We start from the raw sequence: 226,013 nt of genomic DNA, 5'->3' as shown, positions 1-226,013 counted from the left end.
CGAATCCGCCGATTCAGGGCTCGTTTGCCTGCGAATGGCAGCAGTTTTTTGCTGCGGATGTCCCGAATGCGACGCGGCTGGGGTCGGACATTTGACAGCAGTGCAGAGCTCCTCCGCCCGGCCGGCCCCGGATATCCGGTCGCCGGCCGGACGGACAAAGCGGATCAGGCGCTGGTTTTCGGCACGTACTTGCCGGCGACACACTTGTAACTCTGCAGATGCCACTCGTGATAGGGACCCTTGGACATCCAGTCTGCGATTCCGATCTGCGCGCTGACGGCGCAGGATGTCATCGTGATGCCGGACATCTCGCTGTTGGTGACGACCTTCTCCATGCAGAGCTGGCCGTTGCATAGCATTGCGACGAGAGTGACGAGCACGTTGATTCTGCCTCCAAAGAGTGGGACCCGGTCAGGATCGAGAAAGCAGAGTTCATGCCAAGTTATGAATCCAGGTCGTGCTGCTACGGGACGGATTGCTACGGGTGTCACTTCATGGCGACAGAAGCGTGATGGATTCACTGCTTGGATCACGCAGCGTTCGGCAACTGGCCCGTGTTTGCTGCTCGATCATTTGGCGATTTGCTCGTGTTGCGTGGTTCGGCCTGAGTGCCGAGGCTGAGCGGGGCCTATTGCGTCAAATAACAGGCAGCGCCTGCGCAGTCCTGCGGCGCTCGCGGACATTGGCTTCGGGGGCTTCGGGCGGAGTATCGCCGTTCATTGGCTGAATCAGAGTTCGGTTCGCACGGGCGTCCGCAGACGAACCGTCGATCCCCAGGATGATATCCGGCCTGATGCCAGACTTCCGGTGGCGCTGATATAGACGCCCCGACGCCCGGTGCTGGGAGCCTCCGCGTCGTCAGGCCTCGTTCAATCCGGCACCTCGATCGGTCAGGATCTTCTGCCCCTTCGCCGTCAGCTCGTAGATGTCGCCGTCCTTGGCGACATAACCCTCGCGGATCAGTCCATCGAGTTCGTCCTGCCGGTCGGGTGAGAAGGCGATTGCCTGGCCGATATCCGAAAGCGTCGCGATCTGGTCGTCCGTCAGCATGGCCATCCTCCCGTTGTTGATCCGAACGCCATGGCGTCGCGAATGTTCCGGGAGCACGAGGCCCTACGCCTTGCGCACGAACTCCGACTTCAGGTTCATCTGGCCGATGCCGTCGATCTTGCAGGCGATGTTGTGGCCGTCGCTCGCCTCCTGCAGGCGGATGTTGCGCACCTTGGTGCCGCCCTTCACGACGGACGACGATCCCTTCACTTTCAGGTCCTTGATGACGATGACGCTGTCACCGTCGGCCAGAACGTTGCCGTTGGCGTCGCGGATGCTGGCGTCGTCGCCGGCCGCTGCCGCAAGGGCGGCGTCGCCGCTCCATTCATGGCCGCATTCGGGACAGACCCACAGCGCGCCGTCCTGATAGGCGTGCTCGGAGCGGCATTGCGGGCAGGTCATTGCGTCGGTCATCTTATCCTCGGGCGCGGCAGAAGCGTAGCGTTAGAGGCTCGGATGGAACCGGGCAAGGAAAAATCCCGGGAGAGGGCAGCGCGCGGCACGGATCGGCTGCGCGCCGCCTTCGTCGGTCGGCAGCGTCACGCCGCCTTGCGCTCGGGGGTCTTGCTGGCCGGCCCGGTCTCGGCCGCTTCCATCGCCCGGAGATAGGTGTCGAGCAGCGTCTCGTGCTCGTCGCGCTCGTCCTGGTCCTGCTTCCTGAGCTTGATGATCTCCTTCAGGATCTTGACGTCGAAGCCTTCGCCCTTGGCCTCGGCGAACACTTCCTTCTTCTGCTCGTTCAGCTCCGCCAATTCGCCGTCGAGGTGCTCGATCCGCTCGATGAAGGACCGGATGCGCGCGCCGGGAATGCCGATCTCTGACATGGTGACTCCTGTACTAATGGGACGGAGAAAATGCGCGGCAGTTCGTTGCCAATGTCTTAACGGGCGCGCTTTGCCCACATCAGTGAATCCGACGTGCTTAACGCGGAACCGGGCGGGCTCTCGATGTCGCCGAGCGGGCGCCATGCGCTAGCTCCGCTCCGCCGCCGAGAGCTTCTGAAACTGCTTCTTCATCGCATTGACGCGGCCGAGATAGCCCGCGACCGAATGGTCGCCGCAGCGCTCGCCATCCGCCGGCTTGAAGCCGCGCCGCGCGAATCCGGCCGCCGGCCCGGCGCCGCACAGATGAATGACGGCTGCGAGATCCTGCCGCTGCTGCGCGCTCGGCTTGGCGCCAGGCTGCCGTGCGAGCACGGCGGCGACCTGGCGGTCGAGCGAGATCGCCGTCAGCGCCACCGCATGCGCCGGCCATGCGCGGACGTACAGGCTCGGCGACCCGCAGCCGTCGCTGACCACCTCGTGCTCCCGGATGCAGAACCGTGCGGCGTCGGCAAAGGCGCCGTCGGTCATCTGGAACAAGCCGACGGCGCTGGAAGCCGGCTGATACAGCGCGAACGGATTCCACGCGAGGCGCCAGCGCCAATAGGTGCGTGCCACCGGATTGCCCGAGCTCTCGGTCTGCGCCAGGGCGGCGAGCAGCTCCGGCGTGATCGATCCTGTCGAGCTCTCACGGAACAGCGCGCCATATTGGCGCCACGTCTCCTCCGGCTCCTTGTCGAGCGAATGACCGGTCACCACGAACAGCTCGGTCGGCTTGCGCAGGACGTGATAGGCCAGATTGACCAGCGCGAAGGTCAGGAGCAGCACCAAGGCGCCGCAGGTGATCTTGATCCACCGCGGCGCCGCGCCCACCGTCCGGCCCAGCCGCTGCGCACCGCGCCCTGCGATTCGCTTCGCATCGCGCCGCAGCGCGCGCCAACGTCTGCCGCGTTGCGGCTTGCGCATTTTTTGTTGGCGTGGAGCAGGGGATTTCGGCAACTGATTACCTCGGGCGCCGGTGTGCCGGTCCATGGTTAAGGAAGAATTTGTGCAATCGCGTCATCCTGCCACTTTCTGGTGTGGGGCGGCGCGTGATGAAGAAATCGGTCAGTACTCTGCTGATGGTGCTGTTGTCGGTGCTGGCGGCGGGCATCCTGGTGTCCACGGCGATCCTGATGAGCGGCGCCGCGGGCCGCTATCGCGAGAGCGTCGCGACCGAGCATTTGACCGCGGCCGACAAGGCGATCTTCCAGAACGTCCTGGTCATGCGCGCCCACCGCGGCGACATCCAGAGCGTGCTGCTGAGCGAGGACGATCCGCGCGCCAAGCTCACCGAATATCAGGGCATCGAGGCCAAGGGCTATGACGGCATCGTCGCCGCGCTCGCCGGCGTCGACATGCCCGAGCGCGACGACCTCCTGGCCGGGTTGAAATCGAGCTGGGACGCCACGGTTCCGCAGTTCAAGCTGCTGTTCGATGAAGCCGCGAAGCCGCGTGCCGAACGCGTGCTGGCGCGTACGCAGGCCTGGTACCAGGCAATGACCAAGACGCTGGACGTCGCCAACGCCGCCTCGCTCGCCGTCTCGAACCGCGCCTGGATGACCGATCCGGCGATCGCCAAGATGGTGCAGGCGCGGCGGCTGGCCTGGCAGGTCCGCGACCGCTACGGCCTGCAATGCTCGGCGCTGCGTCCCAACATCAACGCCTCCAAGCCGCTCGACGACACCCAGAAGGGCGCGGTCGCGCAATGGCGCGGCACCGTCGCGGCCGGCTGGTCCGGGCTTGACGACCTCCTGGCGGGGGGCGGCAGCACCGCGCTCGCCGGGGCCGTGAAGACCTCGCGCACCGAGGTCGAGGCCGCCCATCAGCGCATGGACCAGCTCACCAAGGGGTTTGACGGCAGCGGCAAGCCGGCGATGCCGGCGCCGGAATGGAACGCGTTCTGCCAGGGCCCGTTCGCCGGCATCATCGCCGTCGGCATGACCGCGCTCGACGGCTCGATCGCGCGCGCCGAGGAGATCAGGACCGCCGCGCTGAGCAGCCTGGTCGTCCAGTCGCTCGCCTTCCTGGCCGCGCTCGTGGTGGCCGGCCTGGCGCTGCGCGCGGTGCGCGTCCGCCTGATGCGCCCGGTCGGCGTCCTGATGCAGGCGATCCAGCGCATCGGCCAGCGCGACTACCAGACCCCGGTGCCGCAGTTCGCTCATGCCGACGAGTTCGGCGCCATGGCTGCCGCCCTCGAGGGCCTGCGCGAGAGCGCCGCCACCGCCGACCGGCTGTCGCGCGAGCGCGAGCTCGACCAGGGCCGCCGGCTGGAGCGCTCGCAGGCGATCGACAGCGCCTGCAAGAGCTTCGACGACACCGTGCAGGCGGTCATCGTCAGCATGGGCAACTCGACCGGCCAGCTCGATTCCAGCGCCGGCGACGTCCGCAAGCTGGTCGACGAGTCCACCGAGCAGACGGCCGCGGTCGCCAGCGCCGCGGAGACCGCGACCAGCAATCTCGAGACCATCGCCGCCGCCACCGAGGAGCTGACCGCATCGGTCTCCGAGATCGCCGCGCAAGTGCAGGCCTCCGCGGCCGATGCGCGCCAGGCGGTGGAGAAGGCGGCGCAGACCAACGCCACCGTCGAGATGCTCGACCGCGCCGCCAACCGCATCGGCGAGGTGGTCAAGATGATCACCGCGATCGCCGCGCAGACCAACCTGCTGGCGCTCAACGCCACCATCGAGGCGGCGCGCGCCGGCGAAGCCGGCCGCGGCTTCGCCGTGGTCGCCGGCGAGGTCAAGAACCTCGCGGCGCAGACGGCGACCGCGACCGACGACATCACCCGCCAGATCGCCGAGATCCAGGCCGCCACCGGCGAGTCGGTCGAGGCGATCCGCGCCATCAGCCACAACATCTCCAGCATCGACGAGAAGATGACGGCGATCGCCGCGGCGGTCGAAGAGCAGCGCGCCGCCACCACCGAGATCTCGCGCAACTTCCAGCATGCCGCCCAGGGCACCCGCGCCGTGACCGACACGATCGGCTCGGTCGCGGCGCTCAACCGCCAGACCGGCAATGCGGGCGCGGCCATGGTCGACTCCGTCCGCCGCATGTCCACCGATGCCGATCGTTTCCGCGTGGCGGTGGAGGGCTTCCTCGGCACCGTGCGCAAGGCCTAGCATCGGCCAAGCGGACGCGATCCCGCGGCGCAGATGGCGCCCGAGCCTTGCCGGTCGTTGGCCCTCTGAAGGGAGAGGGCGCGGGGAATGCCGGGCGCTGGCCGCACCCATGGCCCGCCTGCGAAAGAAGTGCAGGCGGCAGTCACCACAGGTTCAGCCGAGGCATCCCGGCATTCCCCGCGCGATGGTTTTCACGCTTATAACGCGATCTCCCCGGTGTCCGGCTTGTAGCCACCGTCGCACGGCGGGATCATCATCACCGCCGCACTTGGCGCCAGCTTCGGGGCGCCAGGACCACGCGTCTTCACGTCCGCAAGCGTGCCGTTCGTCGGCGGGCCTCGAGCCCGCTGCGGCACACCCACAGCCACCGCATCTCCGGCCCACGTCTCGTGACGATCGCGATGCGCCCCTCTCGGCGGGCCGGGATGGGCGTAGACAATCATGAATTCAGAAAAATAGAAAGTAATTTATTTTTATCGGAAGGTCTGGACACGACCGATCAGCCTGATGGCGTTGGCGAAATCAGCCGCGAGGCGCAGCAGGATTTCGCCGCGCATGACGCTGTCGGAGGGTGGGCCAAGCGACGCCGCTGGCGGCGCGTGCCCACCATCGGCGCCGGCGGGTGCGGACGGTGGGCACGGCGCGCGAACGATGTTGCGCGACGAGATCGAGCCGGGCGGGCCTTTGCCCACCCTGCGGCTGCGTCTGCGCGGAGGCGCGTCGCGGAACACATCTCCCATCCGCCGGTTGAAGCTGCTTCCACATCAGCCACGGAGTTCTCCCCCAATGCAGGACATCAGGGAACACATGGAAGTCATCGGCGCCGACGGCGCGCATGTCGGCACCGTCGACCGCGTCGACGGCAACCGCATCAAGCTGACCAAAAAGGACAGCGGCGAGGGCAGCCACAAGGGGCATCATCACTTCATCGACAAGGGCCTCGTCGCCGGCGTCGAAGGCGACAAGGTGCGGCTGTCGGCCATCGGCGCCGTCGCGGTGACGATGGAGGAGGAGAAGTAGGGGCGGGGATACTCCTGTCTCCGTCCTCCGCTCGCAGTGATGCGCCCTTGCTCTCCTACGCGACCGGCCCGTGACGTGTAGGGTGGGCAAAGCGGCGCCGTCAGGCGGCGCGTGCCCACCATCGACGGCAGGCACGGTGGCGTGCGCATTTGCTCCAAAGCTTGTCATTGCGCGGTGGCGTCGAACCAATCATCGGATGCCGACGACACATGAAGATGTGATCGACGCGTGACCACGCGGAACTTGTGATGGCTAGGCGAGACAGCTACTCCCTGCGGAGCACATCAGCGCGAACGCACAGAATGGACGAACGTCGACGTCATGGACGGTGCAGACCTTATCGGCTTGCTGATTGCGTTCCTGCTGCCGCAACCGATGTCCCACGCCGAGCTGGCGCCCACCGGCATCTTCAAGTCGCCCTTGTACTACACCTATAACGGCCTTCTGCTGGCGCTGTTCGCGCTGATCTTCACGCCCATGTTCGTCCGCTTTCCGTCCGCTGCGCTCAAGGCCGATTTGATCGCTTTGGCCATCGTCGCGGTGGCCGCCTTCTTCGCCCGTCGCGCGCTGAAATGGCGCTATCCAATCTGACCTAACGGCTGCGCTCGCATGACAGTGAACCGTAGGGTGGGCAAAGCGGCGCCTTCAGGCGGCGCGTGCCCGCCATCGACGCTGGCGGGTGCGGGCGGTGGGCACGGCGCGTGCAAAATGGTACCCGACAAAACCGACGCTGGCGCGCCTTTGCCCGCCCTACGTTTCGGCTACTCCGCGTAGCCCAGAATCGTCTTCAACAATTTCGGGAACCGGGCATTGAGGTCGGCCTCGCGCACGACGTTGCGATGCTCGACGCCCTGCTTGGTGGTGTGGATCAGGCCGGCCTCGCGCAACACCCGGAAATGGTTCGACAGCGTCGATTTGGCGATGCCGGGGCAGGGCGCGGCCTCGGTGCAGGACATGCAGTCCTTCCGTTCCATCAGGCTCCTGACGATGCGCAGCCGCAGGGGATCGGCGAGGGCGGCCAGCACTCCCGCTAATGTGATGTCCTCGCGCGACGGGTGAAACAGCTGCGCCATGAAAAACATATAGCGACGGCCTTGCGCGCGTTCAATAGTTCACTAGTTCTGAACGATTGAACCGAACGCCGCAGGCGGCGCAATGTGGAGAGCAAGATGAGCAAGCGACTTGAGGGCAAGGTGGCGCTGGTGACCGGCGCGTCCAAGGGGATCGGCGCCGCGATCGCGGCCCGGCTGGCCGAGGAAGGCGCCGCGGTCGCCGTCAACTACAGCTCCAGCCGGGAGGGCGCCGACCGCGTCGTGGCGGGGATCACCGGCAAGGGCGGCAAGGCGGTGGCCGTGGGCGGCAACCTCGCCAATCCCGGCGACGTCAAGACCATCGTCGCCGAGACGGTGAAGGCGCTCGGCCCGATCGACATCCTCGTCAACAACGCCGGCGTCTACGCCTTCGCGCCGCTCGACGGCATCACGCCGGAGCACTTCCACAGCCAGTTCGACGTCAACGTGCTCGGCCTGCTCCTGGTGTCGCAGGAGGCCGCGCGGCATTTCAATCCGGCCGGCGGCAGCATCGTCAACATCTCCTCCGGCGTGTCCACCCTGACGCCGCCGAACACCGCCGTCTACACCGCGACCAAGGCCGCCGTCGACGCCATCTCCTCGGTGCTGTCGAAGGAGCTGGCGCCGCGCAAGATCCGCGTCAACACCATCAATCCCGGCATGATCGTCACCGAGGGCGTCGTCGCCGCCGGCCTGCACGAGGGCGATATGCGCAACTGGATCGAAACGGCCACGCCGCTCGCGCGCGTCGGCAAGGCCGAGGAGATCGCCGCCGCGGTGGCATTCTTCGCCTCGGACGATGCGTCCTACGTGACCGGCGAGACGCTGCACGTGACCGGCGGGCTGCGCTGAGCGATCACGTCACTTCGGTCGCAGTCGCGAGCGGTGAACCGTAGGGTGGGCAAAGCGCCGCCGCAAGGCGGCGCGTGCCCACCGTTCCGGTGTTTGGACGAAGCCAAATTCCCGTCTCGCCCCCCGGCGCCTATCGCGCTATGATGACAGCCGCGGGAAAGGAAGGCAGCCATGACCATCAAGGTCGCCGTCAGGTCAGAGGTCGTTCGTGATCCGACGGTCATGAGCGGCGATCCGGTGGTTCGCGGGACACGGGTGCCCGCCGAAACCATCCTGGCCTACCTGCGCGCCGGCTATCCGGCGCAGGAGATCTTCGCCGACTATCCGAGCCTGCCGATCGATGGCATCGACGCGGTGATCCGCTGGGCCGAGGTCACCTATGGTGCCGATTGGCGATCGGCGGAGAACGCGGCAGCCACCCGTTGAGCGAACGATTCCTGATCGACGAGTGCCTGAGCGGCGCCTTGGTGGGAGTGGCAAAGGCGCGCGGCTATCAGGCGGACTACGTCACCCATCTGGGCAAGAGCGGCTGGCAGGACTGGAATCTGGTGGGGTTCGCAAGCGCGAACGACTACATCATCGTCACCGACAATCGCAGAGATTTCCTGAAGGAATATGCCAAGCTCGACGTACATGCCGGGCTGGTGATCCTGATCCCGAAGGGCACGCGGGATGAGCAGATGAGTCTGTTTCAGAAGGCGCTCGATCTCTATTCCGTCCGCAACGCCGATCTCGTGAACAAGCTCATCGAAGTCGCGCGCGACGGCTCGGTCCATATCCGCGAGTGGACCGCCGACGATCACGACATCAACCATATCAACGATCCGAAGTGGCGGTGACCGTAGCCCGGATGAGCGAAGCGATATCCGGGGTCTGCCGCAGCGCCGGCGATGAACCCGGATGTCGCTTCGCTCATCCGGGCTACGCGGCAACGGTGATTTTTGGCAACTATAGGTTGATGAATCGTCCGATATAGGATCAAATCGGGCTTGCCGAATCCGCGATGCGCGCATCGCGGACGAGCTGCGTTTCAACCCAGCGGTCGGGCGCATGGCGTTTTGCCATGGCGCAGTCCTGGCCGGCTGAATTTCAAATCACCAAAGGAGTTTCTCATGCGCATCGGTTTTGCATTGTCGACCATGTCTGTCGTCGCCGCATCGGTGGCCCTCGGTTGGGGCCTGACCGCGCCGCGCCCCGCGCACGCGTTCCTGGAGGACATCTGCATCCCGCGCGTGAAGGACGGGCTGAAGAATTGTCTCGCGCCGGCCAGCGCCTGCAAGGATCCGGCGGAGGCGCTGAACCGCGGCTGCCTGCTCGAGGCGGTGCAGTTCGCCGTCATTCCGCCCGGCCGCAGCATGATCCATGCGGACTCGACCTATTTCATCGCCCAGGCGCTCGGCTACCGCGCCGACGTCGCCTATTGGATCGCCGCCTACAACGAGAACTCCGACTACGCGCAATATGCGCCGATCGACCAGTGCGGCGGGCAGGCGACCTCGACCAATTCCGGCGCCAGCTACATCACCGCCAAGTTCAACGGCTTCCAGCGCACCAACAACACCACCGACGGGCCGCTGTATCACTATCTGCTGAACTTCTCGCCGAACGGGCAGGGCACCGATGTGCACGGCGCCAGCGGCGTGCAGGCGGTGTATCCGTTTCACTATCCGCCGCCCGGCTACCCGATCACCATCGACAGCGTCTATCAGGGCACGCTGTACGACCTCAGGCAATGGGCGATGAAGGGCGACGAGGCGCCGGGCCTGCTGTGCACCGCCGGATACACCGTGCCGAACGGCTCGTCGAACTTCAGCGGCCCGAAATGTCTGTCGAACGTCCCGATCAGCGGCAACGTGCCGCTGCTGGAGAACTACGCGATCGGGCCGGCGATCAACGTGACCTCCGGGCCAAAGATTCTCGACAACAGCAACGGCAATGTCGACTACACTCAGCTGAAGTCCTGGCTGGACGACAAGAGCCGGACCACCGGGGTGCTGTTCGATGATCCCCGGAAGCCGCCGGTGCCGGTGCAGATCGCCAGGATCGGGCTCTATCTGCACTCCCTGCAGGATGCCTCCTCGCACGGCACCTTCTGCGGCGACGACGCGCCGTCGCCCCCGGGCGGCTCGGATGTCGGCAGCTACATGTTCATGAGCTCGGGCAGCATCAAGCTCAGCTTCGGCACCTATTGCGCGACGGGGCCGCATCTGGCGAGTCACGTCCAGGAGACCGGCACCGGCGACACCAGCCTGCCGCTGCGCGACTATGTGGCGCTGAACAACACGGTGGACGAGCTGATCCTGTTCGGCAACAATGTCGCCAAGCCGCGCGGCTGGATCGTCAACCCCAGCCTGCTGCCGCCTGATGTGGTCGGGCGCAAGAGCGCGGCCGGCGACAGCGCCGCCGATTTGAAATCGCGTCTCGTCGGCCGCATCGTGCAGGGCGTGCAATGGTCGCGTGCCGAGGTCTACAACTCCGGCGTCATCACCGCGCCCCTGCAACGTACCGACGCCCAGGATCGCCTCAACACGATGAACGCCGCGCTCGGCGCCTATTCGAAGCGGCTGACCAACGCCAACCCCACGCTGACGCCGCTGAAGCCGATGCCAGGAAATTCGTTCGTGGCGGGGGATACGTCGGTGTGCTTCAAGTAGATGGCGGAGCGACTACGTCGCTCGTCGCCGCCGAGATGTCGCGAGATGGAGCGGAGTGCTTATGAATGTGCCCCCTCCTGCCATGGCGAACCTTCGTTTCGCCTTGGGGGAGAGGGCGCGGTGTCGCTTCAGCACCACCCCTTCTTCCAGTGACCGGGCGGGCAGTGATGGCCGCGCCAGCCCACCTTGCGGCCGCGGCTCCAGCCGAAGGCCCGGTGGCCACCGCCGCGGCCCCAGCCGTGACCATGGCCGCCGTGGCCATGCCCGCCTCTGACCGCGATGACATCGGACGCGCCGCGATCGGCGTGATCGACCTGGATGGGCGCGAGCGGCATGGCGCCGACAGGCGTGATCAGTGCGGTCGAGATCGATGCAGCCAGGATGAAGAGCGCTTTGCGCATGGGACTTCTCGGATGTTTGGACAATGAAGCGATGGATGGAGCGGCTTTGCGGCTTGTCTGTGTCGCCAAGCCAAGGGGGCGGGCCGAGTTCGTCGATCTCACACCCCCCGCGCGCGAACTACTTCCGGGTCGTATTGGAGCCGGTCGTCGTCACGCGCTGGCCGGGAGCGCTCTCGGAATGACCCGGGCCGGCGGCCGTGTTGCGCTGATGGCCAGGCGCGTATTCGGACGCGCCGGGCGCCGTCGACGTCCTGCTGGTCTGCATGCGATGGCCGGGCGTCGTCTTCGACACGCCGTGCGAAGTCTCTGCGGTCTCTGCGGCGAACGCTGGTGAAGCCGCAAACAGCGCCGCGGCCAGAACGACTGCCATCCTCATGAACGAACCTCCTCCTTGTTGAGACCGGAGCAACATGGAGTTCCTGGCGATCGTTCCGGCTCCCGTACTATCCCGGTGTTCCCGGCGGGGACGCCGCTGGCGTCAATGTCGGCGTCGCACATTCCAGCACCCGCGCCGCAGCGGGGCACGGCGCGACGCGGCATTGCCGCGGGCCTCCTGATGTGTCCTGCGCCGTTTCAGGGGGATGGCGTCGCCGAAAGCGTCTTCCAGAGCAGATATCCACCCAGCACGATCAGGATCAGCGGCATGAGCGGCAACGGCAGGGCAAGAAGATCCCACAGGCCGGCCGCAAGAATGATGACCCCGATGACCACGCCGAACCTGTCGACCTTCAGGCTCCGTTGCGTTCGCACCATCTGTGCGCCCAGGATGAGGACGCCGACGCCCACCAGGAACCAGCCCCAGGGAAGCCCTGCGAGCATGACCACGCCGAGCCAGATGAAGAAGACGGCCCACGCGGCTGAATCGATTTGACGGTGCGGATCGGGTGTGTCGTGGGATGGGACGAGAGATGCTTGCGTATCGGCCATGATGCTGCCTCCGCTTCTCTGACGGTGACAGCTTGGTGCGGATTCACGTCGGCGCTGTTGATGCAAGTCAACCAAAGCGCGGGGGAAGCGCTAGGTCGTGGCGGAGGCAACGACTTTCGATCCAGCACAAGCGAGCCAGTTGAATGCGCCCGCAGGCAGCGTCGGCCAATTCGGATAGCGCGAGTAGCCCGGATGAGCGATAGCGACATCCGGGGCCTCACACGTCACCTGCGATGAACCCGGATATCGCTATCGCTCATCCGGGCTACGCGACCTCCACCACCAGCGCCGGATCGAAATCCGGGTTCTCGCGGCCATAGCCGTGCGGGTTGCAGATCACGCGGGTGGCGCCGATGTGGTAGTCCGCGGGCGTGTGGATGTGGCCGTGGATCCAGAGTGCCGGCTGCGTCGCCTGGATCAGCGCCGACAGGTCGGAGGCGTAGGCGGCGGTGACGCGGTCGTTTCGATATGTCTCGGCGACCGAGCCCCAGCCGGGGGCGTGGTGGGTGACGACGACGGTCGGGCCATCGAACGGCGTCTCCAGGAGGCCGGTGAGCCAGGTGCGGGAGGTCCGGTGCAGGCCGAGCGCCTCCTGCGGCCGGAAGCGCAGCCAGGGCTGCTTGCGCCAGGTGATGCGGCGATGGTCGTTCATGCGGTCGCGGCAGACCGCCATGGTGTGGACCTCGGAGCCGGGGCCAAAGATCGCATAATCGGTCCACAGCGTGCAGCCCGCAAAGCGCACGCCCGCGAGCACGACCGCGTCGTTCTCCAGCAGATGTACCCCGAACCGCGCCGCCTCGGCGCGCGCCAGCTTCAGGTCCTCAGGGTAGGTGCGGTGATAGAACTCATGGTTGCCCATCACCATGACGATCGGCACGTCCACGGCCACGATCTCGCGCAGCCGCGCAAACCCGTTCACCGCCCCCTCGCAGACATCGCCGGCGACCACGACCACATCGACCCCGGGCAGCGCCGCGATCGGCTTGATGTCGGCCATGTCGGCGTCGAGATCGGAGAAGATGTGGAGGTGCATGGGGGCAGGGAGATGGAGCCCAGGGCGTAGGGCGCTTTGCCTAGGCGTCCCGTTCCCTCCGGAGGCAAGAGGCGGATCCGCTCCGTCAATTCATCCTACTCGGGCTTTCTAATTGATCGCCTCGAGCCGTATTGCGGTATTCACGACGAAATTGACGCAACGACGCACCAGTACGGGATCTGTTGTTGGTTCCCAAGTCCATTCAATGACGGGAGATCCTCCAGGAATTTCATGAACTACTGGGGCGTAAGTTTTGAACATGATGTAGCTGTCGAAGTCCAAATTGTAAGCAACTACGGTGATCGCTTCAGTGAAAGCATCAGTCATCCTGCGGAGCGTAAGCTCAAGTTCGCGCTTCCCTTCTCTCTCGATCCCAAAACCGAATAAGCGCCCCGTGCTCCGCAAGCTGTAAAGACGATCCAAGGGCGCGCCGTCTCCTCTACGACGCCCTTCATATCGACGCAGACTCAACACAAATGCTATCGCGATCTCTTCTAGCGCACTTTTGGGATCTCCGGACGCAAGCGCTGCCTCTGCGCGCTCTAGCGGTTCGCGTACGCCGTCGAATGTTATCATCGACGTTAGTGTTACATCATGCAATTCTATTCCGAGTAGATTTGGCGAATTGTCCTCAAAGAAGGTAGTAATAGTAGCACGAAACCCGTCGATGTCGGCTTTATGCGGTAACACACCAGAATGCTTCATGCTTACTCGAGCTTTATTGAAGCGCGTCATCGACGTGCGGGCTGTAATCGAAAGGTTGTTCTGCTCGAAAGCAGACCAGTACTCCATGAAATCTGATTTAGGCTTAAGGTTGACCGCTCGGTGCTCTGCCGCGATTTGTAGAAACATCTCGCACGCATCGTGAAACGTCAGCAACGACACGGCGCCGAACGGCTCTGGCTGGTGTGACTGATCAAGCCCCATCTCGAAGAGATATCTCACAAAAGCAAGCCGGCGTATCAAATCTCTGCTGAGGGGAGGCGACATTGATAGACATGCTCCAGATATCAGGATTTATCAAAAGAGCGTATTTCGCAGCAACAAGAATACTAGTATATGCTCTAAGTAATTGAGGTCAGGCCTTAGACTGAGCTCCGCTAATCCGTCAGGCGCTTGCTATTGAACGTCGTCTCCGTCTTGAAATCTATCATAGACTTTCTCGCACGCGTGGCACATGAACTTGTGTCCAACGGGAAAAAGCTTTTGTTGACCGCAATACGTGCAGAGAGCATCCAAGAACGCTTTGGTGTTGATCGGTTTTTTTGGAGAGAGAACTGCTCGTGCCTCGTCGGCCATTCGTCGGACCCGAGCTGCGGCCGCAGGCCTAGCTAATTCCTCCTGGACCTGCTCGAAATAGATGCGAGCCGCTGCGAGGCTTATACCGGCTTCGACTGACACATCATCGGCAGACGTCAGCTGCCTTGCGGATCTGTCGTTGATTAGAAAGGCGGCGCCAAAAACCATCGCCTGATGTTCGGCGGATTTGAATTTTGGGATCCAAGATGGCGTAAGGTTGCCCTCTCGACGCCTCGGTAGAGCTGCTCCCTGCATAAGCTTGTGTACATGAAGAGTAGCGTGCCCAAGTTCATGGACGATTGTGTATCGCGCGTAGCCATCGCCCATAAATGCCTTATGACGAATTCTACGCGGAATCTTAGCGACAATACGGGATCCGTCAAAGACGGTTAGGCCAGAGTCTGTCGGGATCTCCTCGTCGGAGACCACCTCAAGCTTGAATGGTTTGATGCCGTGAACGGTCCAAATTTCGGGGACTTGTTCTAGCGCGAGTGGATCTACTCGTTTGGCTTCCTCTAATCCAAGAAAGCGACGTTGTGCTTTGGCGTGAGACCGAACCTCAGTATCCCGCAGGGGATCAACTATAAAGTCGTCAGTCGACATTACCTACCTCGCTTTTTCTGCTCCCTGCTTTGTTGATTTGGAATTGCCCGGGCCAAGATTGGCCCGGGTAAACAAGCGCTTTTGTCGGCTATGCTTAGCTGCACCCCGTCGTGGACCCGCACGTATCGCACTTCATGCAGGTGCCGTTCCGGACCAGCGTGAAATTCCCGCACTCCGAGCACATCTCGCCTTCGTAGCCCTTGGCCTTGGCTTCGGCGCGGCGTTCGGCCTTGGAGGCGACTTGGGTCGCAGCCGTGCCGGCCTTGCTCCATTGCAGGGCCTCGAGCTTCTCGGTGGGCGAGAGGTCGTGCTGCGCCTCCTGCTTCAGGGCGACGGCGCCGTCGATGGCGTCGCCGGCGCGGGAGCCGGAGAGGGCGGTGACGCGGCCCGACGGGCCGGCGTCATGCGGGGCGGAGACGGCGGTCGTGGCCGAGCCGCCGCGCATCACCACGAGGTTGTCGGTGCGGGAGCGGGTCAGGCCGCGTGAGACGTATTTCGCGGCCTGCTGGCTCGGGCCGTCCTCCGACGGCTTGCCTTCGTCGACGCCGCGGCCGAGCGCGTCGAAGTTGCTCTCGGAGGGGTCGACATGGGCGAGGTCGAAGCGCGACATGTAGCTGACGGCGAGCTCGCGGAAGACGTAGTCGAGGATCGACGTCGCGTATTTGATCGAGTCGTTGCCCTGCACCGGGCCGGCCGGCTCGAAGCGGGTGAAGGTGAAGGCGTCGACATACTCCTCCAGCGGCACGCCGTACTGGAGACCCAGCGACACCGCGATGGCGAAGTTGTTGATGAAGGAGCGCAGCGCCGCGCCCTCCTTGTGCATGTCGATGAAGATCTCGCCGAGGCGGCCGTCATCATACTCGCCGGTGCGCAAGTACACCTTGTGGCCGCCGACGACCGCCTTCTGGGTGTAGCCCTTGCGGCGATCCGGCATCTTCTCGCGCTCGCGCATCACCACGATGCGCTCGACCAGCTTCTCGACGATCTTCTCCGAGACCTGGGTGGCACGCGCGGCCATCGGCTTCTCGTAGAAGGACTCGACCGCATCGTCCTCGTCCTCATCGTCGGAGATGAGCTGCGAGTTGAGCGGCTGCGACAGCTTCGAGCCGTCGCGATACAGCGCGTTGGCCTTCAGCGCGAGCTTCCAGGACAGCAGATACGCCGCCTTGCAGTCCTCGACCGTGGCGTCGTTCGGCATGTTGATGGTCTTGGAGATCGCGCCCGAGATGAACGGCTGCGCCGCCGCCATCATGCGGATGTGGCTCTCGACCGAGAGATAGCGCTTGCCGATCTTGCCGCAGGGATTGGCGCAATCGAACACCGCATAGTGCTCGGCCTTCAAATGCGGGGCACCCTCGACCGTCATCGCGCCGCAGATGTGCACGTTGGCGGCCTCGATCTCGCGCTTGGTGAAGCCGATGGCGGCGAGCAGCTCGAAGGCCGGCTGGACCAGCGCCTCGGCCGAGACGCCGAGCTGCTTCGTGATGAAGTCCTCGCCCAGGGTCCACTTGTTGAACACGAACTTGATGTCGAACGCGGTCGGCAGTGCCTTCTCGACCTTGGCGATGGCCTCATCGGTGAAACCCTTGGCTTTCAGGGTCGAGGCGTTGATGCCCGGCGCGTTGGACAGCGAGCCGTGACCGACGGCATAGGCCTCGATCTCGGCGATCTCGCTCTCGCGATAGCCGAGCGCGCGCAGTGCCTCAGGGACAGCGCGGTTGATGATCTTGAAGTAGCCGCCGCCGGCCAGCTTCTTGAACTTCACCAGCGCGAAATCCGGCTCGATGCCGGTGGTGTCGCAATCCATGACGAGGCCGATGGTGCCGGTGGGGGCGACCACGGTGACCTGGGCGTTGCGATAGCCGTGGGTCTCGCCGAGCGCGAGCGCGTCGTCCCAGGCCTGGATGGCATGGCTGACGAGCGAGACCTGCGGGCAGTGGGCGTGGTCGAGCGGCACCGGGGCGACCGAGAGCGCCTCATAGCCGGTCGCTTCGCCGCGTGCCGCGCGGCGATGGTTGCGGATGACGCGCAGCATGTGCGCGGCGTTCTTCTTGTAGCCGGGGAAGGAGCCGAGCTCGCCGGCCATCTCCGCCGAGGTCTTGTAGGCGATGCCGGTCATGATCGCCGAGAGCGCGCCGCACAGTGCGCGGCCTTCCTTGGAGTCGTAGGACAGGCCCATGGTCATCAGCAGGCCGCCGATATTAGCATAACCCAGGCCCAGCGTGCGGAACTCGTAGGACAGCTCGGCGATCGCCTTGGACGGGAACTGCGCCATCAGCACGGAGATCTCGAGCACGACCGTCCAGAGCCGGCAGAGATGCTCGTAGGCGCCGACGTCGAAGTGCTTGGTCTGGGTGTTATAGAACGTCAGCAGGTTGGCGGAGGCCAGGTTACACGCCGTGTCGTCCAGGAACATGTATTCCGAGCACGGATTGGACGCGCGGATGTCGCCGGACGCCTTGCAGGTGTGCCAGTCGTTCATCGTGGTGTTGAAGTGCAGGCCGGGATCGGCCGAGGCCCAGGCGGCGTGACCGATTTTTTCCCAGAGGTCGCGCGCCTTCAGCGTCTTGACGACCTTCTTGTTGGTGCGGCCGATCAGGCTCCAGTCGCCGTCGGTCTCGACGGCGCGGAGGAAGTCGTCCTTCAGCGACACCGAGTTGTTGGAATTCTGGCCGGAGACCGTGAGGTAGGCCTCCGAATCCCAATCGGTGTCGTAGATCGGGAAGTCGATGTCCTTGTAGCCCTGCCTGGCGAACTGGATGACCCGCTTGATGTAGTTGTCGGGCACCAGCGCGCGGCGCGCGAGCTTGATCTCGCGGCGGAGCGCCGGGTTCTTCTCGGGGTCGAAGCAGTCGTCGCCGGAGCCCTCGCAATTGACGCAGGCCTTCATCACGGCCTTGAGGTGCTTCTGGTTGATCTTGGAGCCGGTGACCAGGGCGGCGACCTTCTGCTCCTCCTTCACCTTCCAGTCGATATAGGCCTCGATGTCCGGATGGTCGGCGTCGACCACCACCATCTTGGCGGCGCGGCGGGTGGTGCCGCCCGACTTGATCGCGCCGGCGGCGCGGTCGCCGATCTTGAGGAAGCTCATCAGGCCGGACGAGCGGCCGCCGCCCGACAGCCGCTCGCCTTCGCCGCGCAGCCGCGAGAAGTTGGAGCCGGTGCCGGAGCCGTATTTGAACAGGCGCGCCTCGCGCACCCAGAGATCCATGATGCCGCCGTCATTGACGAGGTCGTCCTCGACGCCCTGGATGAAGCAGGCGTGCGGCTGCGGGTGCTCGTAGGAGGACTTCGACTTGGTCAGCTTGCCGGTCTTGTAGTCGACGTAATAATGGCCCTGGCCGGGGCCGTCGATGCCATAGGCCCAGTGCAGACCGGTGTTGAACCATTGCGGCGAGTTCGGCGCGACCATCTGCTTGGCGAGCATGAAGCGCAGCTCGTCGTAGAACGCCACCGCGTCCTCCTCCGAGGAGAAGTAGTTGCCCTTCCAGCCCCAATAGGTCCAGCAGCCGGCGAGGCGGTCGAACACCTGCTTGGCCGAGCGCTCGCTGCCGTAGCGCTCGTTCTCGGGGAGCGCGGCCAGCGCGTCGGTGTCGGGCACCGCGCGCCACAGCCAGGACGGCACGCTCTCTTCCTCGACCTTCTTCAGGCGCGCGGCGACGCCGGCTTTGCGGAAATACTTCTGCGCCAGCACGTCGGAGGCGACCTGCGACCAGAACTCGGGCACCTCGACATTCTCGAGCCGGAACACCACGGAGCCGTCCGGATTCTTGATCTCGGACGTGGTCAGGCGGAAGTCGATCCCCTGATAGGGTGACTGTCCTTCGGTGGTGTTGCGCCGTTCAATCCGCATCGCGAGCCCCAATAGTTCTTGCCGGACCGCGTCGTTGGCGGCCGGGATCATTGCATCCAAGGGCGGCGGCTGGAAGTCCCCGGACGCTGCCGGGAAACTCGTCTGCCGCCGCAGTTCAACCGGTTGCCCGGTCCGCATCTGTTCAGCCTCGAAGCCGAAGGCCTTGCGCCGTTGTCCGGCGTCTCGCCCCGTCTTCCTGCGCGGCGCGTGCAGCCCGTCCGCTGCCTGCGCCGCCTGTTCTCAACGCGTCACTTCCGCCGCTCTGCTCCGTCGTCCCTGCAGGGGAGACCCCACATCTAGTGGGTTCCCCGCCGGAGCGCGGCGGCGCAGCGATGGTACACAGGGCAGACGGCGACCCACGCCCGCAGCCGTACGGACGGCGGCGTGGTCGTCTTCGAACCCTCTCGAGGGAAGCGGCCGGCCAGACCCGAAACATGACTGTACGCCGAACCGGGCCGGAAGCTAGGACGACTCCGCTTCCCCCGTCAAGGACTAGTGGGGGTTCCCTAACCAAACACTAAATATGGGGGAAAGTACGGGATAACCAGGGCGTGTGCCGGTATCGTGATGGCCGTAACTATCGGCGAGTCCTCGCGGATTCGAAACCGGAAAAATTTGTTCGGAGCGCTGTCCACAGGGCTTCGTCCCGCTGTTCACAGGGGCAGATTTATTCGCGTGCAAACGGCGTGTTTTGCTTGCATCAGTGGGACTCACGGGCGCCTACGGAGCGTTCGCGGGGCAGGCATGCCCCACAATCCCTGGTGTGGCCGGGAAAACGCCGGCAAGGTCGTCCTCCCACGGACGGCGCCGGTGATTCCATGACAGACAAGCCAGTGGCCAGCGGGCGGATCACGCCCGCCGGGCTGATGTTCCTCGCCATCACCTCGCTCGGCTGGGGCTTCAACTGGCCCGTCACCAAGCATCTGGTCGGCGTGCTGCCGCCGCTCACCCTGCGCGGCACCACCGGGGTGGTCGGCGCGCTTCTCCTGGCACTGCTGGCCGTCATCCGCAGCCAGAGCCTTGCCGTGCCATCGGAGGTCTGGCCGCGGCTGATCCTGGCCGGGATGCTCAACGTCACCGCCTGGATGGTGCTGATGGGGCTGGCGCTGCTGTGGCTGCCGGCGGGTGAGGCGGCGCTGATCGCCTACACCATGCCGGTGTGGGCCTCGCTGCTGGCCTGGCCGATCCTCGGCGAGCGGCCGACGCTCTTGCGCGTGCTGGCGCTGGTGCTGGCGTTCGCGGGGCTGGCCGCGATCATGGGCAGCAACGGACTCAACGCCAGCCGCGACAAGCTGCCTGGCATCCTGATGGTGCTCGGCGGCGCGTTCGGCTTCGCGCTCGGCACGGTGATGGCCAAGAAGCTCCCGATCAGGCTGCCGCCTTTGTCGGCCGCGGCCTGGCAGATCGGCATCGGCTGCGTGCCGATCGTGATCGTGGGCTTCGCGGTCGAGCATTCCGACTGGACGAAGCTCGATCGGCTCGACTGGGCGCTGATGTTCTATTCCACCGTGATCCAGTTCTGCGTCGCCTATGTCGCCTGGTTCGCGGCGCTGTCACGGCTGCCGGCCTCGGTGGCGGCGATCGGCACCATGGCGGTGCCGGTGATCGGCGTCCTGGCCTCCGCGATCGCGCTGCGCGAGCCGCTCGGGGCAGGGCAGGTGGCCGCGCTGGCCTTCACGCTGGCCGCGGTGGCGATGGCGACCCGCGGCTAGCGTCTGCCGGCTTGCCGTCCAGCGCGCGGCGCACCATCTGCGCGAGCTCGGCGCGGCGATAGGGCTTGGTCAGCAGCAGCGCGTCCGGCACGAGCTGCTGGTTCTCGACCATCTCATCGCCGGTATAGCCGGAGGTGTAGAGCACGGGGAGCGCGGGGCGCGTCGTCATGATGGTTTCGGCGAGCTGCCGGCCGCTGATGCCGCCGGGCATGATGACGTCGGTGAACAAGAGGTCGAAGGGCTGGTTCTGCGCGGCGATGGCCAGCGCCTCCGAGGCCTGCGAGGCGACGAGGGTGGTGTAGCCGAGGCCTTGCAGCTGGGCGAGCACGAAGTCGCGCACCAGCGGATCGTCCTCGACCACCAGGATCGTCTCGCGGCCATGCGGCAGCGCCTGCTCGTGCTCCGGCTCGGTCTGCTGCGCCGCCTGCGCCGCCGGCAGATAGAGCCGGATCGTCGTGCCGCGGTTCTGCTCGCTCTGAAGCCTGACGTGGCCGCCGGACTGCCTGACGAAGCCATAGACCATGCTGAGGCCGAGACCGGAGCCCTTGCCGGCGTCCTTGGTGGTGAAGAACGGCTCGAAGGCGCGATCCTTCACCTCGGCCGGCATGCCGCTGCCGGTGTCGCTGACCGCGACCATGACGTAGGAGCCCGGCACGACGCCGGGATTGGCCGCTGCATCGGCCGCGTCGAGCGTGGTCTTCGCCGTCTCCAGCAGTAGTCTGCCGCCGTCGGGCATCGCATCCCGCGCATTGATCGCCATGTTGACCAGCGCGTTCGCGAGCTGCGCGGAGTCGACATGGGCGATGAGATCCTCGTCGGCGAGAACGGTCCTGATCTCGACCTGCTCGCCGAGCGTCGGTCGCAGCAGCTTGGCGATGTCCTCCACCGTGGCGTTGACGTCGATGTCGCGTGGACGCAGCGGCTGCTTGCGGGCGAAGGCGAGCAGATGCCGGATCAGCTCGGTGCAGCGATCGGTGGCCCTGCCGATCAGGGCCGCGAACTCGGCCGCCGCCGGCCGGTCCCGGACCGCGTCGATCAGGACCTCGATCGACCCGGTGATGATCGTCAGCATGTTGTTGAAGTCGTGCGCGACGCCGCCGGTGAGCTTGCCGATGGCATCGAGCTTCTGCGCCTGCTGCAGCAGGCGCTCGGTCTCGTGCACGTCGGTGACGTCGTGATACACCAGCGCGGCGCCGCTGATCGCGCCTGCGGAATTGCGCAGCGGCCGACCGCTGACCATCAGGCGGAACTGCGGCCGGCCGTCGGTCGGCTTGACCACGACCTCGCGGCGGTCGAACGACCGCCCGCACAAGGCGCGCGCGATCGGGAGCTCCTCGTCGACAATGCGGGTGGCGGCGTCGCTCTCGTAGAACTGGTTTGCGGCCAGCATCTCGGCGAACGTCTTGCCCACATTCGTTCCCAGGAAACGTCCCATCGCCTGGTTCGACAGCATGATGGTGCCTTCGGGATCGACGACGAGGACGCCCTCGGCCATGCTGTTGAAGGTGTTCGTGAGAATGGCGGAGAAGCGGCGCAGCTCGTCATAGGCCGCGGCGAGATCGCTGCGCTGCTTCACGGCCTGGGCTTCCAGCGAGGTCGCGGTCTTCCGTGACAGGGTGAGGGACGAGCGCAGCGCCCGGTCGGAAAGGTGAGCGCGCCGGACGAGATAGCCCGACATCAGGAGCAGCAGGCCGACGCCGGCGAGGTCGATCGCCAGCAGCCAGGACCCGGTTCGTCGCGAGATCGTAGCGCGGTCCGCCAGCAGCCGGCGCTCGTCGTCGGTAAAGGCGTCGAGCGCCTGGTTGATCGTCGTCATCGCCGCCGGACCGGCCGCGCTCGCCGCCAGCGCCTGCAGGCCGTCGCGATCGTTCGCCGCGTGGCGACGGATCAGCTCGCCGGCAAGCTGGATGCGCCGCTGCACGATGCCATAAATCGATCGCAGCCGCTCGCTCTGCAAGGAATTGTCCCGGACGAGCCCTCGCAGGTCGGCCCAGGCCGCAGGGATGAGTCCGCTCGTCTCCTGAAACTCTGCGATGAACCGGTCGGCTCCGGACAAGGCGAAGCCGCGCGAGGCCGCTTCTGACTGCTGCAGCAGGACGCGGAGCTCGGAGGATTTCTCCAGCACCTCCATCGTGTGCTCGACCAGGGCGGTATCGTTGCGCGCCTTGATGTCCAGTCCCGTCGACGCGGCGCCGATCGCGAGCAGAGTCCCAAGGCCGAGCCCGATCACCACGCGCCGGCGGATCATCGGTGGCTTCCAATGGCGCGGGATGCCGTCGCGTCCTGCCAATTGCATGGGGTGGGTTTCCATCGGAATTTTTTGGCGCCGACCTCCGTGACGATCGCAGTTCCGATCCGCGCGATGGTCGAGTCAGGAGAAGTGAGCGCGCGTCGGCACGTCCTCGGAAAAGGCATTCTCGGCCAACGCATCATCGGCCAGGGCGTCATCGGCGGGGTCTGCCAGCGCGAGCCGCACCATCTTGGCGAGCTCCGACTTGCGATAGGGCTTGGTGAGCAGGAGCGCCGCCTGGTCGAGGCGGCCGTGCTCGACCATCGCGTTGTCGGTATAGCCGGACGTGTACAGCACCTTGGTGCCTGGCCGCTGCCGCAGCGCCTCCTCGGCGAGCTCCTTGCCGTTGACGCCGCCGGGCATGATGACGTCGGTGAACAGGAGATCGAAGCTTTGGCCGGAGTCGATCTTGGCCAGCGCCTCGACCCCGGTCGATGCGGTGATGGTCTTGTAGCCGAGGCTCTGCAACTGTGACACGACGAAATCCTGCACCAGGGGATCGTCCTCGACGATAAAGATCGTCTCCTCGCCGCGCGGCGGCGGCGGCTCGGGCGGCGCAGGGCTCGTCGCCTGTCCCTTGGGCACGGGGATGTAGAGCCGGATCGTCGTGCCCCGTCCTTCCTCGCTGTAGATCTTGATGTGGCCGCCGGATTGCTTGACGAAGCCGTAGACCATGCTGAGGCCGAGGCCGGAGCCCTTGCCGGCTTCCTTCGTCGTGAAGAACGGTTCGAAGGCGCGGTCGCGGACCTCCGGCAACATGCCAGTGCCCGTGTCGCTGACGGCGACCATGACATAGGGCCCGGGCGTCACGCCGGCGTTGGCTGAGGCATAGGCCTCATCGAGCACCACCCGGCGCGATTCCAGCAGCAGCTTGCCGCCATTGGGCATCGCGTCGCGGGCGTTGATCGCCATGTTGACCAGCGAGTTGGCGAGCTGCGCCGAATCGATGTGCGTGATCAGCGTCTCGTCTTCGAGGATCGAGTTGATCTCGATCTGCTCGCCGAGCGTCGGACGCAGCAGCTTTGCGATGTCGAGAATCGTGCTGTTGACGTCGCTGTCGCGCGGATGCAGCGGCTGCTTGCGGGCAAAGGCGAGCAGATGCCGGATCAGCTCGGTGCAGCGGTCTGCCGCCTGTCCGATCAGCGCTGCGGTCGCCGCGGCGGCGGGGCGGTCCTTCACCTCGTCGGCCAGCGTCTCGATGGTGCCGGTAATGATCGTCAGCATGTTGTTGAAGTCGTGTGCGACGCCGCCGGTGAGCTTGCCGATCGCATCCAGCTTCTGCGCCTGCTGCAGCAGCCGCTCGGTCTCGTGCGCCGTGGTGATGTCGTGATAGACCATCGCCGCGCCGGTAATGCCGCCCGCGGCGTCGCGCAGCGGGCGGCCGGAGATCATCAGTCGCAGCGTCTCGTCCCGGTCGGGCCGGTAGACGATCAGCTCGCGGCGGTCGAAGCTCTCGCCGCGCAAGGCTCGCGGCGTCGGCAGGTCGTGGGCTGCGACAGGCGTCACGCCGTCGCTTTCGTAGACGCGGAGGCGCGCGCGGACGTCGGCCAGATTCTTTTCCGGGCTGTAGCCAAGCAGATGTTCGACCGCGGGGTTCGAGAATACCACGGTGTCCGCGGCATCGATGACGAGCACGCCCTCTGCCATGCTGTTGAACGTGTTCTGCAGGATCTCGGCGGAATGGCGCAGCTTCTCATGGGCGGCGATCAGGTCGAGATGCTGCTGCTCGGCCTTTTCCGCCAGCGAGATGGCCTCGGCTTCGGACCGGACCAGCGACGCGCGCAGCGCACGATCGTGGAGATAGGTCCGCCGGATGAGGTAGAAGGCGATGATCAGCAGCAGCGCGAGGCCGCACAGGTCGATCGTGAGCAACAGCGATCCGGTGGCCTTCGACGTCATCGAACGCTGCGTCAGCAGCTCGCGCTGATCGGCAACGAAACGGTCGAGATGGGCCGTGATCTCGCTCATGGTCGCCGGGCCTTCGGCGCGGCTTCTGAGCGCTTCGAGCCCCGCACGATCGGAGGCGGCGCGCAACCGGATCAGCTCCGCGGCGAGCTCGACCCTGCGGGCAACCAGGGCTTCGGTCTCGGTCAGCAGCTTCAGCGGTTCGGGATTGTCGGCCACGGCGCGCCGCAGCTCGGCCATGGCGACCGGAATTTTCGTGCTGACATCGGCAAACTCCGTCCTGAACTGATCTTCACCGACGAGTGCGTAGCCGCGAGAGGCCGCTTCCGCCTCGCGTAGCAGCAGGCGCAGATCGGAGGTCTTCTGCAGGATGTCGAGCGATGAATTCACCCAGGCCGCGTCGTGGCGCGACTTGATGTCGAGCGCCGTGGACGCGGCGCCGATCGCCAGCAGCGTTCCAAGACCGAGCCCCAATGCGAGGCGCTGATAGGTCATCTGCGTTTCTCAATCATCGACATGTCCGCCAGCCGGGCCGGGGACAATCGCGGCCAGCCACATGCTCCGAGCTTCGATGCAGCTGCGTCCAAGCAGTGAAGATATGTCGGCAAGGCGCGCCTCCTTGTTCGAAGTTCTTGGCGCGTTCGCGGGCGGCAGGCCCAAGCCGCTCACCCGCGGCGTTTGCACTGCGCGAGTCCCGCGAAAATCCATGTGTCCATCGACTGATATCAACCAAGCCTGCGAAGCGCCCAAACGGGCAGAATCACGAGCTCAAACAATATTGGACCGGAACGGGCCGATCATCTGCACGTCGCGAGGCACATTTTGAAATATGGGCGAAAATCAGCCTGCAACGTGGCGCATTAGACACAGAACGAACAACAATACGGCACGAAAAAGGCGGCGAGCATAGCCCTCGCCGCCTGCTGTTGTCGCAGCTACGATGTCAGACTCTTACGGGCATGGATGGCGAATGCCATCATAGCCGAGATAAGTTCCCGAAGCCGGATCATACGAGCGGTACCTGCGTGCGCAGTAGCTCGGGTCGACGCCTTCGGTTCCGACGACGGCAACAGGCGCGGAGTCGTCATAGTACGAGTAGTCGGAGTAATAGTCGGGCCCGTAATAATACGGATCATTGTAGTAGGCATAGCTGCTGCCCAACCCGATTCCGACGCCAACGCCGACACCCGGCCAGAAGCCGCCGCCGCGGTGATGCCAGCCGCCACGGTGGCCGCCCTGCCAGCCGCCGCCACCCCAATTGCCGCCGCTCCAGTTGCCGCGGCCGCCACCGGTGTTGACGGCGACGTTGGCGCCGGCCGCCGGACCGCGACCCGCGAGCGCTGCGCCGCCAACGGCTGCGCGTCCGGCAAAGCTGCCGCCGCTCATGCCGCCGCCACCCGGGCCTGCCGCAAAGCCGCCGCGTCCGCCGCCGCCGATCGCTCCGCCGCCGCCACCACCGATAGCCGCGCCACCGCCCCCGCCGATGGCGGCACCACCACCGCCGCCCGGACCACGACCGCCGCCGCCGGGACCCTGGGCAAAGCTCGTCGTCGCTGCCGCCAGCGGCAGAATCAGCGCCACTGCCGCCGCAGTGCTCCATGTCTTCAGTCTGGTCATCGCTATCGCTCCATCAGGGGGAAAATGACCTAACCGCAGGCCGCGGATGTCGTTCCCCGCCGCGAACCGATACATCGTCGCGGGCGGAGGCGGTGCAACACTGGACAAGATGCGGGCGGGGTGGCATCAGAACCGGGACCTTCACAGAACCGGCCCCAAGCCCATGAAACAGTTCTTTCTCAAGCTCTTCACGTGGTGGAACGGCCAGACTTTCGGCACCCAATTGTGGACCTGGCGCTTCGGCGAGCTCGTGGGGCAGGATGCACAGGGCAACCGCTATTATCGGACCGCCGGCGGCAAGATCGATCCGGTGCTGCATTTCGAGCGGCGCTGGGTGATCTATAACGGCCTGGCCGAAGCGAGCCGTATTCCGCCCGAATGGCACGGCTGGATGCATCACATGGTCGACGTGCCGCCGACTCAGGACGGCTACAAGCCGCGCGAGTGGGAAAAGCCGCATCAGCCGAATCTGACGGGGACTGCGCTGGCGTATCGCCCGGCCGGCTCGACCTTGGGCAGCGGTCGCAGGCCAAAGGCCACCGGTGATTATCAGCCCTGGACTCCTGGCGGCTGATTCGATTTCGCGCGAGATGACCCGATCGGAAGAGGCCGCCCGAACTCCGGCCGGCCGCTTTGCTTTCGGGAGCCTGGCAAGCCTGCGCTACGACGGGTTGGTCCGGAGGGCGGCCGCCGCATGCTCCGCCGCCTCGATTCGCCGCTTCCGGAACGGCGCGATCCGCTCCAGCATGCGTGACACCACCGCCGGCGGCGCCGTGTCAGGGGAACCAGCGTTGAAAGGGGGCGCCGGATTGTATTCGAGCCTGAGCTGGATGGCCTCCGCCGTCTGACGATCGACCAACTGCGCCACCAGGGTCAGCGCGAAGTCGATGCCGGCCGTGACACCGCCGCCGGTGATCCGGTTACGGTCGATGCAGACGCGCTCGGTGCTGACGGTGGCGCCGAACAGCGGCAGGCATTCGCGCGCGCTCCAATGAGTCGCTGCGCGATAGCCGTCCAGCAGGCCGGCGGCGCCGAGCGCCAGCGAGCCCGTGCACACCGACGTGATGTACTTCGCGCCTTCCGCCTGGCGGCGGATGAAGCCGATGACTTCGGCGTCGCCGAGGATGGCATCGACGCCGAAGCCGCCGGGAATGCAGATCACGTCCGCCTGCGGACAGTCGGCAAAGGTCGTCGTCGGCAGGAGTGTGAGAACTGAGTCGGTCGGGATCGGCTCGATCTTCTTCCAGACCAGGTGCAGCGTCGCACCGGGCACGCTCGAGAACACCTGTACCGGTCCGGTGAGATCGAGCTGGGTCACCTGGGGAAACAGAACGAGAGCGATCGAAATCGGTTGGTGCATGGCGGTGCTCGCAGGTCTGGTGCTTGACGGCGGTCATTCTGCATGGTCCGTTGGATGGCTCATATGCCAAAGTTCCCTCGTTTCCGGACAGATTTGAGATTCCATACTTGAGGTCTCAAACTTAGGATCACGGACTTGGGATCACCGACTTGGGATCACGGAGCCATCCACCATGATCGGCGTGCTCATCTATCCCGATTTTCAGTTGCTCGACGCTGCCGGGCCGATCTCGGTGTTCGAGATCGCTTCGCGCTATGCGCGCGCCGTGCCATCGATCAGGGTCATCGCCGCCACGCCCGGACCCGTGCGGTCGTCATCGGGGGCTGAGATGCTGGCGCGCAAATTCGGTCCGGTGTCGGCGCTGACCACGCTGCTGATCGCCGGCGGCGAGGGTGTGGAAGCCGCGAGCCGCAACACATGCGCGCTGAACTTCGTTCGCAAGGTCGCGCAGCGCGGCACCCGGCTTGCCAGCATCTGTTCCGGCGCCTTCGTGCTGGCCGAAGCGGGCCTGCTGGACGGGCGGCGCGCGACCACACATTGGCAGCGCACGCGGCAATTCCTGCGTGCCTACCCCCAGGTGAAGCTCGAGCCTGACAGCATCTATGTCCGCGACGGCAACGTCTGGAGCTCGGCTGGGATCACTGCCGGCATCGATCTCGCACTCGCCATGGTCGCCGACGATCACGGCGAGGAGATCGCGCAGAAGACCGCACGTCAGCTCGTGCTGTACCATCGCCGCAGCGGCGGGCAGTCGCAGTTCTCCTCGCTGCTGGAGCTGAAGGCGCCGAGCGGCCGCTTCGCCGAACTCCTGACCTGGGCGCGCGAGCATCTCGATGCGCCGCTGACGGTCGACGACCTTGCCGAGCGTGCCGGCATGAGCACGCGGCATTTCACCCGCGCCTTCGTGGCCGAGACCGGCACGACGCCGTCAAAGGCGATCGAGCGTCTCAGGCTGGAGGTTGCGCGCGATCGCGTGCAGGCTTCGCATCAGCCGATCGAGCTGGTGGCCGAGGCGACCGGCTTTCGCGATCCTGAGCGGATGCGTCGCGCCTTCATTCGCGCCTTCGGCCAGCCGCCGCAGGCCCTGCGGCGCGCGGCACGTCTCACCGCCTGACCTGCATCAGTGGATTGGAGGCGCGAGCCTCGATCGTCGATGGCAATTGAAACAATTTAAAGTTGTATCTCGTGCGCAGAGCGCGCATACTGAATATATTGCCATTGTTCATGGAGGATACGATGCGCGTATTTCTGTCCCTGATTTTGTTTGCTGCTGCCGCGCTCGGCAGTGTCGACAGCGCTTTTGCCGCAAAAGCCGAAGTCACCGGAATGTGCGTCTGCAAGAAAGGCGGCAGCACGATCGAGACCTATAGCGAGACGATCTGCGTGAAGAACGATCATGCGGGCTGCACATCCGCGAAGGTCGCCTGCGTGAATGCCTATGCCGCCACCTGCCAGGGCAAGGGCGGCACGATTTCACAGTCGACCAACAAGTGCAGTGTCGGCGCCAAATGCTGAACAGCTGATCAGCTAGACGTTTCCGAACATCTGTGACACGCAGACCCGCGCGGCGGACATCGGTGCATGTCCGCCCGCGTGTTGGCATCGGCAGGTGTGAGACCTATAGTCCGCCCCGCGAAACCGAGGGGTAGACGAGGCACGATGCGTGTCACCATCATCACCGGCAGCGGAGCCGGCATCGGCGCGGCCGTGGCGCGCCGCCTCTCCGCGCCGGGACAGGCCGTGATGCTGCACGGGCAGGGGGCCGACGAAGCGGGTCTGGCGCGTCTGCGGGAGGTCGCTGCGGCGTGCCGCGAGGCCGGCGCCGAAGCCGCGTTTCATTGCGGTGACCTGGCAAGGCCGGGTGTGGGCGCCGAACTGGTGGCGGCGGCCCGCACGCGGTTCGGCCGGATCGACGCGGTGGTGCATGCCGCCGGCTTTGCCGACCGCCGCAGCTTTCGCGATCTGCCGCGCGACGGGCTCGACCGCTCGCTCGCCGTGATGCCGGCGGCTTTTCATGAGCTCGCCAGCGCCGCACTCCCCGACCTCATGCGAAGCGCGGATGCGCGCGTCGTCGCGATCTCCAGCTTCGTCGCGCATCGCTTCGTGCCGGGCGGCACCTTTCCCGCCTCGGCCGCCGCCAAGGCGGCGCTGGAGGCGCTGGTGAAATGTCTCGCCATCGAGCTGGCCGCGTGCGGCGGCACGGCGAATGTCGTCGTGCCCGGCTACACGCGCAAGGATGCGGGGCGGCTCGGCTCGCTCGACCCGGCCGCGTGGCAGACGGCGGCGGCGGCCAATCCGCAACAGCGCCTCGCCGAGCCCGACGACATCGCCGCCGCCGTGACCTTCCTGCTGGCGAAAGACGCCGGCCACGTCACCGGCGCGTTGCTGCCGGTCGATGGCGGCCTGACCCTGATGTAAGCAGCAGATGGATCGAGTGACGATGGAGAGCGTGCAGCAGACAGCCGACGTGGTCGTGCTGGGAGCGGGGATCGTCGGCGTCTCCTCCGCCTACGCCATTCGGGAGCGCGGGCTTTCGGTGGTGCTGGTCGACCGCAAGGCGCCGGGCGAGGAGACATCGTACGGCAATGCCGGCATTCTGTCCTCCGGCTCGATCCTGCCGCTCAATAAACCCTCGCTGTTCTCAGCGCTGCCGTCCTATCTCGGCAACCGGAGTGCAGCCCTGCGCTGGGATCCGGCATGGACTCTACGTAACGTCGAATGGGTGCTGCGCTTCCTCGCCAATGCCGTGGAGTCCCGCGTCAGGCCGCGTGCCACCGCCCTGCATGGCCTGATTGGCGCGTCGCTGAAGCTGCATCGCGACTGGATCGTCAGGTCGGGCGAGCCGCAGCGCATCCGCGAGACCGGCTGGCTCAAGGCCTGGCGCAGCGACGCCGTCGGAGCGGCCAAGGCGGAGCAGGCTTTCCTGGCCGAATACGGCATCGAGAGCGAGCTGCTCGACCGCCAGGGCATTTCCGCGCTCGAGCCGAACATGCTGCCGGTCTACAAGGTCGGCCTGCTGCACAGCCAGACGGCGTCGGTCGACTCGCCCGGCAACGTGACCAAGGCCTATGCGCGGATGTTCGAGGGCGCGGGCGGTGTGCTGCGGCAGTCCGAGATCAGGGCCCTGCTGTCGGACGGCGACGGCTGGCGAATCGTGCTCGGCGACGGCGAGATCCGCGCCCGCCATGTCGTGGTTGCGCTCGGCCCGTGGTCGCCGGACATTCTCAGGTCGCTGGGCTACCGGGTGCCGATGGCGTTCGAGCGCGGCTACCACCAGGAGTTCACGCCCAATCCGGCGCGCACGCTGCATCGTCCGATCCACGACGCCGAGGGCAGCTTCCTGATGACACCGATGGAGAACGGCGTGCGCGTCACCTCCGGCGTCGAGCTGACCGATCGCGATGCGCCGTCGAATTTCGCCCAGCTCGAGCAGGTGGTGCCGCTGGCGCGCGGCGTGGTCGAGTTCGGCGAGGCCGTGGCCCAGCCCTGGCGCGGCGCGCGGCCGACCTTGCCGGATTCGCTGCCGATGATCGGGCCGGCGCCGCGACATTCCGGCCTGTGGCTTGCATTCGGCAACCAGCATATCGGCTTCACCACGGGGCCGGCCACGGGCGCGGCGATCGCCGCGATGATCGCGGGCGAGGCGCCGTCGTTCGACGCCTCCGCCTTTGCTCCGAGCCGGTATCTGTGAGGGGCCGCGACCGCGTCACGCCGGAGCTGCGATGAACTACACCTGGGATTTCGCCATCCTCGCCAAGTACAGCCATCTGTTCTGGGTGGGGCTCGGCTGGACCATGGCCTACACGCTCGGCACCATCCTGCTCGGCTCGGTGATCGGGCTCGTCGTCGGCATCGTCAGGCTGCGCCGCCCGGTCGTCATCGACTGGCTGCTGATCGGCTATATCGAGCTGTTCCGCTGCACCCCGCTGCTGGTGCAGATCATCTGGTTCTACTACGCGTTCCCGGTCGTGATCGGCGTCAACATTCCGGCGCATGTCGCCGCGGTCACCGTGCTGTCGCTCTATGCCGGGGCGTTCTATGCCGAGATCGTGCGCGGCAGCATCGAGAGCGTGCCGCGCGGGCAGTGGGATGCGGCGCGCGCGCTCGGTCTGCGTCCGTGGCGGATGATGCGGCTCGTGATCCTGCCGCAGGCCTTGAAGCCGATGCTCGCGCCCTACGTCAACCAGTCGGTGACGCAGTTGAAGAACACCTCGCTGGTGTCGGTGATCGCGGTGCCGGATCTCGTCTACAACGCGACCTTGATCAATGCCGACACCTACCGGCCGCTCGAGGTCTACACCATCATCGCGCTGATCTACTTCGCGATCCTGTTTCCGGCCACCCTGCTGGGCCGCCGGTTCGAGCGCGGCATGACGTACGACAAGGCTTGAGGGACTCGGCGTAGCAACATCCTCGCCGTCATTGCGAGCGCAGCGACTTGTCCGCCATAGCCTGAAGGGCGACGGTGGAAGCAATCCAGGGCGGCACGCGTAGGCCTGGATTGCTTCGTCGCTGCGCTCCTCGCAATGACGGCGGAGAGAGCGCAGCTTCGCCTAGATATTCACCTCGACCGGCACGTCCTCGGCCTTGACGCCGGCCAGCCCCAGGCCCTTGACGAACCATTCGCGCATCTGGCCGATGCCGCGGTTGTAGTCGATCCACACCGCGAGGAAGTCGCGCCAGCGCTTGTCGGCCTCGCGGCGCACGCCCATGCTGGAGGGGATCGCGACCGACGGCGACTGCAGGATCTTGTAGGTGCCGAGGTTGGGGTTCTTGGCGATCGCGGTGAGGCCGAGGATCAGTGCGTTGACGACGACGTCGACGCGGCCCGATGCCATCTCCAACATCACCTCGTCGCGCGACTTCAGCGACTTGATGGTCGCGTTCGGCGCAAAGCGCCGGGCCACCGCCTCGTTGGCCGAGCCGACGTCGACGGCGATCTTCACTTCCGGCTTGTTGATGTCGGCCCAGGTCTTGGCCTCCATGCCCTTCTTCAGCATCGCGCCGAACGGATGCGGAAACACCGTGCCGCAGAAGTCGATGACCAGCGCGCGCTGCGGCGTCGGGTTGAGCGCGAAGCCGAGATCGATCTTGCCGGCCTGCAAATCGAGCACCGAATTGCCGTAGGTCGACTCGACATATTCGAGCTTCACGTCGAGCAGCTTGGCGATGTCGTTGGCCATCTCGATCGAGAAGCCCGACCAGGTGCCGGAGGCGAGATCCTTGTTGAAATAGGGCAGCTCGCCCGGCAGCACGGCGATGCGCAGCACCTTGTTGGCGCGGACGCGGTCGAGCGTGTTGTCGGTGGCCGCCTGCGCCGAAGCCGGCGTCGTCGTCATGGCGGACGCGAGCGCGGCACCGGAGCCGATCGCGAGCGCGTAGCGCAGCGCCTCGCGGCGGTCTTCGGAAATTGTCTGATCGTCTGATGGGGTCACATAATCCTCCTGCACCAACAGGCGCGGAGCGTAGCGCCGGCCTTGCACGCCAGCAACAACCATGTCGGCCTTGATAGTAAGCGGCTGGCCGTCGTCATGCCGGCTCGGCCAAACGCCGCTGCCTCATTCCGATGCAGGACTGATCAAGCCGTGATCGGTCCCGCCAGATGGAAGCGGCCTCGGGCGCAGGCGCTCGGCGACCGGCCGCAGTAATTGTGGGGCCAGGTGAATCGGGAACTGGCTCATCGCGAAATACAGCCAGGTGGTGCCGGGGATCGCGCCCTCGGTCGCCGCGAGCATCAGCCCCATGTTGCGCAGCGACACCATCATGCCGAGCGCCATCGCGCGTTCGCGCCCCGCACCGCGAAACAGCAGCATCGTGGTACCAAGCAGCAGGAAGAACACCGCGAAGGCGAGCAGCGCCAGTCCCAGCATGCGGAACGGGCTCGCCGCCAGGTCGGCCAGAAAATGCGCCATGATGGCGGAAGCGAACACGAACAGGATGAGGATGTTGAATCCGTCGATCGGCGCGCGGTGGCGGCGGATCGCGTCGCTCCCGAAGGCAAGGCGGATCGCGGCGGCTGCAGCCAGCGCGCCCGCAAGGATGGCGGCGAGCTTCAGCCCGAGCGCGGCCGGAGACAGTGACAACGTCTCGCCCAGGAACACATAGGCGAACAGCGGCGCCGTCAGCGGCACCAGCGCGGTCGAGGTCACCAGCGTGATGAGAACGAGCGTCGCGTCGAGCCCCATCAGCGCGGCGAGCGCGGGCGAGGCCATCATCGGCGAGGCCGTCGCCTGCAGCATCAGCGCGAGATGGAGGTCGGGCGCGGCGGCATCGACGCCCGTGGCGCGCGCGATCGTGCCGACCAGTGCCGGCACGGCGACCGTGGTCCAGGCCGTTGCGGCCACCACCAGCAGAGGCCGGCGCAGATGCGCGCGCAGCATCGCGACGTCGACGCGCATGAACGAGATGCAGAGCAGCAGGAAGATCGCATGCGTGACGTAGGGGCGCGTGAGCTCGCCGAGCGGCGGCACGGCGATTGCCACGATCAGCACCGCGACGATGGCGCGGGTGCCCTGATTGCCGAGCCAGCTCAGGGCCTGCAGAGGAAAAGCGAGAGGCCCGAGGGACGGCATCTTCATTCCGAACGATGGGAATCAATGAACGCGCGAACCATGCGTTGGCCGCGCGTTCATGCAAAGTCACATCTGGTTACGGACGATGTCGGCGCCTGTGCATCACTGCGCGCTGGAGCCGCCGACCACGATCTTCTCGTTGAGCTTGAAGTCGACCGTCTGCACTGTCTGATCGATCTCGGGGTTGGGCATGCCGAGCTGCTGCGAGATCAGCTTCACCAGAAGGTCGACGCGCTCGATGAAGGGCGCGCCGGCGGCGACGGCGCGCGCGGCCGACGACGGCTTGAGCAGGCTCTCGGCCGCCTTGGCGTATTTCTCGAACGGCACCTGGTCGCTTGGATCGGCGCCGAGCTTGCGCGCGATGGCGTCGACGTGCTCGTAGATCGATTTCGACTGGGCGAGGTTGCCGTGCACGGCGTCGCGGATCGCCTGCGGCTCGCCGCGGGTGATGCAGCGGTAGTTGCCGGTCAGCAGCATCGACCACTTCGCCAGCGGCACGAACAGCGAGTCGAACACCTTCAGCTTCACGGGCACGTCCTGGCCGTCGAGCCTGACCGCGTCGATGTCGCGCTCGAGCTCGCGCAGCAGCGCGTTGTGCGTTTCGTCCTCGAACGCAGCGGCCTTGAAGTTGGTCGGCAGGCCGACATGCAGCACGTTCGCGCCTTCCTCCGGCGGACGGAAGGCCTGCGGATCCGGCGAGCACAGCGTCACCAGCCCGGGCGTGAAGCGTTCCCACACCGCGGGATTGGTGTAGGCCTCGTCGAGGTCGACATTGGCGAGCGCCGGGATGCGCTTGAGATAGGGCAGCGGCGGCATGTTCATGATCGAGAGGCACGGCAGCCTGGCCTCGGCGATCTTCACCATCAGCACGCGAATGGTGTGGTTGGTGTATTGCGGCTCCTGCATCGCCAGGCCGACCAGGTCGTAGCGCGACAGGTCGACACTGTCCGGCGTGGCGGCGTCGAGCTTGCCCGGCAGGTCGCGCGAGAAGATCGAGCGGTGCGTCGGCTCGTCGCGCAGCTTGATGCGGACTTCGGTGCCGTCGCGGTTGATCAGCTCCGCCGTTTTCTTGCGGCAGACCAGCGTCACGTTGTGACCGGCCATCAGCAGCTTGGTGCCGAGGAGGGAGCCGTAGGAGGCCCCGAGAATCAGGATGTTGCGTGCCATGCCTTGGTCGTCCCCAGAGATCGGTTCGAGATTTCGCGTTCGCGTTTCTTATTGGTGATCCAGCCGGACCGAAGAGTCCGTCAGGCGCCCCGCAGGGGCGGACGGAGGCGGTAACCCATTGCCTCGGTTGCTGGCATACCAGAGCTTTCATCCCATGGAATGCGCCGTCTGGCAAGGTGCAGCGCACCCAGGCGGCACCCGACGCGTGTCGCGGCCGAGCCGGCTAGGCGCGATCGACCTTGCGCTTGGAAATCCGGCGGCTCAGCTCAGCGCCATATAGCGCCCGGGCTTGTGGTTGATCGCGATGATGACGTTGACGATCACGATGCCCAGGATCGACAGCGCCAGACGGTTGACCGGGATGACGAAGAACGCGGCGATCATGATGAGGAAGTCGACGGCGAGCTGGAAATAGCCGGCGCGGATCTTCCAGTGCTCCTGCAGATAGAGCGCCAGGATGTTGATCCCGCCGAGCCCGGTGCGATGCCGGAACAGCATCAGCAGGCCGGTCCCGGTCAGGCCGGCGCCGATCACCGTGGCATAGATCGGATCGATATGGCTGATGTCGATCCATGACGTCGTCAGCCGTGAGAACAGCGCGACGAGCCCGACCGCGACGAAGGTCCGGATCGTGAATGGCCAGCCCATGCGCCGGACGGCCAACGCATAGAACGGCAGATTGATCAGGAAGAAGCTGACGCCGAAGCCATAGCCGCTGATGTAGCTCAACAGCAGCGACAGGCCGGCGGTGCTGCCGACCAGCAGCACCGTCTTGCTGTAGATGAGCATGCCGAGCGACACGAACAGCGTGCCCAGCGTCAGCGCCACCGCGTCCTCGTAGAGCTTGTGCCGCTCCTGAGCGACGATCTCGGTCACGGCCTTGATCCTTGCAGGCGATGGCTCAAAGCGACTTGAACAGGCCGGCGACGCGCGCGACGTCGGCGAGCTTCAGGCCTGCGATGTTGATGCGGCCCGAGGTCGGCATGTACACGCCGTGCTTTTCGCGCAAAGCCATGACCTCGGCCGGCGTCACCGGCAGCAGCGAGAACATGCCTTCCTGGACGCCGATCGCGATCGTGTTGGACCAGCGCCCGCCGAGCGCCTCGGCAAAGCCGCGCCGCAGGCTCGCCAGGCGGAGCCGCATCGACTCGAGCTCCTCGCTCCAGTCGCGTCGCAGATCGGAGCTGTCGAGAATGGTCTTCACGATCGCCGAACCATGGTCCGGCGGCATCGAGTAGCTGGTGCGCGCGATCGCGACGAGATTGGAGCGCGCGGTGTCGGCGGCTGCCTGCGACGTCGCGACGGCATAGAGCGCGCCGGTGCGCTCACGATAGAGCCCGAAGGACTTCGAACACGACACGGCCACGAGCGCCTCGGGGACGGCCGCGATCATCGTCCGCAGGCCGGCGGCGTCACCTTCGAGCCCGGCGCCGAATCCCTGGTAGGCGGAATCGATCAGCGGCACGAGCCCGCGCGCGGCGATCACGGCGGTGATGCGCGCCCAATCCTCCGCGCGCAGCGGGGCACCGGTGGGATTGTGGCAGGAGGCGTGGATCAGGACGGCGTCGCCGGGCGCGGCGCGCTGCAGTGCCTCCAGCATGCGGTCGAGCTGCAGCGTCTGCGAGGGCACGTCGAAGTAGGGATAGGTCTCGATCTCGAGCCCGGCCGCGGCGAAGATGCCGGCATGGTTGGGCCAGCTCGGCAGGCCGAGCCAGATCTTGCCGGTGCCGGCCTGGCGAACCAGATCGGCTGCGAGGCGCAAGGCGCCGGAGCCGCCCGGCGTCTGCACGCCGGCGGCGTGGACCGGCAAGGCCGTGCCGCCGACCATCGACCACAGCAGGTCGAGGAATGCCTGGTCGCCTTCCGGCGCCACATAGCTCTTGCTGTCCTGGCTCTCCCAGATGATGCGCTCGGCAGCTTTCACAGCGCGGAAGATCGGCGAATGGCCGGCCTCGTCACGATACACGCCGACGCCCAGATCGACCTTGTCCGCTCTCGGATCAGCCTTGAAGATGCCGATCAGAGCGAGCAGGGGGTCATCGGGTTGGTGGGTCAAGCGGTCGAACATCGGGGCGATCCTATTGGAGGATGGTCTCGCCAGACGGCCATGGGCCGTCCTTGCGGGCGACGGGACACTATCTTGGTTGCAGCGCAAAAACAGCGGACATTTCGGCGATGCTCCGCTTCGTCAGCTGCATGGGCGGCCGTTGCGCCCTCAGAACTGGCCCTGGCCTGCCTGAGCGTACTGAGCGACAAGCGTCAGCGACTGCCGTCTGAGCCAGAACGAGGCTCGGGAGACGGCTGTGGGGACTCGTTGCGGATCCTGCTCGCGCGCTTGGCGGCAAGCTGGGAGCGAACCCTGCCATCGACTTTGCGTCCGGTCGCACGCTGCCATGTCCGAAGCTCGGCGGCGGTCAGGATCACCTTCACGACACGCTGGTCTGGACGATCGCCGATCGTGTCGATGACCTCCTGAACGCTGGTCAGCCATTCTTCGTAGGTATCGTGCAGATCTGGGCAGATACGCCTGATATCATCCCACTCCTCGGGCTTGAACCAAGCCAGCGCAATCTCCAGAGTTGGCTCCATGTTCATCCTGCTCACCTGTCCGCTCCGAATGATATCTCAAACTCGCGGAGTCCCGAAGCTCTGACGTCTTTCGGCGAGTCAGATGCGCGGTTTGGGCGCGGGCACCCGGTCGGAGTCGCCTGAGTTCGGTTCGCCCTTGGGTTCGATCAGGAGCACCTTGACCTCTTTGGCCGCGCGCGGCCGATGGACGACGCCTCTGGGAACAACGAACAACTCGCCGGCCTTCACCGTTCGCGAGGGCTGACCTTCGATATCCATTTCCATCTCGCCTTCCAGGACGAGGAAGAAGTCATCCGTCGTGTCATGCTTGTGGAACGGGAATTCTCCCATGAACTTCACGACCATCACGTCATTGTCGTTGTAGTCCGCGACCACGTGCGGGTCCCAATGGCCTGAGAATTGGCTCAGCTTGTCGGCGAGGTTCACGGTCTTCATGCGCGAGTCTCCTGCTGCGAGGAATGAGATGTGGCTGTCCAGTCGTCCCGGCTGGTTTGCACGGGATGTAGCTGTTGCTCGAGCGCGAGCAAGCCGATCTCACACGAGACGACTTCGACCGCATGTGAGCGCGACCCGCGAACTCGCGGGTCGTTGTGTTCCGAGCTCAGCGCGGTAACGGCTCAGATGCCGCCGGGCCGATCGAGCTGTTTCAGCCAGACGCCGATGTCGCGCGCCGCGACATTGGCCTGGTCGAGCAGCTTGCCCATGGTGAAGAAGCCGTGGAACTGGCCGGGATGCGTCCGATAGGTCACCGGCACGCCGGCCTCGCGCAAGCGCCGCGCGTAATCGTCGCCTTCGTCGCGCAGCGGATCGGCGCCTGCGGTGAGCACATAAGCCGGCGGGAGCCCGACCAGGGTTTCCGCCTTTGCCGGCGAGGCCCGCCAATCATGGATGTCGGCGGCACTGTTGAGATAATGGTCGCGAAACCAGCGGATCACCGAATGCGTCAGCAACACGCTGGTCTCGGGCTCGCTGTGCGAGGGATGGCTCATCGAAAAGTCGGTGGCCGGATAGATCAGCACCTGGCCTGAGAGCTTCGGGCCCTTGCCGTCACGCGCCGAGAGCGCGACGACGGCGGCGAGATTGCCGCCGGCGGAATCGCCGCCGACGCTGAGCCTGGCTGCATCGATGCCGAGCGCGGCGGCATTGTCGGCGATCCATCGTATGGCCGCGGCGGCGTCGTCGACCGCGGCCGGAAACTTGTGCTCGGGCGCGAGGCGGTAATCGACAGAGATCACGATCAGTTCGCCTTCGTGCGCCAGCGCGCGGCAGACCACGTCGTGCGAGTCCAGATTGCCGATCACCCAGCCGCCGCCGTGATAGAACACCAATCCCGGCGCAAGACCGTTGGTCTGCCGCACCGTTTTTGGCCGATAGAGCCGGGCCGGGATTGCGCCATGCGGGGCAGGGATGGCGAGGTCCTTGACCTCCGCAAGCTCGGGCGGCTCGGGATTGCTGACGACGCGCGCGGCCAGGTAGTAGTCCCGCGCTTCCTGCGGTGTCAGCGTCTCATAGGCCGGCCGACCGGCCTCCTGAAATGCCTTGTAGACGGCAGCGGCATCGGCATCGAGTTGCACGGGCATTGCAAAAACCTGTCGGGTTGAAAAGACGGTCGAGTGGAAGGGACGTCAGGCGGCGGTGCGGCCGCCATCGACGGTGTAGGCTGCGCCGGAGACGTAGCTCGCATCATCGGAGGCGAGGAAGGCGACGATCGCGGCGACCTCCGCGCCCTGGCCGAGCCGGCGCGCGGGGACGCGGTCGACGACCTTGTCGGCCGGCACGGGAGCGCCGCTGCGCCCTTCGATGATCGCGCTCAGCATGCGGCTCTCGATCAGCCCGGGGCAGATGCAGTTCACGCGCACATTGGTGCCGGTGCATTCCCACGATGCGCTCTTGGTCAGGCCGATCACCGCGTGCTTGCTGGCGCTGTAGACCGCGATCTGTGGCGAGCCGATCAGGCCAGCGATCGAGGCGGTGTTGATGATCGAGCCGCGGTTCTGCTTCAGCATCACCGGCAGCACGTGCTTGAGGCCGAGAAAGACCCCGACCACGTTGACGTCGAGCACGCGGCGGAACGCCTCCAGCGGATACGCCGTGATCGGCTTGATCTCGCCTTCGATGCCGGCATTGTTGAAGAACACGTCGATGGTGCCGAACCGATTGCAGGCCTGTCGGACATAGGCCGCGACCTGGTCCTCGTCGGTGACGTCGGCGGCCACGGCGAAGGTCTCGGCGCTTGCGGGCAGGCCGGCCGTCGCGGCGGCGAGATCGGCCTCGCGCCGGTCGACGGCGACGATGCGGGCGCCCCGCGCGGCCAGCAGCCGCATGGTCGCGGCGCCGATGACGCCGGCCGCGCCGGTAACGACGGCCACCCGGCAGTCGAGACGGATCGAATCAGACATCGGTTTCCTTCCCTTTGACGCCGGTTCCGTCCGGCTCTTGATCACGACTATCTCATTGGATGAACCGGCTGACCAGCACGCGGCGTGCTGGCAGCTCGCCCTTTCCCCGCCGTATTCGGCATGTTAACGGGAGGGCTGATCGAGAGCGGCGGATGGGTCATGACGCGATTTGATTGTCCCGAACCCCGATTCGCCTGATAAAGCCGCGCGAGATGCACCGAACAATCGTCCTGACCGGTATCGCGGCATTGCTGGCCGCCACATCCCTCACGCTGTCCGTGCCGGCGCGCGCGCAGATCGGTACCATTTTCTCCGATCCGGTTCCGCGCCCGCCGGGCAACATTCCGCGCCGTGGCGAGCCGATTCCGCCTCCCGAGGAAGAGGAGGAGATCCCCGAGCTGCCGCAGGGCCGGGTGCTGCCGGCGCCGACCCGGCCGCCGCCAGGGCAGGGCGCCGCCCTGCCGGGTCCGGTCCAATCCCAGCCGCTGGCGCCGCCGCCGGGAACGACGATCCTGCCACAGAACAATCCTCCGGTCGCGGCCGTGCCGCCGCCCGGCCAGCCGGGGGCTGCGCCCGGTCAGCGGCAGGCGCCGCCACGCGGCGTACCCCAGAATGCGGCGATCCCGCCGAACGGCGCGGTACCGCAAACCCCGGCCACCATCCAGCCGGGCGACGAGGTCGTGACCGAACCGCCGGCGCAGAAGATCGTCAACAAGAAGGCGAGCTTCTCCGGGCTCGACAAGATCACCGGCCGCATCATCAATTTCGACGAGGAAATCGGCGAGACCGTGCAGTTCGGCGCCCTGCGGGTGAAAACCGATGCCTGCTACACGCGGCCGGCCACCGAGGCCGCCAACACCGACGCGTTCGTGGAGGTCGACGAGATCACCTTGCAGGGCGAGGTGAAGCGCATCTTCTCGGGCTGGATGTTCGCGGCCAGCCCCGGCCTGCACGGCGTCGAGCACCCGATCTACGACATCTGGCTGGTCGACTGCAAAGAGCCGCAGACCACGGTCGTCAGCGCCGCGCCGGATCAGAAGCCGGCCGCGGCGCCGCAGCCTGCGCAAAAGCGTCCGCCGCAGCAGCGGCAGGCGGCGCCCAGGTCGCCACCGCCGCCGCAGCAGTATCAGACCCAGCAGGTGCCGCCACCACCGCCGCCGCCCCAGGCGGGCGGACCGTTCGGCGGAGTGTTCAGATAACCGGCGCTCAGCCGCGCGCGGCGATGATCGCGAGTGCCTCGGCGCCTGAGATCGGCCGATCAACCGCCAGCCTGGCGAAATTGGCGGCCGGCCCCCTCAGGGCCTTTTCGAGCAGCACGGTGTAGCGCCGGCGCGGGATCTCGAGGGCGCCGAAGGTCTTGAGGTGCTCGGTGACGTATTGGGTGTCGAGCAGCTCGAAGCCGCCGGCGATCAGCCGCGCGACGAGATGCACCAGCGCGACCTTCGAGGCGTCGCGGGTGCGGTGAAACATGCTCTCGCCGAAGAAGGCGCGGCCCAGGCTGACGCCGTAGAGGCCGCCGACCAGCTCGCCATCCTGCCAGCATTCGACGCTGTGGCAATGGCCGAGCGCGTGGAGGCCGCTATAGAGCTCGCGGATGCGCTTGTTGATCCAGGTGTCCTCGCGGCCGGGCTGCGGCGCGGCGCAGCCATCCATCACCGCCTTGAAGGCCTGGTTCACGGTCACGGTGAAGGCATCCGACCGGACCGTGCGCGCCAGGCGCGAGGCGACGCGAAAGCCGTCGAGCGGAATGACGCCGCGCAGCTCCGGCTCGACCCAGAACAAGGTCGGGTCGTCGGCGCTTTCGGCCATCGGGAAGATGCCGCAGGCATAGGCACGCAGCAGGACCTCGGGCGTGATCTCTGACGCTGCGGAGTCGCGCGTATTCATGAGATCAGCATAGCAGGCCGACGTCGGCCGCGCGATGGTCGCGTTCCGTCCGCGCCAGCTCAACCGACCGCGGCAGAAGCGGGCTTGGGAGCATGCTTTTCGAAGCGGAATCGGACGACGATCTTGGTGCCGGCATGGTTCGGGTCCGGGCCGACGCTGGCATCGAGCTTGGTCGCCATGGCGCTGACGATGCGCTGGCCCATGCCGGTCGAGCGCGGGTCGCTGGTCGCGTTGAGGCCGACCCCGTTGTCGGCGATCGACAGCATGATGTCCTCACCCGCGAGCTTCAGCTCGACATGGATCGGGCCAGGGCCGTCGGGATAGGCGTATTTGACCGCGTTCATGACCAGCTCGTTGACGACGATGCCGATCGCGACCGCGCGATCCGGGTCGATCTCGACCGGCTCCGCCTTCAGGGTCAGCCGCGACATCCGGTTGCCCTCGGCCGAGCGGCGGAGGTCGTCGAGCAGCGAATCCAGGTACTGGTTGAGCAGCACGCTCTTGAGGTCCTGGGACGTGTAGAGGCGGCGATGCACCTGTGCCACGGCGGCGACGCGGCCCATGGCGTTGGTCAGCGCCGCCTTGACGTCGTCCTGATTGCTGGAGTTGGCCTGAAGATGCAGCAGCGAGGCGATGATCTGGAGCGAATTGCCGACGCGGTGATTGACCTCGCGCAGCAGGACCTCGCGCTCGGCGGCCAGCGCCGCGTAGCGGTCGCGTGACGCCCGCACCTCGGCCTCGGCCTCGTCGCGCGCCTTCTGCAGCCGTGCCTGCCGCACCGCGCCTTCGGCTGCGACCTGCAGCAGCGGGATGAACTCGCCCTGCACGTCCTTGACGAGGTAGTCGGCCGCGCCCGCCTTCAGGGCCGTGACCGCGATCTTGGAATCCTGTGAGGCGGTGACGAACACCACCGGCGGTGGTTCGGGCAGCGCCATGATGCGCTCCAGCGTCTCGAGCCCGTCGAAGCCTGGCATGTACTGGTCGAGCGCCACGACGTCGATGCCGCCGCGCTCCAGCCGCTGCAAGCCTGCGCTGCCGTCGCTCGCGTGTTCCACCGTGAAGCCCAGGCGCTTGAGCCCGCGCTCCACCAGCCGCGCCAGCGCCGTGTCGTCGTCAATGTAGAGCAGCGTGGGGGCGGCGGAGCTCATGCGGCGGGCGGAACCTGGATGACGGAGAAGAACAGGCCGAGTTGGCGAATGGCGTTGGCGAAGCTTTCGTAGTTGACCGGCTTGGTGATGTAGACGTTGCAGCCGAGTTCGTAGCACCGCTTGATCTCCTGCGAGTCGTCGGTCGTGGTGAGGATGACCACGGGCGCGCTCTTCAGGAAGCTGTTCTGCTTGACCATCTTGAGGATGTCGATGCCGGTCATGTCCGGCAGGTTCAGGTCGAGCAGGATCAGCAATGCGTGCCCCTTGTGATCGAGGCCGGTGCCGTCAGCACCCAGCAGATACTTCACGGCATCTGTACCGTTGGTGAACGGCTTGATCTCGTTGTTGACGCCGGAGCGGCGGATGTTGCGCTCGATCAGGCGGGCGTGGCCTTCGTCGTCCTCGATCATGATGATCGTCACGGGCATGGTCATCGGTCTGAATTCCGGTTTGAGGCGTTCCAGTTGATCGGGAGCGTGATGGTGAACGTGCTGCCCTGGTCGAGCTCCGATGCGACCGACATGGTTCCGCCGAGCCGGCGCACCAGGGCGCGGACATGCGCCAATCCGATCCCCTGACCCGGACGGTCCTGGGTCCCGGCGCGGCGGAACAGGTCAAAGATACGTTGGTGATCCCGGGGATCAATCCCCCGGCCGTTGTCCGTGATCTCGAAAATGGCGAAACCGAGCTTGGTGCGGGCGCGAATGGCGATGTCGCCGGGAACGCCCGGCTTGAGATATTTGATGGCGTTGTCGATCAGGTTGGAGAAGATCTGCTCCAGCGCCAGGCGGTCGCTGACGATGGCCGGCAGCGGTTCCAGGCGAATGGTGGTGTCGGTTTCCGCCGCCTGATGCGCCAACGTCGAGACGATGCCTTCGATCAGTTCGCGGGTATCGATCCGTACCGGCACGAACTCGCGGCGGCCCTCGCGGGTCAGGTTGAGGATCGCCGAGATCAGCCGGTCCATCTTGGCGATCGAGGACTTGATGAAGCCGAGGGCTTCGGTGAAGTCCTCCGAAAGCTGCTTGTCGGCGCCTTCGAGCTCGGGCTCGGTGCCTTCCGCCGGCGGCGGCGCGTCGGAGGCCGCCCGCGCCAGCGTCGCAATCCGCCGGAAGATATCGTTGCGCAGTTCGTCGAGCTCGCTGGTGAAGCCCATGATGTTGACCAGCGGCGAGCGCAGGTCGTGGCTCACGATATAGGCGAAGCGCTGGATCTCCTCATTGGCCTCGCGCAGATCGGCGGTGCGCTCGTCGACGGTGGCTTCCAGATTGAGATTGCTCTCGCGCAGCTGTGCCTCGGCATCGTCGCGCGCGCGGGTCGAGCGGCGCACCAGCAGCACCGAGATGATGGCGAGCACGACGACCAGCGCCGAGCCGGTGATGGTGACGATGGCGGCGAGCCGCTGGCTGGCATCGGCATTGGCGGTCCGCAGCGCCAGCAGCCGCTCCTCCTCGAGACGCATCGCCTCGGCGGTGTCGCGCATGGTCTTGCTGCTGCTGGTCGAGCCCGCGTCGCGGACCAGGGCGATCGCGGCGGCGAGGTCGCCGCGCGCGACCAGCAGCTTTTCGCGGTCGAATTGCGACAGCCGGGTCTCGATCACGCTGCGCAGCGTGGCGAGATTTTCAACCTGGGCGGGGTTGTCCGCGACCAGCCCATGGAGCTTCTCGAGCACCGGCCCGATCGCCGCGACGGCCGCCTCGTGGTCGTTGAGGAACTCCTGTCCCTGGGTGAGAAGGTAGGCCCGCGCCGCGCTCTCGGCGCGCCGCACCTCGAGCAGCAGGGCGTTGATCTGGTTCTCGGCCTCGACGGTGTGCACCACCCAGGCGCTGTCGCTGCGGGCCTTGTTGACCAGCAGAACCGACGCCGTGCTGACCGCGACAAGCACGAGGAAGCCCGCTGACAGCAGCAGGACCTGTCCCAGCGTGCGCCTTCGTCTCACCTCAGGCGCCACCGCATACTCGCACGTCGTTGAAAATCACTGCCCCCTGGCGGAACTGATCCGACCCACCAAAACGCGGCTGCGGCCGGATGGTTCCGCTTCGGATGACAGTTTTCTGAATGCGGCCGCTCAGTCGGTCTTCTGGCCGGCCAGATACTGCTCGAGCCAGTGGATGTGATAGTCGCCGTCGATGATCGCGGGCTCGCGGACCAGGGCGCGGAACAGCGGCAGCGTGGTCTCGATGCCGTCGACCACCATCTCGTCCAGCGCGCGCCGCAGCCGCATCAGGCACTCGACCCGGCTCTTGCCGTGGACGATGAGCTTGCCGACCAGCGAGTCGTAATAGGGCGGGATCACATAGCCCTGGTAGACGGCGGAATCGATGCGGACCCCGAGGCCGCCGGGCGGATGGTACTGCTGGATCTTGCCGGGCGAGGGCCGGAAGCTGACCGGGTTCTCTGCGTTGACGCGGCACTCGATCGAGTGGCCGTTGATGACGACCTGGTCCTGGCTCATCGGCAGGTCGCCGCCGGCGGCGATGCGGATCTGCTCCAGCACGAGGTCGATCCCGGTGATCATCTCGGTGACGGGATGCTCGACCTGGATGCGCGTGTTCATTTCGATGAAATAGAACTCGCCGTCCTCGTAGAGGAATTCGATGGTGCCGACGCCGATATATTTCAGCTCCTGCATCGCCTTGGCGACGGTATTGCCGATCTTGGCGCGCGCGGCCGCATCGAGCACCGGGGAGGGGCCTTCCTCCCAGACCTTCTGGTGGCGGCGCTGCAGCGAGCAGTCGCGCTCGCCGAGATGGATGGCGCCGCCGCGGCCGTCGCCGAGCACCTGGATCTCGATGTGGCGCGGCTTCTGCAGATACTTCTCCAGATAGACCGAGGCGTCGCCGAACGCCGATCTCGCCTCGTTGGCCGCTGTGGTCAGCGCCAGCTGCAGATCGGCCTCGGTGTGGGCGACCTTCATGCCGCGGCCGCCGCCGCCGGCGGCAGCCTTGACCAGCACCGGGAAGCCGATCTCCTTGGCGATCGCCATAGCGTCCTGGTCGGGCGTCACCGCACCGTCGGAGCCGGGCACCACCGGAATACCCAACCGCTTGGCCGTCTTCTTGGCCTCGATCTTGTCGCCCATCAGGCGGATGTGCTCCGCCTTCGGCCCGATGAAATGCAGATTGTGGTCCGCAAGAATCTCGGCGAAGCGCGCGTTCTCCGACAGGAAGCCGTAGCCGGGATGCACGGCGTCGGCGCCGGTGATTTCACAGGCGGCGAGCAAAGCGGGGATGTTGAGATAGCTGTCCTTCGACGGCGGCGGCCCGATGCAGACGCTTTCATCGGCGAGACGGACATGCATCGCATCGGCGTCGGCGGTGGAATGCACCGCGACGGTGGAGATGCCGAGCTCCTTGCAGGCCCTGAGGATGCGAAGGGCGATTTCGCCGCGATTGGCGATGAGGATCTTGTCGAACATTGTGCCTCGGGCGCGAGTGGCGAGTAGTGAGCGGCGGACGTGGAATGGCGGACCATTCGCTCGTCGCCGTCCGCTAGTCGCGCTTATTCGATGATGACGAGCGGCTCGCCGAACTCCACGGGCTGGCCGTCCTCGACCAGGATCTGCGTCACCGTGCCGGCGCGCGGCGACGGAATCTGGTTCATCGTCTTCATCGCCTCGATGATCATCAGGGTCTGGCCGACCGAGACCTTGGAGCCGACCTCGACGAACGGCTTGGCGCCGGGCTCGGGCGCCCAGTAGGCGGTGCCGACCATGGGCGAGGGCACCACGCCGGGATGTTTTGACAAGTCCGCGCCGGCGGCTGCCGCGGTGGCGGCCGCGACCACGGGAACGCCAGCGGTGGCGGCTCCGATGGCCGAATGGACGGCCGCCGCAACGGTCACGTTGCGGGCAACGCGGATGCGAAGGCCGGCACGCTCCAGCTCGATCTCGGTCAGGCTGGTCTCATCCAGCAGCGCTGCGAGCTCGCGAATGAGCTGGCTGTCTTCGGATTTCGCGATGGTCTTGTCGTCGGGCTGGGGCGCCATGATCTGATCCGGAACGTTGGGATGCGTGAGGACTGTGACGTCAGGCTTGCGCTAGATGTCGGTCTGCGTGACGGCTTTGGCGCCGATCTTGGCGGCGAGGCCGGTAATCGCCAGCCGGTAGCCGTCGATGCCGAAGCCGCAGATCGAGGCAAACGCGGCCTTCGCGGTGAAAGAATGGTGCCGGAAGCTCTCGCGGGCGTGGATGTTGCTGATGTGCACTTCGACGGTGGGAATCTTCACCCCCATCAGCGCGTCGTGCAGGGCAATGGAGGTATGAGAGTAGGCGCCGGCATTGAGGATGATTCCGACCACACCGCGGCTGCGGGCCTCATGGATGTGATCGACGAGCACACCCTCATGGTTCGACTGTCGGCACTCCGCCGTCAGGCCGAAGCGGGCGGCCGTCTCGACGCACAGCCGTTCCACGTCTGCCAGGGTGGCATGGCCGTAGGTCTCCGGCTCGCGGGTGCCCAACAGGTTGAGGTTGGGTCCGTTGAGGACATAGATCGTGTTGTGCGCGGCGTCGGCCATTCCCATCCCGGCGGTGTGGCGGCAGTGGGCGGCGTTATAGGTAACAAAGCCGCCAAGGGGAAGCCTTTCGGCAGCCGGGTAGGCTGACCGAGGCTTGGTCCGTCACACGAAAAAACCGTCTTAAGAGTACGAAATTGCTGAACAACCGGCTTTGTCCACGGGACTGCACGCGTTGCGTGTGATGGCTCCCGCGCGCGCTTTGCGCAATAGGTTGGGGCGGGCATTGCTGCCCGCCCCTCGTTCTCGTCGCCTGCCTGGTCGGGATCAGACGTTGAGAACCGCGACGATCTCGTAGGTGTGAGGATCGATCACGACGATCTGCTCGCGAACCAGGATGAAGTCATATCCGCGCCACTCCGGATAGATCGTCACGACTTCGGTCGGGAGCGGGTGGAAGTGAACCTCGCGCGGCACCCTTGTGCCGACGGAAATGTTGAAGTTGACGTTGGTCACCGGCTCGACGCGCTGGCTGCGGATCACCGTGGTGATCTTGGTGCGCTGCTCGGTGGTGAGCTTGGCAGCGGCGCCGGCCTGTCCGGTGGTGGTCTGCGAACGCTCGGTGCCGGTCTTGGTTTCGGCATTGGTGCTGGTGCCGGTCTTGCTGTCGCGACCCTCGGCCTTCATGTTGTTGTCGCGACCCTCGCGACCTTCGGCCTTCATGTTCTTGGCGCCGCCCTTGCTGTCGCTCTCGGTGCTCGCGCCCTTGGTGGCCGGGCCCTTCATGCCTTCCTCGGCGTGCTGGCTCTTGGTCGCACCGGGCTTCTGTTCCGATTGACTGGAGCGCATGTCGGACGCGCCGCCGGCCGCAGGCGAGGCGCTGTCGCGATGCATCGCGCCGCCGGGCGCGTTCATGCCGCCGCTCGATGCTCCGCCGGCAGCACCACCGGTCGCACCGCCCTGCATGGCTGCGCCGCCGGACTGTCCAGCTGCGCCGCCCGCACCGCCGGCACCTTGCGCATGAGCAAAACCTGCACCCGCCAGGAGCGCGATTGCAGCAACTGATACCATCAAGCGATTGGTCATCCTCTATCCTCCTCGTATTGGCACTGCCCGCGCCGACAACGGCAGGAAGTAGGAGTCGTTCCGTGCGTCTCCGATCGTTCCGGAAAAATGTCGCAGATCGCAACCTTATGAACGGATGCTCAGGGTCATGAACGCCGCATGACCATCGTGGCGATCAGTCGCGCTCGCATGAGCTACGCGCCGTGACGTTCGCGCGCGTAGCGGACGAGAGCCAAGAATCGATAGAGGCCGTGCACGAACTTGCCGTAGGGCATCGTGATGAAGAGCGCGAATACCGCACCGAGATGGAGCGCGAGCAGCAGGCCCATCGTGCTGGTCTCGCGTAGCAAGAGGAGGGCGAGACCGGTTGCGCCGGTGAGCACGAGCATCGCCAGGAACGCGACGTCCATGGCGAGACTGCCCGCATCCATCATCGCAGGCTCACGCCTGCGCTTGGCGGTGTAGAGTCCGAGCGGGCCGACCACGATGCCCAATCCGCCGAGCGTGCCGAGCACGACCGGCAGATCCCACAATGGATACGGCGCCTCACGGTGCAGAAGATAGTGATAGAGCGTCGCAACGCTGGTCGATGCGACGCAGAGCATGAAGCCCCAGAACGTCAGCTGGTGATAGAACCGCCTGGTGTCGCGCGGCCGCTCGTCCTCGTTGTAGCAGCCGACACCGCCGCCATCGAGATAGCGCAGGCTGGCTGCGTCGCGGACGGCGCGCAGCAGTGGACGTGGGCGCGTCAGGGTCGAGCTCGGCTCGCCGATGTCATTCCAGAAGGCCCGGGCGCCCATGATGAAGGCGATGATGGCCCACAGGAAGGCCGCGCCGAACAACAGTGCCAACGCGTTGTGGGGCATGAGCGCGTAGAACGAGCCGGGGCCGTGCCGGCCTGCAAACACCGCGGCCGGATCGTTGAAGGCCACGATGCCGAGGATGGACGCGGCCATGCTGATCACCGCGATGAGCGACACCGCGAGGCCGTTGCGCCTGAACAGCGGCGCCAGCGCGCGCGGCCAGGCATAGTCGGCATAGCTCTCGTGCCGCACCCGGGCCAAGACGGAGGGGACGCGAACATCGAACTCGTGCGGTGGCGCGAACTGGCAGTCGACGTAGCAGGCGCCGCAGGCATGGCAGAGATTGGCGAGATAGTTGAGGTCGCCGCCCGTGAAGGCGCGGCGCATCTCCATCGCCGGAAACACGGCGCAGAGTCCCTCGCAATAGCGGCAGGAATTGCAGATCGTCATCAGCCGATCCGCCTCGGTCAACGCCTCACTGCGCTGCATGTGTCGCTGCTCCCCGGCCGGCGATGCGCCCGAACACGCTGCCGATCGTCATGCCGATTCCTGCGGCGTAGCCGCGGCCGAGCACGTTGCCCGCCATGATCTCGCCTGCGGCATACATGTTGTCGGCGGGACCGCCGGACTTCATCATCATTTTTGCGGCGTGATCGACCCGCACGCCGAGATAGGTGAAGGTAATGCCGGGCCGAACCGGATAGGCGTAGTAGGGGCCGCTGTCGATGCGGCGCGCCCAATGCGATTTCGGGGGGATCAGGTTCTCGGTGCGGCAATCGTCGAGGATGTCGGGATTGAATTGTCCGTCGCGCACCGCCGCGTTGAAATGCGCGACGGTGGCGGTCAGCCTGTCCGGATCGAGGCCGAGCTTGCCAGCGAGCTCGGCGATGCTGGCCGCCTCGATCGCGGGGTAGAGCGACGGCATGAACAGGTTCGCCGATTTCGTGTCGAAGATGATGTAGGCGATCTGGTCCGGCTGCGCAGCCACCAGGCGTCCCCAGATCGCGTAGCGCTTCGGCCAGACGTCCTCGCCTTCGTCGTAGAAGCGCTCGGCGTTGTTGTTGACGACGATGCCGAACACGACGCAGTCGAGCCGCGTGATGATGCCGCCGTCATATTTGGGGGCGCGCGCATCGATCGCCACCGCGTGGCACTGGGTCGGATCGCCGATGCTGTCGACGCCGGCGCCGAGCAGCATGTCGAGCACCGTGCCGCGATTGTTGGGCGTGCCGCGGATCAGGAAGTTGCGCGCGATCTCGCCCCAGCCCTCGACCAGCTTGTCGATATTGGCTTCGAAGCCGCCTGCGGCCGCCACCAGCGCCTTGCCGCCGATGCGCATCCGGCCGTTGCCGTGTTGAACGATCGCCGCGCGGAAGCGGTTGCCGTCGATCTCCAGCCCCACCACCTCGGCCTCGTAGCGCACGTCGACGCCGAGCCGCTCGGCGGTCAGATACAGCGCATTGAGCATCGCCCGGCCGCCGCCCAGGAAGAACGAGTTGGTCCGCCCCAGGCTCAGCGTTCCGCCGAGCGAGGGCTGGAAACGCACGCCCTGTTCGACGATCCAGTCGAGCATGTCCTTGGACTCGCGCATCATCAGGCGCGCCAGCTGCTCGTTGGTCTGGCCTTCGGTGACGCGCAGGAGATCGTCCCAGAACTCGTCCTCGGTGTAGGGGCCGCTCAACGTCGCGGTCGCCGCGTCATGGGCGCAGCGCATGTTGCGGGTGTGGCGCGTATTGCCGCCGCGATAGAACTTCGAGGCCGCTTCGAGCACGATGACCGATGCGCCGGCACGCCGGGCCGCAATGGCGGCGCAGAGGGCCGCGTTGCCGCCGCCGACGACCACGACATCATAGGCCCGCGGATGCTCAGCGATGGCATGCTCGGCCGTCATATCCGGCTCGCCCTGTCATACCGCGAGCGGACGTTCTCGCGCCCCCTCGGCAATGGCTCGGTCGATGGATGGAAACCGGGCTTAAACCCGTTCGAACAGCACATGATTTCGTATACTATTGTATACAAAAATATGCAAGAGATGGTGTCGTCACACGCGCGCATGCGAGACATTGCAGCCATGTCCTCAGGAAGCCCTACGCTCACCATCGATCGCGACAATGTCTCTCTCGGCGAGGCGGTGTTTCGCGCGCTGTGCCGGGCCTTGGAGAATGGCGTCTACCGCTCCGGCGACCGGCTGCGCGAGGACGAGGTGGCGCAGAAGCTGGAAGTCAGCCGGACGCCGGTCCGTGAGGCCTTCGGCAAGCTGGTGGCCAAGGGGTGGGTGCAGCCGGCCGGTGGACGCGGCCTGATCGTGCGCAGTCTCGACGAGAACGAAGTCCTCGAGCTGTACGCGATGCGGGAAATTCTCGAAGGCGCCGCGGCCCGGCTCGCCGCGCAGTATGCCGTGCCGGCCGAGGTCGCGGCGCTCCGCGACATTCATGCGAGCTTTGTCAGCGCGGGGGACGCCGCCGAGCTGGCGCGGCTGAACCGGCTGATGCACGGTGCGATCCAGCGCGCCGCGCGCAACCGCTATCTCGACGCCGCCCTCGAGGACATGCATGTCGCGACGGCGCTGCTGGGAACCACGACGTTTGCGGCCGAAGGACGTGCGGCAACAGCCGCGGCCGAGCATGGTGAGCTGATCGAGGCGATCGCGATCCGCGATCCCGATCGGGCCGAGGCGATTGCACGCGGGCACATCCGCGAGGCACTTCGAACCCGGCTCGGCATGAGGCTGAAGGGATAGGCGAGGGCGCTGCCGCCACCGGTCTGTCGCTTCTTCACCGGCTCACGGCAAAGAAGAAGGCCGGCTGAGACAGCCGGCCTTCGATTGATCCCATGATGGCGAGACGCTTTGGCAGATATGCTCAGCAGCTCGCCTTGCCGCAGCGGGCCGTGCTGATCTTCTCGCGCAGGCCCTCGACGCCGACGGCGCCGATCACGACCTGCTTGCCGATCACGTAGCTCGGCGTCCCGTTCATGCCCATCTCCTCGGCGAGCTTGAAGTTTTCCTCGATCGTCGCCTTGGCCTCGGGGCTCGCCATGTCCTTCTCGACGCGCGCCATGTCGAGCCCGAGATCCTTGGCGACGGCGAGCGCATGGGCCTTGTCGGCTTGGCCGCGGCCGCCCAGCAGCTTCTGGTGGAAGTCGAGATATTTCTGCGGGGCCTGCATGCGAACGGCAACCGCGACCTGTGCGGCCTCGACGGAGCCCTGGCTCAGCACGGGAAATTCCTTGAGCACGACCTTCAGCTTCGGGTCGCTCTTCATCAGCTCCATCATGTCGGCCATCGCGCGCTTGCAGTAGCCGCAATTGTAATCGAAGAACTCGACGAAGGTGACGTCGCCATCCTTGTTGCCGAGCACGACGCCGCGCGGCGAGTTGAAGATGGTCTCGGCGTTCTTGCTGACGCTGGCCTCGTGCTTGGCCGCCTCGGCCGCCGTCTGGCGCTTCTGCAGCTCGGCCATCGCCTCTTCGAGCACCTCGGGATGCGCGATCAGGTAGTTTCGGACGATGGTCTCGATCTCGCCCCGCTGGCTGTCGGAGAAGCTCTCCGCCGACGCGAGCTGAGGCACGCCGCAGAGCGAAAGCGCGAGCAACATCGCGGGAATGAGCGTGCGGACTGACGGCATGGAGGAGGTCCTCTGGGTCAAATGATCGGGTCCTTGTCGATGGTCGTGACGGTATTCTGATATTCTGGATCGGATGATAGCAGTAGTTCAAAACTTCAGCGGGCGCCAACCCCCGCTGTCCGACACCCTACTGGCCGGAAAGCGGCTTTGCCGTGACGATGTCGTCGGCCCTGACCCAGCCCGGCGAGCCGACCGCGAAGCGGGTTTTTGCACGCGAGGCAAGCTCGCGCGCCGTCTTGTTGTCGCCACGCAGGAAGGCGGCCTGCGCCGAGGCCAGATCCGCCTCCGCATAATCGCCCTTGCGACCGTAGGCCATCGCGAGCTGGGAATAGCCGAGCGGCGCCTCGGATTCGCGCGCGACCGCCGCGCGCAAGATCGAGATCGCCTCGTCAGTGTAGGCTTTGTTCTCGGATGCCACCAAGGCCTGACCAAGTAACATCTCGATGAGCGGGGCGTTATTGGACAGGTGCACCGCCTTGCGCAGCGGGGCGATCGCCTCGGCCGGGCGGCCGCCCTCCAGCAGGGCCTGGCCGCGGACCTCGTAGAAATAGGGGTTGTTGGGCTGCACCTGGATCAGGCCATCGATCTGGCTCAGGGCGCTGCGCAGGTCGCCATGCAGGTAGGTGGAGATTGCCCTGGCGTAGCGGGCGGGCAGGCCGGTGTCCGACAATGGATAGCGCCGTGCCACCGTGTCCGGCCGTTCCATGAAGGCCGAGATCTTGGCACGGACCATGTCGTGGCGCAGCTGCAGTGCGGGGTCGTCCTTCTTGTCCCAATAGGGGCTTTGGCGCGCGAGGCCCTCGAGCGCCTCGACGCGATCGGCCGGCATCGGATGTGATTGCAGATAGGGGTCGGCGCCGCGCGCGGCGAACAGGCTCTCATTGGTGAAGCGCTTGAACGTCTCGTACATGCCCTTCGGCGATTGCGCTGTCGCGGTGAGGAATTTCACCCCGGCACGGTCGGCGTTCTCCTCCTGCTGGCGCTGATACGACAACAGCGATCGGCGGATGACCTCGCCCGGGGCCGACAGCGTCGCGGCGCCGGCATTGGCCAGGCCGCTGCCGCCGCCGCGCGCGCCGACGGCGAGGGCGCCGGCCCCGAGAATGGTGGCGATGATCATCTGGGTCTGCGCGGTGGCGAGCTGCTGGCGCAGCTTGGCGAGATGACCGCCGGCGAGATGGCCCGTCTCGTGCGCGAGCACGCCGATCAGCTGATTCGGATTTTCCGACTGCAGGATCGCGCCGTAATTGACGAAGATGCGGCGGCCGTCGGCAACGAACGCGTTGAAGGACGCATCGTTGATGATGACCATCTGGATGTTCTGCTTTTCGAGCCCGGCGACGCGCAGGATCGGCCGCGTATATTCGCGCAGCAGCACCTCGGTCTCGGTGTCGCGCAGGATCGGCGGTCCCTTGCCCTGCTGCGCCGACGCAGGCGCGAGCGGCGCCAGCGTCACGGCCGCCGCGACGACCGCGGCAAGCCCGCCGGACAGTTTCTTGCGAAGAACGATACGGAGCGACATCAGGCGATCTTTGCAATTGGCGCGAGGCGCGAGACGGGCTATTGCCCACCAAACGGCGGAATGCGGCTCATCTGCGGCGAACGAGGCCCATGGGCTGACCTCGACCGGTTCACGGAGCGGGTCCGGACAGCCGGGGTCAATAGCAGATATCGATGGTGGATGCGACAGTGATACCGACAATGGAACAGCGGATCGCCAACCTGACGGCGCCGTCCGCGCGCAGCCATGTTCCACCGTTCATGGTGATGGACGTGATGGCTGCGGCCGAGCGGATCGAGTCGGGCGGCGGACATGTCATTCACATGGAGGTCGGCCAACCGGCGGCGGCTGCGCCACGAGCGGCCATCGCGGCCGCGCATGCCGCGCTCGATCAGGCCCGCATCGACTACACCTCGGCGCTGGGTTTGCTGTCGCTGCGGCAGCGAATCGCACGGCACTATCGCGAGACGCATGCTTGCGAGATCGATCCGGCGCGGATCGTGATCACGACGGGATCCTCCGCCGGATTCATCCTGGCGTTCCTGGCGATGTTCGAGCCCGGTGACCGCGTGGCCGTGACCGTGCCGGGCTATCCGCCCTATCGCCACATCCTGACGGCGCTGGGCTGCGAGCCGGTGCTGATCGAGACCACGGCGGAGAACCGTCACGCTTTGACCGGCGAGGCGCTGCTCGCCGCGCACCGCAAGACGCCGCTGAAGGGCGTGCTGGTGGCAAGCCCTGCCAATCCGACCGGCACCATGATGTCGCGCGAGGCGCTGGGCGGCGTCATTGCAGCCGCACGCGATGCCGGCATCCGCTTCATCTCCGACGAGATCTATCACGGTCTGGACTACGCGTTTCCGGCGGTGACGGCGGCGGAGCTGTCGAGCGAGGCCCTGATCATCAACTCGTTCTCGAAGTACTTCTGCATGACGGGCTGGCGCATCGGCTGGATGGTGGTGCCGGATGCGCTGGTGCGGCCGATCGAGCGTCTGCAGCAGAACCTCGCGATCTCGGTTCCGACCCTGTCGCAGATCGCGGCGGAAGCGGCGTTCGACGGCCGGGCCGAGATGGAGGCCATCAAGCACGGTTACCAGGAGAACCGCCGCATCCTGATCGAGGGTTTCCCGAAGGCCGGCCTGACCCGGTTCCTGCCGGCCGACGGCGCCTTCTACCTCTATGCCGACGTGTCCGACTTCACCTCCGGCAGTTTCGACTTCGCCAAGCGGATGCTGGAGGAGACCCATGTGGCCGCCACGCCGGGCGTCGACTTCGATCCGATCCACGGCCGCAGCTTCGTGCGCTTTTCCTATGCGCGTTCGGCCGAGGACATGCGCGAGGCGGTGGCCCGGATCGCGCGCTGGCTAGGCTAGGGCGCGGGTGAGGTCGGTTGTGCACCCTTCGTGATTGAAGGGCACGAGCGGCGTTGACGTTGCCGTCTTCGTCACCTTGGCCGCAACGCTGTCGGTCGTGAAGCCGGCCCTGGTTCCGGGCATGGCGATCGTGTGCTCGACCGACGAGTTCATGCGCGAGCAGCGTGCGCCGACCAACATCACCGGCAACGGCACGGCCGCCGTGTTCGTCTCGTGGCGGGAAGACGAACGCGACCATGATCTCCTGCAGAGACGGCTCAATCAGCAGATCGATCCGTCGGATGTCGAGACGGCCGTGACGTGGCTTGAGCGGCCTCCGGTCGTCACGGCCAGGAACGATCGCCATACGCCATATGAAAAACGCCCGGCCATCTGGCCGGGCGTTTTGCATTGAAGCGTCGGAGAGGGGGGGCTACTGCCCGCCACCGAAACGGCGGGACCACCAGCCGGCCCGGCGCGGGGCCGCAGCGGACGAGGAATCGGTGGTCGCCGGCTCGGTGGCAACCGGTTCCGACGCCGCGACGTCGGCAGCCGGAGCGGGCGTGCTGCTCTCGGCGACGTTGACGGCCGAAACCGCGCTCTCCGGCCTGGGCTCGGTAAGGAAGCTGACCTTCTCGCGAACCGTCGAACGCCGCGGGGTCTTCTCGGATTCCGTCTTCGGAGCCTCGCTCTGCTGCACTTCGGGTTGAGCGGGAGCAGCCTGGGGCATTGGCGCGGAGGCGCCCGCGACGGGCTCATCGGCCTCGGTTGCGGCCGACGCCTGGACCGGCGCCGCGGGTTCAGCCGGCTCTTCCTCGTCGTGGTGGGAAGCGCCGTTGCCGTCGAAATCGGCCACGGCGGCTTCTGCCTCCGATGCCGAAGCCGGCGCGAACTCGTCGCCGATCGACGCGGCGAGACCTTCTTCCGCGCCACCGCGCCGACGACGACCGCCGCGACGTCCACGCCGGCGCGGACGACGCTCGCCGCCAGGCTGATCCGTCTGCTCGCCCTGGGCGAACGCAGGCTGTTCCTCCGACTCGTCGTCTTCGCCGTCGGAGTCCTCGGCTGACTGCTCGGTGGCAGGGCCCGGCTCCGCGGGCTGCAGTCCGGCCGTTCCTTCAGGCAGCGCGCCCTCGCGGGTCTCGCCGCCGCGGCTGCGCCGGCGCCGGCGCCGCTTGCGACGCGCGCCGTCCCGCTCGCCTTCGGCAGCGCTGCCGTCGGCCGTGTCCTCGGACAGGCCTTCGGTCTCCTCGGTCTCGACCTCGGATTCCGTCTCGATGTCGAACGGTTCTTCCTCGTCGTAGATGTCCTCGGCCACCAGCGGTGGGGCTGAGGCCTGCGCCGCGAGCAGCGCCTTGGCGGCCTCGAGCGTATGCACCTGCTCGCCGCGATCGATGATGAAGGATTGCTGGCCGCTCACGCTCGGGTCGGCGATGACGGCGAGCGAGACCTTGAAGCTGTTCTCGAGGTCGCGCAGATGGCCGCGCTTGTGGTTGAGCACGTAGAGCGCCACCTCGGTGCGGGTGCGGACCACGAGGTTGTGGGTCGCGCCCTTCATCAGCGTTTCTTCGAGGCTGCGCAGCAGTTGCAGCGCCACCGAGGATACCGAGCGCACATGGCCGGTGCCGCCGCAATGCGCGCACGGCTCGGTCGAGCTTTCCAGCACGCTGGCACGGATGCGCTGGCGCGACATCTCCAACAGGCCGAAATGCGAGATCCGGCCGACCTGGATGCGCGCGCGATCCTGCCGCAGGCAGTCCGACAGCTTGCGCTCGACGGAGCGGTTGTTGCGCTTCTCGTCCATGTCGATGAAGTCGATGACGATCAGCCCGGCGAGGTCGCGCAAACGGAGCTGCCGCGCCACCTCCTCGGCGGCCTCCATATTGGTCTTGAGAGCGGTGTCCTCGATGTGATGCTCGCGCGTGGCGCGGCCGGAGTTCACGTCGATCGAGACCAGCGCCTCGGTCTGGTTGAGCACGATATAGCCGCCGGAGCGCAGCTGCACGGTCGGCGAGAACATCGCGTCGAGCTGGCTCTCGACGCCCATCCGCGAGAACAGCGGCTGGCCGTCGCGATACTGCTTCACCGCCCGGACGTTGGTCGGCATCAGCATCTTCATGAAGTCGTGCGCCTCGCGGTAGCCGTCTTCACCGGCCACCAGGATCTCGTCGATCTCCTTGTTGTAGAGGTCGCGCAGCGAGCGCTTGATCAGCGAGCCCTCCTCGTAGACCAGCGTCGGCGCCTGCGACTTCAAGGTCATGTCGCGGACCGTTTCCCACAGCCGCAGCAGATATTCGAAGTCGCGCTTGATCTCGGGCTTGGTGCGGTTGGCGCCGGCGGTGCGCAGGATCACGCCCATGCCCTCGGGCACGTCGAGGTCCTGCACCACTTCCTTCAAGCGCGAGCGGTCCTGCGCGGAGGTGATCTTGCGGCTTATGCCGCCGCCGCGGGCGGTGTTGGGCATCAGCACGGCGTAGCGGCCGGCGAGCGACAGATAGGTCGTCAGCGCGGCGCCCTTGTTGCCGCGCTCCTCCTTCACGACCTGCACCAGCATCACCTGGCGGCGCTTGATGACCTCCTGGATCTTGTACTGCCGGCGCGGACGGAAGGTGCGCTCCGGCACTTCTTCCAGCACGTCGTCGCCGCCGACGGATTCGACGAGCTCTTCCTCGATCTCCTCGCCGTCGTCCTCGTCGTCCTCGTGGTCGCCGGACACGGCCTCAGAGCCGTTCTCGTCGCCGGGCACGATGGTGACGCCGTGATCCGCGTGCTCGGCCATGGGAGCGACGTCATCGTCGTGATCGTGCTCATCGTGATCATGCTCGTGATGGTCGTGCTCGTGATGATCGAGCTCATCATGCTCGTGCTCGCCATCATGATGCTCGTCATGACCGTGGCTCTCATGGTCATGCTCGTCGGCGTGCTCGTCCGCTCCGAGGACGGGGCTGGCTGCCTCGGTGGCGGGCGCGTCGCCGGTCTGCGCGACTTCGCCAGTGGGCTGCTCGGCGGCGGCGTCGTGGGCCTGCGCGGCGACGGCATCATGCGGTTCTTCGGCATGGCCGTGCGATTCGTCGGCTGCGCCTTGTTGAGCTTCGCCCGGCGCGTCCTGGTCGTGGGTCTCGACCGGGCCCTCGGAGAAGCCTTGCGCCTCGGTCGCGTCGGCGTGCGGCTGATCGTCCTGCGCATAGGCGTGGTGCTCAGGCGCCTCGTGGTCGGCCTCATGCCCCTCGGTCTGGGCAGGGAGGCCCGCCTCGGCGGCCTCGACGATCTCGCTCTGGACGCGTTCGCCGCTGCCGCGGCGCCGTGAACTGCGGTGCCGGTTGCGGCGGCGATTGGAGCGGTTCTCGCTTTCCTCTTCGGCTTCGCGGTGCGCGCGCTCCTCGGCTTCGATCAGAGCCTGCCGGTCGGCGACCGGGATCTGATAGTAGTCCGGATGGATTTCGCTGAAGGCGAGGAAGCCGTGGCGGTTGCCGCCATACTCGACGAAGGCGGCCTGCAGCGAGGGCTCAACGCGGGTAACCTTGGCGAGGTAGATGTTGCCGCGGAGCTGCTTGCGTTGGGCCGTTTCGAAATCAAATTCCTCGACGCGGTTGCCGCGGACGACAACGACCCGGGTCTCTTCCGGGTGGGTAGCATCGATCAACATCTTGTTGGGCATATTGGAACTCTTGGAGGCGACGGGCGCGATTGGCCGCGAGCGCGTGGCGCGCTGTCGGATGACGCGACGGTCCACCTGATTCGGGGGTGAGGGGAAGGCCTAAACGCAGCTGGTCGCGCCGCGCCAACCCTGATGCCGGCGGGGCGATTGGCCGGGCGGGGGTCTGGCCCCGCATCGGCGCGGATCGTCCGCTGGTCATGGTTGGCAACTCAGTCTGGCGCATCAAGCGTCGGCCCGTCTGGAATATGTGGGCGGCAGCGGGTGCCGCCTTCTCTGTTGCCGAAGGCCAGATTGCGCCGAAACGCTTGCCTGGATCGAATACCCACCCTGTAACGGGCGCGGTATCAGGCTATACCGTGTCTGACCTGGTGCCCGGGCGGTCTCTGCGAGGAGGCGCCCTGACAGGCGCCACTCGGCTCGTGACCGCTCTCCGTTGCGGCCGCGCGGGATCGCGCAGGCTTTGGTGGAGCGTCGGAAAGGCGCTGGAATCTCCGCCACGATCAAGGACTCGATACCGAGCACCCCGATCACGAAGCTTCCGGCGTTTCACCGGAGGTTGAACGCGACACAACCGGCAGTAAGGATTAGCCTTCAGCCCTTCGTACATACGAGGAATGGTCAGGTCGCGCAAGCGAAGCGTCGCGGAACCGCAACAATCGGTGGCCTTTAACGAAAATGACAAAATTTGGCGATTAACCCCTGGGATTGGTTGCGGTAAGACGATCCCGCGGAGGCATCGATTTGGCAGTTGGCCGGGCGAATTACCTTTCCTTGCTGGGATGCGCGTCACTGTGCGTCACGCAAATGTTATGCGCGGCCGCCATTCCGGCCCGCGCCCAGAGCGGGCCGGTCGGCCAGGTTCCGCCTGCCGTAGTCGGGCCCGGGTTCCCGATCGCCACCGATGCACGGGTCGCCGGCGATTCCCGACAGACCCGATTCGTGCTCGATCTCGACCGGACGGTGCCGTTTCGAGCCTTCCTGCTCAGCGAACCCTATCGCGTCGTCGTCGACCTGCCCCAGGTCAGCTTTCATCTGCCCACGGGAGCCGGGACCAGCGGCCGTGGTCTGGTGAAGGCGTTCCGCTATGGGATGGTGATGCCCGGTGGATCCCGCATCGTCTTCGATCTCACCGGCCCGGCCCGAATCGCCAACTCCACGGTGCTGGATGCCGCCAACGGCCAGCCGCCGCGGCTGGTGCTCGAACTGGAGGAGGTCGACGAGGCGACTTTCGCCCGCGCCATCGGCAGCGACAGCCGGGCCAGGCCTGCCGATTCGGGTTCCGCGACGGCGTCCGTCGCGGTCGCAGGGACCCCCGCGCCGGCAGTCCGGCCGCCGCCGACGACGGTCGCCATCGCCACCCCTCCGACCGATGGCCCGCCGGACACCCGGCCCGTGGTCGTGATCGACCCCGGTCATGGAGGAATCGACTACGGCACCCAGGGCGGCGAGGTGCCGGAGAAGAATCTGGTGCTCGCCTTCGGCCAGGCGCTGCGCGACCGGCTGGAACGGTCGGGCAAGTTCCGCGTGGTCATGACCCGCGACGACGATACCTTCATCCCGCTTGGAGACCGGGTCCGCATCGCCCAGAAGCAATCGGCGGCTCTGTTCGTCTCCATCCACGCCGACGCGCTGCCGCGGGGTGAGGGCACTGCGCAGGGCGCGACCATCTACACGCTGTCGGACAAGGCGTCCGACGTCGAGGCGGAACGGCTGGCCGAGACCGAGAACCGCGCCGACCAGATCGGCGGGGTCAATCTGACCGAGGAGCCGGCCGACGTCGCCGACATCCTGATCGATCTGGCCCGCCGGGAAACACGCACGTTTTCCAACAGGTTCGCCCGTGTGCTGATGAACGACATGAAGACGGCGGTGCATATGCATAAGCGCCCGCTGAAATCGGCCGGTTTCCGCGTGCTCAAGGCGCCCGACGTGCCATCCGTGCTGGTCGAACTCGGCTATGTCTCCAATAAGGGCGATATGGGGAACCTGGTCTCCGACGCATGGCGGTCGCGCACGGCGGACGCAATGGCGCGGGCGATCGATGCCTTTCTGGCCAAGCGCATTGCCAATGCGGGCCCCGAGAGGCCGGACAAGCCGATGGCGGTACGCGCAAAGCCCTAGTTTGGCCACAGCAACATCCGTATAAACGTGCTGCGAGGCACCCGGAATCAGTGAGGATTCCTTCTCGGCAGACTTGTGATAGGCTTGACCGCTGATAGGCTTGACCGTGCGTTTCTCTGGCATGGGTCATGCGGCATTGCAGCCGACCGTGTGATTTTTGGCGGTAGCGCCTGTGGGTGCGCCGCGTCCGAGCCGAGAGACGAAACAAGAGTTGGAACGGATATTCGCCGATGCGCTTTCTGGTGCGGTTTTTGGGCTTCCTGTTCGCGGCCGGTACCGTCTTGTTCCTGGTCGGTGTGGCAGCAGCGGCCGGCCTGATCTGGCATTTTTCCAAGGATCTGCCTGACTACTCCCAGCTGCAGGATTATGAGCCGCCGGTGATGACGCGCGTGCACGCGGTCGACGGCTCGCTGGTCGGTGAATATGCCCGGGAGCGCCGGCTGTACCTGCCGATCCAGGCGGTTCCCAAGCTCGTGATCAACGCCTTCCTCGCCGCCGAGGACAAGAACTTCTACGAGCATGGCGGCATCGATTTCACCGGCATGGCGCGCGCTGCCGTGGTCTACGCCCAGAACTTCGGCTCGAATCGCCGTCCGCAGGGCGCCTCCACCATCACCCAGCAGGTCGCCAAGAACTTCCTGTTGACCAACGAGGTGTCGTTCGCCCGCAAGATCAAGGAAGCGCTGCTGGCGATGCGCATCGAGCGCACCTACTCGAAGGACAAGATTCTCGAGCTCTATCTCAACGAGATCTATCTCGGCTCCGGCGCCTACGGCATCGCCGCGGCGTCGCTGGTCTATTTCGACAAGTCGGTCAACGAGCTGACGGTGGCCGAGGCCGCCTATCTGGCGGCTCTGCCGAAGATGCCGGGCAGCCTGCATCCGATCCGGAACCGCGACCGTGCCATCGAGCGCCGCAACTACGTCGTCGATCGTCTGCTCGAGAACGGCTGGATCAAGCAGGCCGACGCCGACAAGGCGCGCAAGGATCCGCTGACGATCGCGAGCCGCAACACCGGCGCCCACATCTTCGCGGGTGAATATTTCGCCGAGGAAGTGCGCCGTGACATTTTCGAGCGCTATGGCGAGAAGAAGCTCTACGAGGGCGGCCTGTCGGTCCGGACGACGCTCGATCCGAAGATCCAGGTCATGGCGCGCAAGGCCATGGTCGCCGGACTCGTGAGGTACGACCAGGAGCAGGGCTATCGCGGAGCCGTCTCCAAGCTCGACACGTCGGGTGATTGGGGTGTGAAGCTCGCCGATATCAAGTCGCTCTCCGACATCTCGCCCTGGCGGATGGCCGTAGTGCTCGAGACCAGTGACCAGTCCGCCCGCATCGGCTTCCAGCCGCCGCGCGAACTCGGCGGCGCCGTCAGCAAGGAACGCCAGACCGGCCTGATCACGCTTGACGGCGTGAAATGGGCGCGGGCTGCGACGGCCAACGGCCGCGGCAAGGTGCCGACGTCGGTCGCCCAGGTGCTGCAGCCGGGCGACGTGATCTATGCCGATCCGCTGTACAAGGAAGGCAATCCGGTCGAAGGCCAGTATCGCCTCGAGCAACTGCCCGAAGTGTCCGGCGCGATGGTTGCCATGGACCCGAACACCGGCCGTGTGCTCGCGATGGTCGGCGGCTTCTCCTTCGACCAGAGCCAGTTCAACCGCGCAACGCAGGCCTACCGGCAGCCCGGATCGTCATTCAAGCCGATCGTCTATTCTTCGGCGCTCGACAACGGCTATACGCCGTCGACCCAGGTCGTCGACGCACCGATCGAGATCGACCAGGGGCAGGGCGGGCAGGTCTGGCGCCCCGACAACTTCTCCAACGGGAAATATCTCGGGCCCACGACCTTGCGCAACGCGCTGCGTCTGTCGCTGAACACGGTGACCGTGCGTCTCGCGCAGGACGTCGGCATGCCGCTGATTTCCGAATACGCCAAGCGGTTCGGAGTCTATGACGAGCTGCCGAATTACTTGTCCTACGCCCTCGGCGCCGGCGAAACCACGGCCATGCGCATGGTCACCGCCTATTCGATGATCGCCAATGGCGGCCGTCGGGTGAAGCCGACCTTGATCGACCGCATCCAGGACCGCTACGGCCACACCATCTTCAAGCATGATGCCCGGGAGTGCCGCGGCTGCGACGCCCCGGACGGCTGGAAGAACCAGAGCGAGCCGCAGCTGGTCGACCGCCGGGAGCAGGTTCTGGATACGATGACGGCCTACCAGATCACCTCGATGCTCGAGGGCGTGGTGCAGGCGGGCACGGCGACCGTGCTGAAGGAGGTCGGCAAGCCGATCGCCGGCAAGACCGGCACCACCAACGAGGCCAAGGACGCATGGTTCGTCGGCTTCTCGCCCGACCTCGCCGTCGCGATCTACATGGGTTACGACAAGCCGCGGCCGCTCGGTCGGGGTAACGCTGCGACCGGCGGTCATCTGGCCGCACCGATCGCAAAAGACTTCATGAAGCTCGCGCTGGCCGACAAGCCGGCCACGCCCTTCAAGATCCCGGCCGGCATCAAGCTGGTCCGTGTCGATGCCAAGACGGGCATGCGCGCAAGCCCTGGCGACGGCGGCCGCACGATCATGGAAGCATTCAAGCCGGGTACGGCGCCGCCGGACAACTACTCCGTGATCGGTGTCGCCGACGCCGATGGACGCGTGATGCCGTCGCAGAGCGGCGGCCAGCCTGATGCTGGCAGCTTCATCATCCGTCCAGGCACGGGAAGCCTCTATTAGGCTATTGGGCCGGCTGAAACTGATGCCGTTGCGGCGCGGAGCGATTGCGCTTTGCGCCGAGCGCCGTTACATCCCCCTGTGAGAGACGATGCTGCGGCGCTTGGAGCCGTGGCCTGAAGAGAGCGACATGCGCGCGGAAATCGAGAAAATCGTAGAAGAGATCAAGCAGTCGGTCGGGCTGCTGAGGAGGCATCTTTGACGTCGAGACATCGACGGCAAGGCTGGCCGAGCTGAATAAGCTCGCCGAAGACCCCAATCTCTGGAACGACCCCCAAAAAGCTCAGCGGCTGATGCAGGAGCGGACCTCGCTGGAGGACTCGCTGACCGGCATCGGCAAGGTCGAGCGTGAGCTCAGCGACAACATCGAGATGATCGAGCTTGGCGAGGCCGAGAACGATCCCGGCGTCGTCACTGAAGCCGAGAATGCGCTGAAGGAGCTGAAGAAGGAGGTCGCGCGGCGCGAGCTCGAGGCGCTCCTGTCCGGCGAGGCCGACAAGTTCGACACCTATCTCGAGGTCCATGCCGGCGCCGGCGGCACCGAGAGCCAGGACTGGGCGCAGATGCTGCTGCGCATGTACACACGCTGGGCCGAGACCCACGGCTTCAAGGTCGAGTATCTCGAGGAATCGCTGGGTGAAGAGGCGGGCATCAAGTCCGCGACCATCCAGATCTCCGGGCACAACGCTTATGGCTGGCTGAAGACGGAAGCCGGCGTGCATCGCCTGGTCCGGATCTCGCCGTTCGATTCGAATGCGCGGCGCCACACCTCGTTCTCTTCGGTGCAGATCTTCCCGGTCATCGATGACAGCATCAAGATCGACATCAAGGAGTCCGACGTCCGTGTCGACACGATGCGGTCGGGCGGCGCCGGCGGCCAGCACGTCAACAAGACCGAATCGGCGGTGCGGCTGACGCACATCCCGACCGGTGTCGCGGTGGTCTGCCAGGCCGGCCGCTCGCAGCACAAGAACCGGGCCCAGGCCTGGGACATGCTGCGCGCGCGGCTCTACGAGATCGAGCTGAAGAAGCGCGAGGAGAAGGCGGCGGCGGATCAGGCGGCCAAGACCGAGATCGGCTGGGGCCACCAGATCCGCTCCTACGTGCTGCAGCCCTATCAGATGGTGAAGGATCTGCGCACCGGCGTGCAGACGTCGGACACCGCGGGCGTGCTCGACGGCGATCTCGACGAGTTCATGGCCGCGACCCTGGCACAGCGCGCGTTCGGCACGACGCCGGGCGCCGCAATCGAGGACGTGGATTGAGCGTGGCGCGCGTCGCCTTCATCGGGCTCGGACGGATGGGCCATGGCATGGCCGGTCGTTATCTCGATGCCGGCTATTCCGTAGCCGTCTGGAATCGCAGCAGGGCGAAGGCCGAGGATCTGATCGCGCGCGGCGCGCGCTGGTCGACCTCGCCGGCCGATGCGGCGATCGATGCCGTCGCCGTCGTCACCATGGTTGCGGATGACGACGCCTCGCGCGCGGTGTGGCTCGGGCCGGATGGCGCCGCCGCCACCATGCGGGTCGGCACGATTGCGATCGAATGTTCGACCGTATCGCGTGATCATACGCTGCGCCTGTCGCGCGAGCTGAATGCGCGCGGCGTGACATATCTCGACTGTCCGGTGACCGGGCTGCCCGACGCGGCCGCAAGCGGCAAGCTGACCCTGCTGATCGGCGCCGACGCCGCCGATCTCGACCGCGCCCGGCCCTATCTGGCGCCGATCGGCTCGACCATTCGCCATTTCGGACCGGTGGGCACCGGGACCGTCTACAAGCTGATCAACAACCTGCTTGGCGCGATGCAGATCGCGGGTCTCGCCGAAGGGCTCGCGATCGCCGAGCAGGCCGGGCTCGACATGAATCTCGTGCTCGAGGCGATCCAGGGCGGCGTCGCGGCGAGCCCGCAGGTGCTGCGCCACGCCCCGCGCATGGTCGCGCGCAACTTCGCCGACGCGAGCTTCACCGCAGCACTCCGTCACAAGGATGCAGCCTATGCGCTGCAGCTCGCCGAGGAACTGCTCGGTGAGCGCCCCGTCATGGCCCAGGCGGCCGTCGACGCCTATGCGCGGGCGAAGGCGGCGATGCCGGATGAGGACGAAGGCCGCATGATCGAGCTGATCTCGCGGCCGAAAGACCCGCCGTAGAGCGCGACGCTGACGGAAAGCGGGTGGATCACGCTCCGCCTTGTTTGCAACGTTCACGCCGACATTGAACCACGGTTGCCGTGATGACATCCCAGAACGAGAGCATGGACGCGCGGGACTGGTCGCTGCTCGGCCTGCTCTCGCTGCTGTGGAGCGGATCGTTCATCTTCAACGGCCTCGCCTTGAAGGAATTGCCGCCGCTGACGCTGGTGCTGCTGCGCATCGTGCTGGCGGCTGCGATTCTGCTGCCGGTGGCGCGCCTGCGCGGGCTCGGTTTTCCCAGGGGGATTGTCGGTTGGCTGCCGTTCCTCGCCGTGGCGCTGTTCAACAATGTCGTGCCGTTCTGCTTGATCGTGATCGGCCAGACGTTCATCACCTCCGGTCTTGCCGCGGTGCTCAACGCGACCACGCCGCTGTTCACCATCGTGGTAATGGCTGCCGCGGGGGATGAAAGGCTGTCGGTCCGGCGGGCTGCGGGCCTGATCGTGGGCCTCGTCGGCGTCGTGATCCTGCGAGGCGGATCGGGGCTCGGCGGCTCGGCAGGCGGCTACGGCATTCTGTTCGGTCTTGGCGCATCGCTCAGCTACGGCATCGCCGCACTGCTGGTGCGCCGCCATCTCGCCCAATCGCCGCCGCTCGCGACCGCCACCTTCCAGCTCTCGGCTTCGAGCGTGATGATGCTGGTCATCGCCGGCGCGGTCGACCAGCCCTGGCGTCTCCCGCTTCCCGGGCTGCAGACGTGGCTCGCGGTCATCGGCCTTGCGGCGCTGTCGACGGCATTCGCCTATATCGTGTTCTTCCAGATCCTGCGCCGCTCCGGGGCGACCAACGTGATGCTGGTGACCTTGTTGATCCCGTTGACGACGATCCTGCTCGGGTCGCTGGTGCTCGGCGAAAGCATCTCGTTGCGGGAGATCAGCGGTGCGCTGGTGATCGGGAGTGCGCTGCTGGTGATCGATGGTCGCATCCTCAGTGTCATTCGCCTTTCACCGCGACCGTCCTGCTGAACCGTTCACGATCACTTCGTGCCGAACATCCGATCGCCGGCATCGCCGAGACCGGGCACGATGTAGGCGTGGTCATTCAGCTTCTCGTCGATCGCTGCGGTCCAGATCGGGATGTCCGGATGCTCCTTCTCGAACTTGGCGATGCCTTCTGGTGCCGCCAGCAGGCAGACGAAACGGATGTCGCGGGCGCCGCGCGTCTTGAGCAGCTCGGCAGCCGCGCAGGCGGAGTTGCCGGTCGCGAGCATCGGGTCCATCAGGATCACGGTGCGGTCGCTCAGATCCTGGGGCGCCTTGAAGTAGTACTCGACGGCCTGCAGCGTGTTGGGATCGCGGTAGAGCCCGATATGGGCGATGCGCGCGGACGGCATCAGCGCCAGCATGCCGTCGAGGAAGCCGACGCCGGCGCGCAGGATCGGCGCCAGGGTGAGCTTCTTGCCGGCGATCTTCGGCGCCTTCATCGGGGCGATCGGCGTTTCGATGTCGACGAGCTCGAGCGGCAGGTCGCGCGTGACCTCATAGGCCAGCAGCATGCCGATCTCGTTCAACAGCTCGCGGAAGCCCTTGGTCGAGCGGTCACGCTCGCGCATCAAGGAGAGCTTGTGCTGGACCAGCGGGTGATCGACGACGTGAACGCTCGTGTTTGCCATGCTTCAAGTCCAGCGGGATCAGAGATTGTGTCGGAGATGGATACGCGCCTGGCTCATGGCAGCACCTCGCGGCGGTCGGCGAGCATCGCCTCGGCCTGGCTGCGGCGCTCGGAGAGGAGCCCGGCGCTGGCGTCCTGGATCAGGTTGAGCAGCACCTGCGCATCGCTGAGCCGCGGCACGGTCACATAGTCGGCGCCGGCATCGTAGAGGTCGTTGACGTCGGCGAGCAGGTCGGCGGTCGCGACGATCTTGGCCGTTGCATTGATGCTGCGCACGTGGCGCACCAGCTTCTCGTTGTTGGCGCCCTTGAGCAGCGAGTCCGGGATGCTCAGGATGATCAACTCGGCCTGGCCGACCCCCGCGTGAATCAGCGTGTCGACATTGCTGATGTCGCCATAGGTCACCTGGATACCGCGATCGGACAGGGTGCGGAAGACCACCGGGTTGAAATCGACCACGCCGATCTGTTCCAGCAGCGCCGGCTCGTTGCGCTCGATCTCGCTGAGGAGGGCGCTGGCCGTGCGGAAGAAACCGAGGAGAACGATCGGCCGTCCGGCGCCGTGCCCGCCCTCATGGCCGGCCTCGCCGTCCTTGCTCGAATCGAGGTCGCGCAGCCCGAGCCGCTTGAGCAGCGGGATGCTTCGCCGCGCGATCGGGTCAGAGCGGACGATGACGAAGGTCGAGAGCACCGCGAGCAGCACGAAGGCGAAGGACGCCGCGCTCGACGTGCCGTTCTTGAGGTGCCCGGCGGCGGCCCCGGTCTGGATCACGACCAGCGAGAATTCGCTGATCTGGGCGAGGTTGAGTGCCGGCAGCAGGCTGGCGCGCAGGCCCTGCCGCATCATGTAGAGCGGCGTAAAGGTGGTGAGCAGCCGGCTCGCCACCGTGAACAGCGCGATCACCAGCGCCAGTCCGACCACGGACAGCGTCGGGATCGGGATGGTCATGCCGAGCGCGACGAAGAACAGCGTGATGAAGAAATCGCGCAGGGTCGTGACCTTGGCGGTGACGTCGAGCGCATAGGGGAAGGTCGAGAGCGAGACGCCCGCAACCAGTGAGCCCATCTCGCGCGACAGGTGCAGCCTTTCTGCGATCTCGCCGATCAGGAAGCACCAGGCCAGCGCGCCGAGCAGGATCAGCTCGGGGGTGCGCGCGATGCGGTGGAACACCGGCGGCAAGACGTAGCGGCTGAGCAACAGGGCGATCGCGACCAGCGTGCCGGCGCGGGCGAAAGACAGCAGGATCACGCTGACATGGAGGTCGTCGAGGCTCGGCTGCACCGCCAGAAACAGGATCGCGAACACGTCCTGCAGAACCAGCACGCCGAGCGTGATGCGGCCGGGCAGGGTGTCGAGCTCGCGCTTCTCGTACAGCACCTTGACGATGATGACGGTCGAGGACAGCGCGCAGGCGACGCAGAGATAGAGCGCGTCGTAGCTCTCGGCGCCCATCCGCATGCCGATCGCGACGAAGAACAGGATGCCGAGCGCGGCGCCGCCGAGCAGCTGGACCCCGCCGGCAATCAGAATCACCGGGCCGGCGCGGATGATCTTCTTGAGGTCGATCTCGAGCCCGATCATGAACAGCATGAAGATCAGGCCGAGTTCCGAGATCACGGAAATCGACTCCTGGGACTTGACCCAGCCGGTGCCGAAGGGGCCAATGGCGAAGCCCGCGACCAGATAAGCGAGAATCGAGGGCTGGCGCCATCTGTGCGCCGCCAGTCCAAGCACCCACGCAAACAGGATGCAGAGCGTGATGTCGCCGATCAGTTCATGCATGAAGCAACCCCCGAGGCGGCAACTTATGTCGGGCCGCCGCGCAAGGAAACCCGCAATCTGTCACATCCGGACCGGCGCATTCGCGCTGCTGCTCATCGCAGCTGTTGCGGCCGGCGCGGCGCAGGCGGCCGACGACGTGACCACGACTTTCGCGAGCTCGCTGACGCCAGTTCCGGCGCAGCCCGTCACGGTCACGGGCGCCGTCTACGTCCCCGTCTATTCCAGCGTCGCGATGACCCCGGGCCGGGTCCAGGCCGATTTCTCGGTGACGCTGAGCATCCACAACGCCTCCGAGCAGCGGCCTCTGATCGTCCGGCGCATCAACTATTACGACACGGCCGGCACGCTGGTGGAGGCGCATCTGCGCGAGCCCGTCGCCTTGAGGCCGTTCGCGACCGTCGAGATCTTCGTGCCCGTCAAGGACACCCGCGGCGGCACCGGCGCCAATTTCGTCATCGACTGGGCCGCGACCGGTGAGATCGCCGAGCCCGTCGTCGAGGCGCTGATGGTCGGCGGCATCGGCGCCGGCCACTACGCCTTCATCAGTCAGGGTCGCCCGATCCGGCTGACCGGGCGATGAGAGCGGGGCGGCTCAGGCCGCCCGCACGTTGTCGAGGAATCTGTCGACCTCCTGCCGCAGCCGGTCGCTCTCCTGCGACAGCGACTGCGCCGCCGACAGCACGCTTCCCGACGCGGAGCCGGTCTGCGAGGCGCCGCGCTGGACGTCGACGATGTTGGTGTTGACCTCGGTGGTGCCGCGCGACGCCTCCTGGATGTTGCGCGAGATCTCCTGCGTCGCCGCACCCTGCTGCTCGACGGCGGCGGCGATGGTCGAGGAGATTTCCGACAGCCGCTCGATCGTCGTGCTGATCTCCCGGATCGCCGACACCGATTCCTGCGTGGCCGCCTGGATGCCCGAGATCTGCTGGGCGATCTCCCCGGTCGCCTTCGAGGTCTGCTCGGCGAGCGCCTTGACCTCGGACGCAACCACCGCGAAGCCGCGGCCGGCATCGCCGGCGCGCGCCGCCTCGATGGTGGCGTTCAGCGCCAGCAGGTTGGTCTGGCCTGCGATGGTGTTGATCAGCTCGACCACGTCGCCGATCCGCGCGGCCGCCTTCGACAGCTCGTTGACGCGGTCGTTGGTGGTGCGCGCCTGATCGACGGCGCCGTTGGCGATGCGCGCCGATTCCTGGACTTGCCGGCTGATCTCGGTCACCGACGAGGTCAGCTCCTCGGTGGCCGAGGCGACCGACTGCACGTTCGTCGCGGCCTGCTCGGACGCGGCGGCCACGGTGGTGGCGAGCTCCTGCGAGCGCGTCGCGTTCGAGGTCAGCGTGCCGGCGGACGTCTCGAGCTGGGACGAGGCCGAGGACACCGTCTGCACGATGCCGCCGATCGCGCTTTCGAATTCGCTGGCAAGCTTGTTCATTCCGGCCTTGCGCTTGACCTCGGCCGAGTGCTGCACAGCCTTCACTTCCTCGCTGTTGAAGCGGACGATGGCCTGCACGGTCTGCAGGTTGCGCAGCGCCTCGCCGATCTCGTCGTCGCGCTCTACCGGAATGCGGTTGTCGAGCTTGCCCTGGCTGATGTTCTGCATCGCGTCGTTGAGCACCTTGAGCGGCCGCAGCACCGCGCGGATGCTCTGCAGGCTGAACGTGGCGCCGATTCCGATGCCCGCCAGGATCATCACCGAAATGATCGCGAGCACCACCAGATATTGACTCTCGGCCTCCTCGTAGAGCGCCTTGCCTTCCTTCACCTGGATCTCGACGAGCTTGTCGAGCTCGTGCTTGGCGGCCTCGAACAGATCATGCCCCTTGGTGGCGATATGCTGGCTCGCTTCGTCGAACTTGCCCTGCTCGAGCAGAGCCAGGCCTGGCCTGATGCCTTCCTCCAGATAGGCCTTGCGCCTGATCGCGAAGGCATCGGCGACAATCTTCTCCTCCGGGGTCAGGTAGCTCGCCATGTAGTCGGCCCAGACCTTGGTGATCCTGGCGCTGTTTCCGTCCACCAGCGCCCTGATGCCGTCAATCGGCTTTCCGGCCTTGCCGTTCGCCGCCGCGGACTGTTGCGACGACATGTTCTGCAAGGTGCGATCGTTGATCTCGAACAATTGCGCCAGCGGAATCGTGCGATCCTCGTACAGCGACTTCATGGCGACATTGGTGGAGCGGGTCGAAATCAGGCCGGCTGCGCCGATGATCAACATGAACACGCCCAGCACCGCGGCCAAGGTCGTCAGGCGCGCTTTGAGCGTACCCGTGAACAGCGACAGGCGGTCGAACACCGAGCGGCGGCGGATGATGCCCGCGCTGATGGTGTAGTCCTGCGCCTTGTTCTGGTTGAGAAGCCCGTACACCTTCTCGGCCTCGGCGCGCTGCTCAGCCGGCAGCTTGGTGCGGATCGAGGTGTAGCCGGTGATCTCGCCATTCTCGCGGATGGCCGACGCGGTCGCCTGCACCCAGTAGAAGTCACCGTTCTTGCGGCGGTTCTTGACGGCGCCGGCCCACGGCTTTCCTTGCTTCAGCGTGTCCCAGAGGTTGGCGAAAGCCGCCTCCGGCATGTCGGGATGGCGGATGATGTTGTGCGGCTGGCCCATCAGCTCGTCGGGAGTGAAGCCGGCGGCATCGACGAACTGCTCGTTGAAATAGGTCAGCTTGCCCTTCAGATCGGTGCGCGAGACGATGAGCGTCTCGTCGGTGATCGGGTATTCATGGGTCGTGACCGGTAGATTCTTGCGCACGGATATGAACTCCACCTGCCCATTGAATCGGATTCGGAATTTGAACTTCGGACGAACGCGAGAAGGCGGTCCGATCGTTAAATGTTGCGTAAAAGATGGGCACCGTAAGACTACGCGTTGTGCATTGCGATGGTTCGAGAGCCGGATACCGTCTCAAGCAATCAGCAATAGAGCATGCGAAATCCCTCGTGACGCACGGGCGTCCGAGCTTTCGGCAGCGAGCCCTCGAGACGAGGGCGCAGGGAATGCCGGGTGAAGGCCTCACCCATGGCCCGCCTGCGAAAAAAATGCAGGCGGCAGGTACCACAGGCAAAGCCGTAACCGGCATTCCCTGCGCGATGGTTTTAACGATTTATACGCGATCTCCCCGGGGACCGGGCTTTCTTGCCCCCGTCATCCGCACCAGCGCATCTGCACCGGCACGAACTTGGCCTCAGCATCGGGAGGTCAGGACCACGCGACTTCATCGTTCGCGGCCGCCATGCCCGTCGTGCATCGCAGCCCACGTCCACCGCATCCCGCCCCAACGTCCGTGACGACGCGTACGCCCCTCGCAACGAGGCGGGATGCGCGGATCATACACGACTTCTGGAAAAAAGAAATAGGAAAGTTTGTGATTGTCGGGCTCTGCCGCATTCTCGGACATGCTCTGCAACGGGGGCCTGGTTCGACACTGCGGGCTCGCGGCTGATTGGCGCTTTGCCGATGCGCGGGGAAGTCACACCTCGCAAGTTGACTGGGAAGTTGGGCGGCTCGATCGCTGCCCCCAGCCGCGGGGGCAATGGCATTCCGCCCTGTATGATGCTATGTGCAAAGCAAGATTCCCGCTGACGGAGCCGTCGTCTCCGCGCCTCGTTTGCACAGGACGGATCACCGCATGAGCATCGGAAACGGCGGACGATTGATCTGGGGTGGCGGCGCCGTTGCGGCGCTCGCGATCGCGGGCCTGGCCATTGCGTTCGCGCAGGGCTTCGGTCTCGACCTCCCGATCTTCAAGCGTGAGGGGACGTCTGCGAGCCGGACTGGCGCGACCGCGCCGAGCGCTCCGACAGACGGTCCGCCCGCTGCTCCGCAGCGCGCTGCGGCGGCTGAGCCGGGTGCGGCAGACAAGGGCGGCGCGAGCCAAGCCGCGGCAGCGCTCGCCAGCGCGCAGCAACAGGCCAGCGGACTGGCTGCGCTGCTGGCGCCGGTGGCGCCGCCGGCGGCCGAGAGCGATGGGCCGTCGTTCGACGTCGTCAGCGTGGAGCCGTCGGGCGACACCGTCGTTGCCGGCCGTGCGGCGCCCGGCGCCACTGTCGAGTTGCTGCGCAACGGCGAGCCGCATGCGCGAGTGGTGGCCGATCGCTCGGGGCAATTTTCCATGGTGCCGCCGCCGCTGCCCGCCGGGACGTTCGAGTTGACGTTGCGGGCCAAGCAGCCGGACGGCCGCGAGATCTCGTCCAAGCAGAGCGTCGCGGTGGTGGTCGAGGCCGGCAAGCGCCCGGCCACCGTCGCGGTGATCGCGCCGGACCAGCCGACACGCGTGCTGTCGAAGCCGGCCGCATCGGTGCCGCTGGCGGTCGCGGTCGAGGCCGTCGACTTCGAGCCGAACGGCAATCTGCGCGTCGGCGGCCGCGCACGGCCCGGGGCCACCGTCCGGATCTATCTCAACGACCGGCTGGTCGACACCGCGACGGCCGGTGCAGATGGCCGCGTCGCGACGACCATCAAGGATGCCGCCTGGGCCGGCAAGGACCGGCTGCGGCTCGACGAGGTGGATGCCAAGACCGGCGCCGTGCAGGCGCGGGCCGAGGTGCCGTTGAATGTGCCGGAGGCGCTGACCACGGCCTCGCTGCCTGCGGCGGGGGGGCAGGGAAGCGGCGGTGCTCCCGGCGCGCGCACGCAGCTTGCATCGGCGTCGCCGGCCGACCTGAAGGACGTTGCCGCGTCACCCGCGCGCAGCGGCGCGAGGACGATCACCGTGTCACGCGGCGACAGCCTGTGGCACATCAGCCGCCGGCTCCTCGGCGAGGGCACGCGCTACGCAGTCATCTACCGCGCCAATCGCGAGCAGATCCGCCGGCCGGATCTGATCTATCCGGGCCAGGTGTTCGTGCTGCCGGCGAAGCGCTAGCTGCGCAGCACAAAGGATTTTGACTTCTGTACGTGCTTGCACCTGAGCGCGCTGCTCGCGCCGTTGCGCTAAGATGGCCGTCAGCATTGTCTCACGAGGTTTCCATGCACGATCTCACCCGCTGCGTTCAGCACCCCGCCGTGTCGCACGACGGCTTCAAGTCGCTGGCGGTTCCGACCCATCGCGCCTCGACGATCGTCTATGACGAGCCGCAGGACTTTGCGCGGCGCGCCGAGCGTGGTCTCGACGGTTACACTTATGGCCTGCATGGCACGCCGACGACGCGGACCCTGGAGGCGCAGATCAGCGCGCTGCATGGTGGCGAGCGCACCGTGCTGGTCCCGTCTGGACAGGCCGCGGTCGCGATCACGATGCTCGCCGTGCTCAAGCCCGGCGACAAGGTGCTGATCCCCGATCACGTCTATCCGCCGGTGCGTCATCTGTGCGCGAACTATCTCGCCGCGCGCGGGATTTCGCATGAGGTCTACGACCCGCTGATCGGCGGCGGCATCAGCGATCTCATCGATGCCAGCACGAAGCTGATCTGGCTGGAATCGCCGGGCTCGGGAACGATGGAGGTGCAGGACGTTCCGGCCATCGCGCGGGCCGCAAAGGTGCGCGGCGTGCTCACCGGCTGCGACAACACCTGGGCGAGCCCGCTGTTGTTCAAGCCGCTGGCGCATGGCGTCGATTTCGCGGTGGAGGCGCTGACCAAATATGTCGGCGGTCATTCCGACCTGCTGCTCGGCTCGATCACCGTCAAGGACCTGAGCTTGCGCAAGGCGCTCAAGGACGTGCTGGGCGTGCTCGGTATCGGCGTGTCGCCGGATGAGGCGGCGCTGGCGCTGCGCGGCATCGAGACCATGGGAGTCCGCATGGCGCATTCGGGACGCGTCGCGCGTGAGTTTGCCGAGCTGCTGCAACAGTCGCCGGCGGTCGCGCGCGTGCTGCATCCGGCGTTGCCGTCCTGTCCCGGCCACGAAATCTTCGCGCGCGACTTCAAGGCTGCGAGCACGGTGTTCAGCGTCGTCATCAGGCCGGAGTTTACCGCGCGGATCTATCCGGCGCTCGGACATCTCAGTCTGTTCGCCATCGGCGCCTCCTGGGGCGGCACCCACAGCCTGATTGCGCCGATGGATGTCACGGCCGATCGCACGGTGCACGCATGGAATGCCGCGGAGGGATTGGTGCGGCTGAGCATCGGGCTGGAGGAGCCGGGCGATCTGTGGGAGGACCTGTCGCGATTTCTGGAAGCGCTGGTGGCGTGAGGCCGTCGCTGAGCAAGATTGAGCGCCTTGAGGCCGAACCTCTCTCTGCCCGTCATTCCGGGACGCGGGGAGAGAGGCTCAGCAGGCCGTGCATTTCGCTGATTTGGGCCGAGCCCGGCTCAGCAACATCTGCTAACCCGCGCTCAGCCGCACGCCGGCGCGCAGGAATTTCTGCGGGTCGACGGCTTCGCCGTCGATGCGGGTCTCGTAGTGCAGATGCGGGCCGGTCGAACGGCCGGTCGAGCCGACCTCGCCGATGATGTCGCCGATCTTCACCTGCTGGCCGACCTTGACGTTGATTTCGGAGAGATGGCCGTAGCGGGTGGAGAGGCCGTTGCCGTGATCGACCTCGACCATGCGGCCGTAGCCGCCGGCCCAGCCGGCATTCACCACCTTGCCGTTGGCGGTGACGCGGACCGGATCGCCGGTGGCAGCACGGAAGTCGAGGCCGGTGTGCATCGCGGGGCGACCGAGGAATGGATCGGAGCGCACGCCGAAGCCGGAGGTGAACTCGACCTCGCCGATCACCGGCTTGCGATAGGGCACCAGCGACAGCGTGCGGTTCATCTTCTCGACCTGCGCGCGGGTGATGTTGATGCGGTAGAGCTGGCGTTCGAACGGACCGGATTCGGCGCCGAGCTTGACCGGAACGAACGGGCCGCCCATGCCGCCCTTTGGCGCGGCCGCTTCGAGCTGGCCCATGTCCAGGCCGAGATCGGTGATGACGCCGCGCATCCGGCGCAGCTTCGATTCCAGCGTCTCCTCGGCCGAGGACAGCATCGCGACCTGCCGCGCCTCGACCTGGTCGAGCGAGCGCGTCAGCCGCGTCAGCACGTTGTCGACACCGGCGAGCTTGGTCGATGGGTTGGGCTGCGCATTCGCCATCACGGGGCTGCGCGATTCGAGCCGGGCCTCGCGGTCCGGCGGCGCGGTGAAGATCACGGTGTCGCTGATCGGCGACGGTTTTGGCGCGGCTGTCGCCGATGGCGGCTCGATCGCGACCGGCGCACGCGCCGGGGCGCGGATCGAGCCGGTGATGTCGGGCATGCTGCCGAGCGCGGTGGCACGTCCCTCGAGCGCGGTCTGGCGCTTGAGGATCTGGTCGAGCTTCTGGTCGAACTGCTCCTGGTCGAGCAGTTGCCGGCTGGTGGCGCGATCGACCTTGGCGCGCAGCTCGGCGATGCGGTCCTCATAGGCGTATTGCATCTCGGCCTGGCGCGCGATCAGCCGCGTCAACACGTCGTCGCGGAACGCGAAATAGGTCGCAGTCGCCGCCGACCACAGCCCGAGCAGGCTGACGGTGCCGACCACGATCCAGAACACCACCGGGCCGATGCGCACCTGCTTGCCGGCATGCACCAGCGTGTAGTCGCTCTGCGATGCGGCCGCGACCGGCGCCGGATGGCTGGCGGGTGCGCGCCGATGATGGTGGGCGTGCCCGCGGTCATGAGGATGGTGCTGGGGATATTCGGCGTGATGGCCGGAACGATACGACATCGGCACTCCCGCGCCGGCTGGAGATCGTCGTTCCAGCGGCGTCATTTACGGGAGCGATTTGACCCCTGCATGGTTAATTTTCCCCCAACGCTCTCCGGCGCATTCTCAGAGCGCGCGCGCCGCCGCCAGCACCGCGTCGGCGTGGCCGTCGACCTTGACGTTGCGCCACACCTTGGCGACGCGGCCGTCGGCGCCGATCAAGACGGTGCTTCGGATGATGCCGAGAAACTTGCGGCCATAGAGCGACTTCTCGCCCCAGGCGCCGTAGGCCTCCAGCATCTCATGCTTCTCGTCCGAGATCAGGGGCACTCCGAGATCGTGCTTGTCTCGGAAATTGTCCTGCGCCTTGACCGAATCGGCGGAGACGCCGAGCACTGCGGCGCCGGCAGCGGCGAAGTCCTTCGACAGGCGGGTGAAGTCGATCGCCTCCTTGGTGCAGCCGGGCGTATTGGCCTTGGGATAGAAGAACAGCACGAGCTTCTGGCCGCTGTAGTCCGCCAGCGAGACGGTTCCGCCGCCATCGCGCGGCAGCTTGAACGCGGGTGCCTTGGCGCCCTCGGCAAGGCCCGTTCCGCTGGCAGCCGGCGCCGCGGGCTTGGCCTTCGCAGCGGCGGCCTTCGTGGTCGGCGTCTTGGTGGTCGGCGTCTTGGCGGAGGTCGTCTTGGCGGCTTTCGTCACGGCCGGTTTGGCCGTCTTCTTGGTGGCCTTCTTGGCCGCGGTGGCGAGCCGGTTCCCGTCAATCGTCCCGTAGGACGCCGGGTTGGAGGATTTCTTTCGTGATTCCTTCGACATACGCCTTCCTTTCGTCGCTTTCGGCGGCTCAAAAATGAAAGTATCTCGGTTCTTGTCCGGTGTCCCGGGATCGATCTGGCATCCGTGCTTCGCGGCGCGCAGGGGATTGCGCCTCTTGCGATGAAGCGAAGATCATGGCTACCAGCAGGCGTGAGCACCAGCGCAGTTGAGCACAGTGCAATGACGACTCTCGTACCGTCTCCGGATCAGACGTCCCCAACACAAATTTCGTCCGGCGGTGGAGAGGCGCCGGTCCGCTGGCGCGAGCAGGTGGGCAAACCTGACGGCGGCGGGGTATAGTGACGAGGATTCCGCGCGTCGTCCGCGCCGCCGGCGAAGCGCCAGCGGGCGTGTTGACAGCACCCGCCGAAGCGTGACGGGATCATTGGGGCATCGACTCCTGCCGGCAGTGAGCACGCGCGCTGCGTGAACGGGCGGGGCCACACCGGCGACCAATCTGGCCGAGGCCAGATTGGCACGACTATTTCGGACACGAGGGGCCGGCACCGAGAGGCAATGGCAAGACAGACATCACCCCAGCGGCCCCATCTGCAAGCGGACACCCAGGGCCAGCAGTGGGATGAGGCCGACTGGGATGTGGCCGACCAGTATGAGGCTGCCGCCGAGCACGACGAGATGGTCGGGCAGCGCGCCCGGAGCCTGTTGTCGCGGCCCGATTCGGGCGGGAGCACCGGTCGATTCGGCGGGGCGCGCCCGCGTCTGCCGGGCGGCCGCGTGGCCAAGCGGGTCGTCATCACGCTGGCATCGCTCATGCTGCTCGTCGGGCTCGGCTTCGCCGGCCTGTGGCTGCGGCTCGGTGCGGGCCCGATCAGCCTCGACATAGCCACGCCATGGCTCGCGGCGGCGATCGAGGACAATATCGGCCACGGCAACACCGTCGAGGTCGGCGGCACCCAGATCGAGCGCGCCGGCCGGATCAGGATCGCGGTCCGGATCCGCGACATCATCGTGCGCGATCAGGATCACGCCATCGTCGCCAGCGCGCCCAAAGCCGAGGTGCGGCTGTCCGGCGCCGCGCTGCTGATGGGCCAGCTGCGCGCCGAAAGCCTCAAGCTGGTCGACGCCGAGCTCGCGATTCGCATCACGCCGGACGGCACCGTCACGGTGTCGACGGGTGAGACCAACAAGCCGCTGGCGACGGGCGTCGCCTCCAAGCGCGACGCCGGCCTGCCGCCGACATTCCCGCGGCCGGGACAGGCCGCGCCATCGCCTGGTGCACCGGGACCGCAGGCCGGCCCGCAGCCGTCGGCGCCGGCCACTTCGACTTTGCCGGCGACCGCGGCGCCGAACGGCCTGCTCGCCGGCCTGGACTGGCTCGACAGCCTCAGCCTGACCGGGCTCGATGGCCAGAACCTGAACGAGATCGGGTTGAAGAACGGCGTGCTGGTCGTCGACGACCAGCAGCGCGGCAACAAATGGACGTTCGAGAACATCAGCCTCAGCCTGCGCCGGCCGTCCGGCGGCGGCGTGGCGCTGAGCCTCGGCGAAGAGGGCGCCAGGCCGTGGTCGCTGCGCATTCTGGTCGGGCCCCAGGCCAACGGCGTGCGCACGGTGGACATCAAGGCTGACAAGGTTTCCACCAGCAACATCCTGCTGGCGATGCGACTCAAGGATCTCACCTACATGGCGGACCTGCCCATGACCGGCGAGATCAAGGGCGAGCTCGCGCGCGACGGGCTGCCGACCTATCTGCGCGGCAAGATCAACATCGGCGCGGGCAAGATCATCGACACCGATACGCCCGACTATCCGATGGCGATCGATTCCGCCGAGATCAGCATGGAATGGGACGCCGGTCGCCGCGTGCTGGTCGCGCCGTTGAAGGTGATCTCGGGCGCCAACCGCGTCACGCTCAACGCCAATCTCGAGCCGCCGAACGACACCGCAAACGACTGGCGGCTGGGTCTCAACGGCGGCACCATTCTGCTCGGCGCCATCGAAAACGAGCCGCCGCTGATCTTCAACCGCATCTCGATCAACTTCCGCTTCGACACCGAGGGCAAGCGCGTGCTGCTGACGCAGGCCGAGGTGTCCAACGGCGAGATCGGCGTCGCCGGCACCGGCAGCGTCGAATATGCCGGCGAGCCGCGGCTGAAGCTCGGCTTCGCGGCGACGCCGATGCCCGCGCTGGCAATGAAGCGGATCTGGCCGGCGCTGATCGTGCCGGAGGTGCGGGCCTGGATCATCGAGCGCATCGAACGCGGCTCGGTGCAGCGGATCGATGTCGCGGTCAACTCGCCGACGCGCAACCTGCCGCGCAAGGGGCCGCCGATTCCCGACGATGGTCTCGACGTCAACATCGTCGCCACCAATGTCACCGTGCATCCGGTCGACGGCCTGCCGTCGGTGCGCGATGCCGACGTGAAGGCGCATGTCACCGGCCGCACCGCGACGGTGACGATCGGGCAGGGCGTCGCGGATACGCCGGCCGGGCGCAAGCTCAACTTCTCCGACGTCGTGTTCGAAGTGCCGGACATGGCGCCGAAGCCGTCGCCGTCGCGGGTGCGCATGCGCGTCGAGGGCCAGGTCGCCGCGGCCGCCGAGATCCTCGCCTCCGACCGGCTCAACGATCTGTCGTCGATGCCGATCGATCCCAACCAGACCAAGGGAACGTTCCAGGCCAGCGTCAATCTCGCGATGCCGGTCAAGGGCGAGCTGACCAAGGCCGACACCAGCTACGCGGTCACGGCCGATCTCAACGGCTTTGCCGCCGACAAGCTGGTGATGAACCAGAAGCTGGAGGCCAACACGCTCAAGATCGTGGCCAACACCGCCGGCTATCAGGTGAAGGGCGACGTCAAGATCAACGGCCAGCCGGCCACGCTCGACTATCGCAAGCCGACCGAGGGCGACGCCGACATCAAGATGCAGGCGATCCTCGATGATGCCAGCCGCGCCCGGCTCGGCATGGATCTGGGCACCGCGATCACCGGCAACGTGCCGCTCAAGCTCAACGGCAAGATCGCGGGCTCCGCCGATCGTGACAGCCGGCTCGGTGTCGAGGCCGATCTGACCCAGCTCAAGCTCGACAATCTGCTGCCGGGCTGGGTGAAGAATCCGGGCAAGGCGAGCAAGGCCACCTTCAACGTGGTCGCCAAGCAGCAGTCGACCCGCTTCGAGGACATCAACATCGAAGGCGGTGGCGTCTCCATCAAGGGCTCGCTGGAAGTCGACCAGAACGGCGACCTGATGAACGCCAACTTCCCGACTTATTCGCCGTCGGAAGGCGACAAGACGCAGCTCAAGGCCGAGCGCGGCCAGGACGGCGTGCTGAAGCTGTCGATGCGCGGCGACGTGTTCGACGGCCGCGGCTTCCTGAAGTCGGCGATCTCGGGCACCAACAAGGACGCCGACAAGAACAAGGCGCGCTCGAACCTCGACTTCGACGCCGAGGTCAAGCTCGGCGCCGTCGCCGGCTTCAACGGCGAGGCGCTGCGCAGCGTCGACGTCAAGCTCTCCCGGCGCGGCGGCGCCTTCAAGAGCTTCAATTTGACCGGCAAGGTCGGCCGCGATACGCCGGTCACGGCCGACATCCGCGTCGGCCGCGAGGCGCCCAGCTCTGATCCGCGCGCGCGCCGTCAGGGCCGCGAGGTGATCTATCTCGTGACCAACGATGCAGGCGCGCTGCTGCGCTTCGCCGACACCTATTCCAAGATGGCCGGCGGCGAACTGGAGCTGGCGATGGAGCCGCCGACGGCCGATTCCAGCCCCAAGGAAGGCCTGGCGATCGTTCGCAACTTCACCGTCAGGGGTGAGCAGGCGCTGGACCGCGCCGCTTCCGGTGCGGCCCAGGGCGCGTCACAGGGCATCGCCTTCACGATGCTGCGCGCAGAGTTCACGCGGCAGAACGGGCTGCTCTCGATCCGCGACGGCGTGGTCAAGGGGCCGACGCTCGGCCTGACCATCGAGGGCAGCATCGACTACAACGTCAACCAGGTCCGCGCCTCCGGCACGATCGTGCCGCTGTACGGGCTGAACAACATGTTCAACCAGATCCCGATCGTCGGCCTGTTCCTCGGCGGCAGCAATGAGGGTCTGTTCGGCGTGACCTACGAGGTCGTCGGCACGCCGAGCCAGCCTGTGGTGCGCATCAATCCGATCTCCGCCATGCTGCCGGGCGTGACGCGCAAGATCATGGACTTCAACACCGGCAAGCAGCAATACCCCCCGGCGGAGCTGCCGCCGAACAATTGACGCCGCTCTCCGTCGGTGTTCGGCGACACTCGCGACGCGGATCGATGCGGTCAGGCCGCTCTGACGCCAGCAAGGAAGGTGTCGACCTCGCGGGAGAGCTGCTCGGCCTGCTTGGAGAGGTTGCCGGCGGCGATCAGCACGTGGCTCGCGGCGCTGCCGGTCTCGTTGGCCGCGGTCGAGACGCCGCCGATATTGGCGGTGACCTCGCGGGTCGCCTGCGCGGTCTGGGTGACGTTGCGCGCGATCTCCGCGGTCGCCGTTCCCTGTTCCTCGATCGCGGATCCGATCGTGGCCGCGATCGCGGACACTTCCTCGATGGTCAGTGTGATGCCGTCGAGCGCGCCGACCGCTTCCCGCGTTGCGTTCTGGATCTGGGCGATGCGGTCGCCGATCTCCTGCGTGGCCTGTGCGGTCTGGCTGGCCAGGCTCTTCACCTCCGCCGCGACCACCGCAAAGCCGCGCCCGGCTTCGCCGGCGCGCGCGGCCTCGATCGTGGCGTTGAGCGCCAGCAGGTTGGTCTGGCCCGCGATGCTCGAGATCAGCTCGGCCACGTGCTCGATCTGCTTGGCGCCGTCCGCCAGGGCGCGGACGATCCCGTCGGTATGGCGCGCGCTTTCGACGGCGCGTCCGGTGACCTCGGCGGATTGGGCGACCTGACGGCTGATCTCGGTGATCGACGAGGTCAATTCCTCGGCGGCGGTGGCGACCGTCTGGACGCGCGAGCTCGCTTCAGTCGCGGCGGAGCTGACGGCGGTCGCGCGCGCATTGGTGCTCTCGGCGGTGCCGGTCATCGATTTCGCCGTGGCCTCGAGCTCTCCGGCGCCGGACGCCATCAGGGCCACGAGCTGGCCGACGGAGGCATCGAAGCGGTCGGCCATCGCGATCAGCGCGTCGCGCTTGTCCGCTTCGCTGCGCTGCTTGGACGCGGCCTGCTCATGCTCGAGCATGCGGGCGGTGATCGCGGTCTTGCGCAGCACCTCCAGGGTCTCGGCCATGCGGCCGATCTCGTCGCCGCGTTCGGTCTCGGCGACCGGCTGCTCGAGCCGCCCGCCGGCGATGTCCTGCATGCGGTCCTTCAGCCGATGCAGCCCGCCGACCACGTTGTGCGAGATCAGGAAGGACAGGAGGCCAAGCAGCACGAGCAGCGCCGCGCCGATGCCGGCGAGCCGCGTCAGCAGGGCATAGACGTCCGCTTCGATGTCGTCGACATAGAGCCCGTAGCTCATGACGATGTTCCACGGCGCGAAGGCGCGGACGAAGACGACCTTCCGCAGCGGCTCGGTCTGGCCGGGCCGCGGATAGAGGTAGGAGGTCGTGCTGCCTTCGGTTTTCTGCTGCGCGGCCTTGATCTGCGCATCGGCGATCATGACGCCGTTGGCGTCCTTGGTGCCGAGGATCTTGCCCTCCAGTTTCTCGTTGGCAACATTCAGAAGAAGCGCCGAATCGGCCGCGTTGTAGGCGATCGGATATCCCTGGCCGTTGTTGAACGTCATTCGTCGCGCAAGATAGCGGAACTTGTTCTTGGCCTCGTCCACCGACATCTTTCCTGCCGCGACCTCCGTCTGCAGCGTCTCTGCGAGACCGTAGACGAGGTCCACCGCGGTATGCATCTGGGTGATGCGGTCTTCCAGCATCCGCGCGCGGCTGAGCCAGCCGGAGACGGCCACGATCGCGATCACCGTCGCGATCGCAAGGATCACCATGCTTGCGAGCTTGGTACGGAACTTCATGCGGCTGAGCAGTGTCACAGCGTCCTCTTCGTTCTTGTTGCCGAAACAACTATCATCAAGCTGCTTACTAATCATGAACGCGTGGTCGTTGCGCGCCGTCCACTATGTGGACAGGTGGCACTCGGAGCGCGCAAGCACATCGTATTTGGACCGCGCGCCAACTACGTGCGAAGGGCTGGAACGACCAGGAACGGGATCATGCCGATGACGACGCTGACGAGCGCGAGCAGAATGACGGCATCATAGCCGTGGGTGAGATCGTGGATGACGCCGCCGCTCCATGAGCCCAGCGCCGATCCGAGCCCGCTGCCGATCGTGATCGTGCCGTAGATGGTGCCGAGTCGCCTGCCGCGGAAGATCTTCATTGCGGTGGCCGACAACAGCGGCCCGCGCGAGCCGATCATGCTGCCGAAGCAGACGACGAAGCCGGTGAGCAGGAAGATGTTCGGCGCAAATTGCAGCGCCCACAGCATCAGGATTCCTGCGATCGATACGGCGTAGGAGAACAGCACCGACGGCCGCCGCCCGATCAGCCCGTCGAGCGCGGAGACGCCGAGCATGCCGAACAGCAGCACGACGCCGGAGAAGCCCCAGGCGGTGGCGGCCTGCAGCGGCGCAAAGCCCGCATCGATTAGATAGGCGACGACCTGCGGCGCGATCGCATACATGCCGATGGCGGTGAAGAAGAAGGTCGAGAACAGCGCCCAGAAGGCGTGGTGGCGCAGCGCGCGCGACAACGTCCAGGCGTCGTCAGCGAGCTCGTCGCTGATCGGCCTGGTGATGTGAGGCGCGCCGGCGGCGAATAGCCGCCACGGTAGCAGCGCCAGCGGCACCAGCAGAATGAAGGCTGCAGCGCCGAACGCCTGATAGGTGCTGCGCCAGCCGATCGCGTCGATCAGCAGTTGCGAGCCCGGCAGCAGGATCAGCACGCCGGCGCCGGTCGCCGAATAGATCACCGCCATCGCGGTCGGCAGCTTCTTGCCGAACCAGCGGCCGAGCAGGATCGAGTTGGGGACGTTGCCGATCAGCGCGATGCCGATGCCGACGCACAGGCCGATGCTGATCTGGAACTGCCACAGCGCCCGCGCGTGCGCGGCGGCCATGAAGGCTGAACCAAGCAGCAGGAGGCCGAGCGCATAGACGGCGCGGGGTCCGGCGTGGTCGAACAACCGTCCGATCAGCGGCGCGGCGAGGCCGCCGGCGAGCGCCGTCAGCGAATAGATCGAGACCACCTCGGAGCGGTCCCAGCCGAAGCCGTCGGAGATCGGCTTGAGGAAGACGGTAAAGCTTTCTCCCAGCCCGCGGCCGAGCACCGACAGCGCGAAGCACAGGCCCAGCACCACGAACGCCAGGTGCGTTCGTGGTCGAGCTGTCGGGCTTTCCTCGGCTCGCGCAGGCTCTTGCGGCGCGCTGATCGTCATGCCCTCAGGGAGCGCCTTTCGGCGTTCCCTGACAAGCAGGCAAAAGCGAATGCGGCTATGCAGGCTTCACCAGCACATGGCGCTTCTTGCCCAGCGACAGCTTGATCACGCCCTCGCTGGTCAGCTCCGCCTGTGTCAGCGCCATCTTCTCGTCGGTGACCGCGACGTCGTTGACGCGCAGGCCGCCGCCCTTGATCTGCCGCCGCGCCTCGCCATTGGAAGCGACGAGCCCGGCCTTGACGAAGGCGCTGAGCACGCCGAGCCCAGCATCGAGCTCACTCCTGGCGACCTCGACCGTCGGCAGGTTCTCGGCGATCGCGCCTTCCTCGAAGGTGCGGCGCGCGGTCTCGGCCGCGGTGCGCGCCGCTTCTTCGCCGTGCAGCAAGGCGGTCGCCGCATCCGCCAGCGCCTTCTTGGCCTCGTTGATCTCGGCTCCCTGCAGCGAGCCGAGCTTCTCGATCTCGGACAGCGGCAGCGTCGTGAACAGCTTGAGGAACTTGACGACGTCGGCGTCCTCGGTGTTGCGCCAGTACTGCCAGAAATCATACGGGCTGCACTGGTCGGCGTTGAGCCAGATCGCACCCTGCGCGGTCTTTCCCATCTTGGCGCCCGAGGCGGTGGTCAGCAGCGGTGTCGTCAGCGCGAACAGCTGCTCGGTGCCCATGCGGCGGCCGAGCTCGACGCCGTTGACGATGTTGCCCCACTGGTCCGAGCCGCCCATCTGCAGCCGGCAGCCGGTGCGCCGCGCCAGCTCGACGAAGTCGTAGGCCTGGCAGACCATGTAGTTGAACTCGATGAAGCTCATCTCCTGCTCGCGCTCGAGCCGCAGCTTGACCGAGTCCATGGTCAGCATGCGGTTGACCGAGAAGTGCCGGCCGATGTCGCGCAGCATCTCGATCCACTTGAGCTGGGTCAGCCATTCGGCGTTGTCGAGCATGATGGCATCTGTCGCGCCGTCGCCGTAGCGCAGCACCTTGGCGAACACGCCGCGGATCGACGCCTTGTTGGCCTCGATCTCCTCGACCGTGCGCATCGCGCGGGTCTCGTCCTTGCCGGAGGGATCCCCGACCATGGTCGTGCCGCCGCCCATCAGGGTGATTGGCTTGTTCCCGGTCTGCTGCAGCCAGTACAGCATCATCATGGTCAGGAAGTTGCCGATGTGCAGCGAGCGTGCGGTACAGTCGTAGCCGACATAGGCGGTCGCCTGGCCCTTGGCGGCGAGCGCATCCAGGCCCTCGAAATCCGAGCACTGATGGATGAATCCGCGGCTCTGCAGCACGTTCAGGAAATCAGACTTGAAGCCAGTCATTGTCGGCGACTCTGAGCATTTGTTTACGGTATCGACCGCTTGTCGCGGCGGGGTGCGGAAGGGCACATGCCGCGAATACGGGCGTTGTGGCATTATAAGATGCGCCGGGCTTGTACAAGCATGGGCGCGGCCCGGGCGGGACCTCAAATCGGCCGTACTTGGCAAGCAGGGCAGGGTTTTCGGGTTCGACTGCAATGATTCTGACCGCACTTGGCCTCATGAGTGGCACCTCGCTCGACGGGGTGGACGTGGCCCTGATCGAGACCGACGGGCGGCAGATCAAGAGGCTCGGCCCCACGGGCTACCGGGCCTATGGCGCCGCCGAGCGCAGCCTGCTGCGCGAGGCGCTCGCCGATGCGGTGCAGATCGAGCGGCGCGAGGCGCGTCCCGGGCGGGTACGCGATGCCGAGCGCGCCGTGACGGTGGCGCACGCCGAGGCGATCGCCGCGTTCCTGGCGCAGAACCGGCTCAAGCCTGAGGACATCGACATCATCGGCTTCCATGGGCAGACCGTGCTGCACCGCCCGGAACGCCGCCTGACGGTGCAGATCGGCGATGCCGCCGCGCTCGCCAGGTCCGTCCATATCCCGGTGATGCACGATTTCCGCGCCGCCGACGTCGATTTCGGCGGGCAGGGCGCGCCGTTCGTGCCGGTCTATCACCGTGCCTTGGCGCAATCGCTGTCACGCCCCGGGCCGATCGCCGTGGTGAATATCGGCGGCGTCTCCAACATCACCTATATCGATGGCGACGACGTGCTGATCGCCTGCGACACCGGTCCGGGCAATGCGCTGCTCGACGACTTCATGCACCGCACGACCGGCCAGGCGTTCGATCAGGATGGCCGCGTGGCGGAGCAGGGCAGGCCGGACGAGGCCTGGATCACGAGCGCGCTCGACATGCCCTTCTTCGCGCTGCCGCCGCCGAAATCGCTCGACCGCAACGATTTCGCCGCGCTGAAGCTCGGCGATGTGACGCCGGCGGACGGGGCCGCGACCCTGACGGCGTTCACGGCGGCTGCGATCGCCCGCGTCGTTCCGCTGCTGCCGAAGCCGCCGGCGAGCTGGATCGTGTGCGGCGGCGGGGCCCGCAACCATACCATGATGCGGATGCTGCGGGAGCGCGTCGCGCCGGCGAGCGTCGAATCGGCCGATGCGCTGGGCTGGTCGGCTGACGCCATCGAGGCCCAGGCATTCGGCTTCCTGGCGGTGCGCGGCATGAAGGGCCTGCCGCTGAGCTATCCCACCACCACCGGGGTGCCGTTTCCGATGACCGGTGGAGTGATCGCGCGTCCGTGATCCATGCAATTGCATGAATCTTGACAGTTCCATGCGTGTGCATCTAGTTTGATGCATCTGCATCAAACTGCCGAGGATGTCATGTCGCCCTCCCTGAAGCTGATCAGCCACAAGCTCTGCCCCTATGTGCAACGCGCCGTCATCGCGCTCACCGAGAAGGGTGTCGCGTTCGAGCGGATCGACATCGATCTTGCCGACAAGCCCGACTGGTTCCTGAAGATCTCGCCGCTCGGCAAGGTGCCGGTGCTGGTGGTGCCGACGGCGCAGGGCGAGGTGGCGGTGTTCGAGAGCAACGTGATCTGCGAGTACATCGAGGACGCGCAGCCGGCTGTGAGGCTGCATCCCGAGGACGCGCTGGCCCGCGCGCAGCATCGCGCCTGGATGGAGTTCGGCTCGGCGATCCTCGGTGATCTCTGGGGCCTGGAGACGACGCAGGATGCCGCCGTCTTCGCGGCCAAGCGTGAGGCGCTGACGGCGAAGTTCGCGCGCGTCGAGGACGCGCTGGGCGAGGGGCCGTATTTCAATGGTGCGCGTTTCAGCCTGGTCGACGCGGTGTTTGCGCCGGTCTTCCGCTATTTCGATGTGTTCGATGGCTATGCCGATCTCGGCATCTTTGCTTCAACGCCGAAGGTTCGGGCCTGGCGTGATCAGTTGGCGCAGCGGCCGAGTGTGAGGACGGCGGTCGGCGCCGATTATCCGACGCTGCTGCGCGCGTTCCTTGTGAGGCACGACGCTTATTTGTTGAAGCAGGCTGCTTGAGAAAGTACGCGAGGCGTAGGGTAGGCCAAGCGATCAGATCGGTGCAAAGCGCTGATCTGATCGCGTGCCCACCATTGGCTCAGCATGCACACATGAAGTCGGTGGGCACGGCGCGTTGGACTCGCCTTTGCCCACCCTACAGAACATCGCCCGGCCTCACCTCACATTGGCGAGGCGCATGTCCAGATAGGCCGTGATCGTCTCCATGAGCGGCTCGAGCTTGCCGTCGAAGAAGTGGTTGGCACCGGGGATGACCTGCTGGTCGATCACGATGCCCTTTTGCGTCTTCAGCTTCTCGACCAGCGTGTTGACGTCCTTGGGCGGCACCACCGCATCGCGTTCGCCGTGCACGATCAGGCCGGAGGACGGGCAAGGCGCCAGGAACGAGAAGTCATAGAGGTTGGCGGGCGGCGCGATCGAGATGAAGCCCTCGACCTCCGGGCGGCGCATCAGGAGCTGCATGCCGATCCAGGCGCCGAACGAGAAGCCGGCGACCCAGCAGGCGCGAGCCTCGGGGTTGATGGTCTGCGCCCAATCGAGCGCGGAGGCCGCATCGGACAGCTCGCCGGTGCCGTGGTCGAACGAGCCTTGGCTGCGGCCGACGCCGCGGAAATTGAAGCGCAGTACCGAGAAGCCGCGATGCGCGAAGGCGTAGTAGCACTGGTACACGATCTGATGGTTCATCGTGCCGTGGAACTGCGGATGCGGATGCAGGATCATCGCGATCGGCGCGTTCTTCTGCTTCGCCGGATGGTAACGGCCTTCGAGGCGGCCGGCCGGACCGTTGAAGATGACTTCAGGCATCAGAGAATCCTTGGCAGAGCGTCGACCGACTTCGTCCATGCTTCATCTGGCGCCTCGCCGAAGAGTTCAGCAGGGGACATCAGCAGGAAAAGTGGTGACCGAGCGCCATCCGTTCGCTTGGACGGAGCGGCGCTGGCGTGACTGGAAGTTGGCCTTCTAGCATGGAGCGCAGGGCAAAAAGCAAGGATTTTCAACGCCCGGCAAGGCGGCTGCGGCGGGGATGCCGAGCGTGCCATCGAAGCGGCTGCGGGGCGAGGCGGCCGCGGAGCGTGCCCCGAATGCGCCTGCAATCTGATGAAAATACAGGCGTTTTCGTCACCAGCCGCGGCCGCTTCAGCGCGCCGCCACCACCGTCTGCTCCAATGGCGCAACCGCGCTGCGATAGCGGCGGCTGCCCTGGACGGATTGGCCGCCGTCGAAGGTCAGGTCGAACTCGCCTGATGGCAGAACCGAAAGCGCGGTGACCCTGGTCATGTTGACGAGCCGGCCGCGGTGGATGCGCACCAGCGCGAAGCGGGCGAGTTCGGCCTCGGCGGCCGACAAGGTGCCGCGGATCAGATGTCGCCTGCCGTCGGCCATGGCGTATTCCACGTAGTTGCCGGCCGCAGCGACCCACAGGATGTCGGCCGGCGCGACGCGGATGCGGCTCGCGCCGTCGCGCAGCCAGAGCGTGGCAGGGGCAGGAGGCTCGGATCGCCGTGTCGGCTCTTGGAGGGCGCTCGCGCGATAGCCGTCATATAGCCAGAGCGTGGCACCGATGAGCAGCGCCGTCATGACGTCCTTGCGGAACTCGTACACGATGGTGGCGAGCGAGAACTGGAAGTCGTAGGCGCCGCCAGCGCCCCACATCAGCAGCTTGCGCAGCATCACCATGCCGGTGATGTGGAGCAGGGAGAAGACGATGACGGCGGCAACGGCGAGCGCGATGAGACGGACAGGGGCGGCCGGGCCCCGCCGGATCAATCGAACGGTGACGACCAGCAGCGGCGCCAGCAGGATGATGACGATGATGCTCGTCATCTCCCACAGCAGCTGCTTTTCCAGATCATAGGCGGCTCCCCGCCTGACGGCATCGTGGGCGGCCGAGAGGGCGTTGACGACGCCGATGCCGAGCGAGAGCCCGGCCATGATGGCGTAGAAGCTCCGATCATTCGGACGCAGCATCGAGCCGACAAGCTTGTTCATGGCACCGGACCCGCTATCTCAATCTCGCGCCCGACGATACCACGCTGGCCGTCGCGCATCATCATGGTGCCGACGAGCCATGGTCGTTCGTGGCCCGAGTTGATATGAACGGACCGATGGCCGACAGGATCTATCTCGACTGGAACGCGACGACGCCGCTTCGACCGCAAGCGCGCGCGGCGGTGATCGCCGCCATGGACCTGGTCGGCAATCCCTCGTCGGTTCATGCCGAAGGCCGCAAGGCGCGGCGGCTGATGGAGGAGGCCCGCGAGGTCATCGCCCGCGGGCTCGGTACCGTTGCGCGCCGCGTCGTGTTCACCTCCGGCGGAACCGAGGCCAATGTGCTCGCTTTGAGCCCAGGTCTGCGGGCGCCGGCCGGCCCGGTCGAGCGGCTGCTGGTGTCGGCGGTCGAGCATGCCTCGGTGCTGGCCGGCGGCCGGTTCGCGCCATCTGCGGTGCAGACGATCCCGGTCGATGCCTCCGGCGTGGTCGATCCCGGCCGCCTGGAAGCCCTGCTGGCCGGCGGGCCGCCGGCGCTGGTGTCGGTGATGGCCGCCAACAACGAGACCGGGGTGCTTCAACCGGTTTCGAAAGTTGCTGAGATCGTGCACCAGGCGGGCGGCCTGCTGCAGGTCGACGCGGTCCAGGCATTTGGGAAAATACCCCTCGATATCAAACAGATGGGCGCGGACCTTGTGACCATCTCTGCGCACAAGATCGGCGGACCCAAGGGCGTCGGCGCGCTGGTTCTGGGCGCCGGCGTGGAGGAGCCGATTCCGGTTCTCCGCGGTGGCGGCCAGGAGCGCGGTCGCCGGGCTGGAACCGAAAACGTGGCCGGAATTGCCGGATTTGGCGCCGCAGCCGGCGCTGCCCTGGCTGAGATCGAGGTCGACCTGCCGCGGATCACGGCGCTGCGCGACCGGCTGGAAACGGGCCTTCGTCAGACTGCCGGTGTGACGGTATTTTCCTCCGAAGCGGCGCGGCTTCCGAATACGACGCTGTTCACGGCGCCGGGGCTCAAGGCCGAGACGGCCGTGATCGGGTTCGATCTCGAAGGGATCGCGGTATCGTCCGGCTCGGCCTGCTCGTCCGGCAAGGTGCAGCCGTCCCACGTTCTGGAGGCCATGGGCGTCGGTTCCGCGGCGGCCCAGGGAGCGGTGCGCCTCAGTCTGGGCTGGTCCACGACCGAGGCGGATGTCGACCGGTGCCTGCAGGCTTGGCGAAAGCTGTCATTGACCCTACTTAAAGGTGGCGACGAAACCGTGCTTGAGCGATTCTAAGGGCGTGATTTCGTCCGCGAAACGTCGTAAGACGGTTCCAGAACGTGTCCACCGCGGTCCTTGAAACCGCGAGCGGAGGATGGAATGCCAGCCGTACAAGAGACGGTCGACCGCGTCAGGCGGATCGACGTCGACCAATATCGTTATGGGTTCGAGACACTCATCGAATCCGAGAAGGCTCCCAAGGGGCTTTCCGAAGACACGATCCGCTTCATCTCGGGCAAGAAGAACGAGCCCGCCTGGATGCTCGAATGGCGGCTGGAGGCCTATCGCCGCTGGCTGACCATGCAGGAGCCGACCTGGGCGCGCGTCGACTACCCCAAGATCGACTTCCAGGATCTGTATTATTACGCCGCGCCCAAGCCGAAGAAGCAGCTCTCCTCGATCGACGAGATCGACCCGGAGATTCTGAAGACCTACGAGAAGCTCGGCATTCCGCTCCGCGAGGTCGCGATCCTCGAGGGCGTCGAGCCGGTGCCCGGCGCTGGCAGCCCCGAGAGCCGCAAGATCGCGGTCGACGCCGTGTTCGATTCGGTGTCGGTGGCGACGACGTTCAAGGAGGAGCTGAAGAAGGCCGGCGTGATCTTCATGCCGATCTCGGAAGCGATCCGCGAGCATCCCGAGCTGGTGCAGAAATATCTCGGCAGCGTGGTGCCGACCTCCGACAATTTCTACGCGACCTTGAACTCGGCCGTCTTCTCCGACGGCTCGTTCGTCTATATCCCGCCGGGTGTGCGCTGCCCGATGGAGCTGTCGACCTATTTCCGCATCAACGAGCGCAACACCGGCCAGTTCGAGCGCACGCTGATCATCGCCGACAAGGGCGCCTACGTGTCGTATCTCGAGGGCTGCACCGCGCCGCAGCGCGACGAGAACCAGCTGCACGCGGCGGTGGTCGAGCTGGTCGCGCTGGATGATGCCGAGATCAAGTACTCGACGGTGCAGAACTGGTATCCGGGCAACTCGGAAGGCAAGGGCGGCATCTACAACTTCGTCACCAAACGTGGCGACTGCCGTGGCGCCAACTCCAAGATCTCCTGGACCCAGGTCGAGACGGGATCTGCGATCACCTGGAAGTATCCGAGCTGCATCCTGCGTGGCGATAACTCTCGCGGTGAATTTTATTCGATCGCGATCTCGAACGGCTATCAGCAGGTCGACTCGGGCACCAAGATGATTCACCTCGGCAAGAACACGTCGAGCCGCATCATTTCCAAGGGCATCGCCGCGGGCCGCTCGCAGAACACCTATCGTGGTCTGGTCACGGCGCATCGCAAGGCGACCGGCGCGCGCAACTTCACTGCCTGCGATTCGCTGCTGATCGGCGACAAATGCGGCGCGCATACCGTGCCGTATATCGAGGCCAAGAATTCCTCGGCCACCTTCGAGCACGAGGCGACCACGTCCAAGATCTCCGAAGACGTGCTGTTCTACTGCATCCAGCGCGGTCTTTCGCAGGAGGAGGCGGTTGGCCTGGTCGTCAACGGCTTCGTGAAGGACGTGCTGCAGCAGCTCCCGATGGAGTTCGCAGTCGAGGCGCAGAAGCTGATCTCGATCAGCCTCGAAGGCTCGGTCGGCTGAGGCTGCAGCAGGGCCGCGGCGCGGCCCGCTCGTGCTGATATCGATATCATACGTCCTTGGACCCGATGGAATCGGTGCCGCCAGGGCAAGCGTTGAGCGGAAACAGATCATGGCACTACTCGAAATCAACAACCTGCAGGTCCGCGTCGAGGAGCGCGAGATTCTCCACGGCCTGACGCTGTCGATCGACGCCGGCAAGGTGCATGCGATCATGGGGCCGAACGGCTCCGGCAAGTCGACGCTGTCCCACGTCATCGCCGGCAAGCCGGGCTATGAGGTGACCGGCGGCGAGATCCTGTTCAAGGGCGAGGATCTGCTCGCCATGGCACCGGACGAGCGTGCCGCCAAGGGCGTGTTCCTGGCGTTCCAGTACCCGGTGGAGATCCCCGGCGTCGCGACCATGACCTTCCTGCGGACAGCGCTGAACGCGCAGCGCAAGGCGCGCGGCGAGGAGGAATATTCGACGCCGGACTTCCTCAGGAAGGTGCGCGAGATCTCGAAATCGCTCAGCATTCCGCAGGACATGCTCAAGCGCGGCGTCAATGTCGGCTTTTCCGGCGGCGAGAAGAAGCGCAACGAGGTGCTGCAGATGGCGCTGTTCCAGCCGTCGCTCTGCATCCTCGACGAGATGGATTCCGGCCTCGACATCGACGCGCTGCGCATCGCCGCCGACGGCGTCAACGCGCTGCGCTCCCCCGAGCGCTCGATGATCGTGATCACCCACTATCAGCGGCTGCTGAACTACATCGTGCCCGACGTCGTTCACGTGATGTCGAAAGGGCGCGTCGTGAAGAGCGGCGGCAAGGAGCTCGCGCTCGAGCTGGAGGCGTCCGGCTACGCCCAGTTCGAGGACGCGGCCTGAGCTCGCGAATGGATCTGTGATGAACGTAGCTTTGGTCAAGAACGACAGCGGTCCGGCGGCGAGCAGCTTGCTCTCTGCCGCTCTGGGCCGTCTGCCCGGCACCGGCAAGGTGGTCGATATCCGGCGCGAAGCCTTCTCGGCCTTCGAGCGCACCGGCCTGCCGCACCGTCGTATCGAGGAATGGAAGTACACCGATCTGCGTGCGCTGATGCGCGAGGTGCTGCCGCTGGCAGGCGCGCCGGACGCGGCGGCGCTGGCGCGGGCAAAAACCGTGCTGGCTTCTGTTGCCGTCGACGGTGCTCGGAAGCTGGTGCTGGTCGACGGCGTGTTCGTGGCGGAGCTCTCGGACATCTCGGCCTCCGAAGATGGTGTCAAGGTTCACACGCTGCGCGAGGCGCTGCAGAGCGCCGGCAGCGAGCGGCTGCTGGAGACGACCGTCAACGATGCGATGGTCCTGTTGAACGGTGCGCTCGCGACCGACGGAGTCCTGATCTCCGTGGCGGATGGTGCAAAGCTCTCGCATCCGCTGCAGATCATTCACATCGCGACGGCATCGCAGGCATCGCGTGCCAGTCGCTCGCATCTTTCGGTGGGGAACGGCGCGCAGGCCACCTTGATCGAAAGCGCGATCGCCGCCGATGGCGCCTCGGGCTATCAGGCCAATGACGCCGTGGTCGTCTCTCTCGGTGACGACGCTGCGCTGTCCACTATTCGCTTGATGCGCGATGCCAGGGATGCCGTTAACATCACGTCAGCCAAGTACGAGGTCGGTGCGCGGTCGAAACTCAATCTCTTCAACATGACGACCGGCGGCGCCGTCAGTCGTCTGCAGGGCTTCATCACTCTCAAGGGCGAAGGCAGCGAGCTGATCATCAACGGCGTCAACCTGCTGCGCGACAAGCAGCATGGCGACCTGACGCTGGTGGTCGATCACGCGGTGCCCGGCTGCACCAGCCGCGAGAACTTTCGTGCGGTGCTCGACGATCGCGCCCATTCGGTGTTCCAGGGCCGCATCATCGTCCGCCCCGACGCGCAGCAGACCGACGGCAAGATGATGACGCGGGCGCTGCTGTTGTCCGACGAGGCCGAGGCCGACAGCAAGCCCGAGCTCGAGATCTTCGCCGATGACGTCTCCTGCGGCCATGGCGCCACCGCCGGCGCGCTCGACGACAGCCTGTTGTTCTATCTGCAGGCCCGCGGCCTGCCGGAGAAGCAGGCCCAGGCGCTGCTGATCCAGGCCTTCGTCGGCGAAGCCATCGAGGCGATCGAGGACGATTCCTTGCGCGAGCGCGTCATCGCTGCCGCCCAGGACTGGATGGAGGCGCGCGCATGAGCACGCATCCCGCCGTCTCCAACGGATCCTACGACGTCGCCCGCATCCGCGAGGACTTTCCGGCGCTGGCGCTGCAGGTCTACGGCAAGAAGCTCGTCTATCTCGACAATGCCGCCTCGGCACAGAAGCCGCGCGCGGTGCTCGACCGCATGACGCAGGCCTATACCAGCGAATATGCCAACGTGCATCGCGGCCTGCATTATCTCGCCAATGCCGCCACGGAAGCCTATGAGGGCGGCCGGGAGCGGGTCACGCGCTTCCTCAATGCGCGCCGCAGCGAGGAGATCATCTTCACCCGCAACGCGACCGAGGCGATCAATCTGGTCGCGTCATCGTGGGGCGGGCCGAACATCGGCGAGGGCGACGAGATCGTGCTCTCGATCATGGAGCACCATTCCAACATCGTCCCCTGGCATTTCCTCAGGGAGCGGCAGGGCGCGGTGATCAAGTGGGCCCCGGTCGACGATGAGGGCAACTTCCTGATCGACGAGTTCGAGAAGCTGCTGACGCCCAGGACCAAGCTGGTCGCGATCACGCAGATGTCGAACATGCTGGGCACGCTCGTGCCGGTGAAGGAGGTCGTTCGGATTGCGCATGCGCGCGGCATCCCGGTGCTGGTCGACGGCAGCCAGGCCGCCGTGCACCTCGCCATCGACGTCCAGGACATCGACTGCGACTTCTACGTCTTCACCGGCCATAAGCTGTACGGGCCGACCGGGATCGGCGTGCTCTACGCCAAATACGACCACCTCGTTGCCATGCGCCCCTACAATGGCGGCGGCGAGATGATCCGCGAGGTTGCGCGCGACTGGGTCACTTATGGCGATCCGCCGCACAAGTTCGAGGCGGGCACCCCGATGATCGTCGAGGCGGTCGGGCTGGGCGCCGCGATCGATTACGTCAACTCGGTCGGCAAGGAGCGCATCGCCGCGCATGAGCACGACCTGCTCACCTATGCCCAGGATCGGCTGCGCGAGATCAACTCGCTGCGGCTGATCGGCACCGCCAAGGGCAAGGGGCCGGTGATCTCGTTCGAGATGAAGGGGGCGCATGCTCATGACATCGCGACCGTGATCGACCGCCAGGGCGTCGCGGTGCGTGCGGGCACGCACTGCGTGATGCCGCTTTTGGAGAGATTCAACGTCACGGCGACCTGCAGGGCCTCGTTTGGCATGTACAATACGAGGGAAGAGGTCGATCAGCTTGCACAGGCATTGATCAAGGCGCGGGAATTGTTTGCATGACCGACACGGCCGACGTCAAAACTCAGACTGTCGAAACCCATTCGGCGCTGCCGCCGGAGGAGACCGAGCGGCTTTCCACCGAGATCATCGCAGCGCTGAAGACGGTGTTCGACCCGGAGATCCCGGCCGACATCTATGAGCTCGGCCTGATCTACAAGGTCGACATCAAGGACGACCGCAGCGTCGACGTGATGATGACCTTGACGACGCCGAACTGTCCGGCGGCCGGCGAGCTGCCGACCATGGTCGAGAACGCGATCGCCAGCGTTCCGGGGGTCGGCGTGGTCAATGTGAGCATTGTCTGGGAGCCGCAATGGACGCCGGACCGGATGAGCGACGAGGCCCGCCTCGTCCTCAACATGTGGTGAGGCACGACGTTTGAATGGCGGTCGGGATTGATCGAACGCCGGGATTGACCAGATGACCGATATGACCAACACGCCAGTTGCCAGCAAGCCGAAGCCGCGGCCCCGTCCGCAGGTGCTGCGGCTGACCGATGCCGCGGCCACGCGCATCCGCGAGCTGACCGATCGCGCAGAGTCCGAGATCATTGGATTGCGCGTCGGTGTCAAGAACGGCGGCTGTGCCGGACAGTCCTACACGGTCGAATATGCCCACGATATCCGGCCGACCGACGAGGTGGTCGAGGATAAGGGCGTGAAGATCCTGGTCGATCCCAAGGCCGTGCTGTTTCTGCTCGGGACCGAGATGGACTATCAGGCCGACAAGATGCAGGCGCAGTTCGTGTTCAACAACCCGAACCAGATCAGCGCCTGCGGCTGCGGCGAGTCGGTTCAGCTCAAGCCGGCCGAGGTCTGATCGTCGGCTTTCCGCCGGGACGGCACCGGACCCTGTCGCGTTCCGGACATTGACACACGCCACCCTCCCGACCGAAAACTCCAGGCGAGCAACTGGGTGTTGGCGGGAGCTGGTGCGATGGACCGCGAATTCCTGACCGATCTGTTCGCCGGCTTCGGTCCGGTCACGATCCGGCGGATGTTCTCCGGCTTCGGCATCTCTGCCGACGGCATCAACTTTGCGCTCGCGCTGCGCAGCGGTCTCTACCTGCGCGCCGATGAGGCCAGCTTTGCCAGGTTTGAGGAGGCCGGATCCAAGCCGTTCTCCTACGAGACGCGCGCGCGGACCATGACGGTGCGCTCGTATTGGCAGGTGCCGGCGCATCTGTTCGACGACACCGATGAGTTCGCGGCATGGGCGAGAGATGCGTTTGCGGCGGCGCAGAGGGCCGCCTTGAGCAAGCGGACCAGCAAGAAACGGGCTGCGCCGCGCAGCGAGGCGGTACCGGCGCGTGGTCGGAGCAAGTCCGGAGCGACCAAGACAGCAGCGAAAAAGACCAAGTCGGTCAAGACGGGGAAGGTGGCCAAGAACGTTGCCAAGAGCGTTGGCAAGGGCGCGGAAACGGCGCCCGCCGGCCGCAAGGCTCGCAGCGCGACGGCGGTGCGGGGCCGGACGTCGCGCACAGCATCATCGCGGACGCGCTGATGCTCTCGACGCTCGGCTGGCCACCTGGCCCTCAGGCAACCTGGCCGCGGGTGGCAGCCGCATATTCGGGATCGTTCTCGCAGACCACCTTGTTGCGCCCGCTGCGCTTGGCGGCATAGAGGCAGGCGTCGGCGCGTTCGATCAGCGTATCGGTGTCGTCGCCGGCCCGCAGCAGCGACAGGCCGACCGAGATCGTCACACGTCCGAGGATCTCCCCGGTCGACTTCTTCTTCAGCTCCTTTGCCGTGACGGCGCGGCGGATGTGATCGGCCACTGTCAGTGCGTGCTGCAGCGTGGTGTTCGGCAGCACGACAGCGAACTCCTCGCCGCCGTAGCGCGCGGCGATGTCCTGGCCCTTGATGGCATGCTTCAGGGTCATCCCGACCAGCCGCAGCACCTGGTCTCCGGTGAGATGTCCGTAGGAGTCGTTGAAGGACTTGAAATGGTCGATGTCGAACATCAGCAGCGACAGCGGCTGCTGGGTCGCGAGCCCCGACTGCACCGTCGTCTCGAGCATCCGGTCGAAATATTTGCGGTTGCCGAGCCCTGTGAGCGGATCGGTCAGGCTCTCGGCCCGGATCACCTCCAGGCTGTGTTGCAGCCCGCTGATCTCGTCCTTCGACAGCGTCAGCCGCTCTTCGAGGATGCGGTTGGTTTCGCGCATCTGCTTGGTCGAATGGGCTAGCGCCTCGATGATGTCGACCAGTTGCTCGCGGCTGGTGGCCGATGCGAGCCGTTGATCGGCGCCCGCGAGGGTCGCATCGTAGCTCGCGGTTCTGCCGAGGGCATCGCTGAGCATGTTCATCAGGTCGTCGATCTCGCCGACCACGCGCGCGCCGACCTTGTCGATGCGATCCGAGGTCTTGAGATGCGCGAGGTAGGAGTCGTAGAGCTGATCCAGATCGGATTGCGACAGCCTGCCGTTGCGCGACAGCGTCTCGTTGATGATCTCGTTCAGCGGTGCGTTGTAGCCCGTCGCGTAGACGTACCAGATCTCGTAGTTGCGCGGATTTGCCGAATGGCGAAGCGTTCTGATTTGGCTGAGCGCGACTTCGGCGAAGCCTATCGTGCGTTCGTGTTCGTCAAGCGCATTGACCACCACAGGTTCTCCCCCAATCGCCCGCGTCGCCGTCGTCGTCACAGCAATGAAATAAACAATGCCGGCCAAGCTAAAGGACGTTTGTGAACCAGGGGTAAATACGGCCGTAGAGTCCCGGATGTGCGCACGAGCCGTTCATCTGGGACCGGCACCGCATATGTTCAATGAGCTGCATAGGATGCTGCGGGAACTTGCTGACGCGAGCTGGAACTATTCGCGCGCGCGCGTATTCGCCGAGGGCTCGGCGATGTCGACTCCAGTCAAGTACGACGAATGCAGCAACGGATCATCGCGGACGCGACAGTCCGGGCGGCCGCATGTCGCGCAGCCCGGAATCTTGTACTCGCTCAGGGAAGCGGGGCCCGCACCGGGCGAAGCAGGAACGCCGGCAGATGTGAATGATCGGCAGGCTCGTTGTCGTGGTCGCGCCGCGGCCGCCGCGCTTCATTGCGAGGCTGTTCGTTACGCGGTTGTTCCTTGCGGGCGCTCGGCGCAGCAGGCCGGGGAGAAGCTGCCTGGGCGGCGCGCGGCGCTGCTGGCCGCGGCTCACGATCGCGCTCGCGCGGAGCTGCATCACGATCACGCGATCCCGCATCGCGCTCCCGCGCCTTGCCGCGGCTGCCGCGACGCGCGGCGTCGCGCGGACGCCGCTCACGGCTGTCCTCGTCGCCCGAGGATTCCTGCACCTCGTAGTCGCCTTCGATGGTGGGAATGCCTTGTCCGATCAGCTTCTCGATCGCGACCATCGACTTCTGGTCGGCCGGAGCCACGATCGAGATTGCAGTGCCGGTCCGTCCGGCGCGGCCGGTACGGCCGATGCGGTGAACGTAGTCGTCCGAATGATGCGGCACGTCGAAATTGAAGACGTGGCTGACTTCGGGAATGTCGAGGCCGCGTGCGGCGACGTCCGAGGCGACGAGCAATGGCAGTTCGCCCTTGCGGAATTGATCGAGCGCGGCCGTGCGGGCCGACTGGTCCATGTCGCCGTGCAGGGCGCCAACACTGAAGCCGTGCTTCTGCAGCGACTTGTGAACGATGGCGACGTCGCGCTTGCGGTTGCAGAAGATGATCGCGTTGTTGAGATCCTTGGCGTCCCGCAACAGCCTGCGCAGCACCTCGCGCTTCTGATGCGCCTCGCGTCCCGAGGGCACCTGCAACTGGGTCACCGTGACGGCTGTCGTCGCCGGCTTGGAGACCTCGACCTTCTGCGGATTGTGCAGGAAGGCTTCGGTGATGCGCCGGATTTCCGGCGGCATGGTCGCGGTGAAGAACAGGGTCTGGCGGGTGAAGGGAACGAGCTTGCAGATGCGCTCGATGTCCGGAATGAAACCCATGTCGAGCATGCGGTCGGCTTCGTCGATGACCAGCAACTCGACGCCCGTGAGCAGAAGGCCGCCGCGCTCGGTATGATCGAGCAGTCGGCCTGGCGTGGCGATCAGCACGTCGACCCCGCGGGTCAGCTTGGCGTCCTGGTCGCCGAAGGAGACGCCGCCGATCAGCAGGGCGACGTTGAGCTTCTGTCCGGCGCCGTAGCGATCGAAATTCTCCTTGACCTGGGCCGCGAGCTCGCGGGTCGGCTCCAGGATCAGGGTGCGCGGCATTCGGGCGCGGGCGCGGCCCTTTTCGAGGATGGTGAGCATCGGCAGGACGAAAGCGGCGGTCTTGCCGGTGCCGGTCTGGGCGATGCCGAGCACGTCGCGGCGCGCCAGCACATGGGGAATCGCCTGTTCCTGAATGGGGGTCGGAGTGGTGTAACCGGTGGCCGCTACTGCAGCCAACACCTTGTCGGACAAGCCGAGATTGGAAAAAGACATCGAGCCTCTATGTCACGCGCCGATAGGCGACGGGGCCTCTATTCGACGCCGCCGTTAGGAATCGAGGGTAAAAGGCTGTGGTCGCGCTCAACCCCGAAACGGCATGCTCTAACGAAGCTGGGGGTTTTCTGACTAACGCCGACCCGCGGTCAATCTCTCAGGAATCGGATGCGATCCGGCCGCGCTGCTGCGGAAGATAGGGGCGAATCCTGCAAAGTCAATGGAAGAGGGGAGCGAAGTACCGAAAAAGCTTAATGTTTTTGCATTTTTTTGCAGGCAACCTGTCGTCGAGCTGTCGCATTCGGGGGACCCGAACCACTTGGCGGCCGGTCGCGGAAAGCGCTCCGGTCGAATTGTCGACGGAATTGCGGCGTGTGTTCGGCAGGGGGAGCAGCCGCGTGTGCCCCGGGGATGAACCGGTGGCGGCGTGCCGTCGACTATCCGAGGGCGGCAGCCCACGCGATGAGTGCAGGGACGGACGATGAGATCGATGCGGATGTGGCTGGCGTGCGGGCTGGCGATGCTGGCGGTGGTTCTGGCGCCGGCCGCGCATGCCGAGAAGCGCGTCGCGCTCGTGATCGGCAATAACGACTACCGGTTCGTGCCGAAGCTGCAGAAGGCCGTCAACGACGCGCGGACGATGGGCGACACGCTGAAGCAGCTCGGCTTCAACGTCATGGTCGCGGAGAATCTCAATCGCCAGCAGTTCAGCCAGACGCTGCTGGCGTTCGACAACGCCGTCGAGCCGGGCGACACCGCGTTCTTCTTCTATGCCGGTCATGGCTTCGAGATCGCGGGCCAGAACTTCCTGTTGCCGACCGACGTGCCCGCGGCCACCGAAGGCCAGGAAGAGCTGGTGCGCGACGCCTCGATCCTTGCGGACCGCGTCATCGAGCGGCTGCAGAACAAGAAGGCGCGCACCTCGATCCTGGTGTTCGATGCCTGCCGCAACAATCCGTTCGAGCGCTCGGGCACGCGCGCGGTGGCGGGCGGGGGCGGCCTGGCGCCGATGACGCAGTTGCCCGAAGGCGTGTTCTCGGTGTTCTCGGCCGGCCCGCGCCAGACCGCGCTCGACCGGCTCTCCAACGATGACGCCAATCCGAACTCGGTGTTCACGCGCACCTTCGCCAAGGAGCTGACGCAGCCCGGCGTCAATCTGGTGCAGGTGGCGCAGCGTACCCGCCGCGTGGTCAGCGAGCTCGCCGAGACCGTGCGGCACAAGCAGATCCCGGTCTATTTCGACCAGATGGTCGACGATGTCTTTCTCAACGGCATGGCGAAGGGAGCGGCTGCAGCCGACAAGCCGGCCGAGCCGCAGCAGAAGCTCGCGGCGCTGCCTCCCGTCTCCGCGCCGCGCATTCCGCCGGCGAACGAGAGCCTGAACGCACCGATCGCGATGTTCTCGCGCCACAATGGCGGCTGGACCGTCACGTTCTCGATCGCCGATCCGACGCTCGGCATTTCCTGGCGCATGGGTGAGGCGGGGGAGTTTCGCGAGACCGGCTTCATGGACGTGCTCGATCCGCGCACGCGCAAGCGCATGCCCAATCCCTCGATCCAGCTGCCGGCGGATGCGCCCGCGGGAACCATCCAGGTCCGCTATGTCGATGCATCCGGCGAGATGCAGGGACCGTTCCCGATCCGCTTCGAGCCGGAGGCCGCGCTGGTGCACGACCAGCGCAAGATCCTCGACATGACCGCGACGAGCTGGCTGTCGTTCCGCGAGTTCAACGGCCTCCTAGTCTACTACACGCACCTGATGTCGTATCGCTGCGCCATCCGCGAGGTCCGCATCGGCATCGACACGGCGGTGCCGGACAAGGTCCTCAACATGCCCGGCTGCGACATGCGCGATCCCATTGCGATTCCCTCCAACGCCACGCCCTATTTGAAGCTGCCGCCGGCGACGAAGTTCGTCTCGGTGGAGTTGACCTATCGCGACGGCAGCGTCTCCGAGATCAAGAGCTTTCGACGCTGAGGCGTCGGCTACGCCATGATCGAATAGCCACCATCGACGGGAATCGCGGTACCGGTGACGAAGTCGGAGGCCGGCGAGCTCAGGAACGTCGCGATGCCGGCGAAGTCGTCGATGTCGCCCCACCGTGCCGCGGGCGTGCGCGCCAGCACGCGGTCGTGCAGGCCGTCGATCTGGCTACGCGCCGCGCGCGTCAGGTCGGTGTCGATCCAGCCCGGCAGAATCGCGTTGACCTGGATGTTGTCGGGCGCCCAGGCGCAGGCACAGGCGCGCGTGTACTGCACGATGCCGCCTTTGCTGGCCGCGTAGGCCGGCGCGAAGCTGGCGCCGAAGATCGACAGCATCGAGCCGATGTTGATGATTTTGCCGCCGCCGCTCGCCTTGAGGGCCGGGTAGGCGGCCTTCGAGCACAGGAACGCGCTGGTGAGATTGGTGTCGATCACCTGCTGCCACTCCTCCAGCTCGAGCACGTGCGGCGGCTTGCGAATGCTCATGCCGGCATTGTTGATGAGGATGTCGATGCGACCGAGCTCGCTGGCCACGCGCGCGACCATGGCGGCGACGTCGTCCTTGTCGCTGACGTCGGCTGTGACGGCGATGGCACGGCCGCCGCGACCGGCGAGATCAGCCACCGCCGCCTGTGACTTGGCTTCGTTGCGGCCGACCACGGCAATGTCGGCGCCGGCATCGGCAAGCCCGCGCGCCATCCCCAGGCCGATTCCGCCGTTGCCTCCTGTCACGATCGCAACCTTGCCACTCAGGTCGAAGCGGCCCGCCATGTCGTGTCTCCATGTTGTTGTCAGACGTCAGCAGGTGCCCTGCCAGATCATCACCAGGCCGAGTGCACCCATGCCGACGCCGTAGCCGGCCCATTGCAGCTGGTTGATCATGAAGCTCGTCCGCGGCCATGCCACCACCCCGGTGCCCTGGCCGACCCAGAGCAGGCCGACGGCGAGCAGAAGCAGGCCGCCGATCATCAGGAATCTCCGCATGGCCACTTCCTCCCTCATCGACCGCGTCACAGCATCGGAGACGCTGCTGCCGTCTTTTTTGTGAAGTTTTATGACGAGGAGGCTAGCGGCCGCCGCGGCAGATGACCAGCGGCTCCAGCCGCCAATATCCGAGCCGAAAACAAAAAGCCCCGGATCAACCGGGGCTTTTCGCAGAATGATCGAACGACCGAGTGCGGTCTGCTCAGTACTTGACGGCCGGGCCGGTCCAGTTGAAGCGGTAGACCAGCGAGGTGCTGATGGTCTGCACCCACGGCTTGAAGCTGACCGAGTCGGTCGTCACGAGGTTGCCAGCGTCGGTACGGACCGCGATGTCCTTCCGGTCGTAATAGGCCGCGCGATATTCGGTCTTCATGAACCAGCCCGGCGCCGAGATGCCGAAGATGTTCAGGTTGTTCTCGACGCCGCCGCCAACGAACCAGCCGTTGCGGTTGAACGAGTCGGTGTGGAAGCCGGACGCCGCGCCCGTGAGGGTGGTCAGGCCAGTGCCCGACCAGTGCGAACCGGAGTAGCCGGCGTTGACGTAGGACAGCACGTTCGGCGCAACCAGGTAGCCGACGCGGGCGCCCGCGGCCCAGGCGGTCTCCATCTTGATGCGGCCGGTCAGGGCAGCGAACTGATCCTGCAGGGTACCGCGCAGGCTACCGAACTGACCATCGGCGAACACGCCGAAGACCCAGGTCGGGTTGACCTGCCAGTCATAGCCCGCGCCGACCGTGCCGAGGAAGCCGTCGCCGCCGACGCGCTGATCGATCGTCACCGGCACGCCGTTGAAGTTGGTGTGCGAGTCGGCATCCCAGAGGCCGCCGCCGGCGCCACCGAAGATGTAGAAACCGGTCCAGCTCGGCGCCACCGGCATCATCGGCGCCTTCACATAGGGGCGAGCCGCCAAATCAGCAGCCGAAGCGGCACCCGTGATCGCAACCAGCGCAGTGGCAGCAAGCAAAAGCTTTTTCATATTCAATTCCCCAAGATCGTCGTGTCGCAGGTGCCGGGTTGCGGCGGCGATTCCCTCGCCAGATGTGCCCGAACTATAGCCGATTGGTGCCCAAAAGCTGTTGCAGGTTGAGCACACCGGAGGGGAAAGTGCGCTGCGGGATGCGCGCGGCCCTCGTAAGTCTCTGATCAAACTAGGTGATTGCAGGTTCGCGCGAGTGAATGGAACCTGCAATCGAGGCGTGAAATCGGGTCAAAAGCTAGACGTCGAGCAGCTCGTCGCTGGCGAATTCGGCCTTTTCCGAAATGAAGGCAAAGCGGGCCTCCGCCTTGGTCCCCATCAGCCGCTCGACCGAGTCGGCGGTGCCGTCGCGATCTTCGGCGAGCAGCATCACGCGCAGCAGGGTGCGCTTGGCCGGATCCATGGTGGTTTCCTTCAATTGCGCCGGCATCATCTCGCCGAGACCTTTGAAGCGGCCGATCTCGACCTTGGCGTTGGCGTTGAACTCGCGCTTGAGGAGCTCGTCCCGGTGGGCATCGTCGCGCGCGTAGAACGTCTTGCTGCCATGGGTCAGTCGGTAGAGCGGCGGCACGGCGAGGTAGAGGTGGCCCTCGTCGATCAGCGGTCTCATCTGCCTGTAGAAGAACGTGATCAGCAGCGAGGCGATGTGGGCGCCGTCCACGTCGGCATCGGTCATGATGATGATACGCTGGTAGCGCAGATCCTCTTCGCGATACGACGTGCCCGTGCCAGCGCCGATCGCCATCACGAGGTCGGCGAGCTGGGCATTCGCCGTCAGCTTGTCCTTGCCGGCGGAGGCCACGTTGAGGATCTTGCCGCGCAGCGGCAGCACCGCCTGCTTCTTGCGGTCGCGCGCCTGCTTGGCGCTGCCGCCGGCCGAATCGCCCTCGACGATGAACAGCTCGGAGCCCTCGGTGCCGGCATCGGTGCAATCGGCAAGCTTGCCCGGCAGGCGCAGCTTCTTGGTCGCGGTCTTGCGCGCCGTCTCCTTCTCCTGGCGACGGCGGATGCGCTCCTCGGCGCGCTCGATGACGAAATCGAGCAGCCGGTTGGCCTGCACCGGATTGCCCGACAGCCAGTGATCGAACGGATCCTTGACGGCTTGCTCGACGATGCGCTGGGCCTCGGCGGTCGCGAGGCGATCCTTGGTCTGGCCCTGGAATTCGGGCTCGCGCACGAACACCGAGAGCATGATGGCGGCGCCCGCCATGATGTCCTCGGAGGTGATGTTGGCCGAGCGCTTGCCTTGGCCGACGCGCTCGGCGTGGTCCTTCAGGCCGCGCAGCAGCGCGCTGCGGATGCCGGATTCGTGCGTGCCGCCGTCGGGCGTCGGAATCGTGTTGCAGTAGGACGACAGGAAGCCGTCGGCATCAGCGGTCCAGGCGACCGCCCATTCGCAGCCGCCATGGCCGCCGGTGCGGCCCGACTTGCCGGCGAAGATATCCGGATGGACCAGCGTGTCGGCATGGATCGCTGCGGCCAGATAGTCCTTCAGGCCGCCGGGGAAGTGGAACGTCGCCTCGGGCTGGACGTCCTCGATGCCCTTCAGCAGCGACGGATCGCATTTCCAGCGGATCTCGACGCCGCCGAACAGATAGGCTTTCGAGCGCGCCATCTTGAACAGGCGCTGCGGCTTGAACGTCGCCTTGGCGCCGAAGATGGTCGGGTCGGGTTGGAAACGTACCCGTGTGCCGCGCCGGTTGGCGACCTTGCCGACCTCCTCGAGCTTGCCCTTCGGGTGGCCGCGCTCGAAGATCATGCGGTAGAGCTTCTGGTTGCGTGCGACCTCGACCTCGAGCCGGGTCGACAGCGCGTTCACCACGGAGATGCCGACGCCGTGCAGACCGCCCGAGGTCTCGTAGACCTTGGAGTCGAACTTGCCGCCCGCGTGCAGGGTGCACATGATGATCTCAAGCGCCGACTTCTTGGGAAACTTCGGATGTGGATCGATCGGAATGCCGCGGCCGTTGTCGGTCACGGTGAGGAAGCCTTCGGCATCGAGCTCGACCTCGATGAAGGTGGCGTGTCCCGCCAGCGCCTCGTCCATCGAGTTGTCGATGACCTCGGCGAACAGGTGGTGCAGCGCCTTTTCGTCGGTGCCGCCGATATACATGCCGGGGCGGCGCCGCACCGGCTCCAGGCCCTCGAGGACCTCGATGTCACGGGCGGTGTAATCGCCCTCGGCGCTGCCTGCGCGGGCGGCTGGCTTGGCCGGAGCCTTGCCCTTGGCGGCGAACGCCGCCAACGGGTCCGTGACGCCCTTGGCCTTGGCTTTTGCAGCTGATTTCAACGGTTTACCCATGGAATTGGATGTTGCGTGTGCGCAAGATGGAACGAATCGTTGGGCCTGACTATGCCATGGACCGGCATAAAACAATGACCCCGGGAAACAACGACGTTCACCAGCCCGCCACGTTTTGGCCGGTTCCGATCGCCGGATCGCCGCTGTTCACGCGGTTCAGCCGGTTGTTGTGACTTGAAGTGGGCGGGTTCGGTGGCGTACCAGTCTGCGCCATGGAACCGCGAAGGCCTTCAAGCACTTAAGCGCCGCGGAGCAGAAAGGCGTCGAGCAGATGGAAGATTTTGGCCGCGCGGTTGCCGACTTCGTGCGCGACCATCAGGCCTGGGCTGCTCCGATCGTCCTGCTGCTTGCCTTTGGCGAGTCCCTGGCCTTCGTCTCGCTCCTGATTCCCGCCTGGGGCGCCCTGGTCGCGATCGGCGCCCTGATCGGCGCCACCGGGATCAGCTTCTGGCCGATATGGCTGGCCGGTGGAATCGGCGCCGCGCTCGGCGACTGGGTCTCCTACTGGTTCGGCTACCGCTACAAGGACCGCGTCGCCCAGATGTGGCCGCTGTCGCGATACCCGGAGCTGCTGCCGCGCGGCGAGGCCTTCGTGCGCGATTGGGGCGTGCCGAGCATCTTCATCGGCCGGTTCTTCGGCCCGTTGCGCGCGTCGGTGCCGCTGGCGGCGGGCATTTTCGAGATGCCCTACATGGTGTTCCAGATCGCCAACTTCGTGTCGGCGCTGGTGTGGTCGGCGGTGCTGCTGTTGTTCGGCGACATCATCGGGCGCACCATGGAATGGCTGTGGCATGCGGTCTGACGCCAGCCCCGAACGGGCCGGGCCGACGTGCGAGCTTGACGCAGGAACCCTGCGGCCCTATAGGCCTGCCCCCATGATCAACGCAGCGACCAACATGATCGCCGAAATGCGCCGTCGTACCTCCGCGGTACGGGCGATGATCTGCGTCTAGATCACAGCCCCTGCCGCCGGATCCGTCCCGCGGCAAACTTTCTCCTTGCAGCGCGATCGATCAGGCGGCTCCTTCGTCCAGCAGGAGTTTTCCGATGTACACGCCACCGCCCTTCAAGCCCGATCGCGCCGCGAGCCTCGGCTTTGCGGAGGCGCGCGGCTTCGGCACGCTCTGCGCGTGGGACGGCACTAGGCCGATTGCGTCCTCCGTGCCGTTTCACCTGGGGGCGCTGAACGACGGCACGCCGCAGGCGTTCTTCCACGTCGCCCGCGGCAATCCGCTGGCGAAGCTCGCCGACGGCGCGACGCGGTGGCTGCTCGCCGTCAACGGCGCCGATGCCTATGTGTCGGCCGACTGGTACGTCTCGCCCGATCAGGTGCCGACCTGGCTTTATCAGGCGGTGCATCTGACCGGCCCGGCGCGCATCCTGTCGGAGGCGGAGCTTGCAGAGCAGGTGGATGCGGTCAGCGCCAAGTTCGAGCAATGGCTGTTGCCGAAGGCGCCGTGGACCTCGGGCAAGATGAGCGCTGGCCGGCTCGAGGCGATGCGCAAGGCGATCGTCGGCATCGTGATGACGATCGACGAGGTCGAGGGCAGCTTCAAGCTCAACCAGCATAAGTCGGAAGCCGATTATGCGGCGGTCGCGACCCGGCTCGGCGAGCGGCCCGACATCGGCTCGCAACAGATATCGTCTCTCATGCGGCAGGCGCGGCCCCAGGCCTTTGCCGGCGAAACCCAGACCTAAGGAGCGTGCCATGACCGTGATCGACAGCAATTTGCCGAAAGCTCACATCACCTCCGGGACTGCGACACGCGCCGTGTTCGTCGACGGCGGCTCGGGCACGACCGGCCTGGGAATCGCCGAGCGGCTCCGGCACCAGCCGGATATCGTCGTGAAGACGATCGCCGAGGACAAGCGCAAGGATCCGGCAGCCAAGCGGGCGCTGATGGCCGAGGTCGATCTCGTCATCCTTTGCCTGCCCGATGACGCCGCCAAGGAGACGGTGGCGCTGATCGACGGCATGGGCAGCTCTGCGCCGAAGGTGCTGGACGCGTCGACCGCCTATCGCGTCGCGCCGGACTGGGCCTATGGCTTTCCCGAGCTCGCCGCCGATCAGGCCGACAAGATCCGCAATGCACGCAAGGTCTCCAACCCCGGCTGCTATCCCACCGGTGGCATCGCGCTGTTGCGGCCATTGGTCGATGCCGGCCTACTGCCGCAGGACTATCCGGTGACGGTGAATGCCGTCAGCGGCTATTCCGGCGGCGGCAAGACCATGATCGCGGCCTTCGAGAACGGCACCGCACCGAACTTCGAGCTGTACGGCCTCGGCCTCGAGCACAAGCATCTGCCCGAACTGCAGCTCTATTCGCGGCTGAGCCGGCGGCCGATCTTCATTCCCTCGGTCGGCAACTACCGGCAGGGCATGCTGGTCTCCGTGCCGCTGCAGCTCGACACCCTGCCGGGCAGGCCGTCGGGCTCGGACCTGCAGGCGGCCCTGGCGAAGCACTATGCCGGCAGCCAATACGTCTCGGTGATGCCGCTCGACGGCGCGGCGGCCAAGAGCGGCCGGCTCGAGCCGGAGGCGCTGAACGAGACCAACGAGCTCGAGCTCTACGTCTTCGCCAGCGACAAGCATCATCAGGCGGTGCTGGTGGCGCGGCTCGACAATCTCGGCAAGGGCGCATCGGGCGCGGCCGTGCAGAACATGCGGCTGATGCTCGGACTGCCCGATCTCGTGAGCTGAGATCGATCTGGATCATCCGGTCGCGGAAGCGCCGGGCACGATCGGCAACATCATGCGACGGCCTGCGTTCCGCCGGCCGCGCTGTGCAATGACGCACGCTGAGGAATGGGCAGACCCATGACCGCCACCGATTTGAACGCGCTGCCCGTCACCGTCAACGACGTGCGCGCCGCCGCGGAAACCATCGGCGGCGCCGTGCTCGCGACGGCCTGCAACCAGAGCAGGACGCTCGGCGAGATCTGCGGCTGCAACGTCTGGCTCAAATTCGAGAACCTGCAGTTCACCTCCTCGTTCAAGGAGCGCGGCGCGCTGAACCGGCTGAATGCGCTGTCCGCCGGGCAGCGCGAACGCGGCGTGATCGCGATGTCGGCCGGCAACCACGCGCAGGGCGTCGCCTACAATGCGCGGCGTCTCGGCATTCCCGCGACCATCGTGATGCCGGTGGGCACGCCGATGGTGAAGGTGGAGAACACCAAGCGGCACGGCGCCGAGGTCGTGATTTCCGGCGCCACCCTGGAAGAGGCGGGGGCATTTGCCAGGGAGCACGGTGCGGCCAAGGGCATGACCATGATCCACCCGTACGACGATCCGCTGATCATCGCCGGGCAGGGCACGGTGGCGCTGGAGATGCTGGCGGTGGTCCCCGAGCTCGATACGCTCGTGGTGCCGATCGGGGGCGGCGGGCTGATCTCTGGCATGGCGGTCGCGGCGCGCGCCATCAAGCCGGGCCTGCGCATCGTCGGCGTGCAGGCCGAACTCTATCCCTCCATGTACAACGCCGTCCGCAACAGCCAGCTGCCGATGCGCGGTGATACGCTGGCCGAGGGCATCGCGGTGAAGTCGCCGGGCCGGATCACGACCGAGATCATCCGACAGCTCGTCGATGACATATTGCTGGTCACCGAGCCGCAGATCGAGCGTGCGCTGGCGACCTTGATCTCGATCGAGAAGACAGTGGTCGAAGGCGCCGGCGCCGTCGGTCTCGCCGCCGTGCTCGCGCATCCTGCGCAGTTTGCCGGACGCAATGTCGGCCTGGTGCTGAGCGGCGGCAACATCGATACCCGGTTGATCGCCTCGGTCCTGACCCGCGAGCTGGCGCGTGAGGGGCGGCTGACGCAGTTGTCGATCGACATCGTCGACCGCCCGGGACAGCTCGCGGCCGTCTCCACCCTGCTTGCGGATGCGGGCGCCAACATCATCGAGGTCTCGCACCAGCGCACCTTCTCGGACCTGCCGGCGAAGGCGACCCTGCTGGAGCTGGTGATCGAGACGCGCGACCAGGCCCACCTCTACGACGTGATGGCAAAACTCGTCGCCGCCGATTTCAAGGCACGGTGCACCTGAGCGTCATACGGTCCACGGCATATTCTCTTGCGCAGCCGGCGCCAGCTCGCGCCGGTCGGTCCCCGCCTTCCCAGCTCAGCTAGCCGTCTCTCCCGCCTGCAATACGTATCGCAAACGCGAACACCTCATCCTTGAGGTTCTCACTGTCAGAATTTCAGTTGCGCACCTCAGAAAATGAGGACAGGATTACCGCAACAAAGAAGACGGTTGGGAGGATTCCGATGGGACTGCTCGCGAAGCTGGGACTCGCTGCTGCCGCATGCCTGCTTGGTGCGACCGCCGCAAGCGCCGACACCACGGTGAAATGGCTGCATATCGAGGTCAATCCAGCCCAGGTGAAGATCTGGGAGGAGGTGGCCCGCGCCTACGAGGCGTCGCATCCCGGCACCAAGATCGAGATGCAGTTCCTCGAGAACGAGGCCTACAAGGCCAAGCTGCCGACCATCCTGCAATCCAAGGACCGGCCGAACATCATCTACAGCTGGGCCGGCGGCGTGCTGAAGGCGCAGATCGAGGCCGGCGTCCTCGAGGACATCACCGACCAGGTGAAGGGTTACAGCGACAGCGTGACGCCGGCAGCGCTCGCGGCCTTCACCGACAACGGCCATGTCTACGGCCTGCCGATCTCGCTGTCGCAGGTCGGCTTCGTCTGCAACAAGGAGCTGATGGCCAAGGCGAAGGTCGATCCGGCTGCCATCAAGAGCTGGGATGATCTGCTGGCGGCCGTGAAGGCGTTGAAGGCCGCGGGCGTGACCCCGATCGTCGTCGGCGGCGCCGACAAATGGCCGCTGCATTTCTACTGGACGCATCTGGCGGTGCGCATCGGCGGCAAGCCGGCATTCGACGCGGCGTTGCGCGGCGAGAATGGCGGCTTTGCTGGCGACACCTTCGTCAAGTCCGGCGAGCTGTTCAAGCAGCTCGTCGATCTCCAGCCGTTCCAGAACGGCTTTCTTGGCTTCAAGAATCCGCAGGCCGTCGGCTATTTCGGCGACGGCAAGGCGGCCATGACGCTCGCGATCAGCTCCGTCTACAACCTGCAGCGGGCGCTCGCCGCCGACAAGGTGGGCCTCAGCGAAGACAAGATCTGCTGGTTCGATTTTCCGGTCGTGCAAGGCGGCAAGGGCGCGCCGACGGATACGCTCGGCGGCATCACCGGCTGGCTGGTCACCAAGGGCTCGCCCAAGGAAGCGGTCGATTTCCTGAAGTACTTCATCTCCAAGGACGTCCAGACCCGGCTGGCGGCAGGGAATTTCATCATCCCGGTGGTGCAGGGCGCCGACGCCGGCCTCAACAATTCCTTCATGAAGCTGATCGCGTCCAATCTGGCAAAATCGAACTATCACCAGAACTTCTATGACCAGAGCCTGGGTCCCTCCGTCGGCCGTGTCGTCAATGACGTCTCCGCGGAGATTGCCGGCGGCAGCATGACCCCGCAGGACGCCGCCCAGGCGATCGAGGCGGCGCGGAAGCAGGGCAACTGACGTGGCGCGGCCGATCGCGGGCTCGCCGGCGATGGTGTCGCCGGCATCGCTCTCCGCGCGCGCGGTGCGCGGCCCGAGCTGGGACGGCCGCTTCACCGTCCTGGTCCTGTTCCTGCCGCCGGCGCTGCTGCTGTTCACGCTGTTCGTGGTGCTGCCGATCGGCGAGGCCGCCTGGTACTCCGGGTTCAACTGGAACGGATTCGGACGGCCGACCCATTGGATCGGCTTCGACAACTACCGCTTCGTGCTGGAGACGCGCGCCTTCTGGCTCGCGCTGCGCAACAACGGCCTGATCATTGCGGTCTCGCTCTGCGTCCAGCTGCCGCTGGCGTTGACACTGGCCCTGATGCTCGCGGAGCGGTTTCGCGGCGCGGTCGCGCTGCGCATGCTGTTCTTCATGCCCTATATCCTCGCCGAGATCGCGACCGGGCTGATCTTCAGCTTCGTCTATGACGGCGATTACGGCCTGGTCGCGTCGATCTGGCGCAGCTTCGGCGCCGAGCCGCCGCATCTGCTGGCCTCGACCGACACGGCGATGCTGGCGGTGCTGATCGTGATCGTCTGGAAGTATTTCGGCTTCCACATGATGCTGTTCATCGCGGCGCTGCAAAGCATCGACAAGAGCCTGATCGAGGCGGCACGGATCGACGGAGCCACCCGGACGCAGAGCCTGCGCCATGTCGTCATCCCCTTGCTCTATCCGACGATCCGGCTGTCGGTGTTCTTCGCCATCGTCGGCTCGCTGCAGCTGTTCGATCTCGTGATGCCGCTGACCCGCGGTGGCCCCGCCGACTCCTCGAACACGATGGTGAGCTTCCTCTACAACAACGGCATCTCCCGCATGCGGGTCGGCTATGGCAGCGCCATCGGTGTCATCCTGTTCGTGATCTGTGTGACATTTGCCTTCACCTACAAGCGATGGTTCATGCGCGATGAATAATGCCGAGACGAGCCAAGCGCCGTTCGATCCCGCCGTGCTGTTCAAGGCGGTGTTCCTCGCGATCGTCGCCATCTTCGTGCTGGTGCCGCTGCTCGCGACGCTGCTGGGCGGCTTCAAGTCGCTCGGGGAACTGCGCGTCAATCCGTTTGGCCTGCCGCAGCGCTGGGAGTGGCAGAATTATGCCGACATCCTGTTCTCCGGGCGCTACTGGCAGCTGCTGCGCAACTCGCTGATCATCTCCACGCTGACGGTGGTCCTGACTCTCATCGTCGCGTCGATGGCGGCCTTCACCTTTGCTCATGTCCGATTCTACGGCAGCTCGATGCTGTTGAGCTATCTGACGCTCGGCCTGCTGTTTCCGGCGGCGACCGCGGTGTTGCCACTGTTCATCAAGGTGCGCGATCTCGGGCTGCTGGACACCTATTTCGGCGTCGCGCTGCCGCAGGTCGCCTTCAGCCTTGCGATGAGCGTGCTGCTGCTGCGCCGCTTCTTCAAGGACATCCCCTACGAGCTGCTCGAGGCCGCGCTGGTCGACGGCTGCAGCTACGTCAAATTCTTCCGCTATGTGACGCTGCCATTGTCGCGCCCGATCCTGGCGACCGTGGGCACCATCACTTTCGTGAACAGCTGGAACGCCTATCTGTTGCCGCTCGTGATGCTCAACACCGACGCGCTGTATCCCTGGCCGCTCGGCATCATGGTCTATCAGGGCGAATATTCCTCCGAGTGGCACCGGATCCTCGCCTTCATCACCCTGACCATCCTGCCCACGATCGTCCTTTTCCTCCTGGCGCAGAAGCACATCGTTGCCGGCCTGACATCGGGCGCGGTCAAGGGATGAACGAGACCTCACGGAGACCCCAATGAGAAAAGTCGGCATCGGCATCATCGGCTGCGGCAACATCAGCACGGCGTATCTGAAGGCCGCGCAGCGCTTTCCCGTTCTGGACATCAAGGCGCTCGCCGACATGCGCAGCGACGCCGCCGAGCGGCAGGGCGCGGCCTTCGGCCTGCCGGCGATGCGGGTCGATCAATTGCTGAAGCGCGATGACGTCGAGATCGTCATCAATCTCACCGTGCCGCTCGCCCATACCGACGTCAGTCTCGCCGTGCTGAACGCCGGCAAGCACGTGCATTCCGAGAAGCCGCTGGGCATCGACGTCGCCGAGGCCCGCAAGGTGATCGAGCTTGCCGCGCAGAAGAATCTCCGCGTCGGCTGCGCGCCCGACACCTTCCTGGGCGGCGGACACCAGACCGCACGCAAGCTGATCGACGACGGCGCGATCGGCACACCCGTGGCCGGTAGCGCCTTCTTCGGCTGCCCCGGCCATGAGCGCTGGCATCCCGCGCCGGGCTTCTATTATCTGCGCGGCGGCGGGCCGATGCTCGACATGGGGCCGTACTACATCACCGATCTCGTGCAACTGCTCGGCCCGGTGGCGAGCGTCATGGGCTCGACCGCGCGCCCGCGAGCGGAGCGCCTCGTCACCAGCCAGCCGATGAGCGGCACGCTGATTCCGGTCGAGGTGCAGACGCACGTCGCAGGCACGCTCGAATTCGAAAGCGGTGCGGTGGTCTCGGTCACGATGAGCTTCGACGTCCCGAAGCACCGGCACGCCCCCATCGAGATCTATGGCGACGAGGGCAGCATGCTGGTGCCGGACCCCAACCGCTTCGGCGGCGAGGTCCAGGTCGCCAGGACCGGCGGCGACTGGCAGACGATGCCGTTGACGCATGGTCACATCGACGGCGAGTTCCGCTCCATCGGCGTCGCCGACATGGCGACCGCGATCCTGAACGACCGGCCGCATCGCGCCAGCGGCGCGCTCGCGTTCCACGTGCTGGAGGTCATGGAAGCGTTCCAGACCTCCGCAAACGAAGGCCGGCGGGTCAAGATCGAGAGCCGCGTGGAGCGGCCGGCGATGTTGCCGGTTGGACGCGACACCGGACAGATCGACTGAGGACAGAGACATGCGCAAGGCAATGATTGTGTGGGGCGGCTGGCCGGGACATGACCCCGATCTCTGTGCCTCGATGATCCGCGGCTGGCTCAAGGCGGAAGGCTTCGAGGTGCGGATCGAGACCACGACGGCTGCATTCGCAGATCCTGCGATCCACGATCTGTCGCTGATCATCCCGATCTACACGATGTCCAAGATCGAGAAGGCGGAAGCGCTCAATCTCTGCGCGGCGGTGCGCAGCGGCGTTGGGCTCGCCGGCCATCATGGCGGCATGTGCGATGCCTTCCGCGATTCGGTCGACTACCAGTTCCTGTGCGGCGGGCAATGGGTCGCCCATCCCGGCAATATCATCGACTACCGGGTCGACTTGACCCGGCCGGACGATCCCATCATGAAGGGCCTGACAAGTTTCGAGCACCGTTCCGAGCAGTATTACATGCACGTCGACCCGGCCAACGAGGTGTTGGCGACCACGACCTTCACCGGAGAGCACGCCCCGTGGATCGAGGGGGTGGTGATGCCGGTGGTCTGGAAGAAGCGCTACGGCGCGGGCAGGGTGTTCTATTCCTCGCTCGGCCACCGCGCTTACGAGCTCGACGTGCCGGAGATCCGGACGTTGATGACCCGCGGCATGTTATGGGCGGCGCGCGAGTGACGGCTGACGCGAACCCGTTGCCGGTCCGGGCCACGCTGGAGGACGTCGCGCGGACGGCGGGCGTGTCGCTCGCCACCGTCGACCGCGTCATCAACCGGCGCGAGGGCGTGCGTGCCAAGACCGTTGCCCGGGTGGAGGCCGCTGTTGCCAAGCTGGGTTATCGCGCCGACGTCGCCGCGGCACGGCTCGCGCGCGGCCAGAGCTTCCGCTTTGCCTTCGTGCTGCCGACCGGTGGCAACAGCTTCATGACCGTCCTGACCGAGCAGGTCCAGCGCACGGCGGAGTGGCTGGCCAGCCAGCGCGGCTTCATCGATATCCTCCACGTCGACGTGTTCGATCCTGACGTGCTGGCCGGTGCGCTGGAGAACCTGTCGCCGGCCTATCAGGGCGTTGCGGTCATCGCGCTCGATCACCCCAGAGTGCGCGCCGCCATCGACGAGCTCACCGCGCGCGGCGTCGCGGTGGTGACCCTGGTCTCGGACGCGCCCAGCTCGCGCCGCCTGCATTATGTCGGGATCGACAATCCGGCCGCGGGGCGAACCGCCGCCACCCTGATGGGACGCTATCTCGGCGGTCGCGAGGGAACGGTCGCGGTGATCGCGGGATCTCTGTCGCTGCGCGATCATGCCGAGCGGCAGTTCGGCTTCAACCAGATCCTCTCCAGCGAATATCCGAACCTGCGGGCGCTGCCCGTGATCGAGGGCCGCGACGACAGCGAGCGCACGCGGGAGCTGACCGCGGCGCTGCTCGCGGGCCATGCGGATCTGCTCGGCATCTATTGCTGCGGCGCCGGCAATCGCGGCATCGCCGATGCCCTGGAGGCCTCAGGGCGGGCTCGCGAGGTGGTGTGGATCACGCATGAGCTGACCCAGCACACCAGGAGGTTCCTGGTCCGCGGCACGTGCGACGCCATCATCAACCAGGATCCCGGCCACGAGGCGCGCTCGGCGGCGCGCGTCCTGCTCGCGCACTGCTCGGGGGAGCCGATCAGTCCCGATCAGGAGCGCATCCGCATCGATATCTTCCTGCGGGACAATCTGCCCTAGCGGATCGCTAGAGCCAGCCGAAGATCGCGACCGCGAGCACAGCCTGTGCCGCGAAGCCGACCACGAACGCCAGCGTCCGGAACACCGGCAGGCCGATCGCGTAGACGATGACGTGAGCGACGCGCGACCAGAAATAGACGGCGCAGGCCAGCACGGTCCATTTGGTCGAGTAGTCGATCGCATTGAGGATCAGCACCAGCGGCGCGAAGATCACGAGGTTCTCGACCGCATTGTCGTGCGCGAACATCAGCCGCGTGGCCCACGGTGCGTGCGGCTTGTCGTTGCGGGAGGGATTGGCCATGGCGCCCGTGAGGCCGCGGACCTGGCAGCGGTTCAGGATGTAGGGAACCCACAGCAGGCCGGTCAGAATGACCGTGAGCGTCAGCCAGAACAGTTCGCGCGTCATCGAGATCCCCTCAACTGATTCCCGTCCCGTCCCGGCGGGACGGAGCGGTTATAGTCAATCGCGGCGGATCACGCTATGCGCGGACGCGGACATAGGAGCCCGGCGCATCCTCGAGCGGTGGATAGGCCTCGCTGCCGACGTCGCGTGCGGGAACCTCTTCCGGATCCAGCTGGCTCAGCCATTCGCGCCAGTCCGGCCACCACGAGCCCTTGTGCTCCTGCGCGCCCTTCATCCAGTCCTTCAGCGAGATGTCGTGGATCTGGTCATTGGTCCAGTACTGATACTTGCCGGAGGAGGGCGGGTTGACGACGCCGGCGATGTGGCCCGAGCCCGACAGCACGTACTTCACCGGACCGCCGAAGAATTGCGATCCGTACAGCACGGAGTCGGCCGGCGCGATGTGGTCCTCGCGGGTGGCGAGATTGTAGACCGGCACCTTCACCTTGGAGAGGTCGAGCAGCGTGTTGTCGAGCACCATGGTGCCCTGCGTCAGCCGGTTCTCCAGATAGCAGTTGCGCAGATAGTAGGAATGGTTCGCCGCCGACATCCGCGTGGCGTCCGAATTCCAGTGCAGCAAGTCAAACGCCTGCGGCGCCTGGCCCTTCAGGTAATTGTTGACGACGTAGGACCAGATCAGGTCGTTCGAGCGCAGCATGTTGAAGGCCATCGCCATCTTGCTGCCTTCGAGCACGCCCGAGGCCTGCATGTCGCGTTCCAGCGCCGAGATCTGGGTCTCGTCGACGAACACCAGGAGATCGCCGGCATGGGTGAAGTCGACCTGTGCGGCCAGGAAGGTCGCGGAGGTCACGCGCTGGCGGCGCTTGTCGGCGAGCCAGGCCAGCGTCGTCGCCAGCATGGTGCCGCCGACGCAATAGCCCATCGTGTGCACCTTCATCTCGCCCGTCACCTTCTCGATGACGTCCATCGCGGTGAGCGGACCTTCCTTCATGTAGTCCTCCCAGGTCTTGGTCCCGAGCTTCTTGTCGGGATTGACCCAGGAGATCACGAACACCGTGAGGCCCTGATCGACGCACCATTTGATGAAGGATTTCTCGGGGCGCAGATCGAGGATGTAGAACTTGTTGATCCAGGGCGGCACGATCAGCAGCGGCGTGCGCAGCACGTTCTCCGTCGACGGCGCGTACTGGATCAGTTGCATCATGTCGTTCTGGAAGATGACCTTGCCCGGCGTCGTCGCCATGTTGACGCCGACCTCGAGATTGGCCGGGTCGGACTGGCGAATCTTGAGCGAGCCCTTGCCGGCCTCGATGTCCTCCGCGAGCATCTGCATGCCACGCACCAGGTTATCGCCGCTCGACGCCACCGTCTGCCGCAGCACCTCAGGATTGGTCAGAACGAAATTCGAGGGCGCCAGCGCATTGGTGATCTGGTTGACGTAGAACTCGGCCTTCTTGCGCGTGTGCGGATCGAGGCCTTCGGCATTGTGGACGAGGTCCTGCGCCCATTGCGTCGTCAGCAGATAGGCCTGCATCACGAAATCGAAGAACTGGTTCGACTTCCATTCCGGATCGGCGAAGCGCTTGTCGCGCGGCGAGGGCGAAATGGCCGGGGGCGCGTCTTCGCCGGCGAGACGGCGCGCGGCCGAGCCCCACAAATCGAGATAGCCCTTGGCGATCTTGGTCTGGACGTCGCTGGCGCGATCCTTGTCCGACAGCCAGTAGTCGGCGACCGCGGTGAAGGATTTGACGACCTCGGTCAATTCGGTCGGTGGCCGGTCCTGAACCTCGCCGGTCTCGCGCGGCTTCAGATAGGCGGACAGCGCCTTGCCGCTGCTTTCCATGGCCTTCGCGATGTTCATCGCGAACGCTTCCGCATCGAATGTTTTTTCTGGATTGCTGCTGTTCTGAACGTCGGTCATGGCTCGATCACACTATCGCGTCGGGATCGTTTCGTCACCGCGCGAGATCAATAATCCGCGAGTTTGCGGCAAATTCGATTTCTGATTGTTGCGTTGCGAAAAAATCTCTCGCTTCCGACATCATGATCACGTAGCTGGATGAAATTCCTGTTCAAGCCGGTCACGTTTCGAGTGACAATTGGTTGTGCTGCGGCAAAATGTGCCGCGCTGCGGTCGGGCCGGGGATTGTCGACCGGAAGTTGGGGGCTGAGGGACGTGCGCGTGGGGACGCAGGGGCGAGGCTGGAGGTCGGGACGGCGCGCCCTTGTTGCGGGGCTCGTCGTGTTCGGCGCGCTCGCGCTTGCCGGGTGCTCCAGTCCAATCGCGGACATGCCTTCGCTCGACGCGGATGCCGTCGCCCGACCCAAGGAGCCGGGTGGGTATCTGCCCGTCAACGACGTGCCGCGCGACCGCGATGCGCCGATCATCTCGCCGCAGGAGCGCGACAAGATCGAAAAGGAGCTGCTCGCGGCGCGCGACCGCCAGGCTTCGGCGGGGACCAGCGTCAGGCCCAAATGACCGGCCCGGGACAAAGGCTGGGCGATCGGCCGCGTGGCGCGGCGTAATTGTCTGGCGCGGCGCGGCGGCCATGATAAAACAACCGGAATCAACACCTCCGCGTGTCGTTGCCAGCCAAGCCGCGAGCCCGTGCTAAACTCCTGATCCAGCACCGGTTTCAAGGCATGGCGAACGCCGCCGCAGCGCCAGCCCTGCTGGCGAATCCGCCCCCGGTTGCCGGAGCCGAGAGACCCATGGAAGATTTTTACCGCATCCGCCGTTTGCCGCCTTACGTGTTCGAGCAGGTCAACCGGGCCAAGGCGGCCGCGCGGAATGCCGGGGCCGACATCATCGATCTCGGCATGGGCAATCCGGATCTGCCGGCGCCGCCGCACGTGCTGGAGAAGCTCAAGGAGACCCTGGGCAAGCCGCGCACCGACCGCTATTCGGCCTCGCGCGGCATCGTCGGCCTGCGCCGGGCGCAGGCCGGCTATTACGACCGCCGTTTCGGCGTGAAGCTCAATCCCGACACTCAGATCGTGGCGACCTTGGGCTCGAAGGAAGGTTTTGCCAACGTCGCGCAGGCGATCACCGCACCGGGCGATGTCATCCTCTGCCCGAATCCGAGCTATCCGATTCACGCCTTCGGTTTCCTGATGGCGGGCGGCGTGATCCGCTCGGTGCCGTCCGAGCCGACCCCGCAATTCTTCGAGGCGGCCGAGCGCGCGATCATCCATTCCATTCCGAAGCCGCTGGCGCTGATCGTCTGCTATCCGAGCAACCCGACCGCCTATGTCGCGAGCCTCGACTTCTATCGCGACCTCGTCGCATTCGCGAAGAAGCACGAGATCCTGATCCTCTCGGACCTCGCTTATGCCGAGGTGTATTTCGACGACAAGAACCCGCCGCCGTCGGTGCTGCAGGTGCCCGGCGCGATGGATGTCGCCGTCGAATTCACCTCGATGTCTAAGACCTATTCGATGGCCGGCTGGCGCATGGGCTTTGCCGTCGGCAACGAGCGCATCATCGCGGCGCTCGCGCGCGTCAAATCGTACCTCGACTACGGCGCGTTCACGCCGGTCCAGGTGGCGGCCACCGCTGCGCTCAACGGCCCCGACGACTGCATCCGCGAGATGCGCGACGTCTATCGCAAGCGCCGCGACACGCTGGTCGAGTCGTTCGGCCGGGCCGGCTGGGAGATCCCGTCGCCCGAGGCCTCGATGTTCGCCTGGGCGCCGCTGCCGGAGAAGTTCAAGAGCCTCGGCAGCATGCAGTTCGCGACGCTCATGGTCGAGAAGTCCGGCGTCGCGGTGTCGCCGGGCGTCGGCTTCGGCGAGCATGGCGAGGGCTATGTCCGCATCGCGATGGTCGAGAACGAGCAGCGCATTCGGCAGGCCGCGCGCGGTGTCCGCCGCTTCCTTGAAAGCGGGATCGAAACGTTGCACAACGTCGTTCCCATCGCCAACCGGCGCTGAGCCCTCCCGTACTTTCCTTTCGACAGGTTCTTTGATTCCATGGTCGCACCCCTGAGAGTGGGCATCGCGGGCCTCGGCACCGTGGGTGTCGAGGTCGTTCGTCTCATCGAGCGTCAGGCGCGCGTGCTGACCGAGCGGACGGGGCGCCCGGTCAAGGTTGTCGCCGTGACGGCGCGGTCGAAGGCCAAGAAGCGCGGCATCGATCTGTCCGGCATCACCTGGGCCAAGGATGCGCTGGCGCTTGCCTCGGATCCGGAGGTTGATTGCCTGGTCGAGCTGATGGGCGGCGCCGGCGATCCTGCGCTGTCGGCGATCGACACCGCGCTGAAGGCCGGCAAGTCGGTGGTGACCGCCAACAAGGCGCTGATCGCAAAGCACGGTCTGAAGCTCGCCAAGGCGGCCGAGAAGCATGGCGGCGCGCTGAATTTCGAGGCGGCCGTCTGCGCCGCCATTCCGGTGATCAAGACCCTGCGCGAGGGTCTCGCCGGCACCGGCATCAGCCGCGTCTATGGCATCCTCAACGGCACCTGCAACTACATCCTGACCCGGATGGAGCAGGAAGGGCTGTCGTTCGACGAGTGCCTGAAGGACGCCCAGCGCCTCGGCTATGCCGAGGCCGATCCGTCGTTCGACATTCATGGCCACGACACCGCGCAGAAGCTCGCGATCCTCGCGAGCCTCGCCTTCGGCACCCAGGTGGCGGAGAAATCCATCTATGTGGAAGGCATCTCCTCGATCGCTCCGGAGGACCTGAAGGCGGCGGCCGAGCTCGGCTACCGCGTCAAGCTGCTCGGCGTCGCCGTGCGGACCGCCAAGGGCATCGAGCAGCGGGTGCATCCGACGATGGTGCCGAAATCCTCCTCGATCGCCCAGGTGATGGGCGTCACCAACGCGGTCACGATCGACGGCGACGGTATCCCGCCGATCACGCTGGTCGGTCCGGGAGCAGGGGGCGCCGCGACGGCCTCCGCGGTCGTGGCCGATATCGCCGATGTCGCGCGCGGCATCCGCGCCGCGCCGTTCGGCCGCCCGGTCGAGAAGCTGCAGGCGACCGAGAAGGCGCCGATGGAGCGGCACGAGGGTGGCTATTACATCCGCCTGATGGCGCGTGACCATGCCGGCACCGCCGCCACCATCGCCACCCGGCTGGCCGAGCAGAAGATCTCGATCGAATCGATCGTGCAGCGCCATCCCAACGGCAGCGAGCCGGCGAAGACGGCCGGCAAGTCGGCGCCGGTGCCGGTCATCCTGATCACCTATGCGACACACGAGGATGCCGTGCATCGCGCGCTCCAGGCGGTGCAGCGCGACAAGGTCATCAGCGGAAAGCCCCAGGTGATCCGGATCGAGAAGAACTAGCGCATGATGCCCAGGGAACCGCTTGTCCCTGCTCAAACAAACGCGTGGCGTTTGGTATAGGTTCATGCTCAAAGCGGGAGAGTAGACAGGCGGGGAGCGGCCGTTCGTGCCGACCGCCTGACCCGGATGCCGCCCAGGGGGGCGGCGTGCGAGCGGTAGATTTTGATGGCGGATGTCCGCCTTGACGTCTTGAGGAGTTGATCGATGTCGACGCAGATTTCTGTCCCGCAACAATTGCTGCTCGAGCGCATCCTGACGCTGGAGCTGGTGCGCGTGACCGAACGGGCGGCGGTGTCGGCGGCGCGGCTGCGCGGCCACGGCCAGGAGAAGCCGGCCGACCAGGCGGCCGTGGATGCGATGCGCCGCGAGCTCAACAAGCTGCCGATCGAAGGCACGGTCGTGATCGGCGAGGGCGAGCGCGACGAAGCGCCGATGCTCTACATCGGCGAGAAGGTCGGCCTCAATGCCGGCCCCAAGGTCGACATCGCGGTCGATCCGCTCGAGGGGACGACCTTGTGCGCCAAGAACATGCCGGGCGCGATCGCAACCATGGCGATGGCCGATGGCGGCACCTTGCTGCATGCCCCCGACGTGTACATGCAGAAGATCGCGGTCGGCCCCGGCTACGCCAAGGGCGTCGTCGACATCGACGCGACGCCGGCCGACAACGTGCGCCGGCTCGCCAAGGCCAAGGGCGTCGAGCCCGGCGCGATCACGGTGCTGGTGCTCGACCGTCCGCGCCACGCCGACATCATCCAGGGCGTCCGCTCGACCGGCGCCGCGGTGCGCCTGATCACCGACGGCGACGTCGCCGGCGTGATCCACTGCGCCGACCCGGACAATACCGGCGTCGACATGTATCTCGGCACCGGCGGCGCGCCTGAGGGCGTGCTGGCCGCGGTGGCGCTGCGCTGCATCGGCGGCCAGATGCAGTGCCGCCTGATCCTCGACACCGAGGAGAAGCGCGAGCGCGCCCACAAGATGGGCGTCGGTGATCCCAAGATGATCTACGGCATCGAGGACATGGCGCGCGGCGACTGCCTGTTCGCGGCGACCGGCGTCACCACCGGCTCGCTGCTCTCCGGCGTCAAGTTCCGCAAGGACGGCGTCATCGAGACCGAGACCGTCGTGATGCGCTCGGTCACTGGCACGGTGCGCTACATCCGCGCCGAGCACCGCCAGTTGGCGAAGTTCCACCTCGACTAATCCAACCCTGTCATTCCGGGGCACGCGACTTGTCCGCCGAAGCTCGTAGAGCGAAGGCGGAAGCGTGAACCCGGAATCCCGAGCGCGCAGATCGAGATTCCGGGTCTGCGCGCTTCGCAGGCATCCCGGAATGACGAAGTCGGGGAGCGATTCAGCATGTCCGATCTGTCCATGGTCAAGGCGCTGGTGTTCGACGTGTTCGGCACCGTCGTCGACTGGCGCACCAGCCTGATCAACGACTTCACCGCGTGGTCGAAGACCCGCGGCATCCAGGGCGACTGGACCGCGCTGGTCGATGGCTGGCGCGGGCTCTATGTCGGCTCGATGGACGAGGTCCGCAAGCACCCCGAGCGCGGCTACGTCATCCTCGACGTCCTGCATCGCCGTTCGCTGGAGACGCTGGTCGCCAAGCTCGGCATCACCGGGCTCACCGAAGCCGATCTCGATCATCTCACCCGCGGCTGGCACCGGCTGCATCCGTGGGCCGACAGTGTCGCCGGCCTGACCCGGCTGAAGTCCAAATACATCATCGCGCCGCTCTCCAACGGCAACGTCGCGCTGCTCACCAACATGGCGAAGTTCGCAGGCCTTCCGTGGGACCTGATCCTCTCCGCCGAGCTGTTCGCGCACTACAAGCCCGACCCCGAGACCTATCTCGGCGCCGCGCGTCTGCTGGGTCTTGCGCCCGGCGAGGTGATGATGGTCGCCGCGCACAACAACGATCTCGAGGCGGCACAACGTTACGGCCTGAAGACCGCCTTCGTCGCCCGTCCCACTGAATACGGCCCGCTGCAGAGCCGCGACTTCGACGCCACCGGGGCCTGGGACATCGTTGCCGATGATTTCAACGGCATCGCCGACCGCTTGGGCTGCTGATCCTCCCGCCTCACGCGCCCGACACGATCACGCCGTACCAGCCGAGCCCCTTGTAGGTCTCGTAGCCGGGCGTGGCGTGGAATGCGACCAATCGCCCGGACGCATCCTGATAGAAGCCGCTGGGCTTGCCATCGAGCTTCAGCGACACCCGCTCGCTGAGGATGCCCTGGCCATCCGAGGACGCGATCACGCGATGGCTGGAATCCACCAGCAGTGCGCGCGCCCTGTCGCTCTCGCTGACGCGCACGCCCTGGACGATCGCGCGCGCCTGGGCTTCCCAGTCGAAATGAATGGCGAGCACGCCGAGCGGCTTGCCATGCGCCTTGCCATCCTCGCGCACGGAGGCGCAATAGGTCGCGACCTGGGCGTTGCCGAGCAGCGGCTGGCACTCAACGTCGCCGGCGACGTAGTCGTCGCCCGAGCGCAATCCACGCGCCTCGCGAAACCATTTGGTCTCGGCGACGCTCTGGCCGACGACGTTGAAGCGGTCGGCGCGGCCGTTGGCGATCACCTTGCCGCTGGGATCGCACAGCCACAAATCGAGATAGACCGTGTAGGCCGAGAGAATCACCGCGAGCCGTTCGGAGACATGGGCGACGCGCGCCGCGTCCGGAGCGGCGGCGCAATCGACCACGGCGGAGTCGGTCGCCCACCAGCGCACGTCGCAGGTCCGCTCATAGAGATTGCGGTCGATCAGCTCGATCGCATTCAGCGCCAGATCGACCATGCGCTCGCCGCGGGCCCGTTCGGTCATGCGCTCGATCGAGCTCTTGAGATTGCCGGTGCGCGTCGTGAGCTGGCCTTCGAGCTCGCGCGCGATGGTCTCGACCAATTGGCCGACGGCGCGGACCTCCTGGGCCACCACGGCGAAGCCCGCGCCCTGCGCGCCCACCCGCGAGCTCTCGATCAGCGCGTTCAAGGCCAGCATCTTCATCTGGTTGGTGATCTGCTGGATCGACTTGGTCTTCTCGCAGGCGATCTGATTGACCTCGCCGGTGAGCCGCGCGATCAGCGCCGAGACGTCGGTCTCGTCGTCCTTGGGAGTCGTTTGCGACGGAGCGGCGGAGGAAAGCGTCTTCAACTCGGGCGCGGTCAGCATCGGCAATCAACTCCATGTTGCCGCGCCTCCTCGTCGGCACGAAGAGGGCGAACAAATCGGACGAAATAATTGATTGAAATGTTACGGAATTCGCCTAACGGCTGTTTAATGCACTCCATTGAACGCAGCTCTAATTTTAGGCAACCGGGCGTATATATCAGCAGCCCTCTCATTTCCTGTGAGTTCCGTGGTTCTCCGGCACAAATCCGGTGGGCTCCAGCGAAGGAACCTGCTGATGGATGCCAGTTGCTGTAGATTCGAGGGGTCCGTTTTCGAATCGCTGCGCTGCAAGCGAGGCCCTGCGCATCATGGCACCATCCGCCCTTGCACTGCCCCTGAGCGCTCCGCAGGCGTTCCTCGGCGTGCGGCTGTCGCTGACCAACAAATTGTGGCGCGACCGGCTGGACGCGCGCGGTGCGGCGCGGGCCCTGGCGATGGTGCAACGCTATCAGTTGCCGGAGATGCTGGCGCGCGTCCTCGCCGGCCGCGACGTCGAGCTCGACGCGGTCAACGACTTCCTCGATCCGACCATCCGCAAGCTGATGCCGGACCCGTTCACGGTGACGCAGATGGAAGCGGCGGCGCAGCGCATTGCCGACGCCGCGGTGAGGGGCGAGAAGGTCGCGATCTTCGGCGACTACGATGTCGACGGCGCGACCTCGGCGGCGCTGCTCGCCTGGCATCTGCGCCATTGCGGGCTCGATCCGCTGATCCACATTCCCGACCGCATCTTCGAAGGCTACGGCCCGAACGTCGACGCCATCCGGGCGCTGGTGAACAAGGGCGCGACCTTGCTCGTCACGGTCGATTGCGGCACCACCAGCCTCGAGCCGCTGGCGGAAGCGCGGCGGCTCGGCATGTCCGTGGTGGTGATCGATCACCATCAATGCGGCGACGAGCTGCCGGAGGTCGAGGCGCTGGTCAATCCAAACCGGCCCGACGACCTCTCCGGCCTCGGCTATCTCGCCGCGGTCGGGCTGACCCTGGTGACGCTGGTTGCCGTCAATCGCGAGCTGCGCGGCCGCGGCTTCTGGAGCAGCACGCGCCCGGAGCCGGATCTGCTGTCCATGTTGCATCACGTTGCGCTCGGCACCGTCGCCGACGTCGCGCCGCTGATCGCGCTCAACCGCGCCTTCGTCGCCAAGGGCCTGATCGCGATGCGCCGGCGCGACCATGTCGGTCACACCGCGCTGATGGATGTCGCCCGTCTCAACGGCCCGCCCGAAGCCTGGCATCTCGGCTTCATGCTGGGGCCGCGCATCAATGCGGGCGGGCGCATTGGCCGCGCCGATCTCGGCGTGCGGCTGCTGTTGGAGAGCGACGTCTCGGAAGCCGCGCGCATCGCCGCCGAGCTCGACCGCCTCAACAGCGAGCGCCGCGTCATCGAGCAGCAGGCCGAAGCGCAGGCGGAGGCCGAGGCGCTGGCCTCGCTCGGGCTGGAGGACAAGGGCGCGGTCATCGTCACGGCATCGGAAGGCTGGCATCCCGGCGTGGTCGGGCTGGTCGCCTCGCGGCTGAAGGAAAAGTTTGCCCGGCCGGCGTTTGCGATCGCGCTCGAGCCGGGCGGCATCGGCACCGGATCGGGCCGCTCGATTCCGGGTGTCGATCTCGGCAAGGCGGTGCGGCATGCGGTGGAGCAGGGCATCCTGATGAAGGGCGGCGGGCACGCGATGGCCGCCGGCGTCACCTTGCGCAAGGAGCGGCTGGCGGAATTCCGCGCCTATCTGGAAAGCGCGCTGGCGGCCGACGTCGCCGACGCGCGGCACGTCAATGAGATCCTGATCGACGGCGCCATCAGCGCGCGCGCCGCAACGCCCGAGCTGGTGGCGACGCTCAATCGTGCAGGTCCGTTCGGCAGCGGCAATCCCGAGCCGATCGTGGCGCTGCCGTCGCATCAGCTGGTTTATGCCGACGAGGTCGGGCAGGCGCATCTCAAGCTGCGCTTCAAATCCGGCGACGGCGCTACCGTGAATGCGATCGCATTCCGCTCGGTCGGCCAGAAGCTCGGCAACGCCCTGGTTCAGCATCGGGGCCAGATCCTGCACGTCGCCGGCACCCTCACCATCGACCGCTACCAGGGCATCGAGCGCGTGCAGCTGCGCGTGCTGGATGTGGCCGTGCCGGACCATGGGCCGGCGATGATCAGGTAGCAGCTCCACGTCGACTGTCATCCCGGACAAGCTTAGCCGACGCTCGCGTCGGCGAAGCGCCGATCCGGGAGCCATACGCCGCAGCCGTTGTTGTGAGGACGAGATGCCTGCGCCGATCGTGCCTCACATTGCGCCCTCTGGGTTTGGGTCCCGGCGCGGAGGCCGGGACGACAGCGGAATGTGTGGGACGCATCGTGCCTCGCATGACCGCTCGATCTCGCCGCGCATTCGCGCCCGAGTGATGCATCGTCAAAGCCCCCTCTTGATAGGAGAGGGCGCAGGGAATGCCGGGTGAAGGCCTCACCCATGGCCCGCCTGCAAACAAAAAGCAGGCGGCAGTCACCACAGGTAGGCCGATCAACCGGCATTCCCTGCGCGATGGTTTTCACGCTTATACGCGATCTCCCCGGTGTCCGGCTTGTTAGCCACCGTCGCCCTCAGGGCTCATCATCACCCGAAGGCTTGGCGCCAGCTTCGGGGCGCCAGGACCACGCGATTTCACGTCCGCAACCTTGCCGTTCGTCCGCGCGCTATCCAAGCACGCTGCGACACGATCGCGGCCACCGCATCCCGCCCTCCACGTTCGTGACGATCGCGAAGCGCCCCTCTCATGAGGACGGGACAACGGCATGATTTCTGATTTTCTGAATAATAGCAAGCGGAAATTTCCCGTCGGTGCTGGTTGTGGCGGGCATCTGATTGATGCCGCGGGTGAAATTAAAAATGCGCGGCGGAGAATTTGGCGTCATCGGGCGCGGCGGCCCCCCGGGGCCGCGCAGATAGGAGGAGACAGCGATGATCGGTAACCTCTGTACCATCTGCCGGTCTTGCTCTAGCATCCTCGACGTCGGGTTTGTCGAGACGCCGGAATGAAAGTGCCAATGCGACGTCTGCTTGCGGTGCTCGCAATCCTTCCGGTGGGATGGTCGTGGGCTCAGGCCGAGCCAGGACTGCATTGGCGGACGGCAAGCCCGGACAACACGCCCTGGTCTGCGTCGATCGCACGCGAGGTGCAGGAGTTTGCGGCCGAACAGAAGCCGGCGGCAATCATGGTCGTCAGGGACGACGACATCGTCGCCTCGTTCGGGGATCTTGGTGCGAAGGTCAATGTCCGGTCCGTCCGCAAGAGTCTGCTGAGCGCGCTCTATGGCATCGCAATCGAAGACGGCCGGATCAACCTCGACAGCACGCTTGCCGCCCTCGAGATCGACGACGTTCCACGAGCGCTTTCGGCGGCCGAGAAGTCCGCGACGGTCCGACAGTTGCTGATGGCGCGCTCCGGGGTCTACCATCCCGCGTCGTACGAGACGGGGCAGATGAAGCAGGGGCGGCCGGTGCGGGAGAGCCATCCGCCGGGCAGTTTCTGGTACTACAACAACTGGGACTTCAACGCGCTCGGCACGATCTACCGTCAGTCCGTCGACGACGTGTTTGCGAGCTTCGAGAAGCAGATCGGCCGGCCGATCGGCATGGAGGATTTCTCCGCCGCGGATGGTGTATATGTGAAGGAAGCCTCCTCGTCGCATCCGGCCTATGTGTTTCGGATGAGTGCGCGAGACCTGGCGAGGTTTGGCCTGCTGTTCCTGAACGGCGGCCGCTGGAATGGGGCTCAGCTGATCCCGTCGAAATGGGTGACGGATTCGACGAGCCGTTTCTCGGATGCCGAGCAGCCTGGACGGGGCTACGGCTATCTCTGGTGGACCTTCAGCAGCGAACGATCGCGTTTGAGCGGGTTTTTTGCCTCCGGCTACGGCGGGCAGCAGATGGTGGTCGTTCCCTCGAAGCACCTGGTGTTCGTCGAGTTGGTCGATCTGGCTGTGAACCGGGAAGGTGTCCGAACGCAACGCTTCCTCGATCTCGTCGGCAAGATCAGCGCGTCGGTCCCTTGAGCAGGACGTCGATGGCCATAGCGATCAATCTCAGATCCGATGACGCCTCTTCGGGCGAGATCGAGCGTCTGTGGGATCAGGTCGCGGCGTTCGAGGACGAGCCGTCGATGCGCGGTCTCGGCTATCGACCGCATTTTACCCTCGCCATCTATGATGCGCCTGAGATCGACGTCGAGACTGCTTCGCGCGTCATGCGCGCGGCCGTTGAGAATGCCCCGGCCTTGCAGCTGGAGTTCAACCGTATCAACTGGTTTTCGGCTCCGCGATTCGTGCTCTGGGCCGAGCCGGAAATGAACGAGGGCTTGCTCAGGTGGCACGTCGCGATCGCAGCGGCGATCGACACGGCGCATTGTCGTGATCACTATCGCCCCGGCGTATGGGTGCCTCACTGCACGCTGGGCACGCGGATCTTGAAGGCGTGTCGCGACGACGCCATGGCGTTTGCGCGTTCGTTCGACCGGCATTTCACCGTCGCCTTCGATGTCATCGATTGCGTCGTGTTTCCGCCGGTGCAGATCGTGGCGGAGCGTAAACTGACGTCAGCCATCCGCCAGCTCTGCGATCACAATAGCAACGACGTTAAGCCATGACGTGGAGCCCATTAGCTCGGCGAGCCCTCAAGGCGCGTTGTCGGTCCTGCTAAATCCGAACGCTTTTTCAACCTCTCGACATCGATCAGTACTTCGCAACCACCGGCGGACCTCCGAAATTGAACCGGTAGTTGATGCCCGCCTTTACCAGGTGAATCCTATTGCCGCGATCGAAATCGATCTGGTTCGTAGCTCCGCCGAACGCCGGCGTATTGACGACCGCGGTCGCAGTTGTCTTCCGGCCGAGGTCAATGTAGTCATATTCTAGTTTTGCCGACCAGTTGTTCGAAAAGGCGTACTCGGTACCTGCGCCCACAGTCCAGCCGGTCCCTGTCCCTGAGGGGGAGGTCGTCGCGACCAAAACCCCGAGGGCAGTAAAATGTTCCGATCCTCCCTTCGAATGGGCCCAAGCAGCGCCGCCTTTCCCGTAAAATAGCCAATTGTCGGCTGCGAATCCCAGACGGGCCGTAAGCGTCGCGATCCAATCAAATCGGGTGTGGAGGTCGGAATATCGTCCCGCAAGCAACGGGCTGAACGCTCGCACGCTGCCATTCATATCCGTTGCGGATCCATCTCCTTCGATGCCAATGACCCAACGCTGAATCTGGAAATTGTAACCGATCTGACCGCCTCCGATGAGGCCGTTGAGATGAGAAGTCGGAAAAACAAAACCGGCTGGATAGGCTTGGCTCCCGGTCACCTCAGTGACGTCGTGATCACTCCAGCCGTAACCAACATGAGCTCCCAAGTACAATCCACTCCAGTCAAAGACGGCTGGAACAGCGACGGGGGACTTCACTGGCATCCTGGCGGGAAGATCCGCGCCAAGAACGGGCCACGAGGCGCACATCAGCGCCAGGGCAGCAACAGCGGGCACCCGAGCAATTGCCATCTGAGATCCTCTCGGAGAGTATACCTAGGTCACGTCTGATAAAAGAAAAACTACTTTAAGTGGTGATCTAAAAGTCACAGCGAAAAACAACTTTGAATTGTTATCTTAACGGGGCGACTGATCGCCGGCACTACGCCTCAACGCCAGATCGGCTTCGGCAGTTCGAACGACTCGCACGTCCTGATAGGACGCGGGGCGGGAGCGACGTTGTCGGCGATCGAGAACAAAAGCGTCGCCTCGAACGGCACGTCGGGAGCTTCCGCGGCATAGCCGGAGCAGGTGACGGGCGTGCCTCGGCAGCACCCTTCGAGGCTGAGCGTCAGCTCGTCCGGGCCGAACAGCGACGGCTGTCCCGGGGCATGGCGCTTGGTCTTGATGATGGCGGTGAAACGATCGCCATGGGCCTCGTAGCTGCCGGCATAGCTCAGCACTGTATCGCCGCCGCAGATCCTGCCACCGACCAGCTCGACGATGCCCGTTCCCTGGCCCTTGGGGGTCCTGAACCAGGCTGAATAGGTGCCTTCTTTCATCATCTGCCGCAGATCCCACCGTTGGGTCGCGCGCATCGTTGTGCGACGCAAATTAAGAGAAGGTGAAAACAACCGCCAGAACAGGCCGGGAACCCGGAATTTGTTCGTGTACGAATGGTGGGGAGCGCTGCAGACCGTCTCCGCTCGCTACGCCCCTGGGGCCGTGCCAGGTCGCGCATCCCGTGGCCGTGCCGTTCGTCTCAAGAAAATCATCCGGCTGGATGCCGGCCCGCGTATAAGGGAATGAGAACAGGGCCTACCTTGAGGACTATCCGATGCCGTCCGAACCTCGCTCGCCGCGTCTTGCCGTTCTGATCGACGCCGACAATGCCTCGGCCAAGATCGCGGACGGGCTGTTCGAGGAGATCGCCAAGATCGGCGAGGCGAGCGTGCGCCGGATCTATGGCGACTTCTCCAGCCCGCGCTCGAAGCCGTGGGCCGATACGCTGGCGCGTCACGCGATCGTGCCGCAGCAGCAGTTCGCCTATACGACCGGCAAGAACGCCTCCGACATCACGCTGGTGATCGACGCGATGGACCTGCTGCACAGTGGACGCTTCGACGGCTTCTGCCTGGTGTCGTCGGACAGCGACTTCACCCGTCTCGCGGCGCGCATCCGCGAGCAGGGCACCGACGTGTTTGGCTTCGGCGAGCAGAAGACGCCGGAGAGTTTTAGGCAGGCCTGCCGCAGGTTCATCTACACGGAGAATTTGCGCAGCGACGCGGCGGGCAGCAAGGATGCGGACAGCGCCGCGGCGCCGAAGTCGCTGCTCCCGATCAGCGCGGCGACGCCGATGATCAAGAAGGTAATCACGCAGATGGAGAGCGAGGACGGCTGGGTCGCGCTCGGCGAGGTCGGCAAGCAGCTCTCCAACCTGGTCTCCGACTTCGATCCGCGCACCTATGGCTGTCGCAAGCTCAGCGATCTCGTTCGCAAGACCGGCGCCTTCGAGATCGAGGAGCAGGCCAAGGGCGGCGGCTCGGTGCGCATCCGGGTGAAGGCTGCCAGCGCGTCGCAGCCCAAGGCGCGGGCGTCGAGGTCCGGCCACCGCGAGGCGGCCGCCAAGACGTGATCACTCCGGCGCGAGGCTCGCGATGATCGGAGCGTTGCGCTACTCGCCATGACGGCGAACTCGTAGGGTGGCCGAAGCAGCCGCCGAAGGAGGCCGCGTGCCCACCGTCGGGCCGCGTGCTCAACCGCGGGATGGTGGGCACGGCGCCACCGCGATTTCGATCGTTGAGAGAGCACGGCAGCGCCTTTGCCCACTCTACTTGTTGGTCACACGGCAGCGACCGTACCGCTCAACCGCCCTGTCTGAGCTTCGCCAGCACCTTCAGCCCACCATAGCCGTCGGCCGGCGTGAGGCCCGCTTTGGCCTGGAAGTCGCGGATCGCCTTCATGGTGTCGTTGCCGACGCGGCCATCGGTGCCGCCGGTGTCGAAGCCGGCCGCGGTCAGGCGCTTCTGCATCTCCTGCACCTCGGCCAAGGTCAGCGCGCGCTCCGAGCCGGGGAAGGGCTGCAGGAAGGGCGGGGCGCCCAGGATGCGGTCGCCGAGATGGCAGATCGCGAGCGCGTAGCTCATGGCCGGATTGTAGGACTTCACCGAGTAGAAGTTCGGACCCAACAGGAAGGCGGGGCCGCCCGCGACCGGAATCCAGAGCTGTGCTGATGCATTGGGCTGCGGGAACGGCTGGCCGTCGGCGCGGGTCACGCCGGCGGCCTGCCATGCCGCATAGCTGCGGCTGCCCGACATGTTGCCCGGCGCACGCACCTCGTAGCCCCAGTGCTCGCCGCGGTGATACTTGCCGCGGTTGACGAGATAGCGCGCGGTCGAGCCGAGCGCGTCGTCGGGCCGGCCGAACGGATTGATCTTGCCGTCGCCGTCATAGTCGAAGCCGACATTGAGCCAGACCTCGGGCATCCATTGCGTGTGACCCATGGCGCCGGCCCAGGAGCCGCGCATCTCCTCCGGCGTGCTCCAGCCGCGATCGACGATTTTCAGCGCATTGGTGAGCTCGGTCTCCCAATAGGCCTTGCGGCGCGGCTCGTTCCAGGCGAGCGCGGCGAGCGCCGGAAACACCGGGCGCATGTGGTTCTGCTGCACCAGCGGATCGCCGAATGCGGACTCGACGCCCCACAGCGCGAGAAGCGTGCCGCGCTCGACGCCAAAATCCTTCTCGATGCGCGCGAACAGCGCCTCGTTCTTCTGCAGCGCGATCTTGCCGTTGATGACGCGCCAGTCGGAGACGCGGCGGTTGATGTACTGCCAGAGCTGCTCCTTGAACTCGGGCTGGTTGCGCATCTCCTTGAACACGGTCATGTCCGGCTCGAGCCGTGCCATGACCCGCGTCCAGGTCGCCTGCGAGATGCCCTTGGCGAGCGCGCGGTTGCGGAAGCCGTCGCGCCAGGCCTCGAACTCGGCCGGCGCCGCGGACGCCGGCAGGGCCGGAACGAGCAGCGCGGCGGCGCCGAGGCCGGAGCGGAGCAGGGCGCGGCGGGTCATCGGATGAGGTCGTGAATCGGACTGGGTCATGGCCGCCAGTCTACCCGGTCAGGGCGGTGCGCGGCAAAGCCTTGGCAGCGCCGGGAACCCGCTAGGCGCCGTGGAGATCGGCGGCGATGTGCGCGAGCCAGCGCCGGATGGTCGCGAGCTCACTCCGTTTCAAGCCGCGGGCGAGCCTGCGTTCGATGGCAGTCGCCTGCCGGCGCGCCGTGGCGAGCAGCGCGAGGCCACGGCGCGTCAGGCTCCATTGCAGCATCCGGCCATGGACCGGATGCGGCGTCCGCCGGACGGCGCCGTCCCGCTCCAGATTGCCGATGATGACGTTGACGGTCTGCGGCGTCAGCAGCGCGACGCGGGCGCAGTCGGCGCCGGACAGGCCGGGATAGGCCTTGAGCATCGTCAGCACCACGAATTGCGGATGGGTCAGGCCGGTGGCGACGAGCGCGCGGTCGAGCGAGAGCCGCGCCGCGGCCTGCGCCTGGCGCAGCAGATAGGCGAGGTGGCCGTCCTCGCCGCGCTTGCCCTCGCCGGGCGATGGCGGACGGGCCGCCGTCTTGGGCTGACTATTGGGTTGAGACTTGGGTTGCGTCTTGGATTGCGATTTGGGCCGACGCGCGGGGCCGGCCTTTCGCGAGGCTCGCGAGTTCGTCAACGCCGGTGCCTTGCGCATGTCATCAGAGCCCTGATAAATTGTCAGACATCTGATAACATGAGAGACGGATAATGTCACATGCGCGCAGCGAATACACCGCGTTCCGGAGCCAGGCGCCGGAGCTGTACGAGGCCATCCTGGCGGTGAGCCAGCAGGCGGCCAAGGCCGGCCTCGACAAGCAGTTGCTCGAGCTCGTCAAGATCAGGGCGTCGCAGATCAATGGCTGCGCATTCTGCGTGCAGCATCACGTGCTGCTGGCCGAGAAGCTCGGCATCTCCGCCGACAAGATCAACCTGGTCGTCGTGTGGCGCGAGGCGCCGCAATTCTCGGCCCGCGAGCGCGCGGCGCTGGCGTTCACCGAGGCGCTGACCACGCTGCACGGCGGCGTCAGCGACGAGGTCTACGCCCAGGCGCGGGCCGAATTTTCCGAAACGGAGCTGGTGTTCCTGACGTCGGCGATCGGCGTGATCAATCTCTGGAATCGCTATGGCGTCGCGTTCCGCTGGACGCCGGCGGAGCGGCCGGCAAGGGCGCCGTCCTGAGCTGCCTGGAACCGCAGCGGGGCCGGGCGGGTTATGCGTGCAACTCGGAGGAGGCGCGCATGACCGGGACGGACGAACCGCTCAAGCCGGAGGATTTCCCGCTGGAAGCCGATAAGCAGCACGTGCAGCGCCAGGACGGCAAGCCGATCGCCACGACGAAGAACGAGGCGATGGCGCACGAGATCGCCGAGCGTCTCAATGCCGAGGAGCAACGCCGCGAAGAGGACAAGTGGTCGGCGTGACCGACGACAACGAGCTCATGAGTTGCCTTGCGAGACGGCGAGCCGCGCGATGTGAACGATGATCTCGCGGCTTGCGCCATGCACCTCGCCGGGAGAGGTCGGATCGAGGGTGACAGGTCTACCACTCATAATTCCCGTGCGGCTGCCCCTCACGCCAACCCTCTCCCCGTAAGAACAGGGCGAGGGAGCACACCGGTGATGGCGGGCAAGCTTGTGTCTCTCTGAGAGCCGCGGGAGACAGATACCGGCTGCAAGCTAATAAGTATGTCGCGCTCAGAACGGATTGGCCGGCTGCGCGCGCTTGGGGCCTTCCGGCTTGGGCTCGACCGCGAGGCTGGGGTCGGTCGGCATCACGCGCGCGCCGGCAGCGCGGGCGACCTGGCCGGTGGTCGAATGACGCGCTTCGTCGGCCGACTTGATCTCGGGCGGATGCCAGCGGTCGCGCACCAGCATCGTCAGCGCGCCGACACAGACCAGCGCAATCGCCGCTGAAACGAGCGCCGGGCCGGCTCTGCGATGTGGGTTGGCTGTCACCATCTGCGATCCTCCGCGCAGACAACCCGGAACGGTGGGCCGCGGTTCCAGCCGCGCCGGCGATCAGTTCCGGTCGCGCCCGGCGGCAGCATCGGCCGCAGGTCCGGGCGGCGAGGGTCCGAGCGCGCCGGTGGTCAACGGCGGCTGCGACGCGGTGATCTCCTCCAGCCCGACCTCGCGGCCGCGGCCGCCGATCAGGCGCTCATAGGCCGCGATCAGCGTCATGTAGGGATTGACCCAGATCCAGCCATCGCGCGTGAACAGCTGGACGTCGAAATGCAGATGGCGCGTGGTGCCGTTGGGATGGTCGAGATAGTTCGAGACCACGCCGATCGGCTCGCCCTCGCGCAAGCGCCGGCCGTTGAGCAGGCCGTCGGCATCCATCGCCGAAGGGTTCATGTGCATGTAGCGGAAGCGGATGTGCTCGGTGCCGCTGTTGACCTGCACCGTCACGGCCTGCTGCCGGGTCGAGCGGATCACGACGCCGTCGCGCGCGGCGAGCACGCGCTGCCGCCACGGATTGCAGCCCTCGGCGCCGTCGCGCCGCACCGGGCAGGCCCCCGGCCTGAGATCCTGGCCCTGATGGCCGAAGCCGCTGGCGCACTGGCCGACGTTGAAGCTGCGCGCCTCGCAGAAATTGTCGCGCCAGGGATACTGGCTCCACGGCTGATCGAATTTGTCGCTCGCACGCCGGCGGCCGAACGACTGCGAGTGCACATAGGCCGGTGCATCCAGGGGATAGCGGATCTGCGAATAGACGGTGCGGTCGGCCCGCCCGCTCCGGCCGCGTCCGCCGCTGTTGGCGACGATGTCGCCAACAGGCCGATAGGTGAAATCGGCATCGAGCGTGACCGGACGCTCGGCGGTGAGCGGCGCGATCTCCGGCGGGATGCGCGACGGCTGCCCGCCGGCGATGCGCAGCGCCTTCAGGAAACGCTCGGCGATGGGATAGGCCTCGCGGCAGGCGAGGCGCCGCGGCCGCGGCGCGCTGTCGAGACACTGGATCGAGACCACGTAGGGCACGCCGAAGCGGGTGAAGGCGTAGCGGACATAGCCCTCGCGAATGAAGCGGCGCAGATCTGGATATTGCGCTGACAGCGCCTTGACGCTTTCGCCCTTGCCGCCGGCGGGATCGGCGACCTCGTAGGTGAGGAGTGAGCCGGTGATCTGGATCTCGACCGGCTTGGCGAAGACGCGCGACGGCAGGCCGGAGGTCACCTCCGGCGGCAGCGAGAACACGGCGTCGTAGCCGGACGGGCCGGCATCGAACAGGTCGGTCTGGAAGTCGGCCTGATAGCGCGACAGGTCGCGCGCCGCGATGGCGGCGCTGCGGCGCGCAGCGAGATAGGCGATGGTGTCGAACGGCAGCAAAACGGGGACCGGACTGCGTCCGATCCCCGTGAAGATGGTCGAGGTTACGCCGTTGAGCTGGACCAGCGCGGGCCTGCGCCGGGCATCGCCCGCGGAAACACCGCTCCGGCGCGCGGACAGAGCGAAGTCGGCGGCGACCTCGGGCGCCGCGTTGAGCTCGGAGCGGAGCTGATCCAGCGCCGCGCGCCAGTCGGCGCGGTTGATGGTGAGGGCAGGCGGCGCGAAGTCATCGGCCGCGCGCGTCGTCGATGGCGCGGCCAGCGTGATGATCGCCGCCAGGGCGGCGATGAGCGTGATGACCCGTGCCCCCAAATTCCCCCACGCCCCCCGGCGTCAGATCCTCGAGATGCCTCAGTCCTTGGCGCGCTCGCAGTAGGAGCCGTCCTCGGTCATGACGACGATGCGGGTGCCGACCGTGATATGCGCCGGCACGCCGGTGCGGACGCCGTTGGAGAGCACCGCCGGCTTGTAGGACGACGACGCGGTCTGGCCCTTGGTGACCGGCTCGGTCTCGACGACCTCGAGCGTGACCCGCTGCGGCAGGGTGATCGCCACCGGCACCACGTCGTGCATCGACAGCTTGACCGTCATGTTCTCCTGGAGATAGGCGGCCTGGTTGCCGACCACGTCCTTCGGCACCTGGACCTGGTCGTAGGTCTCCGGGTTCATGAAGTGGAAGCCGTCGGCATCCTCGTAGAGGAACGTGAAGTTGCGCTCCTCGATCGTCGCCTTCTCGACCTGGTCGGTGGTCTTGAAGCGCTCCGAGATCTTCACGCCGTCGCTGATTCGGCGCATTTCGATCTGGCTGACCGGGGTGCCCTTGCCGGGATGGATGTTCTCGGCGGTCACGACGACATAGAGCTTTCCATCTTGCTCAATGACGTTACCCTTGCGAATAGAGCTGGCGATGACTTTCAAAGCTGTTTTCCTGACACTGAAAAGGGGGCGCCGGCCCAAGCCGGGGCGCCACGCGACGCGGAATGCGGTTTCGGGCGGCAACATACTGATTTTGTCCGGGGTTGCCAGTCTTTTGCGGCCCGAACGGACGACCCTCTGATGTCCCGGGAGCCCGCGCCTTCGCCGTGGTGGTCGCCGCAGCGGCACGCCGATGTCAGGCCGTTCCTGCTCACCCGGGCCGCGATCACCCGGGCGTTGCGAGCCTGGTTCGACGAGCAGGGCTTCACCGAGGTCGAGACCGGCATCCTGCAGGTGTCGCCGGGCAACGAGACCCATCTGCACGCACCACGCATCGACCTGACGAGCCCGGATGGAACCCGCTACCGGCGGTTTTTTCGAACGTCACCGGAATTCGCCTGCAAGAAGCTGCTGGCGGCCGGGGAGCGGCGGATCTTCGAGTTCGCCCGGGTGTTCCGCGACCGCGAGCGCGGCGACCTGCACCTGCCGGAATTCACCATGCTGGAATGGTATCGGGCGGAGGCGCCTTACGACGCGATCATGGCCGACACCGTCGTGGTGATCGCCCACGCCGCCCGGACCACCGGCATCCGGCAATTCGCGTTCCGTGGCCGCACCGCCGATCCCTTCGCCGAGCCGGAGCTGCTGACGGTTGCCGGCGCGTTCGCGCGCCATGCCGGGATCGACCTGCTCGCGACCATCCGTGACGGTGCGGGCGACCGTGCGGCGCTGGCCCAGGCCGCCGCCGGCAAGATCCGGATCAGCGGCGATGACACCTGGTCGGACCTGTTCAGCAAGGTGCTGGTCGAGCATGTCGAGCCGCATCTCGGGCAGGGGCGGCTCACCGTGCTCTATGAATATCCGGCGCCGGAGGCCGCGCTGGCACGGGTGGCCGCCGACCCCCGCGTCGCCGAGCGGTTCGAGGTCTATGCCTGCGGCGTCGAGCTCGCCAATGGCTTCGGCGAGCTCACCGACGCCGCCGAGCAGCGCCGCCGCTTCGAGCAGGAGATGGCCGAGAAGGAGCGCCGCTATGGCGAGCGATATCCGCTCGACGAGGACTTCCTCGCCGCCGTGACCGAGATGCCGCAGGCGAGCGGCGTTGCGCTCGGCTTCGACCGCCTGGTGATGCTGGCGGCCGGCGCCGTGAGGATCGACCAGGTGGTGTGGACGCCGCCGGCAGGTGAGCGATGAACAGGATCGAACGTCCGACGACATTGCGCAGCGCCGAGGATCTCGTCGCGCAGGGACTGGCCGACCCGGCGGAGCAGCCGGCGCTGGCGCGCGTGGCGCAGCGCTACGCCGTGGCGGTGACGACGCATCTCGCCGACCTGATCGACGCCGACGATCCCAACGATCCGATCGCGCGCCAGTTCGTGCCCAGCCCGGACGAGCTGACGGCCGCGCCCGGCGAGCGCGGCGATCCGATCGGGGACGATTCGCATGCACCGGTACCCGGCATCGTGCACCGCTATCCCGATCGCGTGCTGCTCAAGCTGGTGCATGTCTGCGCGGTCTATTGCCGCTTCTGCTTCCGCCGCGAGATGGTCGGGCCCGGCAAGGACAATGCGCTGTCGGAGGAGGCCTATCGCGGCGCGCTCGACTACATCCGCGGCCATCGCGAGATCTGGGAGGTGATCCTCACCGGCGGCGATCCGCTGATGCTGTCACCGCGGCGGCTGAAGGAGATCATGGCCGATCTCGCCGGCATCGAGCACGTCAGGATCATCCGTATCCACACCCGTTTGCCGGTCGCCGATCCCCAGCGCATCACGCCAGCGCTGGTCGACGCGCTGAAGGTGCCGGGCGCAACGACCTGGATCGCGCTGCACGCCAATCATCCGCGCGAGCTCAGTCCTCCGGTTCAGGCGGCCTGCGCGCGGCTGATCGATGCCGGCATTCCCATGGTCAGCCAGTCGGTGCTGCTGCGCGGCGTCAATGATGACGCGGCGACCCTGGAGGCGCTGATGCGCGCCTTCGTGGAGATCCGCATCAAGCCGTATTACCTGCACCATGGCGACCTCGCGCCGGGCACGGCGCATCTGCGGACCACGCTGGCGCAAGGTCAGGCCCTGATTCGAACGCTGCGCGGCCGGGTGTCCGGCCTGTGCCAGCCCGACTACGTGCTCGACATTCCCGGCGGCTACGGCAAGGCGCCGGTGGGGCCGCAATACCTCACTGCCGATGAAACTGTTGAGCAGGATCATGTGGCAGCTGCGCAAACGCGCTATCGTGTGATTGACTATTGCGGTGAGGCGCACCTCTATCCGCCCGCCGCGGGATGAAGTGTCCTGCTGATTCCGCTGACACGGAGGAGCAACATGAAGAGACTTGCGATCGCGATGGGGCTCCTGATGGCCGCGACTGACGGCATCGCGCTGGCGCAGAGCGGCAGCGGCTCCTCCGCCGGCACCGGATCGAAGAGCGGCATGCCGCCGCAGGCGCCGATCGGCCATCGCCAGGTGCGTCCCAGCGACCTGCCGAAGGCCGAGCAGACCGAAGACAATTCGATGAGCGGCATGACCAAGGAAGACCGCGAGCTCGATCGCAAGATCAAGGGCATCTGCCGCGGCTGCTGAGCCCGATCTGCGGCGCGCTGGATGCGCGCCGCTCATCGATCGTGAGTGTTACGCCGAGCGCTCACGTGGGGAGTTGCGAAGTGCCGCACGCCGGGCGGCGACGGCTTCGGCGAGCTGCTCCAGCACCTCCACCGTCGTGTCCCAGCCGATACAGCCGTCAGTGATGCTCTGGCCGTAGGTCAGCTCCACGCCCGGCTTGACGTCCTGCCGTCCTGCGACGAGATGGCTCTCGATCATCACGCCCATGATGCGCTGCTCGCCTGCGGCGAGCTGGTGGCCGACATCGGCGGCGACCAGCGGCTGGTTCTCCGGCTTCTTGCTCGAATTGGCGTGGCTGGTGTCGATCATCAGGCGCGCCGGCAGTCCGGACTTGATCAGCTCGGCCGCGGCCTGCTCGACATGGGCGGCGTCGTAATTGGGGCCGCTGCCGCCGCGCAGGATGATGTGGCAGTCCTCGTTGCCCGTGGTCGCCGCGATGCCCGAGCGGCCGCCTTTGGTCACCGCCATGAAATGATGCGGATGGGCGGCCGACTTCACCGCATCCGCGGCGATGCGGATGTTGCCGTCGGTGCCGTTCTTGAAGCCGACCGGGCACGACAGGCCTGAGGCCAGCTCGCGGTGGATCTGGCTCTCGGTGGTGCGCGCGCCGATCGCAGCCCAGGCGACGAGGTCGGCGATGTATTGCGGGGTCGTCATGTCGAGGAATTCGCATCCCGCCGGCAGGCCGAGATTGTTGACGGCAGACAGCACGCTGCGCGCGAGCCGCAGGCCCTTGTTGATGTCGAAGGAATTGTCCAGGCCGGGATCGTTGATCAGGCCTTTCCAGCCGACGGTCGTGCGCGGCTTCTCGAAATAGACCCGCATCACGATCTCCAGGCGGTCGGCGAGGCGCTCGCGCAGGGCAGCGAGGCGGCCGGCGTAGTCGATCGCGGCGGCGGGATCGTGGATGGAGCAGGGGCCGACGATGACCAGCAGGCGGTCGTCGCTGCCGGTCAGGATGGCGTGGATCGCATTGCGCGCGGCCATCACCACACGGGTGGCAGTGAGGGTGCGGGGGATTTCACCCATCACCTCCGCCGGCAGGCTCAATTCCTTGATTTCCTTGATACGAAGATCGTCTGTGGTGCTCAGCACGGCGGGCTCCTGGGTCTCTTGGGTGGGCACCTGCCGGCAATAAAAAAGCCGCCAGGTCTGGCGGCTCGTTCGGATATCTTGCTGCAATGTGTCAGATTGAGCGCGATCCTCCCGCCGCCAGCGAGCTGTCGTAGCTAAAGTACCAATAGTAGCTGGTGGCGGCGTTGATCATGGTCGCTCTATAGCGGCCGCGCGGCCGCTTGTCATCTCGAAAATCGCAACCCTCGGACTCAGGCGTTGCGGGCGGCGAGCGCCATGCCGATCATCGACAGCCCGCCGAACAGCAGGTTGATGCCGACCAGCAGACCGATCGCCCACATCGCCGTGCCGGGCAGGCCCGAAATGATGATTCCGGCGATCGCGATGTCGACGACGCCCGAGATTGCCAGCCACGACCAGCGTCCGGACAGTTCGCGGCGGTGCTCCAGCGCATACATGATGGTGGCGACGCCCTCGGCGAGGAAATAGACGCCAATCACGATCGTCAGCGTCACCGTCCCCTGGACCGGCTGCGCCACCAGGATGATTCCGGCGACGATGGCGAGCACGGCCGACAACAGCGACCACCAGAAGCCCGGCATGCCGCGAGCCCAGAAGGTGAGTGCGAGCCCGGCGATGCCCGAGATCAGGAACATCCAGCCGAGGAAGATCGTGACCGCGAGGCTCGCCAGCGGGGTGAGGATCATTGCCAGCAGGCCGAGCACCGCGAGCAGGATGCCCTCGATCAGGAAGGCCTTCCAATGCGCGCGCATGGCCGCCCCCATTTGCGACCTCATGCGTTCGAGCTCGGGCGGAATCGTATCCTGGGGAAGGGTCATGATCGTCACTCCGGGCAAGGTCACGCGCTCAACGCCGCGGCCGCCTGCCCACGCACATGGTGAGGACCTGCGGCCCGGACAAGCGCGCGATGCGCGTTTCGTTGCTCTGCCGGCCGCAGCAGGCCGGGACTAGGCCGTCGTCCGCATCCGGTTGCGGCCGAAAACATAGACCGTCGTTGTGACAATCAGAAGGGCCATGCCGACGATGATCGCGGTGAGACCGAGTGGAACCAGCACGGCGGCGACGCTGCGGTCGGGGTTGAGCAGCCAGTGCCGAATGGAGGTCAGCACGAATCCGAGCCCGACGAAGCCGGCGGCGCCGCCGAACAGCAGCAGCGCCCACATCCTGCGCAGCTGGCTCAGCCTTGCCCGCGCTACCTCGGTGCGCGGCGTGTGGTGATGGGCGACCCGGCGCACCAGCCGCACGGCAAGGCCGATCGAGGAGAACCCGATCAGCACGCTGACGCCGCCGAGCCAGAGGCGCGCGGCGGCGTCGAGGGTCGACGCCCGCTGCAGCAGCAGCAACGGATAGTCGAAGGCCGCATGCAGCATCACCGGAGCGGCCAGCACCAGTGCCCAGCTCGACAGCCGCGCCCCTTCGCGATTGTGGCGGTTGGCGCCGAGCGCCGTACTGGTGCGGGCGATCGCGAGATAGGCACCGGCAATGATGCCGAGCGCACCATGAAACGGCACGGTGAGCACGCTGCGCAGCACCGCCAGCGAGCGCCACATCTCGGCATGCTGGACGAGATAAGCCAGGTTCTCGTAGGCCGCGAAGCCGAGCCCGACGGCGGCGCCGTAGAACACCGTGTCCATGGCATTGCCGACCTGCCGGCGCCGCGACCAGAGCGCGGCGATCACCGCGACCTTGGCGAGCTCTTCCGGCAAGGCGACGCCGAACAGAGCCCGGACCGCTTGCGCGATCCAGGGATTCTCCAGCGTCAGCCCGACATGCTGGAACGGGATCCGGACGATGCCGAGCAGCAGCACGCTGGCGGCACCCAGCAGGAAGGCGGTCCAGATCTTGAGCGGGGGGCCTGAATTGTCACCCGCGGCGACCACCAGCCAGAGGATCAGCAGCGCGGGCGCGATCGCGGCGGTGCCGATCACGGTCGCGAGGGCTTCGAGCAGGTTCATTTGCGATGGCAAGTAAGCCATGGTCTCCGATCATCCAATGCGGCGGGGCCGAACCGGCCGCCACCACCCGCACGGGGGATGGATTTGACATCGGTCCGTGGCCGCACGGCAAGATCTACATGTCGGCAGAATGAGCCGCCCTTCAAGGGAAAGAACCCCGTCCGGATGCTCGATTGGGGAGGGACCGCTGTGCGGCCGCAGTCCGCGGCCGCACGGCAGGGCTCAACGGGGCCGGGGTCCTCTTGGCGTCGCCGTATCGCTGTCGCGCGCCGGCGCCTCCTGGCGCGGCTCGCCCGGGGTCCAGGCGTCGGTGCGGGAGGGGCTCGGCGCCTGGGCGGTCGTCGGCGTTTCCACGCAGCTCAAGCGCGGCGTCGGGTCGGCTACGCGCCGGCACTCCAGACCCTCAGCAAAAGCGGTCTGGCTGATGGCGCACGCAACCAGGACAATCGAAAGAACAACTCTCATGGTGCCCCTCGGAGCAGGCTCGGCTCGCCCGTGATGCAGGCTCGACTCGGTCGTATTGGCCGATCATCTCCAGCTTGGTCGCAAAAGCGTGCATTTGTTTGACCATTCTCGCCGTCATTCAAAAAAACTTCCGAAAATCGCTTGCATTATCGGAAGTTGCAAGTCGTGCGCGAGTTCTGGCCGGCGGAATGAATGCGCGGTTGCGCTCGCTCTCGAACGGCGCCAAGTGCGCGGCCGGCGCCGAGCCGCTGCAGGACCATTTGCCCCCAGCTAGCGCGGTATGAGCGGTCGGCCGGGCTTGATGTGGCGGATGGATCATGGTCGGTTGCCGCGATGAATTCGCCGCCTTGGTCAGCTTCCGACAGAGCCTGTGGTCCACGCTATCGCCGTGGCTGGGTCGACGACGCCGTGGCGGCCATCGAGGCCGACCAGTGCCGGACCGCCGACACGCATCTGATCCGGCTGATCGTGCCCGCGCTCGCCGGCATCGACATCTACCTGAAGGACGAATCGACCCACCCGACCGGGAGCCTCAAGCATCGGCTGGCCCGATCGCTGTTTCTCTATGCGCTGTGCAACGGCCACATCCGGGAAGGCACGCCGGTGGTCGAGGCCTCCTCCGGGTCGACAGCGGTCTCGGAGGCCTATTTCGCGCAGATGATCGGCGTGCCGTTCTACGCGGTGATGCCGCGCACCACCTCGGAGGAGAAGATCGCCGCGATCACGCATTACGGCGGCAATTGCCACCTCATCGACGACGGACGGTTTCTCTATGCCGAGGCGGCCGCGCTCGCAGGCCGGCTCGGTGGCCATTACATGGACCAGTTCACCTTCGCCGAGCGCGCCACCGATTGGCGCGGCAACAACAACATCGCCGAGTCGATCTTCAACCAGTTGCAGGGCGAGCGCTGTCCGCTGCCGGAATGGATCGTGATGGGCGCAGGGACCGGCGGCACGTCGGCGACGATGGGCCGCTATCTGCGCTACCGCCGCCATCCGACGCGGCTGTGCGTCGCCGATGTCGAGCATTCGGCCTTCTTCGACGCCTTCTGCAACGGCGACAGCGCCCGGACTTGCGAACGGCCGTCGCTGATCGAGGGGGTCGGCCGTCCGCGCTGCGAGCCGTCCTTCGTGCCTGGCGTGGTGGATCGGATGATGAAGGTGCCGGACGCCGCGTCCGTCGCGGCCATGAACGTGCTGACGCGGCGGCTGCGGCGGCCGGTCGGCGGCTCGACCGGAACCAACTTTCTGGCGCTGTGCCGGCTGGCGGCGGAGATGCGGCAGCAGGGACAGACGGGGTCGCTGGTCACGCTGATCTGCGATTCCGGGTAGCGCTACCGCCAGACCTATTACGAGCCGCAATGGCTGTCCGCGCGCGGTCTCGACCCCGCGCCGTACGAGGCCGATCTGTCCGCCTTTCTTGATAGCGGGGCGCCGCTACGGCTCGATATTGCCGATGCGGGGAATCCGCTGTCCGCCTGAATGCCTCCGCGCGCGTCGTGATGAGAGCCGCGGCGAGCGGTGTCCGGATGCCCGGCAATGTGCGCGATCCCTGATCTGGATCAACGAAGAAGGCGCCGGATTGCGCTTTGGTCCGACCCCGAGCAGGGCTCCAAGGGCGCGCCGGAACGCAGGTTCGGGACGCGGGCAGGGGAAGGACGGATCAGGTGATGAACTACGACAGCTATTTCGACCGTGCCCTCGACCAGTTGCACCAGGAGCGGCGCTATCGCGTCTTTGCCGATCTGGAGCGCCTCGCCGGCCGCTTCCCGCGCGCGATCTGGCATTCGCCGGAGGGGCCGAAGGATGTCGTGATCTGGTGCTCCAATGACTATCTCGGCATGGGCCAGCATCCGAAGGTGATCGGCGCCATGGTCGACGTGGCCGCGCGCATGGGCACCGGCGCCGGCGGCACCCGCAACATCGCCGGCACCAACCATCCGCTGATCGAGCTCGAGCGCGAGCTCGCCGATCTCCACGGCAAGCAAGCGGCGCTGGTGTTCACCTCGGGCTACGTCTCCAACGAGACCGGCATCTCGACCATCGCAAAACTGCTGCCGAACTGTCTGCTGCTGTCGGACGCGCTCAACCACAATTCGATGATCGAGGGCGTCCGCAAGGCCGGGAGCGAGAAGCAGGTCTGGCGGCACAACGACCTCGCCCATCTCGAAGAGCTGCTGCGGGCGGCCGATCCCGACCGTCCCAAGCTGATCGTCTGCGAGAGCCTGTATTCGATGGACGGTGACGTCGCGCCGTTGCACCGGATCTGCGATCTCGCCGAGCGTTATGGCGCGCTCACTTACGTCGACGAGGTCCATGCGGTCGGCATGTACGGCCCGCGCGGCGGCGGCATCGCCGAGCGCGACGGCGCGATGGCCCGCATCGACATCCTCGAGGGCACGCTCGCCAAGGCCTTTGGCTGCCTCGGCGGCTACATCGCTGCCAATGCCAATCTGATCGATGCCGTCCGCTCCTATGCGCCGGGCTTCATTTTCACCACCGCCTTGCCGCCGGCGGTTTGCGCCGCGGCGACCGCCGCGATCCGCCACCTCAAGACCTCGCAGTGGGAGCGTGACCGGCACCAGGATCGGGCGGCGCGGCTCAAGGCCGTACTGAACGCCGCGGGGCTGCCGGTCATGCCGTCCGACACCCACATCGTGCCGGTGCATGTCGGCGATCCCGAGAAGTGCAAGACGGCGTCCGACCTGCTCCTGTCCGAGCACGGCATCTACATCCAGCCGATCAACTATCCGACCGTGCCGCGCGGCCTGGAGCGGCTGCGGATCACGCCATCGCCCTACCATGATGACGGCCTGATCGACGCCCTGGCCGAGGCGCTGGTCGACGTCTGGGACCGGCTCGGCCTTGCACGGGCGCCGCAGGCGCTGGCCGCGGAGTGAGCCCGTTCCGCTGACCTGTCACATCGGCCTGTCAGTTTGATCTGCCGCAATGCCGCCCGCGCCCGCGCGGGCGTAGTCTTTTGCGTTCAGGGAAAATGCCGGTTCGGCAAGGCCCGGCCGGCGCACAGGCGAGGGCGGCCATGGCAAGGATCATCGAAGCGCTGCTGCAGGAGCACGAGAATCTCGAGAAGCTTCTCTCGGTGCTCGAGCACGAACTGGAGCTGTTCGATCACAATCGGCGGCCGGACTACGACATTCTGCAGAGCATCATCGCCTATTTCGAGGACTATCCGCAGCGCTGTCATCATCCCAAGGAGGAGATGATCTTCGGCAAGCTGCGCGAGCGCGATCCAGCCGCGGCCGCGGCCTATGGCGACGTCGACGACGAGCACGAGACCGAGGCGCGGCGGCTGCGCGGCTTTGCCGACGCCGTGAACGCGGTGCTGTCGGACCAGGAGATCCTGCGCGAACGCTTCCACGCCGCCGTGCATGAGTTCATCGACAGCCAGCGCGAGCATCTGCGCAAGGAGGAGACCCTGCTGTTTCCCGCGGCGCTGCGTACCCTCCAGGCGGAGGATTGGGCCGACATCGACGCCCGCATGTCCGACCGCAAGGACCCGCTGTTCGACGGCGACGTCGCCGAGAAATTCCACAATCTCGAGCGGACCATCCTGCGCTGGGAACAGGAGGCGGAGCAGGCGCGCGCCACGGCCGGCTGATGGCATTTTGCCCAATTGCGCCCCGCGAGCCGTGGACTATAGTTTCAGCTCGGGGGCAGGCACTCGTCTCGGAGTTGGCTATGACCGCTTTGAACACAGGGCTCGAACCGGCCCGAGGTTCGCAGGATGCAGGTGCCGTCGACGCGACGGGCAGGCCTGCGCAGGTCCCGATGGCGCAGCAGAACGCCTTCGGCAGCCACGGCTATGACATGTATCCGCAGAAGCTCATCCGGCTGTCGGGCTGTCAGGAGCGCGCGCTCCGTCGCGAGAAGAAGCTCCCGTTGCTGCTGAGCTGACGGTGCTGCCCCGTAAGCATACGGTTGGCTGGCTTGTATTAAGACATCGTTAACCAGGCCGCGCGACCCTGTTCGCATGCTCCCCCAGGAGTGCGACGGAACCGGACGGCCGGAGCCGGCAGTCGCGACAAGAGGCCGGCGGCGTAACGCCCGCCGGCCTTTTTGCGTGGGCGGGGTGTCTTGGAATCCCCCTCGATCAGTTGCGTCGCGCCAGCGAGCGCAGGAAGCCCTGATATTCCTCGTTCAGCTCCATATCGACGGCGGGTGCGAGCCGCAGCAGCACGTTGGCGATGAACGCCTGATCGTTGCGGGGATCCGCCAGCACCTCGCGCAGCACCGGGACGTTGTCCTCGATGTGGTGCAGGAAGGCGACGCCTTTCTCCGCCGTCTCGGTCCAGCGCGCCCGCGTCCATTTCGCCAGCGGATACATGATCTCGTGGACGAAGTTCGATTTGCGCGCCTTCTCGAAGAAGCGCAGTCCGGCGCTCCAATTTTCCTTGGCGCGTAGCGGCGGTGGCGGCAGATCGCCGGTCAGCATCTTCCTGCCGGCCTGGCCGACGAAATCGTCCAGCGTGGTCGGCGCATCGATCGTGGCGCGGAAGTGCCACAGCGCGAACGAGCCGGGAAAATCCTTGCCCATGCCGTCGAGCAGGGCCGTCTCGACCGTGTCGACCGCCGCCTTGTCGCCCTTGAGCGACGCCGTCATCGCGAAGGCGAACAGCGCGTCGTTGCCGACCTCATGGACGCCGCCGTTCTTCAATTGCGCCGCCGACAATGCGGGCGTCTTGCCGTCGGCAGGCACCGTGGCCTCGCCGGCGCGCTGCGCCTTGATGAAGGCGGTGATCTCGAGCCAAGCCGTGAGGTTGGCGATGAAGGCGTCGGGATCGACATGCACGATGGCGAGATTGAGCGGCTCCTTGCGCGTTCTCAGCTCGGTCATGTCGGTCATGTCGCACTCCGCAGCAGCTCGCCGCCGAACGGTCTGTCGCCTTTGCGACATGATGGCTCGTTCGACGAAGATGCCGGGAAGGGCAGCAAGAAGGGTGCCACGGTCTTGTCGGGCTCGCGGGCACGGCGCGATCCTCGGAACGAGTCTTGCTCGGGCTGCTTCGCGTGCGATGTTCGCAACGGAAAGCATGAGGCCAGTGAATGTTCACCCGTGTCTGCAAGGCCGACACCATCGACGAAGGCGGCATGCGCCTCGTGATCGCCGATGCCCAGCTCATCATCCTGGCCTGGCCCGACGATGGCGAGCTCAAGGCGTTCCAGGGCGTCTGCCCGCACACCGCGGCGCCGATGGAGGAGGCCGGCTTCGACGGCCGCGTGCTCAGTTGCCCCGTGCACAATTGGACGTGGGATGCCCGTACCGGCACACCGCTCCACCCTCCGGAGAGTGCGTTGGCCGCGTATCCGGTGAAGGTCGAGGACGGCGTGGTCTACATCGACACGGACGGCATCTCTCCGCTGTTTGCGGCCCGTTGAGCATGCGGGACCAGACTGGAAAGACCGGCACGGGGTGGCTTGCCCGGCCGGCGAAACGCCTCTATACGTTCGGCGCGCGGCACGGAATCACCGTCGGTGGTTCAGCCGACCTCGCAGATCATCGCCTCAAGCGGCTGATTTGCTGAAGGTTTTGCCGAAACGTGCAAGCGGCGATGGCACCGGGGCCTCGTGCCCTCTGGCATCGTGCGTATTGCTCCCTTCGTCTATCGGTCAGGACGCCACCCTTTCACGGTGGAGAGAGCGGTTCGATTCCGCTAGGGAGCGCCATTCCGCGCCGGCTTTCCTTCCATCTCCGATCTTGAAACGGACGGTTTGCGCCGAGACGTGTCGGCGCGGGGTCCTGCATCCATGAATCGCACGCCCAGTACGTGATCCGGTCAACCGTCCATTAGGGTCCTTGCCGTACTGCAGCGGGCGAGCAGGAGCAGGATGATGGCCGCGCCCAAGAAGCGGGAAGCCCGCAAATCGATGAAGCAGCCGGCGTGGATCACGCTGGATGGCGGGTTCGCCGTGCGCCATTGCCTGGTTCAGGACATTTCCAGCGCCGGCGCCAAGCTGACCTTGCAGGACGCGGCGGCGCTGCCGGCGACCATCCGGCTCGCCTTCGCGCGCGACGCAAGAACCGGCCGGCAGTGCCAGGTGGTGTGGCGCCGCGGCGCCTCGGTCGGCGTCAAGTTCATCGGCAAATAGACCAGTATCGCTTCACTGCCGCAGACGCGCTAACAAGCGGCATGTGTCGATCTCTCATCCTGGGCGTCCTCGCGGCGTTCGCCGCCGTGACCGTTGCGGCCGCCGGCTCGCCGGGGTCATCGCTTCTTGTGCCATCGCTTCCCGGGCCGAATAAGGCTGGGCCGAATAAGGCCGCATCCCGTTCAGGCGCCGCCACCAACAATCCCTGCGCGTCCTACGGTGCGAACTTCGTACGCGTCGAGGGAACCGATACCTGCGTGAAGGTCGGCGGCGCCCTGGGCGTCGAGATGGGCACCTCGGCCGGCCGCTGAGGCGCTCACGACAGCGGCGGCGCGATGTGGCGGATGAAGGCCGGGCGTTGCGCGATCTGTCCGTACCAGCGCGCGAGACTCGGCAGCTCCGGCTTGACAACACCTTCGACTCCGAACCAGCGCCGCGCATAGGCGCCGAGCGCGATGTCGGCGAGCGTGAAGCGCTCGGCCTCGACATGGCTGCGTGTGGCCAGATGCGCGTCGAGGATGCGCCACATCGCCGCGGCGTCGTCGGCCGCCTTCTGCAAGGCGGGCATGTCGCGCTGCTCCGGCGGCGTACGCACCAATCCCCAGAACAGCGGACGCTCGATCGGCTGCACCGTCGACAGCGTCCAGTCCAGCCAGCGCTCCACCGCGGCGCGGTGCCGCGGCGTCGTCGGGTAGAGCGGCGTGCCGTCGCCGTGAGCGAGGCAGAGGTAGCGCATGATCGCGTTGCTCTCCCACAGCACGAAATCACCCTCGACCAGGGTCGGGATGCGGCCGTTCGGATTCATCGCGAGATAGTCCGCTTCGTTGTTGCGGCCGTACTGCATCCCCGCGTCGATCCGGTCATGGGCGACATCGAGCTCGGCGAGACACCACAGCACCTTCTGCACGTTCACCGAATTGGGGCGGCCCCAGATCGTCAGTCTGTTGTCGGCGGACACGTTCGGCTCCTCTCTGGGCGAGCGTCATCATTAGCGCATGTTACGCAAAAAGCCCCGCGCGAAGCGGGGCTTTTCCGTCGAACGCGTCGTTCGCGGGATCAGCGGCCGAAGAACAGCCACAGCAGAATGATCACCGGAATCGGCACGCCCAACAACCACAATAGAATTCCACGACCCATCTCGGCCTCCTCGTATCCTCACCGTCAATCGGAGCGACAACGCGAGGGTGGCCTCGATGTTCCGGCCGGAATCACGCGGGCAGATGACTCACCAATGTCCGGTGTTCGGCATCGACAGCCAGGGCTCGGCGGGCGCCTTCGGCTCGCCCTTCTGCAACAGCTCGATCGAGTGCAGGTCGGGCGAGCGGACGAACGCCATGTTGCCGTCGCGCGGCGGCCGGTTGATGGTGATGCCGAGCTTCATCAGCCGGTCGCAGGTGGCGTAGATATCGTCGACCTCATAGGCGAGATGGCCGAAGAAGCGGTCCTCGCCATAGCTCTCCTCGTCCCAATTGTAGGTGAGCTCGACCAGCGGGGCGCCGCGCGTCGGCGGCAGGCTCTTCAGCAGGTGTTCATCCTCGGGTGCGCAGAGAAACACCAGTGTGAAGCGACCCTTGTCGTTGTCGATCCGGCGCACCTCCTTGAGGCCGAGCGCATCGGAATAGAATTTGAGCGCGGCGTCGAGATTGCGCACGCGCAGCATGGTGTGGAGATAACGCATCGTTTCTTCTCTCCCTGAACTCGAAGCGGATGGTCAATGGCCGCCTGCGGACGCCGATCCATAGCAGCAATTCGTTCGCCCGTGTATCGAGCCTGATGCTGCGGCGATGCCGGCTCGCGCGGATGTGCGGTGCGCGCGGCGACGCATTCGATGGGCTGCGCGGTGTTGCGAAAGCCTCTCCGCATGCCCGCGAATCGCTGTTTTGGCCGTGATTCGCGGTGGGGATGAACGGGCGCGATGCGACCGCATGCAGGTATTTCAGCGTGTTTCGCCTGCAATGTGCGGCCAAAATCACGCAGGACCGTCGAAAATGCCTAGAAATATAGGGGAAAATGAATCGCATGCTCCGTTCGATCGCCATCGCAGCTTGACTTCTGCGCGCTCCGTTGGAATTTTGGCGCCGCTGTGGGTGCTTCGGGGCCCCTTGAAATGCAGGAGAATCCCGAAAATCGCGGGGTGATACGCCACCAGACGACTGAAGTCCCGGCTGTGCAATGCAGCCAGAAAGCCCCGACCAGTCTGCGCAGCAATGCGCTGATAGCCGCGCAGTCGTCACGTCATTCACCAGTATCAATCACAAGGAGATACGATGGCTACCCAACTTTCCAAGTCGCAACTGATCGAGAAGATTGCGACCTCGACCGAGCTGTCCAAGCGCGACGTCAAGAACGTCATGGAGACGCTCACCGACGTCGGCCACAAGGAGCTGAAGAAGAACGGCGTGTTCCTGGTGCCGGGCTTCGCCAAGTTCGTCGTCGTCAAGAAGCCCGCCGTGAAGGCGCGCAAGGGCACCAACCCCTTCACCGGCGAAGAGATGATGTTCAAGGCCAAGCCGGCCCGCAAGATCGTGCGCGCGCGCCCGGTCAAGGCCGCCAAGGACGCGGTTGCCTGATCTGACCGTCAGTCACGGTCGTGATCACGTCAAAGGCCTCCCGGAAGGGAGGCCTTTTTCGTTGCGGCTATGTGGTTGCAGCGCGGCTGAGCGTTGCGGTCGCCGAAGCGCCGCCGTCCCCGGATCGCGAAGGTTGGCACCACGGGGGCCCGAAAAACGACAGCAGCGCCAGCGCGACGGAATATCTTCGTCGCGTGGCGCCACCCTCGAGCACTGGGCCCTGAAATCCCCAGTACTGATCTGTCTCGGGGTGGCGCAGGCAGGTTCAAAGGATTTTGCGGGAAAATTGACCGGCCCGTGCGACCTCCGGCCCGCGCAGGAGCGCCGTCGCGCGTGCTGGGGAGAAGCCGGTGGATATGGCGCAGCAAGCCGTTGATCAGCAATCCGGAGAGCCCAGGCGAGGAGCTGTGGACAAGCGTTGGATCGACTGTGGATGAAGGCCCGGCGATCGCCGCAAAGCTCGGCTCTAGCGGCGCTCGCCGTTCAGATCCGCGCCGTCGTCCGCTCCTGTTTCAGGCGCTACACCGGCCGCCTCGGTCCTGGGATGACAGGACGCAAGCACGACGAATCCGCCATAGCCGATGATGTTGAACAGAAGTTCCAGCCAGGATACCATCGCGGATTCCCCCCATGGCAGTGAACGTGTGGCGACGGTGACGGTTCCAGACGCGCGCGGCGGGGAGCCGGCCTGCAACCAACTCCCCAGCATCTGCGTTGTTTGGACGCACGGGAATTGGAGGACATTCGATCATGAGAAAGACATTGGCTGTTCTGGCGACCGCGGGCGCCGTCGCCATCACCGCACTGGCGGCACCCGCTCCGGCACAGGCGCGCGGCATCGGCCCGGGTCTCGCATTCGGCCTCGCGGCGGGAGCGCTGACCGCCGGCGCGATCGCGGCGTCGCACCCGTATTACTATGGTCCGGGCTACGGCTACTACGACTACGGCCCGCGTTACGTCTACGCGCCCGGGCCGTATGCCTATTACGGCGGACCGTACTATCATCGCTACCACCACTGGCGTCATCACTGGTAAGCGCCAGTCGTGAGGAGGAGGGCCCGGATGGCGAAAGCCTCCGGGCTCTTCTCTCATCCCTGCTATTCCGCGGCCTCGCCGCGCTGTGCCTTCTTCCACGCCAAGCGGGCATATTCCTCGCGTTCGCGCGCGAACTTCTCCTGGGTCGACTTGAACCGTGCAATCCTTGCGGTGATGTCGGCGCGCTCCTTCGCGCGGCGGTCGTCCTGCGTCTCGTTCTGCCTCACGGATCCTCTCTGCTCCGGTCGCTATCCGGCGAGCCTCGCCCTGAGACGCGTGACAAACTTCCTGGCGAATCGCTGGCGCGATGTGGGTGTCCGATTGAGGCGTGATTGCGGACGCGAGGCCCCGCTGCAGGCGGGTCGCGCGTTTTGCTGGGGAGAGAAGGCGAGCACCGCCAACGTCTTCCGGTAGACACGGAACGATCCGACTCGTCTTGCTTGCAGTTGCGTCGTTCACGGCTGGTTCCGGAGGATGCGGAGTAGCGCAACGACGCAGCCGGGCCGGACATGCTCGGAGGCGGGAGCCAGCTTGCCGTGCTTTGAAGGGAGGACAATGATGGTGCGAGGTTTCATGGTTCGGGGCCGCCGCTGATGATTGCATCCGATCTGCACGACGGGGTGAACCGCCTGGGAGACATGATCGCTGCGGCGCGTGTGATCGTGCCCTTCACCGGCGCTGGAATATCGACCGAGACGGGCATTCCGGATTTCCGGTCTCCCGGCGGTCTATGGACGCGCAACCGGCCGATCCATTTCGACGAATTCGTCGCCAGCCAGGAGGCGCGGGACGAGGCCTGGCGGCGGCGCTTCGCGATGCAGGAGACGTTTGCCGCGGCGCGGCCCGGCCGCGGACATCTGGCGCTTTCGTCGCTCTACCGTGCGGGGAAAATTCCGGCCGTGATCACTCAGAACATCGACAACCTGCACCAGGACTCCGGTTTCGCGCCGGATCACGTCATCGAGCTGCACGGCAACACCACCTACGCGCGATGCATCGGATGCGGGCAGCGCTATGAGCTCACCTGGGTGCGCGAGCGCTTCGAGGCCGACGGGGCCGCGCCGGATTGCCCCGATTGCGCGGAGCCGGTGAAGACCGCGACGGTATCCTTTGGTCAGTCGATGCCGGAGCATGAAATGCAGCGCGCCACCGAGCTCGCGCAGCACTGTGATCTGTTCGTCGCGATCGGCTCGTCGCTGGTTGTGTGGCCGGCCGCTGGCTTTCCATTGATGGCAAAGCGGGCTGGCGCGCGACTCGTGATCATCAACCGGGAACCGACCGATCAGGACGACGTTGCCGACCTCGTTGTCCACCACGAGATCGGCGAAGTACTCGGATCGTTCGTCCGTAATTGAACGGAAATTGATGCATTTTTGTCGGCATCTCTGTTCATATGCCTCAGTGAAACCGATTTTTATCTATGCGCGGCACGAGGGAATGTTATCTTTGATTCGAGAGATTCGCGTGACTCATCGTGGGTATAGGTGGTGAGCACGTGTATGAGGGCGCCGTTGCAGGGGTGGCGGCTCACAATTCATATGTGAGGTCCGGGGTTATGGGGTCGGACGGATTTGAGTCCAAGAAGCTTGGGGTGCCGGTCGTTGGTGGTTCGACACCAACCCGGCTCGGGGCGGAATATCAAACCGGCGTCGCGCGCGACTCGGCAATCGATGCGATGACCGGTCTTGGCGAGAACCTCGTCGAAATCAGCGGCGTCATCAAATGGTTCGACGCCTCGAAGGGATACGGTTTCATCGTTCCCGACAATGGCTGGCCGGACGTGCTGCTGCACGTCACGGTGCTCAGGCGCGACGGCTACCAGACCGCCTATGAAGGGGCTCGCCTGGTGGTGGAGTGCGTGCAGCGCTCCAAGGGCTACCAGGCCTTCCGCATCGTCTCGATGGACGAGTCGACGGCGATCCATCCGGCGCAGATGCTGCCGCCGCGCACCCATGTCACGGTGACGCCGACCAGCGGGCTGGAGCGAGCCCAGGTCAAGTGGTTCAACCGCCTGCGCGGCTTCGGCTTCGTGACCTGCGGGGAAGGGAGCCCGGACATCTTCGTCCACATGGAGACCCTGCGCCGCTACGGCATGACCGAGCTGCGCCCCGGCCAATGGGTGCTGGTCCGCTACGGGCCCGGCTCCAAGGGCATGATGGCGGCCGAGATCCACCCCGAGACGGGTTCGCCGGCATTGTCCTCGCACTGAGTTGCTTGCGATCACTGCACTTGACGGCCCTGGAAGGGTGCTTTCCGGGGCCGTTTTCATGTCGGCTCCATCTTCACGGCCAGGCCGCGGTCTTGCTGCCGAGGCCGCGACCGTGTAGTGACGGGTTCGTCGAGGAAAATCGTCCCTTGAGAACATCGGGGTATAGCGCAGCCTGGTAGCGCGGCAGTTTTGGGTACTGCAGGTCGTTGGTTCGAATCCAGCTGCCCCGACCATCTCCGCAGCAACGTGGCCTCGCAGGTGAGACCTGATAGCTGGCGCGAACTGCGCGACGAGGCCGATAAAAAATTCGGATGCTCCCGCAGCGGCAAAACCCGGGAGCATCCGAAGTGTGCGGGTGAATCCGGGGAAGGAACATCCGCTGGCCGCCAGCATCCTCTGAATCGGAATCTCGCGTCTTTGCGCTAGATCAAATCGGGCGTGGGCGGCGGTTCGCGCGTCGGCCGTGCCGAGGTCGCGGCGGGGGGATCAGCGCGCCAGCTCGTCCTGCGCCAGCCGGCCGTCGATGATGTGCACGCGCCGTTGCATCTGAGCGGCGAGGTTGAGGTCGTGCGTGACCGCGACCACCGTCTTGCCGCGCAGGGTGACGAGATCGCGCAGGATGCCGAACACCTGCGCGGTCGCGGCGGTGTCGAGGCTGCCGGTCGGCTCGTCGGCCAGGATGACGGGAGGATCGTTGGCGAGCGCGCGCGCCACCGCCACGCGCTGGCGCTGGCCGCCCGACAGCTTGTCCGGCGTCTTGCGCAGATGCTCGGCGAGGCCGAGCGAGCTCAGCAGCTCCTCGGCGCGCGTGGTGATGGCGCGCGGCGACAGCCGTGCCAGCGCGCGCATCGGCAGCGCGACGTTCTCGGTGATCGAGAATTCCGGCAGCAGGAAATGAAACTGGAAGACGAAGCCGAGCCGTGACAGCCGCACCTCGGCGCGCTCGTCCTCGTTCATGCCCGTCGTCGAGCGGCCGTCGATCAGCACGTCGCCCTGGCTCGGCAGGTCGAGCAGGCCGAGCAGATAGAGCAGCGAGGATTTTCCCGAGCCCGACGGTCCGGTGATGGCGATGAGCTCGCGCGGATGGATCACGAGATCGATGTCGGCGACCAGCGTCACCGGCACCTCGCCGGGCAGCACCTTCGTCACTTGCCGCGCCTCGATCAGGGGCGGGCTCACGTCGCGCCCCGGATGATGTCGACCGGATGCAACCGCGCCGCGGCGCGGGCCGGAAAGTAGCCGGCGACGGCGCTGGAGATCAGCGCGACCGCGCCCGCCAGCAGATAGTGCTTCAGCGAATACAGCACGGGCAGATGATTGTAGTCGGAGAACGGCGTCTTGAACTCGAGCGAGGCGAGCCCGCGGGTGAGCAGGTAGCCGAGCGCCCAGCCGAGAGCGGCACCGGTCAGGCCGATGAACAGCGCCTCGACGATGAAGATGGTGCGGACCGTGCGGTCGCGGAAGCCGAGCGACTTGAGGATGGCGATGTCGCGGGTCTTCTCGTGGGTGATGGTCGAGATGATGTTGTAGGTGCCGAAGCTCGCGACCAGCAGGATGGCCCCGACGATGGTGTACATCAGCACGTTGCGCAGCGTGATCGCCGCCAGCAGGTCCTCCTGCGCCTCCTGCCAGGAGACCGCCTTGTAGCCGGTCTGCTCGCCGATGCGCTCGCTGATCAGGCGCGCCTGCATCGGATCGTTGGTGCGGACGCGGATCTCGTTGATGATCCCGGTCTGGCGCTCCAGGATCTGCGCGGTGCGCAGCAGCACGTAGCCGGTGGTCTCGTCGGTGCCGCGGAAGCCGGAATGGAAGATGCCGACGACGGTCGCGTTCATGCTGACGCCCTGGGCCGAGGCGAGCGTGATGTTGGAGTTGACCCGCGCGCCGATCTTGGTCGCGAGCCGGTCGCCGAGCAGGATCGCGTGCGAGGACCGGTACAGCGAATTGAGGTTGCCCTGTCGCATGTGGCTCGCCAGCGTCGAAACTTGGCCCTCCGTGCGCGGATCGATGCCGATGATCGCGACCGTGAGGTTGCGGCCGGCGAAGCGCAGCACGGCCTTGGACTGCACCGACGCCGTCAGCGCGCCCGGCACCCAGCCCTGCAGCGAGGCGATGGTGGCCATCGGGTTCTTGATGCCGGGGCGGCGGACGTTCGGGGTCAATCGGTGGAATTCGGCTGCCGCATAGATCTGATCGGCCGGCTGACGGGTCGGCTGGCGCAGCTCGTCGGTGATCGAAATGTGCGGCAGCGCATCGACCAGCGTGCGGATGAAGTCGTCCTGGGAGCCCTCCATCATCGCCGCCATCATCACCGAAAACGCCACGCCGGTCATCACGCCCGCGATCGCGACCAGCGTCTGGCGGGCGCGATGGCGCACATGGGTCCAGGCGATGGTCAGGACGAGGCTCATGGCGCCGACGTCTCGGGCCCGATCACGCGGATCCGCTCGCCGTCCTTGATGTCGGCGGTCGCGGGCGCTGCGACCAGCTCGCCCTCGCGGGCGCCGTCGAGGATCTCGACCGCCGCGGAGCCGCGGATGCCGATCCGCACCGCGCGCCGCCGCACACGGCCGCCTTCGATCACCATGAGGCTGCCGTTGACGATGGCATTGGCCGGCGCGAGCAGGGTGTCGGCCGTCTCCCGGCTGACGATGTTGGCCTCGACGCTCATGCCGACGCGCAGCGGCGTGTCGTCCGGCAAGCCGATCCGCACGCGGAACGTCTTGGCCACGGGATCGCCCGCCGGCGTGATCTGCTTCACCGTCCCGGGCAGGGCCTGGTTGCCGAACGCATCGGCGCGCAGCAGCGCCTTCTGCCCGACCTGGACACGGGGGATGTCCTCCTCGTTGACGTCGGCGACGACCCAGAGCGGCTTCTCCAGGCCGACGCGGTAGAGGATGGTGCCGGGATCGACCATGTCGCCGACCTCGCCGTCCTCCTTGAGGACGACGCCGTCCATCGGCGCTACCAGCTTGAAGTAGTCGAGGCGCTGGGTCTGGGCCGCGATCTGGGCACGGATGCGGGCGAGATCGCTTTCGGAGCGCTGGTAGGCTTGCGAGGTGGCCGCCCCGCGGGCCAGCAACTGCGACTGTCGCTCGAACTCGTGGCGCTGGAATTCCTCCTGTGCACGCAGATCGTTCAAGGTGGCCAGCGCCTCCTTGTCGTCGAGCCGCGCCAGCACGTCGCCGGCCTTGACCGACTTGCCCTCGCAGCGGCAGCGCTCGATGATGCGGCCGCGGACCAGCGGCGTGCTCCGCGACCACGTCTCCGGCTCCACGGCGCCGGTCGCATACACGATCTCGGCCGCCGTGCCGCGGGTGATGCGGGCGGTCGCGATCAGCGGTCCACGCACCCACCATGCGGCAAGCCCAGCCAGTGCGCCGGACAGCAGGATGATCGAGAGCAGGCCGCGCCACGGAAAACGACGCCGGCCGCGATCGACGGCCGGCGTGGCAGCAATGGCGTTGGATTGGTCCGGCGTCAGCATGTCCATGATCGAACGGACCCTGCGACGGGAGAAAGGCTATACTTAGCCCGCAGTGCCCGTCGCCACGCGGGGCGGAGCCATCTTGAAGTGCTGCTTGGCATAGGCGACGATCTGGCGATCGGTCGGGTGATCGGCGGCTTCGACGCCGACGATGCGCTTTCCGACCGCAGGATGCTTCTCGTGCAGGTACTTGGCAAGCTCGGTCTTGGCGCCGGCCGGGCCGATGATCAGGATCTCGCCAGCGTCATCGAGCGCGTGCGCGACCTCTTCGAGGAAATTCTTGTCGGGCGCCGCATGGCCGCTGCCGATCTCGTTGGCCTTGTGGTGCAGATGCTTGGTCTGCAGGTGCGGATGCAGCGTCAGCTCGTCGGCACCGGTCAGTCCGATGTGGAACACCTTGGCCTCGCTGTGATCGAGCCACACGACGGCATGGAAATGGGTCGGCATGATCTGGTCCTTGTCAGCAAATCACCGCTTGCGCAGCCTCGCGCGTTCGCAAGCGAACGCGCGCCGCGGGAAGCGGCTCCGTTGGTGATGCAAACCTTAGCGAGCCCGATCGGGCCCGGCTTGATGCAGGTCAACGGAGGCGGGGCGCGACCACGCGCCCCCAATGGCGCGAAGTCTACTTCGGCGCGGGCGGCTTCGGCTGCGGCTTGTCCTGCCGCTTCGACCAGGAGATGTAGTAGGCGACGGTTGTCATGATCGCGATGCCCGCCGCGCTGACCAGGATCTGCGCCAGCAGCGAGCCCGAGCTCAGCATCAGGGTGAAGTGGCCGATGAAGGACAGGAACACGCCGACGCAGAACACCGCCAGCGACTGTTGGCCGCAGACGATGAGGGGATCGAACGCCTTCCACTCCAGGCCCGGCCATTCCTTCGGCACGAACCGGATGACCAAAATGACGATCACCACGAAGTGCAGGAAGCGGTACGGCGCGAGATTGGTCTTGTCGTTCGGGTTGAAGGCCGCATAGAGCCAGTTCGGAAACATCGATCCGAGCTCAGGGAAGCGGCCGGCCATCGTCATGACCAGTGCGAGCACCATGTAGGCGATGCAGAAATAGAGCGTGGCCGGCGCCATGATGATGCCCATCGAGCGGCGGGCGCCGCCGAGCGCGCACCAGGAGCCGAACACGAACAGCACCTGCCAGCAATACGGATTGAAGTACCAGGTGCCCGCCGGATAGGCCGCGAAATTCCAGCCCATCTGTCGCGCCAGGAGCCAGAGCACGATCGAGGCGATCATGGTCAGGTCGGGCTGGCGCAGCATCATCCACAGCACCGGCGGGAAGAAGCCCATCAGCACGATGTAGAGCGGCAGCACGTCGAGATTGACCGGCTTGAACTTCAGGATCAGTCCCTGGGCCAGCGTATCGCTGGCGTGGTCGACGAGGCCTGCGACGTTGAACTCGTCGATGATCTCGGAGACGCCGAACCGCGTCGCCAGATAGCTGATGGCCACGATATAGATCACGAACAGCACGATGTGGGCGACGTAGAGCTGCCACACCCGCTTGAACAGCCGGGTGGCGCCGACGATGAAGCCGCGGTCGATCATCATGCGCGCATAGACGAACGAGGCAGTATAGCCGGAGATGAAGACGAACAGGTCGGCGGCGTCGCTGAAGCCGTAATTCCGCGTGGTGATCCAGTTCACCACATTGTCCGGGATGTGATCAAGAAAGATCGCCCAGTTGGCGATTCCGCGAAACAGGTCGAGCCGCAGGTCGCGCCCGCGCTCGGGCAGCGTGGCATTGATTTTCATGGCCGCTTCAACGCACTGTTTTGAATGGAAAACGTTCGGGGAGCAGAGGGCGCCGTGGCAGTCGACCGAGATTGTCACGGGACGGCAGAATGACTATACGGAGCACGATAGACGGTCACGTCCTGGATGGGAATCACCGTTCCGTGCTGGATCTTGCCTGTACCCCATCCCTGCCGTTTCCGCCAAACGCATGACGACCTCAGCTTCCAGGGGCTCTTCCAGCCATGACCGCACGCATTTTCAAGCCCGCCAAGAACGCGATGCAATCGGGCAAGGCCAAGACCAGGGACTGGCAGTTGGATTATGAGCCGGAGCAGCCGCGTTCGGTCGAGCCGCTGATGGGCTGGACGTCCTCCTCGGACATGAAGCAGCAGGTCACCTTGCGCTTCGATACCAGGGACGAGGCGATCGCCTATTGCGAGCGCAAGGGCATTCCCTACCAGGTGATCGAGCCGAAGGAGCCGGTGAAGCGGCAGATCGCCTATGCCGACAATTTCTCGTTCCGCCGCGGTGAGCCCTGGACGCACTGATTTGGACGCATTGAGGGGCCGGCTCGGCCGTCATCCGTTCAACCTGTTTGAGGCGGCCCGCCGGAGATGGGCAGCGGGGCGTCCTTGGACAGGCCGAGCACCGGGAAGCTCCTGATGGCCCGGACGCCGGGCAGGGCGGCGAACTGGCGGAGCTGGCGGCTCATGCCTTCGACGCCGGTCGACACGCATTTCAGCAGGAAATCCGCATCTCCCGACAGCCGCCAGCATTGCTGGACCCAGGGTAACGTCACGATCGCGGCCTCGAACGACTCCAGTGCTGTCTGGTGCTGGCTGTCGAGCTGAATCGACACGAACGCGACCACCTCATAGCCCAGCGACCGTTCATCGATGCTGGCGCGGATGGATTTGATCACGCCGCTGCTGCGCAGCGTCCGCACCCGGCGCAGGCAGTTCGGATGCGAGATCCCGACCCGGTCGGCGAGCTCGTTGATGCGGATCCGGCCATCGGCCTGGAGCTCCGCCAGGATCCTGCGATCGATCGCGTCGAGCTCCGGGCTGCCAGCCATCGGCGCGGCCCGTTCAGCCGGTCGGGCGATCAGGCCGGCCACCGCCGGCCGGATCAGGCTCGGCGGTGCGCGGCATGACGCCCGAGAGCACGAGCTTCTCGTGGGCCGCGATGATCGCCTCCCTGGTGAGCCGGCCGCCGGGACGGTACCAGCTGCACAGCCCGGTCAGGAGCGCGATGATGGCAAAGGTCGCGACCTGGATGTCGTCAACGTCGAACACGCCTTGCGCCACGCCGTCGCTGAGGATGTCGGCCAGCCGGCGCTCATAGGCGCCGCGCAGCGCCACCACCGCCTCGTAGTTGCGGGGATCGAGGCTGCGCAGCTCCGAATTGGCGATGAAGACCTCGCGCTTCCGGGTCATGTGATAGCTGACGTGGAAGGCGACGAATGCCCGGAGGCGTTCGACCGGACCCTGGGTGTCGCGGAGCGCCTGCTCGAGCTCTTGCAGCAGGTCGTTGATGTGGTCCTGGATCAGCTCCGCCAGCAGCTCCTGCTTGGTGCTGATGTGATTGTAGAGCGAGCCCGGCTGGATGCCGACCTCGGCGGCGAGCTGGCGCAGGCTCATGGCCTCATAGCCGTGCTGGAAGATCAGCCGCAGGCCGGCCCTACGGATCGCCTCCATCGTCGTCGGACCATGTGACCCGATCGTGCGCGCCATCTCGTCCTCGCTGGACCGTCCCGATGCCGATCGCGGCGGATCCGCCACGGCAGGGGGTCCGGTAGTGAAGTCTGAAAATTCCGTGGTCTCAAGCAAATGCTGCTCACCCCGTACTCTACAACAATCCGCTTGAGAATAGAATTTAAAAACGTATGATCGTTTAATTCGAGAAGGACGGACGGCCGCAAATCGGCCGCCGGCGGCAGGGAGGACAGCATGCGGGCAAAGATGGTACACCCGGGCTCGCAGCGGCCTGAACGGCCGCGACCGCTCTGACGCGTGCTCCCACGGCTTCCCCCTCCAGCCCCGCAACGAAGACGCCGGTCATGACGCTTCACTCCACGATCGATCCATCGTCCTCCGATTTCGCCCGCAATGCCGACGCCATGCGCGCGCTGGTCGCCGACCTCAGAACGAAGCTGGGGCAGGTCGCCGAGGGCGGCGGCGAGGCCTCGCGCAAGCGGCATTTGTCGCGCGGCAAGATGCTGGCGCGCCAGCGCGTCGACCTGCTGCTCGACCCCGGAACGGCGTTCCTGGAGCTGTCGCCATTGGCCGCGCACGGGCTCTATGGCGGCGACGTCCATTCGGCGAGCATCGTGACCGGCATCGGCCGCATCGCGGGGCGCGAATGCGTCGTCGTCGCCAACGACGCCACCATCAAGGGCGGCACCTACTACCCGATGACGGTGAAGAAGCATCTGCGCGCCCAGGACATCGCGCGGCAGAACAATCTGCCCTGCGTCTACATGGTCGATTCCGGCGGCGCGTTCCTGCCGCTGCAGGACGAGATCTTCCCGGACGAGCGGCATTTCGGCCGGATCTTCTACAACCAGGCGCAGATGTCGGCGCAGGGCATTCCGCAGATCGCGATCGTGATGGGCTCGTGCACCGCCGGCGGCGCCTATGTGCCGGCGATGTCGGACGAGAGCATCATCGTGCGCAACCAGGGCACGATCTTCCTCGGCGGTCCGCCGCTGGTGAAGGCGGCGACCGGCGAGGTCGTGAGCGCCGAGGAGCTCGGCGGTGCCGACGTGCATTCGCGACAGTCGGGCGTGACCGATCACTACGCGCAGAACGATGCCCATGCGATCGGCATCGCCCGCCGCATCGTCGGCACCCTGAAGCCGCCGGGCGCTCGCACCGTGCTGAACATGCGCGAGGTGCGCGAGCCGCGCTATGCCGCGGAAGAGATCTATGGCGTCGTGCCGGTCGACGGCCGCAAGCCGTTCGACGTGCGCGACATCATCGCGCGGGTGGTCGACGGCTCGGAGTTCGACGAGTTCAAGAAGCTCTACGGTCAGACGCTGGTGTGCGGCTTCGCCCACATCTGGGGCCATCCGGTCGGCATCATCGCCAACAACGGCATCCTGTTCAGCGAGAGCTCGCTGAAGGGCGCGCACTTCATCGAGCTGTGCTGCCAGCGCAACATTCCGCTGGTGTTCCTGCAGAACATCACCGGCTTCATGGTCGGCAAGAAATACGAGGCCGGCGGCATCGCCCGCGACGGCGCCAAGCTGGTGACGGCGGTCGCGACCGCGTCGGTGCCGAAGTTCACCGTCGTGATCGGCGGCTCCTACGGCGCCGGCAATTACGGCATGTGCGGCCGCGCCTATGCGCCGCGCTTCCTCTGGATGTGGCCGAACGCGCGCATCTCGGTGATGGGCGGCGAGCAGGCCGCGATGGTGCTGAGCCAGGTCCGGCGCGACGGCATCGAGGCCAAGGGCGAGAGCTGGCCGGCGGAAGAGGAAGAGAAATTCCGCAGCCCCATCCGCGCGCAATACGAGGCGCAGGGCAATCCGTACTACGCGACCGCGCGGCTGTGGGACGACGGCGTGATCGATCCCGCCGATACCCGCCTCGTGCTCGGCCTTGGATTGTCTGCCGCCGCCAATGCCCCGGTCGAGCCGACCAAGTTCGGCCTGTTCAGGATGTGATCATGGCTCGTCCCGGATTGTATCGTCGTTTTCGCAAGCTCCTGATCGCCAACCGCGGCGAGATCGCCGTGCGCGTCATCCGCACGGCGCGCGCGATGGGATTGAAGACCGTCGCGGTCTATTCGGAGGCCGACCGCAACGCGCTGCACGTCGCGCTGGCCGACGAAGCGGTGCTGCTCGGCCCTGCGCGCGCCCGCGACTCCTATCTCAACATCGAGCGGCTGATCGAGGCCGCCAGGCAGACCGGTGCCGAGGCCGTTCATCCCGGCTATGGCTTCCTGTCCGAGAGTGCCGAGTTCGCACAGGCCTGTCTCGATGCGGGGCTGGTGTTCGTCGGGCCGACCGCGGCGATGATCACGGCGATGGGGTCGAAGTCCGGCTCGAAGTTTCTGATGGAGCAGGCGGGCGTGCCGCTGGTGCCCGGCTATCACGGCGAGGCGCAGGATGACGCCACGCTCGCCAATGAAGCCGCGCGGATCGGCTTTCCCGTGCTGATCAAGGCGTCCGCCGGCGGCGGTGGCCGCGGCATGCGCGTGGTTCACGCGGCCGGCGACCTCACTGATGCCGTCACCAGCGCCAAGCGCGAGGCCAAGGCGGCGTTCGGCGACGACCGCGTGCTGATCGAGAAGTTCGTCGAGAGCCCGCGTCACATCGAGGTGCAGATCGTCGGCGACAGCCACGGCAATCTGGTCTCGCTGTTCGAGCGCGAATGCACCCTGCAGCGCCGGCACCAGAAGGTGGTCGAGGAGGCGCCGTCGCCGACGTTGACGCCGGCGCAGCGGGACACGGTGTGCGCTGCGGCGCGTCGCGCGGCGGGCGCGGTGAACTATGTCGGCGCCGGCACCATCGAGTTCGTCTCCGACGGCCGCGACGTGTTCTTCATCGAGATGAACACGCGCCTGCAGGTCGAGCATCCCGTCACCGAGCTGATCACCGGCGTCGATCTCGTCGAATGGCAGTTGCGCGTCGCCTTCGGCGAAGAGCTGCCGCTGACGCAGGACCAGATCCGGTTGCATGGCCATGCCATCGAGGCGCGCGTCTACGCGGAGAATCCCGCCAAGAACTTCATGCCCTCAGTCGGCACGATCAAGACCTGGCGGCTTCCCGCTGAAACCGGCGGCCTGCGCATCGATGCCGGCTATCGCGAGGGCGATGCGGTCTCGCCCTATTACGACGCGATGCTCGCCAAGATGATCGCCTGGGCGCCGACCCGCGAGGTCGCGATCGAGCGGCTCAACCGCGGCCTTGACGACACCGACGTCCGAGGCATCGTCAGCAACATCCCGTTCCTGTCGTCGCTGCTGACGCATCCCGACGTCGTGGCGAACGCGATCGACACCGGTTTCATCGAGCGCCATCTGACGCATCTGACCCAGTCAGGAGCGGTGGCCGGCGACCTCGAGCTCTGTGCCGCGGTTGGGGCCATTCTCATCGGCGAGCAGATCGCGGCTGCGAAGGAGCAAGGCTCGCCGTGGCGCGCATCCGGCTGGATGCCGGTGGGACTGCGACAGCGCGTGTTCTCGTTCCGCCAAGGCACGGGCAATGAACCGCGGACCGCCACGCTGGCCTATGGTCCCGGCGTACAGCGCCTGTCGATCGCGGGCCGTGAGACCTCGTTCTCGGCTATCCCGACTGATGACGGTGGCTTCGACCTTGTGTGCGACGGCGTCAAATCCCATGTGGTGGCCGTCATCGAGGGCCATGAGCTGTACCTGCGGACCCGCAACGGTCGTTTCGATCTGCATTGGATCGATCCGTTCGGCGGAGACGACGAGGAGCAGGCCGGCGAGGACAAGATCGTGGCGCCGTTGCCGGGGACCGTCGTGGCGCTGCTTGCGCAGGAAGGCGCCGTCCTGGAGAAGGGTGCGGCGATCCTGACGCTCGAAGTCATGAAGATGGAGCAGACCCTGCGGGCGCCGTTCGCAGGCCGGCTCACGGCGATCAAGTGCAAGGTCGGCGACATCGTGCAGGAAGGCGTCGAACTGGCGGACCTCGAACCGTCCGCCTGATCCTCGAACCGGAGAGGTCGGCATGAGCGAGAGCGTGCGCATCATCGAAATGGGCCCGCGCGACGGCCTGCAGAACGAGAAGACGTTGGTCGGCGTGGCCGATCGCATCGCTTTTGTCCGCGCGCTGGTGAACGCCGGCCTGGCGACCGTCGAGGTCGGCGCCTTCGTCTCGCCCAAGGCGATCCCGCAGATGGTGGGATCGGATGAGGTGATGCGCAGCGTGTCTGCGCTGCCCGGCGAATTCCATGTGCTGGTGCCCAATGTGAAGGGCTATGAGGCCGCGCGCGCTGCGGGCGCCAGGGTGATTTCCGTGTTCACGGCGGCCTCTGAGAGCTTCTCCCGCGCCAACATCAACTGTTCGATCGCGGAGTCGCTGGAGCGATTCAAGCCGGTGATCGCCCACGCCAGGACCGACGGCGTCAAGGTGCGCGGCTACGTCTCCTGCGCGCTCGGCTGTCCCTATGAAGGCGAGATCAAGCCGCAGGCGGTAGCCGGCGTGGCGAAGGCGCTGTGGGACCTGGGCTGCTACGAGGTCTCGCTGGGCGACACGATCGGCGTCGGCACGCCGCTCAAGGCCAAGCAGATGCTGCGCGCCGTCTGCGACGATGTGCCCGTGATGCATCTTGCGATGCATTTCCACGACACCTACGGCCAGGCGCTGGCCAATCTCTATGCGGGCATGGAGGAGGGCGTCCGCGTCATCGATGCCGCCGCCGGCGGCCTCGGCGGCTGCCCGTTCGCTCCGGGCGCGACGGGAAATGTCGCGACCGAGGACGTCGTCTACATGCTCGAAGGCATGGGCATCCGCACCGGCGTCGACATGACGAAACTGCTGGCCGCCACCAACGAAATCAGCCGGCTGCTCGGCCGGCCCCCGGTCAGCCGCGTTGCCGGCGCGCTGAATGCGAAGAACAGGCGAGCAGCCAATGGCGAATAGCGAACGGGGGCTGAACCTATCGCCAATCCCTATTCGCTACGTCCTAGTCGCCATTCGTCGCTGCGTCAGCGGCTGAGATCCGGCCCCATCACGAGATCCGGCAGCGCCGTCGAGATCTGCGGCACGAAGCAGAGCAGCAGCACGGCGGCCATCATCAGCAGGACGAACGGCAGCGTGCCCCAGATCACCTCGCGCAGCGGGATGTCCGGCGCGACGTTCCTGATGACGAAGATGTTGAGACCCACCGGCGGGTGAATCAGGCCCATCTCCATCACGATCGTCATCACCACGCCGAACCAGATGATGTCGAAGTTCGCTGCCCGCAACGGCGGCAGGATGATCGGCGCCGTCATCAGGATGATCGATACCGGCGGCAGGAAGAAGCCGAGCACGACAACCATCAGCAGGATCGCGAACAACAGTTCCCAGCGCGGCAGGTGCATCGCCACGATGGACTCCGCCACCGACTGCGAGATGTGCAGGTAGCTCATCACGTAGGAGTACAGCAGCGACATGCCGATGATCAGCATCAGCATGGTCGATTCGCGCAGCGTCGCCTTCATGATGGGCGCGAGATCGGCCGGGCTCCAGACGCGGTAGATGATCGCGATCAGCACGAGCGCGAGGATGCCGCCGAGACCGGCTGTTTCCGATGGCGTGGCGAGGCCGCCATAGAGCGCGACCATGACGCCTGTCAGGAGCAGCACGAACGGAATCACGCGTGGCAGCACGGAGAAGCGCTGCGCCATCGTAAAATCGTCCTTGGTCAGGATGTCCGACCACGCGCCCGACTTCTCATAGACGGCTTTCGCGCGCGCATATTCCTGCCGGAAGCGCACCACCGAATAGACGCCGAACAGGGTCACCAGCAGCAGCCCGGGGCCGATACCGGCCAGGAACAGCCGTCCCAGCGATTTCTCCGCCGCGATCGCGAATAGGATCATCGTAATCGAGGGCGGAAGCAGAATACCGAGCGTGCCGCCGGCGGCGATGATGCCTGCGGCGAAGCCGCCGGAATAGCCGCGCTTGCGCATCTCGGGAATTCCGGCCGAGCCGATCGCCGAGCAGGTCGCGGGGGACGATCCCGCCATCGCCGCGAACAGCGCGCAGGCGAACACATTGGCGACGCCCAATCCGCCGGGCACGCGATGCAGCCACGCATGCAGCGCCGAGTAGAGGTCCTGGCCTGCGCGGGAGCGGCCGATCGCCGCGCCCTTGAGGATGAACAGCGGGATCGACAGCAGCGTGATCGACGCCATTTCCTCGTAGACGTTCTGCGTCACCGTATCGAGCGACGCGGTCGGCATGTAGATGGCCATGAACACGACGGCGACGGCGCCGAGCGCGAAAGCGATCGGCATGCCCGCGAACATCGCAAACAGGGTCGAGAGTCCGTAGGCAACCCCAATTCCGAACACGCTCATCGACGCGCTCCGGTCAGCGGAGCCACGATCTGCAGCAGCATCTGCAGGCACAGCAGGGTCATTCCCGCGGCCATCAGGCCGTAGGGAATCGCCAGCGGCGGCGACCACATCGAATTCGAGACCTGACCATCGACCCAGGCCTCATGTGTCAGGGTCCAGGATTTCCAGGTGAAGAAGGCACAAAACAAAAAGCTCGCGACGTCGACCAGCCAGAGCCTGATCTTGTTGGCGAGCGGCGACATCAGCCCAACGAAGGCTTCGATGCTGACGTGGCCGCGATGCTCCTGCACATAGGCTGCAGTCATGAAGGTTGCGCCGACGAGCAAGAACACGGCGGCTTCGTCCTGCCAGTAGTTGGCGGCCTTGAACAGTGCACGGCCCGCCACGCTGTAGCTCAGGATGAGGCAGGCCGCGACCAGTGCGAACGCGGCCAGAACGACGATGATACGATTGAGCAGCGAGACAACACGCTGGAGCGGCGCCAGCGGACCGCTGGCGCCGATGGCTGTCGTGGCCTCGGTATCGAGAACGGGCGCGTGCATCAATCAGGCCGCGACGTCGGAGGCGAGCTTGAGGAGCTTGGCGCAGTTCGCGGACCTGCCGCCATAGTCCTTCCAGGCCGTGTCACGGGCAATGTCGCGCCATTTGTTGACGGTCTCGACATCGAGCTCCGTAACCTTGGCGCCGGCCTTTTCGTAGACCTTGGCAACTTCGATGTCGTCGTCCTGCGCGCCCTTGCGCCCGAACGCCTCCATCTCCGCGCCGACCGCGAGGATGATGTCCTGTTGGTTCTTCGGCAGCTTGTCGAACGAGGCCTTGGACATCATCAGCGGCTCGAGCATGAACCAGTACGACGCCTTGGCTCCGGAGGTGAGGGCCTTCGACACCTCTTCCAGCCGGAACGAGATCAGGCTGGTCGACGAGGTAATGCCGGCATCGCAGGCACCGGTCTGCATCGCGGTGTAGATTTCGTTCGACGGAACCGACAGCACCGAGGCGCCGGCGGTCTGCAGCACCATGTCCATCTCGCGCGAGCCGCCGCGCACCTTCATGCCCTTGGCATCCTCGGGCGCAACCAACGGCCGCGACCGGCTGGCGACGCCGCCCGCCTGCCAGACCCAGGTGAGCAGGATGATGCCCTTGTCAGCCAGGAAATCACTCAGCGTCTTGCCGACCGGCTCGTTCTTCCAGCGCATGCCCTGGTCGTAGGTGGTCACCAGACCTGGCATCAGCCCGATGTTGGTCTCGGGCACCTCGCCGCCGGCGTAAGGCATCGGATAAAGGCTGATGTCGAGCGCGCCCTTCCGCATGGCCGAGAATTGCGCGACGGTCTTGATGAGCGAGGAGTTCGGATAGATCTCGGTCGCGATCTCGCCGCCGGAGCGCTTCGCAACCTCCTCGGAGAACACCCGGCAGAGCCGGTCACGGAAATCGCCCTTGTCGATGGTGCCGCCGGGAAACTGGTGGGAGATCTTCAGCGTCGTTGCGGCATGGGCCGTACCGATTCCAAAACGCAGAATGGCCGGCGCAGCGAGTGCGGATGCGATGACGTGACGGCGTGTGAGCATGAGATTTCCCCTGGACAACTTCTGGTTGGGTTCCCGACCCGGGTTCGCTGGCGTGACTTATACCAACCAATCTACCGGACTTACCTCTAGCCGAACTAGACAGTTCGTTCGAGGCCAAATGCATGGGAAGCGACATATTGCTGCGGCGCACGTACCGGCCTGTGAATCCCTTGCGCGGGTTGTACTAACATGACCTTGCCGGGCAAAATTGTGTCCTCGATTCCGGAACGCGACGCATTCGAGTCAAATTTGATCGAACAAAATTTTCGCTCGCGCTCGTAACAATCGCCTTCATCGGAACGTCGATATCCAGGAACGGCGCGTCCGTCGCCGTCGAACCTGTCATACGAAGGAGCGATCATCATGACCAATCGTAGCCGCCTCATCCTCGGAATCTCCGCCGCCGCCCTCGCGTTCAACGTGGCCGTCGCGCCGGTGGCCTTCGCGGAGGACAAGATGAGCAAGGACGATGGGATGAAAAAGGGCGCGATGTCCCACGACGGCATGAAGAAGGATTCGATGGCGAAGGACGCCATGAAGAAGGACGATGCCATGTCCAAGGACGGGATGAAGAAGGACGACGGCATGATGAAGAAGAACTAAGTCGTCTCGCCCGGCATCGTGCGATGGGACGACCGTATCAGTCCCATCGCCGATGAAGTGAGGAGCCGCGCGATGCCGGACGCGACGGCACGCAGGTCTCGTGGCGGCGGCGTTGCTGCTTACTTCTTCTTTCCGCGGGCCTTGCGCGCGGCGTAGCGCGCATCGCGCTTCGCCTTCTGCTCGGCCTCCATCTCGGCCAGGCGAGCGGCTTCGTCTTCCGCCTCGCGCGCGAGCCGGGCAATCTCGGCAGCTTTGGCCTCTTCCTCGAGGCGCTTCTGCTCCGCCTTGGCGGCCTCGCGCTCCAATCGCTGCTGCTCGCGGCGGGCGGCGGCAGCTTCGCGCTCCTGCCGTCGCTTCACGACTTCGGGATCGTCCGGTCCCGGCTGCGATTTGAACTTCTGCACGATGCTCTGGCGGGCCTGCTGCGCGGCCTTCTGCCGATCGGCAAATCCAGGTTCCTTGAATCCTCTCATGGAGACGTCGTCACTTCGCTATTTGGGTGTTCGATCAGGGTGTGGTCGGTCAGGGGCTGCACGCGCCGCCAGGCAGTTCTTCCACGAGATCGTGAACACGAGCGGAGGCCGACGCGAGCCCGTGTGTATAGGATCGCATGCGTCGATGACAAATGCTTTATCGCCGCTCCTCCACATCCGACCTGCCTAGCGCTTGCATGGCGCTCGCCGGAGGCTATGTAAGCACCCCCGTCGCTGACGCAGGTCGGCCGGCTGTGAGTCGCTTCACGCCTCGCGGGCACTAGCGCACCGCCCGGGTGCGACGTCCAACGGAGTTGACCGGCATGATCTCTGTTCGCCGCGGGCGCATGGCGCTCGGCCTCGCGCTCGTCGCTCTCGTGGTCAGCGCATGCGTGATGACCGCGGTCCTCGCCCGCCCGCGGCCCGTTTCGGCCGGTGTGCTGGGTTCCGAATGGGAATGCGGGCAGCTGTTCTGGGTGACGAGCTGCACCCGTATCGAATCGATCTCGCCGGCATCGCGCCAGCAGCAGCAACCGCACGGTGAGGCCGCTGGCCTGCGTGCCGCCTAGGCGCACCGGCGATGAGTACGCAGGGGCCGGATAGACGCGGTGCCATGGCGGCACTGGTGTTCGCGGCGCTCGTCGTGGCCTTCGGCGTGTGGCTGGCTCGCAGCCTGACCTCGGCAAGCCGGATGCAGGATTGCCTGATGTCGGGACGAACCAACTGCAATGTGATCGTGCCCGACCGGTGACCGCCGACCAGCTCGTACCGGATCGGCAGGGCCGCGCCAGTAAGGTTGCATGATCGAAGCGGCGAATCAGCCGGCATCTCGGTTAACCTGACGGCAGCAGGTTGACCTAGCCGCAAAATAGTCCGGATTTTACCCGTTTGTCGCGGAAACTATGATGTGTCCGGATCATGCGCGCCGAAGCCGGCGATCCGGAATGATCAATCCGCATTACACTTGGCGTCCGTGGCAATCAGCGCGGACGGCGGGTGATCAAGGGTAGGGGAGAATGATGTTGTCCAACCAGAGCACACGGTGGCTGCCTGCGATCGCAATCCTGACCGCGGTCGGGATCCCCGCCCAAGCCTGGGCGCAAACCCAGGACCAGGCTGGTCCTGGTGCCGGGCATTCGCCCCAGGCCCGCCCGCCGGGTGTCATTCGCCAAGCGCCGGCCCAGGGTGGGCAGCCGGGCGGCCAACCCCATGTCCAGATTCCGCGGCAAGCCGGTCCCATGGCCGGCCAGCCGCAGGGAGCACAGCCGGGCGCACCGCCGCGGGCTGCCATTGCCCCTCAGGGACGCCAGCCTGCGCCGGTGGCGCAGCAGGGACGTCCGCCGGGAGCCGGTCAGGGCTACGCAGCGGGCCACGGGCCGGGCCCTGGTCCGGCGATGGTCGGGCGGGGACCGGATGCGCGTTATGCGCACGGCCGGGTCGCGGTGCGCGACTATGGTGGGCAGTCTTATCGCGGCCGGGTCGGCTGGGAGGGTGGCCGATGGCGGCACGAGGTTCACAATGGCCGTCCGGGCTGGTGGTGGGACGTCGGTGGCGTCTGGTACTATTATCCCGAGCCCATGGAAGGACCGCCGACCTACGTGTCGGAGGACTATGCTGACGATGTGGTCTATGCGCCGTCGGCGGCCTACGAGGCGCCCCCGCCGGTCGCCTACGAGCCGGCGGCGCCGCCTCCGGCCGAAGTCGATCCGGGCGCCAGCGCGCTCGGGGGCGCGATCATCGGCGGGGTGCTCGGCGGTATCCTCACCGGCAAGGCGGGCGGTGCCGCGGCGGGCGCCGTGCTTGGTGGTGCCACCGGGGCGATCGCCGGCGCTACGGCTGCGGCGCGACCGGGCTATTATCTGTCGCAGGGCAATTGCTACTATCGATATCCGTCGGGAGAGTATGTCGCGGTCGATCCGCGCTCCTGCTACTGAGCCGCCGCCGGCGGTCGGAGCGCTGCGCTGAGCTTGGTTGGCCGCTGCGGAGTTGTGGCCGAATCTCCGCAAAGCTCCGGAGCAGGAGTGGGAGCGAATCTTGATAGACTCCGCTTCATCGTTCGAGAGGTGAGAGCTCCTGGGCCATGACCAAGGCGTCCAAGCTGGTTGCCGCCAAGGGCGGAAGGGTTCTCCTGGTCCGGCGCCGGGCCGACGGGCGCTGGATGTTTCCGGGTGGCCGCAAACGCGCGCAGGAGACGGCGAAGGACTGCCTGAAGCGCGAGATCAAGGAGGAGCTTCCCAAGCTTAAGCTCGGCCGGCTGCGGCTATGGAAGGAAGTCACCGCCAAGAACAAGCGCTCGGGTCGCAAGATGAGCGATGCCATCTTCATCGCCAAGCATGCCAAAGGGCGCCTGGAGATCGGAGACAAGAAGGAGATCGACCGCGCGGTGTGGCAAAAGCCCTACGGACTCAGCCTGACGCCGACGTCGCGCTACATCCGCGACCAGCTGTTTCCACGAAAGCCGGACTGAACCGTCGCGGGCTGGGAACATCCCGGCCGCCTGGGCGTTATCTGCCCATGCCTTACGATAACACAGACAGACAGCCTCGCGTCCTCACGCCGGAAGAGCGTCGAGCGCGTGACGCCAGCCGCAGGGCTGATGCCGAACAAGCCATGCGCGAGCATGAGGCGGCCCAGCGCGCCTTTTACGCCAACCGCGAGCGGCTCCGGGCCGAGCGTCTGGCCCGGGAGGCCGCCGCCAAGTCGGGCTGACGGGAGTTCCTGTCAGCTTGCCTTGCGGCTCCGGAATGCGTTCGCCATCCGCAGAAACGCTTGATCCAGCAACGCATACATGTCGCCCGTGATGTCGCAATCGAACATCGCGCGGCGCATGCACGTCATCCATTCGTCGCGCTCGGCGTCGCCGATCGGATACGGACGGTGCGCGGACATGATGCAGCGATGTTCGGCCCGCTCGAAATAAAGCGCCGGCCCGCCCAGCCATCCACTGAGAAATTCGAACAGCAACTGCTTGATCGGACCAAGATCGGCGTCGTGCATCGCGCGGATGCGGCTGGCGCCGGGCTCCTGGTCCATGATGGTGTAAAAGCGCTCCGCCAGACGGCGCACGCCGGCCTCGCCGCCTACGAGCTCATAGGGCGTCGCCTCGTTCACAACTGCTTCTGCTTCGTTAGCCGAATTCGCTGCCGTCATCGCATCTCGTTTCCGCTCGCCCCTCTGCAGCCAACAAGCGGCAGAGGTATGGCGCCTTGATCTGGATCAAGCGGGAAAACGCGCGTGCGTTCGGGCTAGCGGATGCTGGCTTTGACGAGGCGCTGCCGGTCGGTGTCGGCGGCGATCTGGCGCAGCGTCTGTCGGAGCAGAGCGAGATCGACCGGCTTGGAGAACGGCGGATAGACGTTCAGGCCGAGGATCTTGCCGGCGCGGACCGTGACGTCGCGGGTCTGATCGTCGGAGCCGCTGATGATCAGCACCGGCGTGCGGGACTTGATGTCCGCCAACAGCTGCAACACCTCGGTGCCGGAGCGCTCACCGAGATTGAGGTCGAGCGTGATGCATTCGAAGTTGCGCCGGCGCAGCACGTTCATCGCGCCGTCGACCGAGTTCACGCCGGTCGTCGCAAAGCCCGCCTGCACGGCGATCTTGCGCAGGATCGACAGATGAACGTCGGCATCTTCGATCACGAGAAGTTCGTTCAGCATGGTCCCCGCGCGGCTGGTGTGTCGGCTACAGATGGACCTGCGGAACTTAAGAGGGGGTTTCTGATTTCCTCGTAAACATCGGGTCCCGTAGAACAACGGAAAATCTGCACGCTATCCGCCATTGCCGGCGCCCGCGCGGAACAGCTCAGAACGGCCGACGGCTCGGCATGGCTTTGGAGGAGCCCCGCAGATCGGTCATCTCTGCCGAATCGGCCGGAGGCAGGCGACCGCCCGGCCGGCGCCAGTGCTCGACATGCAGAAGGATGCCGGCCACCAGCAGCGGCGCGACGGCGGCCACCGCCAGCAGCGGCGACAGCGGCTTGGGCGTGATCATCTCCATCGTCATCTCGCAGACCATCCAGATGGCTGCGGACGCCAGCACGAAGTCGCGGGAGGGGATGCGGAGCCAGTACAGGAAGCCGGCGATGATCGCGGCCGGCGCAATGATCGGGCCGATCATGTAGAAGTTCAGCTCCGGCGGCGTCACGGCGTCGAGGACCATCGATGCCAGCAGCCACAGGCTGAGGAACATCACTACGCCGTCGACGTATCTCATGGCCAACCTCCGCCGCGACATTTTGGCGCAATCTTTGTCCGGTTTATGGCTGTTCCGTCAAGGGCCATGGTGTCCAGGGCCGATTTGCAGCCCGATCCGGCGGATTTTCGCCTGTGGCCCGGATCCCGGCGAGTTCCTGGTTCCACGGCCATCCCCTGCTCAATCCGCCGAAAACCCGAACGGAACCGACGACGTCCTGAAATCGTCCGGCAGGATCTCGCGCCCGATCGGCGGCGCCGAGCGTGCGGCGCATTTCGGCCGGTGGCAGACCCGGCAGGCGACCCCGATCGGGGTCGGATCGTTGGCATCGGGCCCGTGGCCGTCGCGGGTGTAGATCAACTGTCCCGCATGCTCGGCAGCGCAGCCGACCGCAATCGCCCGCTCGACGCGCACCGCGCCATAGGAGCCGCCGCCGGCGGTCACCGTGCGGGCGATCGAGAAGAACCGGCGGCCGTCGGGCAGCTCCAGCCATTGCGTCACGATCTGGCGCGGCGTCTTGAAGATGCCGTGCACCGACCACAGCGGGCAGGCGCCGCCATGGCGCGCGAATGGGAAGCCGGCGCCGTCGAGCAGCTTTGACACGTTGCCGGCGGGATCGACCCGGATCAGGAAGAACGGGATCCGCTCCGCGCCCGGCTTCTGCAGGGTGGTGACGCGATGCGCGGTCTGCTCGAAGCTGGTGCCGAACTGGCGCGCCAGTGCCTCCAGATCATACGCCCGCGCATCGACCGCTTTCGCAAAGATCGAATAGGGCATGATGATCGCCGCCGCCGCGTAGGCCGCGAGCGCGCGGCGCGCCAGCAGCTCGGCGGTCTTGCTGGCGAACTTGCCGTCCTCCAAGGCCGCGCCGATCTCGGTGTCGAGCTCGAGATAGGCGAGCTGCCGGGCGAGCTCGAATTTCAGGCTCGCGCTGTCCAGTGAATCCTCGATCAGTAGCTGCCGGCGGTGCAGGTCGAGCCGCCTGAGCGAGCCGAGCATCACGTTCGGTGGCATGTAGCGGACCTGCAGATTGTGCCGCGCGCGAAACCGCTCGATGAAGCCGGCCGGTCCGGCGGAGACCTGCGGAGCCCCCGTCGGCGCCCCATGGAAGATCGCCTGCGCCAGCCGCTCGGCGGCATCGTCGAGCTGGGCAAAGTTGTTGCTGCGGGCGGCGAGGAAGCGGCGGACGTCGGCGACGGGATCGTTGGCGTCGAAGCCGTCATTGCCGACGCGCGGCGCGCTGCCTGCCGGCGCCGGGGCGCGCTGCTCGGCCAGCGCGAGCTGCTCCTCGCGATACGCCGTGTAGAGGCGCAGGAACGCCTCGGCCATGCCGGGATAGCTGACGGCGAGGTCGGAGATCTCCAGCGCGGGAATGTCGATGTCTGAGAACATCGGGTCCTTGAGCACCGACTGCATCCGCGCGGTATGGTCGGCGCCGCCGTCGCCGGCGAGATCGGCCAGGTCGATCTTGTAGGTCCGCGCCAGCCGCAGCAGCATGTCGGCGGTGACCGGCCTCTGGTTGCGCTCCAGGAGCGCGACGTAAGGCGCTGAGATTTCGAGGTCCGCGGCCATGTCGGCCTGGGTCAGGCCGAGCTCGCGCCGCAGGCGGCGCAAGCGCGGGCCCATGAAGATCGATCGTGCCGTGGCGGTGGTCATGGCCATATCCCGGTCTTGTAATCTCCTTACAGCTATACACGAGAAGTTTGTAAAGTGTGACAAGTTTTCTGCGCAATGTCTGGTCCGTCGTCCCGGGCTGCTTACAACAGGTCCCAGGTTGTCCTTAACCAAGGGATCACGGACATGAACTTCCAACCGCGTGGACTGAACGACCAAGCCCTCCAGGGCCCCGCGTCCTACCAGGCCGAGGTCGAGGCGGCGCGCGCGCTGCTCGAGACCCAGCCGACCTGGAACGGCGTCACCGCCGAGGCCGTGGCGCGCATGCGCCTGCAGAACCGCTTCAAGACCGGTCTCGACGTTGCCCGCTACACCGCGGCCGTGATGCGCGCGGACATGGCCGCCTATGACGAGGACAGCACCAAGTACACCCAGTCGCTGGGCTGCTGGCACGGCTTCATCGCGCAGCAGAAGCTGATCTCGATCAAGAAGCACTTCGGCCGCACCGACCGCCGCTACCTCTATCTCTCCGGCTGGATGATCGCGGCGCTGCGCTCGGAGTTCGGCCCGCTGCCGGACCAGTCGATGCACGAGAAGACCTCGGTGCCCGCGCTGATCGAGGAGCTCTACACCTTCCTGCGCCAGGCCGACTCGCGTGAGCTCAACGATCTCTTCCGCACGCTCGACGCGGCCCGCAAGGCCGGCGACAAGGCGAAGGAAGCTGAGATCATCGGCAAGATCGACGGCTTCCAGACCCACGTCGTCCCTGTGATCGCCGACATCGACGCCGGCTTCGGCAATGCGGAAGCGACCTATCTGCTCGCCAAGAAGATGATCGAGGCGGGCGCCTGCGCGCTGCAGATCGAAAACCAAGTCTCGGACGAGAAGCAGTGCGGCCATCAGGACGGCAAGGTCACCGTGCCGCATGACGTCTTCCTGGCCAAGATCCGCGCCTGCCGCCACGCCTTCCTGGAGCTCGGCGTCGAGGACGGCATCATCGTCACCCGCACCGACTCGCTCGGCGCCGGCCTGACGCAGCAGATCGCCTTCTCCAGCCAGCCGGGCGATCTCGGCGACCAGTACAACAGCTTCCTCGACTGCGAGGAGGTGACGCCGGCGACCGCGCGCAGCGGCGACGTCATCATCAACCGCGACGGCAAGATGATGCGCCCGAAGCGGCTGCCCTCCAACCTCTACCAGTTCCGTCCCGGCACCGGCGAGGACCGCTGCGTGCTTGACTGCATCACCTCGCTGCAGAACGGCGCGGACCTGTTGTGGATCGAGACCGAGAAGCCGCATATCGAGCAGATCGCCAAGATGGTCGACCGCATCCGCAAGGTGATCCCGAACGCCAAGCTGGCCTACAACAACTCGCCGTCGTTCAACTGGACCCTCAACTTCCGTTGGCAGGTCTATGACGCGATGAAGGAGGCGGGCCAGGACGTCAGCAAGTACAACCGCGCCGAGCTGATGAAGGCGGAGTACGACGACACCCCGCTGGCGAAGGAAGCCGACGAGCGCATCCGCACCTTCCAGGCGGACTCGGCCAAGCGCGCCGGCATCTTCCACCACCTCATCACCTTGCCGACCTACCACACCGCTGCGCTGTCGACCGACAACCTCGCCCGCGAGTATTTCGGCGAGCAGGGCATGCTGGGCTACGTCAAGAACGTCCAGCGCGCCGAGATCCGCCAGGGCATCGCCTGCGTCAAGCATCAGAACATGGCCGGCTCCGACATCGGCGACGACCACAAGGAATACTTCGCCGGCGAGAAGGCCCTGAAGGCCGGCGGCGCGCACAACACGATGAACCAGTTCGGCTGAGCTTGGCCGACTGAGGACTGACAGGACCCGTCTGGAGCTGACAGCTTCAGGCGGGTCTCGCTTTTTGGGGACGCGCCTTGTAGCTGTCGCCGATCGTGAGCCTGGAAGCTTGAGGTCGCCTCTCTCCACGCCGTCATGGCCGGGCTTGTCCCGGCCATCCACGTCGTTCGGCGGACGTGGATCGACGTGGATGCCCGGGACAAGCCCGGGCATGACGAGCAACAAATTGGTGCCGGACCGTGTGGCTGAGGACGTCATTCTCCTACGCGACCCTCTCGCCCCGTCGCGCGGTGCCCTCAGCGCTCCGCCAGCGCCAGCCTCGCACCAAGCAACGCAAAGCCGCCGGCAAAGGCGCGGCGCAGCCAGGCCATCACGCGGGGCCGGCTGACGACGCGATCGCGCACGGCAGCCGCGAACAGTCCGTAGACCACGAACACCGCGAACGTCATCGCCATGAATGTCGCCGACAGCTCCAGCATCAGCGCCAGCGGATGCGGCACATCGGCCGCGATGAACTGCGGCAGGAAGGCGAGGAAGAAGATCGACAGTTTTGGATTGAGGATGTTGATCAGGAAGCCGGTCAGCACCACCCGCCCGGCCGAGCGGGCGTCCGGCTTCGCATCGTCCTTCGTCTCGACCGACAGCGCACCGCGCTCGCCCAGCGTCTCCCAGGCCATGTACAGCAGGTAGGCGACGCCGCAATATTTCAGCGCCGCAAACGCCAGCGCGCTGGTGTGCAGCACGGCGGCAAGCCCGACGATCGCGGCCAGCATCGCCGGAAGGATGCCGAGCGTGCAGCCGAACGCGGCGGCGATGCTCATCCGCGAGCCCTTCGTCAGCGCCACTGCGAGCGTGTAGAGCACGCCGGTGCCAGGCGAGGCGACCACGATCAGCGAGGTCAGCAGGAAGGCAGTGGATATCGGCGGGCTCCCAGGGTCGCGGTTGTTCAGGCAAAGGGCAGTCGGCGCATCTCAAATCGGCCTCCATCATTCCACGGCGCAGCGGCGGACGATAGAAGGAGGCCGGACACGGGTCGGTGACGACCGGGCGAGCCATCGTGTGCGTCGTCGTCGAGGGCGCGCAGCGGGTGATGCGGGCAGGGGGCGCGTTCATTCGTCATCGCGACGCCTGTCGCGCCCGAACTGTTGCGGTCGTTTCGCCCCCCCAGCAAACAGAGGGCGCGGGGAATGCCGGGCTGCAGGCCGCAACCCATGGCCCGCCTGCAGAAGAAAAAGCAGGCGGCAGTCACCACAGGTTCAGCCGGATCAACCCGGCATTCCCCGCGCGATGGTCTTCACGCTTATACGCGATCTCCCCGGTGTCCGGCTTGATAGCCACCGTCGCCCGTGGGGGTCATCATCCCCCAGGACTTGGCGCCAGCGTCGGGGCGCCAGGACCACGCGATTTCACGTCCGCAAGGAGCCGTTCGTCCGCGCACTATCCAAGCACGCTGCGACCCACCTGCGGCCACCGCATCCCGCGCCCAACGTCCGTGACGATCGCGAAGCGCCCCTCTCGAGGAGCACGGGATGGACGCAGTCAGCCATGGAATTCGGAAAAAGTGAAGTAGAATATTTTTGGCGAGGGGACTGGACAGGGGTGATCGCCTTGAGGGACCTGATGAAATAAGTTTTTCCGCGCATCCTCACGGCAACTCTGCTGGAAAGCGCAGCGCCGTCGCGCCATGATCCGGTCCCAAGAAGGCTCAACGACCACTGCAACTCATGCGAGCATTGCGTGACGGGACGACAGCGAATGTGGCCGGCACGCAACGAAGTCGGCTTTTTGTTAGTTGTTTCTATTCCCCCTGAGGTTGCGGCTATTGTTCCCCAGATCGGCCCCTGCTACCCCTGGGATTAACGACAGTAGGGGTGCTGTGGGGGCTCAAATGAACGGTTTGCGTCGGATGGCCGGCTGGCTGGCCATCGTTGGAGGGGCGTGTCTTGGCGGGTGTGCTGCGCCGCTTGCGGTCAACAGTGTGACCGACGTCAGGTCGACGACGGGCAGCCGAGGGATCGACGTCTACGAGCCGAAGCGCCGCACCGACGCAAGCGTGCCCGAGTTCGCGGGTGACCAACTCGTGGAAGTGCGAACGTTTCACAATCCCGGCGGGGGAGGCGAGGTCGAGATGGCCGGAGCGTCCTGCTCACTGGAAGCCTCCGGCTTCAGCGCAACCATGACGAGCCCCGCGAAGGTGCGCGTGCCGCTCTATCGCGGACAGTCGAGCACGCTTGCCGTGACCTGCCAGAAGCCCGGCTATCAGAAGCGGATGATCACGGTCGCGCCCTTTGATTCGACGCGCCAGGCGCGTCTCGCCAGCGGCATCAACGGCGGAATCCTCGGCGCGGTCATCGTGGCCGGCATCGACGCCGCCGCCGACAACACGAAGAACGACTGGCGCTATCCCGTGGCGAAGGTCGTGCTGGAGGCCGATGCCGCCGGGAGGTGATGGACAGAGCTTTCGGTGTTGCGCCGCCATGACCTTGCTTGTTGCGGCAGTCGCTGTGGCATTTTCTCGATAGGTGAGCCATTCGGCTTGGATGATTAGGACCGCTGGGCCATAGCCCAAAGGCAGGTGCCTGTATGAGTCCATCTCTGTTCGGAGAGCGCGGGACCGAGGCCTGGCCATTGGGTGGTTGGGGGGCTTTCTGAGTTACGTGACAACGCATTCAATTGATTAGATCACGCGCGGAAGGATATGTTTCACTGGAATGCGGGTGATGAGGAGTACGATAGATGTCCCTCTATGATCCTATTAAACGACGATTGCAGTCGGTTACTGAAAGTCAGCTCATTCTATCCTTCGACGAAATGGAACAGATGATCGGCCAAGCCCTTCCGAGTTCAGCCCGGAATTACGATGCGTGGTGGAGCAACGAGGGCCCGGACCGCACAAGGCATGTGCAAAGCAAGGCATGGACGACCCTGGGCTTCAGTGCAGAAGTGGATAGAGTTCGTCGTCAAGTTACCTTCAGACGTCGATGATATCACGATGTCTGATCCCAGCTAAGATGTCGCAGATGACCTGCCCCTAAGAATTTCCTCCAGAGGGATTAAGGGTCCGCCCTGACGAAGGACGGACAGATGAAGTGGAAGCGGTTCACGGAAGAGCAGATCATCGCGGTTTTGAAAGAGCACGAGGCCGGTGCGAAGACGGCCGATCTGGCTCGATCTGGCTCGCAAGCACCGCAAGCACGTAATTTCTGAATTTGGGTGACAGGAATTTGGGTGACGGAATTTGGGTGACAGTACACTAATTAACTTGGTGAAAGCGACGGCTACATGCTGGCCGGCCGCTGCAACCTCGGCAGGCGCCATGCGTGGCGACGGCGCGTCGCCGGACACTGAACCCTGGAGTGGACGACCATGAGAGCCCTCGCGCTGATCCCCCTGATCGCATGCCTCGCCGGCTGCGGGATGGTCGACGCCATTCAAAACGGACTTGCCTACAGCCGGGCTGTCGAAGCCGACCTCCTCGCCGAAACCGGCGTGCGTCCCGCAGTCGGCTTTAACTGGAACAACGGCACGTTGACGTCGGTCATGGTGACCTTCCCCAAGCTCTACACCGCCAAGCCGCTGCCGGAGCTGTCGGAGAAGGTCCGGGCCGCGGTGATCAAGGAATTCAAGCAGAGCCCGAAGCAGCTGGTGCTTGGGTTTGCGGTGAGCGGGTGAGGGGCTAAGGCAGTGCGGCCGCGTTACCTGACGTCGATGGAAGTTTAGTGCACTGTCACCGTAACCTCGCAGAAGCCCGGCTATCAGAAGCGCATGATCACGGTCGCGCCCTATGACGCAACACGCCAGGCGCGCCTGGCCAGCGGCGCCAACGGCGGCATCCTCGGCGCGGTCATCGTAGCCGGCATCGACGCCGCCGCCGACAACACGAAGAACGACTGGCGCTATCCGGTGGCGAAGGTGGTGCTTGAGGCGGATGCCGCCGGGAGGTGATGGGCGGAGCTTTTGTCATGGGCGCGCGGTTACGGTAGTTGCGGTGACGGTGCATGGAATTGGAGGAGTTGGGGGCGGCGCACTCAATCGAGGCGCAGAAACGATATCTGATTAGTGTCACCGTAACTTCTCACCGCAGCTTCGGGGCTGGTGTCGAAATAGAAGAACGTGGACCTCCTCACTTCATAGGAAGACTTGCCGTGCTTGATCAGGCGAACGAGAGTTTGGGTCGCATCCGCCATTGAGTCCGCACTATACCGCCGAGTGCAAGAGGGGTCTTGCGCGGGTATGCCGCCCATCTATTTCGAGAATTTCACCGAACCAGATCCGCAGCCCACACGGTAGTGTTTGAGAAATTCGCGGAGGGCTGCAGTAGACGTGGTGGCATTATAAGGATCACGATAGCCCATTTGCTCGGCAATCAACATATTGCACTTGATTGTGGTCGGAACGATCGCTGGGTCGATCGCGCCCTGATTGATGAGTTCCGCGATATATTCAAGCCGAACAATAAAACGACCGACGTCCTTCATCTCCTCTGGATCGGTCGGAGGGAACGTTAGCTTCGAGGTCAGGTTGGCATCGAAGTAGCTCATCACGACGGCATGAGTGAGGGACTGTTTAGAAGTCCGGAACGACATCCCACCAACGATGACCGTTGCTAGAACACTCGCTGCTGCGGCCACAAATGACCATCGAGCGGCGTTTACCGCGGGATCCGGCGACACAAGCAGGCTCCTTTCGATGATGATGAGCATTTGATCCAAGTCGCCCTGATCATCTGGACAGGATCCTATTCTTCCGCCCGCCCTTTGGTAGTTGCCTGTGGAACGGGCGGCTGCTGTTCAGCTTGCTTTTTGAGATGTTGCTCCATTATGGCAGTGACCGCTCGCTTTGGTCCAAAGTAGATCGGCTCCATTTTATCCAGCAACTCACTCATTGCTTCAGACACACAAAGAATCTCCTCTGGAAATGAGGCGATTTCACTTACGCCGAGAGCAGGCTGCTTCCATTTTGCGCGCGTATCAAGCCTATGAGGTTTCAGGCTCGGATACACTTCGTCTGACTCGAGTTCGGCGTCCGACAGCTTCATTATATCGGAAAGGTCTTCTCCGCCCTGAAGGAAGTGGTGTGCCATTCGCACACGTTTTCCATTTAGCTTAAGGAGCCGGCTTCTGATGGCTGACCAACTATTTTGACAAACAGAAAATTGCGTTTCCAACACAAAGAGCTCGTCTATGATCTGGATCCATGTCGGGAACGAATTGATCGAATAAAAGATCAGTCCTGCTTTGTCCGCGGGAACGTCCAGCAGGAAAGCAGCAACGTAGACTAGATGACCTTCAAGCCTCGACCACAATGAAATATTGCGGCCTATCATTTTGAAGATTTGCTCTTTTATAGCCCTGTTGTCGTTTTCAAACTGGTCATGCAACTCCTGCGCCTTTGCTTCTTCTCCCCCCACGGTTTCCCCCTTCCCAGCAACTGGCACGATCAACGGGTAGTCGCATTGATTGCTCACTAGAACGAGCGGAGCAAGCCCATTCTCTCGATATCGGGTCATCTGCGAAAGTTTTTCAGCGGCTCGGAGGTTTCTTGATCTCGGGAACGGTCGGCTTCCCCACTGAGACTTCTTTGGTTGCCTCTCGTCGCGCGGGGTGAGTATGGGAATTACGGTGACGGTGCACTTAATATTTCTGATGGGGTGGGTTAGGGGGAGACTCATGAAGCCCCTTCTGATCAACTTGATGACCCGATGATGCCCTTGCGCTGCAAGTCGTCAAAGATCGCTGCGACGGAGCTCGACGCATTTGCGCCATCGCCGACGAACAGAAGGCCGCCGGCGTTGACCTGACCATTTCCAACCCAGAGGTTTCGTCCGGTGCTTGCCTCAAGAAGCCGCGCCGTGAACGTGGTCTGACGCTTGTAGCGGTAGGTCGGCGTCGCGGTGGCAACCACCATGCCTGATGACGTCCCATTCATGGATATGGTCGACGTGTTGCCGAAGGTGTTGACGGTACCGATCGAGCTCGATGTTCCGGTGTATTGGCCCGACAAGATCGTCCCGGCGTATTGTTGCTGCACACCGCTATCGCCCACGCTGATGACGAGGACGCCTTCAATCGCGTCACGCGCGAGTCCCTGTTGAACCTCGGCATTGGTGTAGGTCCGTGTCGGCGGAAACAGCATCAGCGCGTCGTCAGCGACGACGCCGCGTTTCCGGGCCTCCTCAGCGATGTTGGTCTGAATGCTTGATACGAGAGGGCCGGGTCCGGAGACGTAAGCGACCATGCGGCCGATCGGCTTCGCCGGCAATTGTCGGTCGGCATATCCCTGCATCGATGTCGTGATGCAGCCCGACAAGGCAATTGCAGCCAATGGAATCGCGACGACTGTTCTTGCCCAATTCATCGAAACGCCCCGGCAATAAATCAAAGACTGCAACGCTCGATTGTGCCTTGGATTGGCCGAACAAGCCAGTCGGCATGTGGACAACTTTACGCCGTCGTCATCCCCAAAAACCGCTTCACGGTGGCGCGGCACAAAGATGGAGCTATGCGGCGCCGCTTCCGGCGCACGGCCCCTGGCGCCGATGGTGGCTTGATGATCAGGCCTTGCCCTGTGGGAAGCGCGAGAATAGCGACGCCATGCTGAGAGGCCCAAGCGTCGAATGCACGCTTCTGGGCCTCGTAGCGGACGAAACCATAATCGTCGAGCAGAACCGGGGCGCCTGGCTGGAGCTTGCTCCAGAAGTGGTCGATGGCCGCGATCTCGGGCGTGACATTGTTCATGTCGATCGACAGATAAGCGACGGCATTGATGTCGACGGTCGACAGGCTAGATGGGACACTGCCACGAATGATTTCGACGTTGTTGTATTCGGCGAAGTTGCGAACGGCATCCTCATAGATGTCGGTCTTGTACATCTGTCTGAAGTAGCCGAGGTTGCCGCTTGCGACCTCCTCATCAGTGACGAGGCGCTCGTCGACACCGGTAAACGTATCAAACAGAAAAAATCGACGTTGGAGGTTGTTCCAGTCGAGATAGTGCATGATTGAAGAGCTGAGCATGCCGCGACATACGCCGCATTCGACGAAATCGCCGCCAAGGCTGACGCCGATGCTGGCGCACCAGAGCGCAACGTGCGTCCGCCAGAAATAGCGAGGCTCATAGCCCTCGGCGGCGGCGCCACGTTCGTAGGCGGCGACGAAGCGGGGATCCCGCATGAAGTCATGGTTGTGCACGATCGCGGGATCGGTTCGCAATCCCGCGTAGTCGTATACGGGCGTGTAGAGCCGGGGGCCGGCAACGTCCGGCGTGGAGGGCTCGCTCGAGTTGGTGCCGTCGTTCGCTCCGGCCAGTTGTAGCTTGAGCTTGATGAGCTCGGTCGACATCTCACGAAGCGCCAAACTCTCGCGCTGCAGGTTCTGGAGATAGCTGGCCGATACCGTCTCCGTCGGTTCGCTGGCTTGCGAATCCGTTCGGACTTGATCCTCACCTTCGTTGCGCTGCTCGCTTGCATGTCCATTGCGGGCCGACGAGACCAGCTGATGGAGCGTCGATTGGCGAATGAGTTGGAAGCCGACGCCGTTGAGCAGCCGGTTGATCACGGCGCCATAGCTTGCAGACATGCTGGCTCCACTGGCGTGAACGCCTTGCGAAAAAGGCCTTACCGGAATTCGATAAAAATGACTTGCGATACCTTTGGTTGTCGACCTTAGCACCCTGCTTGCGCAGACTGCAATTCCGGCGACATGATCGAGCTGACGCGCGGTGATCGTGCAGCTTCCTCGTGACATCGCCTGGGTGGAAGAGATCATGGAGACGTCTCGCCAGCTTCGCGCGAGCATCGTAGCCAAGGAAATGACTGAGGATTCAAAGCCGCGTGAGGATCGAGGGCGTTTGACTCATTGAGTATGAAATCGAGTTCCGATCGAGACGCATCCAGGCTGCCGCTTATGGGCGATCGAGGCCACGCATCGTCTACCGATGTTCCGACGTGGCCAGGCGAGGCGTCTGCCAGGCTGACCATTCGATCGTTCGGGATCTTGGTGAGCGCGCCGGGACTCGAACCCGGGACCCCATGATTAAAAGTCACGTGCTCTACCGGCTGAGCTACGCGCTCGCTTCCAAGAAGCGGTGCGACGGCAGGGCCGTCACTGTCCGGATCGTCGGCAGGTCCCCATCGGAACGCGTGTAGCGTGGCCGTGGTTCACTGCGGCATGAGATCGGGGCGGCAAAACCCCGGCCTTGGGCCGCATCCTGTCGTGGGCGCTGTGTAGGGGGTGGGTCCGTTCCGGTCAATAGGGCGGCCGGGGGAAACCACGGGAGATCGACGATCGTTTCGGGTGCGGCGATGACGGTGCCGTAGCCCGCCATGAGCCGCCGTCATGGGCCGCCGTCGGCGCTCGAGAGAGCGACCGCGGAGGCGACCTGCGGGGGCTCACGGGCCGTCGCGATGACCCCGGATGTCGCGGCCGCCTGCGCCCTTCGGGCCCATGCGTCCGCTCATCCTGGCTACGCGGCGCGCGCTTCGCTCGGCGTTACACCTTCTCCGCCACCTTCGTCGCCGCCGCGCTCAGCGGCGCCGGCTGCATCCCCGGACCGGCCAGCTCCGGCACCCAGACCGGGCGCAGGCCGATCAGCTCGGCGGTGCGGACGGTGGCGTGGCGCCAGAACTCGAAGGAGTTGATGCGGGACATCTCCAAGAGCGCGATCGCGACCGCGGACAGGAACGGCAGGCTCTCCAGGATCAGGACGGCGGCGAAAATGTAGAGCTCGGTGATCTGCAACGTGTTGGTCACGATCAGGATGGTGGCGCCGATCAGGAGCAGGGCGCCGATCACGGCCTCCCAGAACGCCTGGAACTCGATCGACATCCTGGAGAGGCCGCCCTTCGACGTCCGGGCAAAGGCGAGGTGCTCGGTGATCAGGCCCTGCGCCACGGCGCGGCTGACGGTCCATTGCACTGACATCGCCGCGACCATCGCGCCCAGCATCTGCCACGGCTTCACCGCCACCCGCAGCCGGTAGAGGATCAGGAAGTGGGCGAGCGAGACCACGAAGGCGGCAAGGATCGGGATGGTCAGGATCTTGTCGGGGATGGCGATGCCGGCGAAGGCCACGATCGGCGTCCAGATCAAATTGAGGATCGCGACCACGACCCCGAGGCTCTCGGCGCCCAGCCAGTTGAGCCAGCCGAGCGAGAACTCGCGCTTCTGGTCCGCCGTCAGCCGGCTCCTGCCCGGCAGGAAGCGCTGCCAGTGCTTCTTGACGATCTGGAAGCCGCCATAGGCCCAGCGGTGGCGCTGCTTCTTGAACGCCTCGTAGGTGTCGGGCAGGAGGCCCTGGCCGTAGCGGGTGTTGGTGTAGTGGGTCTGCCAGCCGAGCTCCTGGATCGCGAGGCCGAGATCGGTGTCCTCGCAGATCGTGTCGCTCGACCATCCCCCGGCCATATCCATCGCCGCGCGCCGGATCAGGCACATCGTGCCGTGCACGATGATCGCGTTCTCCTCGTTGCGCTGGACCATGCCGATGTCGAAGAACCCGGCATATTCGCCGTTCATGATGTAGTGCATCAGCGACAGGTCCTCGTCGCGATGCTCCTGCGGCGCCTGCACCAGGCCGACGGTGGGATCGGCGAAGGCCGGCACGAGGTCGGAGAGCCAGTCCGGCGTCACGACGTAGTCGGCGTCGATGATGCCGATGATCTCGGCATCGACGGCGGTGCGCTCCATCGCGATGCGCAAGGCGCCGGCCTTGAAGCCCTTGACCTTCTCGGCATTGATGAACTTGAAACGCTCGCCGAGCATGCGGCAGTGATCCTGGATCGGCTGCCAGAACGCCGGATCGGGCGTGTTGTTGATGATGCAGACGACCTCGTAGTTGGGGTAGTCGAGCCGCGCCAGCGCATCCAGGGTCTGCTTCATCATGTCGACCGGCTCGAAATAGGCCGGCACGTGGATCGAGACCTTCGGGCAATAGCCTTGGGGCATGGCGGCGCGGTCGCGCGCGACCTTGTCGCGGGTCAGGAGACGGCGCGGCTCGCGGCCGAAGGCGATCGCGGCGATCTCCTCGATGCGGGCCATCGCGATCAGGATCAGGGGAACCAGCAGGATCAGGCCGAGCGTCAGCGCGAAGGTCGAGCCCCAGACGAAATAGTGCACGTTCCAATAGGCGAAGACGGTGGAGACCCAGGCGCCGACGCCGTGCGCCGTGATGGCGAGCATCATCGCCTGCAGCATGGTCGGCTGGCGCAGCCGCACGATCGGCAAGGACAGGAGCACGCCGACCAGCAGCGCGATGGTCGCGAGCTTCCAATAGTCGGGATTCACGATCGGGCCGGTCCAGGCGAATTTCGCCTCGCGCGCGGCGTTGAGCACGCCCCAATACGGGCCGACGCCGCCTTCGAAATATTTCCAGGGCTGATCGATCGCCTCGACGATGTTGTACTCCATGCCGATCGAGGCGGCCTGGGCGAGGAAATTGCGCAACACCTTGGCCTGCCGGAGCGGGCCCGGCACGGCTGGGCCGCGGCCGTCGCCGCTGCGGCTGTAGCCCTGGCTCGGCCAGCCGAACTCGGCAATCATGATGCGCTTGCCGGTGAACTGCTTCTTCAGGAGCTGATAGCGATCCACCGCCTGGTCGACCGCCTGGTCGTCGGTGAAGAACTCCCAATAGGGCAGGACGTGCGCGGCGATGAAGTCGACATTGGCCGCGAGCTCGGGGTTGTCGCGCCAAGTGTTCCAGACGTCGCCGGTGGTGACGGGGACGTTGACCGACTTCTTCACGCGCTTGATCTTCTCGATCAGCTCGTCGACCTTCTGCGTCGCCGTGAGGATGGTCTCGTTGCCGACCACGATGCCGATGACGTTGCTGTTGCGGCGGGCGAGGGTGATGGCCGACTGGATCTCGCGCTCGTTGCGGTCCGGATCCTTGTCGATCCAGGCGCCGAGCATCACCTTCAGGCCCGCCTCGGCGGCCAGCGGCGGCACGATCTCGAGGCCTCCGGTCGAGGAGTAGAGCCGGATCGCCCGCGTGATCGTGGCGAGCTTCTTCATGTCGGCGCGGATGCGCTCCGGCGAGGCCACGGTGTTGGCGCCGGGGGCGCCGGTTCCTTCATGCGGATCGTAGGAGACGCTCTGCAGCAGGCCGGTGAAGTTGGGGGCCTCCTGCTTGTCCTGCAGCAGTCCCCAGAGGGCGGCGTGCACGGCGGTGACGAGGAGCAGGACGGCGACGACGGCACGCATGGGAGGGGCAACCATTCCTAGGATCAAGTCAGCGGTGAAGCGGAGCGGTCGATCGCCGTTCCATCTCGGATATGCGATGCTGCCGGGATCACGTTCGCGGGTGACGTCCGACGACGAACGGCGAAGGCGATCAGTCTCACGCCGTCACAGCCGAAGGCCGCGACGTCATACGTCATCCCAATATGTCATCCCAACAGAGCCCAATCCTGCTGAACGCTGCCTGAACCGGGGCGAGGCTCAGGCGCGCGTCGACGACCTCGATCATATCTCGGCCGTATCCTGCCACGCGATCGGAGCGCTGTCATGCCGCACGCCGCGCATGGCGCCCGGTCGACGGAATCGTGCGTCCTGCCCGCCGTCAGGCGCCGGTCACTTCGCCGGAGGCTGCGCGGGCGCCGGCGACGCCGGGGGGGCGGGCTGCTGCGCCGGCGCCGGCGAAGCCTGCGCGGCCGGGGTCGAGGCCGGGCCCGGCGCAGGCGCCGCAGCCACCTGCGGCTTGGCGTCCGGATTGATCCAGCAGCCGTGGACGTGGTTGTTCAGCGAGTTCGGCACCTTCGGATCGATCTGCGGGATGAAGCGCGTCAGGCAGCGGAAGGCGGCCTGGACGTGGCCGCCCGGGCAACCGAACCGGTCATAGAGGTCGAGGTGCCGAAAGGCGGTATCGAGGTCGTCATTGTACATCAGCTGGACGACGCGGCGGCCGAGCCAGACGCATTCGGGATTGCCGGCCGGGCCGCCAGAGAGCGCCTGGGACGCCTCGGTGAATTCGTCGGCCTTGCGCTGGTTCTCCTTCGACACGTCGGCCGGATTGGCCGCCTGCGGCTTTTGGTCCTGGGGATGGTCGCTGCCGCTCTGGGCGAGCGCGCCGGGGGCGCCGATGAGGAGCACGAGGCCCAGAGCCGCCGACAGGCGCGAAACCGAAAACTTGGAGTGGAGCACGCGTCGACCCATAAATTCCCCGAAATGTTGCCTTCGTGCCGTCCCCTGACGGACGCAGTGTTGATGCCGATCAAATCAGCCCCGATTGCGGCGGGAGATTGATTCCGACTGTCGCAGAGCGTTCCTAACGGGCGCTTGCGCAGGGGTCCAGAACCTGGGTTGCAACGGCCGGGGTCAACCGGGATTCCCAATGACCGGAATCTCGGATTTTGTCCAGCAACGTACCAACTTTCTCGCGTCATCGTAAAAGGGTGATTTGGAGCCGGTACGCCCGGTGCGCCGGCGGGCCCGATCGCCTACTTGGCAGATCGCCGCCGACCGGGTAATCGACACCACCCTGCCTGGAGAACGGAACTGAAATCCCTCCCTACGCCGCTGGCGCTTCTGCTCATATCCTTGGGTGTCATCGCCGCCGCGTGGTGGTGGCTGGCCAAGCCGATCACGCTCGCGCGCGCGCCGATCGAGCCGGCCTCGAAGCTGCAGTGCGTATCCTATGCGCCGTTCCGCGGCCAGCAGAGCCCGCTCGATCCGACCACGCATATCGACGCCGAGCAGATCGAGCAGGACCTGGTGCAGCTCGCCAAGATCTCCGAATGCGTGCGCACCTATTCGATCGAGAACGGCCTCGACCAGGTGCCGGGAATCGCCGCCCGGGTCGGCATCAAGGTGATCCAGGGCATCTGGCTCGGCTCAAACAAGCTGAAGAACCAGCAGCAGATCGGCATCGCGGTCGACCTGATCAAGCGCTATCCCGGCGTCATCACGGCGGTCGTGGTCGGCAACGAGGTGCTGCTGCGCGGCGAGATGACGACCGCCGACCTCGCCGCCACCATCCGCAGCGTCAAGGCGCAGGTCACGGTTCCTGTGACCTACGCCGACGTCTGGGAGTTCTGGCTGCGCAACCGCGAGCTCTACGACATCGTCGACTTCGTCACGGTTCATATCCTCCCGTATTGGGAGGACATCCCGGTGCGCGCGAAATTCGCCGCCTCCCATGTCGACGCCATCCGCCAGCAGGTCGGCGTCGCCTTTCCGGGCAAGGAGATCCTGATCGGCGAGACCGGCTGGCCGAGCGAGGGGCGCATGCGCGAGGGCGCGCTGCCGTCGCGCGCCAACCAGGCCCGCGTGGTGTCGGAGATCCTCTCGCTCGCCAAGCGCGAGAATTTCCGCGTCAACCTGATCGAGGCCTATGACCAGCCCTGGAAGCGCAAGCTCGAAGGCACCGTCGGCGGCTATTGGGGCCTGATCAGCGACGACACGCGCACGCTGAAATATCCACCGGGCCAGCCCGTCAGCAACTATCCGCTGTGGAAGCTGCAGATGGGCGGCGGCATGATCCTGTCCTTCGCGGTGTTCCTCGCCGGCTGGCTGACGGTACGGCGCCGGCCCTGGCCGCCGCACATCTCGGCCTGGATCGGCGTCGGCATTTCCGCGACCACGGCCGGCGTGCTGTTCGGCATGGCCGCCGACAAGATGTTCTACGAGAGCCTCGGTGTCGGCGGCTGGCTGCAATGGGGCGCGCTGCTCGCCGCCGGCGTGCTGGCGCCGATCCTGGCCGCCAATGCGGCGATGGCCGGGCGGCCGCTGCCGACCTTCCTCGACCTGCTCGGACCGAATGACGGCCGCAAGCAGCTGAAGATCACCTACCTGCTGGCCCTGGTCCTGGTCGTGACCGTGCTGATCGCGGCCGAGACGGCGCTCGGCTTCGTGTTCGACCCGCGCTACCGCGATTTTCCGTTCGCCAGCCTGACCATGGCGGTGGTGCCATTCGCGATGCTGCTCGGCAACCGTCCGACGCAGGGCCCGCGGCCGATCGCCGAGGCATGCTTCGCCGGACTGCTGGCGATCTCCTCGGTCTACGTGATCTACAACGAGGGCCGCGACAACTGGCAGGCGATGTGGACCTGCGCGATGTATCTGCTGCTGGCGTTCACGCTGTGGCGGGCGCGGGCCGCGCAAAGCCGAGGATGAGCAGGCCGATCGCCAGCCCCGACAGCACGATGTTGTAGAGCACGATGCCGAGGCCGGCGGCGATCAGCCCGCCGGTCAAGAGCACGATCGACGGCCGCATCACGTGCAGCACCGCGATCACCAGCGCGGTGGCACCGAACACAGAATTCTTGAACAGCGGGGTCGCCACCGCCCGGCTCTTGCAGGCCAGCGTCTGCAGGCCGGCGTCGCAGGCGAGCGCGACGCTCGACAGCTCGATCGCCAGATAGCGCAGATAGAGGGCATAGCCGACGGTGACGAAGCCGACGATCAGGAGCCATTGCACCTGATAGGGCGAGAGGCGGAACGGGGTCTTTTTCATGCGCCGGACTATGCTGCGGAAAGGACGTGCGGACAAGCCGCAAAGCCGGTTCGCGGACTGCTTTCACAATCCGTCCCAACCGGCTTTGACCGCTCGCTGATTTGAGACTCAGGAGCGGCGGAAGAACGACGACAGCGCCGACGGCTGCTCGGGCTTGGGCGCCTCGGCCGGCGGCGGCGCCGGCGCGGCTGCCGTGGGCGGCGGCTCCTCGCGCTTACCGTGGCGCTGCTGCTGGGCCTGCGGCTGATAGGTGCGCCGGCGCTGCACCGGCTTCGGGGCGGCGGCAGCGGGAGCGCCCGGCTTGGCCGCCTCCGGCTCCTCGCGGACCGCGAGGCGCTGGCCGTCATAGACGGTGGTCTCGCAGGCGCGCTGGCTCTCGGCGAGCACCGCGCAGATCTTCGCCGCCGTCGCCGCGTCACTCAACGGACCGGCGCCGAGCCGCAGCTGCATGCCCGGACCGCCTCGGCCTTCCTTGAGAATGACGATCGGCCTGAGCGAGGCGAGGTCGGCATGGGTTCTTACGAGGTCCCGCCACAGCGCCCGCAGGCCGCCGAGCGAGTTGGCCGCGCCGAGATCGACGGCAAATTCGGTCTTCTGGACCGCCGTGACCGCGGCGTCGGTGCTGTCACTGCCCTTGGCGCTGGTGGCCTCGGCGGGTTCAGCTCTTGCGAGCTTGTCGGTCTCGGCCGGCTTGCCGGCCGGGTCCGGTGCGCCAGCGGGCAGCGGCTTGGAACCAGCTGCTGCGACCGCAGGGGCGGGCGAGGCAGATGGTGTCGGGGACGGGGCCGCAGACACAGGCGATGACGAAGCTCCCGAGGCCGGCTCCTGCTTCGTCTTGTCGGCGCTCGCGGCAGCCGACGGAGCCACCGGCTGAGCCGGATTGGGTCCGGCCGCTCCGCTGGGAATCGGCATGAACGGGGACGCGTTCGCGAATGCCGGCAGGGGGCTGGGCGCCACGGAACTCGACGGAACCGCAGCCGGGGCGAGGGATTCCACGGCTGCGATCTGCGGCGCGGGCCCGGCCCTGCTGGCGGGATTCGGGGACGCCTGGGCGCTCTGCTTGGCCAGCGCGCCAGTCACCGAGTCCAATCCCTGCTCGAGCACGGTCACGCGCGCGTACAGCCGGTCCCGGTCGGTGTTGAGCGTCTCGATGGCCGCGCCGAGCTGGCGCGCCTCGCCCTGGGTCTCACGGGCCAGCGACTGCAGCAGTTGCGCCTGGCGCGACAGGTCGGCCGCAGAAACACGGTCCTGCCGCCATCCCTGTGCGGCCTGATTGGTGAAAACGGCCAGGCCGACGGCGCCGACGGCACCAGCCCCCCACCAGCCGAGCCGCCACAGCGCGCGGCGATCGAACTCGTTCTCGTCGGCAAACAGTCCAGACAGAGTCGTGCCCGTCTTCTCAGCTGCATTTGCGCCGGCGGATTTGCGGGAGTCCTTAGCCATGAACCTGCCTTAATCGAATCACGAAGCGAACATTAACAGGAAAACCACCAGGGGCTTCAGCCGGTGCGGTTTGCCCCGCGCAGAAAACGCATTATGACAGCGCGACCTATGCGCTCCCTTCATCCCAGGTGTTTCATGACCGCTCGATCCAGTCTGACCATCGTGCTTGCGGCAGGCGAGGGCACCCGGATGCGCACGAGCGTGCCCAAGGTGTTGCATCCCGTCGCCGGCGAATCACTGCTGGCGCACGTCCTGGCGGCGGCGCCGCATGGGGATGGCGCCCGCGTCGCGGTGGTGGTGGGGCCGGGGCACGAGGCGGTCGAGAAGGAAGCCCGGCGCCTGCGCCCGGATGCGGATATCTTCGTCCAGCGCGACCGGCTGGGGACGGCGCATGCGGTGCTGGCGGCGCGGCAGGCGATCGCGCGCGGCGCCGACGATCTGCTGGTCGCGTTCGGCGACACGCCGCTGATCACGGCCGAGACGTTCGCGCGGCTGCGGGCGGCGCTCGCCGAAGGCGCGGCACTCGCCGTGCTCGGCTTCCGCGCCGCCGATCCGACCGGCTATGGACGCCTGCTGCTCGACGGATCGAAGCTGGTCGCGATCCGCGAGCAGGCCGATGCGAGCGAAGCGGAGCGGGCGATCACGCTGTGCAATGCCGGGGTGATGGCGATGGACGGCCGTCGCGCGCTGGGGATCCTCGACAGGATCGGCAATGCCAACAGCAAGGGCGAGTACTATCTGGTCGATGCGGTGGCGATCGCGCGCGAGGAGGGGCTCGATGCGGTCGTGATCGAAACCTCCGAGGACGAGGTGCGCGGCATCAACACCAAGGCGCAACTCGCCGAGGCCGAGGCGGTGATGCAGACCCGGCTGCGCCGCGCGGCGATGGATGCGGGCGTGACGCTGATCGCGCCGGAGACCGTCTATCTCGCCGCGGATACGACGTTCGGCAAGGACGTGACCATCGAGCCGTTCGTCGTGATCGGCCCCGGCGTGTCGATCGGCGACGGCGCGGTGGTGCATTCATTTTCGCACATCGTGCAGTCCAAGCTCGGCCGCAACAGCCTGCTCGGGCCGTTCGCGCGGCTGCGGCCCGGAACGTCGCTCGGCGACGGCGCCAAGATCGGCAATTTCGTCGAGGCCAAGGCTGCGGTGCTGGAGCCGGGCGTGAAGGTCAATCACCTGTCCTATATTGGCGACGCCCATGTCGGCGCCAATACCAACATCGGCGCCGGCACCATCACCTGCAATTATGACGGCTTCAACAAGCACAAGACGAACATCGGCGAGGGCGCCTTCATCGGCACCAACACCTCGCTGGTGGCGCCGATCAATATCGGCGCGCGCGCCTATATCGGCTCGGGCTCGGTGATCACGCGCGACGTGCCCGACGATGCGCTGGCGCTGGAGCGCAGTCCGCAGACGACGCGCGAAGGCGCCGCGGCGCGATTCCGGAATGCCAAGCAACGCCACAAAAAATAGGCGCGAGCCGGGGGCAGGGCAGCTTGGATTTCGGTCAACTGCTGTTCGATCTCGTCGGTGCGATTCTGACTGCGATCGTACGGCTAGCCATGTTTTCTGGCCGCGTCGTTTACGCCACGCTTGGTACAACTCCCCCTTTGGAGATCATGTTGCTGACCGGGCTCGGCATATGGGCCCTGATCGGTGCGATCGCCGCTTGGGTCTTTCTATAGGCGCCACGCGCTTGTTCACTCTTCGTCGTCCTGGAACTCGGCGAACATCGCGCGCGTCAGGCGCCAGCCGCGGCGGGTGGCGTGCTTGACCGGCTCGTTCTTGCTCTGATGCTTGATCGGCATCGGCTTCAGCTCGTGACTCAGCGTCGGCGGCGGCCAGTGCGCCAGATGGCTCCCGGACGCCGGATGTGACAGGCTGAGCGAGCTGGTTCCCTTTGGATCAGTTGGGCGGCGGTAAAAGGCCATGGGTCATCTCCGACGCGATAGTCTTGTGCGAAAGCGTTGACCGCACGTTAAGCCCGCTCCGAACTGACCTCCGTGTCGAACCGGAGCTGCCGGCCTGCCGCGTGGTTAAGCCTTGCGTGAAGTCTTGCACTTAACCCTGTCGCAATCCGCAATAATTATTGAATCCTGAAAGCGCGCGGTTTTCGTTAAGACAATGCCACGCTTTTGAATCTCTCTCGACGATTTGGGGACTAGCGCTGATGTGCGGAATCATCGGGATCCTGGGACGCGGGCCGGTTGCCGAGCATCTCGTCGATTCCCTGAAACGTCTCGAATATCGCGGCTACGATTCCGCGGGTGTCGCCACGCTCGAGGGCGATCATCTGGACCGGCGACGCGCCGAGGGCAAGCTGAAGAACCTCGAGAAGCGGCTCGAGCAGCAGCCGCTGAAGGGGCACGCCGGCATCGGTCATACCCGCTGGGCCACCCACGGCAAGCCGACCGAGAGCAACGCGCATCCGCACGCAACTGACAATGTTGCCGTGGTGCATAACGGCATCATCGAGAATTTTCGCGAACTACGCGCCGAGCTCGAAAAGCAGGGCGCCAGGTTCGCATCCGAGACCGACACCGAGACCGTCGTCCATCTCGTCAATTCCTATCTGCTGAAGGGCCACACGCCGCAGCAGGCGGTCGCTGCGTCGCTGCCGCAGTTGAAGGGCGCCTTCGCGCTGGCCTTCCTGTTCAAGGGCCACGGCAATCTCCTGATCGGCGCCCGCAAGGGCTCGCCGCTGGCGCTCGGCTATGGCGACGGCGAGATGTTCCTGGGCTCGGACGCGATCGCGCTGGCGCCGTTCACCGATACGATCAGCTATCTCGACGACGGCGACTGGGTCGAGATCACCCGCGATTCCGGCATCATTCACGACGCCTCGGGCGCGGTGGTGAAGCGCGAGGTGCTGAAATCCGGCGCGTCGTCGTTCCTGGTCGACAAGGCCAATTATCGCCACTTCATGGCCAAGGAGATCCACGAGCAGCCGGAGGTCGTCGGCCACACCCTGGCGCGCTACGTCGACATGGGCACCGAGCGCGTGATGCTGCCGGCGCGGCTGCCGTTCGACTTCAAGGACATCCAGCGCATCTCGATCACCGCCTGCGGCACCGCGAGCTACGCCGGATTCGTCGCCAAATACTGGTTCGAGCGCTTCGCGCGGGTGCCGGTCGAGCTCGACGTCGCCTCCGAGTTCCGCTACCGCGAGGCGCCGCTTCGCGAGGGCGATCTCGCCATCTTCATCTCGCAGTCCGGCGAGACCGCCGACACCCTGGCCGCGCTGCGCTACGCCAAATCGCAGGGCGTGCATACGCTCTCCGTCGTCAACGTGCCGACCTCGACGATCGCGCGCGAGAGCGAGATCGTGATGCCGACGCTGGCCGGTCCCGAGATCGGCGTCGCCTCGACCAAGGCCTTCACCTGCCAGTTGATGGTGCTGGCGGCGCTCGCCATCGCCGCCGGCCGCGGCCGCGGCGAGCTGTCCGAGGCCGACGAGACCAAGCTGGTCCACGGCCTGGTCGAGGTGCCGCGTCTGATCGCGGCGGCGCTGACCACCGAGCCGCAGATCGAGAAGCTCGCCCGCGAGATCGCCAAGTCAAAGGACGTGCTCTATCTCGGCCGCGGCACCTCCTATCCGCTGGCGCTGGAAGGCGCGCTGAAGCTGAAGGAGATCTCCTACATCCATGCCGAGGGCTACGCCGCCGGCGAGCTCAAGCATGGGCCGATCGCGCTGATCGACGAGACCATGCCGGTCGTCGTCATCGCGCCGTATGACCGCGTGTTCGAAAAGACCGTGTCGAACATGCAGGAGGTCGCCGCGCGCGGTGGCAACATCATCCTGATGACCGATGCCAAGGGCGCCGAGGAGGCGACGGTGGACTCGCTGGTCACGATCACCATGCCGGACATGGCCGCGACCTTCACGCCGATCGTCTACGCCATCCCGGTCCAGCTGCTGGCCTATCACACCGCCGTGGTGATGGGCACCGACGTCGACCAGCCGCGCAACTTGGCGAAGTCGGTCACGGTGGAGTAGATACGCCGCCGCTTGCCGCGTCCAAGCGATGCTCTCGCGTCGCCTTGAGAACCAGTTGGGCGTGAGTTGCGACGCGGCCTCTGCACATTCGCTGTCATCCCGGCGAACGCCGGGATCCATAACCACCTCACTTCGTGGCTGGCAGCTCCAGCGAGGCCCAAACCACCTCCCGGGACGACGGCCGAGTTTGCCTGTGCTGTGGCGCAACTGATTGACAGGGATTCCGATGGCACTCGACACTTGGCTGCTGTTCCTGCTCACGAGCATCGGAATCTCCCTGACGCCCGGACCCAACGGCCTGCTCGCCTTGACGCACGGGGCGCTGCATGGCGGTCGCAGGACATTGTTCACGATCGCGGGCGGCCTGATCGGCTTCATCCTCGTCATCGCGCTGTGCATGTTCGGCATCGGCGCGCTGGTGCAAGCGTCGATCACCTGGCTCGTGGTCCTGAAGTGGGTCGGCGGACTCTATCTCGCCTGGCTCGGGATCAAGCTCTGGTTCGCGCCGCCGGTGGGCGTCGATCTGGCCGGCCAGACCGTGGCGGCGCGCCCGCACGCGCTGTTCCGCCAGGGCTTCCTGACCGCGGCCACCAACCCGAAATGCCTGCTGTTCTTCAGCGCCCTGCTGCCACAATTCATCGATCCCGATCGCAGCCTGGCGGTGCAGTTCGCCGTCGTGGCCGTCACCTATACGGTGACGGAGTTCGTCACCGAATACGCCATTGCCAGCGCGGCAGCCCAGGTTCGTCCGTGGCTCGCCCGGGTCGGGCGGCGCTTCAACCAGGTCTGTGGCGGCATCTTCGTGGCGGTCGGCCTGGCCCTGCCGCTGCGTAGCGCCTAGGCGCGGCGGGTTTGCCCTTTTGAGTGGCTCCTCGCCGCCGCAGGGATCGAAATCGACGGCTTGCGCGCTGACTTGGGGCCCGACTGCCGGGCCACAGGTCAGCGGCAAAGCGCGCCTGTGTCGGAAAGAGGGCCTTTGCCCTTCAAAAATCTGCTAAGACCCCTAGGTGAGATTTGATCCGACCCGGAAGTTCGCATGAGTTCCCGCGACGACCTGCCGCCTGAGACCGATCCCTTGGCCGATGCTCCGGCCGAGACGCCCCACCATGGGCTGATGTTCAGGTTTCGCAACTATTTCCTGACCGGCCTCGTCGTCGCCGGACCCGTTGCCATCACGCTCTACATCACCTGGTGGTTCGTGACCTGGGTGGACGGGCTGGTCCGGCCGTTCGTGCCGCTGGTCTATCGTCCGGAAACCTATCTGCCGTTCGGCGTGCCCGGCTCCGGCCTGATCGTGGCCGTGATCGGACTGACGCTGCTCGGCTTCCTGACGGCCAACCTGATCGGCCGCACCCTGGTCGACCTCGGCGAGCGGCTGCTCGGCCGCATCCCGGCGGTGCGGGCGATCTATCGCGGCCTCAAGCAGGTGTTCGAGACGCTGTTCTCGGGCAAGGGTTCGAGCCTGCGCCGTGTCGGCCTGGTCGAGTTTCCGTCGCCCGGCATGTGGTCGATCGTGCTGATCTCGCAGCCGCCGAGCGCGGAGATTTCGGGCCGGCTGCCCGGTGACGACGAGCAGATCTCGGTGTTCTTGCCGTGCGCGCCGAACCCCACCACCGGCTTTTTCTTCTATCTGCCGCGGAGCAAGATCATCGAGGTGGACATGAGCGCCGAGGACGCGGCGACGCTGATCATGTCCTGCGGCGTGGTGCAGCCGGGATCGGACCAGCAGAAAAAAGTCGCGGCGCTGGCCAACATGGCCAACGCCGCGCGCCTCGCCAACGCACCCGCGCAGCCATCGCCGCACCGCGAGCCCGAGCCGGCCAAGGCGGACTAGGCTGAAGGGCCGACTGGCGCGAAAGGCCAGCCACTGCGGAAGAGCTAGGCCGCATCCTGCGGAACGAACGCGCGCAGGCGATGTCCATCCGGATCGAGCGCGACGAACGTCGTTCCGAAATCCATCCGCGTCGGCGCCTGCGCGATCGAAAGTCCGCGCGCCTTCCAGTCGTCGTGCAGCCTTTGGACCTCGCCGGCATCGCCGACCGCGAACGCGACCTCGCCGAAGCCTGCTGCGCCGGCCGCTGGCGGCTCGACCGTGTGCCGCGACCACAGGCCCAGCATGACGCCCTCGCGCAGCGGCAGCATGGCGAACGTCGGCGATTGTTCGATCACGGGCCGGCCAAGCAGATCCGCATAGAAGGCCGCGCTGCTCGGCGGGTTGTCGACGTAGAGGATCAGGAAATTGAACTCGGGCATCGTCTTTTCTCCGGTGGCGGCGCCGGCTGCGGCGCGTCAGCCACACGACTAGCCGAGCTCCCTGCCAGATTCTGTCAGCAGCCTTCGCGAGCACGGTCGGCGGCGGTCCGGTCCGCTCAGCGGGCAAACGTGCGCATCGCGGCACTTTGCACTGCATGATGATGCGAGGAAGGCACAGCCACGGATGTCGTCGTTCCTACAACCAGCGGGCGGTGGTGTTTCGAATGGTCACCATGGAAACATCGGGCAAACAAAAGTATGACGTTGGGGAAGCGCGTATGAGGCCTGTGAGTAGAACGACGTTGTTATGCGTGGTCGCGCTGTCCGTAGCGTCGCTGCAACTGACCGGGCCGGCGGCAGCCCAGACCACCTATACGCTCATTCAAGCCTTTGGCGACAGCTACGCCGATACGGGCAATCTCTGGACCTTCACCGGCGGGGCCGGCAAGCTGCCGCTCTATCCCACCGGCCGCTTCAGCGGCGGCACCAATTTCGTCGACACGACCTCGGCGCTGCTCGGCATTCCCCAGCTCAACTACGCGATCGGCGGCGCCATGGCCGGCAACACCAACGTGGTGGCGCCCGGCATTCCCGGCTTCTTTCAGGAATGGAGCGGACTGACGGGCTTCTCCGGCAGGATCTCCTCGACCGACCTGGTCGAGATCTCGGTCGGCGGCAACGATGCGCGGGCGTACTACCGCGCCGGTGGCTCGCTCGCTGGAGCGCCGACGGCCGCGGCCGTCACGGCTCAGCAGGCCATGGCCGGCATCAACGCGCTGGTCGGGGACGGCGCGCGCAGCATCGTGTTCACGGCCGGCGATGTCAGCACCTTGCCGGAGGCCGTCGGCAACGCCAATGCTTCAGCCGGCAAGGCCTACAGCACGACCTACAACAGCCTGATGCAGCAGTCGCTCGCCGGCGTCGCGCGTTCGGGCGTACGTGTCGAGTATGTCGACACCGGACTGGTGGGGACGCTGATCCAGGCCAATCCGTCGCGCTATGGCTTCACCAATGTCGGCGCCTGTCCGATCGCCTGCATCGGCAATCCTGCGCTGCAGAACCAATACCTGTTCTATGTCGATGGCGTGCACCTGACGTCACACGGCTTCGAGGTGCTGGGCCAATATATCGTCAACCGCCTCAACGCGCCGCTGACCTTCGCGCCGCAAGGCGAGGTGGGGTCGATCACGGCGATGGGCTTCGCCTCGACCCTGTTCGGCAAGCTCGACATGTTCCGCGAGACCGCGGGCTTTGCTCCATCGACGATGAACGCCTATGGGGCAATGGGCCGCCCGCCCCACACCAAGGCGCCGCCGCTCGCGTCGGTCAGTCCATGGTCGTTCTACATGCAGGGCAATGGCGGCGTCAGCGACCGCCAGGGCAGCGCCGCCTCGAACGGCTTCAATCTCGACAGCATCGGCGGCACGATTGGCGTCGAGTACCGGCTGTCGGCGAACGCCATGATCGGCACCGCCTTCGACTACTCCAACCCGAAGGCGAGGCTGTTCAACAGCGCCGGCACCACGGATGCCAACTCCTATCAGTTCGGCCTCTACGGCGCCTGGGCCAGCAGCAACCTGTTTGCGGAAGCGCTCGCGACGATCGGCCATCAGGACTATCGCAACACGCGGCCGGGCGTCGTCGACACCATCACCTCCAATCCCGGCGGCACGACCTTCGTCGCGGCCGGCAAGGCCGGTTACCTGTTCGATGCCGGCACGGCAAAGCTCGGCCCGATCGGCGGGCTGACCTATGCCCGCGCCCGTGTCGACGGCTTCACCGAGACCGGCGATCCTGCGCTCACGCTCGCGGTCGGCTCGCAGACCGCCGAGACCCTGATCGGCAGCGTCGGCGTGCAGCTGCGCACCCCGTTCCAGGTGCAGGGCAACGTCATCAATCCGTACCTGAACCTGACGCTCGATGACGACATCATCGGCAACGGCCGCCTGATTCAGTACAGCGCGACGTCGGCGCCCGTCATCGTCAACAACTGGACCGTTCCGAACGGCACCTCGCACGACGTCTACGGCCGGGTGAGCGCCGGCGTCGTGGCGCCGTTCTGGAGCAATGTGGCGCTGACGGCGACCGTGTCGCGCACCATCGGACGCACGGGTGGCGACGATTTCTTCGGCAGCGGAGGATTGAAGATCGCGTTCTGAGGTCTGCCGCGGCGGCCAGCGTTCTCGGGGGCTCTGAGGGGAGCGTTGAAGTTGCGGCCAAGGCGAGGGCAGCCCGGAAGGGCTGCCCTTCGTTTTCGTGCCTTCAATTTTGTCACGGGGTGCGCATAGTCTTCGAGACCATCGTTGGAACCGGAGCCGTCCTCATGCCCCCCAGCATTGCCGTCATCGCACCGGGCGCAATGGGCGGCGCGATCGCTGCCCGTCTCGTGGAGCACGGCTGCAACGTCCTGACGTCGCTCGAGGGGCGCAGCGCGGCGACGCGGGCGAGAGCGGCCGCATCCGGCATGATCGGCGCCAGCGATGCCGAGATCGCCAATGCGGACATCATCCTGTCGATCGTGCCGCCGGGCGAGGCCGTGGCGCTGGCGGAGCAGCTCGCGACGGTCATCAACCGGAATTCGAGGAAGCCCATCATCGTCGACTGCAATGCCGTCAACGTCGAGACCATCCGGAAGATCGAGGACATCGTGCTGTCGTCGGGCGCGCGCCTGGTGGATGCCGCCATCATCGGCCTGCCGCCGAAGCCCGGCACGAAGGGACCGGCCTTCTATGTGAGCGGCGAGGCGTCCGCCGATGTCTCCGTGCTGGGCCAACTCGGGCTCGATCTGCGACGGATCGAAGGACCCATCGGCGCGGCCTCGGCGCTGAAGATGTCCTATGCCGGCATCAACAAGGGGCTGACCGGGCTCGGCGCCGCGATGGTGCTGGCCGCCACCCGCGCCGGCGCAGCGGACGCGCTGCGCGATGAGCTGGCTCTGAGCCAGCCGCACGTGCAGGCGCGGCTCGGCAATGCGCTGCCGGACATGCTGCCGAAGGCCTATCGCTGGGTTGCCGAAATGCGCGAGATCGCGGGCTTCCTGGGAGAGGATCATCCGGCGGCGCTGATCTACGAAGGTTTCGCGCGGCTGTTCGAGCACATCGCGGCGGACGTGCAGGGGGAGGGGTCAGACGCGGCGCAGCTGGTGGCCTTCGCCGAGAGCTGCAAGGCGAAGAAGTAGCCGGAACCTCTCCCCGCGTCATTGCGAGCGCAGTGTTCAGCCCGGGGACATGGCTGACAGGTGTTCGGAGACATGGTTGACACCTCAAAATTGGCTCGATTCGTCAAGCAAAGGGGCGAGCGATGCCGTGGCGAGAGGTGTCTGTCATGGACCAGCGACGAGAGTTTGTGATGCTTGCCAAGCAGGAGGGAGCCAACCGGCGGCAGCTGTGTCGGCGGTTCGGCATCAGCCCCCAGACCGGCTACAAATGGATCGAGCGGTCTGACGCCGGCGATACGACGCTGGCGGACCGGTCGCGGCGGCCGCATCGAAGTCCGGAGCGCACCGCAGCTGCGACTGAGCAGCAGATTGTCGCGTTGCGCGATGCTCACCCGGCCTGGGGCGCGCGCAAGCTCGCGCATCGTCTCGATCGCGATGGGCAAGCTGTCCCGGCGATCTCCACCGTGCATAACATCCTGCGCCGCTACGATCGGGTGACGGAGCCTGGCGGCACGCCCGGGCAGCCCTACACGCGGTTCGAGAAGGATGCGCCCAATCAGCTGTGGCAGATGGACTTCAAGGGACACAGTGCGCTGGAGAACGGTGTGTCTTGTCATCCGCTCACCGCGCTGGACGATCACTCGCGCTTTTCCTTGTGCCTGGCGGCCTGCGACAATGAGCGCGGCTCTACGGTCAAAGGACATTTGGAGACGACGTTCCGCCGCTATGGACTGCCGGATGCGATGTTCGTCGACAACGGTGGCCCCTGGGGCTTTACTCTCGAAGACCCCTGGACCGCGTTGACGGTCTGGCTGCTGAAGCTCGGCGTTCGAACGATCCATAGCCGGCCCTATCATCCCCAGAGCCGCGGCAAGAACGAACGCTTCCACCGCAGCCTGAAGGCCGAGGTCTTTGCCTTCAAGCGTTACAGGGACCTTCCCGATGTCCAGCGGGCACTCGACGAATGGCGAGCCGTCTACAATCTCGACCGCCCCCATGAGGCTCTCGACTTCAATGTGCCGGCAAGCCGCTATCGGCCCAGCCAACGCACCATGCCGGATCGCCTTCCGACGGTGGACTACGACGAGGGGGAGATCGTCCGTTCCGTGTCGAGCACGAAGGCCTATGTCAGTTTCGAGGGACGGCTCTGGAAAGTCCCTCAAGCCTTTCGCGGTGAGCGACTCGCTATTCGTCCACTCAGACAAGACGGAAAATTCGGAGTTTTCTTTGCCGCTCATCAGATCGCAGCGATCGATTTGCGTGACCCCAAAAGTGTCAACCATGTCCCCGAACAGGTGTAAGCTATGTCTCCGGGCTAAACAGCAGCGAAGCAATCAAGAATCCCGCGACGACTCTGGATTGCTTCGCTGCGCTCGCAATCACGGCGTTGGTCTATCCCGCGGTCAACAGCGGGATCGCTTCATCCCGTTCGTACAGATACAACAAACAGCGCAGCGCGTCGCTGCGCGGACCCTTCAGCTTCGGATCCTCTTTCAGGATGCGCAGCGCCTCGTCGCGCGCCTGGGTGATCAACTGGGCGTGCACCTCGGGCCGCGCGATGCGATAGCCGGGCAGGCCGCTCTGGCGGATGCCGAGCACGTCGCCTTCGCCGCGCAGCTTGAGATCCTCCTCGGCGATGCGGAAGCCGTCGGTGGTCTCGCGGATCACCGCGAGCCGCGCCTTCGACATCGGCCCGAGCGGCTCGTGATAGAGCAGGATGCAGGTCGAGGCCTCGGAGCCGCGGCCGATGCGGCCGCGCAGCTGGTGCAATTGTGCGAGGCCGAAGCGCTCGGCATTCTCGATCACCATGATGCTGGCGGCCGGCACGTCGACGCCGACCTCGACCACCGTGGTGGCGACCAGCAGGCGCAGCTCATGCGCCGCGAAGCGGCCCATGACCTCGTCCTTCTCGCTGCCCTTCATCTTGCCGTGGACGAGGCCGACCTTGTCGCCAAAGCGCTCGCGCAGGCTCTCGAAGCGATCCGTCGCGTTGGTGAGATGATCGATGCCCTCGGCCTCGGATTCCTCGACCAGCGGGCAGATCCAGTACACCAGCTTGCCGGCATCGAGCGCGCGGCCGACGGCGTCGATGACCTCGCCGAGCCTGGTATCGGCCACCGCGCGGGTGTCGATCGGCTGGCGGCCGGCCGGCTTCTCGCGCAGCTCGGAAATGTCCATGTCGCCGAAATAGGTCAGCACCAGGGTGCGCGGGATCGGCGTCGCCGACAGCACGAGCACGTCGACGGCCTCGCCCTTCGAGGTCAGCGCCAGCCGCTCGCGTACGCCGAAGCGATGCTGCTCGTCGACGATGGCGAGCGCCAGCGACTGGAAGACCACGTCGTCCTGGATCAGCGCGTGGGTGCCGATGAGGATGTCGATCTCGCCGGCTTCGAGCCGGGCGAGGATGTCGCGGCGCTCCTTGCCCTTCTCGCGTCCGGTGAGGATGACCACGTTCATGCCGGCGCGCGCGGCGAGCGGGGCGATGGTCTTGGCATGCTGGCGCGCCAGGATCTCGGTCGGCGCCATCAGCGCCGCCTGCTTGCCGGCCTCGGCGACGGCGGCTGCGGCCAGCAGCGCCACCACCGTCTTGCCGGAGCCGACGTCGCCCTGCAGCAGCCGCAGCATCCGCACCGGCTTTTCGAGATCGGCGGCAATCGCGGCCATCGCCTCGGCCTGCGAGTTCGTCAGCGCATAAGGCAGGGCGTCGATGATCCTGCGGCGCAGGCGGCCGTCGCCGGCGTGGCGGTTGCCGGCGGGCCGGCGCAGCTGCGCCCGCACCAGCGCCAGCGCCAATTGCCCGGCGAGCAGCTCGTCGAAGGCGAGGCGCGACCAGAACGGGTTCTCCGGCAGGATGTCGGTCAATTCCTGCGGGATGTGCACCCGCGTCAGCGCCTCCCTCAAGGACGGGAAGTTGCAGCGGCTGAGCACCTCCGGGCTGATCCACTCCGGCAGGTCCGGCAGTTTGGTCAGCGCGGCGGCGATCGCCCGCCGCAGCGAGCCCAGCGCGAGGCCTTCGGTCAGCGGATAGACCGGGTCGATTCCTGACAGTTTTGCAAACCCCGCCTCATCGAGGATGCGGTCGGGATGCACGATCTGCGGCACGCCGTCGTACATCTGCACCGTGCCGGAGACGTAGCGCTTGGCGCCGACCGGCAGGATCTTCTCGATGTAGTCGCCCTTGGGGCGGAAGAACGTCAGCACGACGTCGCCGGTCTCGTCGCTGGCGTAAACGAGGTATGGCGCGCGCGCATTGCGCGAGGGACGGTGGCGGTCGACCGTGACCTCCAGCGTCACGACCGTGCCGACCTCGACGTCGCGGACCTTCGGCCGGTTACGGCGGTCGATCACGCTGGCCGGCAGATGCAGCAGCAGGTCGACCAGCCGCGGCGTCTCGCTGCAGCCGAGCAGGTAGCGCAGCAGCTTGTCCTGCTTCGGCCCGACCCCGGAGAGGGCGGTGACCGGCGCAAACAGGGGATTGAGGATGCTGGGGCGCATGGAGCGAACACTTAAAGCGGTTTGAGAGCCGGGATAGCCGCGAATGCCGAGACATCCACGTCTTTTTCTCAGTTTTCAGGTGCCGGGCATGCCGGTTCTGCAGTCCCGAGGGCTGACAGGGACGCCGCGCACCGCTATATCAACCGCGCCCGGCACCGTCCGGGCTTTTGGCGTTGTACTGCAGGATGTCGCGATGACTGGAACGACCCGATCGAGCCAAGGCCTTGACGACCGCCGCAAGCGGCTCCTGTTCCGCTGCTGGCATCGCGGCACCCGCGAGATGGATCTGATCCTCGGCCGCTTTGCCGACGCCGAGATCGGCAGCCTCAGCGAGAGCGAGCTGGCCGAGCTCGAGCAACTGCTCGAAGTCCCCGACCCGGACTTTTATGCCGCGGTCACCGGCGCCCGGCCGCTGCCGCCGGAGCAGACCCCGGCGCTGTTCGCTCGCATCAAGGCGTTCCGCGCGGTGGACGCCGACTGATGAAGAGCCCGGTCAAGTCGCCTGCCGAGCATCTCGCGCCGGGGCGCGCGCTGACGCTCGCCAACGTCGCCGAGGGCGCCGAAGGCCTCGTCGTCTCCGACCTCGCGCGCGCCATCGCCGCCAAGCCGAAGCCGCCGGCGGTGAGCCTCGCCGTGGTCTGCCGCGACGGCGCACGCATGCAGCAGCTGGCGCGGGCGCTCGACTTCTTCGCGCCCGATCTTCCTGTCATGCAGTTCCCCGCCTGGGACTGCCAGCCCTATGACCGCGTCTCGCCGCATGGCGGCATCCTGGCCCAGCGCGTCACGACATTGGCGCGGCTGTCGCGCCTCGCCGGCAGCGACAAGCCGCTGATCGTGCTGACCACCGTGAATGCCATCGTCCAGCGCGTGCCGTCGCGCGACACCATGGCCGGGCAGGCACTGTCGGTCGCGCCCGGCCATGTCGTGCTGATGGACTCTGTCGTCGCCTGGTTGGAGCACAACGGCTACCACCGCTCGTCAACCGTGCGCGAGAGCGGCGAATATGCCGTGCGCGGCGGCATCCTCGACCTGTTCCCGGCGGGCCTCGACCAGCCGGTGCGCTTCGACTTCTTCGGCGACAGCCTGGAATCGATCCGCACCTTCGACGCCGAGACGCAGCGAACCCTGCTCGACATGCGCTCGCTCGATCTGGTGCCCGTCTCCGAATTCCAACTGGTCACCGACACCATCCGCCGCTTCCGCATGGGCTATGTCGCCGAGTTCGGCGCGCCCGAGCGCGACGATGCGCTGTACGAGGCCGTCAGCGAGGGCCGGCGCTATCCCGGCATGGAGCACTGGCTGCCGCTGTTCCACGACAAGATGGAGACGCTGTTCGACTACCTGCCGAACACGCCGGTCGTGATCGAGCCGCAGGGCGAGGACGCCGCGCGCGAGCGCTTCAAGCAGATCATCGATTATTACGACGCGCGTCGCGAGGCCATGGAGCATCCCGGCGGCGGCGCGATCTACAAGCCGCTGACGGTCGACCGCCTGTATCTGACGTCGTCCGAATGGGCTGAGCGGCTCGCAGCCGTTCCGCTGGCGCGGGTGACGCCCTTCGCCGTGCCGGAAGGCACCGGAGTCGTCGATATCGGCGCGCGGCAGGGCCGCAGCTTCGCACCCGAGCGCAACGACGCCGCGGTCAACGTGTTCGAGGCCGTCGTCGCCCATGTCCAGGCGTTGCAGTCTATGCGCAAGAAGGTCGTCATCGCGCTGTGGAGCGAAGGCTCGCGCGACCGCATGGCCAGCATGTTGAAGGATCACAAGCTGATCCACGTCACCAGCGTCAATACCTGGCGCGTGGTGCAGGCGACGCCACGCAACGAGACCATGCTGGCGCTGCTCGGGCTGGAGTCCGGCTTCGAGACCGACCAGATCGCTGTGATCTCCGAGCAGGACATTCTCGGCGACCGCCTGGTGCGGCCGCGCAAGGCGAGCCGCAAGCTCGACAACTTCATCTCCGAGGTGACGAGCCTCGCGGTCGGCGACATCGTTGTCCATGTCGATCACGGCATCGGCCGTTTCGTCGGCCTGCAGACGCTCGAAGTCGCCGGCGCGCCGCATGACTGTCTCGAGCTGCGCTACGCCGGCGAGACCAAGCTGTATCTGCCGGTCGAGAACATCGAGCTGTTGTCGCGCTACGGCTCCGACCAGACCAGCGTCGAGCTCGACAAGCTCGGCGGCTCCGGCTGGCAGACCCGCAAGGCCAAGCTCAAGAATCGCATCCGCGAAATGGCCGGCGAGCTGATCAAGATCGCCGCCGAGCGCATGCTGCACGAGGCGCCGAAGCTGCCGGTGCAGGCCGGCCTCTACGACGAGTTCTGCGCGCGCTTCCCCTATGACGAAACCGAGGACCAGCTCGCCGCGATCCAGGCGACGCTCGCCGATCTCGAAGCAGGACGTCCGATGGACCGCTTGGTCTGCGGCGACGTCGGCTTCGGCAAGACCGAGGTGGCGTTGCGCGCGGCGTTCGCGGTCGCGCTGGATGGCAAGCAGGTCGCCGTCGTCGTGCCGACCACGCTGCTGGCGCGCCAGCATGCGAAAACCTTCACCGAGCGCTTCAAGGGCTTTCCGGTCAACGTCGCGCAGGCCTCGCGCCTCGTCTCGACCAAGGAGCTCAACCAGGTCAAGAAGGGGCTCGCCGACGGCTCGGTCGACATCGTCGTCGGCACCCATGCGCTGCTCGGCAAGTCCATCAAGTTCCGCGACCTCGGCCTCGTCATCGTCGACGAGGAACAGCATTTCGGAGTCGGCCACAAGGAGCGGCTGAAGCAACTGCGTGCCGAGGTGCATGTGCTGACGCTGTCAGCGACGCCGATCCCGCGCACCTTGCAGCTGGCGCTGACGGGCGTGCGCGAGCTGTCGATCATCGCCTCGCCACCGGTCGATCGGCTGGCCGTGCGCACGTTCGTGGCACCGCATGACCCGGTGATGATCCGCGAGGCCTTGCTGCGCGAGCGCTATCGCGGCGGCCAGGCGTTCTACGTCGTGCCGCGCATCGACGATCTCGCCGAGGTCAAGGAGTTCCTCGACAAGACCGTGCCGGAGATGAAGGTCGCGGTCGCCCACGGCCAGATGGCGCCGACCGTGATCGAGGACATCATGTCGGCGTTCTACGACGGCAAGTTCGACGTCCTGCTGTCGACGACCATCGTCGAGTCCGGCCTCGACATTCCCCGCGCCAACACGCTGATCGTGCACCGCGCCGACATGTTCGGCCTCGCCCAGCTCTATCAGCTGCGCGGCCGCGTCGGCCGCTCCAAGCTGCGCGCCTATGCGCTGTTCACCCTGCCGTCGACGCACAAGATCAGCCCGCAGGCCGAGAAGCGCCTGGGTGTGCTGCAGTCGCTGGAGACGCTCGGCGCCGGCTTCCAGCTCGCCAGCCACGACCTCGACATCCGCGGCGCCGGCAATCTCCTCGGCGACGAGCAGTCCGGCCACATCAGGGAGGTCGGCTTCGAGCTCTATCAGTCGATGCTGGAGGAGGCGATCGAGAACCTCAAGGCGGGCATCACCGAGCCGACCGTCGACCGCTGGTCGCCGCAGATCACCATCGGCATGCCCGTGCTGATTCCGGAGGACTACGTCTCCGACCTCTCGGTGCGGCTGTCGCTGTACCGCCGGCTCGCCGATCTCGAGACCGACGACGAGATCGACAACTTTGCCGCCGAGCTGCGCGACCGCTTCGGTAAGCTGCCGGACGAGACGCGCTATCTGTTCAAGGTCGCGGCGATCAAGAACTACTGCCGCCGGGCCAATGTCGAGAAGGTGGATGCCGGTCCGAAGGGCGCCGTCATCGCCTTCCGCGACAACAGTTTTGCCTATCCCGAGCGCCTGGTCGCCTTCATCAAGCGCCACGGCCAGGCCGCCAAGGTACGTCCCGACATGAAGGTCGTGTTCCTGCAGATATGGGAGACGCCGGAAGAGCGCCTGGCGGGGACCACGGATATCCTCAAGGAGCTGGCCGAGCTCGCGGAGAAGAAGAAGGCGGCGTAGGGCAGCCGCTGGCTCTACATCAGCGAAGCTGCCAGCCGAAGTGCAAGGCAGGGCTGGCGATCAGGAAGACCGAGACGATCGCGACGACGCTGACTCAGTCAGTCTCGTCGCGTGATTGCCGGTTGTGCATGACGCATGCTCCGCTTGCTGAGATGCCCCCGAGTCGAGCTTGGATCGCACCACACGAGTGGGGCAAATGCGCGATCTCAACATGCACGTGTTTGGATGAGATCGTGGCCGAAGGAACGAACGTCCGGCGTGGAACACGAGATCTCGTAGGGTGGGCAAAGCGGCCGCCGTCAGGCGGCAGCGTGCCCACCGTCGGCCGGCATACTAAGCGGTGAGACGGTGGGCACGGCGCCATCTAATAGATCGCATGTAGCGAGCCCGTGCATGCGCCTTTGCCCACCCTACGCAGCACGACTCTTGGTTCGAACCAGCGCAGTGATGACGCAAAACATGTAGTTTATTACGACGCCGCGCGCTGCGCCTCGCCATAGACCCGGGCCAGCAGGGTGCGCGCAGTGTCAGTCGGCTGCAGCGCGGCGACGGTGACCGACGGCTCCGTGCGCGTATCGCGCTTGCCGTGCGAGGTGTGGCGCATCACGCTGGAGAGGCGGCGGGCGATGGCGTGGGCGGAGCGCAGGTCGGTCTCGGCGAACACGACGACGACGGAGCCGTTGTCCTCGTGGGTGCCGAAATCCATCCGCCGCATCAGGCGGCTGATGATGCGGGCGCCGTCATATTGCGCGCGCGGGTTGACAGGGTCGAAGGCGAACCGAGCTACCGCGAGGCTGCCGCCGCTCTTCTGCGTCTGGCTGACCGCGGTGGCGAAGTCGCGCGCGAAGGCGTTGCGGGTGAGCAGGCCGGTCTGCGGGTCGAGCATGCCGCCGGCTTCGATGGCGCGCAGCGTGCGGTTGAGGCGGGCTTCGAAGGCGTGCAGGCGGATCAACGGCAGCGCGCTGGCCGCGATGTGCGCGGGAGCGCCGGCGATGATCTCGAGATTGGCGAGTTCCTGCAGCGGCGCCGGCTGGTTGGCAGTGACGACAACGGCAAGGTTGCGGAAGCGGGTGTCCTCGGCGAGCACCGCGAGGAACGCGTCGACCACGCGCGGCGAAAACCCTTCGCCGAGCACGATGCCGTCGATGTCGCGGCTCGACAGATGCTTGGCGGCGGCTTCGATGCTCAGCGCGCCGACGACCGCCATGCGTTCGCCGAGCGCGACCGACAGGCCGGGCAGGGAGCTGCCGCGGCCGAGCAGCAGCACGGTCGCGTCATCCAGCGGATCTGTTTCCGGCAGGGTGGCGTCGGGTGCCTTCTTCTCATCGAGACGGCGCAGCACGGTGGTGTGCAGCGTGCGGACACGCAGCGCCGCGCGCAGCCGCGCCAGCAGCCGCTCGTGATTGTCGCTGCCATGCAAGGGAATGGCGTGGTCGGGCAGGACAGCGCCACCGGGCGCGATGGCGATCAGCGGCACGTAGGGCTTGCGCGCACCGACATGACGCGAGACCGCCGCCAGCTCGGTTGCATCAGCATCCTCGACGACGGCGACGACCGCGGCCGGCTGAACCCGGGACATCGTGCTGATCGCATCAGCCCAGCGCGTCTCGACGGAGGGGAGAATTTGCGCCACCGCGAGGGCCGCACTCAGCGAAGGCCGTGTGGACGAGGAGACGATGAGAAGCGGGCCTTGTGGGGACATCCAGGAAACTCAGGATACGCTGGGCGATACGTCGCGATCCTAGGTCCCTCCCGTTAACGCAGCGTCAACACTGTTCCAAACATGACGGTTCCGTAGTGGTCCGGACGGCAGGATCAGCCGCCCGGGCCGGCGCGGTCGCGGAAGGCCTCGACCATCAGCGGATTGAGTCCGAGCTCGGCGAGCGCTTCCCGCGCGCGCGCATTGTCCATCGCGCGGCCCGCGAGGCGGTGACCGCTGAGACGGTCGGGCAGAGCGGTCAGCAGCGCGCCCTGGCCAAGCCGCCGCGACCATTCGTGCAGGTCCTGCGCAAGGAAGCGGTAGCCGCCGACGGCCATCACGCCGGCCGGCGGCGCCGTGATCGAGATCGTGTCCTGGGCACGGTCGAGGCGCACGGCATACTCGGTGTCGACGTAGTCGCGCGGCGCTGCCGGCATCAGCGAGTCGCTCGGCGGCGGCGGAGGAGCGTAGGCGGCGAGCACGACCATCGGCCCCCGCAGCCCGAGCGTGCCCTTCGGCGTCACCAGGATCTCGCCGGCGATCGATGAGCCCGGCTGTTCGCGCGGCGCGCCCTGGCGGCCTGGTTTGACCGGCCCGGGACTGCCATCGGCCGCGGTGCGGCGAACGGCGAACAGTCCGGCTTCGCCGAACAGATAGACGTCGGTCATCTCGATGTCGCGCGTCTTCCACGATGCGCTCGACGCCACCTGCTCGGGCGCGCGCCACATGCCGAGCACGTAACGCAGGTTCGGCAGCCGCGAGGCGAGGTCGCCCTCGTCGAGACGCAAGGCGAGTTGGGCCGGCGCGATCAGCGTATCGCAGGCCAGCTCCGCGAGCTGCTGTTCCAGCGCGTCGGCGTCGAACGGGTGATGCAGCGCAAGGGTGCCGCCGGACAACAGCCATGTCACGACCGAAGCGGCAAGGCCGGCGAATGACGACGGCAGGAAGGCCGACATCATGTTCACGCCCTGCGGCAGATCGCTCTCGAGCGAGACGGCGAGCCCCCCGGCGATCAGGCTCAAATGGGTGCGCGGGACGGCGCGGAAGCCGTCGGCGGTCACGTCGAACGAGACGATCGCGGCCTTGCGGCCGTCCGGCATCAGCCCGCGCGTCGAGCGCGAAGGTTTCGCGATCGACTGGTCGAGCGAATACATCCCCTCGGGCAGGTCGGAGCCGAAGCCGCAGACGTGGCGGATCGAGAACGCCTCCGCCGCCGCATTCATCGCGAGATCGGAGTGAATCACGCCGTCGATCTTCGACATCGTGACGATGGCGCGCGCGCTGGTGCGGTTCAGCGCCGCCACGAGCTCCGACTGACGCCACAGCAGTGGGAACACGGCGACGACGAGGCCGGCGCGATGCGCGGCCAACACCGTCAGCACGAACTCGATCGTGTTGGGCAGCTGGACCGCGATCACCGAATGGGCGGGCAGGCCGGCGTCGATGAAATGCGCCGCCAGCGCCGAGATCACGCGATCGGCTTCGGCATAGGTCAGGCGCATCGGCGGCCGCCCGGTGACGCGCTGCTTGTTGATGGGATCGACCAGCGCGACCGCATCCGGCTTGCGCGCCAGGATGCGTTGAAACAACGCGTCGAGCGTCGGCGACGTATTGGCCTGATTCACCTGTTGCCCCGTACTTTCACGGACCCGGCCACGACCAATTGCCCCGATTGGTCACTTCCGTGCCGGCTCCGGCCGCTGCCACCAGCTCTCCGGGAGCGCTCCCGTCAAAGCCGTCCTCTTTGGCCGTTCTATACGATTCCACCGCGCGATCCATTCCTCGGCGGCATTGAGCACTGGAATAGCGTAGAACCCCGCCATCAGAGTACGGTCCAATGCGCGAACCGTCGAGATAAATTCCGGCCTGTCGCGGGCGCGCAACAGCGCCGCGATCATGGCGTCGATCGCCGGATCCCTGGCCCCCATGTAGTTGCGGGTTCCGGTGCGGTCGGCGGCCTCGCTGCCCCAATAGAACGCCTGCTCGTTGCCGGGGGATAGCGACTGGTCCCAGCGATTCTGGATCATGTCGAACTCGAAGCTCAGGCGGCGCTGGTCGAACTGCACGGGATCGACCACCCTGATCGAGGCATTGATGCCGGCCCGCTTGAGACTGCCGGCGTAAGCCAGTGCGATGCGCTCCTGATCGCGCGTCGTGACCAGGATCTCGAAGGCGAGGGGGGCCCGCGTGGTCCGATGCCGCAATACCGTCCCGTCGAGGCCATATCCGGCCTCGTTAAGCAGATCGAGCGCCGCCTTCAGCGTTGCGCGGTCGCGGCCGGATCCGTCGGTGATCGGCAACCGGTAGCTGCCGTCCATGATGTCGGCGGGGATCTGCGTGGCGTAGGGCTTCAACAGCTCAAGCTCGGTCGCGTCGGCCGGACGTCCATAGGCGGACAGCTCCGAGCCGGCGAAATAGCCGCCGCTGCGGCGGTACAGCCCGAAGAAGTAGTTGCGGTTGATCCATTCGAAATCGAACAGCAGCGTCAGCGCACGGCGCACCTTCACGTCGGCGAACACCGGCCGCCGCGTGTTGAACACCAGGAACTGCGAGGGCTGCGGCATCCCCGAGGTGAAGCTGTCGCGGATGACCTCGCCATTGCGTGCGGCCGGGAAGTCATAGCCGTCGTGCCAGCGCAGCGGCTCGGTCTCGACGCGGAAGTCGTACAGCCCGCGCTTGAAGGCTTCGAACTGTCCGTTGGACTCGCGGTAGTAGTCGAGCCTGACCTCGTCGAAGTTCCACAATCCGCGGTTGACCGGCAGGTCGCGTCCCCAATAGTCCGGATTGCGGGTGAGGGTGACACTGGATCCCGGCTGCACCGCGGTGACCCGATATGGGCCTGACCCGAGCGGCGCGGTCATCGTCGTGTCCTCGAAGCTCGGCACGTCCGTCGTGTGCTTCGCCAGAATCGGCATCAGGCCGAGGATCAGCGGCAGCTCGCGGTCTTCCGTTCCACCGAAATCGAACCGGATGGTCAGCGGGTCGAGCACGTCGGCCCTGGCCACCTTGCCGTAGAACTGCCGGTGGTTGGGGCGGCCGTGATCGCGCAGCAGCTCAAAGGAGAACGCCACGTCCTCGGCGAGCACGGGGCTGCCGTCGGAGAAGCGGGCACGCGGGTCGAGCCGGAAGGTGACATAGGTCCTGTTCTCGTCGGTCTCGACGGATTTCGCGAGCAGGCCATACAGCGTGAACGGCTCGTCGTTGCCGCGGGTGAGCAGGCTCTCGACCACATAGCTGCGGATTTGCTGCACCGCGAGACCGCGGACGATGAACGGATTCAGGCTATCGAAGGTGCCGAGCAGTCCCCAGACCAGACGGCCGCCCTTGGGCGCGTCGGGATTCGCATAGGGCATGTGGTCGAAGTCGGCCGGCAAGGCCGGGAGACCGTGCATGGCGATCGCCGCAGTCTCTGCCGCGTTCGCCGTGGGGGTGTAGACCGCGGGCAACAATGCCAGGACCACGGCGACCCATCCCGCGGCCGCGCTGAACATGCGCTGCAGCATCAGGATCGGGGCGCAAGCATTTGATTCGGAACAGGTCACAAGGGGCTTTTACCACAGGCTCGCCAGCGCTAGACCGCGGCTTCGACATGGTCTCGCGGCATTGATTCTTCCGCGCACCGCGTTAAGAAGGCGGGCGATTGAGTTAGGGCGGCAACGCCTGTCACTTAACCGCCTCATTTCCTGAGGAGACAGCCGCTTCAACGGCTTGGTGTGGCGCCTTTGGCGGTCTCGGGCGCTGCCGTTCAGAAAGGGTTTTCCGCAATGAATTTCCGTGACTTGGCCTCGTCGGTTGGGCCGCGTGGGCGGCTTGTCGCGCTGCTCGCGGTCACCGCGCTGGCCGTTTCCTTCGCTCCTTCGGTTGCGCAGGCTCAAGCGCCGAAGGCGAAGGCTCCGGCTGCCGCTCCCAAGGCTCCCGCGCCGGCCGCCCAGGCCCCTGCCATTCCTCCCGCCGGCGGCCAGCCTCAGGCCCAGGCTCAGCAGGAGATGCCGCAGCTGATCTACGCGCCGTGGACCAAGTTCTGCCTGAAGGGGCAGGATGCCAACGCCAAGCAGGTCTGCTTCATCGGCAAGGACGGCCGCATCGAATCCGGTCAGCCTGTGGTTGCAGCCGTCATCATCGAGCCCGAAGGCGAGCCGAAGAAGATCCTGCGTGTGACCTTGCCGCTCGGCATGCAGCTCCAGCCCGGAACCCGCATCGTCATCGACAATAACCAGTTCATGGAAGGAAAGTACGTCATCTGCTTCCAGAACGGCTGCATGTCGGACTACGAAGCGACGCCCGAATTCGTGAACAGCCTCAAGAAGGGCCAGACCCTCTACGTCCAGGCGATCAACTCGAACGGCACCGCGCTGACGCTGCCGCTGCCGCTGCAGGAAGGCAACAGCAGCTTCGCCAAGGCCTATGATGGTCCGCCGACCGACCCGAAGCAGTTCGAAGAGACCCAGAAGAAGCTGCAGGAAGAGCTGCAGAAGCGCGCCGAGGAGCAGCGCAAGAAGCTCGAGCAGACCCAGCCAGGCCAGCCGCAGGCGAAGCAGTAACGCTGGCCGGGCCCGTCCCGCATCATCAAAGGCGCTCCATTCGGAGCGCCTTTTTCATTCTGCGAGCTGATGCGAGGGGGAACTTGCGAGCCGGGACCGAACGATGAGGGGCTTGCGCCGACGGCGCTCAGGCGAAGCTCTCTGGTCGAGCAGGTCAGTTCATCAGCGGATTGCGCGGACGATAGCCGCCCGATTTGTCCTTGATGAAGATCTCCGCAACCTGGGAATGGCGGATCGGCTCGCCGGACTCGTCGGGAACCAGGTTCTGCTCGGAAACATAGGCGACGTATTCGGATTCAGCGTTCTCGGCCAGCAGGTGATAGAATGGCTGGTCCTTATGCGGACGGACCTCCTCGGGAATCGACAGCCACCATTCCTCGGTGTTGTTGAACTCCGGATCGATGTCGAAAATCACGCCCCGGAACGAGAACACCCGATGCCGGACGATCTGGCCGATCTGAAACTTGGCAGTTCGTGCTTTGATCATTCCAGTCGAATAGACCAGGACGGGGAGCGATGCTAGTGCCCCGCGGGCGGATTTAATCTAGACCAATCCGAGTCGCGTCAAGCCGCGACGCCCCCGCATTCCAGGCCCTTCCCAGGCTCCCTCAGGGGGCCATCTTCCGAGCCCATGTTCGACATTCTCAATCTGGCCCTGCCTTATTTCGGCGTCGTTTTCATAGGCTTCGCCTGCGGTAAGTGGAGGAGGCTGCCCGAAGCCGGGCTCGCCTGGATGAACTTCTTCCTGCTCTACGTCTCGCTGCCCGCCTTGATGTTCAACCTCATCGCGCGGACACCGTTCACCGAGTTGAGCAACCCTCCCTTCCTGGTTGCAACGACGCTCGCCACCATGCTCACCTTCGCCCTGGCGCTCGTGCTCGGCAAGGCCATCGGGCGGCTGTCGCTCCGCGAGGCGACCATGGCCGGGCTCGCGGGTGGCTACGGCAATATCGGCTATATGGGGCCTGGGCTGGCGCTGGCCGTGCTCGGGACCAAGGCGGCGGCGCCGACCGCGCTGATCTTCTGCTGCGACAGCATCTTCCTGTTCTCGATCGTGCCGCTGCTCGTCGAGCTGACCGAGCGCGATCATGCCTCGGTGGTGCACGCGATGCGCACCGTGCTGCGCCAGATCCTGCAGAACCCGCTGATCATGGCCACCGCCGCCGGCATCCTGGCGGCCGCGTTCCAGTTGCATCCGCCGACCGTTCTCGACCGCACCCTGCAGTTCCTGCAGAACGCCGCTGCGCCGACGGCGCTGTTCGCGCTCGGCGTGACCGTGGCGCTGCGCCCGTTCGAGCGGCTGCCCTGGGAGGTGCCGGTCCTGGCCGTGGTGAAGCTCGTCGTTCACCCGCTGCTGTCGTTCGGGCTGATGCTGCTGTTCGGGCCGTTCGCGCAGCCCTGGGCGGCGACCGCGGTGCTGATGGCGGCGCTGCCGCCGGCGCTCAATGTGTTCGTGATCGCGCGCCAGCACGACAGCTGGATCGAGCCGGCCTCATCGGCGGTGCTGATCGGCACCTTCGCCTCGGTGATCACCCTGACCAGCGTGATGTGGCTGATCCAGACTGGCCGGCTGGCGTTTCCCTGACGGTACTCAACCGGCCCTGCGCGTGGCTCTCCATGACGGCGCTAGGCCCTCGCGCATCGCGAGCCGCCGCAGCGGACCGATGCCGCTGATCAGATGCATGCCGACGGCGCGCAGCGACTGCATCGGCAGGAGATCGCTGAGCAGCGAGCGGTTGGCGACGTCGATGGCGAAGGTGCGGCTCAGGATATCGGCGCGGCGCGCCGCACCATAGCGCGCGAGCACCTGCGGCGCACCGGGATCCTCGCCGGCCGCATGCGCCTTGCGCACGACATCGGCGATGTCGATGCCGTCGCGCAGGCCGAGGTTCAGTCCCTGCGCACCGATCGGCGGCACCACATGCGCGGCTTCGCCGACCAGGGCGATCCGGTTTTGCGCGTAGCTCAAGGGCCGCTCGATCGCGAGCGGAAACACATGGCGGCCCGGCTCGACGCGCACACGACCGAAGATCGAATGCGACTGCCGCTCGGCGGCGGCGGACAGGGCGTCGTCGTCGAGCGCGAACAGCCGGTCGGCCTCCTTCGGAGCTGCGACCCAGACGACGCTGCAGCGGTCGCCCGGCAGCGGCACGAACACGCAGGGTCCCTGCGGCGTGTGGAATTCCGTCGACACGTTGAAATGCGGCCGGGCATGGGTGATGTTGAAGGTCAGCGCCGACTGTTGCAGCGTGCGCCGGCTCACGCCGATGCCGGCGGCCTCGCGGCACGGTGAATGCCGGCCGTCGGCGCCGACCACGAGCCGCGCCGTCAGCACGCGGCCCGATGCGCTGGTGACGGTCACCGCATCGGCATCGCTACGCACGCTTTCCGCATCCTCGGCGATCCGCACCAGGCCGTCGATCTCGCCGGCGCGTTGTTCCAGCGCCTCGACCAGGACGGCATTGGCGATATTGTAGCCGAACATTTCGAGACCGATCTCGTCGGCGACGAAGCGCACCTCGGGGGCTCGGATCAGCCGGCCGGTATCGTCGACAAGCCGCATCGCCTTGAGGCCGGCGGCGCGGTCACGGCACGCCGACCAGACGCCGATCTCGTCGAGGAAGTCGACCGAGCCGCCGAGCAGGGCGGTGGTGCGGTTGTCGGCATACGGAGCCTGACGGGCCACGAGCGCCGTCCGCGCCCCGGTCTGCGACAGGGCAATGGCGGTGGCGAGCCCGGCGGGTCCGCCGCCGACGACGATGACATCGAAGCTGGCGTCTGTGTTGCTCATGCGGGAACATTTGACGTTCCGGCAGGGCTTTTTCAAGGGTATTGCGTGAGCCTGCGCGGCGCATCGCCGCAACGGCGGATATGCAATTGGCGCCGATTCCTGATAGCACTGGCGCCGCATGGATCAGTTGAGACCAGAGAGCAGGGTCGCCGCAACGCCGGCGCATCGCGCCGCGGCGTTCTCGGTGCACGTCTTCACCGCGCTCGGTGCGGGCGTCGCGCTGCTGGCGATGCTCGAGGCCGTGCGCGAGCATTGGACTACGATGTTCTGGTGGCTCGGCGCCGCGCTCGTCATCGACGGCATCGACGGGCCTCTGGCGCGCCGGCTCGACGTCGTCCATGTGCAGCCGGACTGGTCGGGCGACGTGCTCGATCTGGTGGTGGACTTCACGACCTACGTGTTCGTGCCGGCCTATGCCATCACCGCCAGCGGGATGCTGCTGCCGCTCGCCGCGCCGGTCATCGGCGTCGGCATTGCCGTCACCGGCGCGCTGTATTTCGCAGATCGCCGCATGAAGAGCCACGACAATCATTTTCGCGGGTTTCCGGGACTCTGGAACATCGCGGCATTCTACCTGTTCCTGCTGCATCCCTCGCCATCGTTGGCGACCCTCGGTCTCGCGGTCCTGATCGCGCTGACCTTCGTCCCATTCCATGTCATCCACCCGGTGCGCGTCGAGCGGCTGCGCTGGCTGACGCTGCCGCTGGTCGCGCTCTGGGGCGTCCTGGTCATCGACGTGCTGGGAAACAACTTCGCCGTGGGCTCGATCGTGACGACCTTGTTGTGCGCGATCGCCCTCTACATCGTCGCGAGCGACTCCGCGATCCGCCTGCTGAGATCCTTGAAAGCATGATCGACCTTCTGACCAGTCCCGAAGCGTGGGCCGCGCTGCTCACTCTGACCGCCCTCGAGATCGTTCTCGGCATCGACAACGTCATATTCCTGTCGGTGATCACCTCGCGCATCCCGCAGCCGCAGGCGACACGCGCCCGCCAGATCGGGCTGGCGTTGGCCCTGATCTTCCGCATCCTGCTGCTCAGCGTGCTGGTCTGGCTGATCGGGCTGACGCAGCCGGTGTTCACGATCGGCGGCGTGGGCTTCTCCTGGCGCGACATCATCCTGATCGCCGGCGGCCTGTTCCTGATCGCCAAGGCCACGCACGAGATCCATGCCGAGGTCGAGGCGCGCGAGGAGGAGGAGGGGTCGCAGGGCGGCGGCGCCAACAAGTTCTTCTGGGTGATCCTGCAGATCATCGTCATCGATCTCGTGTTCTCGCTGGACTCGATCATTACCGCGATCGGCATGGCCCAGGATCTCGAGATCATGATCGCCGCCGTCATCATCGCCATGGTCATCATGTACGTGTCCTCGGGACCGGTGGCGCGTTTCGTGGCGAACCATCCGACCACCAAGATGCTGGCGCTCGCCTTCCTGGTGCTGATCGGCGTCGCGCTGGTCGCCGACGGCTTCAAGTTCCACATCCCGCGCGGCTACATCTACTTCGCGATCGTCTTTGCGCTGGCGGTCGAGGCCTTCAACGTGATGGCCTCGCGCAACCGCAGGAAGCGCAACGCCTGACCGGTGCCGAGTTGACAAGGCCGCCGTGATCGCCTTCGCTTTTGCCGCCGGCAGCGCCGGGTGCGCGGCCGGAGGTCGGCTCCTTCAACGGAGCCGGATGTCCGATGAGAATCAGGTAAGTGTCGAAGGTTCTTTCGCCGGATTCCCGGACGCGGCGATGGAGAGTCCGAAGGGGAGATGGCGGGATGGTCAAGGCGGTGCGCGTGCACAAGGTGGGAGGCCCCGAGGCGCTGGTCTATGAGCCGGTCGATCTCGCCGCGCCCGGCCCCGGCGAGGTCCGCATCCGCCAGCACGCGATCGGCCTCAACTTCATTGACGTGTACTATCGCACCGGACTGTACAAGGCGCCCGGCCTGCCGTTCATCGCCGGCAACGAGGCGGCAGGCGAGGTGATCGCCGTGGGGCCCGGCGTCACGCATTTCCATCCCGGCGACCGCGTCGCGTATTATGAGAACCTCGGCGGCTATGCCACCGAGCGCAACATCGCCTGGCAGCGCCTGGTCAAGCTGCCCGACCATATCACCTATGAGCAGGGCGCGGTGCTGATGCTCAAGGGGCTGACGGTCTGGTATCTGCTGCACAAGACCTTCAAGGTCGAGCCGCACCATCGCGTGCTGATCCACGCCGCCGCCGGCGGCATCGGCCTGCTGGCCTGCCAGTGGGCGCGCGCGCTCGGCGCGCACGTCATCGGCACCGTCGGCTCCAAGGCGAAGGCGGATCTCGCGCTGGCCAATGGCTGCGACCACGTCATCCTCTACAACGAGGAGGACTTCGTCGCGCGGGTCAAGCAGATCAGCCGCGGCGAATTGTGCGACGTGGTCTATGACGGCGTCGGCAAGTCGACC

At 65.9% G+C, this 226,013-nt stretch carries 206 protein-coding genes, 3 tRNA genes and 3 pseudogenes (1 of these 212 cut by a window edge); 106 read left to right on the top strand and 106 right to left on the bottom strand.

The window, feature by feature from the left end; all coding sequences use genetic code 11:
• Positions 1 to 164 precede the first annotated feature (164 nt).
• The 5 genes from QX128_RS02570 to QX128_RS02550 form a co-directional block, all read right to left on the bottom strand.
• A complete protein-coding gene (locus QX128_RS02570; RefSeq protein ID WP_316215681.1) occupies positions 165 to 380 on the bottom strand; it encodes a hypothetical protein in 216 nt (71 codons plus the stop codon).
• Between the two features lie 478 nt (positions 381 to 858).
• Complete coding sequence (locus tag QX128_RS02565; RefSeq protein WP_315712266.1) at positions 859 to 1,050, bottom strand: hypothetical protein; 192 nt, start codon at positions 1,048 to 1,050, stop codon at positions 859 to 861.
• Positions 1,051 to 1,113: 63 nt separating this feature from the next.
• Complete coding sequence (locus QX128_RS02560) at positions 1,114 to 1,464, bottom strand: zinc ribbon domain-containing protein YjdM (RefSeq protein ID WP_315755663.1); 351 nt, start codon at positions 1,462 to 1,464, stop codon at positions 1,114 to 1,116.
• Positions 1,465 to 1,589: 125 nt separating this feature from the next.
• A complete protein-coding gene (locus QX128_RS02555; protein ID WP_315712263.1) occupies positions 1,590 to 1,874 on the bottom strand; it encodes a DUF2312 domain-containing protein in 285 nt (94 codons plus the stop codon).
• A gap of 147 nt (positions 1,875 to 2,021) precedes the next feature.
• Positions 2,022 to 2,837: a transglycosylase SLT domain-containing protein gene (locus QX128_RS02550; RefSeq protein WP_410053123.1), complete on the bottom strand. Its 816-nt coding sequence runs from the start codon at positions 2,835 to 2,837 to the stop codon at positions 2,022 to 2,024.
• A 128-nt stretch (positions 2,838 to 2,965) separates the two neighbouring features.
• On the opposite strand from QX128_RS02550, the gene QX128_RS02545 reads away from it, so the two are divergent.
• The 3 genes from QX128_RS02545 to QX128_RS02535 all read left to right on the top strand — a co-directional run bounded on the left by QX128_RS02545 (position 2,966) and on the right by QX128_RS02535 (position 6,646).
• Positions 2,966 to 5,035 carry a methyl-accepting chemotaxis protein gene (locus tag QX128_RS02545; RefSeq protein ID WP_316236602.1) on the top strand — a complete coding sequence of 690 codons (2,070 nt, stop codon included), beginning with the start codon at positions 2,966 to 2,968 and terminating at the stop codon, positions 5,033 to 5,035.
• Positions 5,036 to 5,821: 786 nt separating this feature from the next.
• The gene (locus QX128_RS02540; protein ID WP_315800199.1) at positions 5,822 to 6,055 is read left to right on the top strand and encodes a DUF2171 domain-containing protein; all 234 of its coding nucleotides are present in this window, start codon (positions 5,822 to 5,824) and stop codon (positions 6,053 to 6,055) included.
• Positions 6,056 to 6,376: 321 nt separating this feature from the next.
• Positions 6,377 to 6,646: a hypothetical protein gene (locus QX128_RS02535; protein WP_315800198.1), complete on the top strand. Its 270-nt coding sequence runs from the start codon at positions 6,377 to 6,379 to the stop codon at positions 6,644 to 6,646.
• 170 nt (positions 6,647 to 6,816) lie between these two features.
• On the opposite strand, the gene QX128_RS02530 is transcribed toward QX128_RS02535, so the two are convergent.
• Positions 6,817 to 7,128 carry a helix-turn-helix domain-containing protein gene (locus QX128_RS02530; RefSeq protein ID WP_315800197.1) on the bottom strand — a complete coding sequence of 104 codons (312 nt, stop codon included), beginning with the start codon at positions 7,126 to 7,128 and terminating at the stop codon, positions 6,817 to 6,819.
• Positions 7,129 to 7,224: 96 nt separating this feature from the next.
• Between QX128_RS02530 and QX128_RS02525 the strand changes: the two genes are divergently transcribed.
• From QX128_RS02525 to QX128_RS02510, 4 genes are all read left to right on the top strand, one after another.
• Positions 7,225 to 7,977 (top strand): glucose 1-dehydrogenase, encoded by a 753-nt coding sequence (locus QX128_RS02525; protein WP_316236601.1) that lies wholly within the window; start codon positions 7,225 to 7,227, stop codon positions 7,975 to 7,977.
• A 171-nt stretch (positions 7,978 to 8,148) separates the two neighbouring features.
• A complete protein-coding gene (locus QX128_RS02520) occupies positions 8,149 to 8,403 on the top strand; it encodes a DUF433 domain-containing protein (RefSeq protein ID WP_315800195.1) in 255 nt (84 codons plus the stop codon).
• Positions 8,400 to 8,816 carry a DUF5615 family PIN-like protein gene (locus QX128_RS02515; protein WP_316236600.1) on the top strand — a complete coding sequence of 139 codons (417 nt, stop codon included), beginning with the start codon at positions 8,400 to 8,402 and terminating at the stop codon, positions 8,814 to 8,816. Before QX128_RS02520 ends, QX128_RS02515 begins: the two co-directional genes overlap by 4 nt.
• Positions 8,817 to 9,089: 273 nt before the next feature.
• Positions 9,090 to 10,631 carry a hypothetical protein gene (locus QX128_RS02510; RefSeq protein WP_316236599.1) on the top strand — a complete coding sequence of 514 codons (1,542 nt, stop codon included), beginning with the start codon at positions 9,090 to 9,092 and terminating at the stop codon, positions 10,629 to 10,631.
• Between the two features lie 128 nt (positions 10,632 to 10,759).
• Here QX128_RS02510 and QX128_RS02505 read toward each other — a convergent pair whose 3' ends face one another.
• From QX128_RS02505 to QX128_RS02475, 7 genes are all read right to left on the bottom strand, one after another.
• Entirely contained in the window at positions 10,760 to 11,032 is a 273-nt protein-coding gene (locus QX128_RS02505; protein WP_316180807.1) for a hypothetical protein, read from the bottom strand.
• A 118-nt stretch (positions 11,033 to 11,150) separates the two neighbouring features.
• Complete coding sequence (locus QX128_RS02500; protein WP_316236598.1) at positions 11,151 to 11,408, bottom strand: hypothetical protein; 258 nt, start codon at positions 11,406 to 11,408, stop codon at positions 11,151 to 11,153.
• Between the two features lie 197 nt (positions 11,409 to 11,605).
• Positions 11,606 to 11,959 carry a hypothetical protein gene (locus tag QX128_RS02495; RefSeq protein WP_316236597.1) on the bottom strand — a complete coding sequence of 118 codons (354 nt, stop codon included), beginning with the start codon at positions 11,957 to 11,959 and terminating at the stop codon, positions 11,606 to 11,608.
• A gap of 265 nt (positions 11,960 to 12,224) precedes the next feature.
• The gene (locus QX128_RS02490; protein ID WP_316236596.1) at positions 12,225 to 12,992 is read right to left on the bottom strand and encodes a metallophosphoesterase; all 768 of its coding nucleotides are present in this window, start codon (positions 12,990 to 12,992) and stop codon (positions 12,225 to 12,227) included.
• A 108-nt stretch (positions 12,993 to 13,100) separates the two neighbouring features.
• Positions 13,101 to 13,982: a hypothetical protein gene (locus tag QX128_RS02485; protein WP_316236595.1), complete on the bottom strand. Its 882-nt coding sequence runs from the start codon at positions 13,980 to 13,982 to the stop codon at positions 13,101 to 13,103.
• Between the two features lie 129 nt (positions 13,983 to 14,111).
• Positions 14,112 to 14,894 (bottom strand): ImmA/IrrE family metallo-endopeptidase, encoded by a 783-nt coding sequence (locus tag QX128_RS02480; protein ID WP_316236594.1) that lies wholly within the window; start codon positions 14,892 to 14,894, stop codon positions 14,112 to 14,114.
• A gap of 94 nt (positions 14,895 to 14,988) precedes the next feature.
• Positions 14,989 to 18,747, bottom strand: a complete 3,759-nt coding sequence (locus QX128_RS02475) for a vitamin B12-dependent ribonucleotide reductase (protein WP_316236593.1) — start codon at positions 18,745 to 18,747, stop codon at positions 14,989 to 14,991.
• A gap of 818 nt (positions 18,748 to 19,565) precedes the next feature.
• Between QX128_RS02475 and QX128_RS02470 the strand changes: the two genes are divergently transcribed.
• Complete coding sequence (locus QX128_RS02470) at positions 19,566 to 20,459, top strand: DMT family transporter (protein WP_316236592.1); 894 nt, start codon at positions 19,566 to 19,568, stop codon at positions 20,457 to 20,459.
• Here the strand turns inward: QX128_RS02470 and QX128_RS02465 are convergent.
• The 3 genes from QX128_RS02465 to QX128_RS02455 all read right to left on the bottom strand — a co-directional run bounded on the left by QX128_RS02465 (position 20,422) and on the right by QX128_RS02455 (position 26,271).
• A complete protein-coding gene (locus tag QX128_RS02465) occupies positions 20,422 to 22,707 on the bottom strand; it encodes a CHASE3 domain-containing protein (protein ID WP_316236712.1) in 2,286 nt (761 codons plus the stop codon). The genes QX128_RS02470 and QX128_RS02465 overlap by 38 nt on opposite strands.
• A gap of 123 nt (positions 22,708 to 22,830) precedes the next feature.
• Positions 22,831 to 25,149, bottom strand: coding sequence for a CHASE3 domain-containing protein (locus QX128_RS02460; RefSeq protein WP_316236591.1), 2,319 nt, complete (start codon positions 25,147 to 25,149; stop codon positions 22,831 to 22,833).
• A gap of 456 nt (positions 25,150 to 25,605) precedes the next feature.
• Positions 25,606 to 26,271: a BA14K family protein gene (locus tag QX128_RS02455; protein WP_316215700.1), complete on the bottom strand. Its 666-nt coding sequence runs from the start codon at positions 26,269 to 26,271 to the stop codon at positions 25,606 to 25,608.
• Between the two features lie 163 nt (positions 26,272 to 26,434).
• Here QX128_RS02455 and QX128_RS02450 point away from each other — a divergent pair, with 163 nt between their 5' ends.
• Positions 26,435 to 26,845: an NADH:ubiquinone oxidoreductase subunit NDUFA12 gene (locus tag QX128_RS02450; RefSeq protein ID WP_315800436.1), complete on the top strand. Its 411-nt coding sequence runs from the start codon at positions 26,435 to 26,437 to the stop codon at positions 26,843 to 26,845.
• An 87-nt stretch (positions 26,846 to 26,932) separates the two neighbouring features.
• On the opposite strand, the gene QX128_RS02445 is transcribed toward QX128_RS02450, so the two are convergent.
• Positions 26,933 to 27,631, bottom strand: coding sequence for a DJ-1/PfpI family protein (locus tag QX128_RS02445; protein WP_316236590.1), 699 nt, complete (start codon positions 27,629 to 27,631; stop codon positions 26,933 to 26,935).
• A gap of 172 nt (positions 27,632 to 27,803) precedes the next feature.
• On the opposite strand from QX128_RS02445, the gene QX128_RS02440 reads away from it, so the two are divergent.
• The 5 genes from QX128_RS02440 (at position 27,804) to QX128_RS02420 (ending at position 32,022) form a co-directional block, all read left to right on the top strand.
• Positions 27,804 to 28,745, top strand: a complete 942-nt coding sequence (locus tag QX128_RS02440) for a GlxA family transcriptional regulator (RefSeq protein ID WP_316236589.1) — start codon at positions 27,804 to 27,806, stop codon at positions 28,743 to 28,745.
• Positions 28,746 to 28,855: 110 nt separating this feature from the next.
• Positions 28,856 to 29,146 carry a hypothetical protein gene (locus QX128_RS02435; RefSeq protein ID WP_316180788.1) on the top strand — a complete coding sequence of 97 codons (291 nt, stop codon included), beginning with the start codon at positions 28,856 to 28,858 and terminating at the stop codon, positions 29,144 to 29,146.
• Positions 29,147 to 29,290: 144 nt separating this feature from the next.
• Complete coding sequence (locus QX128_RS02430) at positions 29,291 to 30,049, top strand: SDR family NAD(P)-dependent oxidoreductase (RefSeq protein WP_316236588.1); 759 nt, start codon at positions 29,291 to 29,293, stop codon at positions 30,047 to 30,049.
• Between the two features lie 22 nt (positions 30,050 to 30,071).
• Positions 30,072 to 31,322 carry an FAD-dependent oxidoreductase gene (locus tag QX128_RS02425; protein WP_316236711.1) on the top strand — a complete coding sequence of 417 codons (1,251 nt, stop codon included), beginning with the start codon at positions 30,072 to 30,074 and terminating at the stop codon, positions 31,320 to 31,322.
• Between the two features lie 31 nt (positions 31,323 to 31,353).
• On the top strand, positions 31,354 to 32,022 hold the full coding sequence (locus QX128_RS02420) for an amino acid ABC transporter permease (protein WP_315780581.1): 669 nt from the start codon (positions 31,354 to 31,356) through the stop codon (positions 32,020 to 32,022).
• Between the two features lie 162 nt (positions 32,023 to 32,184).
• On the opposite strand, the gene QX128_RS02415 is transcribed toward QX128_RS02420, so the two are convergent.
• The 9 genes from QX128_RS02415 to QX128_RS02375 form a co-directional block, all read right to left on the bottom strand.
• The gene (locus QX128_RS02415) at positions 32,185 to 33,066 is read right to left on the bottom strand and encodes a transporter substrate-binding domain-containing protein (protein WP_316236587.1); all 882 of its coding nucleotides are present in this window, start codon (positions 33,064 to 33,066) and stop codon (positions 32,185 to 32,187) included.
• A 123-nt stretch (positions 33,067 to 33,189) separates the two neighbouring features.
• Positions 33,190 to 34,203 carry a Na+-dependent transporter gene (locus tag QX128_RS02410; RefSeq protein ID WP_316236710.1) on the bottom strand — a complete coding sequence of 338 codons (1,014 nt, stop codon included), beginning with the start codon at positions 34,201 to 34,203 and terminating at the stop codon, positions 33,190 to 33,192.
• 102 nt (positions 34,204 to 34,305) lie between these two features.
• The gene (locus QX128_RS02405; protein WP_315800176.1) at positions 34,306 to 35,370 is read right to left on the bottom strand and encodes a ketopantoate reductase family protein; all 1,065 of its coding nucleotides are present in this window, start codon (positions 35,368 to 35,370) and stop codon (positions 34,306 to 34,308) included.
• A 261-nt stretch (positions 35,371 to 35,631) separates the two neighbouring features.
• Complete coding sequence (locus QX128_RS02400) at positions 35,632 to 36,246, bottom strand: YitT family protein (protein WP_316236586.1); 615 nt, start codon at positions 36,244 to 36,246, stop codon at positions 35,632 to 35,634.
• A 25-nt stretch (positions 36,247 to 36,271) separates the two neighbouring features.
• On the bottom strand, positions 36,272 to 37,438 hold the full coding sequence (locus QX128_RS02395; RefSeq protein ID WP_315800174.1) for an amino acid aminotransferase: 1,167 nt from the start codon (positions 37,436 to 37,438) through the stop codon (positions 36,272 to 36,274).
• Between the two features lie 191 nt (positions 37,439 to 37,629).
• Positions 37,630 to 37,965: a hypothetical protein gene (locus tag QX128_RS02390; protein ID WP_315800173.1), complete on the bottom strand. Its 336-nt coding sequence runs from the start codon at positions 37,963 to 37,965 to the stop codon at positions 37,630 to 37,632.
• A 72-nt stretch (positions 37,966 to 38,037) separates the two neighbouring features.
• Complete coding sequence (locus QX128_RS02385) at positions 38,038 to 38,394, bottom strand: cupin domain-containing protein (RefSeq protein ID WP_315800172.1); 357 nt, start codon at positions 38,392 to 38,394, stop codon at positions 38,038 to 38,040.
• A 182-nt stretch (positions 38,395 to 38,576) separates the two neighbouring features.
• Positions 38,577 to 39,539 carry an alpha/beta hydrolase gene (locus QX128_RS02380; RefSeq protein ID WP_315800171.1) on the bottom strand — a complete coding sequence of 321 codons (963 nt, stop codon included), beginning with the start codon at positions 39,537 to 39,539 and terminating at the stop codon, positions 38,577 to 38,579.
• A gap of 45 nt (positions 39,540 to 39,584) precedes the next feature.
• Positions 39,585 to 40,358: an SDR family oxidoreductase gene (locus QX128_RS02375; RefSeq protein WP_316236585.1), complete on the bottom strand. Its 774-nt coding sequence runs from the start codon at positions 40,356 to 40,358 to the stop codon at positions 39,585 to 39,587.
• A 212-nt stretch (positions 40,359 to 40,570) separates the two neighbouring features.
• Here QX128_RS02375 and QX128_RS02370 point away from each other — a divergent pair, with 212 nt between their 5' ends.
• Positions 40,571 to 41,557 carry a DUF2155 domain-containing protein gene (locus QX128_RS02370; RefSeq protein WP_316236584.1) on the top strand — a complete coding sequence of 329 codons (987 nt, stop codon included), beginning with the start codon at positions 40,571 to 40,573 and terminating at the stop codon, positions 41,555 to 41,557.
• Between the two features lie 7 nt (positions 41,558 to 41,564).
• On the opposite strand, the gene aat is transcribed toward QX128_RS02370, so the two are convergent.
• The 10 genes from aat to tcuA all read right to left on the bottom strand — a co-directional run bounded on the left by aat (position 41,565) and on the right by tcuA (position 51,607).
• Positions 41,565 to 42,245, bottom strand: a complete 681-nt coding sequence (gene aat, locus QX128_RS02365) for a leucyl/phenylalanyl-tRNA--protein transferase (RefSeq protein ID WP_315800168.1) — start codon at positions 42,243 to 42,245, stop codon at positions 41,565 to 41,567.
• Positions 42,246 to 42,304: 59 nt separating this feature from the next.
• Positions 42,305 to 43,393, bottom strand: coding sequence for a sensor histidine kinase (locus tag QX128_RS02360; protein ID WP_316236583.1), 1,089 nt, complete (start codon positions 43,391 to 43,393; stop codon positions 42,305 to 42,307).
• Positions 43,390 to 43,827: a response regulator gene (locus QX128_RS02355; RefSeq protein WP_172109443.1), complete on the bottom strand. Its 438-nt coding sequence runs from the start codon at positions 43,825 to 43,827 to the stop codon at positions 43,390 to 43,392. Before QX128_RS02355 ends, QX128_RS02360 begins: the two co-directional genes overlap by 4 nt.
• On the bottom strand, positions 43,824 to 45,344 hold the full coding sequence (locus QX128_RS02350) for a sensor histidine kinase (RefSeq protein WP_316236582.1): 1,521 nt from the start codon (positions 45,342 to 45,344) through the stop codon (positions 43,824 to 43,826). The genes QX128_RS02355 and QX128_RS02350 overlap by 4 nt, the downstream gene beginning before the upstream one ends.
• Before the next feature lie 117 nt (positions 45,345 to 45,461).
• Positions 45,462 to 46,811: an acetyl-CoA carboxylase biotin carboxylase subunit gene (accC, locus tag QX128_RS02345; protein ID WP_315800165.1), complete on the bottom strand. Its 1,350-nt coding sequence runs from the start codon at positions 46,809 to 46,811 to the stop codon at positions 45,462 to 45,464.
• Between the two features lie 83 nt (positions 46,812 to 46,894).
• Complete coding sequence (gene accB, locus QX128_RS02340; protein WP_315800164.1) at positions 46,895 to 47,380, bottom strand: acetyl-CoA carboxylase biotin carboxyl carrier protein; 486 nt, start codon at positions 47,378 to 47,380, stop codon at positions 46,895 to 46,897.
• A 51-nt stretch (positions 47,381 to 47,431) separates the two neighbouring features.
• Positions 47,432 to 47,911, bottom strand: coding sequence for a type II 3-dehydroquinate dehydratase (aroQ, locus tag QX128_RS02335; protein WP_315800163.1), 480 nt, complete (start codon positions 47,909 to 47,911; stop codon positions 47,432 to 47,434).
• A gap of 264 nt (positions 47,912 to 48,175) precedes the next feature.
• Positions 48,176 to 48,934: a DUF1236 domain-containing protein gene (locus QX128_RS02330; protein WP_316236581.1), complete on the bottom strand. Its 759-nt coding sequence runs from the start codon at positions 48,932 to 48,934 to the stop codon at positions 48,176 to 48,178.
• 173 nt (positions 48,935 to 49,107) lie between these two features.
• Positions 49,108 to 50,205 (bottom strand): tricarballylate utilization 4Fe-4S protein TcuB, encoded by a 1,098-nt coding sequence (gene tcuB / locus QX128_RS02325; RefSeq protein WP_315800161.1) that lies wholly within the window; start codon positions 50,203 to 50,205, stop codon positions 49,108 to 49,110.
• Positions 50,192 to 51,607, bottom strand: a complete 1,416-nt coding sequence (gene tcuA / locus QX128_RS02320) for an FAD-dependent tricarballylate dehydrogenase TcuA (RefSeq protein WP_316236580.1) — start codon at positions 51,605 to 51,607, stop codon at positions 50,192 to 50,194. The genes tcuB and tcuA overlap by 14 nt, the downstream gene beginning before the upstream one ends.
• A gap of 180 nt (positions 51,608 to 51,787) precedes the next feature.
• Here tcuA and QX128_RS02315 point away from each other — a divergent pair, with 180 nt between their 5' ends.
• Positions 51,788 to 52,456: a GntR family transcriptional regulator gene (locus tag QX128_RS02315; RefSeq protein WP_316180759.1), complete on the top strand. Its 669-nt coding sequence runs from the start codon at positions 51,788 to 51,790 to the stop codon at positions 52,454 to 52,456.
• Positions 52,457 to 52,577: 121 nt separating this feature from the next.
• Here QX128_RS02315 and QX128_RS02310 read toward each other — a convergent pair whose 3' ends face one another.
• Together QX128_RS02310 and QX128_RS02305 are read right to left on the bottom strand one after the other, a co-directional pair.
• A complete protein-coding gene (locus QX128_RS02310) occupies positions 52,578 to 53,342 on the bottom strand; it encodes a DsbA family protein (protein WP_316180758.1) in 765 nt (254 codons plus the stop codon).
• A gap of 127 nt (positions 53,343 to 53,469) precedes the next feature.
• Positions 53,470 to 54,864 carry a M48 family metalloprotease gene (locus QX128_RS02305; RefSeq protein ID WP_316180756.1) on the bottom strand — a complete coding sequence of 465 codons (1,395 nt, stop codon included), beginning with the start codon at positions 54,862 to 54,864 and terminating at the stop codon, positions 53,470 to 53,472.
• Positions 54,865 to 55,016: 152 nt separating this feature from the next.
• Between QX128_RS02305 and QX128_RS02300 the strand changes: the two genes are divergently transcribed.
• On the top strand, positions 55,017 to 56,216 hold the full coding sequence (locus tag QX128_RS02300; protein ID WP_316236579.1) for a pyridoxal phosphate-dependent aminotransferase: 1,200 nt from the start codon (positions 55,017 to 55,019) through the stop codon (positions 56,214 to 56,216).
• Between the two features lie 37 nt (positions 56,217 to 56,253).
• Positions 56,254 to 56,517, top strand: a pseudogene (locus tag QX128_RS02295) (dicarboxylate/amino acid:cation symporter); the annotation flags it as partial.
• A 111-nt stretch (positions 56,518 to 56,628) separates the two neighbouring features.
• Here QX128_RS02295 and QX128_RS02290 read toward each other — a convergent pair.
• Positions 56,629 to 59,853: an Rne/Rng family ribonuclease gene (locus QX128_RS02290; protein ID WP_410053122.1), complete on the bottom strand. Its 3,225-nt coding sequence runs from the start codon at positions 59,851 to 59,853 to the stop codon at positions 56,629 to 56,631.
• 804 nt (positions 59,854 to 60,657) lie between these two features.
• On the opposite strand from QX128_RS02290, the gene QX128_RS02275 reads away from it, so the two are divergent.
• The 5 genes from QX128_RS02275 (at position 60,658) to QX128_RS02255 (ending at position 67,865) form a co-directional block, all read left to right on the top strand.
• The gene (locus tag QX128_RS02275; RefSeq protein ID WP_316236709.1) at positions 60,658 to 61,974 is read left to right on the top strand and encodes an N-acetylmuramoyl-L-alanine amidase; all 1,317 of its coding nucleotides are present in this window, start codon (positions 60,658 to 60,660) and stop codon (positions 61,972 to 61,974) included.
• 230 nt (positions 61,975 to 62,204) lie between these two features.
• On the top strand, positions 62,205 to 64,712 hold the full coding sequence (locus tag QX128_RS02270) for a penicillin-binding protein 1A (protein WP_315800153.1): 2,508 nt from the start codon (positions 62,205 to 62,207) through the stop codon (positions 64,710 to 64,712).
• Between the two features lie 127 nt (positions 64,713 to 64,839).
• Positions 64,840 to 65,974, top strand: a protein-coding gene (prfB, locus tag QX128_RS02265) for a peptide chain release factor 2 (protein ID WP_315737783.1) whose coding sequence is annotated in 2 segments (ribosomal slippage) — positions 64,840 to 64,908 and positions 64,910 to 65,974 — 1,134 coding nt in all. Because the reading frame shifts where the segments join, the coding sequence is not laid out codon by codon here.
• A 2-nt stretch (positions 65,975 to 65,976) separates the two neighbouring features.
• Positions 65,977 to 66,858, top strand: a complete 882-nt coding sequence (locus QX128_RS02260) for an NAD(P)-dependent oxidoreductase (protein ID WP_316236708.1) — start codon at positions 65,977 to 65,979, stop codon at positions 66,856 to 66,858.
• A gap of 83 nt (positions 66,859 to 66,941) precedes the next feature.
• Positions 66,942 to 67,865, top strand: a complete 924-nt coding sequence (locus QX128_RS02255; protein WP_316236576.1) for a DMT family transporter — start codon at positions 66,942 to 66,944, stop codon at positions 67,863 to 67,865.
• A gap of 11 nt (positions 67,866 to 67,876) precedes the next feature.
• Here the strand turns inward: QX128_RS02255 and upp are convergent, their stop codons facing one another.
• Together upp and QX128_RS02245 are read right to left on the bottom strand one after the other, a co-directional pair.
• Positions 67,877 to 68,512, bottom strand: coding sequence for a uracil phosphoribosyltransferase (gene upp, locus QX128_RS02250; RefSeq protein ID WP_315800151.1), 636 nt, complete (start codon positions 68,510 to 68,512; stop codon positions 67,877 to 67,879).
• A gap of 53 nt (positions 68,513 to 68,565) precedes the next feature.
• Positions 68,566 to 70,293, bottom strand: a complete 1,728-nt coding sequence (locus tag QX128_RS02245) for a cation:proton antiporter (protein ID WP_315800150.1) — start codon at positions 70,291 to 70,293, stop codon at positions 68,566 to 68,568.
• Positions 70,294 to 70,318: 25 nt separating this feature from the next.
• On the opposite strand from QX128_RS02245, the gene QX128_RS02240 reads away from it, so the two are divergent.
• On the top strand, positions 70,319 to 70,873 hold the full coding sequence (locus QX128_RS02240) for a DUF3124 domain-containing protein (RefSeq protein ID WP_315800149.1): 555 nt from the start codon (positions 70,319 to 70,321) through the stop codon (positions 70,871 to 70,873).
• Positions 70,874 to 70,885: 12 nt separating this feature from the next.
• Here QX128_RS02240 and QX128_RS02235 read toward each other — a convergent pair whose 3' ends face one another.
• Positions 70,886 to 73,036: a PAS domain-containing methyl-accepting chemotaxis protein gene (locus tag QX128_RS02235; protein WP_315800148.1), complete on the bottom strand. Its 2,151-nt coding sequence runs from the start codon at positions 73,034 to 73,036 to the stop codon at positions 70,886 to 70,888.
• 877 nt (positions 73,037 to 73,913) lie between these two features.
• On the opposite strand from QX128_RS02235, the gene QX128_RS02230 reads away from it, so the two are divergent.
• Together QX128_RS02230 and QX128_RS02225 are read left to right on the top strand one after the other, a co-directional pair.
• A complete protein-coding gene (locus QX128_RS02230) occupies positions 73,914 to 75,149 on the top strand; it encodes a LysM peptidoglycan-binding domain-containing protein (protein ID WP_316236575.1) in 1,236 nt (411 codons plus the stop codon).
• Between the two features lie 104 nt (positions 75,150 to 75,253).
• Positions 75,254 to 76,417: a trans-sulfuration enzyme family protein gene (locus tag QX128_RS02225; RefSeq protein ID WP_316236574.1), complete on the top strand. Its 1,164-nt coding sequence runs from the start codon at positions 75,254 to 75,256 to the stop codon at positions 76,415 to 76,417.
• A gap of 132 nt (positions 76,418 to 76,549) precedes the next feature.
• Here QX128_RS02225 and QX128_RS02220 read toward each other — a convergent pair whose 3' ends face one another.
• On the bottom strand, positions 76,550 to 77,914 hold the full coding sequence (locus QX128_RS02220) for a M23 family metallopeptidase (protein ID WP_316178936.1): 1,365 nt from the start codon (positions 77,912 to 77,914) through the stop codon (positions 76,550 to 76,552).
• A gap of 105 nt (positions 77,915 to 78,019) precedes the next feature.
• Complete coding sequence (locus QX128_RS02215) at positions 78,020 to 78,706, bottom strand: peroxiredoxin (protein ID WP_316236573.1); 687 nt, start codon at positions 78,704 to 78,706, stop codon at positions 78,020 to 78,022.
• A 516-nt stretch (positions 78,707 to 79,222) separates the two neighbouring features.
• Between QX128_RS02215 and QX128_RS02210 the strand changes: the two genes are divergently transcribed.
• The gene (locus tag QX128_RS02210) at positions 79,223 to 82,921 is read left to right on the top strand and encodes a DUF3971 domain-containing protein (RefSeq protein WP_316236572.1); all 3,699 of its coding nucleotides are present in this window, start codon (positions 79,223 to 79,225) and stop codon (positions 82,919 to 82,921) included.
• Positions 82,922 to 82,971: 50 nt separating this feature from the next.
• On the opposite strand, the gene QX128_RS02205 is transcribed toward QX128_RS02210, so the two are convergent.
• From QX128_RS02205 to tyrS, 3 genes are all read right to left on the bottom strand, one after another.
• Entirely contained in the window at positions 82,972 to 84,669 is a 1,698-nt protein-coding gene (locus QX128_RS02205) for a methyl-accepting chemotaxis protein (protein ID WP_316236571.1), read from the bottom strand.
• A gap of 143 nt (positions 84,670 to 84,812) precedes the next feature.
• Positions 84,813 to 86,072, bottom strand: a complete 1,260-nt coding sequence (locus tag QX128_RS02200) for an MFS transporter (RefSeq protein WP_316236570.1) — start codon at positions 86,070 to 86,072, stop codon at positions 84,813 to 84,815.
• A 55-nt stretch (positions 86,073 to 86,127) separates the two neighbouring features.
• Positions 86,128 to 87,381 carry a tyrosine--tRNA ligase gene (gene tyrS, locus QX128_RS02195; RefSeq protein WP_316236569.1) on the bottom strand — a complete coding sequence of 418 codons (1,254 nt, stop codon included), beginning with the start codon at positions 87,379 to 87,381 and terminating at the stop codon, positions 86,128 to 86,130.
• A 194-nt stretch (positions 87,382 to 87,575) separates the two neighbouring features.
• Between tyrS and QX128_RS02190 the strand changes: the two genes are divergently transcribed.
• Both QX128_RS02190 and QX128_RS02185 read left to right on the top strand, forming a co-directional pair.
• Positions 87,576 to 88,679 carry an anhydro-N-acetylmuramic acid kinase gene (locus tag QX128_RS02190; RefSeq protein WP_316236568.1) on the top strand — a complete coding sequence of 368 codons (1,104 nt, stop codon included), beginning with the start codon at positions 87,576 to 87,578 and terminating at the stop codon, positions 88,677 to 88,679.
• Positions 88,680 to 88,760: 81 nt separating this feature from the next.
• Complete coding sequence (locus tag QX128_RS02185; protein WP_315800136.1) at positions 88,761 to 89,438, top strand: glutathione S-transferase family protein; 678 nt, start codon at positions 88,761 to 88,763, stop codon at positions 89,436 to 89,438.
• Positions 89,439 to 89,594: 156 nt separating this feature from the next.
• On the opposite strand, the gene QX128_RS02180 is transcribed toward QX128_RS02185, so the two are convergent.
• Both QX128_RS02180 and QX128_RS02175 read right to left on the bottom strand, forming a co-directional pair.
• Entirely contained in the window at positions 89,595 to 90,242 is a 648-nt protein-coding gene (locus tag QX128_RS02180; RefSeq protein WP_008971476.1) for an alpha/beta hydrolase, read from the bottom strand.
• Between the two features lie 333 nt (positions 90,243 to 90,575).
• Positions 90,576 to 91,427, bottom strand: a complete 852-nt coding sequence (locus tag QX128_RS02175; RefSeq protein WP_316215727.1) for a LytTR family DNA-binding domain-containing protein — start codon at positions 91,425 to 91,427, stop codon at positions 90,576 to 90,578.
• A 116-nt stretch (positions 91,428 to 91,543) separates the two neighbouring features.
• On the opposite strand from QX128_RS02175, the gene QX128_RS02170 reads away from it, so the two are divergent.
• The 8 genes from QX128_RS02170 to QX128_RS02135 all read left to right on the top strand — a co-directional run bounded on the left by QX128_RS02170 (position 91,544) and on the right by QX128_RS02135 (position 99,230).
• Positions 91,544 to 92,707 (top strand): cysteine desulfurase family protein, encoded by a 1,164-nt coding sequence (locus tag QX128_RS02170; protein ID WP_316236567.1) that lies wholly within the window; start codon positions 91,544 to 91,546, stop codon positions 92,705 to 92,707.
• Between the two features lie 84 nt (positions 92,708 to 92,791).
• The gene (sufB, locus tag QX128_RS02165) at positions 92,792 to 94,288 is read left to right on the top strand and encodes a Fe-S cluster assembly protein SufB (RefSeq protein ID WP_316236566.1); all 1,497 of its coding nucleotides are present in this window, start codon (positions 92,792 to 92,794) and stop codon (positions 94,286 to 94,288) included.
• 109 nt (positions 94,289 to 94,397) lie between these two features.
• On the top strand, positions 94,398 to 95,150 hold the full coding sequence (gene sufC, locus QX128_RS02160; protein WP_315712154.1) for a Fe-S cluster assembly ATPase SufC: 753 nt from the start codon (positions 94,398 to 94,400) through the stop codon (positions 95,148 to 95,150).
• A 19-nt stretch (positions 95,151 to 95,169) separates the two neighbouring features.
• Positions 95,170 to 96,483, top strand: a complete 1,314-nt coding sequence (gene sufD, locus QX128_RS02155; RefSeq protein WP_316236565.1) for a Fe-S cluster assembly protein SufD — start codon at positions 95,170 to 95,172, stop codon at positions 96,481 to 96,483.
• Complete coding sequence (locus QX128_RS02150) at positions 96,480 to 97,727, top strand: cysteine desulfurase (RefSeq protein WP_315800130.1); 1,248 nt, start codon at positions 96,480 to 96,482, stop codon at positions 97,725 to 97,727. Before sufD ends, QX128_RS02150 begins: the two co-directional genes overlap by 4 nt.
• Positions 97,724 to 98,095: an SUF system Fe-S cluster assembly protein gene (locus QX128_RS02145; RefSeq protein ID WP_315800129.1), complete on the top strand. Its 372-nt coding sequence runs from the start codon at positions 97,724 to 97,726 to the stop codon at positions 98,093 to 98,095. The genes QX128_RS02150 and QX128_RS02145 overlap by 4 nt, the downstream gene beginning before the upstream one ends.
• A gap of 61 nt (positions 98,096 to 98,156) precedes the next feature.
• Positions 98,157 to 98,546 (top strand): iron-sulfur cluster assembly accessory protein, encoded by a 390-nt coding sequence (locus QX128_RS02140; RefSeq protein ID WP_316236707.1) that lies wholly within the window; start codon positions 98,157 to 98,159, stop codon positions 98,544 to 98,546.
• Positions 98,547 to 98,663: 117 nt separating this feature from the next.
• A complete protein-coding gene (locus QX128_RS02135; protein ID WP_315800128.1) occupies positions 98,664 to 99,230 on the top strand; it encodes a TfoX/Sxy family protein in 567 nt (188 codons plus the stop codon).
• A 31-nt stretch (positions 99,231 to 99,261) separates the two neighbouring features.
• Here the strand turns inward: QX128_RS02135 and QX128_RS02130 are convergent, their stop codons facing one another.
• Together QX128_RS02130 and QX128_RS02125 are read right to left on the bottom strand one after the other, a co-directional pair.
• On the bottom strand, positions 99,262 to 100,329 hold the full coding sequence (locus QX128_RS02130) for a diguanylate cyclase (RefSeq protein WP_316236564.1): 1,068 nt from the start codon (positions 100,327 to 100,329) through the stop codon (positions 99,262 to 99,264).
• A 347-nt stretch (positions 100,330 to 100,676) separates the two neighbouring features.
• Entirely contained in the window at positions 100,677 to 102,143 is a 1,467-nt protein-coding gene (locus QX128_RS02125; protein WP_316236563.1) for a DEAD/DEAH box helicase, read from the bottom strand.
• Between the two features lie 481 nt (positions 102,144 to 102,624).
• Here QX128_RS02125 and QX128_RS02120 point away from each other — a divergent pair, with 481 nt between their 5' ends.
• Complete coding sequence (locus tag QX128_RS02120; protein WP_410053121.1) at positions 102,625 to 104,121, top strand: caspase domain-containing protein; 1,497 nt, start codon at positions 102,625 to 102,627, stop codon at positions 104,119 to 104,121.
• An 8-nt stretch (positions 104,122 to 104,129) separates the two neighbouring features.
• Here QX128_RS02120 and QX128_RS02115 read toward each other — a convergent pair whose 3' ends face one another.
• The 4 genes from QX128_RS02115 to parE form a co-directional block, all read right to left on the bottom strand.
• Entirely contained in the window at positions 104,130 to 104,897 is a 768-nt protein-coding gene (locus QX128_RS02115; protein ID WP_315800124.1) for a glucose 1-dehydrogenase, read from the bottom strand.
• A gap of 27 nt (positions 104,898 to 104,924) precedes the next feature.
• Positions 104,925 to 105,110 (bottom strand): hypothetical protein, encoded by a 186-nt coding sequence (locus QX128_RS02110; RefSeq protein WP_009027935.1) that lies wholly within the window; start codon positions 105,108 to 105,110, stop codon positions 104,925 to 104,927.
• Between the two features lie 202 nt (positions 105,111 to 105,312).
• Positions 105,313 to 106,086: a porin family protein gene (locus QX128_RS02105; RefSeq protein ID WP_316236562.1), complete on the bottom strand. Its 774-nt coding sequence runs from the start codon at positions 106,084 to 106,086 to the stop codon at positions 105,313 to 105,315.
• 238 nt (positions 106,087 to 106,324) lie between these two features.
• Positions 106,325 to 108,388, bottom strand: a complete 2,064-nt coding sequence (gene parE, locus QX128_RS02100; RefSeq protein WP_316215734.1) for a DNA topoisomerase IV subunit B — start codon at positions 108,386 to 108,388, stop codon at positions 106,325 to 106,327.
• A 271-nt stretch (positions 108,389 to 108,659) separates the two neighbouring features.
• Between parE and QX128_RS02095 the strand changes: the two genes are divergently transcribed.
• The 10 genes from QX128_RS02095 (at position 108,660) to QX128_RS02050 (ending at position 118,516) form a co-directional block, all read left to right on the top strand.
• Complete coding sequence (locus QX128_RS02095; protein WP_315800121.1) at positions 108,660 to 109,190, top strand: DedA family protein; 531 nt, start codon at positions 108,660 to 108,662, stop codon at positions 109,188 to 109,190.
• Positions 109,191 to 109,435: 245 nt separating this feature from the next.
• Complete coding sequence (locus QX128_RS02090) at positions 109,436 to 110,086, top strand: FMN-binding negative transcriptional regulator (RefSeq protein WP_316236561.1); 651 nt, start codon at positions 109,436 to 109,438, stop codon at positions 110,084 to 110,086.
• Positions 110,087 to 110,096: 10 nt separating this feature from the next.
• Positions 110,097 to 111,089 carry an N-acetyl-gamma-glutamyl-phosphate reductase gene (gene argC / locus QX128_RS02085; protein WP_316236560.1) on the top strand — a complete coding sequence of 331 codons (993 nt, stop codon included), beginning with the start codon at positions 110,097 to 110,099 and terminating at the stop codon, positions 111,087 to 111,089.
• Between the two features lie 117 nt (positions 111,090 to 111,206).
• Positions 111,207 to 112,433 (top strand): threonine ammonia-lyase, encoded by a 1,227-nt coding sequence (locus QX128_RS02080; protein WP_316236559.1) that lies wholly within the window; start codon positions 111,207 to 111,209, stop codon positions 112,431 to 112,433.
• A gap of 221 nt (positions 112,434 to 112,654) precedes the next feature.
• The gene (locus QX128_RS02075) at positions 112,655 to 113,914 is read left to right on the top strand and encodes an extracellular solute-binding protein (protein WP_315800117.1); all 1,260 of its coding nucleotides are present in this window, start codon (positions 112,655 to 112,657) and stop codon (positions 113,912 to 113,914) included.
• Position 113,915: 1 nt separating this feature from the next.
• On the top strand, positions 113,916 to 114,854 hold the full coding sequence (locus tag QX128_RS02070; protein WP_315800116.1) for a sugar ABC transporter permease: 939 nt from the start codon (positions 113,916 to 113,918) through the stop codon (positions 114,852 to 114,854).
• Complete coding sequence (locus tag QX128_RS02065; RefSeq protein WP_316236558.1) at positions 114,847 to 115,695, top strand: carbohydrate ABC transporter permease; 849 nt, start codon at positions 114,847 to 114,849, stop codon at positions 115,693 to 115,695. Before QX128_RS02070 ends, QX128_RS02065 begins: the two co-directional genes overlap by 8 nt.
• Positions 115,696 to 115,717: 22 nt before the next feature.
• Positions 115,718 to 116,815 carry a Gfo/Idh/MocA family oxidoreductase gene (locus tag QX128_RS02060; protein WP_315800114.1) on the top strand — a complete coding sequence of 366 codons (1,098 nt, stop codon included), beginning with the start codon at positions 115,718 to 115,720 and terminating at the stop codon, positions 116,813 to 116,815.
• A gap of 10 nt (positions 116,816 to 116,825) precedes the next feature.
• A complete protein-coding gene (locus QX128_RS02055) occupies positions 116,826 to 117,470 on the top strand; it encodes a ThuA domain-containing protein (RefSeq protein WP_315712128.1) in 645 nt (214 codons plus the stop codon).
• On the top strand, positions 117,467 to 118,516 hold the full coding sequence (locus QX128_RS02050) for a LacI family DNA-binding transcriptional regulator (protein ID WP_316236557.1): 1,050 nt from the start codon (positions 117,467 to 117,469) through the stop codon (positions 118,514 to 118,516). Before QX128_RS02055 ends, QX128_RS02050 begins: the two co-directional genes overlap by 4 nt.
• Before the next feature lie 7 nt (positions 118,517 to 118,523).
• Here QX128_RS02050 and QX128_RS02045 read toward each other — a convergent pair whose 3' ends face one another.
• Positions 118,524 to 118,922 (bottom strand): MAPEG family protein, encoded by a 399-nt coding sequence (locus tag QX128_RS02045; RefSeq protein WP_315800112.1) that lies wholly within the window; start codon positions 118,920 to 118,922, stop codon positions 118,524 to 118,526.
• Positions 118,923 to 118,995: 73 nt separating this feature from the next.
• Positions 118,996 to 120,801: a class I poly(R)-hydroxyalkanoic acid synthase gene (locus QX128_RS02040; RefSeq protein WP_315800111.1), complete on the bottom strand. Its 1,806-nt coding sequence runs from the start codon at positions 120,799 to 120,801 to the stop codon at positions 118,996 to 118,998.
• Positions 120,802 to 120,939: 138 nt separating this feature from the next.
• Between QX128_RS02040 and QX128_RS02035 the strand changes: the two genes are divergently transcribed.
• From QX128_RS02035 to QX128_RS02015, 5 genes are all read left to right on the top strand, one after another.
• Positions 120,940 to 121,359, top strand: coding sequence for a hypothetical protein (locus tag QX128_RS02035; RefSeq protein ID WP_316236556.1), 420 nt, complete (start codon positions 120,940 to 120,942; stop codon positions 121,357 to 121,359).
• A 233-nt stretch (positions 121,360 to 121,592) separates the two neighbouring features.
• Positions 121,593 to 122,813, top strand: coding sequence for an LL-diaminopimelate aminotransferase (locus QX128_RS02030; RefSeq protein ID WP_315800109.1), 1,221 nt, complete (start codon positions 121,593 to 121,595; stop codon positions 122,811 to 122,813).
• Between the two features lie 39 nt (positions 122,814 to 122,852).
• Positions 122,853 to 124,172, top strand: a complete 1,320-nt coding sequence (locus QX128_RS02025) for a homoserine dehydrogenase (RefSeq protein ID WP_315800108.1) — start codon at positions 122,853 to 122,855, stop codon at positions 124,170 to 124,172.
• A gap of 204 nt (positions 124,173 to 124,376) precedes the next feature.
• On the top strand, positions 124,377 to 125,378 hold the full coding sequence (gene glpX, locus QX128_RS02020) for a class II fructose-bisphosphatase (RefSeq protein ID WP_315712118.1): 1,002 nt from the start codon (positions 124,377 to 124,379) through the stop codon (positions 125,376 to 125,378).
• A 156-nt stretch (positions 125,379 to 125,534) separates the two neighbouring features.
• Positions 125,535 to 126,254 carry a haloacid dehalogenase type II gene (locus tag QX128_RS02015; RefSeq protein WP_315800107.1) on the top strand — a complete coding sequence of 240 codons (720 nt, stop codon included), beginning with the start codon at positions 125,535 to 125,537 and terminating at the stop codon, positions 126,252 to 126,254.
• Between the two features lie 10 nt (positions 126,255 to 126,264).
• Here QX128_RS02015 and QX128_RS02010 read toward each other — a convergent pair whose 3' ends face one another.
• A complete protein-coding gene (locus QX128_RS02010) occupies positions 126,265 to 127,353 on the bottom strand; it encodes a methyl-accepting chemotaxis protein (RefSeq protein ID WP_316236555.1) in 1,089 nt (362 codons plus the stop codon).
• A gap of 308 nt (positions 127,354 to 127,661) precedes the next feature.
• Between QX128_RS02010 and recJ the strand changes: the two genes are divergently transcribed.
• The 3 genes from recJ (at position 127,662) to QX128_RS01995 (ending at position 131,982) form a co-directional block, all read left to right on the top strand.
• Positions 127,662 to 129,503: a single-stranded-DNA-specific exonuclease RecJ gene (gene recJ, locus QX128_RS02005; RefSeq protein ID WP_316236554.1), complete on the top strand. Its 1,842-nt coding sequence runs from the start codon at positions 127,662 to 127,664 to the stop codon at positions 129,501 to 129,503.
• 881 nt (positions 129,504 to 130,384) lie between these two features.
• Positions 130,385 to 131,392 (top strand): serine hydrolase, encoded by a 1,008-nt coding sequence (locus tag QX128_RS02000; RefSeq protein ID WP_315800104.1) that lies wholly within the window; start codon positions 130,385 to 130,387, stop codon positions 131,390 to 131,392.
• An 11-nt stretch (positions 131,393 to 131,403) separates the two neighbouring features.
• The gene (locus QX128_RS01995; protein WP_316236553.1) at positions 131,404 to 131,982 is read left to right on the top strand and encodes a 2'-5' RNA ligase family protein; all 579 of its coding nucleotides are present in this window, start codon (positions 131,404 to 131,406) and stop codon (positions 131,980 to 131,982) included.
• A gap of 85 nt (positions 131,983 to 132,067) precedes the next feature.
• On the opposite strand, the gene QX128_RS01990 is transcribed toward QX128_RS01995, so the two are convergent.
• Together QX128_RS01990 and QX128_RS01985 are read right to left on the bottom strand one after the other, a co-directional pair.
• The gene (locus tag QX128_RS01990) at positions 132,068 to 132,874 is read right to left on the bottom strand and encodes a porin family protein (protein ID WP_315800102.1); all 807 of its coding nucleotides are present in this window, start codon (positions 132,872 to 132,874) and stop codon (positions 132,068 to 132,070) included.
• A gap of 137 nt (positions 132,875 to 133,011) precedes the next feature.
• The gene (locus QX128_RS01985) at positions 133,012 to 133,407 is read right to left on the bottom strand and encodes a hypothetical protein (protein WP_315800101.1); all 396 of its coding nucleotides are present in this window, start codon (positions 133,405 to 133,407) and stop codon (positions 133,012 to 133,014) included.
• 272 nt (positions 133,408 to 133,679) lie between these two features.
• Between QX128_RS01985 and QX128_RS01980 the strand changes: the two genes are divergently transcribed.
• Complete coding sequence (locus QX128_RS01980) at positions 133,680 to 134,477, top strand: NYN domain-containing protein (protein ID WP_315800100.1); 798 nt, start codon at positions 133,680 to 133,682, stop codon at positions 134,475 to 134,477.
• A gap of 229 nt (positions 134,478 to 134,706) precedes the next feature.
• Here the strand turns inward: QX128_RS01980 and QX128_RS01975 are convergent, their stop codons facing one another.
• Both QX128_RS01975 and QX128_RS01970 read right to left on the bottom strand, forming a co-directional pair.
• On the bottom strand, positions 134,707 to 135,939 hold the full coding sequence (locus QX128_RS01975; RefSeq protein ID WP_316236552.1) for a lytic murein transglycosylase: 1,233 nt from the start codon (positions 135,937 to 135,939) through the stop codon (positions 134,707 to 134,709).
• A gap of 61 nt (positions 135,940 to 136,000) precedes the next feature.
• Positions 136,001 to 136,579: a MarR family winged helix-turn-helix transcriptional regulator gene (locus QX128_RS01970; protein ID WP_316236551.1), complete on the bottom strand. Its 579-nt coding sequence runs from the start codon at positions 136,577 to 136,579 to the stop codon at positions 136,001 to 136,003.
• A 53-nt stretch (positions 136,580 to 136,632) separates the two neighbouring features.
• Here QX128_RS01970 and QX128_RS01965 point away from each other — a divergent pair, with 53 nt between their 5' ends.
• A complete protein-coding gene (locus tag QX128_RS01965; protein ID WP_316236550.1) occupies positions 136,633 to 137,103 on the top strand; it encodes a carboxymuconolactone decarboxylase family protein in 471 nt (156 codons plus the stop codon).
• Positions 137,104 to 137,162: 59 nt separating this feature from the next.
• On the top strand, positions 137,163 to 137,345 hold the full coding sequence (locus tag QX128_RS01960; RefSeq protein ID WP_315800096.1) for a hypothetical protein: 183 nt from the start codon (positions 137,163 to 137,165) through the stop codon (positions 137,343 to 137,345).
• Positions 137,346 to 137,618: 273 nt separating this feature from the next.
• On the opposite strand, the gene QX128_RS01955 is transcribed toward QX128_RS01960, so the two are convergent.
• The 3 genes from QX128_RS01955 to efp are packed head-to-tail and all read right to left on the bottom strand — an operon-like array spanning position 137,619 to position 140,168.
• A complete protein-coding gene (locus tag QX128_RS01955) occupies positions 137,619 to 137,882 on the bottom strand; it encodes a hypothetical protein (RefSeq protein ID WP_316236549.1) in 264 nt (87 codons plus the stop codon).
• A gap of 60 nt (positions 137,883 to 137,942) precedes the next feature.
• A complete protein-coding gene (locus QX128_RS01950) occupies positions 137,943 to 139,562 on the bottom strand; it encodes a M23 family peptidase (RefSeq protein ID WP_410053120.1) in 1,620 nt (539 codons plus the stop codon).
• Positions 139,563 to 139,601: 39 nt separating this feature from the next.
• Complete coding sequence (gene efp, locus QX128_RS01945) at positions 139,602 to 140,168, bottom strand: elongation factor P (protein ID WP_006614774.1); 567 nt, start codon at positions 140,166 to 140,168, stop codon at positions 139,602 to 139,604.
• 138 nt (positions 140,169 to 140,306) lie between these two features.
• Here efp and epmA point away from each other — a divergent pair, with 138 nt between their 5' ends.
• Genes epmA through QX128_RS01930 form a run of 3 tightly spaced genes read left to right on the top strand, consistent with a single transcriptional unit; the run spans position 140,307 to position 142,741 of the window.
• Entirely contained in the window at positions 140,307 to 141,356 is a 1,050-nt protein-coding gene (epmA, locus tag QX128_RS01940) for an EF-P lysine aminoacylase EpmA (RefSeq protein ID WP_316236548.1), read from the top strand.
• Positions 141,353 to 142,447, top strand: coding sequence for a lysine-2,3-aminomutase-like protein (locus tag QX128_RS01935; protein WP_316236547.1), 1,095 nt, complete (start codon positions 141,353 to 141,355; stop codon positions 142,445 to 142,447). The genes epmA and QX128_RS01935 overlap by 4 nt, the downstream gene beginning before the upstream one ends.
• Before the next feature lie 36 nt (positions 142,448 to 142,483).
• Complete coding sequence (locus QX128_RS01930) at positions 142,484 to 142,741, top strand: hypothetical protein (protein WP_316236546.1); 258 nt, start codon at positions 142,484 to 142,486, stop codon at positions 142,739 to 142,741.
• Between the two features lie 48 nt (positions 142,742 to 142,789).
• Here the strand turns inward: QX128_RS01930 and QX128_RS01925 are convergent, their stop codons facing one another.
• The 3 genes from QX128_RS01925 to QX128_RS01915 all read right to left on the bottom strand — a co-directional run bounded on the left by QX128_RS01925 (position 142,790) and on the right by QX128_RS01915 (position 145,851).
• Positions 142,790 to 143,875 carry a 3-deoxy-7-phosphoheptulonate synthase gene (locus QX128_RS01925; protein WP_316236545.1) on the bottom strand — a complete coding sequence of 362 codons (1,086 nt, stop codon included), beginning with the start codon at positions 143,873 to 143,875 and terminating at the stop codon, positions 142,790 to 142,792.
• Positions 143,876 to 144,105: 230 nt separating this feature from the next.
• Positions 144,106 to 144,693, bottom strand: a complete 588-nt coding sequence (locus QX128_RS01920) for an HdeD family acid-resistance protein (protein WP_316178874.1) — start codon at positions 144,691 to 144,693, stop codon at positions 144,106 to 144,108.
• Positions 144,694 to 144,822: 129 nt separating this feature from the next.
• Complete coding sequence (locus QX128_RS01915) at positions 144,823 to 145,851, bottom strand: PrsW family glutamic-type intramembrane protease (RefSeq protein ID WP_316236544.1); 1,029 nt, start codon at positions 145,849 to 145,851, stop codon at positions 144,823 to 144,825.
• A gap of 777 nt (positions 145,852 to 146,628) precedes the next feature.
• Here QX128_RS01915 and QX128_RS01910 point away from each other — a divergent pair.
• The 4 genes and pseudogenes from QX128_RS01910 to QX128_RS01895 all read left to right on the top strand — a co-directional run bounded on the left by QX128_RS01910 (position 146,629) and on the right by QX128_RS01895 (position 150,210).
• A pseudogene (locus QX128_RS01910) lies at positions 146,629 to 147,777 on the top strand (PLP-dependent cysteine synthase family protein).
• Positions 147,778 to 147,965: 188 nt separating this feature from the next.
• The gene (gene hemA / locus QX128_RS01905; RefSeq protein ID WP_316236543.1) at positions 147,966 to 149,195 is read left to right on the top strand and encodes a 5-aminolevulinate synthase; all 1,230 of its coding nucleotides are present in this window, start codon (positions 147,966 to 147,968) and stop codon (positions 149,193 to 149,195) included.
• Positions 149,196 to 149,335: 140 nt separating this feature from the next.
• Complete coding sequence (locus QX128_RS01900) at positions 149,336 to 149,914, top strand: hemerythrin domain-containing protein (protein ID WP_315800085.1); 579 nt, start codon at positions 149,336 to 149,338, stop codon at positions 149,912 to 149,914.
• An 80-nt stretch (positions 149,915 to 149,994) separates the two neighbouring features.
• The gene (locus QX128_RS01895) at positions 149,995 to 150,210 is read left to right on the top strand and encodes a hypothetical protein (RefSeq protein WP_315800084.1); all 216 of its coding nucleotides are present in this window, start codon (positions 149,995 to 149,997) and stop codon (positions 150,208 to 150,210) included.
• Between the two features lie 196 nt (positions 150,211 to 150,406).
• On the opposite strand, the gene QX128_RS01890 is transcribed toward QX128_RS01895, so the two are convergent.
• A complete protein-coding gene (locus QX128_RS01890) occupies positions 150,407 to 151,159 on the bottom strand; it encodes a hypothetical protein (protein WP_315800083.1) in 753 nt (250 codons plus the stop codon).
• 200 nt (positions 151,160 to 151,359) lie between these two features.
• Between QX128_RS01890 and QX128_RS01885 the strand changes: the two genes are divergently transcribed.
• The 3 genes from QX128_RS01885 (at position 151,360) to QX128_RS01875 (ending at position 152,403) form a co-directional block, all read left to right on the top strand.
• Complete coding sequence (locus tag QX128_RS01885; RefSeq protein WP_316236542.1) at positions 151,360 to 151,692, top strand: Rieske 2Fe-2S domain-containing protein; 333 nt, start codon at positions 151,360 to 151,362, stop codon at positions 151,690 to 151,692.
• A gap of 213 nt (positions 151,693 to 151,905) precedes the next feature.
• Positions 151,906 to 151,980, top strand: a tRNA-Glu gene (locus tag QX128_RS01880).
• A gap of 165 nt (positions 151,981 to 152,145) precedes the next feature.
• The gene (locus QX128_RS01875; RefSeq protein ID WP_315712079.1) at positions 152,146 to 152,403 is read left to right on the top strand and encodes a PilZ domain-containing protein; all 258 of its coding nucleotides are present in this window, start codon (positions 152,146 to 152,148) and stop codon (positions 152,401 to 152,403) included.
• Between the two features lie 316 nt (positions 152,404 to 152,719).
• On the opposite strand, the gene QX128_RS01870 is transcribed toward QX128_RS01875, so the two are convergent.
• Together QX128_RS01870 and QX128_RS01865 are read right to left on the bottom strand one after the other, a co-directional pair.
• Positions 152,720 to 153,361 carry a glutathione S-transferase family protein gene (locus QX128_RS01870; protein ID WP_316178865.1) on the bottom strand — a complete coding sequence of 214 codons (642 nt, stop codon included), beginning with the start codon at positions 153,359 to 153,361 and terminating at the stop codon, positions 152,720 to 152,722.
• Between the two features lie 267 nt (positions 153,362 to 153,628).
• Positions 153,629 to 154,081 (bottom strand): VOC family protein, encoded by a 453-nt coding sequence (locus QX128_RS01865; protein WP_012044102.1) that lies wholly within the window; start codon positions 154,079 to 154,081, stop codon positions 153,629 to 153,631.
• Between the two features lie 589 nt (positions 154,082 to 154,670).
• Between QX128_RS01865 and QX128_RS01860 the strand changes: the two genes are divergently transcribed.
• Positions 154,671 to 154,973 (top strand): HU family DNA-binding protein, encoded by a 303-nt coding sequence (locus QX128_RS01860; protein WP_172109121.1) that lies wholly within the window; start codon positions 154,671 to 154,673, stop codon positions 154,971 to 154,973.
• A gap of 466 nt (positions 154,974 to 155,439) precedes the next feature.
• On the opposite strand, the gene QX128_RS01855 is transcribed toward QX128_RS01860, so the two are convergent.
• Positions 155,440 to 155,589 (bottom strand): hypothetical protein, encoded by a 150-nt coding sequence (locus QX128_RS01855; protein ID WP_316236541.1) that lies wholly within the window; start codon positions 155,587 to 155,589, stop codon positions 155,440 to 155,442.
• Positions 155,590 to 155,723: 134 nt separating this feature from the next.
• Between QX128_RS01855 and QX128_RS01850 the strand changes: the two genes are divergently transcribed.
• Positions 155,724 to 156,008, top strand: coding sequence for a hypothetical protein (locus QX128_RS01850; protein ID WP_315800079.1), 285 nt, complete (start codon positions 155,724 to 155,726; stop codon positions 156,006 to 156,008).
• 62 nt (positions 156,009 to 156,070) lie between these two features.
• Here QX128_RS01850 and QX128_RS01845 read toward each other — a convergent pair whose 3' ends face one another.
• A complete protein-coding gene (locus QX128_RS01845) occupies positions 156,071 to 156,235 on the bottom strand; it encodes a hypothetical protein (protein WP_315712073.1) in 165 nt (54 codons plus the stop codon).
• A 366-nt stretch (positions 156,236 to 156,601) separates the two neighbouring features.
• Between QX128_RS01845 and QX128_RS01840 the strand changes: the two genes are divergently transcribed.
• The 3 genes from QX128_RS01840 (at position 156,602) to QX128_RS01830 (ending at position 158,450) form a co-directional block, all read left to right on the top strand.
• The gene (locus QX128_RS01840) at positions 156,602 to 157,363 is read left to right on the top strand and encodes an SIR2 family NAD-dependent protein deacylase (protein WP_315800078.1); all 762 of its coding nucleotides are present in this window, start codon (positions 156,602 to 156,604) and stop codon (positions 157,361 to 157,363) included.
• Positions 157,364 to 157,563: 200 nt separating this feature from the next.
• Positions 157,564 to 158,217, top strand: coding sequence for a cold-shock protein (locus QX128_RS01835; protein WP_315800077.1), 654 nt, complete (start codon positions 157,564 to 157,566; stop codon positions 158,215 to 158,217).
• Positions 158,218 to 158,373: 156 nt separating this feature from the next.
• Positions 158,374 to 158,450 (top strand) — tRNA-Pro (locus tag QX128_RS01830).
• A 253-nt stretch (positions 158,451 to 158,703) separates the two neighbouring features.
• Here QX128_RS01830 and QX128_RS01825 read toward each other — a convergent pair.
• The 5 genes from QX128_RS01825 to QX128_RS01805 all read right to left on the bottom strand — a co-directional run bounded on the left by QX128_RS01825 (position 158,704) and on the right by QX128_RS01805 (position 163,469).
• Positions 158,704 to 159,396 carry an ABC transporter ATP-binding protein gene (locus QX128_RS01825; RefSeq protein WP_315800071.1) on the bottom strand — a complete coding sequence of 231 codons (693 nt, stop codon included), beginning with the start codon at positions 159,394 to 159,396 and terminating at the stop codon, positions 158,704 to 158,706.
• The gene (locus tag QX128_RS01820; RefSeq protein ID WP_316178861.1) at positions 159,393 to 160,628 is read right to left on the bottom strand and encodes an ABC transporter permease; all 1,236 of its coding nucleotides are present in this window, start codon (positions 160,626 to 160,628) and stop codon (positions 159,393 to 159,395) included. The genes QX128_RS01825 and QX128_RS01820 overlap by 4 nt, the downstream gene beginning before the upstream one ends.
• Positions 160,625 to 161,704 carry an efflux RND transporter periplasmic adaptor subunit gene (locus QX128_RS01815; protein WP_316236540.1) on the bottom strand — a complete coding sequence of 360 codons (1,080 nt, stop codon included), beginning with the start codon at positions 161,702 to 161,704 and terminating at the stop codon, positions 160,625 to 160,627. The genes QX128_RS01820 and QX128_RS01815 overlap by 4 nt, the downstream gene beginning before the upstream one ends.
• Before the next feature lie 42 nt (positions 161,705 to 161,746).
• Positions 161,747 to 162,151, bottom strand: a complete 405-nt coding sequence (locus QX128_RS01810) for a translational machinery protein (protein WP_315712066.1) — start codon at positions 162,149 to 162,151, stop codon at positions 161,747 to 161,749.
• A 175-nt stretch (positions 162,152 to 162,326) separates the two neighbouring features.
• The gene (locus QX128_RS01805; RefSeq protein ID WP_315800067.1) at positions 162,327 to 163,469 is read right to left on the bottom strand and encodes an OpgC domain-containing protein; all 1,143 of its coding nucleotides are present in this window, start codon (positions 163,467 to 163,469) and stop codon (positions 162,327 to 162,329) included.
• 224 nt (positions 163,470 to 163,693) lie between these two features.
• Between QX128_RS01805 and QX128_RS01800 the strand changes: the two genes are divergently transcribed.
• Positions 163,694 to 163,999, top strand: a complete 306-nt coding sequence (locus QX128_RS01800; protein WP_315800066.1) for an ETC complex I subunit — start codon at positions 163,694 to 163,696, stop codon at positions 163,997 to 163,999.
• A 38-nt stretch (positions 164,000 to 164,037) separates the two neighbouring features.
• Here QX128_RS01800 and QX128_RS01795 read toward each other — a convergent pair whose 3' ends face one another.
• Positions 164,038 to 164,526, bottom strand: a complete 489-nt coding sequence (locus tag QX128_RS01795) for an Lrp/AsnC family transcriptional regulator (RefSeq protein WP_315800430.1) — start codon at positions 164,524 to 164,526, stop codon at positions 164,038 to 164,040.
• 13 nt (positions 164,527 to 164,539) lie between these two features.
• A complete protein-coding gene (locus tag QX128_RS01790) occupies positions 164,540 to 165,184 on the bottom strand; it encodes a TetR/AcrR family transcriptional regulator (protein ID WP_316236539.1) in 645 nt (214 codons plus the stop codon).
• A 326-nt stretch (positions 165,185 to 165,510) separates the two neighbouring features.
• Here QX128_RS01790 and QX128_RS01785 point away from each other — a divergent pair, with 326 nt between their 5' ends.
• Genes QX128_RS01785 through QX128_RS01775 form a run of 3 tightly spaced genes read left to right on the top strand, consistent with a single transcriptional unit; the run spans position 165,511 to position 170,064 of the window.
• Positions 165,511 to 167,118: a carboxyl transferase domain-containing protein gene (locus tag QX128_RS01785; protein WP_316236538.1), complete on the top strand. Its 1,608-nt coding sequence runs from the start codon at positions 165,511 to 165,513 to the stop codon at positions 167,116 to 167,118.
• A gap of 2 nt (positions 167,119 to 167,120) precedes the next feature.
• Complete coding sequence (locus QX128_RS01780) at positions 167,121 to 169,127, top strand: acetyl/propionyl/methylcrotonyl-CoA carboxylase subunit alpha (protein WP_316236537.1); 2,007 nt, start codon at positions 167,121 to 167,123, stop codon at positions 169,125 to 169,127.
• 22 nt (positions 169,128 to 169,149) lie between these two features.
• Positions 169,150 to 170,064 (top strand): hydroxymethylglutaryl-CoA lyase, encoded by a 915-nt coding sequence (locus QX128_RS01775; RefSeq protein ID WP_315800062.1) that lies wholly within the window; start codon positions 169,150 to 169,152, stop codon positions 170,062 to 170,064.
• Positions 170,065 to 170,129: 65 nt separating this feature from the next.
• Here the strand turns inward: QX128_RS01775 and QX128_RS01770 are convergent, their stop codons facing one another.
• Genes QX128_RS01770 through dctP form a run of 3 tightly spaced genes read right to left on the bottom strand, consistent with a single transcriptional unit; the run spans position 170,130 to position 173,056 of the window.
• Positions 170,130 to 171,488, bottom strand: a complete 1,359-nt coding sequence (locus QX128_RS01770) for a TRAP transporter large permease (RefSeq protein ID WP_315800061.1) — start codon at positions 171,486 to 171,488, stop codon at positions 170,130 to 170,132.
• Positions 171,485 to 172,030 (bottom strand): TRAP transporter small permease, encoded by a 546-nt coding sequence (locus tag QX128_RS01765; protein WP_315800060.1) that lies wholly within the window; start codon positions 172,028 to 172,030, stop codon positions 171,485 to 171,487. Before QX128_RS01765 ends, QX128_RS01770 begins: the two co-directional genes overlap by 4 nt.
• A 3-nt stretch (positions 172,031 to 172,033) precedes the next feature.
• Positions 172,034 to 173,056: a TRAP transporter substrate-binding protein DctP gene (dctP, locus tag QX128_RS01760; RefSeq protein WP_316236536.1), complete on the bottom strand. Its 1,023-nt coding sequence runs from the start codon at positions 173,054 to 173,056 to the stop codon at positions 172,034 to 172,036.
• A gap of 363 nt (positions 173,057 to 173,419) precedes the next feature.
• Here dctP and QX128_RS01755 point away from each other — a divergent pair, with 363 nt between their 5' ends.
• Positions 173,420 to 173,659, top strand: a complete 240-nt coding sequence (locus QX128_RS01755; protein WP_316236535.1) for a pentapeptide MXKDX repeat protein — start codon at positions 173,420 to 173,422, stop codon at positions 173,657 to 173,659.
• Between the two features lie 119 nt (positions 173,660 to 173,778).
• On the opposite strand, the gene QX128_RS01750 is transcribed toward QX128_RS01755, so the two are convergent.
• Positions 173,779 to 174,132 carry a DUF6481 family protein gene (locus tag QX128_RS01750; protein WP_315800057.1) on the bottom strand — a complete coding sequence of 118 codons (354 nt, stop codon included), beginning with the start codon at positions 174,130 to 174,132 and terminating at the stop codon, positions 173,779 to 173,781.
• A 323-nt stretch (positions 174,133 to 174,455) separates the two neighbouring features.
• Between QX128_RS01750 and QX128_RS01745 the strand changes: the two genes are divergently transcribed.
• The 5 genes from QX128_RS01745 (at position 174,456) to QX128_RS01725 (ending at position 176,841) form a co-directional block, all read left to right on the top strand.
• A complete protein-coding gene (locus QX128_RS01745; protein ID WP_315800056.1) occupies positions 174,456 to 174,701 on the top strand; it encodes a hypothetical protein in 246 nt (81 codons plus the stop codon).
• Between the two features lie 44 nt (positions 174,702 to 174,745).
• Positions 174,746 to 174,883, top strand: coding sequence for a hypothetical protein (locus QX128_RS01740; RefSeq protein ID WP_316236534.1), 138 nt, complete (start codon positions 174,746 to 174,748; stop codon positions 174,881 to 174,883).
• A gap of 265 nt (positions 174,884 to 175,148) precedes the next feature.
• The gene (locus QX128_RS01735) at positions 175,149 to 176,066 is read left to right on the top strand and encodes a hypothetical protein (RefSeq protein WP_410053119.1); all 918 of its coding nucleotides are present in this window, start codon (positions 175,149 to 175,151) and stop codon (positions 176,064 to 176,066) included.
• Positions 176,067 to 176,212: 146 nt separating this feature from the next.
• Entirely contained in the window at positions 176,213 to 176,599 is a 387-nt protein-coding gene (locus QX128_RS01730; protein ID WP_315800053.1) for an NUDIX hydrolase, read from the top strand.
• A 47-nt stretch (positions 176,600 to 176,646) separates the two neighbouring features.
• On the top strand, positions 176,647 to 176,841 hold the full coding sequence (locus tag QX128_RS01725; RefSeq protein WP_315800052.1) for a hypothetical protein: 195 nt from the start codon (positions 176,647 to 176,649) through the stop codon (positions 176,839 to 176,841).
• Between the two features lie 12 nt (positions 176,842 to 176,853).
• Here the strand turns inward: QX128_RS01725 and QX128_RS01720 are convergent, their stop codons facing one another.
• The 4 genes from QX128_RS01720 to QX128_RS01705 all read right to left on the bottom strand — a co-directional run bounded on the left by QX128_RS01720 (position 176,854) and on the right by QX128_RS01705 (position 179,982).
• The gene (locus QX128_RS01720; RefSeq protein ID WP_316164804.1) at positions 176,854 to 177,282 is read right to left on the bottom strand and encodes a group II truncated hemoglobin; all 429 of its coding nucleotides are present in this window, start codon (positions 177,280 to 177,282) and stop codon (positions 176,854 to 176,856) included.
• Positions 177,283 to 177,377: 95 nt separating this feature from the next.
• Positions 177,378 to 177,791, bottom strand: coding sequence for a response regulator (locus QX128_RS01715; RefSeq protein ID WP_315800050.1), 414 nt, complete (start codon positions 177,789 to 177,791; stop codon positions 177,378 to 177,380).
• A gap of 145 nt (positions 177,792 to 177,936) precedes the next feature.
• Entirely contained in the window at positions 177,937 to 178,347 is a 411-nt protein-coding gene (locus QX128_RS01710; RefSeq protein WP_316236532.1) for a hypothetical protein, read from the bottom strand.
• A gap of 159 nt (positions 178,348 to 178,506) precedes the next feature.
• Positions 178,507 to 179,982, bottom strand: a complete 1,476-nt coding sequence (locus QX128_RS01705; RefSeq protein ID WP_316236531.1) for a short-chain fatty acyl-CoA regulator family protein — start codon at positions 179,980 to 179,982, stop codon at positions 178,507 to 178,509.
• A gap of 144 nt (positions 179,983 to 180,126) precedes the next feature.
• Between QX128_RS01705 and QX128_RS01700 the strand changes: the two genes are divergently transcribed.
• Positions 180,127 to 181,764: an isocitrate lyase gene (locus tag QX128_RS01700; protein ID WP_316236530.1), complete on the top strand. Its 1,638-nt coding sequence runs from the start codon at positions 180,127 to 180,129 to the stop codon at positions 181,762 to 181,764.
• Positions 181,765 to 182,060: 296 nt separating this feature from the next.
• On the opposite strand, the gene QX128_RS01695 is transcribed toward QX128_RS01700, so the two are convergent.
• Positions 182,061 to 182,684 carry a LysE family translocator gene (locus tag QX128_RS01695; protein ID WP_316236705.1) on the bottom strand — a complete coding sequence of 208 codons (624 nt, stop codon included), beginning with the start codon at positions 182,682 to 182,684 and terminating at the stop codon, positions 182,061 to 182,063.
• A 986-nt stretch (positions 182,685 to 183,670) separates the two neighbouring features.
• Here QX128_RS01695 and QX128_RS01690 point away from each other — a divergent pair.
• From QX128_RS01690 to QX128_RS01670, 5 genes and pseudogenes are all read left to right on the top strand, one after another.
• Positions 183,671 to 184,213, top strand: coding sequence for a hypothetical protein (locus QX128_RS01690; protein WP_316236529.1), 543 nt, complete (start codon positions 183,671 to 183,673; stop codon positions 184,211 to 184,213).
• A gap of 287 nt (positions 184,214 to 184,500) precedes the next feature.
• Positions 184,501 to 184,749, top strand: coding sequence for a hypothetical protein (locus tag QX128_RS01685; protein WP_316236528.1), 249 nt, complete (start codon positions 184,501 to 184,503; stop codon positions 184,747 to 184,749).
• 99 nt (positions 184,750 to 184,848) lie between these two features.
• A pseudogene (locus QX128_RS01680) lies at positions 184,849 to 184,935 on the top strand (transposase); the annotation flags it as partial.
• A gap of 195 nt (positions 184,936 to 185,130) precedes the next feature.
• Positions 185,131 to 185,436, top strand: a complete 306-nt coding sequence (locus QX128_RS01675) for a hypothetical protein (protein ID WP_316236527.1) — start codon at positions 185,131 to 185,133, stop codon at positions 185,434 to 185,436.
• A gap of 93 nt (positions 185,437 to 185,529) precedes the next feature.
• Positions 185,530 to 185,709 carry a hypothetical protein gene (locus QX128_RS01670; protein ID WP_316236526.1) on the top strand — a complete coding sequence of 60 codons (180 nt, stop codon included), beginning with the start codon at positions 185,530 to 185,532 and terminating at the stop codon, positions 185,707 to 185,709.
• Between the two features lie 299 nt (positions 185,710 to 186,008).
• Here QX128_RS01670 and QX128_RS01665 read toward each other — a convergent pair whose 3' ends face one another.
• From QX128_RS01665 to QX128_RS01635, 7 genes are all read right to left on the bottom strand, one after another.
• Entirely contained in the window at positions 186,009 to 186,467 is a 459-nt protein-coding gene (locus QX128_RS01665) for a hypothetical protein (RefSeq protein WP_316236525.1), read from the bottom strand.
• A 35-nt stretch (positions 186,468 to 186,502) separates the two neighbouring features.
• Entirely contained in the window at positions 186,503 to 187,207 is a 705-nt protein-coding gene (locus tag QX128_RS01660) for a hypothetical protein (RefSeq protein ID WP_316236524.1), read from the bottom strand.
• 242 nt (positions 187,208 to 187,449) lie between these two features.
• Positions 187,450 to 188,154, bottom strand: a complete 705-nt coding sequence (locus tag QX128_RS01655; RefSeq protein WP_316236523.1) for a hypothetical protein — start codon at positions 188,152 to 188,154, stop codon at positions 187,450 to 187,452.
• A 53-nt stretch (positions 188,155 to 188,207) separates the two neighbouring features.
• The gene (locus tag QX128_RS01650; protein WP_316236522.1) at positions 188,208 to 189,530 is read right to left on the bottom strand and encodes a TylF/MycF/NovP-related O-methyltransferase; all 1,323 of its coding nucleotides are present in this window, start codon (positions 189,528 to 189,530) and stop codon (positions 188,208 to 188,210) included.
• A gap of 229 nt (positions 189,531 to 189,759) precedes the next feature.
• Positions 189,760 to 189,835 (bottom strand) — tRNA-Lys (locus tag QX128_RS01645).
• A gap of 418 nt (positions 189,836 to 190,253) precedes the next feature.
• Entirely contained in the window at positions 190,254 to 192,959 is a 2,706-nt protein-coding gene (locus tag QX128_RS01640) for a glycosyltransferase (RefSeq protein WP_316236521.1), read from the bottom strand.
• 369 nt (positions 192,960 to 193,328) lie between these two features.
• A complete protein-coding gene (locus QX128_RS01635) occupies positions 193,329 to 193,910 on the bottom strand; it encodes a beta-1-3, beta-1-6-glucan biosynthesis protein (RefSeq protein ID WP_315800039.1) in 582 nt (193 codons plus the stop codon).
• 378 nt (positions 193,911 to 194,288) lie between these two features.
• Between QX128_RS01635 and QX128_RS01630 the strand changes: the two genes are divergently transcribed.
• On the top strand, positions 194,289 to 195,869 hold the full coding sequence (locus QX128_RS01630) for a beta-(1-6) glucans synthase (protein ID WP_316178956.1): 1,581 nt from the start codon (positions 194,289 to 194,291) through the stop codon (positions 195,867 to 195,869).
• Here the strand turns inward: QX128_RS01630 and QX128_RS01625 are convergent.
• Complete coding sequence (locus tag QX128_RS01625) at positions 195,829 to 196,209, bottom strand: hypothetical protein (protein WP_315800038.1); 381 nt, start codon at positions 196,207 to 196,209, stop codon at positions 195,829 to 195,831. The two genes, QX128_RS01630 and QX128_RS01625, sit on opposite strands and share 41 nt — an antisense overlap.
• Positions 196,210 to 196,317: 108 nt before the next feature.
• Positions 196,318 to 197,652: a hypothetical protein gene (locus QX128_RS01620; RefSeq protein ID WP_316236520.1), complete on the bottom strand. Its 1,335-nt coding sequence runs from the start codon at positions 197,650 to 197,652 to the stop codon at positions 196,318 to 196,320.
• A gap of 135 nt (positions 197,653 to 197,787) precedes the next feature.
• On the opposite strand from QX128_RS01620, the gene glmU reads away from it, so the two are divergent.
• On the top strand, positions 197,788 to 199,134 hold the full coding sequence (gene glmU / locus QX128_RS01615) for a bifunctional UDP-N-acetylglucosamine diphosphorylase/glucosamine-1-phosphate N-acetyltransferase GlmU (protein ID WP_316236519.1): 1,347 nt from the start codon (positions 197,788 to 197,790) through the stop codon (positions 199,132 to 199,134).
• Positions 199,135 to 199,157: 23 nt separating this feature from the next.
• Entirely contained in the window at positions 199,158 to 199,346 is a 189-nt protein-coding gene (locus QX128_RS01610; protein ID WP_316236518.1) for a hypothetical protein, read from the top strand.
• A gap of 15 nt (positions 199,347 to 199,361) precedes the next feature.
• Here the strand turns inward: QX128_RS01610 and QX128_RS01605 are convergent, their stop codons facing one another.
• Positions 199,362 to 199,592: a hypothetical protein gene (locus QX128_RS01605; RefSeq protein ID WP_315800034.1), complete on the bottom strand. Its 231-nt coding sequence runs from the start codon at positions 199,590 to 199,592 to the stop codon at positions 199,362 to 199,364.
• Between the two features lie 239 nt (positions 199,593 to 199,831).
• Between QX128_RS01605 and glmS the strand changes: the two genes are divergently transcribed.
• The 3 genes from glmS to QX128_RS01590 all read left to right on the top strand — a co-directional run bounded on the left by glmS (position 199,832) and on the right by QX128_RS01590 (position 203,492).
• Complete coding sequence (gene glmS, locus QX128_RS01600) at positions 199,832 to 201,658, top strand: glutamine--fructose-6-phosphate transaminase (isomerizing) (RefSeq protein ID WP_316236517.1); 1,827 nt, start codon at positions 199,832 to 199,834, stop codon at positions 201,656 to 201,658.
• Positions 201,659 to 201,884: 226 nt separating this feature from the next.
• The gene (locus tag QX128_RS01595) at positions 201,885 to 202,499 is read left to right on the top strand and encodes a LysE family translocator (RefSeq protein WP_315800032.1); all 615 of its coding nucleotides are present in this window, start codon (positions 201,885 to 201,887) and stop codon (positions 202,497 to 202,499) included.
• Positions 202,500 to 202,694: 195 nt separating this feature from the next.
• On the top strand, positions 202,695 to 203,492 hold the full coding sequence (locus QX128_RS01590) for a DUF502 domain-containing protein (RefSeq protein ID WP_316236516.1): 798 nt from the start codon (positions 202,695 to 202,697) through the stop codon (positions 203,490 to 203,492).
• 44 nt (positions 203,493 to 203,536) lie between these two features.
• Here the strand turns inward: QX128_RS01590 and QX128_RS01585 are convergent, their stop codons facing one another.
• The gene (locus tag QX128_RS01585) at positions 203,537 to 203,911 is read right to left on the bottom strand and encodes a VOC family protein (protein ID WP_316236515.1); all 375 of its coding nucleotides are present in this window, start codon (positions 203,909 to 203,911) and stop codon (positions 203,537 to 203,539) included.
• A gap of 278 nt (positions 203,912 to 204,189) precedes the next feature.
• On the opposite strand from QX128_RS01585, the gene QX128_RS01580 reads away from it, so the two are divergent.
• From QX128_RS01580 to QX128_RS01570, 3 genes are all read left to right on the top strand, one after another.
• Positions 204,190 to 206,070 carry an autotransporter domain-containing protein gene (locus QX128_RS01580; RefSeq protein ID WP_316236514.1) on the top strand — a complete coding sequence of 627 codons (1,881 nt, stop codon included), beginning with the start codon at positions 204,190 to 204,192 and terminating at the stop codon, positions 206,068 to 206,070.
• A 164-nt stretch (positions 206,071 to 206,234) separates the two neighbouring features.
• Positions 206,235 to 207,089, top strand: coding sequence for an NAD(P)-dependent oxidoreductase (locus tag QX128_RS01575; RefSeq protein ID WP_316236513.1), 855 nt, complete (start codon positions 206,235 to 206,237; stop codon positions 207,087 to 207,089).
• A gap of 122 nt (positions 207,090 to 207,211) precedes the next feature.
• On the top strand, positions 207,212 to 208,369 hold the full coding sequence (locus tag QX128_RS01570) for an IS481 family transposase (RefSeq protein ID WP_316216558.1): 1,158 nt from the start codon (positions 207,212 to 207,214) through the stop codon (positions 208,367 to 208,369).
• Between the two features lie 91 nt (positions 208,370 to 208,460).
• Here QX128_RS01570 and recG read toward each other — a convergent pair whose 3' ends face one another.
• A complete protein-coding gene (gene recG / locus QX128_RS01565; RefSeq protein ID WP_316236512.1) occupies positions 208,461 to 210,563 on the bottom strand; it encodes an ATP-dependent DNA helicase RecG in 2,103 nt (700 codons plus the stop codon).
• Between the two features lie 193 nt (positions 210,564 to 210,756).
• On the opposite strand from recG, the gene QX128_RS01560 reads away from it, so the two are divergent.
• Complete coding sequence (locus QX128_RS01560) at positions 210,757 to 211,044, top strand: succinate dehydrogenase assembly factor 2 (RefSeq protein ID WP_315800027.1); 288 nt, start codon at positions 210,757 to 210,759, stop codon at positions 211,042 to 211,044.
• On the top strand, positions 211,044 to 214,559 hold the full coding sequence (gene mfd / locus QX128_RS01555; RefSeq protein WP_316236511.1) for a transcription-repair coupling factor: 3,516 nt from the start codon (positions 211,044 to 211,046) through the stop codon (positions 214,557 to 214,559). Before QX128_RS01560 ends, mfd begins: the two co-directional genes overlap by 1 nt.
• Positions 214,560 to 215,028: 469 nt before the next feature.
• Here mfd and QX128_RS01550 read toward each other — a convergent pair whose 3' ends face one another.
• The 3 genes from QX128_RS01550 to QX128_RS01540 all read right to left on the bottom strand — a co-directional run bounded on the left by QX128_RS01550 (position 215,029) and on the right by QX128_RS01540 (position 219,761).
• Positions 215,029 to 216,261 (bottom strand): GGDEF domain-containing protein, encoded by a 1,233-nt coding sequence (locus QX128_RS01550; protein WP_316236510.1) that lies wholly within the window; start codon positions 216,259 to 216,261, stop codon positions 215,029 to 215,031.
• A 113-nt stretch (positions 216,262 to 216,374) separates the two neighbouring features.
• Positions 216,375 to 217,883 (bottom strand): class I adenylate-forming enzyme family protein, encoded by a 1,509-nt coding sequence (locus QX128_RS01545; protein WP_316236509.1) that lies wholly within the window; start codon positions 217,881 to 217,883, stop codon positions 216,375 to 216,377.
• 51 nt (positions 217,884 to 217,934) lie between these two features.
• Positions 217,935 to 219,761: an extracellular solute-binding protein gene (locus tag QX128_RS01540; RefSeq protein ID WP_316236508.1), complete on the bottom strand. Its 1,827-nt coding sequence runs from the start codon at positions 219,759 to 219,761 to the stop codon at positions 217,935 to 217,937.
• 261 nt (positions 219,762 to 220,022) lie between these two features.
• On the opposite strand from QX128_RS01540, the gene QX128_RS01535 reads away from it, so the two are divergent.
• The gene (locus tag QX128_RS01535; RefSeq protein WP_315800022.1) at positions 220,023 to 220,799 is read left to right on the top strand and encodes an invasion associated locus B family protein; all 777 of its coding nucleotides are present in this window, start codon (positions 220,023 to 220,025) and stop codon (positions 220,797 to 220,799) included.
• 154 nt (positions 220,800 to 220,953) lie between these two features.
• Here QX128_RS01535 and hspQ read toward each other — a convergent pair whose 3' ends face one another.
• Positions 220,954 to 221,286: a heat shock protein HspQ gene (gene hspQ / locus QX128_RS01530; RefSeq protein WP_315711998.1), complete on the bottom strand. Its 333-nt coding sequence runs from the start codon at positions 221,284 to 221,286 to the stop codon at positions 220,954 to 220,956.
• 144 nt (positions 221,287 to 221,430) lie between these two features.
• Here hspQ and QX128_RS01525 point away from each other — a divergent pair, with 144 nt between their 5' ends.
• Complete coding sequence (locus QX128_RS01525; protein WP_316236507.1) at positions 221,431 to 222,384, top strand: AEC family transporter; 954 nt, start codon at positions 221,431 to 221,433, stop codon at positions 222,382 to 222,384.
• A gap of 6 nt (positions 222,385 to 222,390) precedes the next feature.
• Here the strand turns inward: QX128_RS01525 and QX128_RS01520 are convergent, their stop codons facing one another.
• Positions 222,391 to 223,590, bottom strand: a complete 1,200-nt coding sequence (locus tag QX128_RS01520) for a UbiH/UbiF family hydroxylase (protein WP_316236506.1) — start codon at positions 223,588 to 223,590, stop codon at positions 222,391 to 222,393.
• Between the two features lie 118 nt (positions 223,591 to 223,708).
• Between QX128_RS01520 and pcsA the strand changes: the two genes are divergently transcribed.
• The 3 genes from pcsA to QX128_RS01505 form a co-directional block, all read left to right on the top strand.
• The gene (gene pcsA / locus QX128_RS01515) at positions 223,709 to 224,443 is read left to right on the top strand and encodes a phosphatidylcholine synthase (protein WP_316236505.1); all 735 of its coding nucleotides are present in this window, start codon (positions 223,709 to 223,711) and stop codon (positions 224,441 to 224,443) included.
• The gene (locus tag QX128_RS01510; RefSeq protein WP_315800018.1) at positions 224,440 to 225,168 is read left to right on the top strand and encodes a TerC family protein; all 729 of its coding nucleotides are present in this window, start codon (positions 224,440 to 224,442) and stop codon (positions 225,166 to 225,168) included. Before pcsA ends, QX128_RS01510 begins: the two co-directional genes overlap by 4 nt.
• Positions 225,169 to 225,353: 185 nt before the next feature.
• Positions 225,354 to 226,013, top strand: the 5' portion of a protein-coding gene (locus tag QX128_RS01505) for a quinone oxidoreductase (protein WP_315800017.1). The gene runs 315 nt beyond the window's last position; the window shows 660 of its 975 coding nt (coding positions 1-660); the start codon lies at positions 225,354 to 225,356; its stop codon lies beyond the right edge, outside the window.

It is taken from the genome of Bradyrhizobium sp. SZCCHNR1015 (assembly GCF_032489875.1).
Classification (GTDB): domain Bacteria; phylum Pseudomonadota; class Alphaproteobacteria; order Rhizobiales; family Xanthobacteraceae; genus Bradyrhizobium.
This window is presented reverse-complemented; position numbering and strand designations above follow the sequence as displayed.

Bases quoted from the DNA above. Each gene is read 5' to 3' on its own strand.
- accC (WP_315800165.1), bottom strand. From the start codon at position 46,811: ATGTTCGACAAGATCCTCATCGCCAATCGCGGCGAAATCGCCCTTCGC.
- QX128_RS02110 (WP_009027935.1), bottom strand. From the start codon at position 105,110: ATGCGGAGATTCCTGATGATCGGCGGCCTGCTTCTGCTCGCCGTCGGC.
- glmS (WP_316236517.1), top strand. From the start codon at position 199,832: ATGTGCGGAATCATCGGGATCCTGGGACGCGGGCCGGTTGCCGAGCAT.
- QX128_RS02565 (WP_315712266.1), bottom strand. From the start codon at position 1,050: ATGCTGACGGACGACCAGATCGCGACGCTTTCGGATATCGGCCAGGCA.
- QX128_RS01590 (WP_316236516.1), top strand. From the start codon at position 202,695: ATGAGTTCCCGCGACGACCTGCCGCCTGAGACCGATCCCTTGGCCGAT.
- QX128_RS02135 (WP_315800128.1), top strand. From the start codon at position 98,664: ATGGACCGCGAATTCCTGACCGATCTGTTCGCCGGCTTCGGTCCGGTC.
- QX128_RS01635 (WP_315800039.1), bottom strand. From the start codon at position 193,910: ATGGGTCGACGCGTGCTCCACTCCAAGTTTTCGGTTTCGCGCCTGTCG.
- QX128_RS01865 (WP_012044102.1), bottom strand. From the start codon at position 154,081: ATGCGTTATCTCCACACCATGCTGCGCGTGCGCAATCTCGACGCCGCG.
- QX128_RS02360 (WP_316236583.1), bottom strand. From the start codon at position 43,393: ATGAGCTCCGCCGCCCCCACGCTGCTCTACATTGACGACGACACGGCG.
- hspQ (WP_315711998.1), bottom strand. From the start codon at position 221,286: ATGATCAAAGCACGAACTGCCAAGTTTCAGATCGGCCAGATCGTCCGG.
- QX128_RS01955 (WP_316236549.1), bottom strand. From the start codon at position 137,882: ATGGTGACAGCCAACCCACATCGCAGAGCCGGCCCGGCGCTCGTTTCA.
- QX128_RS01765 (WP_315800060.1), bottom strand. From the start codon at position 172,030: ATGCACGCGCCCGTTCTCGATACCGAGGCCACGACAGCCATCGGCGCC.
- QX128_RS02480 (WP_316236594.1), bottom strand. From the start codon at position 14,894: ATGTCGACTGACGACTTTATAGTTGATCCCCTGCGGGATACTGAGGTT.
- QX128_RS02430 (WP_316236588.1), top strand. From the start codon at position 29,291: ATGCGTGTCACCATCATCACCGGCAGCGGAGCCGGCATCGGCGCGGCC.
- QX128_RS01740 (WP_316236534.1), top strand. From the start codon at position 174,746: ATGGCGGCACTGGTGTTCGCGGCGCTCGTCGTGGCCTTCGGCGTGTGG.
- QX128_RS02225 (WP_316236574.1), top strand. From the start codon at position 75,254: ATGCACGATCTCACCCGCTGCGTTCAGCACCCCGCCGTGTCGCACGAC.
- upp (WP_315800151.1), bottom strand. From the start codon at position 68,512: ATGGCAAACACGAGCGTTCACGTCGTCGATCACCCGCTGGTCCAGCAC.
- QX128_RS01700 (WP_316236530.1), top strand. From the start codon at position 180,127: ATGAACTTCCAACCGCGTGGACTGAACGACCAAGCCCTCCAGGGCCCC.
- QX128_RS01775 (WP_315800062.1), top strand. From the start codon at position 169,150: ATGAGCGAGAGCGTGCGCATCATCGAAATGGGCCCGCGCGACGGCCTG.
- sufD (WP_316236565.1), top strand. From the start codon at position 95,170: ATGAACGTAGCTTTGGTCAAGAACGACAGCGGTCCGGCGGCGAGCAGC.
- QX128_RS01930 (WP_316236546.1), top strand. From the start codon at position 142,484: ATGAAGAGACTTGCGATCGCGATGGGGCTCCTGATGGCCGCGACTGAC.
- QX128_RS02385 (WP_315800172.1), bottom strand. From the start codon at position 38,394: ATGAAGACCGTGAACCTCGCCGACAAGCTGAGCCAATTCTCAGGCCAT.
- QX128_RS02535 (WP_315800198.1), top strand. From the start codon at position 6,377: ATGGACGGTGCAGACCTTATCGGCTTGCTGATTGCGTTCCTGCTGCCG.
- QX128_RS01915 (WP_316236544.1), bottom strand. From the start codon at position 145,851: ATGGCTTACTTGCCATCGCAAATGAACCTGCTCGAAGCCCTCGCGACC.
- QX128_RS02310 (WP_316180758.1), bottom strand. From the start codon at position 53,342: ATGCCGTCAGTCCGCACGCTCATTCCCGCGATGTTGCTCGCGCTTTCG.
- QX128_RS01790 (WP_316236539.1), bottom strand. From the start codon at position 165,184: ATGGCGCGCACGATCGGGTCACATGGTCCGACGACGATGGAGGCGATC.
- QX128_RS02175 (WP_316215727.1), bottom strand. From the start codon at position 91,427: ATGAACAAGCTTGTCGGCTCGATGCTGCGTCCGAATGATCGGAGCTTC.
- QX128_RS02505 (WP_316180807.1), bottom strand. From the start codon at position 11,032: ATGCGCAAAGCGCTCTTCATCCTGGCTGCATCGATCTCGACCGCACTG.
- QX128_RS01875 (WP_315712079.1), top strand. From the start codon at position 152,146: ATGGCCGCGCCCAAGAAGCGGGAAGCCCGCAAATCGATGAAGCAGCCG.
- QX128_RS01840 (WP_315800078.1), top strand. From the start codon at position 156,602: ATGATTGCATCCGATCTGCACGACGGGGTGAACCGCCTGGGAGACATG.
- QX128_RS02210 (WP_316236572.1), top strand. From the start codon at position 79,223: ATGGCAAGACAGACATCACCCCAGCGGCCCCATCTGCAAGCGGACACC.
- QX128_RS01575 (WP_316236513.1), top strand. From the start codon at position 206,235: ATGCCCCCCAGCATTGCCGTCATCGCACCGGGCGCAATGGGCGGCGCG.
- QX128_RS02475 (WP_316236593.1), bottom strand. From the start codon at position 18,747: ATGCGGATTGAACGGCGCAACACCACCGAAGGACAGTCACCCTATCAG.
- QX128_RS01640 (WP_316236521.1), bottom strand. From the start codon at position 192,959: ATGCGTGCCGTCGTCGCCGTCCTGCTCCTCGTCACCGCCGTGCACGCC.
- aroQ (WP_315800163.1), bottom strand. From the start codon at position 47,911: ATGGCCGACGCCGCGCACAACACGATCTATGTCCTCAACGGACCCAAC.
- QX128_RS01935 (WP_316236547.1), top strand. From the start codon at position 141,353: ATGAACAGGATCGAACGTCCGACGACATTGCGCAGCGCCGAGGATCTC.
- QX128_RS01975 (WP_316236552.1), bottom strand. From the start codon at position 135,939: ATGACCCAGTCCGATTCACGACCTCATCCGATGACCCGCCGCGCCCTG.
- QX128_RS01750 (WP_315800057.1), bottom strand. From the start codon at position 174,132: ATGAGAGGATTCAAGGAACCTGGATTTGCCGATCGGCAGAAGGCCGCG.
- sufB (WP_316236566.1), top strand. From the start codon at position 92,792: ATGCCAGCCGTACAAGAGACGGTCGACCGCGTCAGGCGGATCGACGTC.
- QX128_RS02035 (WP_316236556.1), top strand. From the start codon at position 120,940: ATGAAATTCCTGTTCAAGCCGGTCACGTTTCGAGTGACAATTGGTTGT.
- QX128_RS02410 (WP_316236710.1), bottom strand. From the start codon at position 34,203: ATGCCGTCCCTCGGGCCTCTCGCTTTTCCTCTGCAGGCCCTGAGCTGG.
- QX128_RS02405 (WP_315800176.1), bottom strand. From the start codon at position 35,370: ATGGCACGCAACATCCTGATTCTCGGGGCCTCCTACGGCTCCCTCCTC.
- QX128_RS01815 (WP_316236540.1), bottom strand. From the start codon at position 161,704: ATGCTGACGCCGGACCAATCCAACGCCATTGCTGCCACGCCGGCCGTC.
- QX128_RS01570 (WP_316216558.1), top strand. From the start codon at position 207,212: ATGCCGTGGCGAGAGGTGTCTGTCATGGACCAGCGACGAGAGTTTGTG.
- QX128_RS02275 (WP_316236709.1), top strand. From the start codon at position 60,658: ATGTTATGCGCGGCCGCCATTCCGGCCCGCGCCCAGAGCGGGCCGGTC.
- QX128_RS02445 (WP_316236590.1), bottom strand. From the start codon at position 27,631: ATGCACCAACCGATTTCGATCGCTCTCGTTCTGTTTCCCCAGGTGACC.
- QX128_RS02305 (WP_316180756.1), bottom strand. From the start codon at position 54,864: ATGTCGCTCCGTATCGTTCTTCGCAAGAAACTGTCCGGCGGGCTTGCC.
- QX128_RS02495 (WP_316236597.1), bottom strand. From the start codon at position 11,959: ATGGCCGATACGCAAGCATCTCTCGTCCCATCCCACGACACACCCGAT.
- accB (WP_315800164.1), bottom strand. From the start codon at position 47,380: ATGGCGCCCCAGCCCGACGACAAGACCATCGCGAAATCCGAAGACAGC.
- QX128_RS02000 (WP_315800104.1), top strand. From the start codon at position 130,385: ATGCGACGTCTGCTTGCGGTGCTCGCAATCCTTCCGGTGGGATGGTCG.
- QX128_RS01625 (WP_315800038.1), bottom strand. From the start codon at position 196,209: ATGAAAAAGACCCCGTTCCGCCTCTCGCCCTATCAGGTGCAATGGCTC.
- QX128_RS02125 (WP_316236563.1), bottom strand. From the start codon at position 102,143: ATGTCTTTTTCCAATCTCGGCTTGTCCGACAAGGTGTTGGCTGCAGTA.
- QX128_RS02090 (WP_316236561.1), top strand. From the start codon at position 109,436: ATGTACACGCCACCGCCCTTCAAGCCCGATCGCGCCGCGAGCCTCGGC.
- QX128_RS01605 (WP_315800034.1), bottom strand. From the start codon at position 199,592: ATGGCCTTTTACCGCCGCCCAACTGATCCAAAGGGAACCAGCTCGCTC.
- QX128_RS02500 (WP_316236598.1), bottom strand. From the start codon at position 11,408: ATGAGGATGGCAGTCGTTCTGGCCGCGGCGCTGTTTGCGGCTTCACCA.
- QX128_RS02105 (WP_316236562.1), bottom strand. From the start codon at position 106,086: ATGAAAAAGCTTTTGCTTGCTGCCACTGCGCTGGTTGCGATCACGGGT.
- QX128_RS01670 (WP_316236526.1), top strand. From the start codon at position 185,530: ATGATCACGGTCGCGCCCTATGACGCAACACGCCAGGCGCGCCTGGCC.
- QX128_RS01735 (WP_410053119.1), top strand. From the start codon at position 175,149: ATGATGTTGTCCAACCAGAGCACACGGTGGCTGCCTGCGATCGCAATC.
- QX128_RS01560 (WP_315800027.1), top strand. From the start codon at position 210,757: ATGACTGGAACGACCCGATCGAGCCAAGGCCTTGACGACCGCCGCAAG.
- QX128_RS02485 (WP_316236595.1), bottom strand. From the start codon at position 13,982: ATGTCGCCTCCCCTCAGCAGAGATTTGATACGCCGGCTTGCTTTTGTG.
- QX128_RS02170 (WP_316236567.1), top strand. From the start codon at position 91,544: ATGGCCGACAGGATCTATCTCGACTGGAACGCGACGACGCCGCTTCGA.
- QX128_RS01900 (WP_315800085.1), top strand. From the start codon at position 149,336: ATGGCAAGGATCATCGAAGCGCTGCTGCAGGAGCACGAGAATCTCGAG.
- QX128_RS02015 (WP_315800107.1), top strand. From the start codon at position 125,535: ATGTCCGATCTGTCCATGGTCAAGGCGCTGGTGTTCGACGTGTTCGGC.
- tyrS (WP_316236569.1), bottom strand. From the start codon at position 87,381: ATGACTGGCTTCAAGTCTGATTTCCTGAACGTGCTGCAGAGCCGCGGA.
- QX128_RS02390 (WP_315800173.1), bottom strand. From the start codon at position 37,965: ATGAACATGGAGCCAACTCTGGAGATTGCGCTGGCTTGGTTCAAGCCC.
- QX128_RS01965 (WP_316236550.1), top strand. From the start codon at position 136,633: ATGTCACATGCGCGCAGCGAATACACCGCGTTCCGGAGCCAGGCGCCG.
- QX128_RS02240 (WP_315800149.1), top strand. From the start codon at position 70,319: ATGTCGGGCCGCCGCGCAAGGAAACCCGCAATCTGTCACATCCGGACC.
- glmU (WP_316236519.1), top strand. From the start codon at position 197,788: ATGACCGCTCGATCCAGTCTGACCATCGTGCTTGCGGCAGGCGAGGGC.
- QX128_RS01620 (WP_316236520.1), bottom strand. From the start codon at position 197,652: ATGGCTAAGGACTCCCGCAAATCCGCCGGCGCAAATGCAGCTGAGAAG.
- QX128_RS02440 (WP_316236589.1), top strand. From the start codon at position 27,804: ATGATCGGCGTGCTCATCTATCCCGATTTTCAGTTGCTCGACGCTGCC.
- QX128_RS01995 (WP_316236553.1), top strand. From the start codon at position 131,404: ATGGCCATAGCGATCAATCTCAGATCCGATGACGCCTCTTCGGGCGAG.
- QX128_RS01595 (WP_315800032.1), top strand. From the start codon at position 201,885: ATGGCACTCGACACTTGGCTGCTGTTCCTGCTCACGAGCATCGGAATC.
- QX128_RS02200 (WP_316236570.1), bottom strand. From the start codon at position 86,072: ATGACGATCAGCGCGCCGCAAGAGCCTGCGCGAGCCGAGGAAAGCCCG.
- QX128_RS01785 (WP_316236538.1), top strand. From the start codon at position 165,511: ATGACGCTTCACTCCACGATCGATCCATCGTCCTCCGATTTCGCCCGC.
- QX128_RS01810 (WP_315712066.1), bottom strand. From the start codon at position 162,151: ATGCCGACCCATTTCCATGCCGTCGTGTGGCTCGATCACAGCGAGGCC.
- QX128_RS02425 (WP_316236711.1), top strand. From the start codon at position 30,072: ATGGAGAGCGTGCAGCAGACAGCCGACGTGGTCGTGCTGGGAGCGGGG.
- QX128_RS01540 (WP_316236508.1), bottom strand. From the start codon at position 219,761: ATGCTGCAGCGCATGTTCAGCGCGGCCGCGGGATGGGTCGCCGTGGTC.
- QX128_RS01990 (WP_315800102.1), bottom strand. From the start codon at position 132,874: ATGGCAATTGCTCGGGTGCCCGCTGTTGCTGCCCTGGCGCTGATGTGC.
- QX128_RS02230 (WP_316236575.1), top strand. From the start codon at position 73,914: ATGAGCATCGGAAACGGCGGACGATTGATCTGGGGTGGCGGCGCCGTT.
- QX128_RS02120 (WP_410053121.1), top strand. From the start codon at position 102,625: ATGAGATCGATGCGGATGTGGCTGGCGTGCGGGCTGGCGATGCTGGCG.
- QX128_RS02010 (WP_316236555.1), bottom strand. From the start codon at position 127,353: ATGCTGACCGCGCCCGAGTTGAAGACGCTTTCCTCCGCCGCTCCGTCG.
- hemA (WP_316236543.1), top strand. From the start codon at position 147,966: ATGAACTACGACAGCTATTTCGACCGTGCCCTCGACCAGTTGCACCAG.
- QX128_RS01675 (WP_316236527.1), top strand. From the start codon at position 185,131: ATGAGAGCCCTCGCGCTGATCCCCCTGATCGCATGCCTCGCCGGCTGC.
- QX128_RS02530 (WP_315800197.1), bottom strand. From the start codon at position 7,128: ATGGCGCAGCTGTTTCACCCGTCGCGCGAGGACATCACATTAGCGGGA.
- QX128_RS02245 (WP_315800150.1), bottom strand. From the start codon at position 70,293: ATGCATGAACTGATCGGCGACATCACGCTCTGCATCCTGTTTGCGTGG.
- QX128_RS01770 (WP_315800061.1), bottom strand. From the start codon at position 171,488: ATGAGCGTGTTCGGAATTGGGGTTGCCTACGGACTCTCGACCCTGTTT.
- QX128_RS01705 (WP_316236531.1), bottom strand. From the start codon at position 179,982: ATGACCACCGCCACGGCACGATCGATCTTCATGGGCCCGCGCTTGCGC.
- QX128_RS02435 (WP_316180788.1), top strand. From the start codon at position 28,856: ATGGAGGATACGATGCGCGTATTTCTGTCCCTGATTTTGTTTGCTGCT.
- argC (WP_316236560.1), top strand. From the start codon at position 110,097: ATGACCGTGATCGACAGCAATTTGCCGAAAGCTCACATCACCTCCGGG.
- QX128_RS02370 (WP_316236584.1), top strand. From the start codon at position 40,571: ATGCACCGAACAATCGTCCTGACCGGTATCGCGGCATTGCTGGCCGCC.
- QX128_RS01885 (WP_316236542.1), top strand. From the start codon at position 151,360: ATGTTCACCCGTGTCTGCAAGGCCGACACCATCGACGAAGGCGGCATG.
- QX128_RS02065 (WP_316236558.1), top strand. From the start codon at position 114,847: ATGAATAATGCCGAGACGAGCCAAGCGCCGTTCGATCCCGCCGTGCTG.
- mfd (WP_316236511.1), top strand. From the start codon at position 211,044: ATGAAGAGCCCGGTCAAGTCGCCTGCCGAGCATCTCGCGCCGGGGCGC.
- QX128_RS01920 (WP_316178874.1), bottom strand. From the start codon at position 144,693: ATGACCCTTCCCCAGGATACGATTCCGCCCGAGCTCGAACGCATGAGG.
- QX128_RS01795 (WP_315800430.1), bottom strand. From the start codon at position 164,526: ATGGCTGGCAGCCCGGAGCTCGACGCGATCGATCGCAGGATCCTGGCG.
- QX128_RS01755 (WP_316236535.1), top strand. From the start codon at position 173,420: ATGACCAATCGTAGCCGCCTCATCCTCGGAATCTCCGCCGCCGCCCTC.
- QX128_RS01510 (WP_315800018.1), top strand. From the start codon at position 224,440: ATGATCGACCTTCTGACCAGTCCCGAAGCGTGGGCCGCGCTGCTCACT.
- QX128_RS01585 (WP_316236515.1), bottom strand. From the start codon at position 203,911: ATGCCCGAGTTCAATTTCCTGATCCTCTACGTCGACAACCCGCCGAGC.
- QX128_RS02550 (WP_410053123.1), bottom strand. From the start codon at position 2,837: ATGCGCAAGCCGCAACGCGGCAGACGTTGGCGCGCGCTGCGGCGCGAT.
- QX128_RS02030 (WP_315800109.1), top strand. From the start codon at position 121,593: ATGGAAGATTTTTACCGCATCCGCCGTTTGCCGCCTTACGTGTTCGAG.
- QX128_RS02540 (WP_315800199.1), top strand. From the start codon at position 5,822: ATGCAGGACATCAGGGAACACATGGAAGTCATCGGCGCCGACGGCGCG.
- QX128_RS01860 (WP_172109121.1), top strand. From the start codon at position 154,671: ATGGCTACCCAACTTTCCAAGTCGCAACTGATCGAGAAGATTGCGACC.
- QX128_RS02315 (WP_316180759.1), top strand. From the start codon at position 51,788: ATGTCCTCAGGAAGCCCTACGCTCACCATCGATCGCGACAATGTCTCT.
- sufC (WP_315712154.1), top strand. From the start codon at position 94,398: ATGGCACTACTCGAAATCAACAACCTGCAGGTCCGCGTCGAGGAGCGC.
- QX128_RS01985 (WP_315800101.1), bottom strand. From the start codon at position 133,407: ATGATGAAAGAAGGCACCTATTCAGCCTGGTTCAGGACCCCCAAGGGC.
- QX128_RS02255 (WP_316236576.1), top strand. From the start codon at position 66,942: ATGACATCCCAGAACGAGAGCATGGACGCGCGGGACTGGTCGCTGCTC.
- QX128_RS01715 (WP_315800050.1), bottom strand. From the start codon at position 177,791: ATGCTGAACGAACTTCTCGTGATCGAAGATGCCGACGTTCATCTGTCG.
- QX128_RS01725 (WP_315800052.1), top strand. From the start codon at position 176,647: ATGCCTTACGATAACACAGACAGACAGCCTCGCGTCCTCACGCCGGAA.
- QX128_RS01580 (WP_316236514.1), top strand. From the start codon at position 204,190: ATGAGGCCTGTGAGTAGAACGACGTTGTTATGCGTGGTCGCGCTGTCC.
- QX128_RS02395 (WP_315800174.1), bottom strand. From the start codon at position 37,438: ATGTTCGACCGCTTGACCCACCAACCCGATGACCCCCTGCTCGCTCTG.
- QX128_RS02525 (WP_316236601.1), top strand. From the start codon at position 7,225: ATGAGCAAGCGACTTGAGGGCAAGGTGGCGCTGGTGACCGGCGCGTCC.
- QX128_RS01805 (WP_315800067.1), bottom strand. From the start codon at position 163,469: ATGAAAATCAATGCCACGCTGCCCGAGCGCGGGCGCGACCTGCGGCTC.
- QX128_RS02460 (WP_316236591.1), bottom strand. From the start codon at position 25,149: ATGACCTATCAGCGCCTCGCATTGGGGCTCGGTCTTGGAACGCTGCTG.
- QX128_RS01780 (WP_316236537.1), top strand. From the start codon at position 167,121: ATGGCTCGTCCCGGATTGTATCGTCGTTTTCGCAAGCTCCTGATCGCC.
- QX128_RS02300 (WP_316236579.1), top strand. From the start codon at position 55,017: ATGGTGGATGCGACAGTGATACCGACAATGGAACAGCGGATCGCCAAC.
- QX128_RS02140 (WP_316236707.1), top strand. From the start codon at position 98,157: ATGACCAACACGCCAGTTGCCAGCAAGCCGAAGCCGCGGCCCCGTCCG.
- QX128_RS01820 (WP_316178861.1), bottom strand. From the start codon at position 160,628: ATGAGCCTCGTCCTGACCATCGCCTGGACCCATGTGCGCCATCGCGCC.
- QX128_RS02560 (WP_315755663.1), bottom strand. From the start codon at position 1,464: ATGACCGACGCAATGACCTGCCCGCAATGCCGCTCCGAGCACGCCTAT.
- QX128_RS01710 (WP_316236532.1), bottom strand. From the start codon at position 178,347: ATGAGATACGTCGACGGCGTAGTGATGTTCCTCAGCCTGTGGCTGCTG.
- QX128_RS02080 (WP_316236559.1), top strand. From the start codon at position 111,207: ATGACCGCCACCGATTTGAACGCGCTGCCCGTCACCGTCAACGACGTG.
- QX128_RS02060 (WP_315800114.1), top strand. From the start codon at position 115,718: ATGAGAAAAGTCGGCATCGGCATCATCGGCTGCGGCAACATCAGCACG.
- QX128_RS02455 (WP_316215700.1), bottom strand. From the start codon at position 26,271: ATGACCAGACTGAAGACATGGAGCACTGCGGCGGCAGTGGCGCTGATT.
- QX128_RS02520 (WP_315800195.1), top strand. From the start codon at position 8,149: ATGACCATCAAGGTCGCCGTCAGGTCAGAGGTCGTTCGTGATCCGACG.
- QX128_RS02545 (WP_316236602.1), top strand. From the start codon at position 2,966: ATGAAGAAATCGGTCAGTACTCTGCTGATGGTGCTGTTGTCGGTGCTG.
- QX128_RS02270 (WP_315800153.1), top strand. From the start codon at position 62,205: ATGCGCTTTCTGGTGCGGTTTTTGGGCTTCCTGTTCGCGGCCGGTACC.
- QX128_RS02420 (WP_315780581.1), top strand. From the start codon at position 31,354: ATGAACTACACCTGGGATTTCGCCATCCTCGCCAAGTACAGCCATCTG.
- QX128_RS02555 (WP_315712263.1), bottom strand. From the start codon at position 1,874: ATGTCAGAGATCGGCATTCCCGGCGCGCGCATCCGGTCCTTCATCGAG.
- QX128_RS02490 (WP_316236596.1), bottom strand. From the start codon at position 12,992: ATGCACCTCCACATCTTCTCCGATCTCGACGCCGACATGGCCGACATC.
- QX128_RS01850 (WP_315800079.1), top strand. From the start codon at position 155,724: ATGAGAAAGACATTGGCTGTTCTGGCGACCGCGGGCGCCGTCGCCATC.
- QX128_RS01960 (WP_315800096.1), top strand. From the start codon at position 137,163: ATGACCGGGACGGACGAACCGCTCAAGCCGGAGGATTTCCCGCTGGAA.
- QX128_RS02290 (WP_410053122.1), bottom strand. From the start codon at position 59,853: ATGCCCAACAAGATGTTGATCGATGCTACCCACCCGGAAGAGACCCGG.
- QX128_RS02115 (WP_315800124.1), bottom strand. From the start codon at position 104,897: ATGGCGGGCCGCTTCGACCTGAGTGGCAAGGTTGCGATCGTGACAGGA.
- QX128_RS02470 (WP_316236592.1), top strand. From the start codon at position 19,566: ATGACAGACAAGCCAGTGGCCAGCGGGCGGATCACGCCCGCCGGGCTG.
- QX128_RS01665 (WP_316236525.1), bottom strand. From the start codon at position 186,467: ATGCTCATCATCATCGAAAGGAGCCTGCTTGTGTCGCCGGATCCCGCG.
- QX128_RS01745 (WP_315800056.1), top strand. From the start codon at position 174,456: ATGATCTCTGTTCGCCGCGGGCGCATGGCGCTCGGCCTCGCGCTCGTC.
- QX128_RS02150 (WP_315800130.1), top strand. From the start codon at position 96,480: ATGAGCACGCATCCCGCCGTCTCCAACGGATCCTACGACGTCGCCCGC.
- QX128_RS02145 (WP_315800129.1), top strand. From the start codon at position 97,724: ATGACCGACACGGCCGACGTCAAAACTCAGACTGTCGAAACCCATTCG.
- QX128_RS02465 (WP_316236712.1), bottom strand. From the start codon at position 22,707: ATGATCCGCCGGCGCGTGGTGATCGGGCTCGGCCTTGGGACTCTGCTC.
- QX128_RS01520 (WP_316236506.1), bottom strand. From the start codon at position 223,590: ATGAGCAACACAGACGCCAGCTTCGATGTCATCGTCGTCGGCGGCGGA.
- QX128_RS02375 (WP_316236585.1), bottom strand. From the start codon at position 40,358: ATGTCTGATTCGATCCGTCTCGACTGCCGGGTGGCCGTCGTTACCGGC.
- QX128_RS02055 (WP_315712128.1), top strand. From the start codon at position 116,826: ATGCGCAAGGCAATGATTGTGTGGGGCGGCTGGCCGGGACATGACCCC.
- dctP (WP_316236536.1), bottom strand. From the start codon at position 173,056: ATGCTCACACGCCGTCACGTCATCGCATCCGCACTCGCTGCGCCGGCC.
- aat (WP_315800168.1), bottom strand. From the start codon at position 42,245: ATGAATACGCGCGACTCCGCAGCGTCAGAGATCACGCCCGAGGTCCTG.
- QX128_RS01800 (WP_315800066.1), top strand. From the start codon at position 163,694: ATGACCGCACGCATTTTCAAGCCCGCCAAGAACGCGATGCAATCGGGC.
- QX128_RS02450 (WP_315800436.1), top strand. From the start codon at position 26,435: ATGAAACAGTTCTTTCTCAAGCTCTTCACGTGGTGGAACGGCCAGACT.
- QX128_RS02220 (WP_316178936.1), bottom strand. From the start codon at position 77,914: ATGTCGTATCGTTCCGGCCATCACGCCGAATATCCCCAGCACCATCCT.
- QX128_RS02180 (WP_008971476.1), bottom strand. From the start codon at position 90,242: ATGCCTGAAGTCATCTTCAACGGTCCGGCCGGCCGCCTCGAAGGCCGT.
- QX128_RS01980 (WP_315800100.1), top strand. From the start codon at position 133,680: ATGCCGTCCGAACCTCGCTCGCCGCGTCTTGCCGTTCTGATCGACGCC.
- QX128_RS01525 (WP_316236507.1), top strand. From the start codon at position 221,431: ATGTTCGACATTCTCAATCTGGCCCTGCCTTATTTCGGCGTCGTTTTC.
- QX128_RS02040 (WP_315800111.1), bottom strand. From the start codon at position 120,801: ATGACCGACGTTCAGAACAGCAGCAATCCAGAAAAAACATTCGATGCG.
- QX128_RS01535 (WP_315800022.1), top strand. From the start codon at position 220,023: ATGAATTTCCGTGACTTGGCCTCGTCGGTTGGGCCGCGTGGGCGGCTT.
- QX128_RS02510 (WP_316236599.1), top strand. From the start codon at position 9,090: ATGCGCATCGGTTTTGCATTGTCGACCATGTCTGTCGTCGCCGCATCG.
- QX128_RS02075 (WP_315800117.1), top strand. From the start codon at position 112,655: ATGGGACTGCTCGCGAAGCTGGGACTCGCTGCTGCCGCATGCCTGCTT.
- parE (WP_316215734.1), bottom strand. From the start codon at position 108,388: ATGGGTAAACCGTTGAAATCAGCTGCAAAAGCCAAGGCCAAGGGCGTC.
- QX128_RS01720 (WP_316164804.1), bottom strand. From the start codon at position 177,282: ATGACGGCAGCGAATTCGGCTAACGAAGCAGAAGCAGTTGTGAACGAG.
- QX128_RS01835 (WP_315800077.1), top strand. From the start codon at position 157,564: ATGGGGTCGGACGGATTTGAGTCCAAGAAGCTTGGGGTGCCGGTCGTT.
- QX128_RS02025 (WP_315800108.1), top strand. From the start codon at position 122,853: ATGGTCGCACCCCTGAGAGTGGGCATCGCGGGCCTCGGCACCGTGGGT.
- QX128_RS01890 (WP_315800083.1), bottom strand. From the start codon at position 151,159: ATGACCGACATGACCGAGCTGAGAACGCGCAAGGAGCCGCTCAATCTC.
- QX128_RS02355 (WP_172109443.1), bottom strand. From the start codon at position 43,827: ATGACCATGCCCGTGACGATCATCATGATCGAGGACGACGAAGGCCAC.
- tcuA (WP_316236580.1), bottom strand. From the start codon at position 51,607: ATGACGGCCGAGCATGCCATCGCTGAGCATCCGCGGGCCTATGATGTC.
- QX128_RS02215 (WP_316236573.1), bottom strand. From the start codon at position 78,706: ATGTCGAAGGAATCACGAAAGAAATCCTCCAACCCGGCGTCCTACGGG.
- QX128_RS01550 (WP_316236510.1), bottom strand. From the start codon at position 216,261: ATGTCCCCACAAGGCCCGCTTCTCATCGTCTCCTCGTCCACACGGCCT.
- QX128_RS02185 (WP_315800136.1), top strand. From the start codon at position 88,761: ATGTCGCCCTCCCTGAAGCTGATCAGCCACAAGCTCTGCCCCTATGTG.
- QX128_RS01730 (WP_315800053.1), top strand. From the start codon at position 176,213: ATGACCAAGGCGTCCAAGCTGGTTGCCGCCAAGGGCGGAAGGGTTCTC.
- QX128_RS01650 (WP_316236522.1), bottom strand. From the start codon at position 189,530: ATGATCTCTTCCACCCAGGCGATGTCACGAGGAAGCTGCACGATCACC.
- QX128_RS01970 (WP_316236551.1), bottom strand. From the start codon at position 136,579: ATGCGCAAGGCACCGGCGTTGACGAACTCGCGAGCCTCGCGAAAGGCC.
- QX128_RS02330 (WP_316236581.1), bottom strand. From the start codon at position 48,934: ATGACCAATCGCTTGATGGTATCAGTTGCTGCAATCGCGCTCCTGGCG.
- QX128_RS01685 (WP_316236528.1), top strand. From the start codon at position 184,501: ATGTCCCTCTATGATCCTATTAAACGACGATTGCAGTCGGTTACTGAA.
- QX128_RS02045 (WP_315800112.1), bottom strand. From the start codon at position 118,922: ATGACGCGCGAACTGTTCTGGCTGACGCTCACGGTCATTCTGACCGGC.
- tcuB (WP_315800161.1), bottom strand. From the start codon at position 50,205: ATGCAGCGCAGTGAGGCGTTGACCGAGGCGGATCGGCTGATGACGATC.
- QX128_RS02095 (WP_315800121.1), top strand. From the start codon at position 108,660: ATGGAAGATTTTGGCCGCGCGGTTGCCGACTTCGTGCGCGACCATCAG.
- glpX (WP_315712118.1), top strand. From the start codon at position 124,377: ATGTCGACGCAGATTTCTGTCCCGCAACAATTGCTGCTCGAGCGCATC.
- recG (WP_316236512.1), bottom strand. From the start codon at position 210,563: ATGCGCCCCAGCATCCTCAATCCCCTGTTTGCGCCGGTCACCGCCCTC.
- QX128_RS01855 (WP_316236541.1), bottom strand. From the start codon at position 155,589: ATGGTATCCTGGCTGGAACTTCTGTTCAACATCATCGGCTATGGCGGA.
- pcsA (WP_316236505.1), top strand. From the start codon at position 223,709: ATGGATCAGTTGAGACCAGAGAGCAGGGTCGCCGCAACGCCGGCGCAT.
- QX128_RS02190 (WP_316236568.1), top strand. From the start codon at position 87,576: ATGATTCTGACCGCACTTGGCCTCATGAGTGGCACCTCGCTCGACGGG.
- QX128_RS02380 (WP_315800171.1), bottom strand. From the start codon at position 39,539: ATGCCCGTGCAACTCGATGCCGATGCCGCTGCCGTCTACAAGGCATTT.
- QX128_RS01690 (WP_316236529.1), top strand. From the start codon at position 183,671: ATGGCCGGCTGGCTGGCCATCGTTGGAGGGGCGTGTCTTGGCGGGTGT.
- epmA (WP_316236548.1), top strand. From the start codon at position 140,307: ATGTCCCGGGAGCCCGCGCCTTCGCCGTGGTGGTCGCCGCAGCGGCAC.
- recJ (WP_316236554.1), top strand. From the start codon at position 127,662: ATGGCACCATCCGCCCTTGCACTGCCCCTGAGCGCTCCGCAGGCGTTC.
- QX128_RS01895 (WP_315800084.1), top strand. From the start codon at position 149,995: ATGACCGCTTTGAACACAGGGCTCGAACCGGCCCGAGGTTCGCAGGAT.